Raw genomic sequence first — 230,686 nt, 5'->3', positions numbered from 1 at the left:
TTACATGGGCGGTGAAATTGTTCGTCTCGTGGAGCAATTTGGCGGGCAGATTGGCGATTCCTATCAATTGGCGCTGATGGCCGCCAACAATCCGCAAAAGTCAGTCATCATTGAATCAGCCGTGCATTTCATGGCGGAATCCATCAGTATCCTTGCCAATAATAACCAGCATGTTTACATCACTAACCCCAAATCCGGTTGCACCATGGAAATGCTGGCCAAGGATTTTATGGTGGAACCGGCTTTTCTCGATTTAAACGAGCGCTACGGCGCAGAAAACATCCTGCCGGTGTGTTATATGAATACCTCCGGGCGGGTGAAAGCCATGACCGGCGCGCAAGGCGGCGCTGTCTGTACCAGTTCCAATGTCAAAAAAATATTCCAATGGGCCCAGAAACAACACAAAAAGATTCTGTTTATCCCGGATCAGCACATGGGGGAAAATGTCGCTTATTGGCTTGGCATTAACAAGCTGGCTTACTGGCCCGGCGGGACGGCAGGGGCTCAGTATTCACTGGCCGCGCAGGACAGTCAAACCTTAAAGCAGTTTGACGAAGCCGAACTGATCTTATTCTCCAGTCAGTGCGCGGTTCATACCCATTACAGTGCCGATATGTGCGAATACTGGCATCGTCAAGGCTATACAACCGTCGTGCACCCGGAATGCCGTAACGAAGTCATTCGCACAGCCCATCAGGCCGGCTCAACTGCCTTCATCTGGGATTATGTGGTAAATGATCGGGCCGGAACCCGGCACTATGCTATCGGTACCGAAAACCACATGGTGGAAAATGTCAAACAATATTGCCGCCACTTGGGAATTACCGTGGTTAATCTTGCGGAAGCCCCCAAAAAGGATCATGAAAAAGGCATGGGCTGCGGTTGCGCCACCATGTCGCGCAATGATCCGCCGCATTTGGTCGCTCTGGTTGATCTTCTGCGCCAGGGTAAACCCATGGCGTATAACGAAGTCAAAGCCGGCGATGTGGTGAACGAATTTACGGGCATGCGTCAACGCTTGAAAGAACAGGATCAGCAGTGGGTTATCGACAATGCAAAAAAAGCCCTGGAAATGATGATCACTATTACTGAGGATCGATTATAGGGGTACGGAGCAACCTTACTCCCGCCCCCTGTCATCCTCGGCGCAGGCCTTGCGCCTGGATTCCCGCCTTCGCGGGAAAGATGCCTTTTTACTCAATTCGGTTTTACTTCCAGCCTCTCCACTTTATCGATAATGCAAGGATAAACGTCTTAACTGGCCGCACTGAACTCACAATCGGTTAACGATTGAGTGCAGACAAATCCGCCCAAGGTATCTATCCAGCGGTAATCATTGCGGGAAGGAATTTTGACCAGCACTTGCCACCAAATGGAGTATTCGCCCAGCGAGTTTTTATAAGTACAGACCACCCCTCGCCCCAAACCCGCCACTAAAAGATTAGCCCTGACGAATGCCGTATTCGCTTCCCCCTGGGGTATATGTGGGGAATACGGGTTGACAACCCAGGGAGCCGGCGGCTCGCCCCATTGCAGGGAGGTGGTGTTGGGATCGGGGCAGGTCGTGATTGCCGCATACCCGGTACACGCCATCAAACAGCATGCTGTAAGTACTAGTGTTTTTTTCATTCGGTTTACTCGCAATAAGCTTGCCTCATGATATGCAGGAAACAGGCAATAAAACAGCAATTTTATTAAATTATTTTAGTATGACCATTGTTTCAATGGCTATCTTTGTTATAATGGCGGCGTGTGTGCCGGGGTGGCGGAATTGGTAGACGCGCCGGATTCAAAATCCGGTGATGGTGACATCGTGTCGGTTCGACTCCGACCCTCGGTACCAACGTTTAAATGGCAGGTTTCCAATGCACTGGTCTCTTGCAAGAGATTGTCTGAATTATTACCCTTATTTTTAAAATAGGCTTGAATTTCAAGTTTTAACGACAATTTAAGTTTCTTAGCCATCTGATACGCTTCATCGGATTTATAATACTCATTAACACTCACTTCTTCTGAGTTATAAAAATCTGGATTGGCTGTTAAAAACCGAACCTGTAAAAATTCGTGCCATACTGCATTGTCTGATTTGAGAAGCTTATGACTCGGGGCATGCTGAGGATGGACCAAATGGTAGAGTTTCTCTTCCTCAAGGGCATACCCCAGTCTTTCGGTAATACAACTTTCCCAATTTGAACAGCTGTGTTTATTCAGGTCAGAATAAAGCTGGTCTAGAAATGCAACACTGTCTTTAACGAGGGGTACCCCTCCCGCATAACAATAGTATCCCAAAGAATTGAAGCTTTCTTTTCTGACAAAAATTTGCAGCAGTTGTGCCTGTAAAACAGAGCGGTATTCATCATAATAGGCAGCAACGGTATCAATAGGAAAGTGTTCAAGCCCATTTTTTATGCAAAATTCCTGCAGGATGCTTTTGACAAAATCGGATTCTTTACTGATTGAGAAGCTCATATTCCGTTGATACATAAGCCAGGCAGTTTCACCAATTAAACCATCATGCAATAGCATTGAGGCAGCCAAGACAACTTTAGCAATTTTGGTTTCATGATCAAGTAATGGTTTTTTTGAATTATACTCAGCGCTAAATGGGTATAACGCGGGATTCCCATCCAAATGTTTCTCAAAAAATGTTTTGGGTGAATAGGTTTGAGATTTAACAGCACCAAAAACAAGATTAGATTTTACAGCCTGCGGGTCTGTTTGAGCCATTTCTTTAGAAATAGCACTCATGGCCATGCGTAAGAATTTTACTGCATTCGAGCTTCCATTGTAAAAAGCAAACGTTCCTTCAGGCCGATTAATTTCCTGAGCAATAATTTCCTTTACAAGAGGGAGATCATTTAAAAACCGCTTCTCAAAATCGTCTAGATGATGAAACCTCGTGTCTTCCAGCAAAAATTTCGCGTTGATTGATTTTTTTTGATTATCTTTAAGAAAATTTCTAAATTCAGTTATATCAACAGTAGATGTACTAAACACTGAGGGTCTAATGGAGTGAAGCAATTTCTTTTTTGATTCGACTTTACCGAACACTGAATAACAAATAAAGTTCTATTTGCTCAATGTTAACACACCCCATCCCTGTAATCAAATACAGATAAGTTACTGCTCCTGCTTCAAATTCTTGTTTTTATCCTTGATGACTCGACTAAATGCTCGCCTATGTATAAATCCACATTAGTAGCAAGAACATTACACTCCTGTGCCAATAATTCATTACGCAGCCCGCTCAATCGGCGTTTTTCAACCAGCAGTAAAATAACATCGGCACCCAGAGCACCGCAGCCTTTTGCCGCCACAACGCCTTCATTGCTTTTTAAGGCAGCAATAGCCTTTACACTTTCTGGGGCGACCAGATGCAAGGCTTCAAGCTGTTGTTGACAGGCATTAACGGCATTGACCAGCAGGGTGTCATTGGCTTGCTCAAAAGCCATACAACCCTGGTCAGCAAGCCGTGATAGCCTTTCGGTTGAAAACTGCAATTGAAAGGATTGTAAATGCTGGTGCGTAGGTAATTTATTGCTACTATGAACCAATATAAAACCCAATTCACCAAAAGGCCATGGGTAATTACGCGTCTCACTGCGTTGTCTATTGATAAATACACATTGCTGCTGCTCCTGCGCTAACACATCATAACCACTTGGCTTAATGCCTTTGCCATCCCAGGCAAACTGGAAATACCGCTCAAGCAGCGCCTTGCGGTTAGGGTGATGGTTGTGTAAATGGCAATCAGCAAGATACACGGCAAGAAACTGAGCGCTTGAAGCGCCCAGTCCGCCAATACCATCATAGGGATCATGCCAGCTCAGGCCCTGTGCAACCGGAGGCAAACTGAGCCAATAGCGACCCGCGGGAGACGCCGGGTCAATCCCTTTTATTATCGGTTCATCGACCAGGGTCAGTTCAAAACAGGGTTTAGTCGTTAAAACCAACGCCGAGCCGCCTTCCAAGGCAGCATATTCCCCCAGCAGGAAGGTTTTAGCGGGAACGTTCCATTTCATCATTTCGTAAGGCTTCTCTCAGGTCATTAAGGATAGCAATCACATCATGTTCGGTAATGTGTTTATTGATCAACAGGGATTGTTCAAGCCTCGCCTTTAACAGCGGGATTTCCTTTTCGGTTGCATCGGTTTTTAAGATTAAATTATTTAAATGCAGCTTCATATGCCCCTGGCTTATTCCCACCGTACACAAGGCCTTTAACGCCCCTAAATTCTGCACCAGACCGACTGCCGCCATAATACGGGACAACTGATTGACTGATTGGATATTCATCATGCGCAAAGCCATTCTGGCGGTAGGATGCAGCGTCGTCACACCGCCGACTATTCCCACAACCAGTGGCGCTTTGAATTCTCCGTACAGTGTTCCATCGCGATAGGACCATTGAGTAATCGCCCGGTATTGCCCCTGCTTTACCGCATAGGCATGGATTCCTGCTTCCACTGCACGCCAGTCATTGCCCGTGGCAATGGCTACCGGATCAATGCCATTGAGCACCCCTTTGTTGTTCGTTGCCGCACGGTAGGGATCCTGTTTGGCAAACTCCGAAGCCAAGGCGATTTTTTCGCCAAGCTCCGCATCGACCTCATGAATCACAACCTGAGCGGTCGTTATTTTTTTATCATTTAAATTGGATAAAATACAAAGGCTTACCTTTTCTTGAGTCAACTGCTCTATGGGTGACTTCATATATTCAAGCACCTGATTCAACAGGTTGGCACCCATGGCATCCACAGGGTTCATGGTGACATGAATAACAGCCATCAGCTCACCATTCCCATAAGGCACTGTCCGCAATTCGATGTCTTTGACACCACCCTGGCGTTTAACCATGCTGGAGGCGATCGACGAATTCACCATGGCAATCAGTTTTTCTTTGTTTTCCTGCAGTAGGGTTTCCAGTTGCAGCCTGTTTTTAACATGAGCGATCTGAATCTGACCGATAATGCAGTCGCCTTCCATGCCTGTTGTTATCTCGCCGCATTCTCTGACCCATTTGGCCGTTTTCGATAAGGCCGCAATAATGGAGGTTTCCTCAACCGCCATGGGAATGACCAAGTCTTTACCATCGATGCGAAAATGACCGGCGACGCCCAGGGGCAATTGAAAATAGCCAATGGCATTTTCAATCAGGTTTTCAGCCAAACGCAGATCAGTCACAGCCCCGCTCTGTAAAAAAACAATGTCTTCATCGGTTAAAGCACCCAGTGCTTTAAGTCGTTGATACCGTTCCATCCGTGTCAATTTTGAAAATCCTTCGAATTGATTATTCTCCGGCATTGGATCCTCCTGATAGCAACACGGCTATGCAAGCGTTAGTCATTCCTCCTTAAATCCACCCAAACCTTGTCCTTAAGGCCCCTCATTGATTCCTTATTCTGAAGGTTTATTCTGGCGTATGGTGACATAATCATCGGCAAAGACCTCTTGCCGGTTATTCAATTGATACTCCGCCTCGTGGTGCCAGGCTTTATCCTCATTTTCCATGCGGATTGAGCAGCCAATCAGCTCTGAGCCCATGCCAGAACCGTAGGAAAACAATAAAAACTGTTCATTGGCGGACGCCTGGCCCAGGGCATAGGCAAACATAATCCATAAACTGGCAGTGTAGGCGTTGCCACAGCGTTGATTCCAGGCCATGAAAGGAGCAACGCGGCTCTGATAGAGTTCATTGGTTTCTGACTCGGTCAGACCCAGGCTTTCTCCCACCGATCCAAAGGCTTTATAGACCATTTTGGGAAAGGGTACATGGAAACACAACGCCCTGTACTGCGTTAAAACCTGCATGGGATCACGATCCTCAACAAGCTTTTTGAAACAGGATACCGCCGCGCGCTTATAACATTCCAGACTGAACGCCCCATTGACTTCGGGGTAATGTTTATCCAGCGGTTTCCAGAAATCAAACACGGGTTCACTGTAGGCAATGGTATGACCGACATTAAGCGCCGCCAGGACCGGAGGACCAATAATAAACGCAACAGCTCCCGCGCCCTGCGTCGGCTCACCCGCATCATTTTCAGCATACAGCGCTTCATCCACCGCAATAACCAACGCCACTTTTTGCCTGTTGGTCTGGCTTAAATACCATTCCGCAGCCTGCAGGATAGCTAAGGTTCCGCCATAACAGGCATGTTTCACTTCGTAAGAACGTACATGCCCCTGAATTTTAAGCTCAGAAGCCACCCAGGCGCTTAAAGGTCGGCTGTAATCCACTGGTGTTTCTGTACCGACAGCAATCAGGCCAATGTCTTCAACGCAGCCTCCCCAATGGGCAATGGCCCCTCGAGCAGCGCCAATGGCTAAGTCAATTACGGAGCAGTGCTTGCCGCAAAGGGCCATTTCATTCAAGCCTAACCCAATGGTGTATTTTTCGACGTCAACGCCGCGTAAACCGGCTAATTCTCTGAGATGCATGTACAAGGGGGGAAAACTCAAACTGACACTGGTAATTCCAACAGCAGGACAATCCATCATCGTATTCCATAAGGCACATTCTATAAATATAGTTTAAATTTTGTTCAAATTGGATGGAAGAATGAATTTTTTTATTCTTATTTTGCAAAAAGTGCCTAAATGAAAAAATGGCTGTTTAATCAACCGCGCTCAAGCACGGCCATGGAAGGTTCAGGCTGGGTCTCACGTCTTATCATGATTAAAAACGGGATGAAGCCTAAGGCCAGAAAAAACGAAAGCTGATAGAGGCCGACCCACCCTACCCCCATTTGCAGCAAGGCGGCCAAAGGACCGGATAAAATACGGGGCAGGCTCGAAACGGCCACCAGAATAGAAAACTGGGTCGCGGTGTATTGGCGATTCACCAGGCGCATAAACAAGGCAACCAAGGCGGTCGATCCCATTCCGGCTGCAAAATTGTCGCAAATGACGGCCGCGGCAAACAAAGGCAGGTTTTTACCTGTGAGCGCCAGAGCCACAAACAGCAGATTGGTTATCGCCTGCAACAGCCCAAAACTGAGCAGCGCCTTGTACAAAGACCAACGCAGGAGCAAAAATCCCGCCGCCAACCCGCCCAATAGAATGGAGGCAATGCCAAGCATTTTATTCACATAGCCAATGGTTTCTAACGAAAAACCAACGCCCTGAATTAAAAAAGGCATGATGATACCGCTGGTGGTGGCCGTAAAAGCCTCCCCCAATTTATAGAAGAGAATAAACAACACCAGGGGAATGATGTCGCGCCGTTGGCAAAGATCCTTGACGGGCGCAAGAAACGCGTTGACGAATCCCGTGTTTTCCTCACCGTAATGCACGGGTTCTTCACTCCAGAGCGTCGCGAAAACCCCAACCAGCATCAACAAACCCATTATGCGATAGGTCACCGCCCATCCCAAATGATGCGCCATGATTAGCGCGAGGCCCCCGGCAATCAATAACGCCAGACGATACCCAAAGACAGCAAGCGACGCGCCCATCCCATGCTCAGGAACCGGTAAATATTCGGCACGCTGAGCGTCAATGGCCACATCCTGCGTGGCTGAAAAACAAGCGAGAATCAAAGCGATAAAGGCCATCAATTCGGGGGATTGCCGTGGTGTAAACCAGGCAAGACCATTAAAACCAAGCAACAGGGCCAATTGCATCAACAGCATCCAGCTGCGGCGTTTACCCAAGGAAAATAACGAGTAACGATCCAGCAAGGGTCCCCAGCAAATCCGATACACATAGGGCAAACCAACCAGACTCAGCATGCCGGTGGCAAGAACCGAGAGTCCGGTGTCCGCATACCAGGCTTGCAATGTACTGGTAATCAAGGCAAGAGGTAACCCTGAAGAAAAGCCAAGTAAAAACACAATAAACAGGCGTTTAGTCATGGGTGACTCTCAACTGGGACAATGACAGACAGATTCCCGGGGACTTAGCCCCGGGAATGGAAGATTACGCGTCAGTCTTTTTGACAGAAATCAAATGAATTTTGAAAATCAAGGTCTCATTCGGGCCGATGGGTCCGCCAACGCTGCGTGGACCGTAAGCCAGAGAAGCAGGAACATAGACTTCCCAGACGGAGCCGGCAGGCATTAATTGCAGGGCTTCAGTCCAGCCAGGAATAACCTGAGACACTTTGAATGTGGCTGGTTTGCCGGTTTTATCCGTGCTGTCAAACACTTGACCATCAATCAGACGACCCGTGTATTCAACCGTGACCGTGTCATCCTTGGTTGGTTTAGCACCATTGCCTTTTTCAATGATTTTATATTGCAAACCGCTTGGCAGCGTCACCACGCCTTCTTTGCTTTTGTTCTGAGACAGAAACGCTTCGCCTTTGGACTTGTTTTCTTCTGCCTTTTTAGTGAATTCAGCGTTTCGCTTTGCCATCAGGTCTTTCTGAAATTTACTCAACACGTCTTTCATTTGATCTTCAGTCAGCAATAACTGAGAACCGCTCATGCCATCCTGTAACCCTTTAGCCATTGCCGAAGGACTGATTTCGATGCCTTGCTTTTTAAAGTTTTTGCCCAAATCAGCACCAATACTGTAAGACAACTTGTCAATATCAGTGTTTAATGTTGCAGGTGTTGCGGCAGTAGCTGGTGTAGTCGTGCTGGGAGCGGCGGTATTTGTCTCAGCAAATGCGGTTGTCATTGCCAGGCCTACGACAGCGGCAGCGACCAGTTTCATCTTCATAAAGATCCCCTTTCTATTCTCGTTAGAACACCATGGAAAAATTGCTTGATTATTCTGCCTAACTTTCCGGGAAATTACCAGTTAAGGTAAACGATTAATTATTTAAGGCCGTGTTTTAACAACCTTGTATTTTTTAAAGCCTGCTTCTATTGTTTAGTCAGGGTTTTACATCTAAAATTGCTATATTTTAAAACACTCGAGTTGATAATGAGCATCAGCCTCTTTGACATGTTTTCTATTGGTATCGGCCCATCCAGTTCTCATACGGTAGGGCCGATGTCAGCGGCCTACGCCTTCGTGCAGCTTCTGGAGAAGGAAGACCATTTTACCGCCGCGTCACGAATTAAAATTGAACTGTATGGCTCCCTGGCCCTAACGGGCAAAGGCCATGGCACAGACAAAGCCATTTTAAACGGCCTTGAAGGAAAGACTCCGGAAAGTGTTGTACCGGATTCCATGGTTCCCCGCATGCGGGAAATCATCAGCTCGCAAAAGCTCCTTTTGGGCGGCAAAAAAGACTTGTTTTTTGACGAGGAGCGGGATTTCCTGTTTTTACAGAAGGAACTGCTGCCACGGCACAGTAACGGCATGCGTTTTTCAGCCTATGATGTTAATCAACAGTTATTACGCAGCCAGGTCTATTATTCAATAGGCGGCGGGTTCATAACCACCGAAGAAGAGTTTGACAAATCCTCGGAAGACACGAATGCGCCCCCCTATCCTTTTTCCACTGCCTTTGAATTAATGAGCCTGTGCCGGGACAACCGGTTAACCATCGCCGAATTGATGATGGTCAATGAATTAACCTGGCGCAGTAAAAATGCGATTCAGGAAGGCATTTTAGCCATTGCCAACGTGATGGATGAATGCATCAATAACGGTTGCCATCATCCCGGCATTTTACCGGGCGGTTTACTGCTGAAACGGCGTGCGCCGGATCTTTACAAAAAGCTCATTGAACACAAAGGGGTTCCCAGCGTGTTTGAACAATCAGACATCATGAACCGTTTAAATCTCTATGCCATGGCGGTGAATGAAGAAAACGCCGCCGGCGGACGGATTGTCACCGCCCCCACCAACGGGGCTGCCGGCATTATTCCTGCCGTGCTCAAGTACTGCCAGGAAGCGCATGATCGCCTAAGCAAGGAAGACATTTATGTTTACTTCCTCACCGCCGCGGCCATCGGGATTCTCTACAAGAAAGGCGCCTCCATTTCAGGGGCTGAAGTCGGCTGCCAGGGTGAAGTCGGCGTCGCCTCGTCCATGGCGGCGGCGGGCTTGACTGCTGTGCTGGGCGGCAGCATTGAACAAATAGAAAATGCGGCCGAAATTGCGATGGAGCACCATTTGGGCATGACCTGTGACCCGGTCCTTGGACTGGTGCAAATTCCCTGCATTGAACGCAATGCCATGGGGGCCGTAAAAGCGGTTAACGCCTCGCGGATGGCTTTGATCGGCGATGGCCAGCATCAGATTTCCCTTGATAAAGTCATTAAAACCATGAAACAGACCGGCATGGACATGCAAAGCATCTACAAGGAAACCTCCATGGGGGGGCTTGCAGTCAATCTGCCGGAATGCTGATTTTTTTACCGCGAAGCCTCCAAAGGCCTTCGCGGGACACCACCTTCAAACGCCCTGCCTGAGCGAAGCGCCTGTCTTGTGCTGAAACAGGAGAAACGTACCTGCAATCACGCTGCCGAACAGCAGAATGATTTCAACAAATCCCAACCAGGGATTGGTGTTTGTGTATCCCATGACAATGACGGCCAGCGTCGCAGTCAGCATATTGATAAAGCTCAGCATGGCTGAACCATTGCTTTTGTCCTGGACCGAGGCCGTAGCCAGGCAGGAGCCACCAGCGAATAAAAAGCCACTGAACAGATACAACAATGACGTGTGGATAAAAAAACCAATCGGCAATAACCAGTGCTGCTGCCACATCAGGAAAAGGCCGAGCAATGCCAGGGTACAACCGCCAAAACCGTAGCCGACCACGCGTTGGGGCGAACAGCGCTGCAGGAGTCTTTTGGTCAACAGGCCACCCATCAGCATCCCCAGCATATTGACTAAATTCCAGGAGCCATAAGCGGCAGCAGAAAGATGCAAAAACCGTTCAGCGATTAAAGGGCCTGCAGCAGAATAACAATAACCGATGGCCGAGCAGAACCCCACGGCCAGGGCATAAACCACGAGTCCCGGCGAGGCCAGCGTTTGGCGATAAGCGGTGATCATTTGCGCGAGGTTGACACGGCGGCGGATTATCATCGTCTCTTTTAGAAAAGGGGTCCCTGCCAGCAACAGGACGCCATGAATGAAAAGCAAGGCAAAGCAACCCTGCCATTGCCAATACGTGACTATCCATCCTCCAAGGGATACCGCAAGACCGATGCCTAGCGTGAAAGCCAGGATGGAATAAGACAAGGCCGTGCGGCGTTGCTGTTCAGGCAGCCATTCATTGATGAGCATCAAGGTGCATGAAAGACCACTCGCCGCCCCCAGCGCACTGACTAAACGCCCGCCGATGAGCAGACCATAGGAATGAAACAGAAGGCCGGCATAACACACCAGTAGCCCCAACAGATTAATCACCAGACCAACGCGTAACGCGCCCACCCGCCCTACACGATTGGCTAAAGGCCCATAAATCAGCTGGCCAATGACATAACCGCCTAAGAAGGCACTGATCATCCATTGAATGGCTTCAATGTTTAATTGGAAGGAATCAGCGATTGCCGGCAGACCGGGAGTAATCACAGCGGCGGACACGGACGCTGTTGTGATGTAACTCAGTAACCAAATCAAACGAAAAGTTGAAATCATTTTTTTTCTCCTGACTAAGGAGCTTAGTTTAATAATTCCGAAATTTTCAATAAATAGGGCATTTGATTAACATTAATTAACTATTGGTTAATAATGTGGCTCAGCTTGTAGCACCGCCCTGCCCGGCGCTGATAAAAAAGATCACTGACAGCATAACCAATTACCGCCGCAAGCTGATTATCAACATACAACAAAGGAATCTGCTGTCGCTGCCAAGGGGGAATTTTCCACTCCTGAAATAATTTTTTCAGCGATTTGTTCTGTCCATGCCAGTAAAACGTGTCACCGCCCTCACGAAAACGAATAGCCAGTTGGCTGCCTGATGGAATAAATAACCCTTCATCAGCGGTTTCTGCCGTTAATTTCCCCATCCCTTGCAGGCAAAGCGTGTTTGGAAAGGTGGTCCAGGGTAAAGGGGATGTGCATTCAGGCCGTGACGGCGACAGGTAAAGGTGATGTTGATAACGCTTGATTGTCACCTGCTGCCAATGGATTTCAGGATTGCTGTCAGGTGCAGCCTGGATCATTTCATCCATTAATCGATTAAACGTGAGGGTGTTGGGCATGCGAACATCGTGTTGACGTAACCACGTCCGCAGCACATTGCCGAGACGGGCTCTGTTTAACCGCAGCAGCGGCAGCAGCGGCAGCACCCGGGATTTTTCTGCCAGGGAAGGGCAATCCAGGTGCGCCAAATCCGTTAAATTGGCCTGTGCCAGACGGCAATGCTCGGCCGTACGCGCGAGATTTCGAGTGACTCCTGGCCATCGGCCTTTGAGCAAAGGAAAAATGTCCTGCCTTAAGAAATTGCGGGAAAAACGGGTATTGGCGTTACTTTCATCGTCAATGAAACGTAGTCGATGTTCCAGCGCGTAGGCTTGCAGTGACTGGCGGGTGCAACTCAGTAAAGGACGTCGTAAATCCCCCTCGCCCACGGTGCTTTTTTCAGGAATTGCTGTCAAACCGTCCACACCGGCACCGCGAAACAGGTGAAGAAGCAGGGTTTCAGCCTGATCATCGAGGTGATGTCCCATAAGCAGGCAATTGTTTTTTTTAATCAGAGCTCCCAACGCCTGGTAACGCGCGACACGGGCCGCTTCTTCCACATTGGCCCGGTGGTCGCAACGAACGGTGAGGGCAATAAAATTCACCTGCCATTGCTCGCAGAGACGCTCGCAATGCTCCTGCCATAAGGAGGCATTACGGCTTAGACCGTGGTTAATGTGCACCGCCGTTACTTTTTTGATAAAAGCAGGGTGTTGGCTTAAGAGGTGCAACAGTACGGTGGAGTCCAATCCACCGCTGAATCCGACAAAAAGGTGCTCGTAAGCCGCCAAATCACGCAGCCAGTCTGGCGCCCGGGTTTTATCAGTCACAGGCACCCATGGCCATGAATTTTTGATAACGCTGTTCAAGCAAGGTATCCATCGGCAGGCGTTTTAATGATCGCAATTCCTCGCTCAACATGGTCTTTAAACGGGACGTCATGTCGGGCAGGTTACGGTGTGCACCGCCTAAAGGCTCTTTGATGACCCCATCAACGAGTTTGAATTCGGAAATTTTATCGGCGGTAATGCCCATGGCTCTGGCCGCTTCACTGGCTTTGGCGGCGTCTTTCCATAAAATGGAAGCACAGCCCTCGGGTGAAATCACGGAATAAATGCTGTACTGGAGCATGAAAACCCGGTCTCCAACACCGATGGCCAACGCACCGCCTGATCCGGCTTCGCCCGTCACTGTGCACAGGATGGGGGTTCTTAATTTTGCCATTTCCAGCAGGTTACGGGCAATGGCTTCGGATTGGTTCCGCTCCTCCGCCCCGATTCCGGGGTAGGCGCCGGCTGTGTCAATAAAGGTAAAAATGGGGATTTCAAATTTCTCTGCGAGCTTCATCAATCGCAGGGCTTTACGGTATTCTTCAGGACGTGCCATACCAAAATTGCGATAGACTTTTTCCTTTGTCTTCTTGCCCTTCTGATGCCCAAGGACCATCACCGGTTCGCCATTTAAGCGCGCCATACCGCCAATGATGGCCGGGGCGGAGGAGTAATGGCGGTCGCCATGCAGCTCCTGAAAATCAGTAAAAATGCTTTCAATGTAATCCGTGGTTTGCGGGCGCAGCGGATGCCTTGCCATTTGTGCAACCTGCCATGGCTCTAAATTGGAAAAAATGGAAGCGGTTAATTCTTCGCATTTGGCTTCAAGGCGGGCAATTTCTTCGCTCAAATTGACTTCATTGTCGCTTCCGACCATGCGCAACGCTTCTATTTTCTGGTTTAACTCTTCAATTGGCTGTTCAAAATCCAAAAATTGTAGGCTCATACGTAACCCGTTGGCGAATTTATTATCATGCGCTATGATACCTTTAACTGCATTCTGACGCTACCGTTGATCCCTTTTTATGAGTAAATCCCTGTTTAAATCCCTGCCTTTGAACGACAGCGATTTGCATCCGCAACGCATCGATGTCTGGCAGTTCCCCCTGGATATCGAGCCGACCTGGGCTCAATCCTTGCTTAATGAACAGGAAATCGCACGCGCCAACCGCTATTATTTCCCCAGGCATCGACGCCGCTTTACCACAGCCCGGGCCATGATGCGGCTTATTCTTGCCCATTATCTTACTGTCTCCGCGAAAAACCTGGTGTTTGATTATTTAAAACAGGGCAAACCCTGGCTGCCTCAGCACCCCTCCCTGCAGTTTAACTTAAGCCATTCCCGCGACACCGCCTTGCTGGCGGTGGGACAGACCACCCCCTTAGGCATTGACATTGAGCACTTTTCAGCCAGACCTTATTACGGACTGGCTATGCATTCGTTTTCAGCCAGGGAAAATCAATCCTTGGCGCAATTACCGCAAAGGCTCTTGCCCCTGGCCTTTTTTAATGTGTGGGCTCAAAAAGAAGCGTTCATTAAGGTGCTTGGCCTAGGTTTATCTTATCCAACCCGGCAATTTGAGGTACCCATCCTGCCTCAGCAACCCGTCATCATTGACGATGCCCTGCATTCGCGGCACTGGCAAATGGTTTCGTTTATGCCTGCCGCTGCCTGTTGCGCCGCGCTATGCTGTCACCCGGAGGTCACGGATTGGTATTATCGCGCCTTAAGCGCGTTACCTGAGGAACCGGATCATCTACCTCTCGTTTCAGGAAAACCATGAAACAATTAAGTCCCCTGCAAATCAAGCTCTTACACCGCCTGGGCGATGGGAAATGCCACAGCGGCAGTGATCTGGGTGAATTTTTACAGATTACCCGCACAGCCATCTGGAAACAGATTAGCCAGTTAACGGCCTGGGGGCTTGCGATTAAACGCATCCCGCAACGCGGCTATCAATTGCTGACCCCGCTCATCCTGCTTAATGAAGACTTAATTCGAAGCCGCTTAAATGATCATTCGGTGAGCACCGCCATTGATTTTCATCTGGCGGCTGAGCTGGACTCCACCAACAGCCATTTAAAAAGCCTCCCCCTCACTCACCCGTTAACCGTTTGCTGTGCGGAAAAGCAGACGCAGGGTCGGGGCCGCTTTGGCAGACACTGGTCCTCTCCTTTTGGCGATAATATTTATTTTTCCTTGCGCTGTGAATGGAATCAGTGCCTGTCGCAATTGTCCGGTTTAAGCCTGGTGGTCAGCTTAGCCCTTTTGCATTGCCTTAAGTGTAATCACATCGCGGAGGATATTGGCATCAAATGGCCGAATGATTTGCTTTGGCAAAACAGAAAGCTGGCCGGTGTGTTGATTGAGGTCAGCGCAGAAAGCAACGGCAATGCGCAGTTAATTATCGGCATCGGCATTAATGTCAACTCCTCCGCTAAAAAGGAGTCGCTTTCTGATAAACCCTGGTGCTCTTTATACGACATTACCGGGCACTATCTTGACCGCAATCGCCTGATTGCCGACTTGATTGTCAGCCTGAATCAATACCTGGAACAATTCAAGGAAGAAGGGTTTAAAGGGTTTCGCCAACAATGGCTTGACGTCGATTTGCTCAAAGGTCAGGACATCACCGTATCGCAACCCACAGGCACGATCCATGGACAGGCGCTTGGGGTAAATGACGCAGGGCAATTGTGTCTGATGGACTCACAGGGTCATAAGCATTTTCTTTCGTCAGGCGATGCGTCGTTGTCAGCAATGTAAACGGGAGAGAGGACGAGGGATTTGTCCCGGACTAGATTATTTCATCCGGGACTGGACGACTGCGATGTATTCTGTGTTATACCGTTTCTTCAGAATCGGATTCTTTTTCCTGCTGGATACGTAAATAAATTTCTTCACGATGGACAGAAACATCTTTAGGGGCATTGATACCAAGGCGAACCTGGTTTCCTTTTACACCAAGTACTGTGATGTTAACATCATCGCCAATGATCAAGGTTTCACCAATACGGCGAGTTAAAATTAGCATAGTTATAAATCTCCCTTCTATAGCAGCCCCCAATCTATTCCATAGATTGCGTCCATGGTGCATTTGGTGACTACAGTTTGTGTAAAAAACAATCAATTTCAACTGTTCTGATTGTAAGTTTACACAACCTATCTTAACAAATTATTAAGAAATTTTTTTATTTCGTAAAAGTAGGTCCGCTTGACTGAGGTCGACTGTCATTATTCTGCCACGCCTGGGCAACCGGCAGATGGGGTATAGCGTCAACCTTGCCGGTGAGAACCGGGTGTCGCGGCCTTATGCCTTATTAACCCTCTCCTCCCCCGCATGAAACGACCAGGCGAGGCCGAAAAGTGGGAGGTAGGCGAGAACCAGGCTGGGTAGAAGTCCCAGAATGCCCCTCTCAAGCATCACAGCAATAGGAAGCAGCCAGCACAGGTTAATGAGGATAACGCCCACCGTCACCGGCCAATGTTTACCGTAATATTGCACGGCATGCTGATAGGCGTGGGTACGATGCGCCTCCAGTAAGCGAGCCCTGCGCAAGCCACGGCGGATAAGGGTTAAGGTCGCGTCGGTAAAGAAAATGCCAGCCAGAATAAACCAGCACCAGAATAGCCGTTCCTGATGAACAGCCGCCTCCAGCGAAAAAACACCCACAGCAAACCCCAGAAAACCGCTGCCGGCATCCCCCATAAAAATACGGGCCGGTGGAAAGTTCCAGATTAAAAACCCGCCAACTGCCGCGGCCAGTAGCAATGGAGGAGCCGCGAGTTCCGTATGGCCCTGTAAAAAATACAGCAGGCTTCCACCTGAACAGACACAAATGGTTTCGGCGGCGGCCAAACCGTCAATGCCATCCATGAAATTAAATAAGTTCAATCCCCAGACCAGGTAAAAAACGGCGAGAAATTGCCCTGCCCAAAGCCACGCTCGATGCGCGGAAAAAAGAGGAAGGTTTGCAAAATTATCCAATAATAAAACGGCCCCAATCGCTAAGGCAAAATGACCGATTAAACGGTACGTCGCCGGTAACTGGTATTTATCATCGAGAAAACCCAGCAAGGCCACCAGAAGCCCAGGCCCCATGAAAATAAGGCCCATTGATGGGGAGACCCGCTGCTGAGTCAGAAACAATCCCACGGCCGCAAGAAAACAAATCACAAACGCAACACCGCCGCCACGCGGCGTAGGGATTGTATGGGAGCTGCGTGCATTAGGAATATCAAGAAGATTAGTGGTTAGCGCATAGCGCCGGACAAAACCAGTGAATACGCAGGAAAGAACAAAGAGAAAACCATACGATGCCATTGGAATCATTGCTTGTCCTGATTAAAAAATTTCATTTTCATTCCTTGCCAACAATGGTATTTTTATAAAAAAAATAATTATAACAGCATGATGCAATTAACAAAATTAAATGCATGGATCAGTTTGCAAAAGCAGGTGGAATCCATCCATCACACGTCGATACCTGCGTTAAAAAACGTAAATCCCAATCGCCAACAGGAATTAATCGTTTCCAATCGCCTTATTACTCTGGATTTAACCAATCAACGGATTAATCAACCCATTTTACAAGGCTTGATTCAACTGGCAGAAGAGCGAAAACTACGTGATCATATTCAGCAATTGATGCAGGGGGGCCGGGTTAATCAGAGTGAAAACAAACCTGCGCTGCACACAGCACTGCGGCAATTGCACCATGAGCCAATTATTGTCGATGGCCGCAATATCCTCATCGACATCGAGGAAGCGAGAGAGCAATCGCGTCAGTATGCAGAAAAGATCCGTGGCGGCACATGGCTTGGCTATAGCGGTAAACCGATTAAAGACATTGTCAATATCGGCATCGGCGGTTCGGATTTAGGCCCGCAATTCTGTATCGATGCGTTAAAACCTTACACCGCACCCCATCTGGGTTATCATTTTATTTCAGACGTGGATCCGCTGTCGTTTGATTCCGTCGTTGCAGCGCTTGAACCCGAAACCACGTTGTTCATTATTTCATCCAAATCCTTCACCACCCGCGAAACCCTGTACAATACCAACAAGGCCATCGCCTGGATTGGCGAACGCTCGCGCATGGACAGGCATTTTATCGCTGTAACAGCCAATATTCCCAAAACTAAAACCTTAGGCTTCAGCCACACCCTGCCTATCTGGAACTGGGTAGGCGGCCGGTATTCCCTTTGCTCTGCCATTAACTTAATCACCATGATTGCCATCGGTTATGAGCATTTTATGGACATTCTTGCCGGCGCCTTCAGCATGGATCAGCATTTTTTACAGATTGAATGGGCCAGCAACATGCCTGTTCTTCTCGCCTTAGCCGGGATCTGGAACATTAATTTTTTAGACATTAATAATTTGCTGCTGCTGACTTATTCTCAACGCTTAGCCTACTTCCCCCATTACATCCAACAGCTGGACATGGAAAGCAACGGCAAATCCATCAATCAGGCCGGGGAGCGCGTCAATTACCACACCGGTCCGATTGTTTGGGGTGGATTGGGTAATCAGGCGCAACACAGCTATTTTCAATTGCTCTGCCAGGGAACACATCGAGTAGCCATTGATACACTGACGATAAAAGAAAATGAGGGCGAACTGATTAATCAAAGCTGCGACATGAAAGTGACGGTGCTGACCCAGGGTGTTAAATCAGAAACCAGCCCCCACGCCACCATTCCAGGCAATGTGCCGCTCACCAGAATTACCCTGGATTCCTGCTCTCCTTTTGCTATTGGGGAGCTTATTGCGCTTTATGAGCATAAAATATACACACAGAGTGTGATCTGGGGTATTAACCCTTTCGATCAACCCGGGGTCGAGAGTGCAAAGCAGTATTGTTTTGCGGAATAGTCAGGAGAGCTGTCTTATTACCTTAACAGGCTCGAGCTCAGATCATTGGCGATAACCGTGGTGCGCTTCTCAATTTCCGCTTCAGCACGCTGCCTTATGGTCGTTACCTGGGCCACTTCCTGCGAAGGAAAAAGAGTATGTCGTGCGATTTGAGTACTATGGATGATCAGACGGGTTGCATACAGCGCCTTTTCTACGATGGGTTGAAGAAGCTCTGCTTTGGTTTGCATAGGGATTCCAGTGAACAAAAGAAAATAATGTTATCACAATGACCAATTAATGATCAATGTTATTGTCTTGACTAAAAACAGGGAGGCGAGGGGCACCCCTGCTGTTCCTCTGAGCCTTCCCACCCTTAGCTTACTATTCTTCAGGACCTTTGCGCTCATGGAAAAGGGGGGTGCTTTTCGGCGTTGAAGACTGCGGAAATGGATGGCATTGGATTACAGAACGATGGATCCCCCGCCTGCGCGGGGGATGACAAGAAATCAGCCCTGCCCTTTATGCAATAAATGGTTTAATCTCAGGGACATAACGCGCATGCTTGGCTACGCATTGCTTGATAGTACTCATGTTTTCCCTAGTCCAGTTAACGGTGCGTTGCAACCCTTCCGGCAACGAAACCTGGGCTTTAAAACCCAACTCGCGTTCTGATTTACTGGTATCGCCGTGGCGCTTGCCTGAACGATCCCAGTTTCGGGGCGGCAATTTATCCAGGGCCGCGGTGTTGCCAGTGATTTCGTTAATCATGGTGGCCAATTCGAGAATGGAGGTTTCCACACCAGAGGCAATATTGTAAACACCCCCCTCTTTGCCCTTCAGCGCACAGGCAATCAGACCGTCAACAATGTCATCCACGTAAATAAAATCACGGGTCGCAATGCCGCCGTTGTCCAGAGGCAACGCCTGGTTGTGCATGGCTTTAAAAATGAAGGTGGGTGTGACATTACGCCAGATGGTATTGGCATTTCCCCGCCATTGACCCGCACCTAAAATTTCGCCCGGTCCATACACATTCTGGAAACGTGCTTTGACAAAAGGCATGTTGTAGCGCATGAAATAATAGTTGCCGTAGAACTCGCCGAATATTTTTGACATTTGGTAAGGGCTGTCTAAGTACAGGGACACGTCTTCCTGTTCGACCGTGGCTTCCGCATAATCAAAGGTTTTCTTGGCCACAACACAGCCAGCAGAGGAATAGACTACTTTTTTGAGCGACTTGAATTTGCTGATGCGATCAAACAGCTTTAATGTGGTCAGCGTATTGTTTTCATGATCTTTTAATGGATCTTCGATGGAGCTCTGGTTGCCATGGTAGGTGGCTAAATGAAAAACATAGTCTAAATCGTCCGGCAGTCGATAAAGCACTGCATCCTCGGTAATGGACGCGTGAATAAAGTCCAGATTGGGGTGCGTGGCGACTCTGGAAATATCAGCCGATAACAAATTATCAACAACAATCACGTTGGCTGCATCCAAAGCAAGAAGCTTATTGGTTAAATTACTCCCTACGAAGCCGGCCCCGCCGACAACAAGTATTTTTTTTCCTGAAAAACTGGTCATGATTCATCCTCAAGATTTTTTCAAAAAAAGAGCAGGCTAAGCCTGCTCTTTCGCATCCGTTACCCTTTACGCAGTTTCTGTTTCTTCTGAGCGCAGGTGAGTAAAGGTTTGCTCGATACCGTATTCTTTATAGTAATCAATCGCTGCTTTAACTCCATTGACCAACGGCGTTGAGGTTTTCCATGAGAAATCCTTGTTGGTTCTGGATGGGTCAAGCAGGATGGTGAAGGCATCGTCGGGATGACGGGGACGGACTTCCACTTCCTTATCCAGCTTAAGATTCAAAGCCGCTAAGGTGGCGTCAAACAGCTCTTTAATCGAGTAATCGCTACCGGAAGAGATATGGTAATAACCTTGGCCCTGACCATCGACAGCACGCTCTACGCAATCCACCAGGTCTTTAATGAATACAAAGTCACGGCGGGTATCCATCACAAAGCAGGCCTTGCCGGAAGTCAGACGGTGATAAAACGTCGGCAGCGGACCGCTGATGTTTCTGGGACCGTAGGCATTGGCCAGGCGGAACGAAACGAAGCTTAAGCCAGACAGTTCGACATAATGTTCAGCGGCAGTCTTGCTGATGGCATAACTGCTGCCGCGGGCATCAAAATGATGATCCAGTGAAACGGGTTGTTCTTTGGGGTTTAAGCCATAGCAAAGTGCAGTCTGGAAATAAACAATGCGCTTGCAATCGGCTTTTTTAGCCGCATTCAACACATTAATGGTACCTAAAACGTTGGTTTTGCAGTCTTCAACCCAATTGTCTGGATCTTTGTAAGAAGCCGCAGCGTGGACAACAACATCCGGTTTAAATTCGGTAAAAATTCGTTCCATTGCAGCCGTGTCAGCAATGGTTTGCTCAACCATCTGCAGATTACGGTGAGGTTTTAAATTGTCGCGGCGACCGGTGGAAAAGTTATCGATAACCAGCACTTCGTCGTTTCTGGCTAATAATCTGTCCGCCAAATGTGATCCTACAAAACCGGATCCTCCTGTAATTAAAACTCTCATTCACTTTTCTCCTATGGTTGCGTATTCATTATTGTGATTCAGCATGGCGCGGTAAGTATGGGCTTGATCATGGAATACCTGATGCCACATCTCGTAGCATAAAAAGCCCCAGACTTTACGGCTGAATTTGCCTGAATCATCAATCGTATTAATAATCCGCTGGTAATCAATGAAATTGTCTTTCCTTGACAAGCCGGTGTGCAGTATGTCAAATACAAACTCTTTCAAATCTCCGCGAATCCACTCATTTAATGGAACCGGAAAGCCCATTTTGTCTTTACGGTTTAAGATTTGCTTGGGCAAAATAGTGGCAAAGGTCTGCTTTAACATGTGTTTCATGCGGCCATCGGCAAATTTCACGTTAGCCGGAACAGTCGCGGCAAATTCAATCAGCGGATAGTACAGGAAAGGCACGCGCGCCTCCAGACCATGGGCCATACTGACTCGGTCCTCGACGTGAAGCAGGCTTGGCAGCAGGCACTTGAAATCAAAATGCGTCATGCTGTCGAAATACGATTCTGCCTTTTCAAATTTAGCCGCGTTGAACACCTCAATGAATTCATTGTACACGTGTTCTTTTTCTGCGGCGGTCAAGGTGACCTCCCCATCGAGGTCCATGCCGCGATCCACCAGCGTAAAGTAACGTTTTTCCAGAGGCTCAAACAGACCATGACTCCAGAACCGCTTAAGCAGGGGTTTATAGGCATTCAACACTTCAAGGTTGGGAATAATGGATTCCGCCGTCACCACGAAATTGCCTTTTTTGTAATTGCCCTCAATGGCCGCTTTCATGCATTGCTCGAAATAGGCAATGACGTAACGGGCATACCCACCAAAAATCTCATCGCCGCCCTGGCCGCCAAGCACGACTTTAACCTGCTTGGACGCCATTTCCGACACCATGTACTGCGGAAACACCCCGGGGCCTGCGACGGGGAAATCAAGATGGTAGATGATTTTACGGAACGTATCGGCAAAATCCTGAGACGTGATGTCGCGAACCTGTAATTTGGTGCCGCAAAGCTGCGCTGCGTATTGCGCGTACTCGCTTTCATCATAGGCCTTGTCTTCGAGAAAACGGCCATGGAAGAAAGGCAGCGCTTCTCCTTTTTGCTGAGTAGCCAGTATACCAATGAGGCTTGAGTCGACCCCGCCGCTGACATAAGCACCGATGTTGACATCAGCACGGGTATGCAGTTTAACCGATTCGTGCAGAATCTCTTCAAGCTTGTTGTAAAAATACTGGGGTGTATGATCGTAGTCAATGTGGTAATGCACATCCCAGAAACGCCATACTTTCTTACCCTCGGCACTGATTAGCATAGCGTGCGCAGGTTCTAACTGATGAACGCCTTTAAACAGGGTACGATTACCCATCGGGTATTGGAAAGTAATGTATTCCGCGAAAGACTGCCGCTCCGTTTTAATCGACGGCAGGAAAGGCAATAATGCCTTGCTTTCGGATGCGAAGTAGAACGTACTGTCCTGTTCGGTGTAATAAAAGGGTTTAATGCCGAAATGATCGCGGGCGCAGAATAATTTTTGACCATCCCAAATGGCAAAAGCAAACATGCCTTTAAACTGTTTGACGCAATCGACGCCATACACCTTGTAGGCCGCCAGAATCACTTCCGTGTCTGAACGGGTGGTAAATGTCCAGTGGGCGGCGAGAGCCTGCCGCAATTCGACGTGATTATAAATCTCACCATTGTAAACAATGACTTCACCGGTGGGAGCCAGCATGGGCTGATGAGCATGCTGAGACAGATCGATGATACTCAAACGGCGGTGCGCCAACCCAAACGTTTTATTCTTGTTTGTCCAAATCCCTTCATCATCCGGCCCGCGATGGGCAATCAGCTTGTTCATCACCTGAAGTTTTTTCTCAAGCTGTTCTACAGCAGCGGCCTTAAGATTAAAAATTCCCGCTATACCACACATAGGTACCTATTCCTTTATTTATTTTTTTACAATCTGATACATCGCTGTTGAATACTTAGGCAGGCATCAGTGGCTTAGGATAATAGCAATCCCCTCATCATTGGTCAAACCATGTTAACCCTTATCCACTACGGGTAGGCTTGTAGGCATAGTCGTTGACATAAGCCATGAGTTTTAACGCGGCATACGAAAGAGGCTTGGCTTGAAGGTAACTGTCGCGATCTGGGATGAACTCGACATTGTTTATCACCGCATAACAATACGCATCGTCCCCTTTAATGGCCAATTCACTGCCTGGCGCCACCTGGATTAACGATTTTCCCAGTTGAATCGCATAATGGCCTGACGCTGTTTCTATCGCTGATTTTGTGCACAAGCCTCCTTTTCCTTGTACATCAATAATGGCTTCCATCGAGTGCGGAATGTCTTTAAATTTCATGCTTAAAGGGGAGCTCGATGACGTTTTACCGATGTATTTGGGCAAGCCGTCAAACGCAGCCTGGTTATTCACGACGGGCACCGTGAGAAGTCCGCCCTTATTTCTTAAAATCTGTAAAGGCTTAGCCGTCAGATATTCCAGAGGATCCCCCACTAAACGCGGGTAGGTAAAGTGCAGGTACCAGCTGTTTAAGCCGGACATGCGTTTCCCTTTTTTATCCAATACGTCTTCAAGCGATAAAAGAGTGGATAAATTATTCTTTTCTTTTACCCAAATACTCCCCCAGGTAATGTCAAAATAGCGCCACTTCTTACCGATTTTTACTTCCGCCGCGGCATGATTGCAGGATTGCCCATTGATGTCCGTATAATAAAAATCCACCGGGCGTGCTTTAACCTTCAATAATTCCATTATCTGTAAAAACATCACTTGATGATTACCGCAAATACCATACCCTCTTTTGAGCATCAGCGACTGTTCATTCATTGACAAAGCTACTGATTTTTCACTCGTTAAGGTCAGGTAGTTATAACGGCCGGAACCGGCGATATTCTGAATCAGATTCATGGCCTCCAACGCACGATAAATATCCATCTCGTTCCTGGATAGCGTATTGTTTAAGGAATAATTAATCCCTTGCACCGCATGCTCAATCAGGCAGGCATGCTGTTTAAAGGCATCCTTGTATTGGCAAAAAAGCCTGGTTTCAGACAATTCATTGGCAAACACGGGATTGAATACACTGATACAAAAGCCTAAAAAACCGCCTAACACTTTCATTATCCCGGAGCGAGTGAAATCCATAACCTTCTCAATTTCCTAGTGAGTGACGGGCATCGATGATAAATGCCTTAAGCCCGGTTGGCAATTGCTCTGACGGCTAATTCATGAATTTCAACTGGACAACACCAGAACGAGACATTATCATTTCGTGTCAACCACGGGACCTGTTGCGACATTACCCTAAGGTTTAATCCTTTCGAAAAGAGTATCGCTGATGAACACTGGACAAGGATATGCTATCTCTTGTGAAAACTTATCCAAAAAATTTTACATCATTGACGAGCATTTGAACTGGCGTATCGTCTTTCGCGATAAAAATACACCGTTTAATTCATTTCAAGCCCTGTCAAATGTCGACCTTCAAGTTCCTAAAGGCAAATTTGTTGGTATTCTCGGTCGCAATGGCGCAGGGAAGAGTACCCTGCTACGCATTCTTGGCGGTGTTTACGCGCCAAGCAGCGGCATCATTCACATTAAAGGGGAAGCCAGTTGTCTTTTTGAAATGGGCGGACTGGGTAATAACCGCCTGACAGGTTATGCCTATGCCGATCGGTTCCTTGATATTTATGGCACTAACAAGTCTGAGCGCCGAAAATTAATCAGTAACATCCAGGACTTCTCCGAACTTGGCGAGGATTTTTACAGACCCATCTATACCTATTCTTCGGGCATGGCCGCACGGCTGTACTTCGCAACTGCCACGGAGGTGCAGCATCAAATTTATCTGGTTGACGAACTCTTATCCGTAGGTGACGAGCATTTTCAAGCCAAGTGCTGGAAACGGTTGCGGGAACGATTTTCCAATGGCGCATCCGGTATTTTGGTCACCCATGACTGGTCTGCGGTCATTAAACTGTGCGAATACGCTTATATTCTGGACAAGGGGAAGATTACCGCAGGGGGACGTTCAGACACCATTGTACAAAAGTACCTGAATTTACCCTTACCGACTAAAGAGTTTGCAGAAATTATTCCTGCTCACCCCATTTACACCGCTCAAAGCGGCAAAGACTGCCAACTTTCTTTTCAGGTTTTACTGAAAAAATCCGTCCCATTTTCGGTGAATTATTCGATAGAGCGCTTTCGCGGCGGTTACGGTTGGGACATTATTTTACTGAATGACGAGTATGTAAAGATTCCCTGCCGTGAGGGCATTAATTCACTTGTGATTCGCATCAAGACTCTCCCGCTTGTGGCTGGCGATTATTACTTTAATCTCTTTTTAAAATCATTGGATCCAACCGTTGATAGTTTGCAACTGGATAGCCGCAGTTGGACATACGGCAATGGGATCCCTTTAAACGTGACCGGGGAGACTTCTCAAGCGTCGGTTCATTTACCCTGGGGTAAGCAGATAAGGATTAAACACCATGCAAACGCCCAGCATTGACATTAAAAATCTCTCCAAGATTTTTTACTCTCGACTAAGCGATAATCTGAAAAAGTCAGATCCCGTACCCTCCGAAGAAGGAGGAAAGGATGACAAAATTGCGTTGAAAGACATTAACCTCAGCCTGCATTCCGGTGAGACCGTCGGTATTATTGGCCGCAATGGCGCCGGGAAATCCACACTGCTTTCCCTGATTGCAGGGATTGCCAGTCCCAGCAGCGGCGAAATAGCCATCACAGGCAAGGTCACGGCCGTTATGACGCTTGGCGTAGGGCTCAGGGAAGATTTAAGCGGTCGAGAAAACATTTATCTTGATGGCGAGATTCAGGGAAAATCGCGCGAATTGATGAATTCGATTATCGACCGAATCATCGAATTTTCTGAATTAGAACATTTCATAGACAAACCGGTTAAAACCTACTCCACCGGAATGAAATCGCGGCTTGCTTTTTCCATGCTGGTCGAGATTGAGCCGGAAATATTGATTATTGATGAAGCCCTCTCCGCAGGCGACATGTTTTTTGCACAAAAGGCCTCTCAAAAAATCAGAGACATTTGCAAAAAAGGCAAAATCGTCCTTTTGGTTTCCCATTCCATGGCCACCATTCAATCCATGTGCAATCGTTGTTTATGGATGGAAAAAGGCGAAATCGTGATGGATGACACCCCGGACATCGTGACCCAAAGCTACTTGAAAAAAATCAGAGAAGAGGATGAGGCCACGGAGACTCAGCATTCCCGCCATGAGGAGTCAACAACTCATCCGGATTCCAACTATCAGATAACCCATGTTCTTTTAAAACTGGCCGACAGTGATTATCCGCAAACGGTTTTTTATACCCAGGATAATTTCATGACCGGCATTGAAATGAACAGACGTCATCCCGGTAAAGCAACACTCGATATAACCATTGAACGCATCGATGGCATCGTTGTTTACCAGGCAACTCATGATTTAGGCGGCATTGAAAAAGAGAAACAAAACCTCTCGTTTATCCTGGAACTGTCACTAACCCCCCTGGTATTAAATAAGGGTTATTACCAATTGAAATTGCAGCTGAATGAAAGCACGATCTGCAGTAATTATTTTACCAGGCTATTTGAAATTAAAAATAATTGCATGCCTAGTGGCGGTGCACCCTTGCTCCACTACCCTGCAGAAATTAAATTAGTTAATAAGGAAGCTCCGGTATGTTCGGATTTGATAGAACTGACTACTCCATGATTTATAATTTTTTCAGGATCAATCTTAAAGACAGATACCTTGCTTCCACTTTGGGAGGAGTCTGGGCGGTCCTTAACCCCATCATCATGCTCAGTATCTTCACGTTTATTTTTGGCTTTGTTTATCGCGCCAAATTGCCAGGAGCCACCACAACCCTTTCTTACGTTGTCTGGTTAATCAGCGGCTATGGCCCCTGGCTTGCCATCAGCGAAGGTTTACTCAATTCCGCGAATTCGATTGTCTCCAATACCGGGATTGTAAAAAACATGGCGTTTAAAACCGAGATTTTACCGGTTTCTTCCATCTTAATTTCAATTATACCGCTGCTCGTCAGTTTGTTTTTTCTAATCATCATTATGATAGCGGATCACAACAGCCCATCCTGGGAAGCGTTAATGATTATTCCAGTCATTGCCATCATGTATTTTTTTATGATTGGACTAGGCTTTTTTCTTTCGGCAGTGACTGTTTTTTTACGGGATTTAGCCATTGTTCTCCCTAATATTCTGATGATGATTTTATTTGTTTCCCCTATTTTTTATACCTTGGAATCCATGCCTAGACCTATTCAAATAGCGTCTCAGGTCAATCCCTTTTATATTCTTACCGAAGGCTTCCGTCAGCCACTGGTCTATCATACAATACCAAACCAGTTAATTTACGGCCTAATCTATGTTTCTGGGCTTGCAGCCTTGCTTTATTTTTTCGGTTTATCGCGATTTAGAAAAATCAAAGGGTATTTTACTTCTGTCATCTAACACAGTAACAATCAATTATTAAGGGAATAACCATGTCAGCTAACATTGCGCAGGAAGAAATTGATAAACAAAATCAAGCGTACTGGAATGAGTTATGCGGTAGTGCACTGGCAAAATATTTGGGTGTTATTGATTCAAGTCCGTCGAGTCTGGCCATTTTTGATGACTATTACCTCAATGTTTACCCTTACCTTAAAAAATACCTTCCTGCCTCAGAAATAGTTGGCAAAAAAGTACTGGAGATTGGTTTAGGCTACGGCACCATGGCTCAATACCTGGCCATGCACGGTGCTGAATACCATGGGCTTGACATTGCTGACAATGCAGCCGCCATGGCCAGACACCGCTTACAGCAACAGGGACTGACCGGTGATGTTCGCGTAGGCAGCATGCTGGAATGCCCCTTCCCGGACAATTATTTTGATATGGTGGTGTCCATTGGTTGCTTCCATCATACCGGCAGCGTTCAAAAATGCGTGGATCAAGCGTACCGGATATTAAAGCCCGGTGGGAAAGCGGTTGTCATGGTGTATAACAAGTTTTCTTTTCGTCAATGGACTCGCTGGCCACTCAACACTGCCGGCAATCTTTTACAGCAACTGATGGGCTTTAAATATTTGATCAAAAGACCGACCGTGGCTCAGCGCCATGCCTATGATGCATCAGTGGATGGCAAACAGGCCGCCCCTGAAACGGAATTTTTTTCCATTAGCGATTTGAAATCCATTTTTGCTGACTACAGCCGTATTCAAGTCACTCGCGAAAATTTCGATGATTGTGTCGTGCTACAATGGAAAAAAATCCCGCTCCTGAAAATGGGGCCTCGCGCAGATTATTTAAATACAAAATGGTGCCGGTATTTAGGGCTCGATCTTTATGTTGAAGCGATAAAATAATTTGAAACGTGGCTTGATAGTTAATGGATGTAAATATGAAGCTAAACATTTTATTCTTATGTAATAAACCAGAATCCGCGGCAGATGCCAATACGATTGTTGATCATATTACAGCGTTCGAAAGGTATTCTCAGCATACGATTTATACCTATTCTAATGTTGGAGATATCACTCCCCAGCTGAATTTGGAAAAGTTTGATGCCATTGTGATTCACTATTCCAGCTCACTGGTTAATGATTATTATATTTCTCCACAATCCAAACTCCTTTTGCGAAATTATCCTGGTTTAAAAATCATGTTTATCCAGGATGAATACCGGCTAATTAATAAAATTATTTCAGAAATTGACTACTTAAACATTGATGTTTTATTCACCTGTTTTCCTGAAGAAGAGATGGATAGAATTTATTGTCCATCTAAATTGCCCTCTTTGGCGAAATACTCCAATTTAACAGGGTATATTCCTCAACGATTGCTGGATTTATCTTCTTCCATCCCCCCGATTTCGCAACGTCAAATTGATGTCGGCTACCGCAGCCGCAAGGTGCCCTTCTGGTTAGGCCAACTCGGTTATGAGAAATGGCATATTGTAGAACAATGGAATCAATACGTCGGGAACGATACCAGATTAAGCGTTGACATTTCCTACAATGAACAGGATCGGATTTATGGTGAACGTTGGATTCAATTCCTTCTCACCTGTAAGACCACCTTAGGCGTCGAAAGCGGGGCCAGCGTCATGGATTTTACAGGGCAGTTGCAAACACTGGTTGATTTTCATCAGGCAACTTATCCGGAAGACTCCTTTGAAAAAATCCAAAAAATATACCTCAGCGAATTTGAGGGTCTGTACAAATTGAATCAGATTTCACCGCGCTGTTTTGAAGCCATTGCTTTAAAAACTGTGTTGGTTTTGTATGAAGGTGATTATTCCGGCATTTTAATCCCAGATAAGCATTACATCCCTCTTAAAAAGGATTTCAGTAATATTACTGAGGTCATTAACAAGATTAAAAACATTCGCTACCTGCAGGACATGGCGGACAGAGCTTATGAAGACATCGCGCTTAATCGCCAGTATCACTATTCAAGCTTTGTTCATCGTTTTGATGAATTGATTAGCCTACAGTTCAAATTACGCAATAAAATACAAGTCAACAATCCTTACCAGCTCGGTGAGTTTACCCAGCTCCTGAAAATCCCTAAAAAAAGGATACAACCTCATTTTAAGATAAAAGGCTTCATTCAACATAAGCTTAGCCGCGTTATGCACATCACGGTTAACCAATTTGCACAAATAAGCCTATTGAGAAAGCTTAAATTTTTTCTTACTCAACGGGTTGTTATTTTTAATCCACTCCTGCGAGTTATTAAACGATACATTCTGCAGCTAATCTAAGCATTAGCTGCATCCACTCATGGATTGGATAACGAACTCCAGCCACTCTAGACCTTGGCCAATCGGGATTTTAAATACGTGATGTAACGGTGGGCACCCTTTAGCAACATTGTAAAGCGAGTGGCTACGGTGTATTTGTCATCTAAAAGCATTTTAAAGAACTGGGCCAGTATAAACTTTAATTCAGTGGCGCCACGTCGAACAACGTTCAGCCATTGGTATTTTTCTAGCGTCTGAAATTCCTGTTGAATAGCCTTTTCCTGCCCTTTCCTTTGCTGCCCTATCTGCAGCAATAGTTGATCCGCGATTAAATTGGAGAAGACATGCTGGCTGTACTTTTCTGACAAGATTAAATCGTCAAACGTTCTGTCAACCATGGCCTGCAAAAACTCAGTGTCCCGCAGGCGTTCCAGGACGTTATCAAGGTTGGAAAAGTCCTTTTCGAGAACGATGTAGTGCGTGTCAGGCTCGCAGACACCACTGTAGTACCCCGGGAACATAATCATGGCCGTTTTAGTTGCTGCCGCCTCAAACACCCGCGGAGAAATTGCATTGTACAGGATCTTACCATCATCAGGCTTTAACACGTGCTCATACACTTCAGGAAAGCCCGCCTGCTTGTTTTTACGCATGAAATGGTTGGTTTTTTTAATCACACTGCCATCAAAATCCCATACACTGGCACCGCTTTCTGTTCCTAAAACAGCCTTGGAATTTTTTAACAGGTTTATCCACGCGTCTCCATAAACACGATCGGATTCTTCAAGGCTAATATCCAGCCGCCACTCACCCTTGCTCACACGTTTTGTAAATTGTTCAGCAATCCATTGTTTTTCGTAAGCGAGACTTCCCAACCAATACTCACAGCGTCTGCCGCGATAAGACACATCAATCTGACGTTCACCAATCGCAGGCGATTGATAATATTTCATCTCATCCTGCACATAGCCAGTAAGAACGGTTATTTTTTTTAAGTGTTTAAGCCTGGGATCCGGGTAAGCTTTGGCTATGATGCTTTGATTAACCAGAGTAAAGAGCAAATCAAATTGTAAACTGTGAAGATACTCCTGCACTCCATTCACGTTCTGATATTCATCCTGCAGAAACAAGAACTTGGTGCCCGAATAAGCGGCAATTTTTTTCTTTAGGCCTGCTGATAAATAATAGTGTGTGTACGGTTTAATGGAGTAATGGATACCCACCGCATCAAAGAGGGAGAGATCAAGTTTATCAATGGTTTTACAAACGAGCGGATTGAGGATATGCCAATGCAGTTTATCACTGGAAGTGACTGCCCTAATGTGATCCTGCACAGCGCCAGTATGGTGCGTTGTGTCGGCAAGAAATAAAACATGAGCCTGAGTCATTTACCCCAATCCATCATTTCAATTGATAATATTTTTTCTTAAGCATTTTAAGTGTGGTTTTAGGTTTTAAAATACCCTTAATCACCGAGCGCATGCCTGGAGGTAGCCGTTGAAAAGTCCCCATGCCGAGTTTAAATAATCTGCTTTTTATGGAGACATGCCGTATGTCTTTTCTATACTCATCAATGGCGTAATAGTTACCTGCGAGTCTTTTGTTTCGTTGCTGAAACTCGTTAGAAATCACACCGTCAACGTAGTGTATGAACGATTGGTAGCTGTACTGTCCACTGCGTGCAACCTCCTCGTATGCTCTATCGACCATGGCCTGAAGGTAATCATTATCGTTTAATTTGGCTAAGACGTCATCCATGTTACTGAAATCTTTTTTGAGCACGATGTAATGGCGATTGGGAACCAGAACCCCCGAATAGTCCCCTTCATACAAAATCAAGGCGGTCTTTAGAGCGATGGCTTCAAAGCAACGAGGAGAAATCTGATTTAACCTATATAACCCTTCGTATTCACGGAAATACAATTGTTGTATCTCCTGGAACGAAGCATGAGGATGAGTCAATTCATACGCTTCAACCTCCTTTTCCAGTTCGCCGGTGAAATCCATGACGCTTGATCCGCTCTCCACACCCAGAGTGGCTTTACAGCGGCTTAGAAATTCAATCCATTTTTTACCATAAATACGATCTCGTTCATGGTAAGACACGTCGGAAACAATGGATTTCCCACGGGTATGTTCCTGCCATTTTTCAGCAATATTCCATTTTTCGTATCCTAACTCACCAAACCAGGCCGACAATCGCCGGGCCCTGTACCCCGCATGAACAGGACGGGATTTGATGGGCGGCTGCGGCCCCAATTGCAACAGCCTCTCCGGTATGTAGCCCGTTAGATTGTTGTATTTACTCACCTTGGGTAAATCGGATTTCTTGTAGATCCGCTCAATTTCTCCATCAGGGAAGCAGGTAAACAGGACATCCACATCCAGATACTGCAATTGGCTGATCATGTTGTTAATTTGCCGGTATTCATCCTGAACAAAAATAATTTTTAACCCTTGATAATTTCGTAATCTCGTCTTGGCGCTTTGCGAAAGGTAATTATTATTTAAAATGCACAGTGAATAATGAATAATAATGGCATCAAACTTCTGCAAATCCAGTTTTCTACTCAAATCCCCCAGATTCGATAAAAGCCAGATGGTATGTTCTGAATAGTCCGTGAATGCGTCGATGTGATCAATAATGGTATTGGCATCATTGCCCACAGGAGGCTTGTTGCATAATAGTAAAATATTTAATTTCATCGTTGAGTAAAACCTATAATAACACCTTAAACTGCCAATCCACGGTAAAAAAGGCTATGCAATAGGGATAAACCTGCTTCGCTTTCATGCCGGATTGGCAGCCATTGATCCTTGTCCGCGTTGTAATTTTGATAGATCAATTCAATCCCTGCCTGTGAAAACAGCTCATCCTCCTGATAGCCTCCGGCGCCATTGCCACAAAGATAAGCCTCTGCCTTAACCTGCTTTAACAATTCAATCAATAATGCGGTGGAGTGCTCTTGATGAGTCAATTGCGATTGCCTCACAAAACGGGTTTTTAATCCCAATAACGCGGAAAGACCCATCACCGCATTAATGTTATATTCAGCCAGCGAGGAGGTATCGAAATCCAGCAGAGGCTCAATTTTTGCCATGACCTCTTCATAATACGGGGCATTTTTATAATTGAAAAAAAGGGATTTTTTAAGTTTTTTGATGTGAAATGCTTTATCCGAAAAAGTAACATTCTTAATGTATTGGATACCCGATTCCTTTTTAATCGGCAACCCATACCAAGAGGGCTGATTATTATTAAGCAGCTTAACCCGATTACACCACGACCCCGAGCCGCTGCCGCTTTTGGGGTAAGCCACCTCATCTAAAAAAATAAAAACATCAGCGCGTTTTATTTTGTCGAAATAACCGTTCCAGGGGAAAAAGTTAGGCTGGTGGATTGCACAGACCAACATAAACATCCTTTCAATTCACTATTATTGGGACTATGATAACAACATTTATTTTATAAAAAAGAGATACGTCTTATTTTATCTCATTTCGTATTATTCAGGAAAAACATGAATAGTCATTTAGTTACTTTAAGGTTCCCTTTGCAGTCTGATAGCGCAAACTACTTCAAGTGGATAAATGACAAGGAACTGGTTCTATTCAATGGCAATTTTAAAGAGGTTTCTCAGCAGGAGCATCAGCAATGGTTCGACAATCTTTTTAAACCATCAGATGCTATTACATTTTCAATCCTCGAGAATCAGGACAATAAATTAATAGGCTCTTGTTCGCTAAGAAATATTAGTCAGATCCACCACAATGCCGAACTGCAAATCAGAATTGGAGAGAGAGAGTATCAAAATCGAGGTTACGGATCCGATGCCGTAAGAAAACTGGTTGATTGGGGTTTTAGCAGTCTCAATCTGAAAAGGATCTACTTAAATGTATTGAGCACTAATCAAAGAGCAATAAAGGCTTATCAAAAATGTGATTTTCAAATCGAAGGAATATTGAGAAAGGCTGCATGCATTGATGGCAATTTCATTGATCTTGTTGTAATGGCCATCATTAAATAAGGTGAATTGGTTTATCTTATTGTTTATTCAGCCAGGGTTCTAACCCATTGCGCGAACGCTTCATTTTCAAATTCATACGTATCTCTTGGAGACTTAAAAACTACATTACTCAGTTTAGACATTGCACGTTGAACATGTGTAACCTCCAAAGATTCAATACCTATAATTACACGAAGTTTTAAAACTACTGCTTTGCTAAAAGGCTTCAACGATGGATCTTGGGCAATCATGCGAACCAACGCTTTTTGCGTTGCATCCAGTGCCGCCCAAGCCCCTTCATGATTTTCAGTATGAGCAAGTTTATCTGCTACCAGCTTCATCGCGTCTTCCAATGTTATCGATGGATTAAGTATCATATCGACAATACCAACCAAAAAGGGCTCGGGTTGTTGTTGAAAATTAACAAATGCTTGCCAGGCAGGAAGGATTGGTAATGTTCTACCAGTAGATTGTTTAAAACGCTCCACTATATACTCAACAAAATCACGATCCAACTTCGGAAAGTCAGCTATAGCCGCTCCGGTTGAGTAGAGAGGTGCGTTTGAATTAGAAAACACATGTGCTAACTGAGTTCGTGAAGAGCCCGTAAATACTACTCTTAAACGATTTTGATTTCTTGTTATTGCAGTGCGTAATGCTGTTGCAACTGCCTCATGCTCTTTAGTTTTTGCCAGTTCCTGTGCTTCATCAATAAGTAGTAAAACAGGTTTTTTCTTACATAACTCATCAATCAATACATCGATTTGCAAGGCTATTTCTGTTTGGTATTTCTTAGTAGAATCCCCGAGCTCAATCTCGCCCTCAACTGTTGCTCCTGCCAATTCAGCCTTTGCTTTAATTTTTTTTATTGGTGTATGAAGCTTTGCAACTAAACTTTGAACCGCATTTTTAGGCTCCAAGGCTCGCTCTAGAGCACGTACAATAGAAACCCCTGGTGATAACTTTGTTTGCCAAAGGTCAACATATGCTACTGTATAACCTGATTTTTCTGCTGCCGGTGTCAAATCTTTCAAAAGGAATGAAGTTTTACCAGCACGACGCGGAGCAAAAATAGTTGTAGACGTAACTAAACCGGCATTTAAAGTGTCTAAATATATCTTCGCTAATTCAGGTCTGTGATAATGCCAAATTTCAATTAAATTCATTTCATTATACAAAATTATATTCATATCGTATAATTATACAAATTAAAAATAATTTTGTATATGGCAGTCTATTATTGATAATATCAGTAAAGAAAATGGGGGTTTTGTTTTCTAAAACAAGAACCAAGGACATAAAATGCTACAAATTAAGGGCATAGCCATTCGTTAACGCGTTTCCTTAAAGAGTTCATCATAAATTCTTTCATATCGCTCAGCACAGGCTTCTGCATCATGCCATTTTAACGCGTATTCTCTACTTGCGTTCCCGATCGTCAACCGCAATTCTTTATTGACTATGAGATTTTTTAATTCCTTATAAACAGAGTCTTCGGTTGCAGAAACTAAAGGGCATTCCTGTAAAGAAAGCAATTTATCCTCTTCTTTATACTCGAATTGATTAAGGTAGCAAATGACAGGCTTGCCCAGCATCATCCCTTCTCTTGCATTGGCACCATAGCGGCCGAAATTTAATTGATCGACGATGATATCCGCCTGGGCCTGATAATACTTAATCACCTCATTCGATTGATTAGTAATGAACATTAATTTGACAGGATAGCCCTCCGCTTTTAAGCGTTCAATCGCTTCAAATACAAAAGGCGTCCCCTTGATATTTCGGGTTTCCGAGTGTCGTGTGTCATAGTTGCCCACTGCATGGTAAATAAGAATTTCCTCTGTTTTTTTATCAACCCAATGATGGTGTGGTATCGATAAATTGGATCTCCAGATGGTCCTATCCAGGCATGTTGTTACTGGCTCGCGTATGGTATTTTTTTTTGCGCCCATAAAATCCAGTGCAGGCAACGTTTCAGTAAAGATTAAATCACAGTAATTACTGACTTTTTTTCCCCATCTGAGATTCTTGGCATCACTGCATACCTCTTCATTATTTTGCCATATGCAACGATCACAGACTTTTAACCCGTTGTCTGCCATTGACCAGGATGAAATTGAAGATTGGGAAATACCGCTGTTACAACCGCTGATGGTGTAGGCGACTTTATTGCCAGCCTGTTTCCATTCAATAATGTCAGAAGGCTCGTTGCTGGTGGTATTGCCTGGAAAAAAAGAAAGATACCCATCTCCTGCAAAATGCATTAAACGGTATTTGGATTTGGCTTCTTGAAAAAAATTTTTTATGTTTTTATTAAATTGGACAGGATCCTCATCGTATAAATTCATATCTTCGCCATGATAAAAATTGGCATTTATCCCATCTGTCGGTTCTAAATTGACCACAATCGCATCCCATCCACGTTTACGCAAGGCTTTGGCCAAGTAATAAAAATGGTAGTAACTATGTCGGTAAAATACGACACTGCGTTTCTTAGGGGCCGTACAGGGCATGGATGACTTGAAAAATTTTTTTATAAATTGCATTTTTATTAGCTTAAATTTAATCGGCCAAAATCAATAAGGGCTTGATCATAATTCGCAACCGTACTCTCAAATCGATATTGAGCACAGCGATATACCTTTTCTCTTGGCATCAGTTCCTCATCAGTCCACCATTCGGGATGTAGAAGTACTTGTAATTTTTTGATTTCAGGATCTAATAATACCTCCTCTAATTTTCTGTATCGCCAATACCCATTGGAATCGGAGCAATAAGACGCCTGCGTTTTAAAATAAGTAGAATAGGTATTCAGCATGCCCGCGTAATCATGTTCTTCACAACCCATAGTAAAATCATTGGTGTTATGAAAAGAGAATACATCAATGCGACAATCCAATACCCGCTCTATCAAGGATTTTTCAAATGCTAACCAATACTCTAATTCCTCTTTTCCTTTTATATTGTAATAGTGAACATCAAAATGAAGCCCTATATGATGTCCCAACGACAAGAGTTCTCTCATTAATTTAAGAGAGCCAACATCAAGGGCATTGTAAAACTCGTTATGAAGATGAATAAAATAAGTACTTCCAATCTGCATCTCGTGTTCAATTCGTGCAGTTTTTAAGGCATGTTCCAGAGAAAAATCCACATCATGCCTTAGCAGCAAAAAATTATCATGGTCGAGAAAATTGGAGTAATTTTTAAAACAAAAGCGTGTTTGAGCAAGAGTTAACAAGGCCTTATAGGCGGTCAGGGTGAATTCACTTGCAATATATTCGTTCATCATATTATCTATCCACCCACTCCGCTATAAGCATAAATACACTCAGCTAATTATATAGCTAGCACCACGAGGTGCAAGAGTTCTTTGAATGATACTTCAACCCAGGGGGGGCGTTTGTTGTACCCGCTTATTAACCCTCTCTTTCATGGAATCCCATCGTTTATACTGAGTCAGCAACGCATCAACCTGGTCCAGTTCTTTCTGAACAGGCTTAAGTTGCTCGGTCGTACTCTCCAGATTAGTCTGATTGACCAGATACGCTTTGTTAATAATCAGTTCACTGACATAATCCCCATGACGAGTATGGTGCGTATCCCACCAATTATCCTTGTTGGTGACTAAATCAAAATCGAGATTAAGATCATAGAACTCGCCAATCCTCAGCATCTCCTGACGATAACGTGTGTAGGTATCCCATAAACCCAATCTATATTTCAGAGCGAGAGTGCTTCTGTAAACAGGAGTAGCCACAAACACCATCTCAATCCCCATCCTCTCCGCTTCTTCCTTAAACTCTCTGACGAGTTCGAATGCTGGAACAATGGAATCGGGTTGTTTAAATCGCTCGCTGTTGTAATAATGCGGATCAATGGACATGGCCGCCAGATAATCAGCCAGTACTTCATCAAACTCGTAATCTTTGCGATTCAAATAATGCAATTGCGTCCGTCTTCCATCGCTTAAAAAAAGTTGCGGCTTGGCTGGTTTCCTTTTTAACTTGATTAGAAAACCATGATAAAGATCCTTGAGAAGACGCGGGGTTAGATACTGATAATAAATATCGGTTAACAAATTATTATTTTTTACCATATTGGCCTTGAACTCCGGTTGAAAAGCTCGCGAAGGGTTCATGGCATAAAAAGTATAAAAAAAGATGATTTTTTTTGGATTTTTCTTAAACAACAAACGGCCGTATGCCAGGTGTTCGTGGATATTGGAGCTTTCTACTCCCATGAAAAAAACAGTATTAGCCTCCTTCAAAAAAGGCTCCTTACTGTAATAATTGATGGCTGAGGAGCCTAACAATCCCAAATCAATTTCTTTAACTTTTTTAATAAAATTATAATGGTACCAAGTGTAGTAAGGTAATCGCTTTTTTTCTGTATTTTTTCTATATAGACCGTAAGGGTCCAGTACCAGAATAAATCCAAAACTGCTGATGAGTAAAATAAATAAATAAAGCATACCCATAATCCTTATCAAAACCCGCTCATTACTGCATCAATATCTTCTGGCTGATCGATCTCTCCCCAAGAATCATAGTTAGCAATGGCTTTGATTTTGTAACCTTTAAGAATTAAATGTTGAAGAAAGGAGGTCATATCCGTTTTATTCAAATTAATTGTTTCATCATTGGAACTAAAGAAATGACGCCAAAATTCTTTACTAAATTTCAAAAGCCCCATGTATTGCCCTTGAATCTCATCAATAATAAGCGTTTTTTTACCGATTTCCAGCAAATAATGGTGCTCATCCAGGCGAAATGTCTCGGCATCGTCTAAGGGTTGTGTAAATCGTCTGGACCATAATTCCAGCCAATGCGGATCATAACTTACGCATACTTCATCGTCACACTGGAGTAACTTTTTGACTATGTCTGCAGAATAAAAAATATCGGAATAGCTGACTATACAATCATCGTCTTCAAGCCATGTTCTTGCACACAATAATGAGGCGACCATATTGGTCTGTGACCATTGAGGATTGTGGAAATGAACCGTTCCGTAACCAGTCAAACACTCCGACTTATAACCAGTGACCAAAGCGATTTCTTTAATTCCCGCAGCGGACAATGCATCGAGTTGATGCTCGATAAGCCGTTTTCCATGCACTGCTGTCAAACACTTCGGTTTTTCTTCAGTTAAAGAACCCATACGGCTGCCGCGGCCTGCGGCCAAAATAATTGCTTTCATGCTAAATCCGGATAATAAAACTGGTTAATATCGACATGATTCCTGTACGCCATAAAAAAATTATTCCTTATGTTTGATTTATTGTATGTGGGTAATTTTCTCGTCTGCAGGTCGAGCACAGTGCCATTAGCCTCGATCAAAATAAGTTGCCCGGCACCCGTATCCCATTCTTTCGATCCCTCGAAGCGGGGATAGAGGTCAATTTGACCCAGCGCCATTCTGCCAAATTTAAGCGCAGCCCCTATGGTATAAACCTTGGAAAGATTGTTTAAAGTCATAAAATGACTTGTCAGTTCGGAATGATGAAAGCGACTGGTTGCAACAACCAATTCACTATCCCTTTCAAGCTCATGGCCAGGGCCAAAATATTCAAATCCCCGCCCCTCCTCTGCGAAATAGAACTCCTTCAGCAGCGGAGCATAAATTAATCCCAGGACCGGTTTATTTTGTTGAATTAAAGCGATATTGATACAAAAATCATCAAACCCATGGATGAATTCTTTCGTCCCGTCCAGCGGATCAATTAACCAAAACTCTTCCCAATTTTTTCTTTGATCAAAATCGACATGACATTCTTCAGATAAAATAGGAACATTTTTAATTTGTGGTAAATGTGTAACCAGATAATCGTGGGAAGCTTGATCAGCAAGGGTTAACGGGGAGTCATCTTTTTTTAGATCAAAGGTTTTATCTCCGTAAAAACACAGAATTTTATCCCCTGTCTCTTCAATCAAACGCAATAATTCTTTCTTCATCAGCAAAAATGGCTCTTAAAAAGTTCTATATCAACCGCAGAAAATGTATCCTCTCTTTCTGGGTGCCACATGATGCCCTTGATCGGTAATGACTGATGTGAAATAGCCTCAATAACACCGTCCTCACTACGCCCATCCACGATTAAGCTGGGAACCGAATCCAAAGCACCGAAATGATGGTAGCTATTCACATCGACAACACTCCCACGATAATGAAATGTATGGCGAACAGCGACATGCTCCGTCACAGGAATGAGGTTAACGCCAAAATAGTGCTGAATAACCTGCATTCCGCGACAAACGCCGAGAACGGGAATTGATTTTTTAACAGCGAGCTCCATCAGAGCCTGCTCTATTTGATCTCTCTCTGGAGCATCTCCGCCGAGACTCTCAGGTGAATTTCCTCCTGTGAGGATAAAGCCAGCCCAATTTTGAGTTAATAGGCAATCCAGGCCAGTCATAAAGTTAGGAATAGGAATGGGATATAGTTGGCAGGCATTTAAAAATTTATACCAGCGCTGGTCGATAGCATCCCGCTTTTCATCCACTTTTTCATGGTAATCCACCCGCATGGTTATGCCGATCTGTTTCAATGCAGGACCTCCACGAGTTGATTTCCACAATCGATATGAATACGTGAAGCCGATTTCAATTGATTATACAGTTTGTCACCGGTACCAATGACGGCTGGCAAGCCTAATTCGCCGGCACGAATAGCCATGTGAGAATTCACGCCCCCGTAAGCCGTTATGAATCCAGCAATTTGATGAGTAAACACCCAGTCAAATCCTGGATCAGCACTGGGGATAAAAATAATCGCCCCGTTCATTTTTTCAGGGTCAGAGAGATCGGATACCACATGCGCAGTCAGCGACTTTCGAGTCACAAAATTGGGTCTGCTTTCCGGTAAAGTAAACTGCTCTGTATCCTCTGGTTTTACGATTAATGGAGGCAAGATAATCTGATTGGTGATCTTATATTTTTCAATGTTGACCTGGATATTCCTTTTTAATTCCTCAATGCAATCCCAGGATGTTGAAAAATGCTTTAATAGATCTTTAATATCCATGTAGGCAATTTCATCCACATGAATATTATTTTTTAAACCAAACTGCTTCAATATAGAAAGTATATCGCTCAATGTCTTTGTAAAAACAAACTTTGCGTATTCCCGCCCTTCAATGGCTAATTTCATAAAATTAAACAAGCCAACTACATCGTGTTCAATACCTTGCTCATCAAGCAACGTTTCAATCTGCCTCATCTGCGAGAGACTCAATTTAAAATCGTCCTTTTGATGAGACGTCATGCGTTTTATTTTATTCCAATCAAAATAGAGATTGGGTTCTTCGTCATACCGGGGGGATAATATATCGTAAGTCCCAGGTCTCAAATGACCGTATTTTTGCAGAAAATGCTGTTTATCCAATTGTTGCATGTCACGAGTCATCTGGGTGCTGACCGAGTCAAGGCTGTTCAGAAAACAGAATCGCTCATCAGCACTTAAAATTCCCTCAGCGACCATGGAGTTTAGCAATTGCACGGCAATAAAACCCGCGCGGGCCAATCCAGCAAAAGGTAGCGTACCATAGCGCTTACACTCTTCAATCAGCCAATAAATTTTGGTTAATTCATCAAAGGTATCATTGTTGCAAATACGCTCGTGACGAATCTTTAACTCCTCGATTTTCTCAATGTCCTTAATCCACAAACCCTGATCACGATGAATAATATTATTGGTTAAATTCTTAAGAGAGGTAACGATCGCACCAATCTCATCGTCGTTAAAATGGTAAGCTTTTAACTTTTCAGCCCGCTTGTGCAAATCAAAGGTGTGGCAGGAAAAGACAATATCAAACTCAACCTTATCATGTAGAAAGGGTTCTTCCTCCAGCCGATCTAAGTAATAATTGACTAATTTATCCGCAAGTCCCGCCTCCAGATCTTTCGGAATAAATGAATTAAAACTGACACGGACATCGATATAGGGCAACCCCATCAAATCAATCAGCAGGGGGAAGCTTCGCAAATTCTTATAACCGTAATTATCTCGTTGATAAGCCCATATGCTATCGGTAATCAACTCTTTATAAAGGCTTAATGCCAACGGTTTTGGTCGAATGCCAATAATCTCTGCCGGATTCCAATCGGGCATAATCCCCAAAATTGTTCGCGATCCATATAAATAGGGATGCTTCGCATTCAAACTTAAAAATTTCTTTTTAATTTTACTTAACAGCGCATGCTGTTCTAATTCCTTATGAAGACTTTTTATAATGAGCGGTCTGGCTTGCAACAAAAATAATTGTTTTTTATTGTCATAAGCAAATTCAATATCCAGGTTAGGTTGCCCCAGCAAGGCTTCCAACTCGATTGCCAAATCCAGTAAACGAAGCATTCGTTTATCCTGAAGAGCATTGCAGCTTCTTGCAATAACGTAAGTATGGCCAGCCGATGCACCAGAAGTCACTGCAGTCGTATCCCCCTCTAATTCATAGTTAATAATAAAATAGGGGGCGCCCGTATTAGGATCACGAGTGAAAAGAACACCGCTCATCACCACATCTTCAAGCATGGGTTGAATAAGAATCTCGTCTTGCGGATCAGCATATTCACCATACGAAGCAACTACCTGATTAATGGCGTCAGGTAGATTATCCCGGCTGACGTTTAATAGAGACTCATATTTACCCGAATTGGAACTTTGCTCCTGATCTTCACTACGGCTACTGCTCCGCACAATGTAATTCGTCGTATTCAGTTGATTGTGGATTCTGTCAAGGCAGTCTTGTTTATTTTTATACCAATCTTCAACGGTAAAAAAAACCAGGTCCAGTATCCTTGCCTTTTTTATTTTGCTTTTTAAAGAATTCAAAACTTGCGATTTTGAAGTCACTCTGAATCTCCCGGCTACACTTTAAGTGCGGACCACGCTCGCGTTAAATAGGTCACATCGACTGTGTGGTGTTTTGCAAGTGCCTGTTCAACATGCTGGATAAATTTTTCAAATTTCTCACTGCCTAACTGAAATTGCACATCATTGACCGAGCGCCAAGCACCGATGTATTGTTCCGGCGAGATCGAAACCGTATGTTTTCCTTCAATATAAACAACATCCGTGAACAATCCACTTTGTTGTAAACGCTCCGTTAATGTGTCAACCAAACCAGTTCTTCCAGAAGAAACTCTTTTGATGTCAGGTTTAAGGACGTGCAAATAATCCTCTGTTTCTTTTAATAATGGATTGGCTTCGATTAAACGCGGGTTCCATAAAGCAACAAAACGGCCATTCTCTTTAAGAACCCGATGAAATTCCTCACATCCAGCATTAAAATCAACCCAATGAAAGGAGCTCGCCATTGAGAGCATATCCACCGATTGATCAGCAAGGGTTGTCGCCTCTCCTGTTCCTTTCTTCCACTCGATTTTGGTTTCGCATGAATCATCAATCCCTGTTTTTCTCATATCGTCATTTGGCTCGACAGCGATGATCATCTCAGGATTGGTATCCGCCAGCATTCGCGTCCAAATGCCAGTTCCTGCTCCTACGTCTGCAAATCGGCACATTTCAACGGGTTTGTTTAACAGTGATAAAAGGGCTCGAAGAACTGATTGTGAATAGCCAGGCCGATAAGAAGAATAATTTTTAGCCAGACCGGTAAAGCTACCATGTTGCATAACGTTTTCCTTATAATTCGAAAATGGATTGTTGTATTATTGTTGCCATGTCTTCAGGCGATAATTTCCGCTCTTCATCAAAAGTAACATCCGGGTTTTGGGGCTCTTCATAGAGGGATTGCTCACTCACTAAATCCTGCCCGGATGCATATAGTTTTTTTGGGTCCCGTGCTCGGCGCTCCTGCTCGGATACTTTAATATACACTTCAAAATAACTGGCGTTATTCTGACGGTTCCAGGTCCGAACCTCCTCAAACATCGAGATAGTAGCGACGATGACATCGATGCCCTGTTTGGCAATTAAACTGGCAAGATGAGCGTATTTGAAAGCAATTTGCTTCCTTTCATCGCGAGAATACTGCTGGGTATAACCCAGTGCTTTCCGAAGTTCATCGCCGTCCAGCAGGACAGCATGACTTCCTGCAGCGGTCATTTTTTCCTGTAAAATTTTAGCAACTGTCGTTTTACCCGCACCAGAAAAACCAGTAATCCAAATTAAAGCCATGGCTCAAAATCCACATGATTTTTGACTAAAGAAAACAGTTTCTTTTGATCGTCTGCAAATAAATTATTCAATTTATCCCTCGTGCTGGCCAGCAAAGGCTGCTTTTTATCGGACAGATTGTTTTTTAATTTTTCAATTACCCTCAGCTCCTCTTCATTAGCCGCATAAATGCTGAGATCATCTTCCTTTCGACGTATGGATTCAATGATCAGATTAAATTTGTCACCACCCAAATCCATTCTGCATTGTGCCTGAACACGAGGCTCATTAACACTCAGAGAAGTGAATGTAACCGGTATGTCAAAATTCTCCAGACGCTCGATTTCGAGAAAATCAGTAATTCGATTAATCTGATTTTGGGTATCATTATTCAATTTTTCAGAGCTAATCAAGAGAATTTGACTAAAAGGGAACAGTTTTAAATAAAATTCGATTTGCTTACCATAATAACTACGCCCTGTATAATCGTGCGGTTGAACCTCTTGCCAAATACCTACCTCTTCTTCAATACGCTTGGACTCTAACCGTAATGCTTCTTCAAAATCAAGTTCTTCCAAACCACTCAGTACTGTGTAGCGGTAATTGGCCCATGCTCTTTCCGTTGGATGACGAAGTACGAAAATTAATTTTACATCAGGGAGATGTTGCTTAATTCTAAGCGCGCTGTTTTCATGGTAAAGATAAGACGATGAGCGTTCACCTACTGCTTTTTGTCCAGCATATTCGGAAAACCATTCCTGCTTGTACCATTCGATACCATTGGTATATTTATGGGTATAATAAAAAAAATGGGGTTCGGGTCGCATTTTCTTTGGCAGATAAATATCACCATGTTGAAGAAGGATGGAGGTTAAAAACGACGTTCCCCCTGCAGAAGTTCCCCCAATGATAAAATTTGGTAACATAAAAGACCTCTTGATAACTAATGCGATTCAGCAAGAAACGTTTTAATAAATTCGTTAAAATTCAGCAGTGACCAGATTAACAAGCGCCGATTCACCTGCCCCTCCAAATGCTGATTCACTAAATGGTTTACACTTTTAGAATCCAGGTAACGATAAATCATCGTTTCCTCACTGAGTAAATTGCGTTGAATAAGCTTTAAACTGTCTCCCTTAAACCAAATATTGTCAGGGGCCGAAAACCCTTGTTTCGTTGCTGTAAGATAGTCCTGCGGCATGTATTTCTGTAAGGCTTTCCTTAGAATTAATTTACCATCATTTGTTTTATGATAATATTTCTTGGCTTTGTCTCCCAAAGAGTTTTCATCCACTCTTAACACCTCGTGGAGATTGTTTAATTTGAAACTCACTGGAATTTTTTGAGCGAAATCGACCAGGTCATTGTCTAGAAAAGGAACTCTGGTTTCTAATGAATGAGCCATTGATAATTTGTCTTCAATCACCAACAAGCCATGTAAAAAGGTTTTAGCTTCAAAATACAACGAATGATTAATGTAATCCTCCGCGTTATACAGCTTTTCAGAGTGGTGCTTAAATACGGATTCAAAAATATCACGCGTCCAAACGTGAGAAACGTCATTCCAAATGGGGGAAAAGAGCTGTTTTAATTCACTGTTCGGCACGAGTCTTTGCCAGAATTGATAATATTTATCAACATAATCAGTGAAATTATCGTTTTTTACGGCACGATAATATCGCCAGGGGTAACCACCAAACAACTCGTCGCCGCCTGCGCCGGATAACACCACCTTAACAAATTTTCCTGCTAGCTTTGCCGCATAATAATTAGGATAACTTTGCCCAACTCGAGGCTCTTCCAAATGCCAGGCAAATTTTGGCAGGCAACGCTCCATATCACCCGATTTTAACACCATCTCATAATGTTCTGTTTTATAGATGTACGATAAGAGCTCCGATTTGGCTCTTTCATCGAAACCCAATTCCATGCCCGATGCATGCGTTAAATCAAACCCAACCGTAAAAGTTTTCATATAGGGTAATTGACGGGATGCAATGGCGGTAATGGAACCACTGTCCATACCGCCGCTTAAAAAACTACCTATTTCTACATCACTGACGAGTTGGCGGTGAACCGCTTGTTCAAATAAATAAAGTAATTCTTCGACATACTCATTTTCATTTTTAATTTCGGTGGACTCACGAAAATTAAAATCCCAATATTCTGTTTGCGAAATGTTACTGTCTTTATCAAGACTAATTTCCAAATAATGACCCGGGGGCAGTAAAGTAATATTGTTGAATAAAGTCTTGGACGTAAAAAAATTCTGAAAGGTAAAATATTCATACAAACCTTCAAAATCAAGCGAAGGTTTATCATTTAAATACGCTAAAATCGCTTTTATTTCACTGCCAAAAACAAATTGATTGCCTGCAATTCGCGTGTAATACAGCGGCTTTATCCCGTATCGATCACGGGCTAAAAACACTTTGTTTTGCCTTCTATCCCATAATGCAAAAGCAAACATTCCATTAAATTTATGGATGCACTCAATCCCCCATTCCAGATAAGCATTAACTACCACTTCCGAATCGGTGTTGGAATAAAATTGATAACCCAGTTTAATCAAATCATTTCTGATTTCTTTGAAATTATAAATCTCACCATTATAGGTTAACCATATTTTCTTTGATAAATCACAGATGGGCTGAAAACCCGACGATGACAAATCCAGAATAGCGAGGCGCCGATGACCCAAAAACACGTTCCAAGGGTGTTGATGCACATAATGCTCGGCCTGTGGTTCATCGATGCAGGGAATTAATCCGGATTCATTGATGAATTTTTTCTCTGTAAAGGCCTGGTAGTACTGTTGACCACGCGGGTGATTTATTCCCGTATGGGCCAACAAATACCCCGCACCATCAGGACCTCGATGGGCTATGGCATCACACATGGCCTTTATTTTACTGACGTTGATAGGTTCAGCAGAAAGCGAAAGTACGCCGGTTATGCCACACACTGAATCGCCTCACTCAGGTGATGAACCACGTAATCAAATTCTTCGGGAGTCATTTGAGCATACAGAGGCAATGCAATACTTAGTCTATCCGCTGCATAAGCATTAATGTATTGCTCATCTCGCAATTGATACCTTTTGGCATAATAATCAAGAGTATGGACAGCATGGGTACCCTGACGTGTTGCTATCCCGTTTTCTTCCAAAATCTGCATCATATGGTTACGCTTGATATTCAAGGCATTAATTCTATCCATGGTTAAATCCGCATGCTCAGTCCCCAATGAAAAAAGGCAGACGTAAGATTGATACCCATGGATATACCCTTGTTCAACAGAGGGCAAATCCAGACCTGCGTTTTTTAATGCTTCATTGTACTGTTGAGCAATATTTCGTCGCCCTTCCATGATTTGTTTTGCTTTTCTCATCTGACAAACGCCCAAGGCGCCCTGGAAATCGGTCATACGGTAGTTGTAACCGCGCATAGTGAAATCAGGCAGCAAGGATCCCCCTTTTTCACTATGGCGCTGCAAATCCGATTTTGAAGCACCATGATCGCACAATTGGGATACTTTCTGATAAATAGATTCATCATCGGTGATTAACATGCCGCCTTCACCGGTGGTTATCGATTTACGTGGATGAAAGGAAAAACAACCCACTTCTGCAAATGTACCTGAATGTCGACCATCTAGCCAGGCATCAAAGCCACAGGCAGAGTCTTCGACTACCGCCACGTTATATTGTTTAGCCAAGCGATTAATCTCACGCAGATCAGCACACAGGCCAAAGAGATTGATTGGCATAATCGCTTTAATGTTGGCTTCGGTTGCAAGAATTTCTTCCAATTGCCTGACATCGATATTGAATGTGCTCAAGTCAATATCACAAAAGACAACTTCTGCGCCGGTATACTCTACTGCATTGGCTGAGGCAACATAAGTAAAGGACGGTACAACCACCTTATCGCCAGACCCTATGCCTAAAGCCACTAAGGCAAGATGCAATGCTGTTGTGCAATTACTTACAGCTTTGGCGTATTTGCTCTGAGTAAATTCTGCAAACATTTGCTCAAACTGTTTAACATAAGGACCCTGAACTACCCAACCTGATTCAAGTGGCTTAATCATTTCTGACTTTTCTGTATCGTCAAATACCGCTTTGGTTATTGGTATGTATTTCATAACGTTCCTTGATCTTAATAAACTACTTCAGGTAATTGATGAATAGTGGAAAACTCAAATTGCCCGGTCTTTCGCCAGTGAATCAATTTTTCCAACCCTGTTTTTAAATCGTAGCGGTATTGGAAATCAATTTCCTCACGGGCTTTTTGTACCGAACCGATTCGATTTTTCACTAACTGCCTGGCATCGTCCGCGCTGTATGGCTTGTAATTGACCATGAGCCTGGACTGTTTCAGCGAAAGAATTAATTCACACAATTGCTTAATGGTGGTTTGCACTTCTGTTCCGACATTATAAAAACCATAAGCGGTTTCTGATTGAAGCGCACAGAGGTTGGCCCGGGCCACGTCCTCGACATAGATAAAATCATAAGCCTGACTGCCATCGCCATTAATGGTGGGGGCTTCATTGGCATCGATTTTATTGAGCATGATGGGAATAACGCCGGAATAAACGGCATGTTGATCCTGGCCTGGACCATAGACATTCATGTAGCGCAGGCCAATGACCTGCAAGCCGTATCGATCATAAAAGGCAGTGCACATGGCTTCGCCGGAAATTTTGGTCGAACCATAAAAATTCTTGTTATTAAACGGGTGTTCTTCTGTCATCGGCACCTCCACCGCATCGCCATAAACGGATGCGCTGGAGGAATAGATCAGCTTTTTAACCTTGTGCTTGACACAGGCTTCCAGCACATTAAAGGTTCCGGCAACATTCACCTCAAATGCCGTGCGCGGGAAATCCTTGCAATGCAAAAGCCACATGGCTGCCAGATGAAAAACGTAGTCCACCCCCTCAAATGCCTTATCCAGTACATCCGTTTCCCGTATATCGCCGCCGTAAGGGAACACCTGGCAGCGGGGATCCTTCAGGCAGTCTTGAATGTTGGCCTGTTTGCCGCGGGTGAAATTATCATAAATGATGACTTCGGCCACATCGGTTTTAAGCAATTCCCTGACAACAAATCCACCAATAAAACCGGCCCCGCCGATGACTAAGACTTTTGCACCACGAATATTCACCTTGACTCCTTGATTAACTCAGCCTGGTGGCGTTCTTTTTCGTTGACCACCATTTTGGCAAAACTGAATGCGCTGGTAAATGCGGGCGACACCGCATTTAACACATGGGTTTCATTTTTGGTGGTGGAGATTAGAAAATCCATCACCAATTCTTTTTTCTGCTGATCGTACAATTGCGCCCGTATACCCACCTTCTTGCTGCGCAAGACATCGTTTGACCTAAGCCTGGGCACCAGACTGCGGGCGGCGCTTAAAAAACGGGATTTAAAAAGGCGGGGGACTTCCTGATGCGTGTAAGTGCGAAAGCCCTGCCGGTTGGCATAATAATGCTGGCCCAACAGCGTCATTGTCTTCAGCAATTCCGACAGATTAGCCCCCTGCCATCCACGGTAATTTTCCCGTCCAAACGCGGGAATGGCTGTCGGTCCGATGTATATTTTGCCCGAAATGCTTTTGGTGAAATGAACGCCGAGAAACGGCACATTCATATCCGGTACCGGATAAATCAAATGATTGAGGGTTAAATCCGAGTGTTTAGCCACCTCGTAATAGAACCCTTTAAAGGGCAACAGCACATACCGTTTGTCCAGACCGCACCGCTCTGCAATCTTATCCGCAAATAATCCGGCGGTATTAAACAAATAACCATAACTCAAGCAACCCGCCTGCGTATGGATTTGCTGGCGCTGCGTATCAATGCTCAACCCTTTGCAATTAAAATGAAAAACAACCCCCTGCCTTTCTAAACTGAAATACAGATGCTGCACAATGGCTAACGGATCAACGACGGCGGTTTCAGGCGAAAAAAGGGCCTGCCCTGTCGCGGTATACGCTTCCGGTTCGATGTCACGCAGCTCGTTAGCATCAAACATCTGCACCCGCGCGCCGTTGGCCCTGGCACGCTCATGGAGCAAGGTTAGCGCCGCCTGATCGTCCGGTTTGACCGGCAGAATCACTTTACCCAGACGATTGAGAGGTAATCGATGTTCTTCACAATACGCGGCCATTAATCGGGCGCCCTGCAGGCAAACCTGAGCTTTCAGGCTGCCCTGAGGATAATAAATACCCGAATGCAACACACCGCTGTTCCGACCACTGGCATGCAAGCCAACGGCGACTTCTTTTTCAAGGACCACTATTTTTGCTCTGGGCTCTGAATGAAGCAATTCGCGCGCAATACTCAAGCCCATGATGCCGGCACCGATAATGAGGTAATCGGCAGCGCCCGCTGCGTTACCGGCTGGCGTGTTCAATTAAAATCTCAACGATTCGTTCAGCGGCGCGCCCCTGACCGTAGAGGTTTTCAGCCGATTGTTTTAAGACCAGCGTTTTGGCACGGACCACATAATCATGTAACGAAAACGCCTCATCCGGCGAACACAATTGGTTCCAGCCCGCCTCCACCAGCTCGACCCACTCCGTTTCATCGCGCAGCGTGATGCAGGGAACCTGATTGAAATAGGCTTCTTTCTGCACGCCACCGGAATCGGTCACAATAAAGGCCGCATGCTTTTCAAGGGCCAGCATGTCGAGATAGCCAACCGGCTCGGTCAGAAAAACTTGTTTTTCCAGCGTTGTAAAATAGCTTTTCTGGCTCAAGGCAGCACGGGTGCGCGGGTGCAGCGGCAGAATAATCCGATAAGTTTTGCTCAATTCAATCAGGGCATTGCAGATATTCTGCAAGCGTGATTCATTGTCGGTATTTTCAGCACGGTGAATGGTTGCCAACACATACGGTTTAGCCAGAAGTTGCCACTCATCGACTTTGGTTTGCCTTGAGGCATTCAGTTCATTGTAAAACAGCGTCGCATCGAGCATCACATCGCCGACATTAACGATCTGTCTGGGGTCAATCCCTTCCTTCAGTAATTGCTGTTTGCCGTTTTCTGTGGGAGCAAACAATAATTGACTGAGGTGATCGGCCGTGATGCGGTTAATCTCTTCGGGCATTTTACGGTTAAACGAGCGCAGTCCCGCTTCGACATGCGCCACGGGAATATGAAGTTTAGCCGCCGCCAAGGCTCCGGCCAGCGTGGAATTGGTATCCCCGTAAACCAGAACCCAGTCAGGCTTTTCCCGGATTAACACGTCTTCAATGGCGGCCAGCATCTGCCCTGTTTGATGACCATGGCTGCCTGAGCCAATGTTTAAATGGTAGCCCGGTTGCGGGATGGATAACTCGTCAAAAAACTGCGACGACATATTGGCATCGTAATGTTGCCCGGTGTGGATGATGATTTCATCCACATCAGCCCGTTTCGCGATGATTCTGGACACCGCGGCGGCTTTGATGAATTGTGGGCGCGCACCCACAATCGTACACACTTTAATCATAATAAATCCCCGTCCTACTGTTCCATCAATGCCACGGTATTGTTTTCAGTCAGAATATAGATGTCGCCCGTCTGTTGGCATTTGGCATAAGAAAGGCCGTCCGTTTCTTTTTTGAACAAAAGCCGTTCACCAAAACGGCTCATCCAGCCGATTTGCCGGGCCGGAACCCCGACCATCAGGGCATAAGCCGGTACATCCTGGTTAACCACCGCACCGGCGCCCACAAACGCGTACTCGCCGATGGTCACGCCGCAGACAATTGTGCAGTTCGCCCCTAAGGTCGCACCCCGTTTTACAAGTGTGTCACGGTATTCGTCCTTGCGGGAGACGGCCGAGCGGGGGTTGTACACGTTGGTAAATACCATGCTCGGGCCGCAGAAAACATCGTCTTCCAGTGTAACATTGTCATAAATGGACACGTTGTTTTGTATTTTAACATTATTGCCAATCACCACCCGGTTGCCGACAAACACATTCTGGCCAAGGCTGCAACGTTCGCCAATGCGCGCCCCACCGCAGACATGAACCCAATGCCAAACGCGTGTGCCTTCACCCAGCTCGGCACCCTGATCAATAATGGCAGTGTCATGAGCCTGATACGACATACTATAACTCCAGGGGTAAATGCACCGTTGAACCATCGCGTGCGGAACGGTAAGCAGCAATTAATAATTCCAGCGAGGTTAACCCTTCACGGCCATCCGTTTCCGGTTCTTCTTTGCCCTGCAGGGTATTGATCACATTGTCATAATAAAGCGGGTGACCAAAGCCATACACGGACGTTGTCTGATAGCTGGCGGCCTTGATTTGATCATCCTCGGGTTGCCTGTCGGCGAATTCCCATTGCTGAATCTCATTGACGGCCACACCGCCAATTCTGACCGTGCCCTTTTCACCGAGAACGGTGATTGAACCCTCAAGATTTCTGGGATAGGTTAGCATCGTCACGCTGACAGACCCCATGGCGCCGCTGCGCCAACGGATGTTCATCACGCCCGTGTCCTCGGTTTCAATGTCGCGGGCTAACGTTCCCATCATGGACTGAACCGATTGCACGGGACCGAGCAGCCAATGGATTAAATCAATGTAATGGCTGGCCTGATTCATGAATGCGCCGCCATCAAATTCCCAGGTACCGCGCCAGGACGCCTGATCATAATAATCCTGTGGCCGCGTCCAGAAAACATTAATATTGGCCAGATAAATCTTACCAAAACGCCCCTGGTCAATGGCTTTCTTTAAGAGCTGCAGGGTGGCATTGCGCCGGTTTTGTTTCACAACAAACAGGCGGACGCCGGCTTCATCGCAGGCATTCACCATGCGTAAGCCATCCTGCCAGCGGGTGGCCATTGGTTTCTCAGTCAACACATGCCGGCCGCTGCGGGCAATCTGGATGGCCTGAGACGGGTGCAGACCACTCGGCGTACACAGTGAAATGATGTCGGCATTGGTGTGTTGCAACAAGTCTTCAAGGCTTCGATAGCCGTCTACGCCGTATTCGCTGGTGGCTTTTTGCAGGGCCTCGGCATCGATATCGCACACCGCCGTCAGGTTCAGGCGATCGCGGTGTTCGGCAATGGATTGCAGGTGGTTGCGCGAAATGCGACCGCAGCCAACCAAAGCGATGTTGATTTTGCGATCCGTGATATTCCAGGGTGCTTTTTTCATCATCAGGCACTCACTATGTTATTGCTTTTAAACGTCTTGAATGCCGCGCGCGTATCGACAATCAGCGGCGCGTGTTCGGCAATCAGGGCATAGTCAAAGGCATTATGGGCTGTGGCTAAAACCACGCAATCGTATTGACTGATGGATTCGGCGGTGATATCCACGCTCTTCATTTCCAGATGGTGATGACGCATGGGCGGCAGTGCCGGTACGTGCGGATCAGAATAGCTGACCAGCGCACCTTTCTCCTGCAGCAATTCAATGATTTCCAGCGAGGGTGATTCGCGCATGTCATCGACATTGCGTTTATAGGCTGCTCCTAAAACCAGTATTTTACTGTTTTTGATTGCCTTGGAGCGTTCATTTAACGCATCGGCCACCTTATTCACAACCCACAAAGGCATGGCACTGTTGATTTCCCCAGCCAATTCGATGAATCGGGTATGCAGGCCATACTCCCTCGCCTTCCAGGTCAGGTAGAAAGGATCGATGGGGATGCAATGGCCGCCAATACCGGGTCCGGGATGATAGGCGACGAAGCCAAAGGGTTTGGTGGCGGCGGCATCGATGACTTCATGAATGTCGATACCCATTTTGTCGGCCAGAATTTTCATTTCATTGACTAAACCGATGTTCACGGAGCGGTGAATGTTTTCAAGCAGTTTGGTCATTTCGGCTACCTTCGTTGAGGAAACCGGCACAACCTTGTCGATAACGCCTGAATACAAGGCCAGCCCTGCTTCAAGGCAGGCCTCGGTATCTCCGCCGCAGACTTTGGGAATGGTCGCGGTGGTGAAATGTTGATTGCCTGGATCTTCACGCTCAGGGGAATAAACCAGGAAAATGTCGCGGCCCACCACAAACCCGCGGCTTTCAATCCGGGTTTTCAATTCCTCTTCGGTGGTGCCGGGGTACGTGGTGCTTTCCAGTGAAATCACCTGTCCCGCGCGAAGATGAGGCAGGAGAGAATCCATGGTCTGCAGCACGAAGCTTAAATCGGGCTCGCGGTATTTATCCAAAGGCGTCGGTACGCAGAGAATAATCGCATCCGCTTCGGCGGCCTGCGAAAAATCAGACGTGGCCGTGATGTAATTTTTTACACCCTCAATCTGCTCTGACGGGATATGTTGAATGTAGGAACGGCCTTGGTTAATCGCCTGGTTTTTACGCTCATCAACATCAATCCCAATGACGCGGTAACCCACCTCGGCAAAACGCAGCATCAAGGGCAATCCAACATACCCAAGTCCTACAATGCTAATCATTGCTTCTTTGTTTTTTATTCTTGGCAATAACGTTGCTAACATCTTCTTCATCCCATCTAAATTGAACTTTTACAGTTACAAGTACACTTATTTTTCTTTTAATACAGCATCCGTACTCTTGAATGTTTATGATCGATAAACATGGCCGGGAATCATAGCACCCAAAATTAAAAAAATCTCTTAATTAAACAAAAACAGTTCAATCGTGAAAAAAATTTACCGATTTTCATTTTAGCCCGCGGAAGTGAAATGATTTAAAAAAGAAAAAAGTCGCCAAAGCCGGGTAATTGGCTATATACTGGCTTAACGTTTAACAACCGGGTGGTTACATGTCCTTAAAGGCCATGTATAACGAAATCGCGAGTCACTACGCTACAGCTGATCGCTTTGGCTCTTTAAGCGAGAGTCATAAAACGGCAATAGAACAGATTAAGAAAGAACATTTGGGTTTTAAAGAGAATTACAAGATTCTTGATTTTGGCGTAGGCAACGGCGCCTTTCTTGAAAAACTTCGAGAATACCTTCCCAATGCTCATTATACCGGGATTGATATTTCCTCCGAAATGCTGACTGAAGCCCGAAAAAGGCTACCCCTGACCACCATCGAAGCCAGCGCCACCGAAGCGAGCCATTATCTCCCCCATCACAGCCAAGATTTGGTTCTGGCGCATTTCATCAATGCCTACATCCCTATCCATACCCTGTTCTCAGAGGCTGACCTGCTGACGCGCTCCAATGGTTATTTTTCGTTAATTACAACGACGTATGAATCCTTCCCCATTGCCCAGCAGCAACTGGCCGATTTCATCGCCCAGGGCACCATGTTAAGCAGCGTGGTCGGCCATTATTACAAAACCATGGTAAAAAACACCACGGTAGCCAGCGGGCTGGATGAATTAATGCATGTGTTCGCCCAGCATCAGTTTAAAGTGGTTAAGCATCAGCGCCTTCATATTCCGGTGACGCTCAATAACATTGATGAACTGGCCCTTTTTGGCATTGAGGGAACCTGGTTTTTAAATACCCTGTCGTTGCGCATGCTGCCTAAAAATTTTTTAGTGGCGCGCCTGAAGCGATTATTCGACAGGATCTTTACTTTTCCCTACCATGACACCCATATTATTGATGTGATCCTCGCCAAGAAATAATCGCTGTTACGCATAAAGACAAGGAGTCGACGTGTTTTTAGAAGCCATAAAAAAACAACTGCCCGTCTGGGATACCCGCCAACTGCAAACCAATAACATCGTGATGATCACCTTCTGGAGTCAGTTTTCGGTTTATGCCTTAAACACGGTCCTCGTTTTATTTTTAACCCGTCCCCTTCTGGCGCATGGTTTGGGTTACAGTCATGCCAAAGCCTACGCCTTTATTGGCATCACTCAGGCAACCAGTTACCTCATGCCGGTTCTGGGCGGTTTTATGGCGGATCAGGTGCTTGGAGTAAGGCGTGCCATTCTTTATGGCAGCATCATGCTGGCTTTAGCCTATCTGCTGGTCATGTTAAGCGGTTTAAGCTTAAACGGGTTTGGCGATAAACTGTTTATCGCTGCCTATGCTTTCATTCCGGCAACCAACTCCCTGTTATTGGGGACCGCCTCCGGTCTCGTTTCCCGTATTTATGAAGACGATGCCATTGAAGCCAAAGCGGCCATGACCTTTTACTACATGGCCATCAATGTCGGCGCCCTGCTCGCCACGATACTGGCTCCGGCTTTACTGGACAGCGCCTACGGCCCCCTGTCGGTCCTGGCTGTCACCTTCATTGGCAAATCCATTGCGGCGCTTAATTTTGCCAGGCGCTATTCCCTTTATGACAATGTCATCTGGGGCAAAGACCAGCAACCGATGACCGCCAAAACACGTTATCGTCTGGGCGCTTACCTCGCGGCCATTTATGCCTTTACCCTGCTGGCCTATTCCCATGTCCAGATTGCAAGCCTGGTCATCGGTTCAGGCTGCGCGGCCGGGATTGCCTGGTTCCTCATTAAAACGTTCGCCTTATCCGGCGAGAGCCGCAACCGACAACTGATTGCGTTATTGCTCATCGTTGAAGCGGTTGTCTTTTTTATTATTTACAATCAGATGAACAGTACCCTGGTGCTTTTTGCCAAAAGCAACTCCAACCTCAACCTGTTCGGCTTAACCATTCTTCCGGCGCAATATCAAATTTTAAATCCGCTGCTCATTATTGTGCTTGGCTCGCAATTACCCCGGTTTTACCGCCTGTTTCCGCGGTTTACCATCCCTTATCAATTCGCAGCAGGAACGCTCCTGTCCGGTCTGGCGCTGCTGATCATGGCCTTTGCCTCACAGCAGGCTGTCGAGGGCTATGTCGAAGGGAATTACATTGCGCTTACCTACATGCTGATTACCTTGGCCGAATTATGGGTGAGCGCCATCGGCTTAAGCATGATCGGCCTTTATTGCGATGGACGAAACATCGCCTTTGCCATGGGCGTCTGGTACCTTGCAAGCTCGCTGTCCAATGCCATTTCCGGACAATTGGCAGGCTGGGTTGATATCCCCGAAGCTGTTAAATCAGCGGAGCAAACGCTCCCCATTTACCAGTATTATTACCTCTGGGTAGGCGTCATCGCTGTCGCTCTTGGCGCGCTGATGGGGTTTACTGCTTTTCTGATGCAAAGGCACATGGCGCGTCGAGGGATTCGGTTGGCATAGATGGGGGTAGGGGTAGATACTACCGATCGAGTTATTCCTTTAGCTTCTTGTTTTTTGAAAACACTTTTTTATTCTTGTTGCTGCCTATACGGCAGTGAATCAAAGACTCGATTGGCAGTGGCTCTATGTTTTTTTCTAAGCTGCCTGTGCGGCAGTGAACGAACGATTTAAAGATCAACTGGCCCGGCATGATTTTCTAAGCTGCCTGTGCGGCAGTGAACAAACAATTCAGGATTATATTTTTTAAGGTAGTTTTCTAAGCTGCCTGTGCGGCAGTGAACCAAGCCCTTCCTTATGGCCTCTACCCGATTTTTTTCTAAGCTGCCTGTGCGGCAGTGAACTAAATTAGACGGCGAATGCGAACTAATTGTAATTTCTAAGCTGCCTGTGCGGCAGTGAACAAATAAAAATTTGGTGATCGCCATATATGTATTTTCTAAGCTGCCTGTGCGGCAGTGAACCTAAGGCAACGTGATGCGATGGCTTTTGATAATTTCTAAGCTGCCTGTGCGGCAGTGAACCTGGAACTTTTCAACGTCTGAACAAGATAATATTTCTAAGCTGCCTGTGCGGCAGTGAACGAATGCCGCCGACTTGATCATCTTTGTATATTTTTCTAAGCTGCCTGTGCGGCAGTGAACGGATGAAAACAAAAGATGCCCTTTTTGCGAGATTTCTAAGCTGCCTGTGCGGCAGTGAACGGACGAGATATGAATACAGCAAAGGGATTGCTTTTCTAAGCTGCCTGTGCGGCAGTGAACTTTTAGCTGTGCTTTAATAATTATGGACAGGATTTCTAAGCTGCCTGTGCGGCAGTGAACCAGACGCTGAAGGTTCGGCTGGTGATCCTATCTTTCTAAGCTGCCTGTGCGGCAGTGAACTATCTCGAGCAAGTTAATGCGATGCCTGGGCATTTCTAAGCTGCCTGTGCGGCAGTGAACTATTCGGTAAACTGAATAAAAACCAGGTATCTTTTCTAAGCTGCCTGTGCGGCAGTGAACCTGCTAGAAAATAAAAGAGCGAAACACAAATATTTCTAAGCTGCCTGTGCGGCAGTGAACGTTGGGCAGTATACAACCTCTTAATGCAAGAATTTCTAAGCTGCCTGTGCGGCAGTGAACCTTGGAATAAGTCTGGCGCAATTTCCGATAAATTTCTAAGCTGCCTGTGCGGCAGTGAACGGCCGTCCTTGCCTTTGGGGTGACGGTATGTTTTTCTAAGCTGCCTGTGCGGCAGTGAACAAGATCAGCAAAAGAAATGGGGCGAGCGTTATTTTCTAAGCTGCCTGTGCGGCAGTGAACACTTAAGGGAAATATCGCCGACTTTCTCTTCAATTTCTAAGCTGCCTGTGCGGCAGTGAACCTATTGAGTCGTCTTCTGACAAATACAGCGTCGTTTCTAAGCTGCCTGTGCGGCAGTGAACTCTATCGCGTAGCGCACGCCTGCGAAGACAAGTTTCTAAGCTGCCTGTGCGGCAGTGAACTAGACCTCTCTTTGTCAGGTTCGGTGGAGTTATTTCTAAGCTGCCTGTGCGGCAGTGAACAAAGATATAAACGACGAGATAAGCGCGTTTAATTTCTAAGCTGCCTGTGCGGCAGTGAACTCTTTTATTAGTGTCGGGTCGCCGGACATCGTGTTTCTAAGCTGCCTGTGCGGCAGTGAACATTCACCCTAAGTATTCCATTTATAAGATATTTTTCTAAGCTGCCTGTGCGGCAGTGAACAACCAAATCTACTATCGACTTATCGGAGTTGTTTTCTAAGCTGCCTGTGCGGCAGTGAACGAAGGTGGGGCAGATGCTTAAGCGGGAACACTTTTCTAAGCTGCCTGTGCGGCAGTGAACATCCATAGCGTCGAGCATTTCAATTTGACCTATTTCTAAGCTGCCTGTGCGGCAGTGAACGTTTATTGGCTCTGTTAACAATGATTGGGTGGTTTTCTAAGCTGCCTGTGCGGCAGTGAACAAGTTTCTGGCTTTTAATTGCAGCATGCGGCTTTTCTAAGCTGCCTGTGCGGCAGTGAACTTTTTCCGTTTGAATCAGGGGTTTTTGGCTTATTTCTAAGCTGCCTGTGCGGCAGTGAACGTGTTTTAATTTTACCCTCTCCAAGGCATAATTTTCTAAGCTGCCTGTGCGGCAGTGAACCCTCACTACGTCTTTGTTGGCATCAGTTGAAATTTCTAAGCTGCCTGTGCGGCAGTGAACAAAATCATCGATAACAAGCCAGCATTCAAAGATTTCTAAGCTGCCTGTGCGGCAGTGAACTATTGCCAAGACAAAGGCATTGCGATTTTAAGTTTCTAAGCTGCCTGTGCGGCAGTGAACATACAACACCCGCGCACGCGCGCGAAACTTTGTTTCTAAGCTGCCTGTGCGGCAGTGAACGGACAAATTGGAAAAACGGCATTTATCTTGATTTTCTAAGCTGCCTGTGCGGCAGTGAACTATTCCCTGTATTGATAACCGCCGATTAAAACGGTTTCTAAGCTGCCTGTGCGGCAGTGAACAATAAACTAGCGGCTGTTTGATCACCGCTGTATTTTCTAAGCTGCCTGTGCGGCAGTGAACTGTGTCGTAATAGGCTTTTCTATCAAGCTTTTTTTCTAAGCTGCCTGTGCGGCAGTGAACCCCTATCATCTCTAAATTCAGGCTGTATTGGATTTCTAAGCTGCCTGTGCGGCAGTGAACGCTTGCATCATGCAACAATGCCCAGCGGGCTTTTTCTAAGCTGCCTGTGCGGCAGTGAACATGTTCATGCAAGCTTGGAGCCACCAGTTGTATTTCTAAGCTGCCTGTGCGGCAGTGAACTACCCAAACCAAGGTGGGGGAGCAAAAGTTCATTTCTAAGCTGCCTGTGCGGCAGTGAACTGATCCCCGGTGATCATCTGGATTGGACTACTTTTCTAAGCTGCCTGTGCGGCAGTGAACTCTAAGTTTTAGAGGACCGTGGAAAAGGTATTTTTCTAAGCTGCCTGTGCGGCAGTGAACAAGATGACCGGAAGTGAGTATCTACAGTATGATTTCTAAGCTGCCTGTGCGGCAGTGAACGGATATGCCAACATGGGACAGTTTTGGTCTATTTTCTAAGCTGCCTGTGCGGCAGTGAACCATAATTAATACCTCACCTCAAGGTAGTCATTTTTCTAAGCTGCCTGTGCGGCAGTGAACATTGATAACGTGGTAGTCCCCGAAGTTCCCGCTTTCTAAGCTGCCTGTGCGGCAGTGAACCGCAAGGCGCGCGCATAGTGATCGTATTCGGCTTTCTAAGCTGCCTGTGCGGCAGTGAACAATAACTATAGCTTACACCCATCAAAAATATATTTCTAAGCTGCCTGTGCGGCAGTGAACAGGTTATGTCGGCGGCAGGCTGCGGGGCAATTTTTCTAAGCTGCCTGTGCGGCAGTGAACTACTTTAACTTTAATGTGCCCCTGGCGTTTAGTTTCTAAGCTGCCTGTGCGGCAGTGAACGCAATCAACTACATGCTGGAATACAACAAAATTTTCTAAGCTGCCTGTGCGGCAGTGAACTAAACAATGCCGGCATGTATGAAGACATTGATTTTCTAAGCTGCCTGTGCGGCAGTGAACTCTTAGAGGTCCTCTCTATTAAATTGGATACGTTTCTAAGCTGCCTGTGCGGCAGTGAACGTGACCGTATTGTTGCAGCAATGAAATATCTATTTCTAAGCTGCCTGTGCGGCAGTGAACTTCATCATCTAGGACACGCCCTTTCATGTATTTTTCTAAGCTGCCTGTGCGGCAGTGAACAATGCTCGGCTACTGAATAACGAATTCCTAATTTTCTAAGCTGCCTGTGCGGCAGTGAACGAATGTGAGCACGGAAGATATTCAGGTTGCACTTTCTAAGCTGCCTGTGCGGCAGTGAACTAAAATTCTTGGAAAGCCATCCTGTTGATGTATTTCTAAGCTGCCTGTGCGGCAGTGAACGTCTTTATAAGCAATTGTTGTCATTTCTTAGATTTCTAAGCTGCCTGTGCGGCAGTGAACGCTGACGTCATCGTGAGCTGTATAATTAGTTTTTTCTAAGCTGCCTGTGCGGCAGTGAACATTTATACCCATCGTCATACGTGGCAAAACATTTTCTAAGCTGCCTGTGCGGCAGTGAACAGCTTACGCGCATCAAGCCGGTTATCGTTCTGGTTTCTAAGCTGCCTGTGCGGCAGTGAACGAGGAAAAACTCTGCCGCCGGGTGTTTGCAGATTTCTAAGCTGCCTGTGCGGCAGTGAACTTGGGGATGCGTAACAATTGGGTTTTTGTTTTTTTCTAAGCTGCCTGTGCGGCAGTGAACAGACATAAGGCCATTAAACATGCGCATACGTGTTTCTAAGCTGCCTGTGCGGCAGTGAACCATAATATTAATTTCTTCATATTAACCTCTAATTTCTAAGCTGCCTGTGCGGCAGTGAACTTGATTTGTACGTTATGACGTTGATCCAAGCATTTCTAAGCTGCCTGTGCGGCAGTGAACTGTGAAAGGTCGAGGAACACGTGTCATTGGCTTTTCTAAGCTGCCTGTGCGGCAGTGAACAAACATTTCTGTTTTGGCACGTATAGCTCTAATTTCTAAGCTGCCTGTGCGGCAGTGAACGATAATCCATCTTCTAGCGTAGCGAAACAAAATTTCTAAGCTGCCTGTGCGGCAGTGAACGCATTGTTTATTGCCTCGTCATTGAAATAGAGTTTCTAAGCTGCCTGTGCGGCAGTGAATGTATTCGTTTTGTAGTTTTTTGGCCATTTCGATTTCTAAGCTGCCTGTGCGGCAGTGAACTTGCGCAGCATTAATGCTTCCCTACAACTGGTTTTCTAAGCTGCCTGTGCGGCAGTGAACTTTTGTATACGGGGGTAGAATAGAGTCGACTATTTCTAAGCTGCCTGTGCGGCAGTGAACTTCATAGTATATTACCCCATGCTCAATAGCAATTTCTAAGCTGCCTGTGCGGCAGTGAACAACTAAATCGTCTCACAATTAAAATTATGTTTGTTTCTAAGCTGCCTGTGCGGCAGTGAACAAATTGTAGTGTGGCTAGATGGGGATGAGCGTTTTCTAAGCTGCCTGTGCGGCAGTGAACTGCATGTCGCGCCTCCGCGGCCACACGCCCTATTTCTAAGCTGCCTGTGCGGCAGTGAACAACTAACGGGCATCGACAACAAAACCGTAGAATTTCTAAGCTGCCTGTGCGGCAGTGAACTGATCCCTGGCGATCATCTCGATTGGACTACTTTTCTAAGCTGCCTGTGCGGCAGTGAACTATCAAAAGCCGGGGAGCGAACCAAAGGTGCGTTTCTAAGCTGCCTGTGCGGCAGTGAACGGAATGATTACCATGAATGGCCTCCCACTGGCTTTCTAAGCTGCCTGTGCGGCAGTGAACCGAACAAATAAACACACAAACCGAGTAACAACAATAACCTAATGAAAAATTCTTCAATTACCCAATGCTTTTCCTCACAGATTTAATCTATTGAATTTATTAGAAATTTTTAAAGAGCAAAAATTAAAGGTATGACAGGGCTAAATGATGGCCTGATTTATACGGTAATCCCCCCATTTTTAACTGATCAAAGTATTATCATGGTAAATCTTCGCTAAACCACGGAATAGTGGCGGTTTTAGAAAGACCAAACCGATCAAACTCCCCGGGCACAGGCTGATCGAGTATTTTACCCAGCACAATGTATCGTCGGTGTTTTTTTCCATTAGAGCCACTTACCAATTGGAAATAAGCACTATCCAAAAAATTTGCAATCCTGCTTGCTTCGTATTGATCAATTTGAGCCTCGGTTAATGATCTGCGCTCTATTAACCTTCTTAATTTGGATTGACTCTTAGTCGGTTGCTTGCGATAAACCGTGCGGAACTTTGTACAAACAGGGACAGACAGAATTGGATTTTCTACACAGTAACCCTTCATCCCACCGATCCAATTCAAATTTTGTAATCCCTGCAAGGCTATTTGGTTACCATGAAGGCGCAAAATATTTCCCAAGGTTTTGTCGTACTTTGGAAAACTGACGCCAATAGAGGTCGAATGAAGATCGCATAGTGCTTTATGGAATTGGCTATAAAGCGCATTCATAAGCACTGGCATTGGAAATTCTGGTTCGCAAAAAATAATAATATCTTGGTAGTGATCCATACTCTTCCCCTATTTATCGCTCTCACCAAAAACACCGCCCCTGACCAAAACAGCCATGACATAATGTTCATCCTCTACTCTTGGTAATTTTTCACCGCGGGCCCATCGATCAAAAAAAGTATAGAAATCCTGTTTTTCTGTGGGCGTTCTGAATGCTTTACCCAAATTTGTGACTGCACCATAGGGCTCAATAGCGATTGGTCCCGCAGATGTCACTGGGTTACTGTATTCTGGGTACCAGGTATCAATAGTTCGTAAGGCATTACCAATTTTTTGTGAATGCATGGCCGCAATTCCATCAACCTGGTAAAGTACTTTACTTTTTTCGCCTTTCCCCTTATCCAAAACCAATTCTTCACTGGGATATACATCCTGGGCTTTACCAACCTTTGCGTAGCAGTTAATATCAATTATCAAAAAATCATCCTCACTGGCTAATGCAGCAGCAATCTCACTGGCGAGACTCTCAACGTCACTGCTCGTTGTTTCCATCACACGGGGATTAAACTCCAACGCATTAAAAATCCACTTTTGATTTGAATTTTTATTCAACGCTTTAACTTCCACCAGGATTTTTTCAGCCCCAAAGCGATTACGCCATAAAAATCGGGCATTGGCGATATTAAGTGCATAACGCCTCGCCAGCTCCTTCATCCCCTTTTCTTCCAGATAATGGCTCACGGCTTGCTGATAACTCTGTTTAAAAAGAGCGTTATTACAGGCCGAGGGATGATTCAATCCTCCTAAAACTTTAAGTGTGAAATGGAGCTGAAGCGTATCTTGTTCTGAACCTAATGAGCAAACATCAACCGTTTGGAGATTTGGCTTCTCAACTTCGTTATTAAGTGCCACCGGATCGTTTTGCAACGCCGGCTTAAGACGGTTTGAGATGGTTCCCCTTACCGATTTTTCAATGAGTTGAAGCGGACTGGCTTTGCTTCTGTTTTCCCATTGGCAACCATGCATATACCCATCAGAGGGGATTAATTTTTTTTCAAACGCTAACACAGATGCGGTGTTTTCTTTCTTAGCCATAGCCATCCTCCTTGATTAATAGTCATGATTGTCGAGTTCTGATTCTGCTTTTTGTTGAATACAAAGATAAAGATTTTTTTCAGGTTCTACGTGGTAGCGCCAAAGTAGATCATTCGGCGACTCCAGACGATAGGGCATTTTAAATTCGCCCAAAGTAACAACGCTTTCAGCAAAACGGTGAGGAGTCCCTGCATCACGTTGATTGAGTGCATTTGCCAATTCACTGATTCCATGAAATCCTGTGGCAATTGGTACAATCCACCCCCTTGACTTACGTTTGCGTTGCCAATTGACATGTTCCTTCCCATTTATAATGTCTTTAGTGCAGGTATGATGGATTGCCAGGTAATCAAGTAATGCATCCATGGGATCCTGACCTTGCTCCATAGCCATCTTCATTAAATCCCGTCGCTCAATTAGGGCATAACCTGGCATTAAACGGCCTTTCGCTTTGTTAAAGTTTCTAACAATTTCAGGTGCTCTGCATTCCAGAATATCTCCCCCAGCCAGTTTAAATTGTCCAAGCACCAACTGATGCAATAGCTCAAGCATGGGCTGTTCATCCTGGGCTTCTATCCCTTCATACTCAATTAAAAGACTAGCCTCTAAATGACATCGAGCCTCTTCGATAAAGGAGGGCCGCACGGCATTACCTTTAGGTTTGTCTTTTTCAGATTTTGGTTCCAATGGATTTCCTGTTCCTATGATGGAATACACAAAATCCTTCGGCCCTTTGTAAATCTGTAGTTTAAAGCGATGTACAACGACACCAACTGCTGAGAACGTCACCGGGAACATGTTTTTATTCAATTTTCGTTGTAGCGCGTGCACAGCACCTAGCCAGGCAGTCATGGCTGGGAAGCCAATGGTGAACGGGCTGGATAAGGCATTGGCATTTTGAATCTGTATATGAGGTAATAAAATCAGGTTAGTGTTCATCTCAATACCTCCCTGTTTTCATCAATGTAAGTCTTGATGTACTGTCTCTCTGCCTCTCCTAATAAAATGGAATGCTTAATAGCATTCCTGTAGGCGTTTTCTATCCAGGTCACAATTTTATCGCAGAGCGTATCAAGCCAATCATCCGTTCTTTCTTTTGTATATTGCTCGCAAAGCCATATTTTTTGCCAAGCAAGCAATTTACTGGACTCTTCCCGAAATTGGTTGGCGGAGACTTCCCGCAATGCCATCATTTTTTGTAGGATTACATCCAGAAGCTCACCGAGACAGCGGTCTCGGCCCTTTCGGATTTTTTCTAAAGAAATTACTCCATCCCTTTCAATTTTGAATACATTGTCGAGCCGTTGTAGAATTTCTTTGCAATCAGAAAAGCGCAATGTCTGTCTGAAAAAGTCCTGAGTAGGGAACTTTACTTCATGCTGCTCAAGCAAAGGAGGAATTGATAATAAAAGATGTGATTTACCACCGTACTGATTGTTTAATACACTAATATTCTGTGGCTTTGTGCCACCATAACCAATGGTTACTATATTATAGATTTCTTTAAACCCAGACTCATGATAACTATTGCTTCGTCTAAGTTCCCGCCCTTTTTTAACAGTATCTGAAAATCTCAATGCATCGATCCGATCACGCAGTTTAAATATCAAACTCGAGTTATGCAAAATAGATAAAAGATGATAATCATCCCCAATTGGAAAATAAACCTGTTTAATTTTAGAACTAGTAATCATCGTCTCATTGGATGACAATATTGAGATAAAATCGTTTCTCAGATTCTCATGGCTTTCTGCTTTTATATTAAGCAAGGCCTTTGCCCATTCAGTATCTTGCCGAATGTGATCAATAACTGTCATGCCATTGTCAGTCATTATTGAAAGAAACTTGAAAACATCCAGCACTGCTGCATTTCCAAGCGCATCTAATTCAGCAGGAGTATTTCCTGTTCGAAGATAACCATCTGCCTCCCAGGGTGCCTTAGCAATAATAGCAGTGACGTAACCATTCTTATTTTTTCTCGAGCTGGGATGAGAAAATGTACAGGGATGAGTTGAAATTGATATTTGTTGTATACGCTTTGCTGCTCTTGGCAACCAATTTTCAAGCCCAAAGAGCTCTTCACACTCTTGTCTTATTGCTGCTTCTTCCGATGCTTCTATTCCAGCTTTCATTTTCTTTTTAAGCCATCCCTCTTTTCGTTCAGAAAAAAAAGCGGCAATTGCCGGATCAAGCATGATTGCTCTCCTTTTTATATAAACCTAATTGATCGTTATACTCATACTCACTATTAACGTTATATTCATAAAAATCCAAACTCAGTTCACCATAGAGACTTACCGCTTTATGCAAAGTCGTTTCTTGCCTTTCAATCTGTTCCCGCAACAATTGAACATAATCACGGGGCAGCCAGAGTCGTAGTGTTTGCGCAGACGACAACGACACCGTTGTGATCCGATAGGCATCATCCCGACGCACCAATTCGCCGGGAGTGGTGTAACTGAAATCGCCCCTTGAATCACGCTCAGTAAACCAGGTTTCACCTTGCGCATTGGTTGCCCGATATAACTTGACATTGTTCATCGCTTTACGAAAAGGGTTAAGGAATTGCGGTAAAGCGGTAAGGCCCCAATAACGGGTTATGTACCCCTGCAACGTTTCCGGCCCCTCTCCTGCATAGCAAGTTAATTGGCTGTCAATTACGGCATGCTCAAATAATGCCATCGGCGTTTTACTGTCCTTTGGCCGCTCTTGAATTCTTGGAACAGAATCAAGCCGATTATTTATTAAATGGGTATCGACTATTTTGAAAAGATCATGACTTTTTAAGCAGTCGTCTTTTTCATTACATAATTTGTTGCCTTGACGCTGTTGAGGAACAGGCTCATAGCCCGGTAAGTAGAAACGCGGTTTTCTTTCTTCATCCCCATATTTAATTGTTCTCCAGTTATACTGAAGAATGTTGATATTGGACTGGTTGACCTCGCCATCACGATGGCGTTTGACGCGTCCCGCCAATTGAATAATCGAACGGTAGGACGAAGGTTCTATAACCGCCCAGTCAAAATCATGATCCCGCCCAACTTCTTCTACTGGTGTAGCGACAAGAATAAATAAAACATTCGCTACGGCGGAGTTATTGGCAGCAATGGTATCGAGGTGATTTCGAATTGTCAGATCGTAAAAAGCGCGTGGTTGTTCATCTTTTTGCTCTTTACGTTTTAAAACGTGATCAAGGTGCTTTTCCTGTTCATGACGTAGCAATAATACTTGCCTACTGTGATAAGCCATGATTCTTGCTTCAGTGTTTAAAGGCCAAACATAATCTAATAGATAAAGAGACAAGTTAATGCAGGGTTGAATATTGGCCATACGCAGGACCCCAAAAGAAACATGTAAACCTGTTTTTTTATCAATTGTGTGGTGTTGTTCATGCAGGTGAAGGGCGGCTTGAATGATTCGATTAAACCAAACTTCTCGTTTATTTCTCATGACGGGCTCATCATTGGCGTGCATCGCCTGTTCGCAATTAATTACTATTGCTCTTCGTTTCGGCAATAATTTGCTTAAATTTTCAACTCGTTTATCGATATATTGATCATGAATTTTACGAAACTCCCTTACGGCATGCTCCAGGGTATCAATCTCTTCAACCTGTGTGGAAAATTCATCAATCCAAGCGCAGCCAATAACAGGACTTGCATTGCGGGTTTTACAGTAAAGCATCCATCCCTCGCGGTACGCATTAAAATAACCTTCAGCCATTGCGGGCGGAATAGTGGCTGAAGAAATCATCACCTTGCGCCCCAGCATACCGGCCAGATGAATCAACCGACCGATAGCGATTAAATCACTGCCAGTAAAATCATCCACCTCATCAATTACCAAATCGGAGGATAGTAATCGTAACGCAGGCAAAATATACCGCCCTCCTCGCGTTGTCTCTGTTGCCGCTATGATGTGATCGATAGTACATACCAGAACAGGCGCGTATAACATCTGTCGGTCTTTATCTCTTCTCAAGATTGTTGTTAAACCGTCTTCAGGCATCTCGCCCTGATATAAAATTTCATCCGAAGTAGCCAGCAGAGGCTCGATGGATTCTGAACCTTGTTCATTTTCCTGTATCTGTTCCTGTTTGTTCTGGTAGTGCAGATCGGCAATGGCTTTAGAGCCAATTAATACGGCCAGATCCGAGCCATCACTTTTTTTGAATATACGTTCGCGATATTCATCGCCTGTTTGTAATGTGAGTGTGCGCAAGCCCAGAGCAAGGACGTACCGAAGACTATCACCATCCTCGGAAAGTGCCATCATCACTTTGGCATTTGCAAATGTTTTACCGGAACCAGTGCTAGCGATATTCACTGCAAAAAAACCCTTTTTGATATCGTTCTGCTCCTTACGCCAATCACGGATTTTTCTGGCTGCATTATCTTGCCAGGCGTAGGCCCCGGTACTTTTCTTTTTTAATTCAGCCGTATTGAAACTGGATTCCAGGCCATTTTCTATAATGGGTAGTTTTCCTATCACATCTCTGGCACTTTCGTAGACACCAACCAAGTGCTGATCCAGAGCCTGCTTGGGCGATTTGTCCTTTTGAGTATTGGCAATCAATTCCGTTGTGTGCTGCCAGTGACGGGTTTGATCAATCGTCAACGATGAAAAATAATGATCGCCTAACATTAAACACAGGCGGGCATGATGCAACAGTAGCCGATAACTACCATCGTTTATACTTTGTGAAATAATTTCCTGAAAATCCAGCAGTTTGGCTGACCAACGTCTGAGTTGCGACAACCATTTATTGGACTGAGTTAATAATCCGTGAGGAAATTCTAAACAAACCCTTAACTCATCCATGGTATTATTTTCATAACCCCACCGTTGATCAATGAGACTAAGTAACCCATCCAGACTATGACATTTACTTCCATTAAAGAGATTATTTGGATTAACCGGTAATTTATGATGAGTAACAATTAACCAGGCAACTAATTTGGCAATATTCGGCAAATCAGCCAAGGGCTTTTTCAACCCCCCTTTAAGTGTTTCCTTAATGATTTGTTCATCTATTAAGCCTTCTTTTAGTTTTGTTAACCAATCGGTGTCTGAGGTAGGATTATCTCCATTTAAAATCAATGCCTTAAACAATAAGCATGATACCCATTCATGGCGTAACCTGTCTGCTTGCAAGCCTTTATAATTTTTATTTAATTTTTGCTGAAAGCGGGCGTTCGCCTTACCCCAATCATGAAATAATGCCGCCAGGCAGGTAAGCGACCGAATAACAGGCAGCAAATGCCAATCCAGTAAGTCATCCCGGTAAACCTGATTATTAGAGGTTCGGTTTACAGGTACTCTGCCTTCACGATCAAATTTGTTTTTATTTCCTACAATCCATACCAGTTCCGTTCTCGACCTTGCCCTTATCCAATGACAACTCACTGCCGTATTTTTACTGGCCGTTTTACGCAACAGTTTCTTAACTGCAAGCAATCCCTCCTGGGTAATTATTGTTTGCCACGTGTTATCACCAATACGATCGGCAAAAGCATCCAGGACACGACGAGTTCTAGCCAAGGCTTTCTTCTCGCATTGGGAAACGAACACCACCATCATGATAATTCTCCGTTAGGTTCAGTTTCCCAACGGTTGTTTAAAGCCAGCGCTTTAACTTGATTAAACAGATAGTCTAATGCATTATGATCAATGAAAACCTGTAAACACACCTGACGAAAATCCTGCTCACTGCTGTTTTCCTTTGCACAGATAAAAGCCCAAGGGAGAATGAGAGCATCCTTAATCAAATCAGCCACGTCAAACACTAATGCTCCCCGTCGTGTTTTTCCATGCAAAACCGCGAAACCGTGAGGAATTCCCAGAACCCAAAGCGTGGTTGCTGCAAGTCCATAAGCAAGATAATTTCCATGATTTAAAAATAGGTTTGCTTTATCCGTACCTTCGCGCTCACGGCCAAATTTACCGTATTGAGTTCGGTTTGCAGCATATTGGTAAAGTTTTTTTGTTAACTCTGCCTCGCCTTGAAGTAATTGATTGACATCTTCTGCGCTATTGATTTTTGTTTCACAAATCAACAGTTCCTGCTGTAAATCATCAGGATTAAAGCCTTCAATCTGAAGTTCACGACTTTTTCTCCAGGAATTTTTCAGAAAGGCGATACGCGCAATTTGGAATTGCTTTGCACCATAAAGGCGCTTTCTGTCATCAAACCAGAATTTCATCCATCCCTGCATGTATTCCGTGGGGCGGTACTCACTTTGGGGGGTAAGCCACTCCACCTCGCTTGCCATCAATAAGGGAGTACCGCCACCCCCACAAAATCCAATCAAGACACCCGCCTGGGCAAGCATCCGCATTGCGGCCTGTGTAATCGATGTTCCAGTCCCCAGTAATAAACAGGTAGTATTAGCAATGGGAATATTCCAGTATTGATTTTCTTGCTTTGCCTCTGTTAGATACAAAACGCGCCCATCTTTTTGCATAATGCGGCATTTTTCCAAATAATAAATATTGGCACGTTTCGAATGAAGAATGGCTTTTAAATCCGTTAGTATTTCCATTACTATCCAAATTTTATACAGCCCGACTTCTCTGATCAGAAATCGATAGTTAAACAATGAGGCGACTACCTGCTGCCTCACGCCCGTTAATACCGGTTAAGCTATACCAGAATAGTATAATCTAGAATTTAACATGTGGTGATACCCACAATTAAGACCACATTTTAATCATAATTTTAAATTATGACTGGTAATGCCCACTTATATCCGTCCGTTGTTTATAGTAGTAGGCCATTCAAAACCGCAGCGACAAACAGCTTAAGCCGCCATCCAGTTTGCGGAATTCGCTGACATCGACTTCAATGATGTCGTAGCCAAGGCTGCTGATGAGGTGTCTGGTTTTTGGAAAGCCAGCGGGCATGAGGACAATGTCATTGATTAAAAGGCAATTGGCTGCATAGCTTTCCTCTTCATCAATGACATGCTGCTGCAACAGTCTGAATTCCGGGTGATTAATAAACTCGCCGCTCACCAGTAAATTGCCCTTATCCAGGTAACTGATGCCTGTTTTCAAGTGAAGCGCCTCCTTCAGAGGGACCACGGAAGCGGTGTATTCGTAATGCGTCAGGATGTGGATAAGCTGCTTGGCCCCTTCCTGATTGGTTCTTTTAGACAAACCGATATAAAAATGGTTGTCCACACGCAGCACATCCCCCGCATCTAGAGTCCCTGGCGCAGTGATTTCCTTGATATTCTCTCCGTAAAACGCGGCAATCGCCTCGCGATTCAATACCACCTCGCCTATACGCGACAACGCACCCGGACGGGTTAAAATGGCGCCATGGTTAGTGAGCAGCGCGGGATCTTCAATGAAACAGGAATCCGGAAATTCGTCCGCCGGGGGCAAGACCGTCACCTCAAGGTCACAGGCACGCAACATCTCCACGTAATGTTGATGTTGTGCAAGCGCCAACTCGTAATCCGGGTGACCCAGGTTAGCGGAAGTGAGTCCATGCACGAGGCTTTTGGCCGGCTGGCGAACGATGGCGCGTGTGAACATGTTTTTATCCTTAAAATGAATTCCTAAAGCCCCAGATTATCCCGCTTAAATACCCGATCGGCACGATAACTTGATCGTACCATGGGGCCTGAAGCCACTTCAAAAAAGCCTTTGGACAGCCCTATTTCACGAAACGCAATGAACTGTTCAGGCGTGACATAACGCGCCACCGGTAAATGGTTTTTTGTCGGCTGCAGGTATTGTCCCAAAGTCAGAATATCGACCTGTTGCCGGCGTAAATCATCCATGGTCGCAATGATTTCTTCGTCAGTTTCGCCAAGGCCGAGCATTAAACTGGTCTTGGTCAACACATCGGGGCGGTAACGCTTGGCAAAAGCCAGGACATTCAGGGTCTGCCAGTAGCCGGCGCGGTTATCCCGTACCGGGTGGGTCAAGCGCTCGACCGTTTCGACATTCTGGGCAAACACATCCACCCCGCTGTCCAGTAAAACCGCGACATCGGCTTCAATCCCCTGAAAATCAGGTGTTAAGGCTTCCACTTTCGTTGTCGGGCAGCGGGCTTTAATGGCGCGAATGGTATCGGCGTAATGTTGAGCGCCCCCATCGGGCAAATCATCACGATTGACGGAGGTTAACACCACGTAATCGAGGTTCATGAGCGCTACCGTGTTGGCTGTATTGGCAGGCTCGTCTTTATCCAGCCAGCCATGGGGATTGCCGGTGTCCACCGAACAAAAGCGGCAGGCGCGCGTGCACACCGCACCCATCAGCATAATGGTCGCGGTCCCATGGGACCAGCATTCCGCGATATTAGGGCATTTGGCTTCCTCACAGACTGTCGCCAGGCGGTGTTTCACTACCTGTTCTTTTACCTGCTGGTAGGCGGGCGTGGTGTGATTGACGATACGCAGCCACTTGGGTTTAGGCAAACGCTCGGCGTGGCTGTCCACGGACTTGATGCCATCCTTAATTGCAACAATGCCTTCTGCCGTCTTGTATTTCTGGCCGCTTTCAACCACGACAGGTATCTCTTTAAATTTACTCATGCCCGCACCAAAAAATCAGGATGGAAGGATGATCCCAAATCACTCGGTTGAGATCAAGTCCTAGAGTACTTCTACGCGGTTGCGCCCGGCTCGTTTGGCCTGATACATGGCGGCATCCGCACGCATAAACAGGGTTTCAATGTCCTCATCCGGTTTAAATGTGGTCAAACCGAAGGAAACCGTGACATCGACACGCGTGTCCCGGTAACAAAACTCGCAGGTCTCCACGGCTGAACGCAGGGACTCAAGAATACGTTTTGCTTCTTTCTCACTGGTCCGTTCAAAAATAAAGATGAACTCTTCACCACCGTAACGGGCAATAAAATCCACCGAACGGATTGAATTTTTAAACAGGGCGGCGACTTTTTTCAACACTTTGTCCCCCGCCAGATGCCCGTAATTGTCATTGATTTTTTTAAAATGATCGATGTCCGCAATGGCCAAAGACAATTCGCCATAGCCGCGTTGCCAGCGGTTATAGGCTTCGTGAATGTGTTCATCGTATGAGGCCCTGTTGGGCAGGCCGGTTAAGCTGTCCTGATTAATGATCACCTGTTGCGAGGTTAATTTATGCTTGATTTCCTCAGCAGTTCTCTCGGACTCAGTCAGTTTCTGCTGTAATTTCTGCACCTCGGCTTCGTAGGCTTTCACACGCTGCTGTTCACTGTCTTTAAATTCTTTGATCCGCTGTTCAATAGTGGCTAAATTCTCGCTGATTTTTCCGGATAATTCTTCAATGGTTTTAGCCTTGTCCACATGGCGTTGGATCTGATTGATGTTCGTGGCAATGCCGCTTTCCAACTGCTGGGAATGGTGCTTTGCCTGCTGGCTGTTTTCATTGGCGAATTTTAAATAGCTGTCAAAATCGTGCAGTTGAGTGGTTAAATCCTGTAGATAATTTTTTAACTGGCTCTGCTCAATGCTGAAGGCGTCAATCACCAGTTTGGTAAAATTATCTATTACACTGGGCAACAATTCGCGGGTAATTTCACTCCTTAACAGGGTTTTGACATGCTCAACCTTGTCATGAAGTTCATGGGGAATCGCTAAATGGCTTAATAATTGTTTGAGGCTTTGATTGACCGTCTCACTGATTGCCCCGACTGAGGATTGATTGGGCGGCAGGTTATCGGGTTTCGAGGACGCCAGAGTGGCAATTAAACGCTCAACCTGAGTGAGAATGGTTTCCGAATCTTTATGGGTAGCGACGTCTTCTTTAAGCGTTGCCACGCTGTCGGCAGCGATTCCCAGCGGCAGGGTTAATAACAGGCTGATGATTTGACGCAGATGATTAATTTCATCCTGCAGGGTATTGCATCGTTGCTCGTATTTGCTGATGGTGTTAATAATTTTTTGCTTCAGCTGCGGATCAATCATCAACCTTCCTTAAAAAGACAGCTATTTTTTGTTGCGATTTTTCATGTATTCAATCAACAATGGCGCGTGGGAACCGTCACAAAAAGGCGGATCCTGTGTCTGCTTGCATTGACAAAAACAAACCGTCTCAGTCACCAGCGCCCGGTACTTCACCGCCTTTTCGCAAGGGTGAACATCGCAAAAAGGCTGGGTTTTGCTTTTGCCGCAACTGCACCAGTCATAGGTTTTACCCTGTTCCACTTCACAGGCAATGGGAAAAAAAGGCGGATCATCCGGCTGACGCGACATCGTTTCTCCTTTCCTTAACTGACTAGCCCTGACATGTTAATAGTAATCCATTTTTAACTTTTTGATTATCCAGGCCCCCACAAAGGCGATGATGATCACAATGAATGAAGGCAACAGCTTAGCCAGTAAAGAGGGGTAAGCCAATAAAATGGCACCGACAAAAGCCAGAATAATGAACGCGACATCGCGCAGATAAGCCTGGTGCTTATCGGCCCATTTCTGCTTGAGCACGCCCATAATCAATAAAACCAGCAGGGACAACGAGAAAAAATAAACCAGGTGGTAGATCAGGACGTAAACCATGCGTTGCCCGGAAGACAAGGGTTGCACAATCAGCCACTGCTGAAAAATTAACGCGAAATTGGGTGCGCAATTTTGTTGATAGGACTGAATAAGAACACCGGCCACCAAGGCTAAACCAAAGAAAACGCCCATGCCTTTGAAAAGAGTCCTCGCCGAGGGGTGCAGGCGCTTCTCAACCACATACAGGAGTAAAAGAACACCGACAATTGCCGCCGGGATCATTAAGAAAGGAAGAATCTTATAATACAGCGCCGTATTCGCCTGCTGGAAATAATGCGTTAACGTCGTCAATGCCAGGTAAAAAACGCCCAACGCCCATTGGCGTTCGGGGGTTTTCTGCAGGAATAAAAAGGAGATTAAGGCAAACAGGCCAAAGATACTACAGGGGCTTATCGCATCAATGAAAGCCATCATGGGTATAAATGAACCGGCAGAAGGCGGATTGACAATGTTATTTTCATACCAGCTGGCCGTTGCCCACTGTTGCAGGCTTTTGACTGTGGCCGGAGTCAATTCACCTTCTTTTTCGATTTGCTGACGGCAATAAGTAAGCGCTTCGATTATTTTTTTTCCAGTGGTTTTGGCTTCATCAAAGCCCGTCCAGCGGGAGTCGCAGAAAAAAATCGCCGGTACGGCATAATCATCAACGCCCTTTGCCCCCTGTTTTAAAAACTGGCTGAAGGCATCGAGGGCGGCTTTATCTTCATTGATGTAATGCCGCTGGATTTCAAGCCATGTTTTTTCTTTAACCAAAGTATTGAAGAATTCATCGGCCTTGCGGCAATGGGGGCAGGTAGTGGATAAAAAGAGATCAACTTTTAATACAATCTGCTGATCGTTCTGTTTATACCAACGGATAGGCGCGGGATTACTCCAGGTTGATAGAACCCAACAGCCAAGGACAAACGCAAAGAGCAGTTTAAAAACCCGCATGATAAGCCTTTATTCTTTTTATTTCACACTATAACCCGTCTACTGTCTCAATGTACATCCGCAAGAATGACTGCCTTCACTCCACCCTAATTGGGACAGCTTACATGTGAATGTAATTTTCGAGATGCTCAATGACTCGGCTTTTCCCTTCGAGAAGATGAAACAGCACATCGCCGATGGACAAAATGGCAATGAGTTCGTCTTTATCCTTGACCAGGACATGGCGCCGTTTGGTTTGAGTAATGATTTCCATGGCTTTTTCGACCGTGTCATTGACTGCCAGAACACTCACGTCTTTATAGACAATATCGGCTGCCGTCACCTGATCAGGCAATAGGTTTTTATTCAGGCAGGAGCGTACAATGTCGCGCTCGCTGACAATACCCAGTAGCCTGTCATTGTCACGAACAACCAGTGCACCGATGTCTTTCTCTGTCATCAGCGAAACGCAATCACAAACCGTGATCTGAGGTTCAACAAAAGCAATGGGACGGCGTGGTTGGGGCAAAATAGAAGAAATGAGATCAGCCATGACACACTCCTGCTTAGTGGAATATCAATACGCCAGATTGTATAAATATAGCACAAATACACCGCCCAAGACGGGGTATTTGTGCCAGTGATTTAAGCAGGAAACGCTGATTAGCTCACCACTTTCCAGGAGCCATCGGCTTGTCGACAGGCTTTGCCGTAGATTTCCTGGGTTTTGCCGCCAATGATGGCGCGGGTGGTGTATTCGCGGCAAGGTTGAGAATTGCTGTAATAGGTACGGGTAGGCCTTACCGTGTAACGGTTACCGGAATCGGGGTTTTGCCAGACCACTGCTTTACCGGTTGGTGCGGTTTCCAGTGCGCGTTGCATTTCCAGACGGTCCAGGCGGTCCATGGTACGACCGATATTGCCGCCCAGGTAGGCGCCTAACAGGGCACCGCCCGCGGCTGCCGCCACTTTACCGGAACCACCGCCGAACTGGCTGCCGATGAGGCCGCCGACCACGCCGCCGGTTACCGTACCAATTCCTTCATTATTAACCTGCGCACATCCGCTCAACAGCAATGACGCTGAAACTGAGGCTAAAATTAATTTTTTCATGTGAGTTACCTGTTTAATCAGTTACTAAATCGGTTGTCATTCTACCATCCCGGTTAGATATTATCCATAATTTATGCGCTGACAATTTTATCCTGGCGAACACGCGGCGAAAACTGGCAGAGTAATTCGTAAGCGATTGTTCCTGCTGACATTGCGATGGTTTCTACAGGGATATACTGTCCCCAGAGCTCGACGGGATCCCCGATTTTAACCGTCGGGCAATGGCTTAAATCAATGGTGAGCATGTCCATGGAAACACGCCCGACAATCGGGGCGTGGACGCCATTCACCCAGACGGGCGTATTTTGGGCAATATGCCGCGGGTAGCCGTCGCCGTAACCTGCCGCCACAATGCCGATGAGCGAGGGCCGGCTGGTTTGCCAGCTTCCGCCATAGCCAATGCGTGCCCCGGCGGGAAACTGATGGATTGCACTGATGGCGGAAACAAAACGCATCACCGGCGCCAGGCCAAGCTGCTGCCCTGTTTGATTGATAAACGGTGAGACGCCATACAGCATAATCCCAGGGCGCACCACGTCGGCATGCGTATCCGGCAAGGCCATGATCGCAGCGGAATTGCTGATGCTTTGGATTAACCGCCTGGAGGGTAATGCCAAATCCCGGTAAATCTGCATCTGGCTTTGATTACTGGGATTATCCGGTTCATCGGCGCTGGCAAGATGCGTCATTAAACCAATGTCGTCATCAACCCAGGGGCAGGCCAGTAGGGCCTGAAGCACCTCGTAGCATTCTTCGGGTGCAAAACCCAGGCGATGCATGCCGGTATTGATTTTAACCCAGACTTTGATGGGTTTTGGCAAGGGGTTGGCCACCAACCACTGCAATTGATAGGGTTGATGGATCACGCATTGAAACGACTGCTCACACACCACCGCAAGTTCATCCGGGGTAAAAATGCCCTGAAACAGCACGCAGTCACTGCGCGCCCCGAGGCTTCGAATGGCGAGCGCTTCTTCAAGACAAGCCACACCAAACGCATCCACCTGGCCTTCCAGCGCGGGGACGACTTCCGACAAACCGCAGCCATAGGCATTGGCTTTGACCATGGCAATCACTTTCCTGCCCGGCGCAAACCGTTTCACGCATTGCACATTATGAAGAAGCGCCAGCGAATCAATCTGGACGCGAGTGGGCCTAGTCACTTAATCTACCCCTTGATAACCGTTAAACGCCAAATCTTCAAAGCGCGTGTATTTTCCGAGGAAAGCGACACGCACTTTGCCGATCGGACCATTACGCTGTTTGGCAATAATAATCTCAGCCACCCCTTTATCCGGACTGTCCTCGTTATATACTTCATCCCGATAAATGAAGCAAATCAAATCCGCATCCTGCTCAATCGCGCCTGATTCACGCAAATCCGACATCACCGGACGGCGATCACTGCGCTGCTCAAGGCTTCGGTTAAGCTGCGAGAGTGCGACCACCGGCACCTGCAACTCCTTGGCAAGCGCCTTAAGGCTTCGTGAAATTTCAGAAATCTCAGCCGTGCGGTTATCGGCCTTAAAACCCGGTACTTTCATCAATTGCAGGTAGTCGACTACGATTAATCCCAGTTGACCATGCTCTTTGGCCAGTCGCCTCGCCCGCGCCCGCATTTCCGAGGGGCTTAACGCCGGGGTATCGTCGATGAACAGCGGCGCTTCCGATAACATATGCACCGCGGACGTCACCCGCGGCCAATCGTCGTCATCGAGTTTACCCGTACGGATGCGGTGCTGATCAATCCTTCCCAGCGAGGACATCATCCGCATGGCCAGCGAATCCGAAGGCATCTCCATTGAAAACACCAGCACCGGTTTGCCGCCGCGTATGGCGGCATGCTCAGCCATGTTCATGACCAGGGTGGTTTTACCCATGGATGGACGGCCGGCGACGATGATGAGATCTGAAGGTTGTAATCCCGAAGTCATGGCATCCAAATCGCTTAAACCGGTTGCCAAGCCGGTGATGGCATCGCCATTGTGGTAAAGGGCATCAATTTTTTCCACAGCCTTCACCAGAATGGATTTAATGCTCTCAGGCCCGCCGTCGCCGCCGGTTTGCTCGGCAATTGCGAAAACGCGGGTCTCTGCCAAATCCAGTAATTCCGGTACTTCCCGCCCTGAAGGGTTGTAAGCCGCGTCGGCAATTTCACCCGCAATGGCAATCAACTGACGCTGGACAGACTTCTCGCGAACGATGTCGGCGTAGGCCGAAATATTGGCCACGCTTGGCGTGTTATTCGCCAACTCAAACAGGTAGGTTTCGCCGCCGGCATCATCCAAATCGTTATTGGATTTAAGCATATCAAGCAGCGTCACGACATCAAAGGGTTGTTCCCGCTTGGACAATTCGACGATGGTACGGAATAACACCCGATGCTCGGTACGATAAAAATCCGCTTCGCAGAGTTTGGTGCTGATTTTGTCCCAAACCTGATTGTCGAGCATGACGCCGCCAATAATGGATTGCTCCGCCTCCACCGAATGCGGGGGACGCTTCAAGGGGTCGACTGCTGCTGTTTTTCGCGTTTGAACCTCAACCATCGTTTTGCCATCGTAGGAACCAGACCGCTATTGTATTGAAGTTTGCAGGAAATGCCAAAGCCAGCTCAACGCAGTTAGGCTTAGATTAAGACAAAAATTTTGGTAGAATGCCTCCAATTAAAGCAATTTCGTTATTCTTCAACAGAGTAACGCGGAGGACTGGTCACTTAGCAATCTTCATCACACCACAGCCCGGCTGTTGTAAAGAGATTATAAGTTATCAAAAAGCTCCGTCCTTTAATTAAAACGAATGCCCTGTCTCTGTTCATTAATGACTAGCTAATAACCCTCGTCGCTTTCCTCAGCCGCTTCCCTAATCTGTTTGAGGAAAATGAATGAAAAACAAATTTGATTCTCATGAATTCAGAGAAAAAAACCCCGATTTTGATTTGCCGCTCTTTTTTTGTGTAGACAAAAAATCGAAAAAATTTGTTCAATGGGTACATGATTTGAAGGACTTTTTCGATCACGATAACTTTTTCACCAATGAATCACGCCAGGATGAGCATTGTTCAAGTGAATTCATTGTTAATACTCTGCCCTTAAAAAAGAAGTTAGAACATCTTAATTGGTTGCTCGTTGAACAGGATTGGCTGGAATGCCATAACTCTCTTGTCGATGACGTCAAGATTGATTTATTTTTAAGGTTATTTACCCAAAAATACAACATTGATAATGCCTTGTCCGCTTCTCATTTGTGGTCTTTTTTCCATGTCTGCGGGCAATTGCAACAAAGTCTTATCGAAGTATTTGAAAAGAGATTAAACAGCGAACGCCTCATTTCAAATCATGAGCTTAAAGAAGAAAGCAAATCCATCGCGGCTTATTATTGTTGTTTGGCGCAATGCAAAGACATGCTCAGTGCAATAGCCGCACAGATACCTTCCTGCAACACAAAACCCAACGCCACTTCATTGCGTTTACCGCCCTCTCTTCCCAGCCAAACCGTGATGGATTTACTTCCACAGGAATTACAGCTTATGGTTTTCAGTCACCTCGACATGGAGGATTTACTGGCCGTTCAAGCCACGTCACACCATTGGTCAGCCATTGCAGCCATCGCTTTTGCTGATCGTTTCAGAAAAAGTCCAGCTCAGGTCATTGCGTATTTGAGCCGTGCAAAACCGGCAGAGGCCTATGCGTTTATCAATGGGTACAGACGCACAAGCGAGTACAAAGCACTCTACAGCCTGGTTACTCATGGCATGCCGATGTCTAATCGTGAGATTGCCTGTTACATGCTGACTCGGCACAATGACAGATTACCTGATATTACCCGTTTGTGCGAGGCATGTAACGATACCCGCATTGACCCCGAGGCAAGAATACAGCTTTCCATAATCATTGAAAATGACCCGGAAATCATCGGAAAAATCGATAAATCCGGCGCCTTTGCGCTTAAAAAAAACACCCCCGCTGAATTATTCGATTTACATATAAATACGTTTCCTGAACGTTACATTAACCTTTTGCCTTCCGTTTATTTTAGTCGAATGGCGTTGGTGGGCGCTGACCTTTCTTTTGCACCGCTGGCCCATGTCACGCTCTTTGAGCGGGATCTGTCGAAAGCCTGTTTGGTTCAAGCGGACCTGCGTTATGCCAAACTGGACCACAGTCGTTTGGAGGAAACCGATTTAAGCCATGCCAATCTGCGTTATGCGAGTTTGCAGCGTGCCTCATTAGTCAACGCCGTGCTCGAAAACACCCGCTTGAGTGAGGCTGATTTAAACCACGCGGACTTATCGGGTGCGAAGCTTAAAAAAACCAGTTTACGTGCAGCCAATTTAACCGGTGCCTGTTTGATGGGTACGGTCATTGACGGGGCTGATTTCACAGGTGCCAATTTAAGCTATGCCAGCTTTATCCATGTCGACCTGCGTGACGTCGATTTAAGTCAGATGAATCTGGAATGGAGCTACTTACACAAGGTACGGTTGATACCGGAATCCGTTATTAAAAACACAGCGCGGTTAGAGAATTTTTTTATCACGTTTGAAAAAATGCTTTTGAGTCATAGCGAATTTAGCCGGCAAAACCTGCGTAAACAGATGCTCAAAGAGTTGAAGTCCTTGTTAATGGACGCTTTTTTAAGGACGAAGAAGAAAAGAGCCTGGATAAACCTGGTGTTTGAGTATTATCCTCCCTCTCTTTTTGAGAAGGATTTTTTCCTTAAAACAAGCCATCCCTTTAAAGCCTTGTTTGAGGAATTTCAATTGATTGAAATGAATCCTTCCTCTTTAGCCATAAGCCTACCATTGCAGCGTGCTGTGGTTTCCCTGTTCGCTGAGTTCCAAAAGCGTATCAGCGGGGAGGATAAAGACATTCGACTGGATGATGTAATCCGCCAATTGAGGCAAATTCTGCACAAAGCGCCAGAATCAGCTAATATTCATCAAATCAGTCGATTAACCAATCACCGATTATTTCTGCTTCACGTGCTCTACTATTCAGGAATAGGTGTTTTTTCCCGGGATAAAGTGCTTAAACCGTTCATGGTGAATTACCCCAATCAGTCCCTTGAAGGATTGCCTGAGCAGAGCAAACGGTTTGCCAGCGAAATATTTGATGGCGAACTTTTTCAGCTTGAACAACTGCAGCCAATCAAACCGGAAGACCTCACTCCAGACTCGCTTTACGGTGATGAAGATTTTATCCTCATACTTAAAGCCCCTGCAAAGAGCAGTGTAAAGCTCGGGGGATTATTCATCACTTATACCAATTATCTCGCTCATGGAACAAGGTTCATGGCTTTTCAAGTGGCGATCATCGATTTTGAAACCAAACAATTACGACCTGCTTTTACTATTGACTTTCAACATTTTCCCGACTTAAGCACTGAACAGTTTCTGCCGCTGGGTTTGGGTAATATGATTGGACGCTTGCATGGTCCTGGCTGGATATCGACTGAATTAATCCCCTTGCTCAAAGCGGGATTGCAGTTGAAAAAACGCCTTATCAATTACATCCTTGCAACACAAAAAGGACCTGTTGCAGAATGCCTGCCTTTTGAAACGGTACAGCCCATTGTAGACAAGAAAGAGCCTGAGTCTCGCTTAAAAACGGAAGAACATCCTGAAAACAGGCGTTTGTTGAACGACAACCGTCACAGTTTGTTTGCTAAAAAAACAACGCCTCCTTTGCCATTACCGGAAGAATCGTGTTGTCTTGTGTCGTGAGGGTCGTTTAGGATTTGACGCGGAAATAAAAATCCAATGGCCAAGGCCATTGGATTTCAATTGGTGATTACCTCACCCAAACCTGCGTACGGCCAAGGGCAGACACACCCACGTAACCGCGAACGTAGAGTTTATTGCCTTTTAAGCTCATTTTGGCACGGTAAACTTTACCGGTTTTTGGATCAAGAATTTGGCCACCGTCCCATTCGCCATTGCCTTTGTCTTTCAAACCCCAGACAAATCGCAGCCCTTGAATGGGTTTGCCTTTAAAGCCGCCCGGGCATTTGGAGCAAATACCGGTGTCGCCAGCCTGAGGATAAACTTTAACGATAGTACCGCTTAACGTATTGCCTGACACATTGATACGAACAACAGCGCGTTTTTTACCGGTGACATCATCAATGGTGGTCCAGGTTCCGGCTGGTGAAGCAGCCATGACAGCAGGAACAAACAACATCATGACGAGCACTGCAAACAACGATTTCAACTGTTCCATGAAATTTCTCCTTGATTTTCATCATTGAAAGAATAGGCCAGGTTGCCCCGCTTTGCAATTGTTTGCCGGCACTCTTTCTTTTATTGAACATCAAGCGGAGTGAACAGGACTTCCAAATCGCGGTCCGTTAATAAGTCCAGGTGATGGGTACTATCGGTCAAAATGCCCTCAAATAACGCCCGTTTCCGGGACTGCATGGCAAGAATGGCTTCCTCCACCGTCCCGCGGGTAATGAGTTTGTAAACAAACACCGGGTTTTCCTGGCCAATGCGGTGGCTGCGATCGGTGGCCTGCTCTTCGGCCGCGGGATTCCACCAGGGATCATAATGAATGACGGTATCCGCCCGGGTCAGATTTAACCCTGTTCCTCCGGCTTTAAGACTGATTAAGAAAATCGACGCATGGCCCTGTTGGAATTGATTAACCAGGTCCTGGCGGTTCTGAGTCTGGCCGGTGAGTTTCAGGTATGTGTACCGCCGTTGCTCCAATTGTTCTTCAATGAGTTTCAGCATCGAGGTGAATTGGGAAAACACCAGAATCCGCCGGCCTTCGTCCACCAGATTGTCCAATAAATCAAGCAGCGCATCGAGCTTGGCCGAAAAGCCGTGAGCAATCGCCGCCCCCGGAATGGAGAGCAGTCGCGGATCACAACAGACCTGCCTTAATTTAAGCAGGGCATCGAGTAGAACAATATGGCTTTTCCCCATCCCCTGACGGGCGATGGCTTCCCTGACTTTTTTCTCCATGCTGATGCGGATGGTTTCATACAAATCGCGTTGATTGCCCGCAAGTTCAACCAGGCGAACCATTTCCGTTTTAGGCGGCAACTCGCTGGCCACCTGATTTTTATTGCGCCTCAGCATGAAAGGACGAACCCGTGCAGCCAATAATTCCCGCCGCGCCTCATCCCCGTCCTTTTCGATGGGTGTTTTAAAGAAACGGCGAAACTGCTTGGCATCACCCAGCAACCCGGGCATTAAGAAATGAAACAGGGACCACAGTTCACCCAGATGATTTTCAAGCGGCGTCCCGGAAAGACACAACCGATGCGTGGCCTTGACCTGCTGAATAATCTGCGTGGTTTTGGCACGGGCATTTTTAATGGATTGCGCCTCGTCTAAAATGAGGTAATAAAACGGATAATCAACAAAGCGGCTCTTGTCGCGTTGAATCAACCCGTAGGTGGAAATGATCAGATCGTAGCCATCAAATTCATCCTGATGCCGTTCCTGCCCATGAAAAATGAGGACCTTCAGTTCCGGTGTAAAGCGTTTGGCTTCTTCAAACCAGTTCACCACCAGACTGGTGGGCGCCACAATTAAGCTGGCTTTTTGCAGGCGGCCCTGTTCTTTTTCAAGTTGCATGTGGGCCAGGGTCTGAACGGTTTTACCCAAACCCATGTCATCGGCCAGCACACCGCCCAAACGGCATTCCCGCAACAGCTGCAGCCAGTTTAATCCCTGTTGCTGGTAATCGCGAAGCATGGCCTTTAAACCCGCCGGCGGCGGGATTTGTTCAAGCCGTGACAAATCAACCAGTTTCTGCAGTTGCATTCTTATCGTTTCACCGCCATGCCAGCGCAGGGCCGCGGCGGCCAGGGCCTGTTCGGTTTCACGAATGAGCATGAGCTGATGGCGGCTGATTGTCAGGCTGTCCCCTTCGTGAAGCGAGCGGGTGCCGTATTGAATTAAAAAATTCACCAGTGGTTTGATTCGCCCAAGATTAACCCGGAGCGCTTTGCCATTGGCTAAGGACAATTTAACGGTTTGATCATCGGGTAACTGCTGGATATCGGTTGACTGCCATTGGTTAATCAATGCAGCGACAACCGGTACGATATTGACGGGACGGCCTTCCACCAGAATGCCCAGCTGATAGGAAAAGAAATCCGCGCCCTGCTCTTTAAAATCGGAGTACCATTCCACCTGCGCTTCATCGACGACTTCTTCATACACAGGATGCAGAAATTCCACCTGCCACTGCTTGCTTTTGAGTAGAGGGATGACCTGTTGGTACAGGCGAGTCAGATCGTCTTCCTGATGATAATGGCTTAATACCTCCATGTCGGTGGTCTTTAGATCAAACGTCAACCGCTCATCCACGGAAGGTTTTCTTAAATTCAGGATTTGGGTCATTTCCTGCTGTTGCTGCTTCTCAACCGAAAAATCACGTTCCAGACGGATTAGGGTCTGCCCTTCCTCAAACACCACAAAGGGAAACGGGTCTTCGGCGCTGAATTCAAAGCCCGAGTAATCAAAAGCCAGGCGCACGTAAAATAAAACCGCCGGGTTTTGATTGACAGCCGACTCCCCCTGTTCCGCTGCATCAAAACGAACAATGCCGCGCGGTTTGCCGCGGCGAACTTCCCGTTGAATAAAGGGATTGGGGAGAGGAAGGACTTCATTGATGCTTCGGATGTGTTCAATGACGTCCTCCACCTCGTCCAATGCCACAGGCGGCTGGGCCAATACCTGCCTTAAGTGAGCTAAGGGAACAGGGGTAGTAATCAAACCGCATTCATCACCGACTGCATCGATATACCAGGGTTTATCAAGAAACAAACAATCCAGGAATTCCTGCTCATGTTTCAGTACCGGCCGTTGAAACCCGTTTTTTTCTAACTGCCAGCGAAGTTCAGCCTCCAGGCCATTGCCCCAGTGCAGCAGGCGCTCGTTTTCGTAATGATAGGCTCGTTGTGTTTTTAAAATCTTTTCCAGCAATTCACTGTTGCGGACAGGCAAGCGTTCAAAGTTCCCCTGAATGCGGCCTTTGAGCTGCAATTGCGCGATGATTTCTTCGTCATCGTCGCTAAAAAACTGCCGGCGGCTTTCGGTAACGGTCGTGAAAATACTCATTTTCCCCAAGCTGCGGCGTTTCAGGCGTTTCGCCAAAGCCAGTCTGACGATAACGCGATCGTCATGCGGGCCGTGTTCAAAAGTCAGAAGATAAACCACCACATGCGTGCCCGTCTGCGCCACCGGCGATTGTTTATCCCGCAGGGTGTGCAGCCATTCGTTTAACGTCTGACTCGGGTTTTCAGCGGAAGGTGCTGGGATAGTGATTTGTTCTTTAATTTGCAAGGCCAATAAACTGGCCGCCGCATGTTTGCAATTGGTTTTGTAAGGGCAAGTGCAATGAGCCGGTTTGGCAGGCCAGGACTTCAAATCGATGTGCACATCGTAAATCTGATGGGAGCGGCCTTTGACACGGGCCTTTAAAAGGCCGTCACTTAAACGAATATTAAGGACGAAGCCGCGCTGCTGATAATCCTGACCATGCATCAACACGGAAGGAATAAAAACATCGGCCATCCGTGATAAGGCATCCTTCAACATAAAGTATCTATATTTGCAAAGTTAAACCGATCATTGTAGCAAAATTTATCGATGCAATACAGTTGCTCTGCTGAAACAAACGGCATGCACCGTTTGTTTCAGCAGAAGTGACAGGCTAGGTGGCGTAGTTCGTGACCGAGCTATTAGGCGCATCGTCGTCTTCGATCGTCGTTTGCACAAGGTTAGAACTCATGTCACCGCTGGGGCTTCCCTGATCAAACGAGTCATCTTGAGTGGGTTTGCTGTTATCGTTCGTCTTCAGCTGATCCATCAGAAGGGCCGAGCGTTGGTCCGATGATGCACCCGGATGAACAAAAAAGGTACACGCCGGCACCGGGTTTGCTGCAATCCGCCCAAAGCTGCCAAAGGAATGGTTAAGACGCAGTCTGGATTTGGTACGAATGCTGTCATACTCCTCCTGCGGCTCGACAAACAGCGCCTCGGCCGCCAGCGTGGTGGTGCGCACTAACTCTTCCTGGGTTTTGGGCCGGTAAACACAAAGATAGCCCTCACTGTTTTTAACTGTTTGGCAATCCAGGCTTAACAGCAACAGCAATTCCTGCATCGTCGCTGTGGGTTCGATACCGCCATGATACATGGAGTCGTTAATTCTGGAGGTTTCTACAGTGGAACCATCGTATTGACGCATTTCTGCAGCGAGGCTGTAGATGTATTTGACAAAATCACCGGATAAAACCGCTTTTTCCATCTCAGGAAACTGAGGCTCAACGATTTGAATCTCGTAATCAAACATCAACAAGGCAATAAGCCAGGCACGATTAATCTGCGGAGACCATTTATCGTCATCGCAATTTAAATACGCCCCTTCACCGGGATTGTGTCTGACCTTAGCCAGTACGCTGCGGGAGGATCCAATCCAGGCAACGGGCTGTTGCTGGGATTCCCTAGCTAAAGCATCAAACAAGTGAAGTTTGATTAATTCAAATACAAATTCATCTTGATTAAATCGTTTGCCGCCCAGCAACTCCTGCATTTTAGCCACACGGCCTTTTTCACCGATATTCCACTGCGGCGCTTCATAAAGGATACGGCCCAACAGGAAATCGCCCAGCTCCGTATTGAACGAAAATTCGCCTGAACAAGCCAGCTCGACAATTTTTTTCTTGTCCTGATGAAGAATCTGAGCCAACAGATTACAGGGGTATTTTTCAACGAAATGCTGTAAAGGCTCCAAATGATCCATGAGCCCTGGCCATTGTTTCATGTACGAGTGAACAGCCAAGGTAAAATAGGACGAGACAGAAGCCGTTTGAGTGTAAAAGCCGCCCTTTCTGAAGGTGAAAGGCGTGTCCTCTTCCTCATCAGAGCCTAGATCATCCACCTCGTCATCAGAAGGATCCGGCAATTGATAAATCACTTTATAGGGACTGAAGATGGCATCAAAATCTTTCAATTTTGCCTTCTCAACCCGCAAATAAGCCGCCAGGATTTCCCCTGCTTTTTTCGTTGCATCCGGTAACAACAGAGCCAGTTTTTCCTTGTAGACACTGAGCGTGCCTTTCAGCGCAATCAGTTCGGCTGTTTCTTCATTGTTGAGAAAGGCGGCAATGGCATCCAGCTTGGCGTCAAGCTTTTCTGCTAGCGTCAGGGGTGTCATGGAAATGGTATACGTAATCAGCGAGGGCAGACTGGTCAATATTTGACCTGCCAATGCCAAATCATCCTGGGCCGTTTTGGAAGTGGTATTTTCTAACCACCCTATGAGGGTATCATAATTGGTCATAGCTGTTACCTGAATGGAGAAGAGAAGGGCGCATGTCAACACCCATTTGGAGAGATATTAAAACACATAGTGTATATTTTGAATACAATCATATCGAAAAAATAAGAAATCTTTAGATTATCTTTACAAGGTAGTGCGATAATTGTAAATTATGCTCACAAATAAATCAGGCTCGTCATTATGGAAAAAAATGGATAGAGAAAACACGTTTCGGCAACTGCAGATTTACAGTGATCTTCTAGATAAATTAATCGAGGACGTAGCCCAATTCGAGAGCCGCCATCCAATGGATTACCTTCAATCCATTGAGATTGCGGTGACTAATCTGCTGATTGATCATGCCAATTCCGACCTGAATGAAAGCAGTGCTGAATGTCCCGAAACCAAAACTGCCTCCCCCACTGACCATCCCTCAGTAGCCGACGTGGAATCCATGGCAGTGATATGTCAGGAAAAGCTCCAAAAATGCCGACAGAAATACGAGCCTTACTGCGAAAAGGCAGAAAAAATAACCAGAAAATTAATGACGGAATTTCAGGACACTTACCCTGTTTTGGGGAATTATTACACCTCAGGCGAATTTCGCTACGATAAAAAGGGCACCCGACTCCTCTTTAGACATGCGGGGCTTTCACTCTTTAATCATTATGTCAGTGATCAAATGAATACCTGGCAAACCATCCGCTTTGACCTCCCGAGGCTTTACCATTTAAGCGGCGGAAAAAAAAATGCTCACAATGCGTTAACGAATTTACTTAACCCGGATAATGACCAATTTATCGATGCCATTGAATTCGGTACGCTGGGCTTGCACGATGAAATCGGTCAGCTCGCCATTTTAAGGCTGAGGGAATTATCCTTTAGCGCCGACAAGGGAGAAAAAGTCAACGCCTACAAAGTATTAACGAGGTATTTGTCCCTGCAGGTCAAAGACGCCCCCTTGTACATTGACTTTAAAGCCCTGGAAATCGAAATCCTGAAACTCGCTTTTTATGCCTTGATGCACCCGGATAACAAAATCGTCTGGCTCGGCACGTCACGGGCAGTGAACGCCATGATCAAACACCATGCCGGTGAAGCCGTCTATTTAAACCCCGATCCGGCAAGATTAAACTGGCAATTGAACAAAGCCTGGCTTTTAGCTGCCCGAATACTGGGTTATCAATTTGAGTTGGTCGAACAGCATTTCCCCAACATTGAGGCCGCCCTGTTAACCCGTGATCCGGCCCTGTTTCTCGAAGAAGTGATAAAAGAAGTGCGCACGCCCGCTTTCGTTTCACAATACAATGGCAGTGATGCCCCAACGTCAACCACGCAGGAAGTACTTCTGCTGCTCAGCGCAGGCTGCGACGTCAGTAAACAGGTGAACGGCCGTATGCGCCTGTTGCCGCGTACCTCCTTCGAAGCGCCTGGGAAAACCCATTACGGACGATTCTCAAAAGCACACAGTTACAGCTTCTTCCCAACATCCTCCCCGCCCCCGCTTGAACAGCGCCAACACCATTTCCTCCCGCCCGGACAGGAAGGTGACAACCAATCGCTGGTTTTGCCACTGACGAACACTGAGCAGAAAGAGAACAAGTCATCCATCAGGCTATCCTAATCGGACTATTATGGTAGTATAAGCCGTCCTGAATTAACCGAGCCTGCTGTCATGAATAAAACGCTTGATATTCTGCTTGCCCAGGTCAACATGACCGTTGGGGCAATTCACGCGAATGCGGAAACGATATCAGCCATTGTTCAGAGCAGGCAAACCACGCATGATGTGCTGCTATTTCCCGAGCTGGCGCTGACAGGCTACCCGCCTGAAGATCTGCTTCTGCGTCCTGAGTTTCATCGACAGGTAGAGGACGCGCTGCAGGCGCTCGCAAAGCAGGTTGGAGATTGCCATGTCATTCTTGGCCACCCTCTCCTTGAGAATGGGCTCTGCTTTAATGCCGCAAGCGTTCTTCACCGCGGTCAAATCATTGCTACGTACCGCAAGCAGAAATTACCCAATTACGGCGTTTTTGACGAGAGGCGTTATTTCACCCCGGGCCCGGAAACCGCCTGCATTCTCACCATTAACGGTTACAAGCTGGGTCTTTGCATTTGCGAAGATCTCTGGCAAACCGGTCCGGTTGAAGCCCTCCTTGCCGAGGGGGCCGATGGCCTGCTGTGCCTTAACGCCTCCCCCTTTGATTATGAAAAATACGAGCGTCGTGTTGAATTGTTGTCGTCCTACGCCCGTCAGGGTCTGGCTGTTTTTTATGTCAATTTAATCGGAGGCCAGGATGAATTGCTGTTCGACGGCCAATCCTTAGCTTTTGATAACAAAGGCAACCTCTGCGCCCGATTACCGGCATTTAAAGAGACGACCCAGTCCATCTCGTTGAACAGAGGCCGGGTGACAGGCCCGATGGAACCCCTGATGGATCCCACTGCCCTGCTTTACGAAGCGTTGGTCTGTGCAGTACGCGACTACGTGAATAAAAACCACTTTCCCGGCGTGCTGCTTGGGCTTTCCGGCGGGATTGACTCCGCCCTCACCCTGGCCATTGCCGCCGATGCTCTTGGGGGCTCACGCGTTCATGCCGTGTTAATGCCCTCACGTTACACAGCCGACATGAGTGTCGCTGATGCCCAGGGTCAGTTGCAGGCCATGCAGGTCTCGGGGACGGTTCTTCCCATTGAGCCGGCTTTTCAAAGTCTCTTGTCCATTTTAGCCCCCTCCTTTGAGGGTTTGCCGGTCGATACCACGGAGGAAAATCTGCAGGCGCGTATTCGCGGCATGTTATTGATGGCCCTGTCCAATAAAACCGGCAACATGGTGCTGGTCACCAGCAATAAAAGTGAAACTGCCGTGGGCTATGCCACCCTTTACGGCGACATGGCCGGCGGCTTTGCTGTGCTTAAAGACGTGCTCAAAACCAGGGTGTATGAATTGGCCGCTTACCGTAACAGCCTGTCAGACATTATTCCCCAGCGTGTGATCACACGTGCGCCCTCTGCCGAACTGGCTCCCAATCAGACCGATCAGGACAGCTTACCGGATTATGACACTCTCGATGCCATTATTCAGGATTACATGGAAAACAATCTCGATGCCGAAACGATTATTCATAAAGGCTTCGACCCCGCCATCGTCCATCGCGTGATCCAATTGATTCAACGCAATGAATACAAAAGACGACAGGCTGCCCCCGGCCCCAAAGTAAGCCCCCGTGCTTTTGGTCGGGAGTGGCGCTACCCGATTACCAATGGCTATAAGCAGCGCCCTGAACAACAACCCGTTTGAGAAAGCCCGCTTTATATCGTCGGGTTACCGCAATAGTAATCCTCCTCATCCAGCCATTCCCCGTCACTGCGCATGGAGTCTGGATTTTCTACCGGTGGTGGCGGCGGCAGGTAATCGTCAATTAGGACTGGATTCATCACGGGGTTCACGGGTTTACGGTATTCATCAATGACCTGGGCGCCAAACAGGGTGGCTACGGCTGAAAATTTAGACACCAATTGCTTCTTTTTCTCAGCCACCGCTTTTTTGTCCGCGTGTTGATGCGTGGTTTCTTTTTCGTCTTTGGCGTTGCCTTTCACTTTGGCCACATGCCCTCCCAGGCATTTTTCCAGCTCGGCAAATTGAGCCACATTGATTTTTGACACCGGCTTAACCGCTTCCTCAACCCGCACTGCAGCAGGCATCCGCGACAATTTGGTAATAAGTCCGCGCAATTTTTCCTTGTCCTCCGCCTTCACCGCTTCTGGCTCAATGTTCCCTAAGGTATCAAGCATCGTGTGGTATTCTTCCCAGGCATCGGTATTCACGGCCTTCGCCGCGCCATCCTGCCATTGATATAAAACCCACAGGGATTTTTCACGGGTGAGAATGTAGGCGCCAAGACGTGGCGCAGGCAATCGCGGCAGCTCATTGGTGAACAGTAATTCACAACTGAATCTCTTTTGCATTAACTGCAGCAGGCTTTTTTGCTTTTCATTATCCACCGCATGACGGGTTGACACACGCAACAACAGGGATTTAAAAAACAGTGCGTTGTTTTCATCGCTTAAATCCCGTGTCTTAGAGCACTCATAAGCCATGGGGTATTTTTTTAAATCAATGGCATGCGTTCTTCCAAGGCTGTCGTACCAGGTCAGCGCCTCTGTTTTTTCATCGAGTGTAAACGCCGAAGCCAAACCTTCCAGTTCTTTGGGTTCTGGATTAATCAGCAAATTAATTTTATCAAGAAACGATTCAAGAAGGATGCGGCATTGCGCTTTAATTTTGGCAATGGTTTTATCATCCACATTTAACGATTTAGCGAGCAGGGTTTGTAATTCTTTATTGGCTAACAACAATTCTTTTTTGCCGGTGCTGTCATACCAACCCATGTACCAGCTTGTTTTATTTTTTACAAAGTAAACGGCGTACTTTTCGGTTTTTTTTGCAGCAAACGCGCGCGCATCGTCTTCTTTGTCAAATAAAGCGATTTCATCCAACTCTTTTTCTTTGCGTTGGTTAATCAAATCCAGTTCTCTTTGCCGCGCCGCTTTAACGGCGATTTCATTTTGCTGCGTTTTAACCACCAGGGTGATTTGTTCCTTGAGCAGAGGCGTTAAGGCATCGATGATTCGGGTGCGAAGGTACTCATCCGTTTCCTTGTCATAGCCCGGCACGGCCTTAATTAACCCCAGGAGCAGGCGGGTATTGGCCGATGTGCTTGTCCAGTTCCCACCTGATATAAACACCAGCAGCGTCTGCAGACGCAGCAGCGGATCGGGTAACTTGAGATCCGTTTCGGCTTTGTTAAAATTATCGCTGCGTTGGCGAGAGTATTGGTAGATCCAACGCCAGACATAAGATTGTTTGGGCTCATCATAGTCCGCATGCGCTTTGGCAAAGAGTTCTTCTAATTTTTTTTTACCTGCCTCACTGTTGTCCGAAATTAAATCGATCAACCCTTGAGTAAATTTTTCCAGATTATTAATTATTTTTGCCATGCTCAACCTCCTTTTTGATAGCACATCTAATCATCTTAGCCCAGGATCTGATAAAGTAACAATAAAAAGCCGCTTGCAAAATCAAAGCAAAACGCTAACATGAATTGGTTTTAACATAATAATAACAATAGGTAAGTTATGAGAACTGCACTTCTTTCCGCTGCATTGCTGACGTCCAGCGCTGCATTTTCCGCTATTCCGGTTGACGGTTGGTATGCCAGCGTTTTCGGCGGTTACAGTTATCTTCCCGATAATGTCAGCACGGCCAAATACGGTTTGTTCTACAGTGATCCTTCTTACACCAGCGGCTTTAACGCCGGGGGAAGAATCGGTTATAAAAGTTCACCACTTCGCTACGAGGCCGAATTAACCTACATCCAGGCCGATACACGCCAGTTTGAGGTGAATTTCGTTCGCCAGAACGGCGTCAGCGGCGAAGCCATTGCCACAGCGTTAATGGCCAATGTGTATTATGATTTTCCTGAAATTGTACCGGCAATTGAACCCTACCTCGGTGCAGGCCTGGGGTATGCCTGGGTTGAAACCACGCTGAAAAGCAGCGGTCCTTTTGGCCCCAATCGCTTTAAGGATTCCAATAACGTCTTTGCTTATCAGGCCACAGCCGGATTGACTTACAATTTTGCTGAAAATTATTCCGTGGATGCCGGCTACCGTTACTTTTCCACACAGCGGGTCAGTGCGTTTAACAAAACATTCCAGGCGCATTTAGCGAGTGTCGGGGTCACTTACCGTTTTGACGTGGCGAATTACAAATAAGGACGTTGTTCATGAAGACTTCTTTTCGTATGGGTTTAGCCGCGATGGCTTTGCTGGCAGGCAGTTCAAGCCATGCTGTCAATCCCGTTCAGGGCTGGTACTTAAGCCTGGGCGGCGGCGCCTCCCACATCACCGATCTTGATTTTACCTTCAATAACCCGGTTTTGGGCATCAACGACAGTGCGGCCACCTTAACGTACTCGCTGGGTGGGGATGCGTTCGGATCACTGGGTTACCGCTGGAATAAATTCCGGTTTGAAGGCGAGCTTTTCTTTAATTATGATCAGTTTGATAAAATTCAATCGGGTACCTTTGTTCTGCGCAATCACACCACCCCCAACGGTTTCGACATGGAAGGCAAAACCATCATTGTCGGCGCCCTGGTCAATGCCCTCTATGAAATGTACCAGGCTGGAGGGGATGGCAGTTTTGTGCCCTACCTGGGTTTAGGCTTGGGTTATGGGACTGTTCGCAGCAATTTCAAGTTGTATAATGTCAATTACAACAACAGTCAGGTGCCCATTTTTGAAAGCAAGGAATCCTCCAGTGCCGCGATGGCCCAGGGAATTCTCGGCATCAGCTATTTCCTCGATGATTTTGCCGCCTTCGGTCTCGATTTTCGTTATCTAGCCACCAGCCGCGTCGATTCCCTGGATGCGAGCCTGCGCATTCCGACCGTCAATGTCAGCTTTATCTACGCCCTGGATTCCTCCTCCTAATCCCGCGTTCCCGTATTGGCTTGCTGATACGGGAAAAAGACAGCCGATTGGTTGCCTAATCGCGTAGGACTGCCTATGATCGAGGTATCGTTCCATGAAGGTTAACCCATGACTTACCTTATTGCACCTTCCCTGCTGTCCGCAGACATGACTCGTCTTGGCGACGAAGTAAAAGCCGTCATGGAGGCGGGAGCCGACATGATTCATTTCGATGTCATGGACAATCATTACGTGCCGAATCTGACCATTGGGCCCTTAGTCTGCGAGGCGCTGCACAAGCGGTTTCCTGAACTGCCCATCGATGTTCATCTCATGGCCATGCCCATCGACGATCTTATTGTGCAATTTGCCAAAGCCGGGGCCAAACGGCTCAGCATCCATCCCGATGCCACGATCCATCTGGACCGCAGTCTCACCCTCATTGAGCAACAGGGCTGTGAAGCAGGGTTGGTGTTAAACCCATCCACCTCGCCGGATTGCCTGCAATGGGTGGCTCACCGGCTTGACTTTATTTTAATCATGACCGTCAACCCGGGTTTTGGCGGGCAACGTTTGATTCCTGAGGTTATTGACAAAATTACCTTCATCCACCATCGTTACCCCCATTTGCCGATCTGCGTGGATGGCGGCGTCAGTGAAAACAATATTGCGGCGCTGGCACGTGCTGGAGCTACCCAATTTGTTGCCGGTTCTGCTATATTCTCTACTGCAGATTACGGCAAGACCATTGCCTCCATGCGTAAACAACTGGATTGCATCGGTTAGCGGTGTTTATAGGGATATACACAAAAATAACCATCGCGTTAACTTCTAACATCGAGCGTTTCATCGAATGCTCACGTCTTTAATGAGAGACTATGAAAAAGTTTTTACTTGTGCTGTGGTTAATTGGCGTCACAGGATTCGCCCATGGCGCGTCAGGCAATGCCTACCTTGCGCGTTTTATGGCTTACCTTGAGTGGAGTCAGAATTTACCGGAACATCCCGACGACTCTTTTTTTACGTTCATCAGTGAAGACACGCCGCTTGCCAATAAATTACGTAATCGCTGGCTCTATCATCTCGCGCAAAACAAGGATTGGGCAAATTACCTGACGTACTACAAGCCCACGTCCGATGTAAACCTGCAGTGTTTTAAAAACCTGGCCAATTATTACCAGGGTAATACCGTGGCCGCCATGCAGGATACCCGGGCAATCTGGTTATCAGGCAACTCCCAGCCTCCGGGATGCAACCGACTGTTGGACATGTTTGTGAAAAGCGATCAATTCAATGAAAACTTGATTACCGAGCGCATTGTTCTTGCCCTGGACAAACGCAATCTTCCGTTGGTTCGTTATCTGCTTAAACAATACAAAAAACCCCGCCTTGAGGATCAGGCGCTGCTCATGAGCATCCATCAATCCCCGGGACGCATCCTCCTGCTAACTCCTGGCGGCCTGCATGGCGAATTTTACCTTTACGGCTTAAAACGCATGGTTTCCATCAACATGGATCAGGCGCTTAACTACTGGAAAAACCCCAAAACCCAAAAAATGCTTTCCCAAGCCCAACAACAGTCTTTTTTAGCGCATTTAGCCCTTTACAAGGCCATGCGCAATCATGAAGACACTGCCGTCTGGTTTGCCAAAATTCAACCCGCCTTTTATGACTCCACCCTTCTGGATTGGCAGATTCGTTTTGCTTTAAAACGCGGGCAATGGCGGCAGGTCGAAAAATTAATCCAGCATTCCCCGGAAAAAGACAATCCCTGCTGGCAGTACTGGCTGGCGCGGGCGATGGAAAAACAGGGTCGTCAGGAACAGGCACGGGAAATTTATAAAACCCTGGCACAAACCCGCCATTATTATGGTTTTTTAGCCAGTGTACGCATCCATAAAAACCCCAATTTTCAGAATGAAAAAGCCGTAACTGACTTGAACCTGCTGAAACCATATAAACCGTTTACCGATAACATCAAGTCCCTGTATCACTCAAAACAAACCGTGCAGGCCTCCCGCCTTCTAAATGATTTCGCCAGCGAATTGCCGAAAAGCGATAAAAGCGCGCTGGCTTTCTGGGTTTCCAACACCCTGCAATGGCATGATAAATCACTGGCTTTAAGCAATGACGATGACTTGAACAATCAATTATCCCTGCGCTTCCCCCTGGCCTATCAAAGCGCCATTACCCAGCACTCTAAAAATCATCAGGTCCCCCAGGAACTGATTTATGCCATCATTCGTCAGGAAAGCAGTTTTCGCGAGGATGTGGTTTCCGTGGCGGGGGCAAGAGGACTCATGCAACTCATGCCCGCCACGGCGGTGGTGGTGGCCAAACTGGCAAAAATTCCCTACGGCGACAAGGCTCAGCTCTTTTTATCACAAAAAAACATCAGCATCGGCGTGGCTTATCTCGCCACACTGGCTAAACGCTTTAATCGCCACCCGCTGCTAATTGCCGCCGCTTACAATGCAGGCCCCCGTCAGGTGAATTACTGGCTGAAAAATCATCCGCCGAGAGAAATTGATGTCTGGATTGATACCCTGCCCTGGCATGAAACCCGCAATTATTTAAAAAATGTCATTTCGTTCTACGCGGTCTACCAATTCCGCATGCAGAAAAAAATCGATTTAAGTGCGTTTATGAGGCCGTTGTTGTAGAAGTGCTGCAGGCAGGCCCGTCGCGCGCCAATGACGCGCCCGCCTCTGTCATCCCCCACGCAGGCGAGGGCTCCCTTTCGAAGCCCTGCTCCTGGATTTCCGCCTTCGCAGGAAAGACGTGGTTATAATCCGTTCGATTTTAATTAAACCACCCTCATTCCGTCATCCTTGCCGCCTCTATTGGGCTATGGTGCTAACGAGAAAGCGGGAATGGCTGCAATACGATTCATGTCCAGGGCCATCGCATACGGTAACTCGACAAGCGTCTGCTCTGAAAGCATGCGATGAACAATCGTCACACACAACGATGCCGCGGCAAAGGCCCCGGCTGAAACCTGTGAAGCAGGACAAGGACGCTTTTCTTTCATTAATTCAAGAACACCCATTAAATTACGGGTAACCTCTTCAGGCAGGTAAAGTCCAAGGGTCGTCAGTAACCGTTCAAAATAAAAAGCATACTCTTTGGGCGCGCTCACTTCCGAATCGTCGATGCCAAAAATTTTGGTAAACCAGTTGTGCGTCTGCAACGTGCCGGGAATGTAGAAAGCCACGGCACCGAACCCGGCGCTAAGGGCGCTGATCACCGTGCGCTTTTGCAAATAGCATTGTTCATAAAATGGAATTAGATCCTCCATGCTCAAAAAATCAATGGTATCGATCACCAGATCAACGCCTTTGATTAAGGTTTCCGCATTGGTTGCCGATACCCGCTGGCTAACGCATTGAATGGTCGCGTCAGGATTAATCAAGCGTAAGCGTTCAGCCAGCGCTTCCGTTTTAAGCCGTCCTACGTCACGGAACATAAAATCCTGACGGTTCAGGTTATGGGTATCGATGGTGTCATGATCAACCAACACCAGATGATGACAACCGAAACGCACGAGTCCCTCAGCCAGGTAACTCCCCAGACCGCAGCCGGCAATTAAAATGGTCATTTCAGCCAACCGCTGCTGAACTTTTTCTGAAACATAGCCTGAATTTCTTATAAAAAGGTCGGTCGTCATGACGGCTCCTGTTATCGTTGGCTGGAAATCAATTTACAAATCAGTTTTTTCTCCCTGAGCGCGATGCTTTTGAGATAGGACTCGGTAAAATTAGCGTACAGTTGGGTGTCAAAGCAGTATAGTTTCCGCAAAATACCGCGCGGCAGAACCAGTAACTGGGCATCACTGATTGCTTTCACCGTGACACACCGGCAGTAATTGTCATGAAACGTCCCAAACTCACCGACAATGTCGCCTGCATGCAACTGAATCAGCGTGTGTCCCCGCTTAGACAGGATTAACTGACCAGAAATCACCACAAACTGGCACTGTTGATGCTCTTTTTCGGTGTAAAGTACCCCATTCTCAGGCAGCGTTAAAAAAAAGCCATTGCGAATTAGAAAATCAGCCGTGGGTCTTTTCAAATGGTAAAAGAATGATTTTCTCCGTTTGAGAAACGCATCGCTCGCCAGATCATCCAGCGACGCATCCTGGGTCAGGTAATTTTTCAGAATATCTGGACGATAATGTTCATATTGCTTCAATAAGGCGGGATCACAATATTTTTTCATCAAGGGATAAACGGGCGAGCCCGATTCTTTGAGAAATTTTAAATCGGGTATAACCGCAATGGGGATTTCCAGCCGATCATCAAACTGCAACAGTTTGGACGTATAAGGCCTGTAACCTAATCTTGAATAATGCCTGAGCAGGCTCGGTGCGCAGCTGGCAAAGGAGAAATAGGTCGACAGATCGCGAATCAAACGCGTGGCAATGTACACCGTTTGGACCATGGCGAGGTATTTGCCGCGGATGTTTTTATCCACGGCCAAGCGTTCTGACAAGGCTAGCGTGTGCTGCGATGGGATGGATAACTCTGGAAGACCATATTTCCCGTCCATTTCTCTGGGGCAGGCCGTCTGTTGAAAATAGTGGGAGCGACAGGTACTGGATATCGCTTGCTTAGTGACGGTGTAGGTTAAAATGATCTGCTTGTGGGTATCGAGCTCATCCTTCAGGATTTTTCGTTGATGATCGTAGCCTGGCTCAATCATCTTGTACTCTTCGTGGTAAATCCGGTAGCGGAAATTAAACACATGCTCTTTTTCCTCTTCCGAACGTGCTTCAAAAACGCGGACTTGGCGAAAAAGATGATACTTTAAATAGCATGAGAGCATAAATGGACATCGCCAATCAACGTATTCTCAAGTGTAGCCCATTAATTAAACAATGTGAAAAAAATAGAGGCAAGGCATCTCCGGTTGGACATGCCTTGTGATGGCGAATCAGGCTTTTGCAAAGGCACGCTTTAACGCATCAGCGGAGGCGCCGAATGCGAGCAACGCGGCTTCGTAATGCGAGGGCAAGGCGCAAAAATCATGCAGGATACCGCCAAACTCGATGAATTGCGCATCATTGCCGGCCGCAGCCAATTTTTGATAATACAGCTTGGCGTCATCATGAATGGGATCGCATTCGGCAGCAATAATTAAGGCCGGAGGCAGATGACTGAAATCCGTTTGAAACTGCGGGTTAGCAATCGGATTCTTTTCATCCCCTGAATTTAAATATTGTTTGCGCATCCAATGCAGGGTTTCAGTTTCCAGAAAATAACCTTTCGCGAAGGTTTTATCGGATTCGGTGGTGTTGTTGAGATCAACCCAGGGGTAATAAAGTAACTGGAAGCAAATCTCCACGTCTTTATTTTTTTTAGCCTGATGGCAAATGCTTGCAGCCACATTGCCGCCCGCACTGTCGCCGCCGACAGCGACAACACCATTGCCGCCCAGGTCTTTGGCGTGCTTTTGTACATAACGAACCACGCGATAGCAATCATCATGGGCCGTAGGGAACTTGTGCTCAGGAGCCCGGCGGTAGTCGACAGCCACCACCATGCAATGAGCGCCTTCGCACAGTGCGCGGCAGGTGTAGTCGAGAAAATCGGGATCGCCAAAAACAAAGCCGCCGCCATGACAATAAATCAGGGCCGGTAAATCATTATTATTTTTCATTGGCTTGTAGATGCGAACACCTGTTTTAACCCCCTCGATATCCAGATGCCGGTTTTCTACCTGCACCTCAATCGGTTTTAATTTGCCAGGGACAGGCGCAATCAGTTTATTAAAGGCAACACGGGCCTTTTCAGGGGGTAATTCCAGCAGGTTGGCGCCATTCAAGGCACTGCCGGCTCTTTCCGTCAGACGTTCGATGAACGCGGTGGAATCAGGGTTTATTTTATGAGACATGGTTTTCTATCCTTCCTTTGAGCAAGATCATTGAGTCACTGACTTATTAACCATAGCATAAATAAGTCCTTTTTCACTATGACCCCAAAACAGCCTTAGGCGGTTCATAATCTTCTATCAACGGGCCACCCCATGATTCATGCCGGGTAATTGCAACTTCCCCACCCTTTTTTATCGGAAGCGGATTGAGCACTTCCTTCATTAATCGCCCCATTTCTTCCACCAGGACATGGGATGACATGATGGAAAGGTGGCCATGGCGGGCATAACGGCTAAGCGCATTGGGATGGTCCTTAAGGTAGGATTTGGCATACCCGTATTCCACGGGAACAATGCCATCCTCCAAGGCTTCGACAAAATGATAGGGAATGGTTGATGTGGCCAGTTTTTTATTCAACTCATCAAGAAATGGGCTATCCAATTCCATTTCTGATACCGAGGAAGAGAACCAGGACAAGGGCGGCAGAGCAAGATAGGACCCGGAATAGGGTGCGCAGATGCCAATGCATAACAAGGGGGCAATGTCACCTTTCTCCGCCATATCCTCCGCGGCCTTAGTCACTACCAAGCCGCCCCGGGAGTGGCCCATAAGCATCACGCGCGTGTGCTTGTTGATTTTGATTTTTTCAATTAATTGACTCGAAAAGTCATCGATGCTCAAGCCCTTTCCCCGCCCCTCAAACGAAACCAGATGAATGGACTCCACCTCCTCTGGCAATCCCTGCTCGATCAGGCGTTCGGCAATACGGGTAAAAGCAGCCGGCCTGTCGGCCGTGCCATGAACACAATAAATCGCAACACCGGCTTGTCCTTCTACCGGTTTGTAATTGGGGTTTTTATAGACCAGATCATTAGCAGGCGAGGTCAGCCAATAAAAAGTATGGGTTAAAACGCCGGTATAACTGACCGGTTGTTTTTGGGCAAACAGCCTGCAAAATTTTCCCAGCATGATACGTCCTGTAATAAAAATCAGCTTGTGTTCCTATTAAAACGCATGATGGTGTAATTTGCACGCCTGACCGCCTCATTCATGGCCTCTCGCGGTGATTTGATGCCTGCAAATATCGCCTCCATGGCCTCGTCATTGATGGTCCGAATGAGATTTTGCGGCCCCAGATGCAAAGGGGCCGTTGCCCCGTCATGCACCAAATCCGCCTGAGCCACCATCAAAGTGGGGTGATGGCTGTCAGCAAACCGTTGATAAACGCCCCGCATACCGACGGGGATATACCCGGTATGCTCATGCCAGCGCTGTTGAATTTCAGGCCGGGTAAGAAAGCGATAAAAACGGGCAATCGCGTGATAAACCGCGGGCGTATGTCCCTGGACCGCCCACAAGGCCGCACCCCCGGCGACATTGGGATGGCGGGTGCCAGAGGCCTGGTTATCGATGGGCAACGGCGCGACACCCACTCGAAAAGGCACCAGAGCCGACAGGCTGCTGTAACTCCCGGATGACTGACTGAACATGGCGCAGCGTCCGCTGGTAAACAGGACGGTAGCGTCACTGGTTCTGCCCCCGTATTCGAAATAATGCAGGGACTGCCATTTTTTAAGGCGCTGTAAATGGCGAATAACCCTTTCATTGTTGTAAACCGCCTGATGGGTTGTGCTATCAATCAGTGGTAACCCATGCAATGCAGAAAAAGCCTCAACCTGAATCCACGACGGGTAAGCTGAACTGTAGGCACACGCCGCCCCCCGGGCTCGAAGCGCCGCGGCCAGCGTTTCCATGTCATCCCAGGTTTTAGGAAAATGAGCGGCATCATAGCCTGCTTTCTGCAAGAGATCGGCATTGTAGAAAATAACCGGCACTGAGGTATTGAACGGCAAAGCCTGTAATTTACCGCCCTGGCTGTAGAAGGCGCGAACGGCGGGTAAAAAATCGTTTTTCTCCAGGGTATACCCGCTGTCCTTCATCACCTCATCCACTGGTTTGATGATCCCTGCCGGGGCCAGCATACTGGCTGTGCCGACTTCAAACACCTGAATGATCATGGGCGGTTGCTTCGCGCGAAAGGCGGCGGCAAAACTGGTGAGGGAATCGATGTAGTCACCCTTGTAGACGGGTTTTATCCGCGCTTCATTCTGGGAATGATTAAATTCATCAACCAGCGCCGTCAATTCCTGTCCCAGACGGCCGGCTAAGGAATGCCAGAAAATGACTTCAACGGGTTTGGCAAAGGCGACAGCCGCTGTGAACAGCAAACAAAAAACAAGGATTGATCGTTTCATAACAACAAATCAGGATAATCACTGAAAACGGCATCCACCCCCCAGTCAAACAGCTTCAATGCCAACCGTTTACGATTGACGGTATAGGCCAGAACCAGATAACCTTTTTCTTTCATGGCCCCTACCCTGTCGGCGTTGAGCGCGCGATGATTTAAATGGATGGAATAGCATTGCAATTCTTCGGCCTGCTGTTGCCAATCGTCTTCCCAGCGATCAAACAATAAACCAATGGGCATTTCCGGGGCTAACGAGCGGTACAGCGTTAACGCCGTCCGATCAAAACTGGACACCAGCGGCGCCGCCTTGTTCGCAGGCCAGTAACGATTGATGAAGGATAACACGGTTGCCGCCGTCTGCTCCGATTGCCCGGGATAGGGTTTGATTTCAATGTTGGCATTGACATTGGCAAAGGTCAGCCATTTAAGCACCTCACGGAAATGAGGAATTTTCTCGCCGCGAAACGTCCGCGAAAACCAGCTGCCGGCATCCAGCGTTTGCAGGTATTCGGCAGTCACGAGACCTATCTGCCCCTGGCCATTGGTGGTTCGTTTCAACGATTCATCATGAAACACAAACGGTTCGCCGTCGGCGCTTAACATGACATCAAATTCCAGAAAACGACACCCCATGCTTAACGCTTTATCAAAAGCGGCCAGGGTGTTTTCCGGCGCATACGCGGAGGCGCCGCGATGGCCAATGACTTTTTCAATGACTGGTGCTTGCAACAGCATGGCTTGCCTCGCGATTGGATGCGGCTTCCACCACAGCGGTCATGGTTAATTCATTGCTGACAGCAATGGCAGGCGCGGCAATGGATGCGGCATACATCACCTGGGCCTCTTTCGCCTGATAGGCTCTCGGTTGTACCACGGGTGCATCCCCATCAGTGATGTAGAGGCGGTTCACACTGTAATGCTGCTCACCGTAGACTTTGTTTAAACGCGCGATTTCTTCATTCACCAGCTGATACAATTTCTGGCGCAACTGTGATTTCACCACTTGAATTTCTTCAAGGCTGGGCTTGAACTCCACGCCGCTTATCGTATAGGTCGCACCGGGTTTGCTGACGTCTTTGGCATTTTGGTAAATGTTGGTCAGGCTCGCCTGAGGGACACGGACCTGAGCGGCAACATAGAGTTTATCAAGGCCTGAATTATCCTGTGAGCGATCAAACTGCGTGATATGCCATTCGCCCTTCGCAATCCGGTTTAAATGGTCCATGATGTCCGCGCGTGCCTTCACTAAATCGGCGCTGTTTAAAGTGGCATTGATAGCCACCGTCAGCAGAGCGGTTTGAGTACTTACCCACTGTTTAGCGGAGACCTGGAAGTCGATTTTATCAAGCAGCATCGGCGGCGGTGGCGGATTGGCAATGGCGCAGAACGGGGACAGCGTTGCTAAAACAAGCATTGCAGCGATTTTTTTCATGCGTTTCTCCAGGTGACTTTCAAGCGTTGAATTCCTTAGTGTATACCAAGGCAGTGAGCGAACCAACCGGGCTATTAGAACACGAAAAACACAATATGAATAAAATTAATTTTTAGCGAAAAATATAAGGGCAACTTCAGGAGGATTGCATTGATTTAGTGTGCGAATGGGACTATAACATGTGCAGGAAAATTTCTTGGAGTTTTACCCATGATGTCTGTTGATACAATAAAAATAAACGATCCCGCGATCAGACCGGATGATTTTTTAGATTATGCTCTTTCCCATGGTTTTGGCGACATCCATTTTAAAGTGGATAGCAAAACCGGCATGAAAGCCATTATTGCAATCCACAGTACCAAACTGGGTCCAGCGTTAGGCGGTTGTCGTTTTATTGAATACCCCTCAACAGAAAACGCCATCAACGACGCCATGCGTCTGGCACGGGGCATGAGCTATAAAGCCGCTTCAATCAATTTACCCTTAGGCGGTGGCAAAGCCGTGGTGATTAAACCGCACGGCCCTTACGATCATGAGGCTTATTTCCATGCCTTTGGTGAATTCGTCAATGAGCTGGGCGGACGTTACATTACCGCGCTCGATAGCGGTACCCAGTTAAGCGACATGGATATCATTGCAGAGCATACGCCCTATGTCGCCAGTCTGACGAGTCATAACGGCGACCCCTCGCCCTCCACAGCCAAAGGGGTTTTTAAGGGAATTGAAGCAGCGGTTCAATTCAAGCTTGGCAAGGAGAACCTCACAGGCCTTCATGTTGCCATTCAGGGCCTGGGCCATGTGGGTTATTTGCTTGCCCGCCATCTGCATGAGGCCGGTGCAAGACTGACCGTCGCAGACGTTAACCGGGACGCTGTTGAACGTGCTGTCAAGGAATTCGGCGCAACCGCCATCGGTACCGACACCATCCACAAAGTCCCCTGCGATGTGTTTTCTCCCTGTGCCCTGGGTGCCATCATTAACGACATGACCATCAATCAGCTGCAAACCACCATCGTGGCCGGAGCTGCCAATAATCAATTGGCTCATACCTATCACGGCAAACTGCTGCATGATAAAGGCATCGTCTATGCGGCGGATTACGTCATCAATGCTGGCGGTCTTGTTTTCGCAGCCAGCAAATACCTCAATACCCCCGATGAGCAGGTTGTACGGCAAATCAACAGCATCGGGACCTCCCTGATGGAAATTTTTGTCCGCTCACAAAAAGAAAACCGCCCTGCCAGTGAAATTGCCGACACCTTAGCCCAGGAAAAACTGGCCTGACCGATTCAACAGGCAACCCTGGCAGCCCGGGTTGCCTGTGCTCTTTGGAGTTTCGTCCATGATTAAGCACTTAAACATCACGCCCGCCCTGTACGATTACATGCTCGATGTGTCATTACGCGAACACCCCGTCCTGAAAGCCCTTCGCGAAGACACTGCCAACATGGCCCTGGCCATCATGCAGGTAGCACCCGAACAGGCGCAGTTTATGCAGCTGCTGCTTAAACTGATCAAGGCCAAACGTGTCCTTGAGCTCGGCACATTCACCGGGTACAGTGCCCTGGCCATGGCGCTTGTCTTACCGGACGACGGGGAACTCATCACCTGCGACATTAACAAGGAATGGACGGCAAACGCACCTTCATTCTGGCAGCAGGCGGGGCAGGATAAAAAAATTCAGTTGCGCCTGGCCCCGGCTACCGAGACCCTGCAACAATTACTCAACGAGGGGTATCAACACCGGTTTGATTTTATTTTTATCGATGCCGATAAAACCAATTACCTTCACTATTACGAACAGGCATTACAGCTTGTAAGCCCCCAAGGTCTCATCGCCATAGACAATATTTTTTGGGATGGTAAAGTAATTGATTCGCAAGTGAATGACGGCCAGACCCGCGAAATCAGACGGCTGAATGACTTGCTAAAACAGGATGAACGAGTGGATACCAGCCTGTTAGCCATTGCCGACGGCCTTTTTCTGGTCAGGCCACGCCAATAGCCAACGGCTTTTGAACAGCATTGAGATTAAGAAGGAATGACTATGAAAAAACACACGGAACAAAACCCCTGCGGACTGGATGGATTTGCTTTTTTAGAATTTTCATCACCCGATAAAGCCCTGCTTGAGCGGCAGTTCAAGGCCATGGGGTTCACAGCGAAAGCCACCCACAAAGCACAGGACATTACCCTTTACCATCAGGGCCAGATTCAGTTTATTGTCAATGCAACAACCAACAGTCAACCCGAACGCCACGCCAAAACGCATGGTGCAGGGGCCTGCGCCATGGGGTTTAAAGTGCAGGATGCGGAGCAGGCTTATGCCTATGCCATCGCTCAGGGCGCGACCCCGTTTGTTGATTGCGATCATGCCCATCATGGCTTACCCGCCATTGAAGCCATTGGCGGCAGCGTGATTTATTTTGTTGATGACACCACCGAACCTTTTGCCAACCAGTGGCATCTGACCGGCTCAGCGTCAACACAACCCGGTTGTGGTTTGACGGCCATTGATCACCTCACCCACAATGTCTATCGCGGCAACATGGACAAGTGGGCGGCATTCTACGAAACGATCTTTAATTTTAAAGAAATTCGTTTCTTCAACATCAAAGGCCAAATGACCGGCCTTATCAGCCGCGCCTTAGGCAGCCCCTGCGGCAAGATTAAAATTCCTTTAAACGAATCCAAGGATGATCAATCCCAGATTGAAGAGTTTCTCCACGATTACAAAGGCGAAGGAATACAGCACATTGCCCTGAACTCCAGCAACATTTACACCACGGTCAATACGCTTCGCACAGCGGGCGTCAGTTTCCTGGATGTGCCCGATACCTATTACGAAATGATTGATCAGCGGGTTCCCTGGCATCAGGAGCCAGTTGCCCAGTTGCGGCAGGAAAAAATTCTCATTGATGGCGACAAGGACCCCGCCGGTGGGTTGCTGCTGCAGATTTTTACCGAGAACGTCTTTGGCCCTGTGTTTTTTGAAATCATTCAGCGCAAAGGCAACGACGGTTTCGGCGAAGGTAATTTCCAGGCGCTGTTTGAAGCCATCGAGCGCGATCAAATCCGCCGCGGCACCTTACAGGAAGCACACTGATGAAATTAGCCAGCTTGAAATCCAGAGACAGCCGCGACGGCGAATTGTGCGTCGTCAATCAATCCATGACTCGTGCTATCCGTGTGGGTCATATTGCAAGGACACTCCAGCAGGCCCTTGACCATTGGGAAGCCAAGGCCCCCGAATTACTGGAAGTGTATGAAGCATTAAATGAAGGGGATCTGGCGCACAGTTTTACTTTTGATCCGGCCCATGCCGCTGCCCCCCTGCCGCGTGCTTACCAATGGGCGGATGGCAGCGCGTTCGTCAACCACGTGGAACTGGTGCGCCAGGCACGCGGAGCGCAGCTTCCCGACGATTTCTGGACCGATCCGCTGATGTATCAGGGCGGGTCTGACAGTTTCCTGGGTCCGATGGATGCGATTGAAGTGGCGGATGAGAAATTCGGCATTGATTTTGAGGCTGAACTGGCTGTCATTACGGATGATGTGCCCATGGGCGTCAGTGTCGAGCAGGCAGGACAGCACATCAAGCTGTTCATGCTGGTGAATGATGTTTCCTTGCGTAACCTGATCCCTCCTGAATTGGCCAAGGGGTTTGGTTTTTTCCATTCCAAGCCCTCAAGCGGTTTTTCACCCGTGGCCATCACGCCAGATGAGTTGGGCAGCCATTGGGATGGAAAGCGGGTGCACCTGCCGCTCAGGAGTTATTTAAACAGTCAGTTATTTGGTCAACCCGATGCGGGAACCGACATGACCTTCTCCTTTCCGCAATTGATTGCTCATGCCGCAAAAACAAGACCCTTGGGCACAGGCACCATCATCGGTTCAGGTACCGTCTCCAACCGGGATCGCAGCAAAGGCTCGTCTTGTATAGTTGAAAAACGTATGTTAGAGATTATTGCTGACGGAAAGGCAACCACCGATTTTATGCGTTTCGGCGATTCCATTCGCATTGAAATGGTGGATGAGCAAGGGCATTCTTTGTTTGGAGCAATTCATCAAACCGTTGTTCAATATAAAGGATAAACGTGAAACTATATGATTATTTTCGTTCAACGGCGAGCTATCGCGTGCGCATCGCCCTGAATATTAAAAACATCAGCTATGAAACGCTGGCAGTTCATCTGGTGAACAATGGCGGCGAACAACATCGGCCGGAGTATCTGGAAATGAATCCTCAGGGCCTGGTTCCTACCCTGAATGAAAATGGTCATATTATTACGCAATCGCTCGCCATCATTGAATACCTGGACGAGATGACGCCCACGCCGCCCCTGCTGCCACAGACGCCTTTAGGCCGCGCGCATGTCCGCAGCCTGGCCCTCACCATCGCCTGTGATATCCATCCCTTGAATAACCTCAGGGTGCTTAACCGGTTAAGGTACCAATTCGATGCCGATGAGCCTCAGATCCGTGAGTGGTATTTTCATTGGCTTAAACTCGGTTTCGATGCCGTTGAAAGCCGCTTGCAGCAAATGCCGCATAAAAATCAAGTTTGTTATGGCCATGAAGTGACACTGGCGGATATCTGCTTGATACCCCAGGTTTACAATGCCCATCGTTTTGGCTTTCCTATGGTCAACTATCCGTTAATCAACGCCATTAATGAGCATTGCCTGTCGTTAAGTCCCTTCAAAAATGCAGCCCCTGAAGACGCTTAAACGTACAGATAAAAGCCATAGGCTAACAAAATGATGCCAAGCACCAGGGCAATACCTGCCGTAATGTAATAACCAGAGCCCGCATAAAAGGATCGGCTGAACGTCATCATTTTTTCTGGAAAAGCCAGCCATAAGACCGATTTAATTAAAATCAGCCAGGCGATAATGGTAATGATGACTTCTTCATCCCAAACCCAGAGGTTATGCACGAGCACCAGAATAATACCGATGATGAGCGAGAACGTCGCACCAATAAGAATGGCATGCGAGCCTTCGTGAAGATTGGTCATCAGGTTTCGATAATAATCAGCACGCGTTAACATCACGATGGCCACAATCAGTAAATAAAAGCCCAGCACTTGACTAATCAACAATGAATGGAGTGATTCAGGCATGGTCAGCTCCCTGCAGTTTTCCATACTTACAGTTTAGTACATCGTCAGCATTCCCTCTTCCGCTGCGTTGACGAAGCTTGTTAAACCGGCATTAAAACCATGCCTTTTTCACTGTCGCAGTCGTTACCCGCCCCGCAGTATCCCGCTTAAGAATAGTCCACTCCGCCTTGCAGCGTTGCAAATGCCCCATCAGGATCGTCTGATCATTGCAATAGTAGCGCACCGGGAGGTTCTCAATTGTTTCGCTTTGACGTGCGGCTTCGCATTGCTCACCGTTCAGGAGTTCAACAGCCCAGGGATAGGCTCTCGACATGTCCAGTTCGGTATGCTGACTGTTGTCCGCGGCTGTGTTCAATTTTATGAGCACACTGCGGCCAACCCAGGGGGATTGCGGACAAAGGGCTTCGGTGTTGTCGCTGAATTTTTTAATGAAGCAGGGATCAAACACCTGCCCCTCTGCGAGACAACGCCACGCATCCTCCCGCGCGATGCGCTGCGACTGCTGCCAGCACTCCCCCGAAAGACGTTTATCAATAATCAGGGGAATTTGCTGTTCTGTTCCTCCAAACGGCCTGAACAATTTCAATTCGGTATCCTCTGCCATGACACGAAAGGAGTAAAGAATGGCTAAAATGATCATTAGAACACGCGGCATGGATTACCTCACTTATTTCATTTAGTGTATTATCCTACTTAATCGTGGCTTGAACCACAATCGACACGTATTTTGCCTGACTGGTGCATAATGCAACCTTCTATTGGAGTGGATATGACAGAAGTTTATACAATTAAACAGTGTTTGGACGGCGAGGTTCCGGTTGACGCCCGCGTCACTGTGAGAGGCTGGGTAAAAACCCGCCGTGACTCGAAGGCCGGCCTTTCTTTCGTGGCCTTGCATGACGGTTCCTGTTTTGCACCCATTCAGTTGGTTATCAGCGAACAACTGCCCAATTACCAGGATGACGTGCTTAAACTCACCGCAGGCTGTGCCATTTCGGCAACCGGTCAATTGATTGCCTCGCAGGGAAAAGGGCAACAGTTTGAAATTCAGACTGAAAGCCTCGAAGTCGCCGGTTGGGTTGAAAACCCAGACACCTACCCGATTCAAGCGAAACGTCACACGCTGGAATTTTTACGAGAAGTCGCTCATTTGCGCCCTCGCACCAATACCATCAGCGCCGTAACCCGTGTGCGTCATTGCCTGGCTCAGGCAGTTCACCGCTTTTTCCATGAGCAAGGGTATTTCTGGATTCACACACCGATTATCACCGCCAGCGATTGCGAAGGCGCAGGCGAAATGTTCAGGGTCAGCACGCTTGATCTGCTCAATCTGCCAAAAACGGCACAGGGAGGGGTGGATTTTTCCAAGGATTTCTTTGGTCGAGAAACCTTCCTCACAGTCTCTGGGCAGTTGAACGTCGAGGCGTATTGCCTGGCCATGTCCAAAGTGTATACTTTTGGTCCCACCTTCCGTGCTGAAAACTCCAACACCAGCCGCCATCTCGCCGAATTCTGGATGATTGAGCCCGAAGTGGCTTTTGCTACCCTAAACGACATTGCCGCGTTGAGTCAGCGCATGTTGCGCTACCTGTGTAAGACCGTACTGGATGAGCGCGGTGACGACATGGAGTTTTTCAATCAGTTTGTATCACCTGGCTGCATTGAGCGGCTTGAACACATTGTCGCGTCTGACTTTGAGATGATGAGTTATACCGATGCCATTAACGCCTTAAGTAAAGCGGATAAGAAATTTGATTTTCCCGTAAGTTGGGGGCTTGATCTGCAGTCCGAACATGAGCGATATCTGGCAGAAGAATTGTGCAAAAAACCAGTTATCCTCACCGATTACCCCAAAGACATCAAGGGCTTCTACATGCGCCTTAACGACGATGGCCGGACGGTGGCAGCGATGGATGTGCTCGCCCCCGGTATTGGTGAAATCATCGGCGGCAGCCAGCGCGAAGAGCGGTTGCACATTCTTGATCAGCGCATGGAGGAGTGTAAACTGGATAAAGACAATTACCAGTGGTACCGCGACCTGCGCCGTTATGGCAGCGTACCTCATGCCGGCTATGGCTTAGGCTTTGAACGTCTGATTAGCTATGTCACCGGCATTGGTAACGTACGGGACGTGATCCCATTCCCACGTACCCCGGGCCATGCCGATTATTAATGACCGGCTGAACCTGGCGCGGACACCGGCGCCGGGTTTGCATCGCTCTGATTTTCAAACTGCCTGTCATGGAATTTCACCCGGCTGACTTCCGGGTGAAAAAAAGACGGGCCCATTTTCCCAATAATTTCACCAAAATCAGAGACTTGCTTAGGCGTCTGATGCACGTGTTTAATTCGTTTCACGGCTGGAAAATCCCCATGGTTGAGTGATTTGGGCATGTTGTCACCTTTACACATAAATCCCTCCACTGGATAGAGTTATGAAAATAAACGACCGTCCTGAATGGCATAGTGTTTGTCCATTCGGTCGGCCAACTGCTTATCGTGAGTAACGATAACCAGGGCGGTATTAAACTGTTCATTGAGCTTAAGCATCAGCTCAAAAATTTTCACGGCCGTGGCATGATCCAGATTGCCGGTGGGCTCATCCGCCAGCACGCACTGGGGCTGATGCACCAAAGCGCGGGCGATGGCTACGCGCTGCCGTTCGCCGCCAGACAATTGCGCGGGCTTATGCGTCACCCGATGAGCAAGGCCCACCTTATCAAGCATCAATAACGCCAGCTCCCGGGCGTCCGTCACCGATTTATCGCCCAGCAAAAGAGGCATGGCCACATTTTCAAGGGCTGAAAATTCAGGGAGTAAATGATGGAACTGGTAGACAAAGCCCAATTTCTCATTGCGAAGCTGGCAACGTTTTTTTTCAGTCAGAGACTGCCAATCCACTCCCTGCATCCGCACCTGTCCCTCACTGGGTTTATCGAGCCCCCCGAGAAGGTGCAATAAGGTGCTCTTACCCGATCCCGACGGCCCAACAATGGCAATCCGATCACCGGCCTGCACTGAAAAATCAATGCCGTTAAGCACAGGAACAATGGACGTCCCGTCATGGTAGGATTTGCTGAGGCGCTCACAGGAAAAAATAGTCTCACTCATAATGCAAAGCCTCCGCAATAACGGTTCTGGACGCACGCCAGGCCGGATAAATGGTGGCGATAAAGCTCATTAATAGTGCCAAACCGCAAATCTGCACCAGATCGACCCACATGATTTTTGAAGGAAGGTAATCGACAAAATAGATACTGGACGACAAGACCTGAACATGGAAAAGCGATTGCAGGTGATTCACAATGGCCGTGGCATTACTGGCTAAAATAATACCGCCGATAAGACCCAACAAGGTGCCAACAACCCCTACCATCAAGCCCTGGACAATAAAAATTTTAAGAATCATCGATGGCGTAGCGCCAATGGTTCGTAAAATGGCGATTTCTGCCTGCTTGTCATTGACCACCATGACCAAGGACGAAACCAGATTAAACGCAGCCACGGCGATGATGAGCAGCAGGATGAGGAACATCATGGTTTTTTCCATCTTGACGGCTTGGAAAAAGGGGCCAAATTGGTCAGTCCAATTGCCTACTTCATAGCCATCACCCAGCGTCTTGCTGATTTCATGAGATAATTCCGGTGCCTTATAAATTTCCTTGATTTTCATCTTCACGCCGCTGACCTGGTCACCCAATTGCAATAATTTCTGGGCATCGCCCAGGTTGATGAAGGCGAGTTTGGTATCGAAATTAAATCCGGTTCCGGCTGAAAAAACACCGACCACCGTAAACCGTTTAAAACGGGGAATCATTCCCGCAGGTGTCACCGTCGCCTGAGGAATCATGATGGTTACCTTATCGCCAATCATCAAGCCCAGACTGTCCGCAAGCCCCCGCCCCAGGATTAAGCCAAAATGCTTTAAATCCGCGAGATCCCCTGCCAGCATTTTTTCCTTAAGATGGGTCACTGCCTGTTCTTTTTCAGGCAATACCCCGGTTAATACAATCGGAAGAACCTGGCCCTCATGCGTCAACAGGCCCTGAGCACCGACATACGGAGCCACCGCTTTTACATCTGGAAAAGTCATCAGTTTTTTATCGAGGGCCTGCCAGTTGCTGATTTTGCCATCGAGCCCGCTGACGGTAATCTCAGGGGCCATACCAAAAAAACGCTTATGGATTTCTTCATCAAACCCATTCATCACCGATAAAACCGTGATTAAAACCATCACCCCCAGGGCAATCCCAAGCATGGAGCTTAACGAAATAAAAGACACAAAATGATTTCTTTTTTTTGCCCGGGTGTATCGCAACCCGATGTAAAACGCCAATGGTTTGAACATAGATGGTTTTTTTTGATAAAAATCTATTGTAGTGAAAAAGCGCCGCAAGATATAGCTCGCATTGCACAAATCATGTGTTTATTCACCGCGTGGCTGCTGCCTCTTAACATTTCCTTAAGAAAAATAGGGTTAAATGAGCACGTCCAACCCAGAGGAAAGTAAAAAGATGAAAAAAAGCGCAGAAAATTTTTTAGCCAAAATAGAAAAAATTCTACCCCAAAAATCCAACCCCTTTCTGATTAACAAGATTTTAATCGAGTTAAAACTGGATGCCCTGGATACGAAAGATAAAGATTTCGCCGAGTTTATCGTCAAGGCGCGCTCACAGAAAATCGACTTAACCAAGCTGATCCAGTACCTTAAAAACGCTCTGACCACTAATGAGCCCCTTTGCCAACTCTTGGCCATTATTGAAGAAAAGCAATTAATTGCGGATTCCGACCTGAATGCAATAGCCGATACTTTGGAAATGCAACTGAACCTGTTGTTCCTTTTTGAAGGCATGTTAGTCACCATGGCCAACAGCAAAGTGTTTGCCAAAGAAGTCTACGATCATTTAGTCACATTAAGCGGCAATCGATTTCCCGGAAGCCCCCTCGCTGACTTTATTTTCGGCGTCCCCTCAAACGCGACCTTGTTTGAGCGGTTGAAAATGGTTTCGATTAAACCGGTCATGCTGACAGTCCTCTTCCACCGCTCCATGGGTGACAAGCAAGAAACCCAGGAAGCCCTGGATCAGTTTATCAGGGAGAACGGCTTGTCCGGCACCAACGCCTGGATCGAGACAGCAGAACCAAAGGCCTTATCAGAAAAAACAGTCCCGGTGATGGGATTAAATATCCTTGAAGCGGCCTGGGAAGACGCAACCGGCCATGCCAAAGAGAATGGCGGAATTGACAATGCAGAATCCGGGATTGGTCTCATCCAAATCATGGAGCAGCAACAGTACATGAATCAATGCGATTACTTCAGCACGCTATTGCCGGAAGGCACCCATCGAAAAGACGACGGCAGTTATGAATTAATCCCCGACTTAAAAATCGATGACGCAAAAAAGCTGGTATCCCAGTTCCATGTTCATCCACAATGGCGGGATTTATACACCAGTTGGAATCTTTTTTTTGTGGCTGCCAATATTGATACCGTGGTCATGCCACTGAAGTTACTGCTCCCCACGGTCATGTCGGCCCACCCCTCCAACTACAAGGAAACGCGGGTTTTATCGTTGTTTTTAATCGGAAATCTGTTTCTTCACGCCAGTAAGAACAACCCCTTTTTCAAAAATTTTACCTTAGCGAACGCCGATATTATTTTCAAAGAATGGGGCAGAATTAACAATGAATACGCCAACCAGCAACTGCATGCGCTTTGTCCCGAAGTACCCGCGTCAACCAAACCCTCGTTGCAGGAGGTTCTCGGTTACCATACCCACCTTAATTTTTTAAAACACCTGTACAATTTTGTCAGGGATTCCAGCCATTACCGTTTTACGCCCTCATCTAAGGGTAAACAGCCCGGGCCTCAATTCTTTACGCCGGTAAAAACCTTAAACACCATGGAATCGGCGACTGAGAAAAAAATAGAATACACGGCGGCCTTAATCCGCAAGGCCTGAAGCGCTCAGGCCTTGCAATACTACATTTTGGGGGATTTCAAGACATCCTGCTTGCACGGTTGCTCAGCCTTGGCCTGTGCAGACGCCCAAAGAGTAAATGCGTTTTCCTGCTTGCCGGCGAGCACTGCGGCATGCCTGGCCCGCTCACGCAATGCTGGATAATCATGCAATTCATTGCACTTTTCCAGCATGGCATCAATCGTTTCAAGGGAAAAGGGATTACTGTTCTTAAGCCCACAACCATAATAGGCATTATGAATGGCCTCGGTTGACTGGTTTTCAGCCTGCCGTGCCAGGTAAAGCGACTTCCATAATGAAAAGAGACTGCCTTCGTATTGCGTTTTCCATTCATTGGGCGACTCGTCCCTGTTGATTTGCGACAAGGCGTGCAGCAAATGAAAATACCCATTCGCCAACAGCAGATAGCCCGGGGTCCCATGCCGCTTCGCCAGACTTTCCCGGCTGTAGAGGATGGCGGCAAATGTCTGTATAAAATTCAGGTCTGGCTTATTGGCGGCGATGACAATTTCATGAATCCAGCTTTGAGCGGCATGAATGGAGTGACAATTTAACGCCTGATTCAGATGCTCCTGATAGCGCTCCAGATTTCCCTGTGCTTTCTCACGCTGCGCCAGCAGGAAAAGCGTGTGGCCCACCGTCAAATCGGCGTCGCAAACCCCATCCTGGCCTTTAAAGGCATATTTGCTGATTGCCCGTCGTCGCTCTTTCCAAAACTCATCAAACGCATTCGATTTCAGAATGTCATAAAGATCGGGCGATTGCATGCAAAACTCTGCCAGTTTGCTGGCGTTCCACGACGATAGCAGGGCAATCACGGCCTCAAACGCGTCTTCGCGCAGCAAATCACCAATGGAGGGGGAACTTTCATCTGTCATGAGTACCTCAATGCTTAAAGCCAGCAAATATACTCTAATTTAACTACAAATTAACATTCTTTGCACATATTTTTCCCACGGAGGTCAATTAAATACCAAATAATAACCTATATTTACAATAATCCTTCTTTATTCTACATGAGAACAGCATGCCACTGTCAGAGCAAAGCAAAATTGCCATCATTAAACGTTTTCTTACCGAAAACAGCACCCCCCCGCTGGACAAGGAACTTTCGGACGAAGCGATTAAAACGATGCCTCTGTTTAATAAACTGGGCAACAGTCTTGACCAGCTGGCTGATTTTGACCCTGTGATTCATTTTGCAACGTTGAATCAGGACGTCAATCAATGGCAATTGTTAACCCAGGTGCTTAAAAGTGGTTTGGACCTTCGCGCAGGCAGTCCGCCCACGATCGAAAAAGTGGATTACCCTGCCATGCGGGCCACTACGGATCGCCATGCAATCAGCCTTCTGCCGCAGCCTGACTATTATCAACGTGTGCCGAAACCCAATCCAGGGGCTCAGCAAATGTTGGATCCGCTCATTGACAATGCCCGTACTGCCCTGGGAAAACTCCTTAAAACATACCCTGAATTTGAAAAATTTGATCCCAAATACATCCCCGACATTCAAAAAAACATTGAGATTCTAAAAGGCAATATAAAAATAGCTGAATCAGTCAAGGATGACGTGAACCTTAAAAAATTCACGTCGCAATTGACCTTATTGGAAGATCTACACAAGATTAACCAATTGAGAATCATTCAGATCCCCAATGAAAACGGTGCAGCTTTTAACTATTGCGAGCTGGCTGAGTCAGCCGGCGGGGTCACTGAAAAAGTATCACTGATTAGTCTGTCTAAAGTCACAAGCCAGTTAACCACCCTCGTAACAACGGCTCCGACTACCGTGCAGGACTACCTGGATCATCGTAACGATTACAAGCTCAGCACGCAGGCCATTTTAAAATTGCCCAAGCACGGTAAAATTGAAGAAGTCCAGCGCGAATCCCTGGCCCTCAATTTTTCCCGCCTGTCCGGACTCGATACCACTCAATCCTCCATGGTAATGTATAATGGAAAACCGACTCTGTTTGTCCCCTTCGACGACATTCGACTGCTGAAAGATTTTGCCCATGGTAAAGTGTTCAAATCCGGATTGACAGGCTCTCAGACCTATGAACATTATTCCACCATTGATCCCGTAGGCTCCGGTTTACAATCCAATGTATTCATTCAGGATTTTGGCAAAAGCCTTGGCGTATTCTACCTTTGCAGTGATCCGGATTTTGTCGGCGGTTACAATCAAAACAAGGCCTTGCGCAACAGTAAAAGCCTGTTCATGTTTGATATGGTAGTCATGCCGGGCGATAAACTGAAACTGGATAGCCGTTTAAGTCTTCAGCCCAATGAATTTCTTGTCAAACACACCCGTCATGGCCAGGGTCGCAACCGAACCTTGATTGAAGACTCCGCTTTCCATGAAAAATTCAATAGCCTGCTGACGGTGATGAGGAATGAGAATCGCATGCTGGCTTATCTTGATTTAACCATCAGCCGTCACGCCGCCCACATTGAGCAGCTGAAAAAATCGCTGGACAATGCCACCTCCAGTCAGGCGAAAGAAATAAAAAGTGAAATCAAGCAGGTGGCCGCACTGCAAAAAGATGCCGAGCTTATCAGACAAAGCGTCAAAAACCGGATAAGCCGAATCCCGGAAACCTTCCCGGGCTCCGAAAAAATCAGTTATAACGGCATGGCCAAGGGCCTTATTCTCGAAAAATTACTCAATAATCCGGCCTTATTTAATGACGAAGGACGACCCTACCGCAATCCCTGGACTTACCGCAACGAAACCCAGCTCACCTACATGAAATTTCTTCCCGGGCAGGATCACAATGGGGACAAAGTACTGTTGGCTTTCTCCTCCATTATCCCACCGCAAATGGTCAGTTTTATCAAACGGCATGGGGCACCTTCCTTAACCATCGTTCCTCATCGGAATGAGTTTGAACTCACGCACATGACCATTTCGGTGAAAGAGTTGGCCGCGCTTCAGGAAACCATGCTTTACCCGGAGACGCATCTCGACGGGCTTTTACCTACAGACTACCTTAATCTAAGTGACTTGCATGCCATCGGCAATGCCTATGGCGAAGGGCATCGCACACGCATCATTTCCTTGATGCAGGAATACAAACAATTCATGGCTCAAACCGGAGTAAATGAGCCCAGTGTCCAAAGTAAATTAAAGGCCATAAATTCCGTCGATGCGGATCTGCTTGAATTCATCAATACAGCCAAAGACAAAGGGTTTGCCATGCATGTCCGCAAGAAGCTGCAGTTTGACATTCAGCAGCAATTGCGCAGCATGATTCCCGCAAAGGAGCTACCCGACAACCTGGATGAGGCATTCAGTGCCGCCTTGAAACTGGATCAGATAAACACCTTTAATCGCGTCATGGAAACTGCCATCGAAACCAAAAAATGGAATTCCCCGGAATTTAAAAAGTTCCTTCAGGCATGCATTAACCATTATCAAGGAGCAACCGATCATCATTTGGCCATTGACGCCAGCCGCAACGTCGCAAAAGCGGGCGGAGAAACCATGAACGCCTTCAGAATGCCATTGAAAGCGGTCTTAACCCCTGTATCTAAAGTCAGTAAGTCAGAAGATGACCACCTCGATGACATTGATCCCCTCATCATTCAACAGCAACAACTGAAGCAACAACAAGAAAAATTAGAAAAATCCGTCTCTATGGATAATACTAATAGTGAGGAGGAAGTAGAGCATCAGGAAGTATCACCAACTACAGTCAGTGTAGAGGTGAAGTAACTGTAACAGCACTTTCAAAAGGGACTTGAGGAGTGATTATGCCTGTACATGAACGACGACAGCACTTTCGCATTGATGATCAGATTTATTTTGATTACAAAATCCTGCAGCCGGGAGGTTTTTTTTCAGATAAATCAATCACGGATGAGCTATTGGGGCAGAATGGCCAGCGTTACGTGGAAACGACCCAATATTTTCAAAGCCTTGACTACGAGTTGTCCGAGCTCACTCAGGAAATCGCTTTGAAAGACCCAACCATGGCCCATTACCTGAATCTTATCAACGCCAAAATTGACCATTTGGCACACCACCTGTTAATTGGTGAAAAAATACACCTGCGCAAGGTCAATATCAGCTTGGGCGGTATGGCGTTTAAAGCCAAAGATCGAATTAAGGAAAAAACCCGTTTAAAAATAGTGATTTATACTAAACCGAAAATGGTACCCATCATCCTGGATGCCACGGTGGTTTACAGCCAGTTTTTAGGTGAGAGTATGTACAGAACCGCCGTGCAATTTGAAACATTAACGAATGAGCAGGAGCAGTTGCTGTCCCAGCACATCATGCTGGCCCAGGTCCGATGCCGTGCGGATTAAAATTAAAGCATTGCATTGCTGAGTCTGACACAATCCAGCATAATTTGGGCTCCTTTTGTTGTTATTTGCAGGTATAAGATGCCCAGACACATTTTTTGTTCAAAATTAAATCAAGAAGCTGAAGGCCTTGACGCCCCCCCTTTCCCCGGTGAGCTCGGCGAAAAAATCTACCATCATGTGTCAAAACAAGCCTGGACTATGTGGCTTTCTCATCAAACCATGCTCATTAATGAATACCGTTTAAGCCTTATCGACCCCAAGGCGCGCGAGTTCCTCACGAAAGAAATGTCGAATTATTTTTTTGGCGACGGCTCTGCCAAACCGGCCGGATTTGTTCCTGAAGAGTAGGTGATGTATGTTTCATGAGTTGCTGAATGTCCACAGTGAAGTCTTTTCTGCCATTGCACATCGACAACCCGTCGTCGTCCTCGAATCCACCATCATTTCGCATGGCATGCCCTACCCCGATAATCTCGCCACCGCCCGCCTGGTGGAGCAGCTCATTCGTGAAGAGGGCGCTATTCCGGCGACTATCGCCCTGCATCGGGGGAAAATTCACATTGGCATCGATGAGGAAATCATGGACGAGCTGGCCCAGGCAAACGGCGTCATGAAAGCCTCACGCCGTGATTTAGCTTATGTGTTAAGCCAGAAACTCACCGCCAGTACGACTGTCGCTGCGACCATGTACTGCGCCTATTTAGCCGGCCTTCCCCTTTTCGCCACGGGTGGAATTGGCGGCGTTCATCAGGAAGTACAGGACAGTTTTGACATTTCTGCTGACATCATCGAATTGTCGTCAACGCCGATGACGGTCGTCTGCTCAGGCGCCAAATCCATTCTTGATTTGCCGAAAACCCTGGAAATGCTGGAAACGCACGGCGTGGCCGTGGTCGGCTACCAGACCGACGAATTTCCCGCCTTCTACAGCCACTCCAGCGGCATTCCCCTGGTTCACCGCCTGGACAGTCCGGAAGACATTGCCGACATGATGCACTTCCAGCGCCGCTTAAATATCCGTAACGGCATTGTTGTCGCCAACCCCATTCCCAAACACGCTGAAATTCCTGATTCAGATATTACACCCATCATTGAGCAGGCGCATCGCGAAGCCCAACACATTCAAGGAAAAGCAATTACACCTTATCTGCTGCAGCGCATCAGTGATTTGACCGCCGGCCGAAGCCTGAATGCCAACATCGAATTGATAAAAAATAACGCAATTTTGGGCGCCAAAATCGCCATTGCCTATCAAAATCAATTTTTAACGAAAAAATCATAATTCAGTACTTGACTCTGAATCGTTCTCGGAGTTTAATAGCAACCTCTTGGGGCCAGATAGCTCAGTCGGTAGAGCAGAGGATTGAAAATCCTCGTGTCGGTGGTTCGATTCCGCCTCTGGCCACCATGATTTATCTAGTAAAATCATGGTGTTACCAAAAATTAAACCCCTCACCATCCAAGCCCTTTAAAATCCATTGTGGGATCCTTGAGGGCCACAGTCCCAAAAATCAACGGGTCTTTCCCAATTACGGGGGCACTCAATCAACAGCATAGTACTCTAACTCTGGTTCTATAATTTGGGTCTTTCCCAATTACGGGGGCACTCAATCAACAGCATAGTACTCTAACTCTGGTTCTATAATTTTCAAAATTTTTAAAGCCATAGGCTCGTCTTTGAATCAATTTCATTTTTCTATGGAAGCCTTCGGTAATGCCGTTAGACTTGCTGAATCGCCACATTCTCACGATCTCTTCTTTCCAAGAATCTAAGGTTTTACCAAGAGCGCATAATGATTTGAAAGCGCTGTTTTTTAGTGAGTTGAGCATGTCCAGGAATTGAGGGATGAGCTGACGACAGCGAGGCTTATCTAATGTTTTCTTCATTAATATTTCATAAAGACTTTGTTGAAAATGATAGATGGATTCAATAGCGGGATTCTCTTTAAAGAAAGCGTCTCTGGTAATGAGTTGCTGAATGGTTAATTTGTCGGGTTTCTTGCGAAGTAGAGCTAATAGGCCGCGATTACTTTTTATTTTTGTTGATAGTTCCCGATAGGTTAGCATGCATTGATGCTGTAATAGTCGTATGACATGGAATCGGTCTGCGACTATTTTGGCATTGGGAAAGTATTTTTTAACTATGGAACGATAGGTGCTACTTAGGTCCATACAAATGACTTTAACTCTTTCTTTTCCCGGGAGAGAAGACAGATAGCTTTTGAGCGTACTCTCGCTCCTGCCTTTTACAATATCGAATATTTTTCTTTTTTTTAAATCACACAAGGTTGTTGCAAATCCTTGCTTACGACTAAAGAAATGTTCGTCTATCCCAAGGACTGTAGGACATAATGCATTGCTTAGCTCTTTATGTTGCTCTTGGTATTGTTTTTGATACCAACGCTCAATTGTGGCCTTACCTTTTTTGAATTGCTCAGCCAAATCTTTTTGCGAAACACCCCGCGTATGCTCATGAAAGACAGCGGCTTGGAGCCGCCATGTTGAACGTTGATGCTTATTAATTCCAGGGAACTGTTGATTGCCATAACGCTTACAGGTGTGGCAATACAATTTATAAGCCTTAAAACTTAAGATACTTCTTCGATGCCCTATAAGTTCATGATGAACTTTTCTCATATAAGAAGCTTTTTTACGAACTACCTTACTTTTGCAATGACCACAACGAGGAAGTCGATTATAAGAAAGTTCTAACCACAATGGTTGATAACCTTTCACTTTCCTTATAGAAAATCCGGGTAAATTTAGGATAAGATCATACTTCGGCACTTTAATCTCCTTTTGATCGTCAAATCAAGGAGTTAGATTACTCTAACTTAGATTAAAGTGCCCCCTTAAATGAGAAAGAGCCTATAATTTTCAAAGTTTTTAAAGCCATAGGCTCGTCTTTGAATCAATTTCATTTTTCTATGGAAGCCTTCGGTAATGCCGTTAGACTTGCTGAATCGCCACATTCTCACGATCTCTTCTTTCCAAGAATCTAAGGTTTTACCAAGAGCGCATAATGATTTGAAAGCGCTGTTTTTTAGTGAGTTGAGCATGTCCAGGAATTGAGGGATGAGCTGACGACAGCGAGGCTTATCTAATGTTTTCTTCATTAATATTTCATAAAGACTTTGTTGAAAATGATAGATGGATTCAATAGCGGGATTCTCTTTAAAGAAAGCGTCTCTGGTAATGAGTTGCTGAATGGTTAATTTGTCGGGTTTCTTGCGAAGTAGAGCTAATAGGCCGCGATTACTTTTTATTTTTGTTGATAGTTCCCGATAGGTTAGCATGCATTGATGCTGTAATAGTCGTATGACATGGAATCGGTCTGCGACTATTTTGGGGTCTTTCCCAATTACGGGGGCACTCAATCAACAGCATAGTACTCTAACTCTGGTTCTATAATTTTCAAAGTTTTTAAAGCCATAGGCTCGTCTTTGAATCAATTTCATTTTTCTATGGAAGCCTTCGGTAATGCCGTTAGACTTGCTGAATCGCCACATTCTCACGATCTCTTCTTTCCAAGAATCTAAGGTTTTACCAAGAGCGCATAATGATTTGAAAGCGCTGTTTTTTAGTGAGTTGAGCATTGACGTGGTCAACCAAATTTGTACACTCCAGTTAAGCCACTTTTTTCAATAGCCCCCAATAGTGGTTTTCAAATTGATTTGGGCTTTGATAATCCAAAGACGAATGTAATCTTTGATTGTTATAAAAGATAGTAATGTAATCGAGGATATCCTGCTTTGCCTCCTTCCGGGTTTGATAATTACGCCAATGTACTCGCTCGTCTTTCAAGCGACCGAAAAAACTTTCAGCAACGCTATTGTCCCAGCAGTCACCTTTTTTGCTCATGCTGCCCACTAGACCATATTGATTGAGAAGGTCACGATATTGTTTACTGGCATATTGTGAGCCTCTGTCGGAATGCACAATAAGGCCTGAACTTGGATTTCTCTGCCAAATGGCCATTGTTAATGCATCACAAACCGTATCAGTCTTCATTCTCGAACTCATGTTCCAACCCACTACTTTCCGAGAAAACAAATCAATCACCACGGTCAGGTATAACCAGCCCTCATGGGTTGATATATAAGTAATATCGGACACATAGGCACGATTGGGCTCATTGACCTGAAACCTCCTGTTTAACACATTATCAAAAACAGGTTGCTTGTGATTGCTGTTTGTTGTCACTTTGTATTTCTTTTTATATCGAACAAAAATACCAGCCTCACGCATCAAACTACGGGTTTTTCTTCGACCAACCGGATAACCAAGAGCATTCAGTGCTTTCCTTATCCTGCGATTTCCATACGAGAACTTGCTGGATTCCGAGATTTTTTTAACCCACTCCAATAGCTCTTGATGTTCTGGTTCATTGTTCGGGTTTGTTTGTTTCCGCTTTTGATAACTATAGTATCCAGAAGGAGTAACGCCCATGAGGTGGCACATCATGCCAACCGGCCAGGTCTTCTTGTGTTGGGCGATAAACGAATATTTTATTTCGCTTCTTTCGCAAAGAAGACCGTGGCTTTTTTTAGTATTTCTTTCTCCATTGTCAGCCTTCTGACTTCTTCTCGTAACTGGCGAATCTCAAGTTGCTCTTCCGTCAATTTACCATTTCCACGAAAAGCATTTTCATTATTCTCTGCTGCCTCTCGAATCCAGCGACTCAAAATATTCGAATTAATTCCCAAGCTCCTGGCAGCGTCTAAACATGCGTATCCTTGTTCAGTTACTAAGCTAACCGCATCCAGTTTAAATTCCTTTGTATATTTTCTTCTTGTAGACATTGTGACCTCCAATTAAGCAAATTATCTCTTAACTGGTATGTCCAAATCAATTGAACCACATCACATGTCCAGGAATTGAGGGATGAGCTGACGACAGCGAGGCTTATCTAATGTTTTCTTCATTAATATTTCATAAAGACTTTGTTGAAAATGATAGATGGATTCAATAGCGGGATTCTCTTTAAAGAAAGCGTCTCTGGTAATGAGTTGCTGAATGGTTAATTTGTCGGGTTTCTTGCGAAGTAGAGCTAATAGGCCGCGATTACTTTTTATTTTTGTTGATAGTTCCCGATAGGTTAGCATGCATTGATGCTGTAATAGTCGTATGACATGGAATCGGTCTGCGACTATTTTGGCATTGGGAAAGTATTTTTTAACTATGGAACGATAGGTGCTACTTAGGTCCATACAAATGACTTTAACTCTTTCTTTTCCCGGGAGAGAAGACAGATAGCTTTTGAGCGTACTCTCGCTCCTGCCTTTTACAATATCGAATATTTTTCTTTTTTTTAAATCACACAAGGTTGTTGCAAATCCTTGCTTACGACTAAAGAAATGTTCGTCTATCCCAAGGACTGTAGGACATAATGCATTGCTTAGCTCTTTATGTTGCTCTTGGTATTGTTTTTGATACCAACGCTCAATTGTGGCCTTACCTTTTTTGAATTGCTCAGCCAAATCTTTTTGCGAAACACCCCGCGTATGCTCATGAAAGACAGCGGCTTGGAGCCGCCATGTTGAACGTTGATGCTTATTAATTCCAGGGAACTGTTGATTGCCATAACGCTTACAGGTGTGGCAATACAATTTATAAGCCTTAAAACTTAAGATACTTCTTCGATGCCCTATAAGTTCATGATGAACTTTTCTCATATAAGAAGCTTTTTTACGAACTACCTTACTTTTGCAATGACCACAACGAGGAAGTCGATTATAAGAAAGTTCTAACCACAATGGTTGATAACCTTTCACTTTCCTTATAGAAAATCCGGGTAAATTTAGGATAAGATCATACTTCGGCACTTTAATCTCCTTTTGATCGTCAAATCAAGGAGTTAGATTACTCTAACTTAGATTAAAGTGCCCCCTTAAATGAGAAAGAGCCAAATAATCTGGCTAACCTATAATCGCGCCCTAAAATCCAAAATAGAGTAGAGGATATGATTAAATTCAAGGGGCGCCATTTTCCAAAAAGACCTAATACTGATGGCTGAGCGAGGAACAGCACTAGACCATTCAACGGTTCAAAAATGGGTAGTTTACTATGCGCCGCAACTGGAAGAAGCATTCAGAAAACGTAAGAAACCTGTAGGTAGGTCTTGGAAAATGGAGAGACTTACATCAAGGTTAGTGGCAAGTGGTGTTATCTTTATAGAGCGGTGGACAAGGAAGGTAAAACCATTGATTTTATGCTTTCAGAAACTCGAGATCGCTCTGCTGTATTGAAGTTTTCCAAAAAAGCCATGGGTTCTACTGGTCTGCCACAGAAGGTAAATATTGATAAATCAGGTTCAAATACCGCAGCACTGGAACGAATCAATAACCTATTATTTATTTATGGATTCTGGCATTTATTGATTGAGATAATGCGAATAAACTATCTCACTAACATAGTGGAACAAGACCATCGCGGTATCAAAAATATTACAAAATATACACTTGGATTTAAATCATTTGAATCCGCAGAAGCAACGATTACAGGAGTTGAATTGCACCGGATGCTTAAAAGGACAGATGGAACATAGGGGAGAGATACCTGCTTGGAAGCAGTTTTATGAACTTGCAGCTTAACTACACCCAAAAATAGGATGGCTTTAACTGCTTGAAAAATTTTCGACAGAACTCTGAAAAAGTCATGAAACTTATTGATGGCATTAATCGTAAATATGGTCCGAGATCAATGCGACTTGCTGCTGAAGGGTTTCGTAAATCCAAGTCGATGAAGCGACAACTGAAATCCCCACATTACACAACACGATGGTCGGAGCTTCCGATTGCCTAATTAAAATAATTATTCATCGATTTTTGATTCCCTGCCTAATTAACCGCTCAATCTCATCTATATCAAGCGGGCCTTCATGGGTCGCTGGTGGATTTAATATATCTTTTAGGCGAGCACCCCCAGAAACATTTTTTAAATCCTCTCTTTTAAGACTTTCCTTAACTTTACTTTTAGATATATCTTTTGAAGACTTTTTCATGATTTTGTCCTATAACAATAGGGTACTTTTTAAGAGTAGATCAAAATTTAAGGTTTTGTCGCGAAAAAATATTGGAACATGTTAAATTTTATTTTTTTCAGAGGTTCCCTTAATACTCAGTTTTAAATGGAAACACTTTAAAAAAGATATTATTTGGCTCTTTCTCATTTAAGGGGGCACTTTAATCTAAGTTAGAGTAATCTAACTCCTTGATTTGACGATCAAAAGGAGATTAAAGTGCCGAAGTATGATCTTATCCTAAATTTACCCGGATTTTCTATAAGGAAAGTGAAAGGTTATCAACCATTGTGGTTAGAACTTTCTTATAATCGACTTCCTCGTTGTGGTCATTGCAAAAGTAAGGTAGTTCGTAAAAAAGCTTCTTATATGAGAAAAGTTCATCATGAACTTATAGGGCATCGAAGAAGTATCTTAAGTTTTAAGGCTTATAAATTGTATTGCCACACCTGTAAGCGTTATGGCAATCAACAGTTCCCTGGAATTAATAAGCATCAACGTTCAACATGGCGGCTCCAAGCCGCTGTCTTTCATGAGCATACGCGGGGTGTTTCGCAAAAAGATTTGGCTGAGCAATTCAAAAAAGGTAAGGCCACAATTGAGCGTTGGTATCAAAAACAATACCAAGAGCAACATAAAGAGCTAAGCAATGCATTATGTCCTACAGTCCTTGGGATAGACGAACATTTCTTTAGTCGTAAGCAAGGATTTGCAACAACCTTGTGTGATTTAAAAAAAAGAAAAATATTCGATATTGTAAAAGGCAGGAGCGAGAGTACGCTCAAAAGCTATCTGTCTTCTCTCCCGGGAAAAGAAAGAGTTAAAGTCATTTGTATGGACCTAAGTAGCACCTATCGTTCCATAGTTAAAAAATACTTTCCCAATGCCAAAATAGTCGCAGACCGATTCCATGTCATACGACTATTACAGCATCAATGCATGCTAACCTATCGGGAACTATCAACAAAAATAAAAAGTAATCGCGGCCTATTAGCTCTACTTCGCAAGAAACCCGACAAATTAACCATTCAGCAACTCATTACCAGAGACGCTTTCTTTAAAGAGAATCCCGCTATTGAATCCATCTATCATTTTCAACAAAGTCTTTATGAAATATTAATGAAGAAAACATTAGATAAGCCTCGCTGTCGTCAGCTCATCCCTCAATTCCTGGACATGCTCAACTCACTAAAAAACAGCGCTTTCAAATCATTATGCGCTCTTGGTAAAACCTTAGATTCTTGGAAAGAAGAGATCGTGAGAATGTGGCGATTCAGCAAGTCTAACGGCATTACCGAAGGCTTCCATAGAAAAATGAAATTGATTCAAAGACGAGCCTATGGCTTTAAAAACTTTGAAAATTATAGAACCAGAGTTAGAGTACTATGCTGTTGATTGAGTGCCCCCGTAATTGGGAAAGACCCTATTATTTTAATGTTAGTGCGATGTTATCTGGCTTATTCCCTGAGTGGAGTTGGTCTTAGAGCGCGGTTTAAAAGTCGATCACTCTACTATTTACGTTAAAGGCACAGGTTCAAGCGCTATTCCAGAGAAACTGACCATGGATAAAAGTGGCGCCAACAAGGCCGGCATAGACACGCTTAACCTTCATTTGGTTATCCTGTTTATTTTAGGCGGCATACCTCTTCAAATAAAGGTTAGACAATCAAATACCTCAATAATATTATTGAACAAGACCCTCGGTTTGTTAAAAAATAACTGTTTGGTGTCTCGATTTCATTAGTTGGTTTAGTTGATGAACATCGACAATGGTTTAAATCTGCACAAGGAATTGACGCCAGTGAAACCCCTCGGGAAATTTCTTTTTGTGGCCATGCCATTAATCAAGAAGGCTTATTTATCATACCAAACGCTATCGAAGATGTGCGTTTTATGGATAACCCCTTGGTAATTAATGATCCTAACATTCGCTTCTATGCCAGGCTATCCCTTGAAACTTAGAAAAGGGATAAATTTTGGTACTCTATGTCTTATAGATCCCAAACCACGAGAAATGAATGAAGAAGACCAACAATTGCTTAGAGATTTAGGCGTGATGATTGAGCAAGAAATAAAATCGATTCAACTAGCCACACTTGACGAATTGACTATGATTTCTAACAGAAGAGGATTTTTGACACTAGCCGACCATAGTTTGAAAATTTGCCAAAGGCATAAGAAGTCGATGTCTTTTGTATTATTCGACCTGAATAAATGATCACCTCCCTGAACAATTTGACCCCAAATCAGTTTAGGCAGAAAATCTCGGATGTCCGTTTTTTCTAATTTCTGGCGGCTCTGTTTTGGGGAGAGGATCAGTTAACGGCTGTTGAAGGTTGGGAGTCTTTATTTTTTTAATTTGCTTGGCCATATAATCCTACTGGAGCAGACTTAATATAAGCGTTTCGATTTATTATTTATTAATCCCATTGTGGTAGGATTAAATTTAAAAATACTATAACAACCGATTAAAATCCTAATAGGATAGGATTATTGTAAAGATAATCGGTACTTTTAATCAACATCGTCAACGAACTCTATGGCGCCAACCGTCTGTCGATTTAAATAAAGTACAATTTGTTCCCCATTTTTAGGTCGGAGTCCCATAGGACTAGAACACCGTGAATGACTTTCCCCCCCTTTACCCTTCAATTATTCAAAAAAACCAGATTATAATGCCCTGCTTTCTTCCATGCCGTAACCGTTATGCTGATTTCAAAAAAAAGGCTCCTACAGGCCTTGAACCATTTTGACGACAGGAACATCCTCATCAAGGAATTGGTTCATGCCTCGGAAAATGAGAAAAACCTGTTTTTCAAAAGGGTCCTGGCCTTTTGGCTGGGCTCCAACATTTCTCGCGAAATGATTCATAAGCCCCGGTTAACAACGAAGTGCCAACAATGCATTGATGCGGTTTATTTTTGCATTCTGCTACTGGACAAACAAATGAGTTTGTTAGATAGACACTCCGCGGCGTTTAGGGTGCTAAAAAACACCCTGTTTGGGATGCTTGACTACTATAATGGTCATTTTCTCTTGTTAGTGCAGGAGCCCCGCACCATCCTGACTGCTTTTATTCAGTTAGTTCAAACCATCAATTACCAATCCTGCCCGTCTTCATCGGATCGCAAAATTCTTGAGCACACCCAAAAAGCCTGTCTGGGAGAGCTTTCGATATCCCAGCCGCAACCGGGTCCATGGGTCACCCAGGCTGCCAATGATGTGCCCTCGATTACCAAAGTCAATCCATTCAATATGGGCATTGCGATCAATAAACTGATTACTGCTAATTTCAATCAGTCGTTTTTTTTCCCCATGGCAGCCAGCCAGACCAAAACCCATTTAGTAGAAAAATTATTCATTCAGGCCCGCGATGGCATTGTCCTCGAAGGACTTTCTGTTAAAGAAAAAAACAAAAAAAACAAAACAGTTGTTCTGGCACTGATTGGGCACTTTCAAGCAGAGCATAGTTACCTGAACACCAGTTTTTATTCGTTTCAGGCACTGTTTGATACGCAACTGGTCATTATCAACCATCGGAATTACTCCAGGCGTTCCAACAAATTCGCGGCTCATCCCCAGGAGTTGGCTGAGGATGTGGTCGCCTTTGCCCGCTATTTTGTGAAAAAAAAGCAACGGGTGGTCCTCTACGGCATGTGCGGAGGAGCGGCACACATGATTTTAGCAGCAAATAGCCTGTTAAATCAGAAAATTCCTTTCAAGCTCATTGCGGATCGATTTAGCCAGCGATACATCGACTTCGCGGATTACAAAACCCTCTCAAGGGCAAGGAACCATATGAATACATTACCTGGAGGCTTTCAGCTGAGAGGGCTGACCGCTTTTTACCAGAATCCCTTCTTTGTCTATTGCCTGACTGTTTTTCTGTTTACCATCCTGTTTCTTTTATCTAAATCGGCACTGGCTTTAACTAAAGCCACCCTTGACTTTGGCCAACTGATTCAAGCCATCCCTGAAACCGATCGTTTGATTTTACAGGCGAAAGGGAAAAAATCCGCGCCAGGCCATGAACCGACATTCACGGACATGATTGTCCATCCTCAAAACGACTTAAGGCATGCGGTCAAGGAGAAAAGAAAGCAGAGAAAATCCCTGTTAAACAATTTAGCCGAGAACTGCCTGAAGGCCGCGGGAAACGCCGTTTTTTCGCAGGAGATTCAAGCGATTTTTCTTCAGCTGTCTCAACGTTTTCATCAATGCCTGGAGCTTATAAGCAATGAAAAATTAATGGATGACGCCAACAGCGACACGGTCACGGATTTACACAGCAGAAAGCTCTACACTTTGACGACCAGAAACAAATTACCCATCCATCAATTGATCACCGGTTTTTTCAGGCAACCAGGCCAATCGTTTCAACCGGTGATTGATTCATTCACCGCTTATTCCAGCGAAACCATCGTTGCAACCTTAGAACAGCTTTATGGCCATTCGCCTGCCATGGCCTCTCATTTCTCCCTTTTCGCAAAACATCTGGCGTTGTTTTTACAGGAGCTTAAAGCCAATGAATCATTCCTGGTGGCGATGGCCGATCGTTTGACCTCCACTCAATTGCCGGATTTACAAGCCCCGGGCAAAGCCTTGCTTGCCAGTGCATTATTTCAGCGGATGAGCCAGAATTTACTGCAAACGAATGCCCCTGCATTACAATGAATGGCAGGCGGCTCGTTGTCTATTCAAATCCCTGTTCGATCATTGTTTTGATTCGATCCACATCCACCTCCAAAATCAGGTGAATATTATCTCGGATGTCGTCCAGAAGTGTTTGCATGGTTTTTGATAAATTGAAATCCTGATTGCTAAACGTCAGCCTGGCCAATTCCGATAAATCGTGCTTGGAATGCTTGAGAAAAATTTTACCTTGTGGATCCGTTCTTACACTGATTTCCCCCGCCGTAAAATCATTGTGTAATGAGATTTTTCCAAATCCGGACACTGTTTCTTTTATACTCTCTTTTTTTGCTGCAATCATTGCCAAAACCAAATCATAGATAATCACCGCTTGCTTTTGCCCAAGGGATTCTGCATAAAAATATGGTTTTAAGATGGAGAAAATAAACTGATTGATCGGATCCGTTTTTTTTGAAATTTTCTCAAGGTAATCCACATTATCCACTCTCACTTTATCGATGGCCCCAGGCCCTAAAATCGTGAAATCACAGGGGTGATTAAGTAAGACATCAATCGCATGAGGATCCGCATACGCGTTAAATCCTGCCCCTTGAATGGCGCCGCGCAGGGTTTGAAAAGGCAGATTGGCCATCATCAGAATTCGGACATTGGCCATTTCCTCGGGAAAACGTTGCACCGCCTGCGCCAGATTGGTCGCAGGTCCAAGCGCGATTATAATCATGTCAGGGTGCTTTCTGGCCGCTGCTGCGATGGCAGCCGGCGCATCCGTTGGCAAACGCGCAAGGTCATGTTTTTTTTGACAACCCCAAAGCCCGTCAGGCCCCATGATTAATTGACCAAAACGGATGGGGGGAAAGACCAATGGGTTCGCCGCTCCCATGGTCACTGGAATATCCTGCCGGTTGATGACGTCAAGCACAGTCAAGGCATTATTGGTTGCATCCTGCACACTGTTATTGCCGCAGACGGTAGTAATGCCCAACAGTTTGATATTTTTTTGTCTTGCCAACCAGAGAATGGCCAGTGCGTCATCAACGCCCACATCGGAATCAATGAATAATTGAACGGCTTTATTGTCATCCGTATTGACCATGAAGGGTATCCCCCTTTGTCATGTCACTAATCATTTAAATGAAAATTTGCATCGTCATCACACAGAGTACGGTTTTTTAAAATACCATTCAGCATATCGCCTACCTTATCGGCTTCATTGTCAGGGAAACCCAAAAGAGAGAGGAACTCATTCCGGTTTACCCACTTCAGGCCTTGGCCTTCCAGTCCCCTGATTTTGCCGCTCAATTGCTCAATGAGCCAAACATCGTACAACACGTCGTGAGTGGTATAATGATAGGGTATTTTAATCCAGGGGGTTGCCTGAATGACTTGAATACCAAGTTCTTCTGTAAGTTCACGTTGCAAGCCAGCTAAAGCGGTCTCGCCAGACTCTACCTTTCCTCCGGGCAACTCCCAGGTGCCGGCCTGAGGCTGATGCTCTGCGCGTTGGGCAACGAGTATAAGACCTTCTTTATTGATAATAAGCCCCATCACGACATGCATTCTGTTTCCTTCCATTCTTTTCCAAGAGATACACTCTTCCACATGGCCTGAAATTCATGCCTTGCAGGAAAATAGCGTTCGATTGCCAACAATTGCCTTAAATAGTTTATGCTTATCAGTATAGTTGTCATTTTGAACCATGAAGGATTAACAGGGGTTATCAGTCCCAGCGGAACTCGCTCAGCGTATAGCCTGGCTCACAACAGGAAGCCCTGGGGAAATCGAGTTTGCCGATTAGGCAGAAAAAAATCTAATCGATGCCGCGCCGCCACTTAGTCTCGTCCTAAACAAAAACATGAATAATAAAAGAAATTACAGCAAGTCAATTTTTAGTTCTTAATAAAAAACCAAAGAAAAAACTGCGTTTTTTTCAGGCTTTCTTTTTCATGAAAGTGGGGGTTGAATACCCCCATTCTATTTTTGAGAAGACAGGGGGAAGATCCTGGATTTTAAGATCAATATCCTGTTCAGGAATTGTTTCCTTACAGCAGTGAATACATGCTTGATTTGTTTTCTTCATACACGTTCACTCTAACCATTTTAGATTGAAGAAATGAGTACAATTAAATAACTTATTGAAATATAAACATTTTAATTTGAATTTAATATAGCTTACGCTTTTTAAAAGTGCATTTTTTGTTGATTTTAATCTTATTGACAAGGCTTGGACACCCCGATGACATCTTGCAATTTTCCAGCCATTGTGCAATCTTTTAGTTCAATTCACAGACAAGGAAAGACTATGCAGGCTGAGGAATTACTCACGACCATTCACTCCATCATTGCCGAAGAACAGCAGTGGCAATCCCAGGTTCGCTACAACTGGGTCAGAGAATTTGGCAAAAATTTAGTCATGCTCATGAACCCGGAGTATGCGGTTGAGTTTCTGAAACTGGCTGAGCCAGAATTTCGCCTGCCCAAAGGGATTATTGCCATTAATCAGTTACTGAATGATAACGACATGCTCGCCTGTCGAAAAATTGAGGGCATTAAAGCCATATTAGCCGCCAAAGGGTATGACGGAATTAAGGAACATAAAAGTTGGAAACGTACTGAAACCACGCACGGTATTTATTGCCGCCTGGCAGTACAAATACGCGAATACGAAAACCAGTGCCTGCAAGAGCAAGGGGTCTACACGCCCGCGGCAGCCTGTTCCTGATTTAAACCATCAACCCAGTGATTATTTCTGGCCATAGCCTCGGCGATTATGGCCAGTTGAATCAGGGAGCCTAAGTAAACCACGCTGTTTTCCATGTCGTCCGCACTGACTTGTTCTTCTTCGGCAGTCAAAAGCACATCCCTTAACGCCTCGAGTTGTTTTTTTACCTGACTAGGCTTCAGATTGACTTGCTTCCCTTCAAACAAGGCCGCAACCTCTGCCTCCAGTGCCCTCAAGTCCCAACCAGCCTTAGCGGCAGCCAGACGGCATTTGTCCTGGTCGAGGTAATCATAAACATGCGTGATGGTGGCCTGCAGTAATACCTGGTTCTGAAAATCCTGTTTTGCCTCATCAAATACAGGCTGTTTTTTGGGCGGTAAGTCCTCCTGCTCCAGAGTTTCCAATAAACCGCGGCAAAACCAGAACAGCGAAGTCAAATCATACAAGGGCTTTTTTTGCGACTCAGGCGCTAAAAGCTGCCTGACGTTATAGTGCAGGTATCGCGACAGTTTATGTAGGCGGCCCGTCAACTGCGTCAACGTATCGCTTCGCCACAAGGCATTAGCCACCAGAAAAGTGGATGTGATACCAATTAAAATACCACCCAAACGCTCCAGGGGGGGATCCAGTCCGATCGGGGGGCCGCCGGCCTGCGCCAGGGTGATAATTAGAGCAATATTAGCCTGCAAGCCGATGTAGGCATACGCCGTGTATTTAAAAGAAAAATAACTGAACGCCCACACGCCAAACCACAAAATGATAATCAAATCATACAAATCCATCCGAATCGAGGCGAGAGAGAACAGCGCCAGCCCGCCGCCTGCCAGGCAACCCAGCAAACGGTAAAGACTGATGTTTTTCATTTCATAAATGCTTTTTCGAATGGAAATCACAATGCTGCTGATTAGTCCGTTTAACCCGCCCGGCCAATTGCTGATTAACCAGAAACAGAGCGCCAGAATGACACTTAATCCGGCTTTAATGCTGTGCTTGATAATGTCCGGATCCGTCTGTAACCGCTGCTTCCTGCTGATGAGCCGGGCATGGGGAGCAGTGAATTTCTGCCCTTTGACCAGAACCAGTTGTAACGATTGCAGCTTATTAACGAACTGCCGCAGCAGATGGCTGATGGCAAAAACCGCTTGCTGATGTTGACTGCTTCGCGCCGTAAGCACGGACAGGGCCGCGTCCAGGGACTGCAGGGCCTGCGTACTATTCAATTCTTTTCCATCGTCCGTTTGCTTTAGAAAATGGCACTTAATGCCGTCAAGATCCTCGATAATCGCTGAAAAAACCTCAGCCAGAGGCAACGGTACCGCTGTCAATTCTGCCTGAATGCCGGCATACTGCTGGGACGAAATAAAAAAATGAAGGCTGCGGTTTAAACTGTAAAAGGAATCAAACAGCACACGCAGCTGATCGATTTTTTCGCGCTTAAATCCCACCTCACGCCGCATGTACCCTAACATGTCCGTGGCTTTGACAACCGATTTTTTAAATTTCTGCATGTTCTTTCGCAGTTCATCCACAGACGAATGCCCCACTAAGAGGTTATCCTGCACCGCCCTGATTAACTGTTGAAATCCGGTAAATACCTGCCCCACTTCCTTATCCAATGCGTCATGAATATTAATCGGAAAAAGACAAAAAGCAGCCGCGGCGGATACCAGAACTCCTAAACCGATTTCTATCGGACGCCACACCGCCACCCAGAAGGCCTGTTCAGGGGCGATGGCCAGATCGGCGATAACAATAAAGGCGCTGATCGCGCCCAGCAGATAGGCATAGGCATACACACTGAAGTTATAGTAATAAACAGCAATGGTAACCAACAAAAAGGCTGACAACAGATACAGCAAAAAACTGTTGGCAATGTATCCGGCAAGAAAATAACCGCCCCAGGCCCCTGCAAGGGTTCCAGCAATACGCATGATGGCTTTATCAATAATGCTTCCGGTATAAATATTGGCCAGGATGACGGTGGTCATGCCCGACCAATAGGGTTTGTCGAGGTGAAGAGCAAACGCCAGTAACACAGCCGCTACCGCTGAAACGGCCGTGCGGACCGCAGCGCGGTTTTCTTTGCTCTGAGGGATAAACGGTTTAAACCAGGCTAAGGCCTCAGCGGTAGGTAACGGTTGTCGCACTGGCACCTATCCTTAGGGGGTATTCGGGGGAAACATCGTCGATTTCTATGCGCACCGGAAAGCGCTGTGCAATTTTAATCCAATCCTCGGTGGCTTCGAGGTAAGCCAGGGTTGACGGGGCAACACTGCCGGCTTGAACGCGATTAATGCCCCAACCAATACTTCCCACATGGCCATGAAAGGTTTTACCAGGATACATGTCCAGTTTGATGGTGGCCTTGTCGCCCGGCTGGATTAAACGAATGGCCGTTTCGCGGTAGCGGGTCACGACCCACCAGCGTTTGGTTTCGATAAGCGCAAACAGCCCTTCGCCCGTGGCAATGTATTGACCGCGGCGTAAATTAAAATTGGTGACATAGCCATCCGCTGGCGCAGTAATGAGCGTGTTAGTGTATAAATAGGCTGCTTTGTCATACTTTGCCTTGGCCGCCCGCACTTCGTTGTCATCGAGAGTAATCTGAGCAATGCGTAACCGTTCGTTGGCGGCGATGACCCGTGCCTCCTGTTCCTTGATTTTGGCTTCAATATTAATCAATTGAATTTCAGCCAAAGCGCCCTCGTTCTGCAGTTTTTGATAGCGTTGGTAATGATCTTTGCTTAATGCCAGAATGGATTGGGTTTGTCTGAGTTTCTCTTCAGCCACGGTAATAGCCAGTTTGTTATTTTCATAATTGACCTGGCTCATTTTATAATCAGCCCTGGCCTTCTCCATGGCATATTTAAACGGGCGCGGATCAATCTCGATCAGTTTTTGTCCTTTTTTGACGTTCTGGTTTTCTTTTATGTAGATGGCGCTGATTGGACCGGAAACCAACGAAGCGACATTGATCACGTTGGCTGAAACATAGGCATCATTGGAACGCGTATCGTAATAAGCAAAATAGCGATAACCGGCAAAGGCCAAGACGATGAGCGTCACCGTGATCACGTGCGGCCAATATTTAAATGCCAGAAAACGCTCCTTGTCCATTAACCGCAATCCCCTTGCAACGTTGAATGAAGTATATCAATATAGCTAATCGCAGCGCGTTTGTGGAGAGTATTGCCTACGCTGCACATGAATTGCCAACCGGAAACACCATGCCTTTGACCCACCAGGATATTATGCGGCAATTGCGGCAACAAAACTACGTGCTTGTGCCCTTTGCCTTACCGTCTACTGTCATCCATGACGCCATGGCGGCTTTTTTCCGATTTTTAGACGAACCCCAAGCCATCCGGGAGCACATCGATTTTACGGTGGCCCCAATGCATCGCCGCGGCGATGTGGGGTTTAAGCAACGGGATCCCGCTGACGACAGTTACAATGACAGCAAAGCCTTTTTTCATTTTCATCCTGCCATTTTTCAACGCTGCGGCGCGTTTCTCGCTCAGCACCCGGTGGTTAATGATTTTATGCTGAAAGCAGAACCCATCTGGCAAGCGGTTGCCTCCACGGTGCATGACCTGTTAACGACGCTTCAGCCGCCTTTTCCGGGACTGGTCAACCGTGTTTTTGACACCACGGACGTCCATATTCTTTTACGCTTTTTGAAATACAACTGGCAACAATCCGGTAAGTACTTGGCCAAACCCCATTTCGACGCCGGCTCCATGACCTTAGCCATCGCCGAAAGCGGTCCGGGTCTTCGTATCGGCAGCGGCCCGCATGATTTAACACCGGTTCAACAGCAGCCCGGCCATGCCATTTTTATGCTGTCCAGTAATTTCAAGCAAATCATGCCTGCCGATGAGTTGACCGCGGGTTGGCATGACGTCATCCAGCTCGATGAGACCTTCATCGGCAAACCCTACTCACGCTGGGCTTTGGTCGCTTTTATTGAAGCCCATGGCGTGACGGCTTTACCCAGAACCGAAACACACAAATGGTTTCAGGGTGAAACAAGGCCGATCTCTCCTTAGGCCAGTAGAAAGCGCCAACTCAAGATTCCCGGTTTCACAAACATCGGGGATCGCGAGGTGCAGGGCTGTTCAGCAACCAGCTGCGCAAAGCGGATTTGCAGCACGTCGCGATCCGTAGAGGCCATAGTAACCCGCCAGTGGTAGGTGCTGTGCAGGCGATTTTCAACGACAGACTGCATGCAGGGATAGGTCCCTAACGCTTCGATAACGAAACGATAATGCAATCCTTTTGCTTCATAAGGGCACCCCTGCCCCTGCAGGAGACGCTCAATGACCTGATTGGCTCTGTCTGAGGGCAGGAGGCAGGCAGGCCATGCCGTGAAAGCGCCTTTCTCGATGATTTGCCTTATCTTTTTCTCCATCACCTGAACGGCCCTGTGTTTAGTAATCAGTTGGTTCAGTGACTTGTGATAAAGCCATACCCGTTGTTGCTGCGACAGCACCAACAGCATCATCAGACTTAAAAACAACAGGGCGGTGACCAGCATAAAACCTTTGGAATTCACGGGATGCGCACCAGAGCATTGACAATCCGCTGCTGGTTATCTGCAAGCCCCAGCGTGACCGTCAGCACCTGCCCTTTAGTGCCGGCGTGCAATCGGGCAAAAAAGGAACGGACAACCGCGCTTAATTCTTCTGCATGACGGGATTGATAAAACAACGCCGGTTCACCGGTTTGGTTTTTCTGCACAAAGAATTGCTCCTCAAGCCACTCCCCCACATAAGCAGGCGGCGTATAGGGAAATTGCAGCGGGTCTTTCAGCGTGAGTTCACATTGACTTTCACCCTGCGCCTTCATGCGCTCAATGGTGGTGACTTCCGCATGAAAACAATCGGCAATCATGATGACCTGGCGAGGGGATAATCGGCAGCCGGTATCCACCAGCACCTGCGAAGGGCTTAAGATGCGGTTTACTGCCGTAAAATCCTCACTCATGCGTTTGACGGCAAGGCGATTTTCAGTGCCGCCTGACAGGGTAATCGCCGCCAGGGATTGCCGCTTGCCGCGTCGGTCGGCTGCAGTTAACCAGCCTATTCCGGCACAGGGCGTAAACCCGGCCTGGCGTATATTATCCTGCAACAGGTCAATGATCATCTGCACATCATCACTCGCTGTCACCTGCTGTTGAAAGGAGGCTTCGTGGCGACGGGTCATGAAGTAATGGTTAAACAATGCGCCTAAAAGGATGCTGCCAAGCAGTAAGCCAATCATGATTTCAACGAGGCTGAAGCCCGTTTGTCTTGTCATTTTTTTCCTCCTTCAAGCGAAGGAAAAGGCTTAAGGCCTGCCAATCGCAGCTCATACTCATTGTCGCTTGTTAAGCACTCGCTGAATTGGGCTTTCGCCTGATTGAAGAGGCAGAGGCTCTGCCATTGCTGAGTTAAAAGTCCGAATGATGTACTTAAAATCACCAAAAGTGTGATCAGTACTTCAATCAAGGAGAATCCTTGTGAAGAGGTCATATTCCATTTTCCCTGGGTTGGTTGCCGGCGTTAGCCTAGCGTGATTCGCTGCCTCTGACAAGATCACTCTGCGTTATTTTAATCTTCCACTTGTGGTATAGGTTGCGGTAAGATGAGGCGAAATTATTTTCAAGGAGAGACCTTTGCCCTGCGATTATCATCTGCTGCCTCATGAAGGGATTCGCTCACTCAGTCCCTATGTTCCCGGCAAATCCATTGACGAATTGGCCAAGGAAAAGGGATTAGACAATATTATCAAACTGGCCAGCAATGAAAACCCGTTGGGATGCAGCCCCTTAGTCAAAGAGGCGCTGGCTAAGCTAACCGGTATTCAACTTGCCACTTACCCTTCCTTGATTCACCACCCGCTTCGCGCGGCACTGGCCGAAAAATTAGGCATCAAAGAACCCATGCTGGCTTTCAGCAATGGCTCGGATACCCTGTTTTCCCTGTTGCTCATGCTGTTTGCCCTGCATCAGGACAAACACATGCTCACGCATGCCCACGCCTTTGTCTCCTACAGCATTCAGGCAAAAATTCTGGGTATCCCGGTCGTGACATCGCCTGTGGGGGAAAATTACGAGGTGGATATCGACAGGATGATTAGCCTGTGCAATGACCAAACGGCCATCCTCTTTTTAGCGAATCCCAATAATCCGACCGGCCTTTTTATTCCGCTTGATGACGTGAAACGGCTTTTGCATGCCATACCGGAAACCACCATTCTGGTGCTCGATGAAGCCTATTATGAGTTTGCTTATCCGCGCGGAGATAAAAGCAGCCTTAATCTCTTGAATGAATACCCAAACTTAGTCATCACCCGCACCTTTTCCAAGGTTTACGGATTGGCTGCCCTGAGGCTGGGCTATGTCATGGCTAATCCGACTATAATTGACATGCTGTTACGCATTCAACCGCCTTTTGCAGTCAATCAGGCGGTACTTGAAGCCGGCTATGCGGCCATTCACGATCTTGATTTTGTTACCCAGACACTGATTACCAATGCTCAAGGCATGCAGCAAATGGAGAAGGGACTCAAGGCGCTGAATTTGCAGGTCTTGCCGTCTAAAGGCAATTTTATCAGCTTTGACTGCGGCATGAGCAGCCTGCCGATTTATGAAGGCTTATTAAACCAGGGGGTTATTGTACGTCCTCTTGTTCCTTTTGGTTTGCCTAATCATTTACGGGTGACCATAGGAACCATGCAGCAGAATATTCGTTTTTTAAATGCTTTGTCCACGTGTTTACACGATCACCGTAAGGAGCTAGAACATGAAAAGTGATTTGCAGCATAAGCATTGTGAATCCTGTGAGGGTATAGGTCAGGCGCTCACCGCCGAACAGGTTAAAAACTTAATGCCGCAGCTGCATCAAAGTTGGGACGTGGTGAATAACAGCAAGGAAATCAAACGGTCTTTTTCATTTGCTGATTTTTATGAAACCATGGCCTTTGTCAATGCCATCGCCTGGATGGCCAACAAAGAAAACCACCACCCCGATCTGGAAGTCGGGTACAACTATTGCCACGTTCGTTTCATGACCCATGCCCTGCAGGGGTTATCCATGAATGATTTTATTTGCGCCGCCAAGGTGGATGCGCTGCTGGATTAACTGCATCAATAACCCGTGGTTTCACACAGCGACACGACATGTCACGCGTTTGCCGTGGCATGTCGGAAGCGGCTTGCCAAAGGCAGTAAGCCACCCAGACATGGGGTTCATCTCTGTCTCCAAATAAAAATCCAGTGCAGCGCCTACTACTCAAAAAAACGATAATAAAATAATGTTAATTTTTCATCATTTTGATTCATTCTATTTATGAATAGACAAATACAACTCATTGCTTGGTAGCCTCCGAGGACTTAATACCAATCAATGATTACGGTAGGTAAAATCATTCCATCTGCTCCGGCTGCGCCACAAGGCTACTACGATGCAAACGTCAGAAAAGATAAGAAATTCATTGGGTGGAAAATCACGACCAAATCGCAAGTAAGCAGGGAAGGCAATGGGCAAGTGATAAACGTTAGTTAAAAACTTGCCCTATTATTCAAGGACCTTGAAATAACTGAGAAATTTGGATGACTTATGGTCTGTCATCGATTTCTTTACGCTGGTTAGGCAGGAAATCTTTGCGATCCAATCCCATGACCACCGCTAAAGCACCAGCCACGTAAATAGACGAATACGTTCCGACCACAATACCGATAATCAGCGCCAGAGAGAAGCCGCGGATGGTCTCGCCGCCGTAGACAAACAGGGCCACAACCACAAACAAGGTCAGGACCGAGGTCATGATGGTTCGCGACAAAGTCTGGTTAATGGAGATATTCATGATCTCCAGAGGCGAAGCACGGCGAATTTTAATGAAATTCTCGCGTACGCGGTCAAACACAACGATGGTGTCGTTCAGTGAGTAACCGATAACGGCGAGCAAACCAGCCAGCGCCTTTAAATCAAATTCAATACCGAACATGGCGAAAACACCGAGGATCAACACCGGATCATGAATAAGCGCAACAGCCGAACTGACCGCCAGACGGTATTCAAAACGCATGGCGATGTAAATCATGGTGGCCAGCAGCGAGACAATGATCGCCAGAGCCCCTTTAGTCGCCAACTCCTCCCCAACCTGGGGACCGACGAAATCCACCCGTTGTTTGGTCGCCCCGGGCAAGGCGCTCATCACCTTGTCCACCAGCTCGCTTTGCTCCATGTCCGCTTTGGGGCCAATGCTGATGAGCACGTCTTTTGACGTGCCATAACTGACAACCTGGGCTTCTTTAAAACCGGCCTGATACAGGTTCTCACGAATAGCGGTCAAATCCGCGGCGTCAGTGTAGGTGACCTCAATCTGGGTACCGCCGGTAAAATCAAGTCCCCAGTTCAGGCCATTGATAAGCAAGGCCGCGATGGAAACAATAAAAATCAGCGCTGACAGGAGGGCAGTCCATTTACGCGCCCCCATGAAATCGACATTTGAGTTTGGATTAAAAAATTCCATCTAAACCTCGCATTAAATACCAATAGACAGTTTTTTGACATTACGACCGCCGTAATACCAGTTCACGATGGCACGCGTGTAAGTAATACTGGTCAACATGGAAGTAATTAACCCCAGAGACAGGATCACAGCGAAACCTCTGATCGGGCCAGTACCAATGGCAAACAAAACAATCCCTACAATCAGGGTGGTTAAGTTGGCATCAAGAATGGTCGAGAATGCACGATCATAGCCTGCGTAAATGGCCGCCTGCGGTGACAGGCCATTGCGTAATTCTTCCCGTATGCGCTCGTAGATCAGTACGTTGGCATCGACCGCCATACCCACGGTTAACACAAACCCCGCAATACCGGGTAATGTCAGCGTGGCGCCCATAATCGACAGAATGGCGCTTAGCAAAATCAGGTTAAGGAACAGGGCAATGTCGGCGACAAGACCAAAGAAATGGTAGTACACCAGCATCAGCACCAGAATCAAGCCCATACCCACTTCCAGAGACACCATGCCGCGGCGGATATTTTCTTTACCCAGGGAAGGACCTACTGTTCTCTCTTCAACCGGATAAATGACCGTGGGTAAGGCACCCGCCCTTAACAGCAGGGCAAGATTGCTGGCTTCCTTGCTGTCGGACAGGCCGGTGATCTGGAAGTTATTGCCCAACGCATTCTGGATGACCGGCGCACTGATGACACGTTCTTCGCGGCGGGTCATGCGTTTGTTCACGCCATTGACGTTTTGAATGCTGGTTTTCGTTTCCACAAAGACAATCGCCATGCGCTTGCCAATGTTTTCACGGGTGATTTTGGTAAACAAATTTTCACCGCCGCCGCCCAGTTGAACCTGAACCGCGGGTGTTGCAGTTTGTTGATCAAAACTGGAGACCGCACTGGTGATGGAATCGCCGCTTAACACGACCTGACGTTTCAACAGAATCGGCTGGCCGTCCATCATGTACAGCTTGCTGTTAACCGGCACGGCGCCCGTTTGTTTCGCCACCTGCGGATCATTTTCCTGATCGACCAAATGGAATTGCAGGGTGGCCGTACCGCCAAGAATCTGTTTGGCGCGAGCTGCATCCTGAATGCCCGGTAAATCCACCGCCACACGGGTTGCGCCCTGTTGCTGCACCACGGCCTCACCCACACCCAGCTCATTGACGCGGTTACGCAGAATGCTCATCGTCTGTTCGATGGTATTCTGGCGAATGGTGTTTAACTCATCCGGGGATAAGGAAGCGGTCATGCTCAAGGTTTTAGGCGAGGAGGCAAAAACCAGTCCTGAGAAATTCTCACGCACACCCTCCTCGGCATCACTCATGGCCTTGGGCGTGCGGAAACGGATCTGGATGCCTTTTTCATTAATGTAACGGATGCCTGCATAGCGTATACCGCTTTCGCGTAAATTCTGCCCGATGTTTTTCATCAAGCCTTCATAGCGGCGGTTAACCACACTGTCGACATCAATCTCAAGCAGGAAATGCACCCCGCCGCGCAAGTCAAGCCCCTGTTTCATGGGTTCCGCACCAATGCGGCGCAGCCACTCCGGTGTCGAAGGGAGCAGGTTAAGCGCCACCGTGTAATCGGAGCCCAGACCATTTTTAATGACATCCTGAGCCAACAGTTGCGTATCCGTGGATGGAAAACGAACCTCCACGCCTTCGCTGCCTTGCTCGATGGAACTGTAATCCAGTTTGGACTGCTCAAGCAGTTGTGTCACTTCATCCTTTAACTCCTCGGTGTTGGCACCGGATTGAGAACTCACCTGTACTGCAGGATCTTCGCTGTAGAGATTAGGTATGGAGTAGACAAGACCAACGACTGCAATCAACAGCAGCGCCAGGTTTTTCCAGAGGGGGTATTTATTCTGCATTTCCTTTCCCTGTGACAAACTTAGAGGGATTTAATCGTGCCTTTGGGCAACACATTACTCACCGCATTACGCTGGATACTGATTTCAACACCTTCAGCAATGCTGGCTTTAATGAATTGCTCATCAAGACTGACTACTTTGGCGATAATACCGCCAGACGTGACAATTTCATCGCCTTTTTTCAGCGCAGTAACCATTTCACGGTGTTCTTTGGCGCGCTTGTTCTGAGGTCTTATCAACATAAAGTAGAACAATACAAAAATAGCCACAATCATAATCAGTGAAAACGCACTTTCAGATTGATTAGCCGGCGCAGCCGATGTTGCCGCCGCCATTGCATCGCTAATAAAAAAACTCATCACACTCTCCTCAAGTTCACTGCCTGCTCCGCCATAAATCAATGCGGGCAGTCAAGATAGCGTGACATCATAGCGAGATTTCACGCAGAGGTAAATGAACATTCAAGGGAAATTGATCGCATGAGCGGCTATTGACTCACTGGTTTTGACAATAATGAACATTGTGCTGGATTAAAAGCCTCTGGGCCAGCAAAGGCGTATGCTGAAGCAGGTGATGAAAATAGGCGCGGGTGTAGTTCTGTCGGCAGACGGGGCAGGCGCATCCTGCGGACAGCACAGTAAAATCCTGACTGTACTGACTATCAGACAGATCCATGACCTGACCTTGATCATACACACGGCCGTTGACGGCATCATTCGCCGGGAAATCGGCTTCTATCAGTCCCACGATGCTTTCGGCCGCAAGAAACGCATCCAGACGGTTACGGTAATGATAAGTCCCCTCTTCCTCAGAAAGAAGCCGAATCCCGTGCCACTCGGGTTTAAGCCTCTCGCAGTAGTCTGCAAGGCTTGGTGACAGCACGACATAGTCGGGTTTTAAGGCAATTAGTAATGCAAGGATACCTGCCGCGTCCAACTGGATAATTTCCCCATCATAGTGGGAACGCACCCGGTAATGCCCGGCTTTGTCTTCTGTCAGGGTCGATGCATTCAAGACCAATTCACCCGACCAGGGATAATAGCTTTTCAGGCCGCCTGAGGATTTAAGAAAATCCAAACCGGGCTTCATCAGCAAGGCATCAAGGTACAAAGCCGCAAGGCTAATGCCGGCTTGTTGCCAGTTGTCCAGCGTCAGGCAACTGCCGGCATGGGACGTTAAAACAGGAATCAGGCGTGGCGTTGTCGGCATAAGACTCTCGGTAATTAAAGCAATAAACTGGCATCGCCATAACTGAAAAAGCGGTAACGCTCTGCAATGGCTTCGCGATAGAGATCCATCGCCCGGGCATGCCCAATGAATGCAGAAACCAGCATCAGCAACGTTGATTCCGGCAGGTGAAAATTAGTGATTAGGCCATCACAGATTTTAAACTCATAACCAGGGTAAATGAAAATGTCCGTTTCTTTAACGCAGGCTTGCAGTTGCCCGTCAACCACGGCGCTTTCGAGGCTGCGAAGGGCGGTGGTACCGACGGCGATCACGCGTTTACCCGACGCACGGGTGCGGTTAACCGCTTCAGCAAGCGCGTCGCTGATGATCAATTGTTCGCTGTGCATTTTGTGATCTTTAATGGCTTCGCAGCGAACCGGCCTGAATGTCCCGGCTCCGACATGCAGAGTGGAATAGGCAATCTGCACCCCCTTTTGCTGAAGCTGCGCCATCAGGGAATCATCAAAATGTAAACCGGCCGTGGGCGCGGCCACAGAGCCTTTATGGCGGGCATAAACGGTTTGGTAGCGCTCAAAATCCGCTTTTTCATCGTGGCGGGTAATGTAGGGGGGCAACGGGATGTGACCAATGTCGGCAAGCATGGTGTCCAAATCGCCCAGCGTCTGGCAATGGTACAAATCGTCCTGTTTGGCAAGAATCTGAACCTGCCATCCGTTCGCCAAATCAATGATCATTTGTGCTTTGGGGGCCTTGCTGGCTTTGATATGGGCTAAGAACTGATTGTCGGGTTTAAGGCGTTCGATGAGGAACTCGACCTGACCGCCGCTGGGCTTTCTCCCGAAAAAGCGTGCAGGGATGACTTTGCTGTTGTTCATCACCAGCAAATCCCCGTCATTTAAAAAATCGGGCAGTTGCTTGAATTGCTGATGCCGGTACTGCTCCTCGCCGCGGCGGTAAACCAGGAGACGGGAATCGCTTCGTCCGGGCAGCGGGTATTGCGCAATCAGTTCTTCGGGTAAGTGAAAATAAAAATCGTGTTTGTACATCAATCAACCTGTAAAGTAAATTGACGCCATTATACTGCGACTCCGGCAGGATGGCATAGTCACTGGCAAGAAAAAGCGGCCTAAAAGGCATTAATCTATGATAGGATAGCCCCCTTCTTTGTATTGATTTGATGTGGCTATGTTAACCCTGCGGCAAATTACCCTGTCCCGCGGCAATAAAGTGCTTCTGCAGAATGCCAGCGTGACCCTTTATGAAAAACAGAAAGTCGGTCTTGTCGGCAATAATGGCTGTGGTAAATCCAGTCTTTTTTCGCTGCTTCTTGGGCAGCTTGGCCATGACAGCGGCGAATGGTTCCTGAATCCGCACACCCGCATCAGTCATTTGTCGCAGCAGATTCCAGACAGTACCGAGGCAGCGCTTGATTTTGTGTTGGCCGGCGATGACGGTTATCTCAACCTGCAAAAACGGTTGCAGGAGGCTGAAGCCCTCGGCAACCATGAGGCGGTGCTCGATTGCCACACCCGGTTAAACGAGACCGGCGGTTACAGCAAACCGTCTCAGGCTGCCGCGATCATGTCCGGTTTAGGCTTTAAACCGTCTGAACTACAAAATCCGGTCAACAGTTTTTCCGGCGGTTGGCGCATGCGCCTGTCGCTGGCGCGCTGCCTCATGAAGCCAGCGGATTTGCTGCTGCTTGATGAGCCCACCAACCACCTGGACATGGAAGCCATTTTCTGGCTTGAGAAATGGTTGAAACAATCACCCAGCAGTATTTTACTGATTTCACATGATCGTGAATTTCTGGATGCCTTTGTCAGCCATATTCTGCACATTGAAAATCAGACCCTGTCGCTTTACAGCGGCAATTACAGCCGCTTTGAGCAAACCCGGGCCCAACAGCTGGCTCTACAGCAAATCATGCATGAAAAACAGCAGCTGAAAATCAGCCACATGATGGCGTACGTGAACCGTTTTCGCGCCAAAGCCTCGAAAGCCAAGCAGGCACAAAGCCGTCTGAATGCCATTGCCAAAATGGACATCGTTGCCCAGGCGCAGGTGGATTCGCCGTTTTCGTTTGAATTCTACCCCTGTCCGCGTGCCGGTAATCCCCTGCTTAACTGCGTGCAGGTCGCTGCCGGATACGATGCTGGCCGCCCCATTCTTAAGCGCTTGAATCTGATTTTAAACCCAGGCGACAGGATTGCCCTGCTCGGCCCGAACGGCGAGGGTAAATCAACCTTCATTAAAACCTTAACCGGCGGCCTCCCTGTGTTGGCCGGCGACATTCACCGCTCGCCGCATTTGAAAATTGGCTACTATGCTCAGCACCAGCTGGATGAACTGGACGATAACGCCAGCCCCCTGCAGACCATTCAGGCCTTGTCGCCGGATGCACGGGAACAAAGCATACGAGATTACCTTGGCGGGTTTAATTTTGTCGGCGACATGGCCGTTAATCCCATCACCCATTTCTCAGGCGGTGAGAAAGCCCGGCTTGCTTTAGCCAAACTGGTCTGGCAAAAGCCCAACCTGCTGCTGCTGGATGAGCCGACCAACCACCTGGATTTGGGCATGCGCGCAGCCATTGAGATTGCCCTGCAAAGTTATGAAGGGGCCTTGATTTTGATTTCCCATGATCGCCACCTGTTAAAAACGACGGTGGATGATTTTTACCTGGTTTATCAGCAACAGGTGCAGGGCTTCAAAGGGGATTTGGACGATTATTACCAGTGGCTGCAGACCAAAGACAGTCAAAAGGAGACCTCGTCTGCCAACAATGCCAACCAATACAAGGAAAAGCGCAGCCTGCAAAACCGCATGAAAAAGCTGGAGCAGGTGATTGAGAGTCGTCAAACTCAATTGGCCGCGCTTGAAGAGGCTCTGGCGGATGTTTCCCTGTATGAGGCTGCTCAACAGAATAAATTAAACAAACTGCTGGCTGACCAACATCAACAGCGGGAGGCACTGGCTCTGGCCGAAGAGGAATGGCTGGCCATTGTCAGTTCACTGGAGGATTAAGCCCTGAATCAGGGCTTGTTTTTTAACTGCTGTAACAATAAGCGGGCTGCAATCTGCTCGGCTTTCCGGCGGCTTGCGCCAACGCCCTGGGTCATCGCCATCACTCCCTGCACTTTGCAGGTGATGTAGAAGACCTGATCATGCTCTTCCCCTTCCGTTTTCTCAAGCAGGTATTCCGGAAGCGGCATTTTTTGCGCTTGAAGGTACTCCTGCAATAAGGTTTTTGCGTCTTTTAAGTTGTCATGCAGGCTTTCGTCCTGCAATCGACTTTTAAACAGGTGGTGAATCATCTGGCGGCTGGCGTCAATACCCCCATCGAGGTACACCGCGGCGATTAACGCCTCCAGGGCATCGGCCAACGTTGATGCCCTCCTGAAACCGCCGCTTTTTAATTCGCCCTGCCCGAGATAAAGGTAATCACCAAGCTCAAGCTCCATGGCAATCTCAGCCAGCATTTCGCCTTTGACCAGAAAGGCGCGAAGGCGGCTTAACTTGCCTTCGCTGCAATCGGGAAATAATTGGAACAGGGCATCGGCAATAATGAAACTGAGAATGGAATCGCCAAGAAACTCATAGCGTTCATTGTTTTCACTGCCCATGCTGCAGTGGGTTAAGGCCCGCTTTAAGTGATGGATGCCTTTAAATTCATAACCCAGGCGCCGGCAAAGGCGCTGTAAATCACTTTTTACCAATATTAACCTCTTTGGTCTCGTCAAAATTAAACATCAGGCTGATGTTATAAAACAACGGTCTGACCACCGTGTACTTGACGTTAATGTTAAAATTGCCCTGGCCGTCGGGAACAATGTTGACCTCATCCAGTTTGATGTCATCCAGGCCATTGATGGTGAATTGGTTCGCCAGACGCTTGCGCAAAACCATCGCATTGGCCGCCGTGTCAGTGCTGAACTCCGCAGCCTCAATGTTCTCAAGAGCACTGATGGAGCGTTTAACCTCGAAATGCTGAATGTAGACCGGAACGACCCGCATAATGACCAGACCGGCGATACAAACGACAATAACCGTGAACAACATACCGATTAACGTGAGTCCCTGTTGGTTACGCATCCTGATTTCCTTCCCTGATTAATGAATAAATCGCCCTATCTTAGACCAACGTAGGCTGTCGGTTTTACCATTCCAGCTCATCCACACAAAAAAGGCCTTGCCGCGCAGGTATTGGTCTTCAACAAATCCCCAGAAACGGCTGTCCGCACTGTCGTCACGGTTATCGCCCATCATGAAATAATAACCCGGCGGTACTTCAATTTCAAAATCGGATGCCGGAACATCAGGGCGAACATAAATATCATGGTCAACACCGTTTAAATTCTCACTGTAGCGCGCCACGGCCTTACCGGAGCTCTCATCCGTTGTGTATTCGATGAATGTCTGCCTGGCCTCCTGACCATTGATGTACAGGACCTTATTACGATAACTGATTTTATCGCCCGGCACACCAATAACCCGCTTTATGTAATCATAGCCCGGATTGGGTGGCCAGCGAAAGACAGCGATTTCGCCGGTTTTAGGGTTGGCAATGGGGATAATTTTCTTTTCCCAGACCGGTAATCGCAGGCCGTAGGCGAATTTATTCACGGCCAGAAAATCACCCACCAGCAACGTGGGTTCCAAAGAACCGGAAGGGATACGGAAGGGCTCGACTAAAAACGATCGCAAAAGCAGCACGATGAAAAAGACTGGAAAAAAGGAGCGGGCATACTCAATGATTTTTCCGGGTTGTTCATCCGGTTCCCGTTTTTTTGCCCAAAAAAGGATATCCAATAAATAGATAAACCCGGATACGGCAGATAAAACGACTAATAATAAAGCAAAATTCATGTTGGATATCCTATAGAATCAACTGCAGCCTTCACTTATTTTTTCCTGTCGGTCTGGAACACAGCCATGAACGCTTCCTGTGGAATTTCCACATGGCCCACCTGTTTCATGCGCTTTTTACCGGCCTTTTGTTTCTCCAGCAGTTTACGCTTACGGCTCACGTCGCCGCCGTAACATTTGGCCGTTACGTTCTTACGCAGGGCTTTCACCGTCTGGCGGGCAATGATGTGATTGCCGAGGGCCGCCTGAATAGCGACATCAAACATCTGACGGGGAATGAGCTCGCGCATTTTATCAACCAGCGCCTTGCCGCGGGTATAGGCCGAATCACGATGGACAATCACCGCCAGCGCGTCCACTTTCTCGCTATTGATAAGGACATCCATTTTGACCATGTCCGCCTCATCAAAACGCAGGAAATTATAATCCAGCGACGCGTAACCGCGGCTGACGGATTTTAATTTGTCAAAAAAATCAGACACCACCTCACTCATGGGTAAATCATAAGTTACCGACACCTGACGGCCGCTGTACATCATGTTAACCTGCACGCCACGACGCTCGACGCAAAGGGTGATGATCTGCCCCAGATAATCCTGCGGCACTAAAATATTGGCGCGGACAATCGGTTCAAACATTTGTTTGATTTGCTGCGTTGGCGGCAATTGGGAAGGATTATCGATCATCACCGTGTCACCCTTGGTGGTAACGACTTTATACACCACGGTGGGTGCCGTTGAAATCAAATCAAGATTGTATTCCCTCTCCAGACGCTCCTGGATGATTTCCATGTGCAGCATGCCCAAAAAGCCGCAGCGAAAACCGAATCCTAAGGCTTCTGAAGATTCGGGTTCATAAAACAGCGAGGCATCGTTGAGGCTTAATTTAGCCAGGGCTTCGCGAAAGGCTTCGAAATCATCGGCACTGATGGGAAACAGGCCGGCATAAACCTGGGGCTTGACGCGTTGAAACCCGGGCAAAGGTGCTGCGGCTGGATTTTTTTCAAGGGTTAAGGTATCGCCCACTGGCGCGCCCTGGATTTCTTTAATACCGGCCACCACATAACCCACTTCGCCAGCCTGCAACGTCTCCTGGCGGGTGCGCTTGGGGGTAAAGATACCGACCTGATCGATTTCATAAGTCCGGCCGGTGGACATGACTTTCATCTTGTCGCCTTTGCGCATGGCCCCGTTCACGATACGCACCAGCGACACCACCCCCAGATAACTGTCAAACCAGGAATCGATGATCAAGGCCTGCAGGGGCGCTTCGATCTCGCCCTCAGGCGGCGGAATACGCGCCACCAGGGCTTCAAGCACATCCTCCACACCCAGCCCGCTTTTCGCGCTGGCGCGAATGGCATCGTGTGCTCCAAGACCAATGATGTCTTCAATTTCAGCGATAACCCGCTCGGGTTCAGCCTGTGGCAAATCAATCTTGTTCAACACGGGCAGGACTTCGAGTTCCTGATCAATGGCCGTGTAGCAGACCGCCACGGTCTGAGCTTCCACACCCTGCGCAGCATCGACAACCAGAATGGCCCCTTCGCAGGCAGCCAGCGATCGGGACACTTCATAGCTGAAATCCACATGTCCTGGGGTATCAATAAAATTCAGGAGGTAGGTTTTGCCATCACGGGCCTTGTAGTTTAAGGAGACGCTTTGCGCCTTGATGGTAATCCCCCGCTCCCTTTCAATGTCCATGGAATCAAGCACCTGATCCGCCATTTCCCGGTCGCTTAAGCCGCCGCAGAGTTGAATAAAGCGATCAGCCAATGTGGATTTACCATGGTCAATATGGGCAATAATGGAGAAATTGCGGATTCGAGTTAAGTCGCTCAAGTGAAAAACCTGTTTATAAAAGGGGGCATTTTAGCTCAATAATCTTCCGGCAGAAAGTCTCTCAAGCCATGTATGCCTCAATTTATCACGAAAAAATCGCTGTGATTGCAAAATGCTGTAAAAATAGCGATGATCCACAGAGTTTAGGATTGGTTAACCAGCACGGGTCAAGATAAAGGATTATTTTTAGTCAAAAGTGACCAATTCGATTTGCTGTTGTTTTAATTTTTTACTACAATCGGCTTTTTTGATCAAACACTAAAGGGATGCCCCATGCGACGACTTGCTACTTTCTGCCTTACCCTCCTGGCTCTTTTAACCCATGGCTTATCCCATGCCGATTCCGCGTTTACGCACCGCAAAGATGTTCAAAATTTCATCAATACCATGGTTAAACAACACCACTTCAACCGCCAGGAACTGACCGCCGTGATGAGCGAAGTGCAGTTACAGCCGCAAATCATTGAATCCATGGAAAAACCCTATGAGAAAAAAACCTGGGATGTTTACAAACAACTGTTCCTGACACCCCAGCGTCTGCAGGGCGGCCTGGAATTCTGGAAAGCCAATCAGGCCATACTGGCGAAAGCTGAAAAACACTACGGCGTTCCCGCCAACATCATTGTCGCCATCATTGGCGTGGAAACCCTGTACGGCAAAAATCAGGGCAATTACCGCGTCATCGATGCCCTGTCGACCTTAGCCTTTAATTACCCCAAGCGTTCACGTTTCTTCACCAAGGAATTGGGTGAATTCTTACTCTTATGCCGCGAACACCACGTAAAACCCACACAGTACATGGGCTCTTATGCCGGCGCCATGGGCAAACCGCAATTCATGCCCAGCAGTTACCGTACGTTTGCTGCCGATTTCACCAACAACCCCAAAAAGGATTTAATGAACGATGATCAGGCGGTCATCGCGAGCATTGCCAATTATTTCCACAAGCATGGCTGGAAAAACAATCAGGGCATCGCGCAGCCAGCCAAAATCAATGGGTATGGCGTCAAACGCATCAATACCAATTACCGCAGTGCGGTTTACAGCATGAGGCAATTGGCTGCCGCCGGCGTGAAACCACTGACTGCCGCTCTGAATCAACCGCAGAAAGCCGGCTTAATTGAATTAACCACGCAAACCGGCCCGGAGTATTGGTTAGCCTATCCGAATTTTTATGTCATTACCCGTTACAATTCCAGTCCGCAATACGCGTTAGCCGTGTTCCTGCTGTCCCAGCAGTTAAAGGCGCAATGGACAGCGAATCAAAAGGGTAAACAATTTGCCTATGCCTGAGGAATTCAGGATACCTGAGGCCTGCTGCCCCCTGGCAACGGGCCGTATCATTAAACAAGGATGTTAGCGTGGCTACCACATTTATCTTTGCTGAGTCATTAACGGATGAAGGGTGTGTCAGTCTGGTTATCGAGCAGGATAATCAGGTTGTCCAAGGCTGCACTGAACGTCGTTTTGAAGACATCCGTCAACTGCAAAGCGGCACAAAAACAGTCGTGGTGCTTCCGGCAACGCAGTTTACCTTCCATTCCGTGCAATTGCCCTGGCTTGGCGATAAAAAAGCCAGAGCAGCCCTGCCTTATGCCCTGGAAGATCAATTGGCGCAGAACGTCGATGAATTGCATTTTGCTTTTGACCGGCAGTACTACAGCGAAGGCCGTTATCTGGTGGTGGTCAGCGACAAAACTTACCTTCAGGACATTATTCAGCGTCTTAAGGACAAAGGCATTGATTTTGACGCATTGACCGTGGACTGGTTTGCCTTAAACCCCCACGAAGTCTGTGTTTTACCTGAGTATTCGTTAATTCACAGCGATCATTTTCGCGGCGCATTGACTCAGGATTTGCAAGGCTTCCTGCCGAAAGCGCTCGAACAAAAAGTCTATTTTTTTACTGACACCCCAGCGGATCTCATTCCTGCCGACGCCCTGGCGACTAACAAAGAATCGCGGGAGTGGCTGGCAGAGCGTTTATTACACAACAAACCCTTTGATCTGGGCCAGGGGGCCCTGACCCACGGCTCAGCCAAAACCAGCCTTAAACACTGGTTGATTGCCGCTGCCGCCATGGTTCTCCTCTGGGTGACCAGCCTTATCGCCGTCAACTGGATTAAATTTCAGGAATTAAACACTAAAATTGCTGCCCTCGACAACCAGATTGCTGTCATCTACCGGCAGTTTTTCCCAGAGGCAAAACAGGTGATTAGTCCGCGCTTTCGCATCACTCAGTATTTAAAAAGCAACCAGGGCACCCAGGAGCAACCCTTCTTTGTGCTGCTCAATAAACTTGCGGCCGCGACAAAAGCCACGACCATTGAGATTGAGCAAGTGCGTTTTCAGAATAAAACCCTGCAGGTCAGTTTATCCACCAACGACTTTGCAAGCCTTGAAGCCTTGCTAAACCGTCTGAAAAGCGACAAAGTGGCAGTAAAACAAAATCAGGCCTCGACGGTTGAGGACAAAGTGGTCAGCACCCTGGAGCTTACTCTGTGATTGCTTACTGGCAGAATTTGAACGAACGCGAACGCTGGATGGTGGTGATTGCCGCCCTGGCGGTTATGGTGTACGGTTTTTATCTATTCATTTATTCCCCACTGACGACTGCCGTCAGCACCCGCACACAACAGTTAAAAGAAAAAAGCGAAACCCTGGTGTGGATGCAGGGCATAAAGCGGCAAGGCGGGCAACAATCCCCTAAGGCCATTGATAACAGCAAATTATTGTCCATTATCGCCTCACAATTAAGCAACAAGACATTCAGTCCCTTCCCTTACCAGCTTGAACAAACTGGCGTCGGCGATATCCAGCTCAGTTTTGAACAGGTTCCTTATGCGGCCATTCTTCGCTGGCTGTGGGCCTTAAACAGCGATTACACCGTGACACTCAAACAAATTCGTATGGATAAAACCAACACGCCCGGGGTCGTTAAGCTGATGGTTCTGTTGGCCGCGACTTAACGGGTGAGGCGCTCGGTTTAGCTGAACAAATCGCGGGGCGTGGGAGCCGGTGATAATCCTTCTTGCAGCGCATACTCTCTTGCCGCTAAAAATTCATCCACTTCCCGCATGGCCTTTTCACTGCTCCCAAGAAGCTGGCTTTTGATTAACACCAAATCGTCTTTTGAGTACGGTTTGAGATCCACTTTCTGAAACCGATTAAGCAATGCATCGGACAAGGCCTGCCGTTTGCCATAATGGATCGGGTTTTGTGTACCGATGACAAAAAAGCCCGGGTTTGCCGCCGGTTTCCCGTCTAAATCAACACCCGAAAGCAAGGCGTTTAGCACCCTCTCCAGGGGTAAGGAATTCATTTCATCAATCACGACCACAGCCCCCTCATGGAAGGCTTTGATCAACCGCTTTTCCATAATGGCGGGATCAGTCGGCGTGAGGTAGTAATAATTGTCTTTGGTATTGACGCCATCGGGATCGGCAGGACTGATGTTTCTCGATTTCAAAAACTCCATGGCCATACGACTCTTGCCTTCCCCCGCTTCCGCTTCAAAAATCAGTCCGCACGTTCCCACAGCCTGAAGCCCTGTCAGGCTGTTTTTGATTTCCCTGATATTGAATGCATCATGGAGTAGGCGCAGGGGATTCATGCGCTTTTTAGTCATTAAAAAGGCATCGTTCTTAAATTGCATCTGCTTTTTTAAATCGGCTTTGATCCCCTTCACCGGGACGCCAAAATTATCCGCAAGCCATTTTTGCAATTCTTTTCGCTGCCTCGGGTTCATCATGCCGCTCACTTCATCATAGACCGCAAGGCAAGCTGCAGTTTTCATGTCACCGGTTTTAAGATGCGATTGTGATGCCCGCAACACCATCATCTGCAGGTTTCGGGCAGTCACCGGGTGTTTATCCGGAAATTGGCTGTTCACCTGGTGGTACGTTTTTAAAAATACCTCATTCAAAATCGTCGTGTGATCGTCTTTAAATAAGGGCTTGGCCACCGGCGCAATGATATGCTTTGTCAGGAAGCTATCCGGTAATTCTTTAAACGTAATAACATGGCCTCGATCCGCAAGAAAGCGATGCCGTTCACGATCGGCAAAATAACCAAAATTACCGGCGAAAATAACCTGGTGTTTTTTTGAAACAGGCTTGAGATCACCGTCCAGCACAGAAGGCGGATTGCTGAATAAGCCTTCGAAACGATCCAAAACCCCGGGCGCCAGCAAATTGGCTTCGTCAATAAACAGGTAATTGTGTTCTTTGCCGGATTGCAGCCAGGCGCTGAGTTTATCCAGTCCAGTAAAGAGTGCGTAATCTTCTCCATGGGCTTTTTTCAGTTCCTGTTGTATAAACGTAGTCTTGCCTACACCTGACGATCCAACGATAAACACATAGGGCGACACATTGAGATGAGAAAACAGTTTTTCCCGGCGCTTCTCCATAATGGGGAGCACCGAGTCGGATTTTACTTTATTAAAGTGATTTTTCCATGCCATTTCAGCAAAAGGTTTGTTGACTTTATACGTTTTTTCCAATCGTAGGATCTGTTTCAACGGATTACTTTGAGGATGGGTTTTCATGAACTGAAGCAGGGTTGCCAATTGAATGTAATCAAATGCTTTGGCACCGCTTAGTTTGTAATAGTCGCAGCAAACGGGAACTAATCGCTCAACCTCCTTTGGATAGTCTTTTTTCAAAGCTTGCCAGTACGCTTCGTGGGTATAGCGGAGATCACTGGTTCTCGCTGTGGGGAAAGGATTTACATCATCGGTAATCAACACCAGTTTATTTTTTGGGGCTTTGATTCGGTCGCCATTTAAAATCATGTAACCATCGGGTAAAAACAGCGATTCAATCTGTCTGGCTAAAACAGGCGACAATCGACCTTTTAAAACAATGGAGCGATCGGCATGGCTGGGGATTGCACCGATTTGATGGTTAAACCGCTTTTTGCCATTGTCCCCATCACGGATTGCAATGTTTTCGATGAGATCGGCATAGGTTGTGTGCTCATCGACCGGGATCACCAAAGGATCCTTCCAATCCAGTTGTTTTTCTGCAAAATGAATGTCATTGGTCACTATGACGGCGGACTTGCACTCCAGCTTCTCCTCGTCACCACTGAATTTGACGGCTGTTTGGCTGGTCTTCATTTCAGCCGGGATGGTCACATCAGGAGAACAGGTAATGTATAACGACGTGTTCTGTTTGCCAGCTTCCATGATAATGCGGGCCCACTGTTCTTTACTTAACGTGTCCGTAACATGAAGCGGTAAGGTTTTATTTTTATAGGCCGCCAACAGACCCGGTAATTCAACAAGCCCTTCTTTTTCGACACGGTAGTGTTTGAACAAATGATTGACAGTATAGGCATTCAGCACCCATTGTTGTTTGACGGGCGAGCTTGATGCTTTATTTTCAATGGTGTATTTCGCTAAACCGTAGTCATACGGGACATCCAGACGAATAAACTGAAAATGCTCCGGTATGGCATAGTCTTTACCATTGATGGTGATTTTGCGATTAAGGTTGATTTCGCGCATAAACAGCCGAAAGGCCTCGTCATGCCAGGGGGCATTTCTCAAGATGAGGCCGGGTTTATTGCCTTTTAATGCCGCCACCAGCTCCGATTCCAGAAATTGATAACGTTCACCCTGGATTTGAAATTGACCTTTTAATTCAGACTCCCAGTCCTCCCCAAAAAAATCAATCTTAGCCCAGTTTTCCTGCTCTTTCGTCAGTGTCGAAACCGCGGCAGGGATCGAAGGTTCTCCCTTTAATGCCGCGGAGCATTGGCTTTTTACACGGAAACGCGAGTAAAAATCGTCCCCCATGACCTGTCCCTCGGGCAACACGCCAATGACCGTCAGCCCTTCCGGCAGCTTCACCCCGTTTAATGTCCTTATTTTATCCATTATCGAGTTGTAGCCGACATGCTGTGCCTCGAAATTTGACCAGTTGATGCATAACACATCACCCGGCTTGGCTTCTTTAACAAAGCGCATCACCGGGCTGTCGACGCGATGATAGTCTCCGGTAGCATTATCGATTACACAGGTGAATTCGCTGATGTCATCGAGGCTGTTGATGTAGAAACATCGGTTTTTTTTCTCAATCACACGCTGGTATAAGGCGGCATGCACGGATTCGATCTGGTTTGATTTTAAGGTGCATAAAATCGTTTGAAGGCCATCCGGCAACTGCGCACCTGCTTTTAACAACTCGTCAGCATAGTGGGAATAGTTGGTCGCTGTTGAGCGGAGAGTATCCCAGGTTCTGTATTTGTTATTGTCTAAAGAAACTGCCTTTTTAGGTACGATGGCTGGATTGTTATTATTCTGTTCTTTAGCCGGCATGGCCCTGGATTTTGGCTTGCTGGTCTCTAAGGTCTCAATTTTTTGATTGACAGGAGCCCCTCCCAAATCCAATCGATGCCAGCCGCCCTGCTCTTTGACTTCAATGTAGGCATGGCAGTCATTGTAAATGGCCCGCGCCTCGAGATTCAGCACGTCTGCCAGGGCCATAAAGGCCCAGGTTCTATGCCGGCAAACTCCCTGGCGCTCATGAATAATGCTGTTTAAGATCGCGACGCTGCTGTTGGTATCCCCCTTTAAATCGTTGAGATCAAATTGGCAAAAGGCCATCAGTACATTGCGGCGTTGCTCATAAGGATAGGATCTTATTTTTTTTAACGCAGGTGTTTCGAGATAATCGCCGTTTTCATCAAACGTCACCTGCTGAAGGGCCAGAATATCCTCAGGATTGACTTTATCCAGAGCAGGCGCTGGTTGCGTCATTTCATAATAATAATTCGACTGGATTAAATAGGTCACCGTAAAAATCGCCTTTGAGGGATCCTTAGACCTCACGTAGTATAAATTTTCCTCCTCGCAATACACGATTTCTACATCAACCCTTGGGTTGGTTTCAAAGCCAACCAGACGATCAGAGGGGGATAATGAGGGGAGTGCTGTTTCGCCTGAAACAATTTGTTTACCCAGATAATAAGTGAGATTAGTTTCATATTGACTGAAATACACTGACTTCAGATCGTCAACACGATCGACCTTCACTGCCTTGAATTGTTTGTCGTTGGTTTCGACGAGTTTAACCTGCCCTTTCCGCTGCAGTTTTGGAAAGACCTGGTTTCGGTAATGATCAGGTAAGGGGTATTTTGAGTCCGGTTTGTAATAAAACACCTGGGAGGTGCTGACGTCAACGTTTTTTAAGCCAGTATCCTTATCAATTTCCTTCGGCGGTTTATTTTTTCTCCGGAGATCGTGATGGACCTTGCTTGTTGAATGACCACCCGTTGAATACTCGCTTTTGGAGGAGTACTCGTTCATTCCCTTAAGCGAATTGCTCTGCATGTCCGATACATCGGATAAATTGATCTCGCTTCTGGGAAGTTTTTTCACTAAATCAGGAAAACGGGTATAAACCCTGTCCAGTGCTTCCGCGTCCAGCATAAAAAGCAAGTCCTCCGTCAGCAGGGTGGAGGAAACTGAAATGGATAAGCTCGTCAACTGTTTACAACGATTTAAAATAGCAGCTAATACGTCATTCGTAATGAGAGTCTTTATGATGACCAACTCCCTTAGATTTTCCAATGCTGGCAATTTTGGAAGCTGAAGGCCATTTTTAGCATCGAAACTGCAACTGGTTAATGTCAATTGGGTTATTGAGGGGAATTTTTGCAGAAAAATGTCTAAAGCGCCTTTCTGATTGGTAACCCCCTTTAAAGACAACCGTTGTAATGAATCATTCTGCACCAGCTCCGTGCTGTGGGCTAAAGGAAAATCGTCGACATGCTCGAAATTTAATTCGGTTAACTGGCGGGCCTGATTGATCAGAAGGATAAACAGTTTACTGTTTTCATCACACGCAATATGCAATCCACGCAATAATGCAAGACTCTCTGGTTTGAGATTAAATGAAAAATCCCCCTTCTCTGCATTGATGTGCCTCACAGTAAGCATCATTAACTGCACAGACGCATTGAGCAGGGAGGCTAACCCTGATGCACTCACCGGGCTGGCCAAATTAAGGTAGAGAAGATTGTTAAGTCCCTTTGGCTGTAAACTGCCGGTTAGGTTATCTATCACTGCATTGGATTCAATGCGTAACGAGCATAATTGAGGACAGCGGCTAAGCAACAGCCCTATTCGCTCGTTAGTCAAGCCCTGCGTGATACGACTACCCTGTGTGACCTCGAGATGAGTCAGCCTGGGAAATTCGCCCAATTCAGAAAAGAACGTGTCGTCCGGGTTAAAATCATTATTGATTTTCAAGTGTTCAAGCTGCGGCATCCGCTGCATCACGAAGCGCCATCTGTCTTCCGTTAACGAATAAAGAGTCGGTGATAACGTAAACGACTTAAAACCGAAGGTATCCGATTCCATGATACCGGGATGATTCAGGTAATGAATGAACTTCCCTTTTTTTAATTTGGGTAGGTAACTTGCAAGATTGGCTACTGTTCTGGTGCTGAATTGGTGGACCACTGTCTCAGGCGACGTGATCTGGGATGCGGGAGGAGAGATTAATTCCCTCAGATTCGGGGCATGATGGATTAAGCGAATATAATCATCGTCCTCGATACTTGTCAGATTTAAATTAAGATAAGTCAGGCTCTTCAGCGCTTTCTTTTCGAGCTGCTGAGTAAACCCTTTTTCTAAACTGGCCTGTCCTAAATCCAAACCGGTTAACCCCGGGCAGGCATTGAGCAATTGAGCAAATTCACCGGGTTGAAATGCGTAGTCAGAAAAAACCAGATGTTTTAAATGAGCACAGGCCTTAATTAAGGACATCAGTTTATTAAACGGCAGGTTCTCCCGGGTTTCGTTGATGATTAATTGGTTAATCGGTTCCAGAAGCCCACTCTCTTCCATTAAGGAACTGTCGGTGTTTTTATCGTATTTCAATGAAATGAAAACCTTGCCTTTGAGAATCGATTGAAGCACGGACTGGTTTTCTTTACTCTTCCAATTCTGTAGACCCTCTTTGGAGTCGATAGTCACCTCAACAGGCTCGCTTTTATCCAGAAACTCGTAAGCGTCTTTAAGGTCCATGGCATTGACCGATTGATACCATGGATCACTGGCATTTCTTTGCCATGTTGCCTTAGGAAAGGAATGAAGTAACTTCTCCACTTGCCTGGGGTAAGCCACAAATGCTTCATCACGGCTGATATTCACATCAGCCAATTGCTGGGTCATTCGGGGGGACGGCGGCATGGTTTGAGGCAATAATCGGACCAAATCAGCCTGGGTTCTTATTGGGGTAAATGTCTCTGTGTAAGCATAAAGTTCATATCCTTGATGAAGCAGCGCGGTCCATAACATCAGGGTATCCTGCTCGAATCCCTGATTCTCAGGACGGGTAAGAATGATTTTTTTCTTTTTAAGCTGACTGATGGTCTTGGGAAAGCGCCAGCAATCCTTTTTTCCTTGCAGCAAACGCGGTAAATCCAAATCATGGGTCACAGTGTTTGTATAACGTTGCGAAGTAGCCGCACTGGATGCGCTGTACATCAACCCTAGCTGCTGAAGGATTTTATTGTGCATACTTTAGAATCCGGATTGTTCAAGAATCAGTGCGTCTCCTTTTTTACATCGGAAAAGCATTGCCCCTCTAATCTGGATAATTTTACATCATAATGCTCACATTGATAACATTAGAATGAACAACAGCCCTAAAAAAGTCGACGGGTATTTGTTAAGGCGCGGTTCGCCAGGGCAATCAGGCGAACGCCTCAGTCCGCCATGTTGCTCTGTACACTGCCCCAATTTTTAATTCCTGCCCCTTGTTTTAAGTCGTCGGGCAAGGCGTTTAAGGCTTTTTGTGCTTCTTCGTAGCTGTTGTAACTGCCATAAAGGCCTTTATAGTAAGTACTGCCGTTTTGGTGGTATTTGATTTCCGCCATGCGGTCATTTTTAGGGGCTTTATACAGTTTGCCGGCCACATTCGAGGCTTTTTGATCACTGGCTATTTCAATCGTATACCCTTGGGGATTCTGGTTACTGACCCAGTTTCTGTCTCGATCCTTAGCCCGTGTGGGTGAATGGTAAGCGCCCACGTGGTAGCTTTCGGGAACCGTCACCATGCCGCTACCGGTAATGGGATATTGTGAATAGTTATCCGGATTGACATCATAAGTCTGGCTGTATTGCAACTCGGAATAATTGTAAGACGCATACTGGCTGTAATCCGGTGAGTCATTGACCGTACAGGAACATAAGGCGCCGGCGCCCAAACCAAGAACCAGTCGTTGTAAACGATTCATAATGCCCCCTTTTTTCTTATTCTTCCCTGTGTTGCTGTTGAAATCTTGAGTTCTATAACAAAGATAGCATAAAGTATTCCATTTCCTTTGGTTGAATTGACTTATGTGGACTCATCGACGCTCCGGGCAAATCCATCAACGCGGCACCCACGATCACCGCGACCCTTATGAACGCGACAGAACGCGGGTCATCCATTGCCCGGCGTTTCGGCGCCTGCAGCGAAAAACCCAGATTTTAGGCACTGACGAGGGCGATTTTCATCGCACCCGTCTCACCCACTCGCTGGAAGTCGCCTCCATCGGGCACAGCATCGTGCGTAATTTAGCCACTAACCTGCAGGAAGGCATTGTCTTGAGCCTTCTGCCCAGCGACGACCTGATTACCGTCATCTGCCTTTTGCATGACATTGGTCATCCGCCTTTTGGCCACGGCGGCGAAGTGGCTCTCAATTTCATGATGCGCGATTATGGCGGTTTTGAAGGCAATGGCCAGACACTGCGCCTGCTGACCAAGGTCGAAAACAGTTACGGCGCCTTTGGCCTTGATTTGACACGCCGCTCCTTGCTTGGGCTGCTTAAATACCCGGTCAGCCGCAGCCAGGTGGTCGCCCCGGAGCGGCCCGAACACGCGCCCATGATGCATAAAACCATCCGGATCAATGACTGGCTGCCGCCTAAGGCCTATTTTGATTGTGAACAACCGGAAGTGGACTGGTTGCTGTCGCCGTTTTGCGAGCAGGATCGCACCCTGTTTCAATCCCTGCAATCCAATCCGTCAGGCCGCCAGCACGGCAAAGCCGCCTACCATTCCTTTGATTGCTCCATCATGGACATCGCCGATGACATTGCGTACGGTGTGCATGATCTGGAAGATGCCATTCATTTACGCCTGATTGACCGGGATCAACTGGACAATGACACCTTCCGGCAGTTGCTTCAGGCCACGCCCTTGAGCCGAGAACAGACAGCGTTACTTGACAACCTGTTTGCCAGTGAAATTTTTCTGCGCAAACAAGCCATTGGTGAGATTGTCAATTACCTCATCACCTCCACGCAGGTGCGAATTATCAATCCTGATTTTAATGACAATCTCTTAAAGCACAACATGGTTTTAATCCCTGAAGCCCAGGCATTATTAGGTTATTTAATGGATTGCATTTATCGTCATGTGATTGATTCTCAGGAGGCGAGAACCTTTGAATACGGCGGACAAACGGTCGTGCTTCGCCTGTTTGAAGCCATCAGTTCCAACCCCGGCAGCCTGCTCGACATGAAAAACCGACAGCTATTTAATGAGGCGCGCAGTGATCAGGAAGCCTTTCGTATTGTCTGCGATTACATTGCCAACATGACGGATGAATACGCGTACCGCATGCACGAACGTTTGTTTGGATTTAATACAAGAACGATTTTTGAACGATTGTGATGCCATCGTTGGAAAACGATGGCGTCCCCAGGGGGATTCGAACCCCCGTTACCGCCGTGAAAGGGCGATGTCCTGGGCCTCTAGACGATGGGGACCCTGACTTTGTAACGCGATTTGTAACACACACCAAAAATGGCGTCCCCAGGGGGATTCGAACCCCCGTTACCGCCGTGAAAGGGCGATGTCCTAGGCCTCTAGACGATGGGGACCTGGAACTTATTATTCATCAACTCAAGAGTTGATGGTGGAGCTAGGCGGGATCGAACCGCCGACCTCTTGCATGCCATGCAAGCGCTCTCCCAGCTGAGCTATAGCCCCAAAATTGAGATTCGAAGTTTAATTAGGCCCTCAATGACTGTCAAGTAATTTTTGCGAATAACCCAGGAATTCTTTCTCTTTACCAGCGGCGACCACATCATAGTTCAAAAAATAAACAAATGAATGACGGGCGACTTTTTCCCTTTATTTTGAGCAACTTACATCCGCGTCTCCCAAGGCCCGCATAAATGAATTGATTAATACTCCCTTAAGTATTTACGATGTACAATTTGCAGTTTGTTTACACAAGGCACACTGAATCATGTACTTATCCTCTGAAGAATGGCGCGTTGCAGAATACCAGTTAAGCAATAAACCCAATGGCACGGTTCTCCCCTACTCTGCTGTGCGGACACCCTCAGGAGAAGTCGTTGCCCGCCCCAATCGCCCTCAACTTTTTAATGCTTATGCATCAGACGAATCCGGCACGGTCAGCAATACATTTCATTCCTTCATCAAAATGGATGGCGAAATTTTTGCTCTGGCTCAGGGTAAAACACCGCAAGCCATTCTGGGCCAGGGAAGTTTTGGAAAGGTCAAATTCATACAAAATAAAAAAGGGGAAGTTGCGGTTGTTAAAATAGAGACACACAATGAAACGCCGAAAGAAGCAGTGATTTTAAACGACCTCAAGCTGAACAATGACATTCCCTTCTCGCGTGGAAAAGTGCAACGTCCTGATAAAACTAAATTTTATACTCACCAGGCGGATCTGGGGGTATCGCTCTCTAAACTGTTGAGAAACTACGAATTGCAGGTCTGCCTCGTTGAACCGCCTGATGAGACCCTCGACAGCCGCACGCTTTGCCTTTATCCAAAAGACAACACCCTGCAATGTAAATTCATGGAAAATAAAAATCATCAACTGAAAGGAGGCGATGTCATAAGCCAGCTTAAGCTCCCGATGAATGACGATTATCCCGGCATTGAGGCCAGCTTTCGAAATGCCCTGAACGATTTTGAGCGTTTAAAGACCCACATCGACGGCGCAGAAAAAAACCTTCCGCCCCGTCTCTGCAAAAAGCCGCCTCTGGATACCGGGATTAGGCAGAATACGCTCTATCTCTACTTAACGGACAAAGGATTAAACTATGCCTTTAAGACACAGGCAAATAAAATCATCCGATCCATTCCTGACGGAGAGTACCCTTACATCTGTCAGGCGCTTTGCGACACCCTGGTGGATGAGCCCTTAAAAAAACGCATCCATGCTTCGTTGGGACTCTACCCGCATCAGGGTGTGTTTCCTCTCACGCTGGATAATAACCGCCGCTTGCAAATCGCAATCGACATTTGCCTGCAACTGGATGCCCTGCATCGGGGCTTGAGTTCAAAATCCGGCACGCCTTACAGCCATGGCGATATCAAACCCGAGAACATTGTCATGGATGCCAAAGGTCAATGCCACTTCATTGACTTTGGGTTTTCAGACACCAACCCGACAACGCCCGCGGCCTCGCTATGCGGCACCCCCACTTACCTGCCCTGGTTGGACTTTGACGCTCCCATGCCTACCCGGCAGCGCCTCGATCTCATTGCCTTAAAGCGGGTGCTGTCGATGCCTCAGGGGCTGGAGTGCATCAGTGGCAAATATTACCTTTTGAAAGAAGACAGGGAAAAGACAAGTGTTTTAACCGATGAGATGATTACTCAACTTAAGCTGGCCCCCTACCTTAACAGCACGTCGTTCAGTATGAATGACACAGCCATGACGCTGTCCGCCATTCTGATTACGGCACAATTGGGTTTAGGTATTGTTTATGAATCACTGCTGCACAATAGCGACAAATCCTTAATTATTGTGGAATATTACAAAAAACGCAGGAATTCCCCCACATTAAAAAAAGACATACTCACCGCCCTGGAAGAGACAACCACCCTGCCGATGAGGGCATCTCTGGTTGAAGAGGGTTGCTTTGAGGCGCCGCAACAGGTTGCCAAACAACAACCTGTCAAATTTTTAGCCGCCTACTTTAAGAAAAATGGCCTACGCATTAACGTAGACGGCATGGACAAAGCCCGCGCGCTGATTGAAGCCATCGAGGCTGGCTTTACCGAGTTTCATCTGGTTAAACTCACCCATAAAGAACCCTACCAGATCAGGGGGATTGTCCGTGCGAAAAAATTTAACTTAAACGACAACGAAACCGCTTTTCTTTCAGAAACCACAACGCCTCATGCCAGCATTGCCCTGGGTTTTTGCCAACATCCAAACGAGGCCGAATGTTATCTGCAATTCTGTCAGACCTTAAGTCAATTGGAGACCGAAATCGCCTCTCTGGCTCCTGAGCTGAAGCTGACAGCAGGCACGCTTGTTGGCCGCGTGTACAGCACCCTCACCAACCTCAAGGCAGAAGGCAACCGCTGCGATCAATTTTACCGTTTTTACAAGGAAATGCGGGGCGCCATCAAAGACCATTATGGCGTTTTATCATCCAATCCCAGACTAAAATCGCTGATGGATCTTCTCGTGTCCGAGCTTGATTCTCTGCGGGTGTTTTATCCCATTGACCACCCAGCCCAGCAAAAAAAGGACATGCCTGCCCTGTTTTTCAAGCCGCAAAGCCCAAACAGCAATCCGATGACGAGCATTCAAATCCCCACCTTTTCACCCAAAAACAGCTAGGAAAGAAACCGGCTTCATCACCATCAGATAAAAAACAAGCAACAGGCTGATGAAGGCCGGCCAGCCCAATAGAAACCACCATTTAAAATGGCGGTAATAAGCAGGCGGCAGCGCTTGATTGGCCTTGGCTGCCTCAACGGTGATGTTTTTTATTTGAATTTGCAGGTACACCACAATAAACCAGCAGAGGGCAGTGACGGTGTAGCCGATTATGGCTCCCCAGATCCAGAACAAAGTCAAGGAATAACCCGCGAGATACACCATCCATAGTCCTGTCACCACCTGAATAACCCCCGAAGAACCGGTAAACAACCAGTCGACCCAAACCACGTACTGATTGATACCGGCCATCAAGGGCACGTTTTTGGTGCAGTGCCCGTATAACATCACGCTGGCGGTACCAAGACCCGTGCCAAATAGAACAGTAGAACTTAAGACATGGATGTATTTAAGCCAGAAATAGAGCATTAATCCCTCTCCAAAACACATAACATCATGATGCCCACCAGGATGGGTATGTTTTTTACCACCGGGCCAAACGGTTCCAGCCACAACGACGGCAATGCGATGGAAATGATAAGGGTATAAGCCACGATAACCGCCATTTGCACCCAGCAAAATAAACGGGTTTTAATATGCAGGAGCAGCGCCATACCAATGATGGCATTCAGGGTGGCTGCACCATAGAGTAACGCGGGTTGCGCTGTTGAAGGGATGCCGATGTCCGATAGCAACGCATAAGAATGGTCCCTGCCGTAAAAATAGCTCGTCAGCGCACTGGCAATCCACATGAACGCCAGGCTTAGGCGAAGCAACGGCGTCAACACCAGAAACTGGGCGGTCAGGCGATCACCTTCGGTACCCGGGGTTTGCCGCAACCCCTCTTCAAACGGCCTGGGTTTAACCCCCGTTGTCTGTTCAAATTGAACGGCTTCATCCCGGCTGGCGGTATTCCCTTTCTCAAGCATCTTAAGCGCCGCGCTGTTAATGCGCGAACCCGAGATGAAATTGCCAAACCACGCAGCGATGTTTAACAGCCAAAGCGGCAGCGGCACCATGAACGTTGGCTTAAGCTTTAGCCAACACCGCAGGCTTAGCAACAGCTGCCTGATACTGATTTCCTGACTGCTCACGGCCGTTAAGATTTCAAACCGCGATAAAGGTTTATCCACCAACTGATGGATGGCCTCACTCAAATCATCGACGTGGATGGGTTGTAAACATTGGTCGCCATGGCCAGGTAAAGGAATGAGGGGCAATGACGCGAGGCTTGCCATCAAGGCAATGCCGCCACGGGCGCCCTGACCATAAATAAACGACGGACGAAGCACATAGGCGGGGACCGTCGAGGTTTTTAACCATTCTTCCGCAGCCAGCTTGCTTCTGGCGTATTCCGTGTCATACCGTTCAATGCCAAGCGCTGACACATGGATGATCTTTTTTACCTGTTGCTTTTCCGCCGCGGTGTACAGGGCTTTAGGGGCTAAGTAATGCAGGGTCCAAATCACGGCCTTGTTGAAATGATAAAAAATGCCGACGCAGTTAATGATCACGTCCACACCTTCAAGCCTCGGCAACCAGATTGCCGGGGCAGTGTCCTCTAAAAAATCGCAGGCAATCACCTCGGCTTTAGGGAATTGCTTAAGAAACTCGTGAGGATGGTGAACAGCACAAAGAACCTCATGGTCACTGTGGAGCAACCGTTTCATTACGTGTTCGCCGAGAAAACCCGTGGCGCCTAAGATCATGATTTTCATGGATTATCCCCGATCGGGCTGTTGGTTTTTGGCGATCGCGTGTAGCCTAAAAATCCCCCCGCACAACCACTGAGGGCACCAATAAAAAACAGGACAAAGGTAAGAAAGGCATTCAAAGTCAGCACTTTCTTGCGAGTCTCGATGTTGAGGTGAAGCGGCGATTTTTTCCTGGTATCAGCCACGGTCTCCGTCAGCATGGGGGCGTCATTGGTTAATTTGATGGCCACAAGATTTGAAGTAAAATTGGAATGAAAGGCCGTGTACTGAATCATGTTGGTGATTAAAATAATCGTCATGATAAGCAGCATTGACCAGGCGATAAACCCGATTAATAAACCAAAGGCCCGGGCCTTGACCACCACCGGCGTTAATTTTCCAGCCACCCAGCCGGTCGAGAACATGGCTAAAATAGCCGCCAGGCAAAAGCACAGGAAGCCTGAAAAGGAAAAAAACGTATTGCCTTCGCTATCGATTGAAAAACTGCTGAGTCCTAACCCGAGCGACAGGAGATTGAGCAGGAAATTAAGCCCCACCCCGACCACGCCGCCGGCAAAAATGGCCGACCAGGAAAGGTAGCGTTTTTTTTGTTTCATGATGAATGACCCTGATAAACATAAAGGATTAACAGCACCAGGCCAACCGCAGCAATAAGGCCATGCCCCAAAGGCAGGACTTTAGCAATCGTTTTACCGGTCAAATCGAGATACACCATGAACACACCGCCCATGGTGGCCAGCACAAAGAAGACCAGCGCCCAGACGGGTGTGTCATACATCAGCGAATACCCAATAAGAAGTAGAACGCCTAACAGAGCAAAACCGCCATGAATCAGCGCCACGCCTTTGGGTGTGTTCTTGTTGGTTAAAATGAAACTGGCGAGATAAAGGCCTAACAGCGCGGCCAACACAAAAACAATAATGGCTAAAACCAGCATGGTTACACCTCCTTGTTATAATTAGGCCGCAGGTTTCTTGTTGCCGGCCCTTCGAGCACTTCACCCTGCGGCAAAAACCGGCTGCCGTGGCAAGGGCAATCCCAGGGTTTTTCCGCGTCATTCCAATGCACCACGCATTTCATATGGGTGCACACAGCCGACACAACATGCACCTGGTCCTGCTCCTCCCGGGATACGGCCCATTTCTCGCGGTCAAACTCTAAAATTTTACCCTCGCCCTGACCGACCTCGGCATAGTCTTTGGCGGCAACTTGCGGCAAAATTACAGCGAAAATGACTGTTGAGGTTATCCTCAATAGTCTAGGCTTAATTTAAGAAGGGATGGCAGAGAATGCAGTTAAAAGAACGGCACTTGACGTGCCGCTCTTTTAAATCAAGCTGAAGTCGTTTCAGAGCGTTTTTTGGCTTGTTTTTTTAATTTTTTCCACTCACGGTCTTTGTTGAAAACGAAACCGGCTGCTTCTTCAATGAAGAAACCAATGTCATCAATATTTGCCCAAGCGCAATAAGCATTGATTTTCTCGAAAGTTTCACTGCTGATTTCAGCCTTGATTTTTTCTTTTTTCTGGAAACGATTCCCACTAATAATAGGCATTTTCTACCTCTGTTGTTATTTATGCAAATAAATCTTAACAAAATAAAATACGCTTGCAAAGTAAATACCTGGCTATGATTCAGGAAAAAAGACAATCATTTCATCAGCGGGAATGGTCTCTCGATTTCAGGGTAAAAAATGCTCCAAATTCGTTCACAATAATTCAAAATATTGCTGTGTTTTTGCAGATAGGATTTTAAAGGATCCTCGTAGGGGACCCAGACAATATTGACCAGGAAAGCAAAAGCCGTTGCATCAATGCTGGTAATCTCGTCACCGAGGAAATATTTTTTGTTGCCAAGGGTTATGGCAATGGCATCCAGCGTTTTTGTGGCGAGTTTGAACACCTCCTCCGGTTTATGGCGGCCAGTTCCCTGCTGATGGAGCGCGTGAAGGGTGGCTTTCCTGACGCTGTTGGGGACAAATTGTCTGGCAATCCAGGGGAGTTTGCCAAAAAAGCCCTCTTTCACAAAAGCCCAGCCTGCGTCCTGCTGCCAACGGTAATACAGCATGAACCAGTACACGCGTTCAGTAAAGGCATTGTCCAGCAGGGTCATTAAGGCACGTTGATCGTCACGGAGCTTGCCATCGAGGACATCGCCGTATTTTTCCTTCAGGTGGTCAATGATCAGTTCACTGTCGGGGAGAAGTTCTCCTTCGATCTTAAGGCAGGGCAGCTTTCCCTTTGGACTCTTGCGCGGATCCATGACAAAACGGATTTCATAAGGCATTTCAATCATGCGCAGGTAAGTCTCAAGCTTTAAGCAGAAGGGGCTGGCATTGGGCAACCCCCAATGGCAGGGGAACTGATACAGAGTAATCATGGTTGGTTATTCCTTTACAAATGGACAACAGGCCGGGAGGCACTCAACCTCCCGGCATTTATATGAACATCTTGATTATACTCATGATATTATTGGCATCAAAGTACTATTGCGGGAGTGAATGAATGGCTGATTGTCCTTGCGGCTCACTTAAAGACTACAAGCAATGCTGCGGTTTATACCTTGAGCAATCGCAGCGCCCGCCTACCCCTGAGGCCCTGATGCGCTCACGTTACACGGCTTATACGCAAGCCAACATGACTTACATTAAAAACACCATGAAAGGTGAGCCTCTGCTTGGCTTTCATGAACACGAGGTAGCGCAATGGGCTGCTAAAGTCGATTGGCTTGGTCTTCAAGTGGTCAACTGCACGCTCGACTCCGACAACCCGGATCGGGGTTATGTCGAATTTCTAGCCAGCCTGCGGGATGGCGGCAAATTACAGGCCATTCATGAACGCAGTGAATTCATACGCGCGGAGGGGCAATGGTTTTACACGGCAGCTCATAAACCGCTTTATGCGAAACCGCAACATAAACGCGCCATTTCCCGCAATGCGCCCTGTCCCTGCGGCAGTCAGAAAAAATATAAAAATTGCCACGCGCTGTCTGAGCGCCAGAGGCATTGACTTCCGCGTAACCGGGTTTCCGGCTTACCGGTACTCTGCTTAAAGACAGCGGCATCCAGGGATTAATCCACGGCAACCGCAACACCGGTCGGCAGTTGCTTTTGCTTAAAAGGAGTGAAATTATAAGATTCGACAGGAGGCATTCAAGGGAATACTCCTCACCGCTTAACATTTTTCTTAAGGGACACGTTCATGAAAAAAAGGATACCTGGCATTTTCGGCTTCGGACTCATTCTGCTTTCCGCTTTAGGCAATGCCGGGACGCAGCCCAAATTCAGTATTATAAACACCGTAAGACCACCCGCATTGATTGCCCCAGGGGATATCGTGGGAGCCCAATACCTGGTCACTAACAATACCCTGATTACCCGTGAACTGACCCTGGTTCCGCTCACCGGCGTTCAACAGATCACCGCAGGCCCAAACGCCTGCCAGAATCCTTTTGTCCTTGCCCATGGCCAAAGCTGTTTTTTAAATCTGGTGTTTAATTCCAATTTTGCAAACGGGGTGCACAATGGCCCTGAAATCTGTAAAACGGTGGCGGGCGGCGGCAATGTGCCGAGTCAATTTTTATGCTCGCAACCCAGCCGAACCGATTTACTGAATATTACGGTGCAATAAGGCAGGCGGCCCTCACCGTGATGCACGGTGAGGCTCCTTTTATAATTGACGTAAATGCGGGAATAGAATCACATCGCGGATGGACTGTGAATTGGTAAACAGCATGACCAGCCTGTCCACCCCAATCCCTTCTCCGGCTGTCGGTGGCATACCATACTCCAACGCCTCAATGTAATCGCTGTCAAAATGCATGGCTTCCAGATCACCGGCCTCTTTTTCTGCTACCTGCCTGTGGAAGCGTTCCGCCTGATCTTCCGCATCGTTTAATTCCGAGAAACCATTGGCAATTTCGCGACCGGCAATAAAGAATTCGAACCGATCGGTGACTTCCGGATTGCTGTTGCTGCGTCTGGCCAGCGGCGAAACTTCGGTCGGGTAACCGGTAATGAAGGTCGGCTGGATAAGTAAATGCTCAACCGTTTCTTCGAAAAGAATCATTTGCAGTTTACCTAAGCCGTCGGAGGGTTTAAACCCAAGACCCTTTTGTTTCAGGATGTCGCGGCAGGAGTCCACACTCTCCAATTGCTCCGCCTGAATTTGGGGATGGTGGTGCAAAACAGCTTCTTTCACAGTCATTCGCGCAAACGGTTTGGCAAAATCAATCACCCAATCCTGGTAGCTTACCTGACGGCTACCCAGCACCTCATCACAGAGGAAATGCAGCAATTGTTCGGTGAAATCCATCAGATCGTCGTAATCGGCATAGGCCTGGTAAAACTCAATCATGGTGAATTCAGGGTTATGGCGGGTGGAAATCCCTTCATTACGGAAATTGCGGTTGATTTCATACACGCGCTCAAAACCGCCCACCACCAGCCGCTTAAGGTACAGTTCCGGCGCAATGCGCAAAAACATTTGCATATCCAGGGTGTTGTGATGAGTGACAAAGGGACGTGCCAATGCGCCGCCCGGAATGGGGTGCATCATCGGGGTCTCCACCTCCAGAAACTGGTGATTATCCATGAACTGGCGCAAGGCTTTAATCAGGCGGGTGCGTATAATGAAGGTTTTACGGCTCTCTTCATTGGCAATCAAATCCACATACCGTTTGCGGTATTTCATTTCCTGGTCGGACAGGCCGTGGTATTTATCCGGCAAAGGACGCAAGGATTTGGTCAGCAGTTCAACCTGCTCGGCATGAACAGTCAGCTCCCCTGTATTGGTTTTAAACAGTATGCCGTTGACGCCGACAATGTCACCCAAATCCCAATGTTTAAATTGCTCATACACTTCCGGCAAATCATTTTGACGGACATAAACCTGGATTCGGCCGGACACGTCCTGAATATGGAAAAAGCTCGCCTTGCCCATGATGCGCCGCAACACAATACGGCCGGCGATGGTTACCTTTACGGCTTGTTCGGCTAATGCCTCTTTTTCAAACCCGTCGTAATCTTTCAATAACTCCGCGGCCAAATGCTGTCGATGAAAATGATTGGGGAAATTAAAACCCTGCTGACGCAACTCGCCAAGCTTTTGTTTGCGAATATGGTAGACTTCGCTTTCATCTAAAATCTCTTCTGTCATGCTGCCCCTACTCCTGCTTTCAAACTGGCGTGAATAAACTGATCCAGATCGCCGTCTAACACGGCCTGGGTATTGCTGGTTTCAACGCCGGTACGTAAATCTTTAATGCGCGACTGATCAAGCACATAGGATCGAATCTGCGAACCCCAGCCTATATCCGATTTACTGGCCTCCAGAGCCTGCTGTTCGGCATTTTTCTTTTGCATTTCCAATTCATAAAGCTTGGCGCGCAACTGCTTCATGGCATGGTCTTTGTTTTTGTGCTGACTTCTGTCAGTCTGGCATTGAACAACAATGCCTGTCGGCTCGTGGGTAATCCTTACCGCCGAATCGGTACGGTTCACATGCTGTCCGCCTGCGCCTGAAGCACGGTACGTGTCAATGCGTAAATCCGCGGGATTGATTGCGATGTCGATGTCATCATCCACTTCCGGCGAAACAAACACGGCCGAAAAGGACGTGTGACGGCGGTTGCCCGAATCAAATGGCGATTTGCGCACCAGACGATGCACGCCGGTTTCCGTTCGGAGCCAGCCATAGGCGTATTCACCGCTGAAATGGATGGTGGCACTCTTGATACCGGCCACATCGCCGGCTGAGCATTCAATCAATTCGCACTGAAAGCCATGGTGCTCACCCCAGCGCAAGTACATGCGCAGAAGCATTTCCGCCCAATCCTGCGCTTCGGTGCCGCCGGAGCCGGATTGGATGTCGAGGTAGGCGTTGGCATGATCCATTTTGCCCGAAAACATGCGGCGAAATTCCAAATCGGCGACCTGTTTCTCTACTTTTTCCAATTCCTGGGTGATGTCGCTGATTGTGCCCTCGTCCTCTTCCGCGCGGGCCATGTCAAAAAGCTCGGATAAGTCCACCATGCTCTGGCTTAAATCCTGAAGCTGATGAACCACGGCTTCCAGTTGAGCCCTTTCCTTACCCAGGGACTGGGCCTGTTCAGGATTATTCCAGACGTCAGCCGATTCCAGTTCGCGGACTACTTCCTCAAGACGCTCCCGTTTATTATCGAATTCAAAGATACCCCCGAAGCGCTTGAATGCGGTCATTCAAATCGCTTAAATTGAAAGTAATCTGGTTCACTTCTAACATGCTTTTCCCAGTAAAATAAATTCAAATACGCTAGTTTACAAGGAAAGCCTCCTCTTAACCAGCCAAACCCATAAAAAATGCACAATAAATTAGCAGATTAATCAGCGAGGCTCGGTTTCTGCATGGCAGAGGGGCTATTCCTTCCACCTGAACAGGCGTTATACTATGGATGATTAATTTTTAGACGAACCCCATGTTGACTCCGCACTCCGATTCCCTGATCCACCCTGCGCTTGAGCTCAGGCACTACTCGAAGGAAACCCACAGTCATAGCCACACCTATGCGCAATACGTGTTTCCCCTGCAGGGCAGTCTCGAGATTGAAATCAATCACCGCGGCGGCCTGTTAACAGAAAATCGCGCCGCCTTTATTGCGCCATCGCATCAACACGGTTTTGCCGGCAGTGAGGACAATTTATTTTTAGTCATGGATTTGCCGCAGCCTCCGCGGATAGCCACAACACAACCTGCGTTTTTGACCATCAATCCCATGCTTGGGCATTTGTTAAAATTCATCCACCATTACCTTCTTCAAAATACAAGGCACAACAGCACGCAAGCCATTATTCAGACGCTGCTTGCCGCCTTGAATGAGGATTTAAAACCCCTATTGGATCAACGGGTGCTGCTGGCTAAACAGTGGATTGATCGGCATTACCGAGAACCCATTTCGCTCGCCCGGCCAGCGGCTTATTGCCATTTGAGCGTCAGCCAGCTGCAGCGTCGTTTTAAACAGGCCATGGGACAAACGCTGGGACAATACTGGCGCGACCAGCGCCTGCTTGCCGCCCAAACCCTGATGACGACCTCGCCTCACAGCCTGCAACGCATTGCAATGGACGTGGGTTATGAGAATCTGGCTGCCTTCAGCCGCGCTTTCTTAGCCTGGTCCGGCACCTCGCCCAGGCAATGGCGACATGATTTTTTCAGCAAAGCGAATGCGGTTTAATGGTAAGGGATTCCTGTCCCGGTGAAAGTAAACTAAGTCTCTTTGTTTTACCGAGATGCCGGAATGCCCAGACGTTTACTCCCCTTTTTATGGCTTATCGCCGCCCAAACCATGGTGGCCGTGAACATTGTTTGTTCCAAATACCTTCTCACCCACAGTCCTGCGTGGTTTTTGTTATTGCTGCGCTTTAGCTTAGCCGCTCTGCTGCTCTTGCCCCTGCATTGGTTAACACCGGCAAGAAAACGCACAGTGGCTGATTATTTTCAATCGCTGCCTAAAGGACAGTGGTTTTTAATAATCGCCCAAGCCCTGTCAGCCGGTTTGTTGTTTAATTGCTTGCTGTTACTGGGTCTGCACTACACCCATGCGGCTGCCGCCGGCATTATTACCAGCGCTTTACCCGCCATCATTTCCTTACTGGCCTTTATTTTTCTTAAGGAAACGCTGTCTCAGCAAAAAATAGCCAGCATTGCCCTGGCTTGCCTGGGCCTTGTCTGCCTTGCCGGCAATTCCTTCCATGCCTCGCACCATTCCCTGCGCGGGGATGCGCTGATTTTCTTATCCTTACTGCCAGAAGCGGCGTATTATCTGCTCTGCCAGTGGCGAAGCGTGCAACTGCCGGTGTTTTTGCTATCTGCGTTAATGAACGGCATCAATGCGCTTTTACTGTTGCCGGTGGGGTTGTTAAACTGGCCGAGCCTGCGATGGCATCCTCTCCTGGCAGCCCTCGTCCTGCTTCTGGGTTTAAGTTCGGGATTGTTTTATGTCTTCTGGTATTTCGGTTCACGCAGGAATGATGCCACCCTGGCCTCCCTGTCCACAGCCCTGATGCCTGTTGCCACAAGCCTTATTGCCTGGGCCGCTTTGGGGGAACGCTTGTCGATGCTGCAGCTTACGGGCATGAGCCTAGTGATGTTGTCTATTTTCATTTATGCGCGAAAGCAATGAGGACGCTGGGCGTTAGAGCCCAGCCCTGCTGAGAAAGGCGTCACATTTGCGAAATAAGACCAGCCACAGTAGCCGCCGTTCCGACAATAATGCCAATGGTGCCTTTATGTTCCCATACGCGACTGAAAAAGCCCGGCGAAGGCGGAGTTGAATCCGACTTGGCTTTCGTTTCCTGTTGTGACGCTTGCAGTCCGTGTTGTTTTTCTTCCAGCAACGGCCCTTTTGTTTTTTGACTAAAGAAAGGGCACTTATCGATGTTTTTAACCAACAGCCGTTTTTTCATTTTTTCCGGATCAGGCAAATCGACTTCGGCATACCGTTTGTGGGTTAAATCAATCGATAATTCTTTCGCTAACGAAGGGAATAAACGGGCAATCAAGGGTTCCAATCCTGCATTGATGCCACGCGACGCGGCCGATTGAGCACTGGTCAAGGGAAACTCCTGCAGCTTATTGCCGATGAGGTAAAGCATTTTCAATGCGCTGCACAGGACGTCGAGCTCCTCCGACTTTAACTGGTTAAGAATGGCTTCCGTGCTCACGCCCGGCTCTGCAAAACGACAGATTAAACCCGGTAACTTATCAAAATTTAACAGCTTGCGCAGGTACTGCAGAACGGGTTGGCAATAGTCAAACTGGGCCCCCAGCACCGGCTTTTTATCTTCTTCGGGAAAATTGGCAAGGAGTGCCATAAAGCTGGACAACACGTTTGTGTCTTTGATAGGAAGGGCTTTTAACAGGGTGTTAAAGTCACTGTCAGAGCCTTTTGTCACGGCATCTGAAAGCAGCTGCTCCACAATCATCTGCTCTGCAACCAGCAAGGCCGTAGACAAGACCGAGGCCACATGGCTGCCGGTATTAAACGAAGGCAAAACCAGCATGCCATTGAGTTTCACATCAATCAGGTGATCGTGTTGTTCAATTACCGCCATGTCATCAAAGGGACGGAAAACAGGTTGCCCCGCACTGTCTTTGAGTTCAAACGCATAGGCGATGGCTTTAAGATTATTATCAATGACAACAAAGGGATTGGTAAACCGAACAGGCAAGACCGTGCGTTTACTGCGCGGTTGACTGACTTTAAGCGGCTGGACCATCTCATCCTGCAAGGCGCCGGTTAAGAAATCGTCAATGACGGAAGGATCGTCTTTTAATGCAGCCTGCAGGCGGTTATAAACCACCTGAAGCGACGTATCTAACAACGGTCGGGGATCAAACGGGTATTGTTGCAGGTAATCAAAAATCACATACATGGCATTAAAGGCCTGATTCTGGATAAATAACCCAAGACCGCTGCTGTTAACCAGGTTTCCAGATTGCAGCAATTTTTGCTGCGTCGGGCGCTTCTCATAAAAACCGCCTTCGGCGAGCGCTGAAACGCGAATAATGTCTTCGGTGATTTCCTGGGGCAGGATGTCACCGGTTTTTTCATGAATAATCCAGCCTAAGGGCGCAAATTCCTTGTCGGTGGCAATCGCCAGGCCATTGGCCTCTCGCGTAAATTCCTGCTTGTCGTCCATGTAGAAACGAAGTTTACTGATGGCCGCTGTCTGTGATTGGGCGGCGAACTGCTCCACCACCAGGGCAAACGGTTTGCCGGAGGTGCGAAGCGCGTTATCCAGCAACGCCCTGTCTTTCGGAGAAAACTCAGCGGGACAAGTCAGGTAAATAAATCCCTGTTTCGTTAATTCATAACGCAGATTACGACCCACATTCCATACCGGGGCATGAAGAATATCCCAAAGCCCCTGTTCGCCATAAGTACCCTGACGATTGACATGCACCAACGGTTGAGCCCGTTCGTTTAATAATTTTGAACGCCCCAAGGGTAAATGACTGATGAATTCCAGCGACTGCCCTACCGCCTTGGGATGGGTGGATTCAACGTCGCTGAAGAACAGGTTGGCCTCATCATCGCCATGGGCAGGGCGTTCAACGGGATTATCACGGTAGTCAAATTCGGCCACCTGCTGCAGTAATCCGGCACGCTGGCCCTGGCCGAGATGGAATCGAATGACGAGGGCACCGATGTTTTTGAATCGTTCGGTAAACGTCGCCAGCGGGCTTAAATTGGGGTTAGGGTCAACGTATTTGCTTTGCTCAAAATGGTCCGGGGTATAAAGCGCCCCTTTGTAAGAAAGCGTCACCCCTGGGTAAGATTTTTTATCCTGTTTAATCTGCTCGTAAATACTGGTTGTGCTTTGCATGAAACGGCTCACTAAATAACAGACAGAAAGGTTATCAACAATACATTAACGGAAGCTTAAGAACTGAATAACCAACAACCAAGAGGATATAAATACCAACTTCTTGTTTATTTAAAGTTCACGTTGTGTTATTAATACCGCTTTTAAGAGGAACCCATATGAAAACAAAGACAACAGACGAGCTAACCCATGAACAGACCAAAAAGGCCAGGACAGCGCAAGAGACGCCCCTGCTCCCATCCTTTACCGAGGTTTTAATTGACTTAAACAAGTCGCCCGTCTTTCAGCACTATGCGTTGGAGCGACAGGAGACGGAAAAACGAATTAAAAAAAAATTAGTCCAACTTGTTCGCGAACTGGATGACGATCTAGAACGAACCCTCACCGAGTTGACGCAGCTTCGTGCGGAGGATGAAAAAAAGCAGGCCCAGTTAAATGAGGCGCAGGAGAGGATAAGGGGTTTGGAACTCGAAAACGAAGCGCTTACAGCACAAAACAACGTGTTGCGTGAAGAAAAGAAAACCCTGTTGCGCTGCAATGAAAGGCTTTATCAACAAAAACTTTCCTTTTTTAACCAAAGTTCCTCCAGTGAGGCAACCACCCATCCGGATCTGGCGGACTTTAATCAATCCTGTACCGTGTTGTTGAGCGATTGAGCAGTTTACCCCCAGCAGGGGGTTCTGAAGAGAACTCAGGCCGGTGTTTTTATCACCGCTCGATAGGCATGCAGATTCATCAGCAATTCCGCTTCCGCATTGGATAAGTGGCAGCTGCTGATGATTTCATCCTTGTTGCCGCCCATCTCAAGGATTTTTAACGCATGTTGATAACCACCGTCGTTATCACGCTTGGTTTCCAGGGATTGCAGCTGATTATCCATACTGACCAACTGGCTGTTAATTTCCGCCAGTTTTTTGGCAAATACCAAATCGGCATTCACCACCGCAGCCTGCTCCAGCTGATGCTGGTCCATGGACTGGCTTAAGATGTTAAGCCGTTTTTCAACATCCAGCAGTTGCTGGCGCTGATGATAAATGACATAGGCCAGGCCTAAGGTTAATAACAACTCCATGATGACGATTAAACTCATTGACTCTCCTTGCCTATTGGCTGCAGATGGCTTTCGCCCGGAGACAGATTCAAGTTTTTAGCATCCAGCGATTCGACTTTTTTGCTGCTCAAATCCGGGTTTAAAAACCGGGGCACTGTCTTGTTTTTGGCAATAATCAGATTAACACGGCGATTTTTAGCCCGTCCATCCTCTGTGGTATTGTCAGCGACCGGGTATTGTTCGCCATAGCCTGTGACCGTGATTTTACTGGGATCCACACCGTAAATCGTCAATACCCTCGCCAACGCCGCAGCCCGGGCTGTGGACAGCTCCCAGTTCGACGGGAATTGCGGCGTATTGATGGGCACATTATCGGTATACCCTTCCAACGCAATAGGATACGGTACTTTTTTGATAATTTCCGCAATTTTCATTAATTTGACGATGCCGGCCGGTTTTAGATCGGCGCTGCCGCTGTCAAACAGTGCGCCGGCTTTGATATCAAGCTCCACCCAGCCATTGTCACTGTGAATGTTCATATCCGGATCCTGCAGTTCAGACAGGGACTTCTCCAGGGCATTGAATTGCTCGCTTTCACTGCCCTTCATTTCCAGTAAGGCTTTCCCTTCCTTGCTGTTGGTTGAAAATTGCACTGGGGCGCGATCCACCCCTTTGGAATTAAACGCAGAGTTCATGCCTTCAGACAAGGCTTTGTATTTAGAGACATTGACGGAAGAGATGGCATACATGACCACGAAAAACGCAAATAAGAGGGTAATGAAATCGGCGTATGAAACCATCCACCGATGCGTATCCTCATGCTGAACTGCCTTGTTTTTCTTTCTTCGCATTTTGATGATGTTGTCCAAAATTATTCAATTTTAAGCTTAGCATATTTGGACTCTCCCCGCCGGCCATCGACACCAGACCTTCGACGAGCATCTCATCATGGTGAACCTGATTGGCCACACAGCTCTTGATTTTATTGGCAATTGGCAAAAACATGAGGTTGGCTAAACCCACGCCGTAGATGGTCGCCACGAAGGCAACGGCGATACCAGCACCCAATTCACCGGGTTCCGCCAGGTTACTCATCACCTGAATCAAACCCAGCACGGCCCCGAGAATCCCGATGGTGGGGCTGTAGCCGCCCATGCTTTCAAAAACGTGCGCGGCATGCAGATCATGGGCTTCGCGGCGGTCAATTTCAGCCTCAAGGATCTGGCGTACGGTTTTCTTGTCCACGCCAATCACTAGTAACTCCAGGCCCTGCCGCATGAGCGGATTAGGCTCCTGCTCCATAAAATCTTCCAGCGACAACAGCCCGTATTGGCGGGCACGCCTTGCTAAATCAACCAGTTGTTCCCGAGTCTGATCGAAAGACTGTTTTGGCGGACGTATGATCCAGGGAAGGATTTTAAATGCGCGTTTAAACGTTGACAGCGGCGTTTGCACCATGACAGCGCCCATGGTTCCGCCCATGACAATCACCAGCGCCGGTAAATTCAACAGCGAATTTAATTCGCCCCCTTCAAACATCTGGCCGATAATGATTGCCAAAAATCCGGTTACCAATCCGAGTAGAGTCAAACCGTCCATAAGTACTATTCCGATAATCGTGCTTTCAAGCGAATTGTCGCCTGACTATGAATTTGTGAAACACGGGACTCACTGACACCCAAAACCTGACCAATTTCTTTTAAATTCAGATCCTGTTCATAATAAAGCGACAAGACCAGCTGTTCTTTCTGCGGCAGCGTTTCAATGACCTCGGCTAAACGCCTCACCATGTCGTCATGCAGGGCATTTTCATGCGGCTCCGAGGAACTGCCAGGCTCCCCTTTCAACACATCCTCCGTCACCCCCAAATCATCAAAACCGTACAATTGACTGCCAGCGGAGTCTTTTAAAAGCGAATGGTATTCATCCAGGCTTATATTTAATTCGTCCGCAATTTCTTTGTCTTTAGCATCACGGCCTAAACGATTTTCAACTTTTTTAACCGCTTCCGCCACCATGCGGGCATTCCGGTAAACCGAGCGGGGAACCCAATCGTTTCGTCTGACTTCATCCAGCATGTGGCCGCGAATGCGGATGCCTGCGTACGTTTCAAAGGAAGCGCCTTTACTCGAATCATAATTCCTGACCGCTTCCAGCAAGCCCAGCATGCCCGCCTGAATCAAATCATCCAGTTGTACAGAATAAGGTAATCGCACGAGTAAGTGATGGGCAATACGCTTGACCATTAAGGCATGGGTCTTAATCAGCGTTTCCTGGGTCTGTTGATTTACTTTGCCGTATGCTTCCAAAGCATCCACGACGCTCTCCTTACTGTATTCTGACTGAAAATTCTTCCCTTTCAGTGTTCACCCGCAACCAGCCGCTCCAGAAAAAAGCTGGTATTACCGCCTAACGAACGCCTAAATGGCCAATCTTCAACATTTTCCGCCAGCTGATGTATTGCTTTTGTCGCACTGCATTCAGGATAAGCAACCAACACTGCTTTTTGTTTTTTAACCGCCTCATGAACCTGATTATCAAAGGGTATCGCCCCAAGGTAATCCAGGCTCACATCCAGAAACTGCTCAGCCACCCGGTAAAGTTTGTTAAACAGCTCCCGTCCATCCTTGACGCTTCTGACCATGTTGGCCAGGATGTGAAAATGCGTCCATTCATAGCGCTTGCTCATGACTTTGATTAAGGCATAAGCATCCGTTAACGAGGTGGGTTCATCACACACAACCACAATAATTTCCTGCGACGATCGAGTAAAGCTTAGCACAGTATCGGAAATGCCGGCCGCCGTATCGATGATCATGTAATCAAAATCGTCAGTTAACTCATTGAATGCATCAATAATGCCAGCATGCTCAGCTGCGCTGAGCTGAGTCATGTATTCCGTACCGGAAGCGGCCGGAATCACCTTGATGTCATAGGGACCGGTCAGCATGATGTCTGTTAAATTGCAGATGCCCTGAATCACGTGGGATAAATTGAATTTGGTGTGCAGCCCTAGCATGATGTCAATGTTGGCCAAGCCCAAATCCGCATCCAGGAGCAGCACCTTTTTATCCTTCTGGGCAAGCGCCACGGCCAGGTTAACAGACACATTGCTTTTGCCAACCCCGCCCTTCCCGGCAGAAACGGCAATGACTTTGACCGGCTTGGAGCGGCTGATATTACGTAAGCCGTCTGCCTGATCACCGACCTCACCGCCTTGTTTAACTTTCGACATACACCCCCCTCGCCGCCAGTTGCATGGCCGCACCTTCCAGTTCGATCCGTTGCTGCATGGCCTGGCCCTGCTCCGCCAGCTGCTCAATTAACTGATGCCTTGTTGCCATTTTGATGTCTTCGGGTACCCGCTGGCCATGGGTGAGGTAACTCACGCCCAGCCGCGCCTCCGTCACCGCGCTCAATATGCCGCCTAAGGCCAGGGCTTCGTCAAGTTTAGTGATAATGCACTGCTCGACCCGATTGGCCTGATACCGTTGAATGGCATCGGCAATCACCTGATAATGGCTGGTAGCCGGTAAAACCAGAACCGTGGCAATGGAATGAAGCCTTGTACTCAGCAAATCCATTTGTTGGGCAACCCGTTCATCGGCGGGATTCATACCCGCAGTATCAATCAGGACCAGTTTTTTATTGCTGAGTTGCCGGATAACCCGGCTTAAGGACACTTCATCCTGCGCCACGCAGACCTGTACCCCTAAAATTTTCCCATAAAGCAGCAGTTGTTCTTCTGCGGCAATGCGGTAAGTGTCCATGGTGACCAAGCCCAGGTTTTCCGCGCCGAAACGTAATACAAAACGGGCGGCCACTTTCGCCAGAGTAGTCGTCTTGCCGACCCCGGTCGGCCCGACAAAGGCGTAAACACCGCCTTCCTCAATGCGGCGGGAATCATAAATGGGAAGGCGCATGGAAAAATCGTTCAAAACCTGCTGCCAGCCTTTTTGCTGATTCAGGGTGGGGCTGACGCCGCTGACCAGTGCCGCGGCGGTTCGCTGACTGACACCCAGATAAAGCAGTTTTTGCATCAACACCGCATGCAGGGGTTCACCCTGGCCGCCATGGCCACGGATTTGCGCTTCCAACATGCCGCGCAGGGTCTGGATTTCCTGACGCATTTCATCGAGCGGCGACTCCACCGGCTTAATGGCGGGCAATGGCGGGGGTTCGGCGCTTGCTACAGCCACCTCCGCACTCAATACTGTTTCGTCGTAATCAATGGCTGCCACCACTTCAACGCCGTTATCCACCCGGCTGCTGGACAATATGACAGCATCCGGGCCAAACGCCGTCTTAATCTGCTGCATGGCAGTGCGAGTATCAGGTGCAACAAAGCGTTTCAGTTTCATGGAGTCTCCACTCTACTAACCTACCGTACCAATAATGCGAATCTCCTTGTTATCAGGGATTTCCTGATACGATAAAACATGCAAATTACTGGAAATATGACGCACAAATCGTGCCAATGCCGCGCGTATTCCCGGTTGAACCACCAGCACGGCCAATTCATTTTTCGCCTGTTGCTGGGCTGCCAGCTGCGCCAGCGAGTGCTGAATTTTATCGGCCATCCCGGGTTCAAAGCTCACACCTTGGCCGGCGCTGCTCTGGATGCTGTTCTGCAATAACTGTTCCAGCTCCGGTTTCAGCGTAATGATGGGCAATTCCTCATGCAAACCGCTTATTTTCTGAGTGATCATGCGCGACAGTGCCACCCTGACCTGACCGATGAGGTAATCAATGTCTTTCGATTTACTGGCGGCTTCTGCCAACGTTTCGACAATGGTACGAATGTCGGTTAAGGGGATATGTTCAACCAGCAGACCCTGCAGGACTTTGTTTACCGCACCCAGCGTCAGGGCATCCGGCACCAGCTCTTTCACCAGTTTGGGGGAAGTGCGCGCCAGCTTATCCAGTAATTGCTGGGTTTCTTCATAACCCAGTAATTGCTGGCTATTGGCTTCAAGGATCTGGCTTAGATGGGTCGCAATCACCGTCGAGGCATCCACCACCGTGTACCCGTAGGTATGCGCCTGTTCTTTCTGATTTTCGTTAATCCAGACTGCTTCAAGGCCAAACGCGGGATCAAGCGTCCTTAACCCGTCCAATTCACCAAAGACCTGCCCGGGGTTAATCGCCAGCCATTTATCATTGTAAATCGGCGCCTCGCCCATCACCACACCGGCTAGACTGATGCGGTAATGGTTCGGTTTTAAATCCAGATTATCGCGAATATGAACCGTGGGGATGAGAAAACCAAGCTCCTGAGAAATCTTTTTGCGCACCCCCTTGATGCGCGACAGCAACACGCCTCCCTGGGCGCTGTCCACCATAGGGATAAGGCGATACCCCACTTCAAGACCAATGACATCCACCGGATTGACATCATCCCAGGACAATTCAGTGGCGGGTTCCTCAATACGGCTAGACGCTGCCGTCTCCTTATCGCCCAGCTTTTCTGCCTTTTCTCTTTCCAGAAGCAGGTAGCCAATACCCCCTAAACCGGCCGCCAATAAAATAAATGCAACATGAGGCATGCCGGGAATTAAACCAATACCGCCAATAATACCGGCGGCAATAAACAGGGATTTGGGATTGCCAAAGACCTGATGCACCACAGCCTTGCCCATGTCCTGAGCGGTTGAAACCCGGGTTACCATGATGGCTGCCGCCGTGGATAACACCAGTGAGGGCACCTGCGCCACCAAACCGTCACCGATCGTCAATAACGTATAATTGCGCAAGGCATCCGAAAAATTCATGCCATGCTGCATCATGCCAATAGCCAGTCCCCCGACCAGGTTAATGAACAGGATAAGAATCCCGGCGATGGCATCCCCGCGTACGAACTTGCTGGCACCATCCATGGAGCCGTAGAAATCCGCTTCCTGAGCGACTTCAGTCCGCCGCTGGACGGCCTGTTCCTGATTAATGATGCCAGCGTTCAAATCGGCATCAATCGCCATCTGCTTCCCGGGCAATGAATCCAGGGTGAAGCGGGCACTGACTTCCGACACGCGCCCGGCGCCTTTGGTAACCACCACAAAGTTGATGATCACAAGAATAGTGAAAACCACAATCCCGACCGCGTAATCCCCGCCGATGACCACTTCACCAAATGATTCGATGACTTGTCCCGCCGCATCCGTACCCGTATGGCCATGCAGCAGCACGACGCGGGTCGAGGCCACGTTCAATGCCAGGCGAAGCAGGGTGGCGATAAGCAGCACGGTAGGAAAGACAGCAAAATCAAGCGGCCGGTTGCTGTAAACCACAGCCAGCAGCACCACCAGCGACAAGGCAATATTGAAGGTAAAGAAAATATCGAGTAAAAAAGGCGGCAGAGGCAGGATCATCATGCTCAGCATGATGACCATCATCAGCGGCGTACCCAGGCCGTGTTGCATCCATTGGCGTAAAACGCTCACGACATTGTTCATGCTTCATCCTCCACATCGCGTTTCAACTCATCCGGAATGGGTAAATCATTTAAAAAGCCCGGTGTCGTTTCATAACGGCTTTTATCCTCCAGTTGAAAGATATATGCCAGAACCTGGGCCACGGCCACATACAACCCCCGCGGGATTTCGGCATTCAAATCCGTTGAAAAGAAAATGGCCCGGGCTAAAGGCGGCAGGGAAAGTATGGGCACGTCGTTGGCCTTAGCCACCCGGTTAATCTGCAGCGCCACCAAATCCTTGCCCTTGGCCACGACAATGGGTGCGCGTGTGCCATCCTGCCGGTAGCTGATGGCAACGGCGTAGTGGGTAGGGTTGGTTAACACCACCGCCGCTTTGGGCACTTCACTCATCATGCGGCGCCTTGCTATTTCCTGTTGGGTGCGGCGGATCTGAGCCTTAACCTCTGGCTTTCCTTCCGTTTCCTTGTATTCGTCTTTTAATTCCTGCTTCGTCATTTTCAATTGCTTGTTGTGTTCATACCATTGAAATGGCACATCCACCGCAGCGATAAGAATCAAACTCGCACTGATAATCAGAAAAAGAATGCCCACTATCCATAACCCTTCGCTCAAGGCGCTGGTCAAAGGGTAATTCGCGAGCGCCAGCAACGCGGGAATTTTCCATTTCAGCACCAGAATCGACACAATGGAGATGAGGAAAAATTTAGCCATGGCTTTGAGCATTTCCACGAGGCCTTTGACCGACAGCATGCGCTTGATGCCCTTCAAGGGACTTAAGCGCGAAAACTGCGGCTGCACCGATTGCAGGCTGAACACCCAGCCCCCCATGAGCAGCGGGGCGGCAATGGAAAGCACAAGAATGACCATCAACACAGGGAATACCGCCATTGCCCCGGTCTGGATGATAAAATAAAGGTTGTACATCATGTCCATGCTGGTTAAAAGAATACGGCTGTCGAATTCAAAGGCATGATGCATCATGGTGAGAAAATGCGTGGATAAAAAATTGCCAAAAACCAGAAATCCCGCGCCGCTAAACAACAGGATGATGGTGGCGTTAAAATCTTTCGAACGCGCAATCTGACCTTTTTCCCTCGCTTCTTTTAACCGTTTAGGCGAGGGCTGTTCGGTCTTCTCCTGGGACTGTTCGTCGTCTGCCATCAGTACAATAATCCTTTAATGAGTAACATTCCCTGCTCAAGGCTGTCGGCAATCTGCGCCGCGACCCCGGGCAAACTGACCCGCAAAATCACAATCCCCATAAACAATGTGATCGGAAATCCGATGGAAAAAATATTAAGCTGCGGCGCCACCCGTGTCATTACGCCAAAGGCAAGACTGATAACCAGCAAAGCGAGAATTGCCGGTAAGGCCACCAGAACAGATTCTTTCATCATCCAGCCCGAAAAAATCAGCACACGGCCAATATCCGACAATTCCACCGGCACACTTCCAATCGGCAACAGGGTGAAACTGTTAAAAAACAACTCAAAAACAGCCAAATGACCATTCAGGGCCAGAAACATCAAGCTGACCATCAGCAAATAGAACTGACTGATTAAAGGCACGCTGGCCTTACTGGCGGGATCAATCATGGTGGCAAAACCCAACCCGGCCTGCATGGCGATGATCTGTCCGCCAATAACAAACACCTGAAACACCATCTGCAGAACAAAGCCCATCATCAGCCCCAGCAGCAGTTCGAAGGCCAGATAAATCAGGTAATAGCCATTGAAATGCTCAAGGGTCAAACTCGTGGGAACAAATGAGGACAGCAGAAAGGAAAACGCCATGGCAATGATCACCCGCACCCGGACAGGAATTAGGACGGATGAAATCACCGGCATGGTCAAAAACAGGCCGCTGATACGCGGCATCGGCCAGACCACCTGGCTGATTTGAATAATCATTGTCTCATAGTCAATGTCCATGATTAATCAATCAGGTAAGGAATATTCATAAACAGTGTTTCCGTATAATGGATCATGGTTTTTAATAACCACGGCCCCGCAAACGCCAGCACAAGGAACGTCACAAACAATTTGGGAATAAAACTTAAACTCATTTCGTTGATTTGCGTGGCCGCCTGAAACATGGCCACGACAAGGCCCACCACCAACCCCGGCACAATGAGCACAGCCAGGATGATGATCATCACATAGACGCTTTCGCTGAAAATTGAAACAATGCCATCCGGTGTCATCTTCCCCTCCTGGGTTAGCTCAGACCTAGCTCATGGCAAAACTGGACGCTAAAGAGCCCAGTACCAGTGTCCACCCATCCACCATCACAAACAGCATGATTTTAAACGGCAGGGAAATGATTAACGGCGACAACATCATCATACCCATGGCCATCAGCACACTCGCCACCACAATATCGATGATTAAAAAGGGCAAAAACAGCAAAAACCCAATCTGAAAAGCCGTTTTCAATTCGCTGGTCACAAAGGCTGGGATCAGTACGCTCATGGGTACCTCAGCCAAGGTTGCATAGGTTTTATTACTGAATTTCTCAAACAGCGCCAGATCGTTTTTGCGGGTTTGATTGAGCATAAAATGGCGAAGCGGCCCCTGGGCCAGCCCTAAGGCCTGCGTGAATTCGATTTTATCGGCAAGGTAAGGCTGCACCGCCTGCTCATTGATTTGATTGAATACCGGGGCCATCACGAAAAAGGTCAGGAACAGGGCAATGCCTATCAATATCTGATTGGTCGGTGTTTGCGCCATCCCGATGGCCTGCCTTAAAATGGAAAGCACAATGATGATGCGGGTAAACGCCGTCATGGCCATCAATAACCCCGGCAAAACGCTAAGCAGGGTCATGAAGATGAGGATTTGCAGATTAACGCTGTAGGTTTGGGCACCGCCGGTGCCGGGGGTCACGGTGACGCCGGGCAGGCTCAGGGAAGCGGCATGAGCAAGCACCGGAAATAAAAGCGCCATCACGAGAAAAAGTCTAGTCCTGCTGTGCTTCATTTCAGGACTTCCTCATGACGTGTTTAAGCAATTCAGGAAACGAACTTTTCGCCTCTGTCTGAAAGCCTGGCGGCAGTTCCTCGCCGAAATCATGGAGTGTGTTGATACTGCCATTGGCCACACCCAGCAGCAAATAACGCTCCCCCGCTTTAACCAGCATGATTTTTTCCCGTGGCCCGAGGCTTGTTCCGGCAATGATGCGAAACGCCCCGCTGACGCCTATGCCTGCTTGATTTAAACGCCTCAAAACCCAGGCCAAAAAGACGATAAGCAGCACGACAATCAAAAGACCCAAAGTCAGGCGCAGCATGTCATGAGCGCCTAAGGCCGAGTTGCCCTTCGCCAGTTCCGTCTCGGAAGCGATGGCGTTTAATGGGAGAAAGAGACTTCCCCAAACCCAGTGTGATGTTTTCATTTCAGGCGCTTGATCCGTTCGGCTTTGCTGACGATGTCGGTTAAACGCACACCAAATTTGTCATTGACGACCACCACCTCGCCATGAGCCACGAGTGTGCCGTTTACTAATACATCGAGAGGCTCCCCAGCCAGCCTGTCTAAGGCCACGATGCCGCCCTGATTCAGTTGCAAAAGATTGCGTATGGTCATTCGGGTACGGCCAATTTCCACGGTCACCGTGACTGGGATATCCAGAATCAGCTCCATTTTTTCGCCGCTGGCATCCACCGCGCCGCCATTTCCTGTTACCGTACCTGCAGCTATCGCGTCCTTCTGCTCACTCATGTCCATCCCCTAATAACTGATTTTTTTAATGATTTTTAACGCCCGCTTATCATTGGCACTGCCCAGGGTTGCAGTAAAACTGGGAGTTCCCTCAATATCCAGCGTAACGATTTCATGCATTTCAAGCGGAAGGAAATCGCCAACCTGCCACTCCATCACCTTGCCAAGCGTACTGGTCGTTTGCGCCATGGCGCTAGTGACCAATAACTCCACATCCATCAATTCCTCTTTAAGCGACATAATCCAGTTGGGATCGATTTCATCATCCGGCCTTGCTGCGCCAAGTTCAAGCTGCTGTTTAATGGGCTCCACCATCGAGAACGGCATGACAAACGAAAAACTGCCCTTCTCACGGCCAAAATCGATGAGAAAACGGCTGATTAACAGCAAGTCCTCGGGTTCGCCAATGTGCACAAGCTGGGGGTTTGTCTCGTCATTAACACGGATGGCTTCCAGTTTGATGATGGGCGCCCAGGCGTGTTCAATGTTATGCACCAGTTTGTTTATTACAATTTCCATCACCCGTAATTCCGCCGCGGTAAAATCGGTTTTGTCCGTCTGCGCCAGGAATTGCGAATTGCCGCCAAAATAATAATCGACCAAATCATACACAAACGTGTTGTCAAACAGGACAATGGCTTTGCCGCGTAAGGGTTTAAAACGGTAGAGGGTCATTAAGGTCGGGTTTGGCAGGCTGTCTAAAAAATCACGGTGTTTAGCGACACTTAACGGTTCCTGTTTGATTTCCAGCTCTTTGGCCATCAGCTGATAGATATCATTGCCAAAAAAACGGGCGGCCCGATCGTGAATTTTATCAAGCACCGGCAATTCGCCGCGAACAATCCGCTCCTGGCTGGCGAAATTCAAGACCTGGATTTTCTCTTCAAGTCCTGCAGTTTTCGGGGAATGTTCCGGTTTGGCGCGGGGGGCCTCTTTCACAGGCTCAGCGGCTTGGTCGCTGGCAGATTTTTCAGGCTCGGCTGCAGTGTCCTGATGACTCTCCTCGTTAACCTCTGCCGCAGGAGCTGCCCCTTCCTCCTCGTCAACGGAGCTTAAGAGCGCATCAATTTCTTCCTGTGATAACACATCTTTTTCAGCCATAACCATCCTGTCAAATCATTGAAAACACTCGTTTTCTTAAATTACTTTTCCTCTTTCACAGCAGTCCAAGCAATTCACGTGCCACCTAAGAAATTGAGTGAATAATCAAAAAGATACAGGATTAAGATAAAAAGCTTGCAGGGATAAAGTCAAGTTTTTGACACAAAAAGTCCCTACTCTTCTTCTTTTTCCTCGCATTTATCAATGGCAGCGGCTTTGCACTGTTCATTGCAATCCAGCGCACTGGAGGTGATGCACACGGTGCTGATGCAATTGTCGGTGTATTGATTGACACACATGTCGTGATCGTAATTTTCTGAGCCGATAACAACGGTGGGTAAATCCGCAGCATACACCGCCGCAGGGGTTAAACCGGTTAAAAGTAAGAGCATGGTGAGGGGTTTGCGCATAAGAGTCATCCTTTATTACTCTGTCTCTTAAAGTATAGTCAGTGCTCCATAAAAAGAAGCAGCGAATAAGGGATTGTTTAATTCAGCAAACATGGCAAAATGATAATTATAACAGACGCTTCCTCCGTGTATGCGCAGCCAGACTAAAACCCTTACTCATTTCAGCGGCGCTGTTTTAAGCCAGTCAACCTGCTTTCGTCCTGACAATGAATGGCAACTGCCCCCTTTGTTTGAATCCTCACTGACCAATGTGCTGGCCCGTGGCCATGGATTGAGCTACAGCGATTGTTGCTTTAACACGCAGGGAAACGTCATTGATTGCACACGGCTCAATCATTTATTGAGCTTTGATGAAAGCAATGGGTTACTGTACTGCCAGGGCGGCGTCACCTTTGCTGATTTATTTGAGGTCCATCCGGATTTTATTCCACCGGTAGTGCCCGGTACTGTCCATGCCAGCCTTGCGGGCGGCATTGCCAATGATGTCCATGGTAAAAACAACGCGTCCGCCGGAAGTCTTGGACAGCACATTCAGTGGATAGAATTACAACAGGGATCCCGACTCCTGCGGGTAAGTCCCGAAAAATACCCTGATCTTTTTACTGCGACACTGGCGGGACTTGGATTAACCGGGATTATCCGGCGGGTTGCCTTAACGCTGAAACGAGCTCCCCGCTGCGTGGAAGTGCATACGGAAAAATTTACCGCATTCGATAAACTGCTCACCGCCATGAAAGACACCAGCAGGCAATGCGATTACCTCGTAGCCTGGCTCGATTTGTTGAATTCGCCGCAGGCGCTGATGTCCACTGCGGTTCATTGCCACGGCACAGCGCCGCCACCGCCACGATCATTCACACTGCCCAGGCTACCGTTTCGTCTGATTCATCGCTACAGCATGCAATACGTTAATCACTATTACTTCAAACGCGCCGACACCGGCATGCGGCATCTGGATTTTATTGAATTTAACAATCCCCTCGATAAAATCAGGCATTGGAACCGGCTTTACGGTCGACAGGGCCTCGTGCAGTTTCAGGCAGTCTTTGCCGAAGACCAGGCCGAAACCACCTTAGCCCAATTGCTAAGGGTGATCGCTGAGACGCAGGCAACACCCACGCTCGCTGTGTTAAAGTATTTTATCCAGCCCGGAGCCGGCTTATTGAGTTTTGTTCGTCCCGGTTTTACCCTGGCCGTTGATTTTATCCACGACAAGAACGCCCGGGCAGCCATTGAAGCCATGAATCAATTCATCACTGACATTGGCGGACGCGTTTATCTGGCAAAAGATTTGTTTCTGACCCGCGATCAATTCATGGTTCAATACCCTGAACACGAACCATTTAAAGCCTTACTGCAACACTACCCAGCCGGCATGCAATCCGATCTGGGACGTCGCCTGGGGATTACCCATGACTAAAAATACCTGGATGATCCTCGGCGCCACGTCCATCATTGCCAATGAATTTGCACACCTCGCGGCAGCAGCGGGCCATCCACTCCTGTTGGTTGGCCGTGATACGCTGCAGCTCGATGTCATTGCCGATGACATCAGCTTGCGCCATCGGGTGGCCTGCGACGTTCTGACAGCCGATTTAAGTGAAGACATCCGGGAGCTGCTTAAGAAAATTCAAACCATGGAGCAGGGGCTGTCGTTGTTCATCGCTCACAGTGCCACTGTTGAAAATAATCACTTAAACCCGGCGGCGATAAGCAAACTGGTGAAAACTAATATTTTAAGTACTGTGCAGGTGATTCACACTTACCTGAATAAACAACAAAGTGAGCATCAACTGCTTTTTTTAAGCTCAGTCGCTGCCTGCCGCGGCCGCGCCCGAAACAGTTTATACGGCGCCAGTAAAGCCGCCATAGAGGTCTATCTGCAGGGATTACAGCAGCAGGCCGGGCCTTCGACAACCATCACCGTGGCGCGCCTCGGTTTCATCGATACCGTACAAACCTATGGCATGCCGGGTGTCTTTTACGCCTCACCGCCTAAAGCCTGCGCTAAAGCTTGCTGGGATAATCTCCACCGCAAAAAACGCCGGTTTTACCATCCCGGTTTCTGGCGACTCATCATGGCTGTGATAAAGCATCTGCCTTTTTTCATTTACCGGCGCATGGGGAACATTTAATGGTTTCCGGCGGCAGCATAACGACCCGGTTAAACTAAATACCCTCTGTCGTGAGGCGTTATTTGCGGGCCAGGGGCTTTTCGCCGCCCTCTTCCTCATCGCCTTCCCTTTCCGTATCAGAGTCTCCTTCATCCAGCTCCTCCGCCGGTACGCCGCGATCCTCATCGCCTTCGCGTTCACGCTCATCGTCTTCATCCTCGTCACGATTTGCCGCACGATCCGCTGGGGCCAGTGCCGGTTTTTTAGCCGGGGACGATTGCAATTGTCGATTCATGCGGGCATCGCTGCTTAAGTTCGCGCTCAGCAGGTGATCGGAGACACTATCCAGCGTCTCCATATCCTTGATCATGTCATCCTGCATGGCCTGTTCGGCTTCCTTCAATTTTTTCTGTTCACTGAACACTTTGTAGCCTAAAACAGCGCCGGCCAGGGCAGCAATGCCAACGGCCACCGCCGTGACCGCAATAACCGCTGCCGCGGGCACGGCGACACCGGGGAGAACAAAGGCTAACGCCACAAGACCCAAGGCAAAACCGGCAAAGGACGCGGCATAGCCCAAGCCTTTAACCCATTTTTTTTCAGTTGACCACTCGTGATGGGGGTGGGGTTGTTTTCGCAGAAACCCTTCGACATCCATGTCTTGAATGTCATCCTCAAGGCTTTTCAATTCATCTTCCACGTCGAGACTCAAGTCGCCTTTTTCCTCTTCAGCCAATTCCGAGTAAAGTTCAACGCTTTCCTTGGCAAAATCGATGATGCCGTATCCCATCACGATCGAGCCCACGACAATACCGGGCACCGCCAGGACGGGAAAAGCGATGGCTAAAACGGCCGCGGCAGTAACCAGGCCAATTCCCAATCCAATCCAGCCGATGTCTTTCAGGAGGGATTTGCGGTTATTGGTTTCTTTTAAATAGATTAAGCGAGTATCGGCTAACAATTGGACGTTGCGTTCAATTAACCCCATGGCCGCCAAATTACCCAAATCCAGGTAGGTGGTTTCAGCCACCAGGCCATCCAGCAAAGCCTTTTTCTGGGCTTCAAACTGACTTGCGGGTAAGCTTTGCAACGCTGCCAAATGTCGGCACCACAATTCGAAATCAGGATCATCCTGAAATTTTTCGGCAAAACGCTCAAGCAAGGTCCCTCTGTTTTCGACAGTCGCGCGCTTCAGGGTCTGGTGCACGTGATGGAAAAAACGAAAATCCTTCAAGGCAAGCTCCACATCGCCTTCAAGCTGCATCACTTCTTTAAATTGGTCAAGAAGCAGATTGAAGCGTTTCTGCTGCAACGCGTATTCTTCCCTGCTTTTGGCATGAAGCAGGGCAACCAATCCCTGATCAATGCGCTCCTGCAATTGTTTAACCGCTCCCTTGGCTGCAGCGGTTTTCAAGCGCGATCCTGAATCATCAAGAATGGCCCTCAGCTGGTTACGGATAATCAGGGTGGCGGTTAATTCCTGTTTGGATAAATCCTCATCGAGCTGCCGCTGGCTGGGTTTTGGGCTAGGGGGCATGGTCTTTCTCCACTCAAATCCGTTACTTCATCGCGTCTTTAGCGAAGAAGGTAAAATAGTAATTGTACAGCATAACGAAGGTGCCATCATTTTCAAATTCCGTAATAAGGGCATTGATTTTCTCGATGTCCTTTTCGTTGCCGCGCCGGGTGGCAATGCCCATGCCATACCCTACTTTAATGCTCCCCTTTAACGCTTTCACAATGCCCGGGTATTGATGCTCCAGGTAGAGTACAGAGTAATAATTGATAAAGGCCGCCTCGATTTTCTCGGTTTTCATGGCTTCAACCAGCCCGCCGATGTTGGAATACACCTGCAAATCGACCTTGAGTTCAGGATGGTGGAGCAGGTAATCGGCGTACACGGTCCCCTCCATCACGCCGATGCGCCGTCCGGCCAGAGGCTCAATGGATGTCAGCGGGCTGTTCGCCATCACGATGAACCCGCCTGAGGACAGAAAATAAGGGATGGTGAATAAAAAGTGGGTTTCCCGTTCCGGAGTAATCGCAAGCGATCCCATGGCATAATCAATTTCACCGCTGCCTAATGCCTCAAGCAAACGCTGCTTGGGCATGGTGACGAATTCGCATTGCCATTTCAAACGGCTGCAGATGCGCTGCATCAAATCCACATCAAAACCGGTATTGACAAAATGGCTGTCGTTCATCACAAAAGGGGGATCGAAAATGGGTGTGCCTATTTTTACTTTGGCTTCCGCAGGCAGGGTGATAAAAAGAAGAACTGACAACATCAAACGCGTCCACTTCGTCATCATCGTAAGCTCATGGTTATTTTTCTATTATAACTATAGTCAGCCTTAGCCTGTTGTGTAAAAATGACGGTTATTTTGTATTTTCTTTCATGACGACCCCTCTTGATAACCCCTTCTGGCAATTCTCCAATCACCTGTATCGCAATCCTCAGGTCAAAACGATTTGCCTCACCCTGCAAAATCAGTGGCAATACAACGTCAACCTGGTGTTATTCTGTGCCTGGTCAGGTCAAACCCAACGGCTTATCCGCCTGAATGACATGCAAAATGCCGTGGCGTTGGTGGCTGAAACGCAGTCGCGCCTGACCGAACCGTTACGTTGCGTTCGCCACTACTTAGCCTCCCTGCCGGCAGACGTCGGGATAAAGGCCGACTATGGACAGATTCTTCAGCTTGAATTAGTGTCTGAGTCGCTGCAGCAGGACGCGCTGTACCGGGCCTTTAAGGACAAGCCGCAAGCCGATTCCATCGATGTCAAACAACAGAAACTGCTTTATTTACATTGGCTGACCGAGGTCATGAATCAATCGCTTACAGAGGCTCTCCAGCGCCTTTTTCTTGATTTAATTTCTTTTTAATGCGCTTGAAATGCGGGTTTACAATCCCTGTCGACCAAAATAATTGCTACAATTAGAATTAAAATAATACAGGGAAGATAAATTATGAGCGGATACAGACCCTTGTTTTCATTGTGTTTGTTGTACGCCCTGGCCTTGCCTCTGCAGGCAGAACCAGACAAATCCGATTTAATCAAAGTTGAAAAGGGCAAAAACACGGACTGCGTGGAATATTATAATTACAACGGCGAACTCTATTGCAGCACCAAAGCCTCACGCCTGCAAAACCCACCCGGCGACCTGGAAAGCATGGAAATGCAAACCATCGTTTTTGATGATCGCGAGTGGAAAGCCGCCTGGGGACAAAAAACCGACACCATCACCACCATTGAATACATCCCCAAAGGGGACAGCATTGAAAAATGGCAGGAATTAGTGACCAGCCAGTTCATCCCCGGTATCCAGGATAAGATGACACCGAAAGAATTCAGTCAGAATGTCATGAAATATTTGAAAGAATCAGGCCTTGATCCGGTGATTAAAGTGATCAGTGAAAGCCCCGATCGGGTTCTGTTTGAATTCCAGGTGACGGAACCTGAAAATCTGAAACAGGATGAACTGCAGCTGATTACCAAAGGCAAAGACGGAATGTATGTGCTGCACTATGTCATCAAGGAAGCGCCCATGGACAATGAGCGCCGGGAAAAATGGATTAAGCTGTTGAATCAAAGCAAGCCCCAGAAGCCTCAAAGCGGGACTGAATAGCCCTCGTTGGCCAGCGACTCATCGATAGCGATTAGCGATTGCGCTTTACCAAAGAAGCCGATGCGGTGCGCGCCCAATGCCTCGCGCACCGCTGGATTAAGGCGTACATCCTCTCCCTTTGCGGTGCAGGCTGTAGTCAATGCTTGTTGAATGCGGTTACTCTTGTCCATGCATCCCCAGGACAAAAGGCCTGTTTTTTTCCGCAAACGTTCAATCTCTGTCCTGACAGCCTGAACCCCACGCGTCTCCCCCTCGAGATCCTTTTCTTGCCTATCAGCCGTTAAGGGATAGGATTCCACAAGGCTTACCACGTCCGTTTGCAGCGATGATGCCTTGAACGGAACCTCGCGTATGGACTCCACGGGAACGGAAAGGTTTACCTTATCGGCCTCCTGCTTGGGCTTAAGCGGGCACTCCGTGGGATTTTGTTTTCCTATAAAAGCGGTTACCGGGCTCTCGTCGGATGACTCGTGGCTAAACTCATCAATCTGCTCATCGTCATCCCCCGACAGAGACTCATCCGGATTGAGCGGAGGCTCGTCATCGCTACCGTCCTCGACATAGAAGTCATAGGAATCCAGCAGCGCCTCCCTTTCTCTTTTTTTATCGAGGGTATCCAGAGTACTCAACAACATGGCATCGAACGGTTCGTAAAAGTCACTCACCCTGTTTAAGTCCTCGTCGCTCACCGTTTGCAGCAACTCATCGTGCCTGTTTCTTAATGTCAGTATGTTGTCTTTGTACGTTTCTTCATCATTAAACCGGGCCAGGGCGTTGGGCAGAAGAAAGCGCTCATCCACCGTCTCAAGCCAATTGGGGTTATTTAAGACATACTCTAAAAAATAAAGGCTTAAAGGCCCACAGGAAACCAGTTTCCCCCCATCTTTTTTAGCGGTTTGCAAGGCATGGGGAGAGGCATACACAGGAATGAGTTTATCGAGCTTCGTTAAATTCAGATGCTTGATTTGTCCGGCAGGGTTAAACAACACAAGCTTCATGCCCAAGGCCGCCACCTTGACAAAAACACCGGCCATGTAATGAGCGCCCGCCAATTCGGGCTTAAAGATAAACGGGAAATAGCGCACGTGTTCAGGCGTTTTTCTGAACCAGTCGGCAGCGATGTTTAACACATCGCCGATATCTCGATTGTAAATACCGTCAAACACCACCTGGGGTGGTAAAAAAAGGGCCCTGGTTTTGCTTTCAGGCAAACGGGTAAACAAAGTCCATGCAATGCGTTTGGCGTCTTCATTGTCATACCAGGTACTAAACTCGCGGCAATCTTCAAAACCGCCTTTCTCATTATCACGCTTTCGAAACTCGTCCGTTGCTTTACCCATCTGCATCCTCCACCTGTAACATTCTGACATTTTTACTTCTTTTGACCGGATTTACAACCAAAAAAGAACAATTTTTACTCAAAAAGAGCTGGGTTTTACAATTTACAACGGATTGGTTTATTATAAGGCGATGAAATTATCCCTGCGAATTCTACATGGTATGCTGGTTTTAAGTCTGCTGATCCTGGCCCTTAAACCCGTGCTGCTGCCTTCTGCCGCCGAGCAAACCACGGCCCATTACACCTTCCAGTACGACTGCCAAAACCGGCTTTCCACCGCGATGTCCTGTGCGTCTACCGCCTATTGCCTGTTGAGTGAAAACCAGGCAGGCGGACTGTTCACCCCTTTCGGCCTGTTGATTTCCCTAGTTTACTTCACGCTCGCCGTCTGGGCGGCCTCCGCCCCCATTAAACGCCTGTTACGCCCCCCCATTCGCCCCTCCTGGTCAATGTAATCACACGTAATCCCTTTGCGGAGTTAAGCACTTCGCTTCAATCATATTAACCAGAGGATACTCATTATGAATTTATGGAAAGGTTTTCGCTTTTTGGCGCTGCTGATGTTTGTTTCAAAAAGCGCCTGGTCATTCAGCGGTGAATTGGGGAGCGCCAACCCGGCGATGATTATGCATTTTATTGAACATCACAATGCACTCATTTATCTCTCCGCGTTTTTTGGCCTCGGCCTCTTGCTGTCGTTTACTCCCTGTGTTTTACCGATGATTCCCATCCTCTCAGGCATTCTTGTCGGCCGGGATTCATTATCCACCCCGCAGGCTTTCAAATTATCCTTAAGCTATGTCATCGGCATGGCCGCAACCTATGCCGCAGCCGGGGTCATGGCGGGTTACCTGGGCAGCACCCTGCAGACAGCCATGCAGCAACCGGCCGTCATTCTAAGCTTCAGTGCCTTGTTTGTGATGATGGGACTCTCCATGTCAGGTCTGTTTGAACTGCGGTTGCCGCAAGCGCTGCAACATCGATTCAAGCAACGCGGCAAACCCGGCTATGCCGGGGCTATGCTGATGGGTATTGCCTCAACCCTGGTGGTCTCTCCCTGCGTTACCGCCCCCTTGATCGGCGTACTGACCTATATCAGTCAGAAAGGGGAACCCGCACAGGGCGGCCTGATTTTACTGGTCATGGCCGCGGGAATGGGCATGCCCCTGCTGCTGGTGGGCTCGGGTTATGGTTCCCTGTTGCCGAAAACAGGCGGCTGGATGCTCAAAATCAAGAAATGCTTTGCCCTGGTCCTGTTTGCCATGGCCATCTGGATGGCATCACGCATCCTGCCTGCCCCAATCATTACGCTTTTATGGGCGTCACTGTTCGTATTTGGCAGCATCTTCCTTGGCAGTCTGCAAAGCACCACTCATAAAGGTGCTGTGTGGTTTAAAGGCATGGGCGTTGCCAGCATCATGGCCGGCGGGATGCTCGCTCACGCCGCGCTATTGCCTTTGATAGCGCCTGCAGCACTTCAAAAACAACACGCGGTAAAACAAACGGTTTTTGTGGCGGCAGATTCCATGGCAGCCATTGAAAAGCGGCTTAACGATGCCCGCCGCCAACATAAACCCGCCTTGCTGGTCTTTACTGCGTCCTGGTGCAGCGCCTGCCAGGCCCTTGAATCCAGGGTCTTGAATCAACCGCAATTGCGCTCGTCGTTAGACGGCCTGCTGCGTTTAAAAATTGATATCAGCCAGAGCAATCCGACCACGGACGAAATTAAACAGGCCTTTGCCATTTACGGCACGCCCACCCTGTTGTTCATTGATCGCGAGGGACAGGTGGTGGATGATTTAAGTGCCGTGGGCTTTATTAACCAACAGGCCTTGTCAGACCGTATCCATCGGCTTAAACAAGGCTGAACACGCGCGCCCGACAGGATCGGGCGCTTTTTCATACCTAATCTTTACAATAAGATTATTATTTCGCTAGACTCGAGCCTACCCTTGCCTGGTGAGTGCGAAATGAAATTTTCTTTTTTTGATCAAAAGCTGCCCGAACCCCTGGCCATTTATTTATTCAGCTTCCTTGATCCTCACACACTGGCAAAAACCTCGCAGGTCAGTAAAGGGTGGAATCAGCTGGCAGAAAGAACAAAACAAACCAATGAACTCTCTCCTATCATTCAACACATCCCGCGCTTGCGAGCCATAGCCCCTTACCGACTTAAACTGAAACAATTGTCAGGCGGCATGACCAATCTCACCTATTTTGTCAAACAGCTTAAACGCTTAAGCACGCCGGCAGAACAGTTTGTGCTGCGTGTCCCGGGCAAAAACACCTCCAGTTTTATTAACAGACAACACGAAGGCTACAACGCCAGGCAAACCAGTCAGTTAGCGATTAATGTGTCCATTGAATTTTTTAATGATCAGGATGGTCTTCAGTTAACACGCTTTTTTGAGAACAGCAAACCCCTAATCCCTGCGCTACTTAAAGAAAAGCAGGTGCTGGAAAAGGTGGCGGGAATTTTTCAAAGCCTCCATCAATCGCATCGTTTCAGCAATGACATTCATCTTTTTCAACGCAATGAGGCGTTATTAAAAGCCGTTAAAGACAAGGCAGAGCTACCCCTGCCCAAGGATTTGGCCGCCGTTGAAGACGGCCTGGCAAAAATTGCAGCCGTTTGCGGTAAATACAAAATCCCACTGAAACCCTGCCATAATGATCCCACCCCCGGCAATTTTCTGATGTCCCTGACATCGTACAAATTAATTGACTGGGAATATTCCGGTAATAATGATTTTTTATGGGATTTGGTTTATTTCTGCATGGAAGGAAAACTGTCCGCGGAACAGGAAAAGCAGCTGCTTGGCTTTTACTTTGACAAAGTCACTCCCACGATTGAAGCCTGGTTTGAAGTGTACAAACCCTTAGTCAGCTGGTGGATCACACTCTGGTGCTGGACTCAGCTGACTAACAAAGCCAATGCCACGGCTACCGAGGCTTATGTGAAACTGGCAGAAACCAGTTATGAAGCGACCCAGGCCAGTCTTAAGAATCCCGTCTGCCTGGAATCCCTGGCCCTGATTGCCTCAGACACCGAAAAAACAGCCTTTGACGGCCTTCGTCCGTTTTAGTGTCAGGTCTCTTGCTAAAGCCCCCCAAAGGGAGGCTCCCTCTTCAAAAAATTTTTTAAAACCATTCGCTTAGTTTTCATCCGTGAACTATGCTGAAAATTAGAATTACCTTTAAATCAACCCTACGGAGTAACACGCCATGCACTCAAATAGAACAATAAAATCGCTGTTGGCTGTTGTTTTTGTTGGTGTCCCCTTACTTGTTCAGGCAGACAATGCCCCCGCTCCGAAAAGCGAAGAAACCTTTCAATCCACCTGCGTCAAAGCCTGGCTTGGGCGTGACAATACCACCAAGGATCAGGTCGATTACAAAAATTTTGGTGAACAATATTGCGAATGCGCCGCCACACAACCCCTGCAGGACAGCGCCGCCGTGGATAAAGCCGCGCAGGTGTGCATGACCCGTACCCTGCTTCACGATGCCTTAAATTCCCTTGAAGAAGACAATGAATTAACCGGCGCCTCCGAAGCAGACATTGATGAATCCTGTCATGATCGCTGGAGTCTGGTGTACCCTAAAATGGATGATCGCTTAAAGCAAGTGGCTACATCCTATTGTGGTTGCGCTAAATCGGAATTAAAAACCCTGATTAAAAACTCCGATAACATGACGGACAAAGAGTACGACAACAAAATCAACGACATTGCCGCCTCTTGCGCCGCCCAACTGGCTAAATCAAACAGTACTGAAAGCCCTGCACCCCAATCCGGCACGACCTCCCAGCAATAAGACCTCACTCTCCAATTCTGAAGTCGGAATTGGAGAGCCGTTATCTCACTGTAAAATCTTCGCCTACACCCCGGACCACTTTCCACTGGCATTCAGCACCATGGTAGGCAATGGCAGTAATGTCAGGCTGCGCGGGCCCCTTGGCGGTAACGACAAAAACACAGGCTTTCGATTGGAATCCCGCTTCCTGTTTCACCGCAGTGACCGTGTAGGCCAAATCGAAATCCGCATCGTTTGGGAAACCAAAGCCATAAATCAGAGGCTGTTCTGCACTGAGAGAGGCTTCTGTTAAGGGATTGCAATCGCGGTCAGCAAACACACCCTGCTGATTAATCATTTTTAAGGTGATTTTCCACTGCCCATCCAGGGAGTTGATGGCGTGCCAGGTATGAATACGGCACTCACTGGCTGCATGAAGCAAACCCGCGAGCAGCATGGCCGCTGCAAAAGTGCATCCTTTCATGATCGTCCTTTATTTTGTTAGTCAGCAGGAACGATAATACAAATGAGAATTAGTTGCAATTAAGCCATGCCAGTCGACGTTAGTCCAAACGCATTTACAGGGCCGTCTCCACCGTACCGGCCATGTCCGCATTACTGGCTTTGTCGTAACCGATTAATTTAAGCGGCAGGTTGGACTCCGCCGGTTTTTCAGGATTAATGACATAAATATTGTCAGGGTTGTGTCCCTCATCAAAAATCGACGCTTTGTCGCTGGGCACCTCGGGTGTGCACGCCATGCCCTCTGAATCGGCTTTCAGCAGATAAACAGTCCAGGTGGTTTTACCGTCCTTAAACACCATTTCATTGGTATTCATCCATCGGGGTCCCAGCAGCTTTTTAATGGATTTTTCATCCGCCTGACCTTCAGCCAGCAGTTTAAGGTTTCGCCTTAATTCGAGAATGCGGTGAATATTTAACGGCAGGAGCAGGGAATGCAGAATAAAAATAGGCAGAAGATGCGCCGTTGTTGCATAAGCAATAAAAGCGACGTTGCTGCCAATCGCAATCAGACGTAACGTCATTATCCGTTTAACATAAAAGGCCGCGAAAACAAGCGATGAGGCGATGTATCCTAAGGTATTAATCAAAATGTCCATATTTTACTCACTATCTTAATTCGCATCTTCCTACGGGTTTGTCTTATTCACCAAGGTAAACAAATCAGTCACACCCAACGACAAAAAACATCAACATGACGACAGGATCAATGGGATTTAACACCTCCTTTCTTTAATGCGGGCTCAGTATACAACTGACTGACTTCCCCTTTTTGACAAAATTCCGCATTTAAATTGACGCCGCAAAGGCGGGCAAGTTTTGGATCCAGGGTCAAGTCGTCGCTTTTGCCTTTGATTGCGCCATGCTCGCCCCACCAATTGTTGCGAGCGTAAACGCTGCCATTGATCACGACCACTTCCACGCCATTGCCGGAGGCACTTGAATTATTATGGATTTCATTACCTCCTGAACTGGGGCTATCGATAAACGTTCCGGTTTCAGCTGCAGGCCCCTGCCCCAGATCAATGATGTTCTTAGGCGCATTGCCGAGCGAATTGCACATGACAATTCCGGGACCGCCGCTGCCGGTAATCACACTGTCTTGCACACGAAGAACAATTTGCGCATGATGTTCAGTCGCCGTCATTTTGGCTAAGGGAGCAAACTTGCCTTGTCCATACGCGGTAATGGTTTCCAGCCCCTCGCTCATCTGCCCCTGCCAGGGGGAGCCGTAAAATTGATAGCCCTGAATCTGGGCATATAATTTGGCGTCATCAAACGCAATCAGGTCAATCCCGTCATTGAACCGTTTTAAGTGGCTGATGGACAATCCGTTAATTTTAAGCCGTCCCTCCGCTTCGTCTTTGGCCAGTACATAAATGCCGGCATGGTAATTAGGCACCACCCCCTCAAGGGTGCTGTTGCCCTTGATCATGTTGTTTTCCATGGCAATGCCGGCCGATGATTTTTCAGCCAGCAGGACGCTGACACCGGATCCTCGAGTCCCGCCATTATTTTCGCCTTCAATCAGGCTGTGGCTGATTTCAATGGCATCCAGCGAATAATCGCTGTCCCCGACAAAGGCAATGGCTGCTTTGGGAAAATTCCTGTTATTGTATTGTTTACCCAGAAAAAAAGTCATAAAGCCGCGTAACTCCGGCGGCGGTAAAAACTCATCCTGCACCTTTGCCGCCTGATTGGCGCTGACAATACGGGTGTGGCTGATTTTCACGTTGCGAACATTTTTCCCATAAATGGCATAGCCTGCGGGTTTAATGATCTCAATGCCCATGATTTGTGTATTTTCCGCCAATTCAATGGCATCGCCATCGGGATTGGTGATTCGGGCTCCCGCCTGATTGACCTTGCAGACAAAGGGTGTTCCCGCGCAATCAATCACACCGCCGCCCTTGATGATTTGATCCGGTTTAAGCGTGATTTTTCCTTTAAAAACCTCGTTGGAAGGAAGAATGATGAGCGTGTCCCCCTCTTCGGCGAGATTGCCAAGCGCTTCCATGCTGTTGAAGGGGGCTTCGGCCGTGCCTTTGCCGGGGGTATTGCCGGCTTTCAGGTACCAGGTAGTTGCCTGGACGGATACACCGGCCGTCAACAAGACCAAACCGACCAGTTTCGAAAACGTGGGCTTTAACGAAAACATGATGTGTGTCCATAGGCGCTTATGGACATTTCATTGAGCAAATTTAATGCCAGATCAGAACGACAGGCTTTTTTTAAGAAAATAACGGTCATGCCCCAGGAGGTATTCCGGTACGCAGGCAATCACCGCAAAACCGTTTTTTTCATAAAAATCACGCGCTTGAAATGAAAAGGTATCGACAAATATTTTTTTAATGCCAGCACTGACCGCCTGCTTATCCAGCCTGTCGAGAAGTGCTGAACCCAGGCCCTGTCGACGGTAGTTGTCTTCAAACCACAGCACATCGATGTAAAAGGCGTCACTGTGCTGCCAGAGGGAGGCGCCGCCAATCAATTGCCCATCGTCTCTGGCGAAAAGACAGAAATGGCTCGCCTGCTCATGAATGCAGCTGACATTAAACTTGACAATGCCTGCGCGCAACACGGCCTCGTCTTGCGGTGCGGGGTGCGGTTCCACTTGAAATTGCACTTTAGCCATACCTGCCCCCTCTCTGCACGTTGCCCTCATACTAGCAAAAGCCGCGGTAAACGGAAATAGCCATTCGGCCTGAAATTCAGATTATCAGGCCAAGGGTTATTCGAAGCTGACGTCGGCTTTATTTGCGGATAGAATGCAGGACTTTCGACCTTAAAGAGGCTGACATGCAAACTAAAACGCAACCGAATTTTGCCGATTTCCATTGCCACCTCAATGGCAGTTTCAGCAAGGGCTTCCTTAAGGGAATTGCAGAAAGAAACAAGTGTCCGCAGGTTTACCAGCAATTTCAGGAAGTTCAACAACAGTATGAGGATAAATCCAGGGAAGTACCGCGCGACACCGAAGCCTGCCTTAAACTGATTTGGACACAGTTTGCTCTCGTTCATAAGATGGTGCAGAAACTGAAGGACATTCAGGAAGGCACTTACGATGTCATTGCCAATTCCGCAGGGAACTACCTCGAGATCCGCACGACCCCGAAACCCATGGATGCCTGCACGGTGGACGATTACATCGCTGCCTTTTTAAAAGGCCTGCTCGATGCCAGGGAAGATTCTGCTTTGGGGAAAGAAGCGTATGGCTTACTGAGCTTGGACAGGGTCCATCACACAGCCAAGGATGCCGACTACTTTATTCAAAAGGTGTTACAAAGCGGCGGCTTGCTGAAAGGCATTGACATCAGCGGCCAACCCCTGGCACCGCGTCAATTAACTGGACAGGAATTGGTCAAAACCATTCAACTGGCGCTGGACAAGCACGTGGGTCTTGCCATCCACATGGGCGAAGCGGATACCCTGCAGGAGCGTCAAGACACCGACACCATTCTTGCAACGCTTGAAGACTGGGTAAAAAATCACCCTGACCAGAGTGATCATCCCTTTTTTGGTAAAATCCGTTTAGGCCATTGCATTTACCTGACTGAACAGCAAAAACAACGCATCAAGGCGTTGCAATTACCGATTGAAGTCTGCCCCACCTGCCATGCCAAATTAAACTGGCATGAACAGGGTAAACCGCACCCGGTGGCCTCCATCTATGACTCCGTGTCCGATCCGGTTGTTCCTGGAACCGATGACGAAACCATTTTTAACGCAGACATCCAGCATGAAAGCCAACTGGTTTTTGGCTTTTTTAAAAATCCGAAACCCATCACGCTTAAGGAATTCCTGCAACAGCAGAACCAATACCGCTTTTAATCCTAGGAAGAACAACTCACCGAAATCCGCGCCGCCCATTCCGGCGGCAATTGCGCGTAGTGCGCTTTATCCGGCTGCTCATCAAACGGCCTCTGCAACACGCGAAAGAGCCTGTCGATTTCGCTGTAATCCTGATGTTCATAGGCGGCGTCAATGGCTTGTTGCGCGAGGTAATTCCGCAGGATGTATTTGGGGTTTACGCTTTTCATCTGCTGGCTACGCTCATCAGCGCGGGCGCCTTCCCGGGCACAACGCGCAGCATAGGCTTCAAGCCAGGGCTTTAAGGCCTCAGGCCGGCAAGTCAGACGGTCAAAGCAGCGGTCATCCTGATGAAGCGCATAATCACTTAAAGTGCGTAAAAACAGGGTGTAGTCGAGCCGGCGCTGCTGCATTAAATCCAGCATGGCATTGATGAGTTCCATGTCTTCTTCCTGCGGTAACTGCCAACCCATTTTTTTGCGCATGAAGTCGCTGTAAGCCTTAACCAGCTCCGGTTGAAACAAATCCAGTATGGACCTTAACGTGTCCTGCGGCAGCAAAGGGGTTAGCGCCTGAGCAAAGGCCATCAGATTCCAAAAGGCAATGGCAGGCTGCCGGTCAAAGGCATAACGACCGGTCTCATCCGAACTGTTGCAGACGTGCGCGGCGTCATAGGCATCAAGAAAACCAAAGGGACCGTAGTCAATGGTTAATCCCAACACCGACATGTTATCGGTATTCATCACCCCATGACAAAAACCCACCGCCTGCCATTGCGCAATCAGACGGGCGGTGCGTAACACCGCCTGCTCAAAAAGGTAGGCGTAGCCGTTTTCATCGTGCGGTTGGTCAGGATAATGCCGTGTTAACACATAATCGGCCAACTGCTTCACTGCTTCAAATTGACGGGTATAGTAAAAATACTCAAAATGGCCGATACGGATGTGCGATTCAGCCACGCGGGTCAATACCGCACCAGGCTCCGGCACATGACGGTAAACCGGCTCATGCGTTGCCACAATGCACAAGGCCAGGGTGGTTGGAATGCCCAGGGCATGAAGGGCTTCGGAGGCTAAGTACTCGCGAACGGTCGAACGCAGCACCGCCCGGCCATCCCCCATGCGGGAATAGGGCGTTTGGCCTGAACCTTTTAATTGAATGTCCCAGCGCTCGCCCTCAGCATTAATGATTTCGCCAAGCAACAGAGCCCGGCCATCGCCCAGTTGCGGCACGTAATAGCCGAATTGATGTCCCGCATACACCATGGCCAGGGGCTTACTGCCGGGCAGGCGTTGATTGCCGCCAAAATAATGGGCGAATGAAGGGGAGCTTAACACGTCAGCGCCAATGCCAAGACGCGCAGCCACCCCTTCATTGACATGGATCAATTCACAGTCATTTACGGGTGTCGCATCAAGCAGGGTATAGAACGTATCCGGCAAGCGGGCAAAGCTGTTATCAAAATGAAGACGCATAGAAAAACACCTGATGAATTACCCAGAGTATAGCGTTAAATCAAAGGAAAGGCTGCTTTTCCTCTTCATTTGCTGTTCATTTTAATAAGAGTGTGTAAATAGTATTGCAATTTTGCAAATTACTGATTTCTTAATTATTTCTTAATGTCATTTTAGGTAGTGTTATACCTATCGCAGTAATGATTTAGTATCTATTATGAAAAACAGAATTAACGCACGTGAAACCAATCTGGCTAAGGTCAGTGAAGACAAAGCATTGGACGATGTTTTTAACACAGAGGGCTTTTTTTATAAATACGCTTTTTTTGACAAGGCTATGCGAAAAGCACACAAAATCGACCTTGCCCAGGGTCGATGGGTCTATGACGAAAGCCGCGAAAAAGTCGCTGACAAAACCTACATGTATGCGGTAGGGCCCAACGGCGCCCTGTACATTGGCACACCGACAGTCCACTCCCAATTTAAAGCCGGCAAGGAAACGCAATCCGCTGGTTGGCTAGATTACTTCTGGGATGAAACAACCGGGAAAAAAGAGGTGGCCATTGACAACTGCAGCGGGCATTACACGCCCACCCTAAGTCAGTTTTTAAGTACTGTGCATGGTTTATGTCAGGAGGAGGTGCTCCCTTCGTCATTTCAGATCAAATTGAGTAAATTCACCCAATTTGATTACCAAAATGAGTTTGAAGAACTCTTTAAAAAGGCAAAAGAAGAGTCCTCCAATACAGAAAAATCAACGGCTATGTCGGTAAAATATAATTCTGAAACCAAGGCTCTCTCATTTTCATTGAATACACAGACCATGACTCTAAGCGAGGAACAAATAAAAGCCAAAAACAATGCCATGGCATTGAAACCTTCTCACTAACTCTTGGTAACCCCCAGCGATTGTTGGTCTGAAGGATCAGGCCATTGCTCAAATGCCGACAACAGCAGGGTATTCTTTCGCTTTGTGGCTATGGTCCTGGGGGTTAATCCTGAATAATTGGGTTCATCGGGATCCAAACAATTTAAACCCTTGATGTAATCGATCAGCTGACCATTGGATGAGTAACACAAGGTTTGCAGAAGGGTCGCGCCAGTATTATTGTGCTGAGTCGGATCCACTCCTTTGGTAAGATGAAGATAGACAAATGCGTTATAACTTCCGTGAAAAGCCGCCATAAAGAGCAAATTATTTCCCTGGGGATTGCGAATATGCCAATTGATGGGATAACCGTCGAAATAACCGAGCACAGCCACATTATCCACCATGACCGCATAATTGACTAATTTCTGGCAGACTTCTGGACTAAGCGATCCAAGGTGTTGTTGTACAAGGTCTGATTTAAAACCCACAATTGCTCCTGCCAATATCTGTTCCAACTCAGATTTACCTTGGGTGTTTATAAACAGCTTGCAAAGACTCTCACATCCAAAAAATCCGACGGCGAAAGCAAGGTTTACAGGCAAGGGGATGATGGTTTTCAACCGCGTATACAGCTTAAACAACGCAGGAAAAGACAGTTTTTTTTCCCGCCAGAAGGTAATCTCCATCTCGCTTAACTTAAATTGCTGTTTGAGTTGAGCTATCCATAATTTATCCATGTCGTCCTTGGCCATGAAATGCTTGAAAAAACGGGATGTGCAACTTAAAGCAGACCATTCTTTGGGAGACAAATAGGACATGACGTTTAATAAAGAATCCTTATCCAGAGAGGTCAAATTGATGTTTAACTCCTCTGCGTAATTCATTAACTGCAGAGCGAAACCCTTGTTGGGGGAGACCGCCGAGCGTATTTGAATGAGGTCCTGCAGAATGCGTGCATAATCCACCTTTAATCCCTGACGGTGTTGATCATGCATCAGCCAGGCAATGACGAAACTGGCGGAACGGGACATGCCCTTTTCACAATGCACCAGCACTTTACCGTCTTGGGCTATTGCTTCATCAATAAACGCCAATACCTTCTCAAAATGACAGCGTATGTTTTCTTGGGGCGAATCCGCGAGCGGGATGTGCAGGTGTTTGATGCTGTCAGCCACCACGACTTTGGATTGAATGACACTGACCACGTGGGTAATTCCCTTACGCTTAAATTCTTTGCGGGTCAATGCGTCTTCGCTTGCTAAAAACAGATGCTTATTAATTTCGCTCAAAAAGGACAATAGGTTTTCCAGATGGTGCATATTTTTTCTAACAATAAAAAATAAAGTCAGATTTTATCACAACCTGACCTATTATTGATAAACAATAGCTACACCCTCAGTTTATCCAGGAATCGTTATTCCGCCGCCTGAGCCGCCCGCTGCTCAATGATCTGCAAGGCCTGCTGAAACCGGCTTAACACCCGCTGTCTGCCAATCAGCGCCAGCGTCACGTCAATGGCTGGCGACATGCTGCTGCCGGTGACGGCCACCCGCAACGGCTGCGCAATTTTGCCCAGATTCAAATCAAACTCGGCACTGACGTCATTAATGCATTCCTGTACGCGGTTAGCTTCCCAGGCATCCACCTGCTGCAGGCGTTCATAAAGCGTACGCAGCGGCTCAAGCACCACGGGACGCAAATGCTTCTTCACCGCATCCGGATCGTAATCAATATCATCTTGATAGAAGAAGGTGCTTTTTTCACACATGTCCGCCAGCGTTTTGCAGCGCTCCGCCTGCACAGCCACGACATCGGCGAGTGACGGGCCTTTTGACCAGTCCACCCCCTTTTGTTCAAAGTGCCATTGCAGGGCCTTGGCCACCTCCTGCGGGGAATCGCTTTTCTGGTAATGCTGATTCAACCAATGCAGTTTTTCGTAATTAAAGCTGGACACGCCGCGACTGACATTTTTTAAATCAAAACTGGCGATCATTTCGTCCACGCTGAAAATTTCCTGATCGCCGTTAGACCAGCCGAGGCGTACCAGGTAATTTAACAAGGCATGCGGTAAAAAGCCCAATTCTTTAAATTGCAGAACACTGACCGCGCCATGGCGTTTGGACAGGCGTTTGCCATCCTCGCCCAAAATCATCGGCAGGTGCGCAAAGACGGGGATTGGCGCGTTTAAGGCTTTAAACAGATTGATTTGCCGGGGCGTGTTGTTGATGTGATCATCGCCGCGGATAACATGGGTAATGGTCATGTCCCAATCGTCAATGACGACAGCGAAATTATAGGTTGGATGGCCGTCTGAACGGACAAGGATTAAATCATCGAGTTCACGGTTATCGACATGGATATCGCCGTAAACCTGATCGCTGAAAGAAACTACCCCTTCCTGCGGGTTTTTAAATCGAACGACAAAGGGCGTATCCCCTTCCGGCAACTGCTTATCGCGGCAATGACCGTCATAACGGGGCTTTTCCTTCGCGGCAAGCTGGGCTTCACGCAAAGACTCCAGGCGCTCTTTGGAACAGACGCAGCGATAGGCTTTGCCCTCGTTTAATAACTGCTCTGCAATCTGACGATAGCGGCCGTAGCGTTCTGTCTGATAAACCGGCCCTTCGTCATAATTCAGGCCCAACCAGGCCATGCCGTCTAAAATGGCCTGCACGGATTCCTTAGTCGAGCGCTCCTGATCGGTGTCTTCAATGCGTAAAACAAACTGACCGTGATGATGCCTTGCATATAACCATGAAAACAGGGCGGTACGTACCCCCCCCACATGCAGATAGCCCGTTGGACTGGGGGCAAAGCGAGTTCTGACAACCATCCGGTTCTCCGTTGTAAGCGATAAAATAATCGGGCTATAATAGCCGACTTTAAAGGCAACGGAAAGTAACCGAATGCGCTTCTTTTTTTGGCAATTCAACGAAAAATTGCTCAGCAAGAGACTTGTTGATCAGCCCACAAGAGGCAGGTAATGAAAGAACTCGGCATTAAATACCAACTGCGCCTCACAACCCTGATTCCAGTCCTGCTGGTCGCTTTGTTATTTGCGGTGTTCTTCAACGGCGAATTCAATAAAGACTTAAACCAGCACATGTCCCGGCTCGGCGAAGCCTACATACGCCAATTGCTTCCTGCCGCACAGCTGGCGATGATGCGCAACGATCGCCGTGTCCTGCAGGCGCTGGTGGATGCCTCGACAGTCAATCCTGAGATCATTGCTCTGGCGTTCTACAGCGCCGACGGCCAGTTAATTGCCTACCGTGGCGGCAAGCACCTGATTAAAAAACCCTTTAAACCCCTGCAGTACACCGGCGATTACATCGAAAGCAAACAGATTGAACCTTACGAAATTAATTTTTTAGCCCCAATTACCATCCCCAAACACAATTTATATTCTGCGAGCGTGTTTCAGTCGGCGCTGGAACGGGCTAATCTGGAACCGGATGACATTTTAGGCTGGCTGTCGATCGACATCGACACGCAATCGTCGGTGATTAAACAATATCAAATGTACATCGTCACCATTTTTATCATCCTGTTGGGTTTGCTTTTAAGCTTAAGCATTCATTATTTTCTTTCCAAACGCATTTACCTGCCCTTGGCCCGCCTGCGCCGCAGCATGAAGCAGATTTTAAGCAACGAGTTCGAAACCCACATTTCAGTCACCAGTCCCGGCGAACTGGGAATTATCGAACGCGGCTGCGCGCATTTGCAGCAGCAGTACCTCAACACCGTCAGAGACTTAAACCATCACATTGAAGTGGCCACTGAAGATTTGCAGCAAAGCCTTGAATTGCTCGAAGAAAAAAACATCGAATTGTCGCTTGAAAAGAAAAAAACCGAGGAGAAAAGCCGCCAGAAATCGGAATTCATTGCCAACATGAGCCATGAAATACGGACCCCCATGAACGGCGTCATCGGCTTCACCAACGTTCTCCTGGAAAGCAAGCTTGATCCTCTGCAGCTGGATTATGTCAAAACCATCAAGTCTTCCGCCCAGGATTTGCTGACAATCATTAATGACATCCTCGATTACTCCAAGATGGATGCCGGAAAACTAAGCCTCGACTGCATCCCGCTCGATCTTCGTGCCTGCGTCGATGAAGTATTAACCTTAGCCGCACCCAATGCCCATAAAAAAGGCATTGATTTGATTCCGTCCACGGAAGTGAATGTACCGAAGACCGTGCTCGGCGATCCCATACGCATCAAGCAGATCCTGACTAACCTCGTAACCAATGCCGTTAAATTCACCGATCGCGGTTATGTTCTGGTGAAAACCTGCATTGAACAGGAAACCGAAAAAGACTACCTGTTCTGTATCTCTGTCATTGATACCGGCATGGGCATTTCCAGTGATGATCAGACCAAACTGTTCAATGCGTTTAATCAGGCGGATACCACCATCACCCGCCGCTTTGGCGGTTCTGGCCTGGGGCTTGTGATTTGCAAAAAACTCGCCGAAGAAATGAAAGGACGCATTACCTTAACCAGTGAACTGCACAAAGGCTCGACCTTTGCTGTGCGCATACGCCTTGAGAAATTGACCGCCTACGAAAGCGAGAAACACCAGGCGCATCGGTTTGAGAACATTAAGGCCATCTGTTATGACGACAATCCGCTGCATCTGGAAGCCATGTGCAACGGCCTCGTCTATTGCGGCATTCAATGCGTGCCGGTTGCAAGCCTCTCAGAACTGGACAAGGCCTTGGCCACACGGAATGATTGCACCCTTGCTTTTGTCAATGTGGATGAGGATTGCGAAGAGAAAATTGCGGGCATTCTGCGCAAGTACTCCATCGCCTCCATTTTAATTTCCAAATCCATTATTCATGAACCGCAACGGCTTGGCGCCCGCGGCTTCCTATTCAGACCAATCAGCATCCAGAAACTCCATGACACCATTGAAAGCCTGATTAATCCGTCTCAACCTGCCCCCGCTGCGGTTAACCATGAGTTGGATAATCTGCGCGGGCAATTGCGCCTCTCCCATCCCGATATCCTGATTGCGGAAGACAACCCGGTTAACCGCATGCTGCTTCATTCCTTTCTAAACGAAATCGCCAACGTCGAAGCCGTGAACGATGGCGAAGAAGCGGTGTTGGCCTGCTGCGAAAAACACTACCAGCTCATCCTGCTTGACTGGCAAATGCCAAAGCTTGGCGGCTTAGACGCCGCCAAACGCATACGTCATGAATCCTCGCTCAACATTACCACCCCCATTGTGGTGATCAGTGCCGACGAATCCGCCATGAGCGAGGAGAAACTCAAAAAAGCCGGCATTGATCTGTACCTGCAAAAACCGGTTGAAGAAAAGGAATTACTGTCAGCCCTGCTTTCCATTTTAAGACGCAGCAAACCGGCGGCCATTGACTGGGCGCTTTGTGTGCAGAAGGTGTCTGGCAATCAGGCGCTGGCGAAAGAATTTTTAGGTCGCTTTATGGAAGAACTGCGCGAAAACCGCAAAGAATTTATTCAGTTATACCATGATAAAAACGTCAAGGGCTTAGGCACAGCGGCGCACAAACTGCACGGCGCCTGTTGCTTTTGCGGGGTTCCCAATCTGCAGGCCCAGGTGACCCGTTTAGAGACGCATGCCTTAAAGGCCAAACACGTGAATGAACTGGAAAGCGTTTTTGCCCAACTGATTCAAAGCATCGATGAAGTCCTGGATGAATTTGAGAACATTTACCAAACCAGTTCCTCGAATTTTGGCGAGTAACTGAGCAAGCAAGCTGGAGAAATCATGTCTGTAAAAAATGCAATTTATGCCCAATCAGGCGGCGTCACCGCGGTAATTAACGCGTCGGCCTGCGGTGTTATTCAAACGGCACGCCAACACCCCGACCGCATTGGCAAAGTCTATGCAGCCAAGAACGGCATCATTGGCGCGCTGGATGAATTACTCATCGACACGTCACTGGAAAGCGATGCGGACATCGCCCGCCTGATGCACACGCCGTCCGGCGCGTTTGGCTCCTGCCGTTATAAATTGAAAGACGACGGCGCGGAATACGCACGCCTCATTGAGGTCTTCAAAGCCCACGACATTGGCTATTTCTTTTATAACGGCGGCGGTGATTCACAGGATACAGCCAATAAAATTGCGCAATTGGGGAGTAAGACAGGGTACCCCATTACCTGCATTGGCATTCCTAAAACCGTGGACAATGATTTACCTTTTACCGACACCTGCCCGGGATTTGGTTCTGTTGCCAAATACATTGCCATTTCGACCCGCGAAGCCGGTTTTGATGTGGCATCCATGGCCGCCTCGTCAACCAAGGTTTTTATTCTTGAAGTCATGGGCCGTCATGCCGGCTGGATTGCCGCAGCCAGCGGACTGGCCTCGGAAGCGGAAGGCGAACCGCCCCATGTCATCCTTTTCCCCGAAATCACGTTTGAACCCTCGCGTTTTTTAGCCAAAGTCGATCAAAGCGTCAAACAATACGGGTATTGCGTGGTGGTTGTATCGGAAGGGATCCGCAATGAGCAAGGTCAATTCTTAAGCGATGCGGGTCTGCGCGATGCGTTTGGCCATGCGCAATTAGGCGGCGTAGCCCCGGTGATTGCCCAACTGGTTAAAAAAGAATTAGGGTATAAATACCATTGGGCGGTCGCCGATTACCTGCAGCGTGCGGCCCGACATGTTGCTTCGCAAGTGGACCTGGAACAGGCTTATGCGCTCGGCAAAGCGGCCGTTGAACTGGCTTTAACCGGCCACAATGCCATCATGCCCATTATTAAGCGGGAACAGGATTGGCCGTACCGCTGGTCCATAGACCACGTGCCGCTGGCTCAGGTAGCCAATCAGGAAAAGGCCATGCCGTCTGACTTCATTGCCGAGGATGGCCTAGGCATCACAGAAGCCTGCCGTCGTTACCTGCGGCCGCTGATTCAGGGTGAAGCCTATCCTCCGTATAAAGATGGCCTGCCGGATTATGTCCGTCTTAAGAATATACTGGTCGAGCAGAAGCTCTAAGCTCCCTGTACGATTACACAATGCCATGCTAGGGCACGCAACTCACTGGGCGGTATTTAGCCGCCAGCGTGCCGCCGCGACAGTCCCAGGCCACGTCATTATCCGCCTGCAAAGTCGGCGTTAACACAATGGTCCCTCCCCCGGCCACTGGGGTATAGGTAATGGTGATCACACCGGCCGCGGCAATGGCAATGGAAGAAACATTGACCGAAGCGACAGGACTAATGTACCCCGTCGCTGCCTGGTTAACGGGCAAGGCACTGGTGTCAATGGTTGTTTCACTAACCGCCAATTTGGCAGGAGCTGCCATGGTAAGGCCTTCGGCTACGCGAGCCCGGATAGAATAATCCTGATAAACCGGAATAGCGACTGCTGCGAGAATTCCCACAATAGCCACAACAATCATAAGTTCAATCAATGTAAAGCCTTTTCCATTCATGCTGGTACTCCTTAAGCCCTCTGAAACAGGTTATTTTAGTGGGCCGTCAGCTCTTGATTGACTCGTGACTTCGTGGTCAGGCAAGGATTAAACCTCGCCTGGATTGTGAAATTAAGGCCTACAACTGGCTGGACGGTATTTCGCTAACAATGTTCCTCCGGTACACACCCAGGTCACATCCCCGTTGGCCTGCAGCGTCGGTGTCATGATAATGGTGCCTCCTCCGGCAGCCGCCGTGTAGGTGATGGTCACCACACCGTTAGCGCCGATGACAATGGAAGCGACGTTGGGTGTAGCCGCAGGGCTGACATAGCCTGTTGCTGCCTGAGTCGCTGGTAAGGCGTTTCGAGATATGGTTGTTTCAGACACGGCCAGTTTGGCGGCGGCCGCGAGATTCAAGCCCTCCGTCACCCGTGCGCGAATGGTGTAATCCTGGTAAGCCGGGATAGCGATTGCGGCCAGAATGCCAACGATGGCAACCACAATCATCAATTCAATTAATGTAAACCCTTTTTGCTTCATTTAACTCCCCTTAAGCTGTTAAGCATGGACGGTGGTGGTGATTGGTTTAATGTTGGTTGTAGCAGGTGCGGCAGTCGTCGCATTCAAGTCTGCCAGGGGAATGCCCTGGCAGACAGAAGATTATGGTCTGCAACTGGCTGGACGGTATTTCGCTAATAACGTACCACCAGTACATACCCAGGTGACATCGCCGTTGGCCTGCAGAGTCGGCGTCATGATAATCGTACCGCCACCGGCTGCTGCCGTGTAGGTGATGGTGATGACACCGCCTGCCCCAATCGTAATTGAGGTGACATTAGGCGTAGCCGCCGGGCTGACATAACCCGTTGCTGCCTGGGTAGCGGGCAAGGCGTTATTGGTAATGGCTGTTTCAGAAACAGCCAGCTTGGCCGACGCCGCCAGGTTTAAGCCTTCCGTCACGCGCGCTCTAATGGTGTAATCCTGATAAGCTGGAATAGCGATTGCGGCCAGAATGCCAACAATGGCGACAACAATCATTAATTCAATCAGCGTAAAACCCTTCTGTTTCATAACTACCTCTCGTTTGATTCATTACACTTCCTGTCATGCATCTACAATGCCAACTGTAAAAATTCAAGCCAGATAAGGCTTACAGGAGGCATTATCGGGCTTCATTGGCTCATTAAACGTTATTAACCCGGTTTAAATTACGGTGGAATCGAAGGATCACAGGTGACACATCTGGTCATTATTTGACCAACAGGAAACGAAAAGAACCTCTCCAAATGCAAAAAAAAAGACCACTCGCGTGGTCTTTTTCAGGTCAAGCCGGATTATGGTCGGCAACTGGCTGGTCGGTATTTAGCCAATAACGTACCGCCGGTGCACACCCAGGTGACATCACCGTTCGCCTGCAGGGTCGGGGTCATGATAATCGTACCACCGCCGGCTGCCGCCGTGTAGGTAATGGTCACCACGCCGCCAGCGCCAATCGTAATGGACGTGACGTTCGGTGTTGCAGCAGGGCTGACATAACCTGTTGCGGCCTGCGTAGCGGGTAAGGCGTTATTGGTAATGGCTGTTTCAGAGACTGCCAATTTGGCTGAAGCCGCAAGGTTTAAACCTTCCGTGACTCTCGCCCGAATCGTGTAGTCCTGGTAAGCGGGAATTGCAATCGCTGCCAAAATACCGACAATCGCGACCACAATCATCAATTCAATCAGTGTAAAACCCTTCTGTTTCATGCTGCTCTCCTCCGATAAAACAACGTTTACGAACTATCTGAGCAATATAAATGCCATTCCCAGCAAAAAACCAATAATGCCCAACCCTGTCATTTGCCTTGAGCAATAACCGCTCTCAAATCATGCACTTACAAGCATAACGCGAGATGACCTGCTGCTCAATAATGAGAAGGCCAAGAAGGTAGTTTTATTCAAAAATAGCTAAATTTACGCCCAATATTGTCACAAAATGACTTTTATTCCGTGTCATCGGCAAAAACTATGACAAACAGCAAACCAATGAGTATACTTTAACCTTCTGAACCGTAAATCATTCAACCATGTCCCGTAAGCAACGCATTGAAGACCACCTGATGAGCCAACTGGCTCCAGTCCATCTTTCTGTGGAAAATGAGTCTCACCGCCACCATGTGCCGGAAGGCTCCGAAACTCATTTTAAAGTCATCGCTGTCAGCGATCAGTTTACTTCATTAAACCGGGTTGCCCGTCACCGCTTGCTGAACCGATTACTCGCTGACGAATTGCAAACCGGATTGCACGCCTTGAGCCTGCACCTTTATACTCCGGCCGAATGGCAGGAGAAGGAAGGAAAGGTCACGAACTCCCCGGCTTGCCGCGATGGGTATCGTCATGGCTAACGCTGGGAAGCTGCCGGTTTACTGGCAAACCGAATGGGTGCTGAAGCCTGTATCCCGAGGATTCCATTTAATTACCCCTGCTCTCCATGACCAACTCAGGCAAGCGCCGTTCATTCATACCGGCCTTGTCCATTTATTCCTTAAACACACCTCCGCATCACTGGCCATCAGCGAGAACACCTGCACGGATGTGCCCATGGATTTGGAAACCCATTTAAACCGCCTGGTTCCAGACGACAATCAGCTGTATCGGCACACCCTCGAAGGCGAGGATGACATGCCGGCGCACATTAAAAATATCATGTTGGGCGCAAGCCTCACACTGCCTCTCTGCGAAGGACGGCTGATGCTTGGGCAATGGCAGGGTATTTTTCTGGCGGAACATCGCAACACAGCACCGGCACGGCGATTAATTATCACCGTGCACGGAATATAAATCAGGATGGCTGTGCAATGGAGGAAGAAGGCGATGCTTCTTGTTGGGAGGCGTTTTTCGCATGATGCGTTCCCGCACTGTAGAACGTTGCTGCCAGATTGGTTCCCATGGCTACCCCTTCCATGAGAAGTGTGGAGCCGCTGACGTCATTGCAGTTGCTCACGGCTTGACCAAAGACCAGTCCAGCATAAGCCACATTGCCAACCATGCTGGCGAATTGCCCCAACCCATACTCACCGCTGAGAGCAACGCCCGTGGCCAGATTCAACAGGAGGCTGGCACCATAGATCGCGGTGTTCGCTTCCGGGTTGGTGATGTAATCCACGACGGCCAAAATGCCAACAGCAACATTAACCCCTTGCGCAATCGCATTGACGCGGTGTTGTTGATTAAAAAAAATCCAGCCCATGGTGTACTCCTTGTTAAAATGACTCTTTATTTAACCGCAATGCCATGGAACTGACAAGGTTTTATGGCACAGTAGATCAGAGGAATAAAATAAAAAACGCTTTTCTTAGACGGCTTGCGCCTCTATAATGCTTACCTTTTTGACAATTCTGCAACCTGCCTCGCCTATGAAATCCTGGTCTACACAAAAAATATCCACCTTTGCTCTGGTTCTACTGATCACCGGCGCCATTGACAGCATCAGGAATTTACCGGGCACCGCCTTGTTTGGCTCTTCCCTTATTTTCTTTTTTATTTTCTCAGCCATCGTTTTTTTAATTCCTGTCGCACTCGTTTCCGCGGAATTGTCTTCGACGTGGTCTGATGAAGAAGGCGGCATCTACAGTTGGGTTCGTCATGCTTTCGGAGAAAACGTCGCCTTTTTTACCATTTGGCTGCAATGGATTAATACCATGGTCTGGTACCCGACCATCCTCTCGTTTATCGCGGGCACGCTGGCCTATCTGATAAATCCGGCGCTCGCTGAACATAAATTTTACCTTATCAGCGTGATTCTTATCATTTTCTGGTCGTTAACCCTTCTCGGCTTAACCGGCATTCGCGCCTCCGCCGCCTTTGCCAGTGTCTGCGCCATTTTTGGCATGATTCTCCCCATGGGACTCATTATATTTCTGGCCTTCATCTGGCTAATCAAAGGCCACCCTCTCGCCATCGACTTAAGCTTTTCCCATTTGATTCCTCATTGGAAAGACACGCAATCCTGGGTCTCACTCACTGCGATCATGACCTCGTTTCTTGGCATGGAACTGGCGGCTGTTCATGTACGAAATGTGCGCGATCCGCAAAAAAACTTCCCCCGCGCCATGTTTTTTTCAGTCCTGTTGATTTTAACCACCATGATTTTCGGGTCATTGGCCATTGCCTTTGTCTTACCCCAAAAAGAAATCAATCTGGTGGATGGCGTCATGCAGGCGTTCACCAACTTTTTTGAGGCCTACCATTTAAGTGCGCTGATGCCGGTTGTTGTAGGCTTATTGCTGTTAGGCAGTTTAGGCAGCATGGTCAACTGGATTATTTCACCCGCCAAAGGCATGCTGCTCGCGGCCGACAATGGCTTTTTACCGCATTGGCTCTACCGATTAAACCGTCATGGCGTCGCCTCTCGTATTCTGATTCTGCAGGCGGTATTAGTCACTCTGCTTTGCGGCGGCTTCCTCCTGTTCCCTACCATCAATGCCATTTACTGGCTGTTTACCGCCTTAAGCACGGAACTTTACATTCTGATGTACGTGTTGATGTTTATTGCTGCGTTTCGGCTGAAAAGCAAATTTGCCGACAAACCCCGCCCCTTTAAAATACCGCTGGGCCGTTTTGGTTATTACCTGACCTGCCTGCTGGGTTTAACGGGGTGCGTCATTACTTTAATCATTGGGTTTATTCCCCCGGAAAGCAACATGGACATGGGCGACGCCAGCCATTACCGTCTGGTGTTTGCCTGCGGCATTGTGCTGATGATTATTCCGGCGTTTTTCCTGTATCTGCGACGACGCCACTTACAGAAAGCACATCAATAAAGTCAGGTTTTTTTTAAGCAGGCGCTCGCTGCGTTGCGCCCTTGCTTTACAATATTGATACATTTCTTTAATATTCTCTTAAGCCTGCAATGGTATCTTTATGACATCGAAGGCCCGACTCAAATAATAAGGTGTACATGAATGGGTAAAGAGTTTGATAAGGCGTTAAACGCGCTTGATAAAATAGAAAAAATTTTATCCGTTGTCGAAACCATCACTCCCTTTCCACCACACAGCCTTGATGCTTATCGCCTTTGTGCTCAATCCCTTCGTTTTCAACTGTCAGACCCGTCTGAAAGCGAATCGATCTCTGATGTGAAAAACAAGCTGGTCAAACTCAAATCGCTTATTAAAAACATCATTGTAAGCCATTTGGATAACATCACAGCCCCATTGCACTTCACCTGGAATCCATCCACAGCAAACACCACGCTTTCGCTTGGCGAATTGAAAACGCGCACCGAAAACCTGGCCGCTCAACTCAGGGAACACAATCGCGCCAGCACAAAATCACTCAAACTATTGCGTAGAAAAATAGCCGACAAAGCCCCACAGGAATTGCTGGTGGAATTTGATGCGATAATTAAGACACTGGAACAGTCTCCTGCCAGCCCCGTGTTGCCGGAAACCATCCATTGTTTAAAAAACAAAGCAAAGATGTATAAAAACAAACCAAAAACCCTGGCCGTCACCATAGAAGAAGAAAAAAAACCGCAATCCCCTTTACTTAAAACAATAGAATCCCTGAGACTTCAACTTGAAGAACAGCTTCAAATTCATACCCAATTGGCCAACCAGTCGTTTTTACCCGGCTTTTCAGAGGATTTTCTGCTGTCTGACTGGGTAACCCGTTACCAGGAAAAAACCAGTGACGCGGATAAGGCGAGGCTTTTTATCACGGGCCGAATCCAACACACCCTGGATTACCCTGACTACCATGACATTTTAATCAGCGAATTGCAGCGCACAGTCGACCTGCTCAAAGAAACTAACCAGCAACGAAACGAACTGGGAGAAAAAATCCTTGCCCGTGAAACCCTGGTATATCCCACAGCGCTTGATCCGGCCGTGCTAGAGAAGCTCATGCTGGCCGCCAAAAACACGCTTAAAAAACAGTTTGAAACCTTTCTGCTGACTCTTTGTGTCATCGACGTTAACAACAAAGACGATAAAGACACTCAATTTTTTGTTAAAAACCTGCTGCAATTCAATACTGAATTAAAGCAAAAATTTCAAAAATACCCCAGTATTGTTCATTCCAGCGCAAGAGACGCACTGCATGATCAGTTGCTGATGCACCTGGGTGAAAAAAAGCGATTTTTGTTCTGGGGCACTGCCTTATCCAAAATGGAAGCGAAAGACATTGCCGCGTTAAGCAACCAACTGTTTGATGTCGACGTGCCGGCCAAAACGGATAGGCAGATGTACAGCAAATTCATTGCCGCCTTTTACAATTTAGCTGCTTTTATCGACGCATTTCCTATTCAGACCATTAAAAATTACCATGTTTTAAAAGAAATCAATGAACAGGAGCACCTTCAAATCCTGAGCAAAGAGAAAACGATTTTAAGCGATATCGCTGCACTCACGGAGGAGCTCTCAGAATATTTTCTGCTGTTGCCTGAGGTATTGGGCGACAATGGTCCCTGGAAATCAGCACGCAGACTGCTCGGCGAGTTGGAGACTTTCCGTTCTGAAGTGGAGAATGAAGCCGGCCCATACGGTGAGGAGAGGGAAAAAACGCTTGAACTGGTTTCTCCCTTAGACAGAGTTCACCGGTTGGCTTCCTTGCAGGAAAAACGCCTGGACCAAATCGCAAACCGCTCAAAAATTTTAATAGACCTGCAAAAACAAGCCACGCCTTTAATCCAACTGCTCAAACAGCAATTTGAAGAGAAGAAAAAGGGGTTAAGCCAGCGCTTGAGCGACGAACTGGCCAATGCCGAGGCCGCGTTGCTTTTTATTAAATCGACTCCCGAACTGACTTTCAGCGAACAGGAAAAAAGCGAATTTGAGAGCGCTGTGGACCTGGCTAAAAAGCAGGTGGGCACCGTCGCGGAGAGTAAAGAACACCTCTTTAAGTTAAGGCGGGAAACAGACGTTGCCATTAATCATTTAAAAGGTCAGACCAAACGGGTAAAAGAAAAACTCACAGCCCATGTCACCCCGTATTTCATTAATGCCAATAAGCTCTATGAGGGTCATCCTTACCCGCTCCTTGATGAGGACAACCCCGTGAAATTCACTCTAAAAAGCGCGCATGAACACTTAAAGAAGACGCTTGCGACACTGGATAAAACCTTTGCCGGTTTGGAAACACTGCAAGGGAGAGAGTTTACGGAATGGGTCAACCGATGGGGAGCGGGCGAAAGACGATTCGTCTCCGCGTTTGAACATTATCAACAAAAGACCCAGGATGCCATGGAAATTGAGCGGCGTTTAAAAACACAGACCTACAAGACGTCCTGTGAAATCTTAACCAAGCTTGAAACCGAATTTGAACGCCTGACTGAGAAATACATTGACCAGGCTATCCATAAAACGTCGGATGAGAACGAATTAGCACAGCTTCAGCAACTTAAATGCCTGCCCAAACTCCCGCTGGTAGAGTGTAAAAAACCCCTGATGGACCGAGTTGATCCCAGACTTCACACTCTGGCAAGCATGCACGCGGAATTTAGAGGGATCAATCAGGATTACATTCACGAAAATGTTCATTTAAGCCGGGATGAGACCTATTTTGCTCAGTTAAAAGCCAGCGCAGACAAGCACTTCAGAAACAACAACATGGAGAAACTATCAGACGGCATACGCCACAAATGGGTTCAGTTTCTGCGAATCAATGTCTTTAAACCCTTACAGGCTTTGTCGTTTAATCTTGGCAATTATTTAAAGTCACAAAGCCAGGAACTTTTCTTTGTAACCTTTGGCGCCTGCCGTACTGAAAGAGAACTGGCTGAATTCGGTCATGACTTATCCAGCCGCCTGGTGGCCCCGGCGGCTTAATCAGGCAGTGAGGAACTCTCTCGCCAATTGCAAATCGTCGGCGGTGTTGATGTCCTGCAGCGGCTTCACGCAGGCTTCGTCTACCCGAATGGTGTACCCTGCCCACAATACCCTGAGTTGCTCAAGCGCTTCAAGCCGCTCCAGTTCGCAGGGAGGCCAAGCAGTCAACTGGAGTAAAAAATCAGCCCGGTAAGCATACAAGCCAATATGCTTATACACCATGCGCAGACTCTCCTTGTCCTCACGATGAGCAGGCACAGGGCTGCGTGAAAAATAAAGGGCATTGTTGAACTGATTACGCACCACTTTAACGACATTGGGGTTATAAAGCTGCTCCAAATCGCCAAGGGGCCAGCACAGCGTCGCCATCGGCGCTTCCGCATGGGCTAAGCTGTCGGCCACCTGCCTTATTAATTCCGGCGCGATAAACGGCTCATCGCCCTGCACATTGACAATGATATCGTCCTCACGGTATTCCCCGTTTCGAACCACTTCAGCAATGCGATCCGTGCCGCTCTGATGATCAATGGAAGTCATCATGACCTTCGCCCCAAAGGTTTCGGCGTGCGTTGCAATGGCGTCATTGTCTGTGGCGATGACAATGGATTTGGGCTTGGCCAGCACCGCCTGGCGGTAAACCCGCTCAATCACCGTGATGTCAGCAATTTTCATCATCAATTTGCCGGGCAAACGCGACGATTGATAGCGCGCCGGAATCACCACATGAAAGTCAGTCATAATTTTTCTTTCTCATCCAGAGGAATGAGTCGGCCTTCCTGCTCCAGCATGACCGGAATACCATCTCGAATAGGGTACGCCAGGCGGTCGAAACGGCAAATCAATTCCTCGTCTTTCAATAACAGCTTGCCCTTGCACAACGGACAGACCAACACATCCAACAAACGCTTATCCACGCGCTTCTCCTTGAGTAACCTTATTACGAATGTACACGGGTGACGCGTCTTTCGCGTCAACCGCTTTGATTTTCTGAGCCTGAACCAGTCGAATCATGGCCGGTGCCTGGGGAAAAATCGTTTTTTCAATGCTTACTTTGTCGATAATCTGCGTACTCAATTGCGAACGATAAGTGGCAAAACCGGCGCCGGCAAGCACAATGGTTTCGGTATCCGGTACAGGAATATCGGCCGCATCGCTGACCTGCTCTTCCACGTCAAGGGTGGCGTCAGTAAAACAGGCCCAATACAATTGCTGCATACGGGCATCCAGCAAGGCCAGTACCGGCTGACCGCCCCAGGGGATCTGGTGCTGATGCAGGTATTCCTCTGCTATCGCCGCGAGGCTGCTGACAGGATACAGAGGCAGATCATGAGCATAAGCCAGGCCTTTTGCCACGCTGCAGGCGATGCGCAAACCGGTGAAACTGCCAGGCCCCCGCCCGAAAGCAATGCCATCCAATTGCGGCAGGGAGCAATCCGCCTGATTTAACAGACGCTCAATGGCAGGAAGAATGAATTGAGCATGCAGGCGTTCAGCCTGATGGCTTTCATGCCATAAGCGGCCATTAACCGATAAGCCAATGGAAGCCTCCGCAGTGGATGTGTCAATCGCCAGCAAGTTCATGATTTAAAGCCAATTCGTTAATAAAATGAAGCACCCGGTTAAGCTCACGGGTTTTTCGCAGCACAGGTAAGCTGGCAAAAATCTGCCGTCCATATTCACGGCCGGTCAGCCTGGGGTCAGCCAGCATCAACACGCCTTTGTCCGTGACATCACGAATAAGCCGCCCTACCCCCTGCTTTAACGCCAGCACCGCCGCCGGCAGCGACAATTCATCAAAACCGGACAGGCCACGTGCTTTGTAATAGGCCATTTTACCGCGAACCACGGGATCAACCGGGCTCGCAAAAGGCAACTTGTCGATAATGACGCAGGACAAGGCCTCGCCTTTCACGTCCACCCCTTCCCAGAACGTGGATGTCCCCAGTAAAACCGCGTTACCCATCTGCCGAAAACGCGCCAGTAAAATCGGCTTCGCCTCATCACCCTGAATTAAAAGCGGATAGTTTAAAGTATTGTGCAGTAGTTGAGCAACCAATTTCAGTGCCCGGTGACTGGTAAATAGGAAAAAGCAGCGCCCGCCACAGGCGTTAATCACGGGCACGGCCTTGTCGAGCAAGGCTTCATAATAACGGTGATCTTTGGGATCCGGCAAATGGCGGGGGAGGTACAACAAGACCTGCTGCTGGTAATCAAACGGGCTTGGCAGCGTCAGGGTTTCCGCCCCGGTCAAACCCAGGGGCTTTAAAAAGCAATCAAAGGACGCCGCCATGGTCAATGTCGCAGACGTAAACACATAGGCGCATTGTTTTTGTGCCAGCAGCTGATGGAATGAGTCAGCCACATCAAAGGGGGTAGCTTGCCACACCAGGGTATGCTTGAAACGCTCCAGCCAGCGGATATGGCTTGAGTCTTTGTCCGCAAAACGCTGCATAATGGCCTGATAGTCCTGAAGACGGGCAATTAAACGCGCAACGCCGGCTTCGTGTTCAAGACCCGCCTCCTCGATGGCCGCTGCCAATTGCTGAAAAAAATGAAGCAACGATTCCCAGGCAGCGATAAACCCCTTGTTTTTCGACGCGTCCTCCCAGGCCATGCGCTCTTCATAACCCGTCAAGGTCAGGTGCAATTGATCAATGAGTTTGTCAAGCTCGGTACTCATGGCTTTAAACGGGCGATTCGGCAAATCAAGCACCGGCCATTCGCGCAGTAAATCCTCAAGCAGATCCGTGAGTTGACGCGTGCCTAAGCGTTCACCATTAAAATTGGCTGCGATCTCTGCCAATTGATGGGCTTCATCAAACACCACCACATCCACCCCTGGCAGTAATTCGCCGAATCCTTCCTCTTTAAGCCTTGAATCCGCGAAAAACAGGTGATGGTTAATCACCACAATATCCGCTTCCATGGCCCGTTTGCGCGCTTTGACTAAAAAACAGTCCTGATAAAACGGGCATTCGCCGCCCAGGCAGTTTTCAGCGGTCGAGGTCACATACGGCCAGGCCGGGGAATCTTCACTGATTTCCGGAAGTTCAGCGCGTTCCCCAGCCGTCAACAACGGTAGTTTTTCATGGACATTGAGAATGTCATTGACGCACTGGGGATTTACAAAACGACCTTCCTCCGTATGCAATTGCGTTCGGTAGCGGCAAATGTAATTGGCTCGGCCTTTTAAATTCTGCACCCGCACAGAAAGACCAAGGGCCCTGACCAACAGGGGTAAATCTTTTTGAAACAGTTGATCCTGAAGGGTTTTAGTGGCAGTGGATATCAGCGCTTTTTTGCCGCTTAACAGGCAGGGAATCAAGTAGGCAAAGGTTTTGCCCGTTCCGGTACCCGCCTCGGCGACTAAGGTGGATTGTTCAGTGATGGCTTTGGCAATGGCTGAGGCCAATTCAATCTGCGCCTGCCTTGCTACAAAGCCCGGAATGGCCGTACTGAGGCGCCCTTTTGCACCGAGAACCCGTTGGCAATCCGCTATCGCGTCCTCTGCGACGACGGGATCTATTTCGGCCACTCTTTTTCGAGGTACTGAAGCTTGTCAGTGACATTTTCCCAGGACTTGGCATCCGCTGGTGCTTCTTTTTTGGATGTAATATTGGGCCACTGCGGAGCAAGTTCCGCATTCAATGCCTGGAATTGTTTTTGATCCTCCGTCAAATCATCTTCCGAGACAATGGCCTGAACCGGGCATTCGGGTTCGCACAATGCACAATCGATGCACTCATCCGGATGAATAACCAGGAAATTGGGCCCCTCATAAAAACAATCGACCGGGCATACTTCCACGCAATCGGTGTATTTACATTTAATGCAATTTTCAGTGACTACAAAGGTCATATATCAACTCGTAAGCCTTTATCAGATGATGCTTATTAAAGCATAAATCAGCCTGTTTCTGCCAGCATTGAATAACGTGGACGAAGTCCAGTATTCCGATGACCTGAATGACTATTCAAACCAGAGTTTAGGCCCCAGGGGCACGATCTGAGTGGGGTTAATGGTTTTGTGGCTGAAATAATAATGCTGTTTAATGTGAGTAATATTCACGGTGTCACGAATACCGGGAATGTCATACAATTTGGCAAGGTATGCCTGCAGGGCTGGATAATCCTGGATACGGCATTGATTGGTTTTAAAATGACCATAATAGACGGCATCAAACCGAACCAGCGTCGTAAACAGTCGCCAATCCGCTTCTGTTAATTGCTCCCCCACCAGCCAGGCATGATGTTGTAAATGCGCGTCCAATTCATCCAGGGTAGCAAATAATTCAGTATAGGCTTCGTCATACGCGGACTGAGTAGTGGCGAAACCACAACGATAGACGCCGTTGTTGACGGTACGATAAATGGTCTCATTCATCGCGTCGATAGCAGGCCTTAAACCCTCCGGGTAAAAATCCTGCTCATCGCCCGTTAAGTGATTAAAGGCTGAATTAAATTGGCGGATGATCTCTGCGGATTCGTTGCTGACGATGGTCTTGTTTTTTTTATCCCAAAGTACCGGCACGGTAACCCGTCCCGTGTAATCAGGGTCCGCCTTGACATAAATCTCGTAGAGGTAGCGTAAACCATACAGCGTATCGCCCGTGGCGCCCAGGCCCTGTTTAAATTCCCAACCGTGCTCAAGCATGTGCGGATGCACAATGGACAGGCTGATGTAATCTTCAAGCCTTTTAAGTTTTCTGAAAATCAGTGTCCGGTGTGCCCAGGGACAGGCCAGAGAAACATACAGGTGGTAACGATCCTTCTCCGCGGGAAAAAGCGCCTCTGCATCCGCTTCAATCGCGCGGTTAAACTGCGCCGACTCGCGTTTGAAGGCACCGCCGGTTTTGGTGGTATCATACCATTGATCACGCCATTGTCCCTCAACCAATAATCCCATGGCCTCTCCTTGGGTTAGCCTAGTAGGAAACGGAAACTTTTCTGAATTTCATTCAAACTGAATTTATTAAGAAACAGGGAAAAACTCATCCACGCACTTAAGGCGGCCAAATCACGGAAAGGCGGCGGCAGATAAATCGGTGCTGTGAGCAGATTCATGTTGCGTAATTCGTTAAGCAGCGGCAAATCATCGAGCACCAGCTTACCGGCAAACAATAAAGGAATGGAATCGATGTGCCGTTGACTGATGGCAAAACGGATGAAGTTATAAATCATCACGAAGCCTTTGGCATAGGAAAGATCTTTGGTAAACGGCCCGCCATCCGGCGTGCTGCCGCGGAATACGCGCACGGTTTGATTGTAGCTGTCATCCTCGCTTAATCCGCACTCGATAAAATAGCGGTAAATATCAACGAAGGTAGCGCCCTGCCTGACTTTGTCCAGCGCGATCACCCGATTGGTAATTTTGCGTATGCGCCCAGGATAAGACGAAAAGGTCACAACCTCTGTAATCACAGCCAACCCTTCCTGAATCACACTGCTCGAAGGCGAGCCTTTCGACAGAAAAAAGCAATAGGGCTGCGTGGCGCCATTTAAGGTGGTACCGACATGCACCCAGCCTTCGTGGACTTCCAGGTAACGCAGATCCCTGTCACTGAACATGGCTTGCTGGCTTAATTTGATGCTGTCGGCACCGGCGGCCGCATCGGCGACCATGTCGTCGCTGACCATCACAGTAATCTTGCCGGGGTGTTGGGAAAAGAAGGAGCTTAAACGCGACTCCAGTATGGCCTGCGCCTCCTGCGGGGTATACCGTTTCATGTCCGCATCGGATTGCAATTGCACATCCAGGGCGGTTAACACGTCAAACAGCAGGGTGCCGAGCTCAGACAGGCGGGGACCTCCTGAGTAAAAGGCGTCGTCGGGGCTGCCATACAGCTCCATAGACAATTCAGAAAAAGCAGGGGTACCGCGCGCTTCCAGCATCTGCACGGCACGACAATACTCTTCGCACTGGCGCTTAATCAGGCGGGTAACGGGTGAATACTGCCCCAGTTGA

General features: G+C 47.5%; 204 protein-coding genes, 5 tRNA genes, 4 pseudogenes and 1 CRISPR repeat array (2 of these 214 cut by a window edge). Of the genes and pseudogenes, 69 read left to right on the top strand and 144 right to left on the bottom strand.

What is annotated here, in order from left to right; genetic code table 11:
• Positions 1-1,105, top strand: the 3' portion of a protein-coding gene (nadA, locus tag DYE45_RS05930) for a quinolinate synthase NadA (RefSeq protein ID WP_115300599.1). Its footprint begins 239 nt before the window's first position; only the last 1,105 of its 1,344 coding nucleotides appear in the window; its start codon lies off the left edge, out of view; the stop codon is at positions 1,103-1,105.
• A 149-nt stretch (positions 1,106-1,254) separates the two neighbouring features.
• Here nadA and DYE45_RS05925 read toward each other — a convergent pair whose 3' ends face one another.
• Complete coding sequence (locus tag DYE45_RS05925) at positions 1,255-1,629, bottom strand: DUF3757 domain-containing protein (RefSeq protein WP_108293607.1); 375 nt, start codon at positions 1,627-1,629, stop codon at positions 1,255-1,257.
• A gap of 127 nt (positions 1,630-1,756) precedes the next feature.
• Here DYE45_RS05925 and DYE45_RS05920 point away from each other — a divergent pair.
• Positions 1,757-1,843, top strand: a tRNA-Leu gene (locus tag DYE45_RS05920).
• A gap of 1,291 nt (positions 1,844-3,134) precedes the next feature.
• Here the strand turns inward: DYE45_RS05920 and DYE45_RS05915 are convergent.
• From DYE45_RS05915 to bamJ, 5 genes are all read right to left on the bottom strand, one after another.
• Complete coding sequence (locus DYE45_RS05915; protein WP_242602684.1) at positions 3,135-4,025, bottom strand: mevalonate kinase family protein; 891 nt, start codon at positions 4,023-4,025, stop codon at positions 3,135-3,137.
• Entirely contained in the window at positions 4,000-5,304 is a 1,305-nt protein-coding gene (locus DYE45_RS05910) for a hydroxymethylglutaryl-CoA reductase, degradative (protein ID WP_115300598.1), read from the bottom strand. The genes DYE45_RS05915 and DYE45_RS05910 overlap by 26 nt, the downstream gene beginning before the upstream one ends.
• 93 nt (positions 5,305-5,397) lie before the next feature.
• Entirely contained in the window at positions 5,398-6,501 is a 1,104-nt protein-coding gene (locus tag DYE45_RS05905) for a hydroxymethylglutaryl-CoA synthase family protein (RefSeq protein ID WP_242602685.1), read from the bottom strand.
• Positions 6,502-6,620: 119 nt separating this feature from the next.
• Positions 6,621-7,856: an AmpG family muropeptide MFS transporter gene (locus tag DYE45_RS05900; protein WP_115300596.1), complete on the bottom strand. Its 1,236-nt coding sequence runs from the start codon at positions 7,854-7,856 to the stop codon at positions 6,621-6,623.
• Between the two features lie 64 nt (positions 7,857-7,920).
• Complete coding sequence (bamJ, locus tag DYE45_RS05895) at positions 7,921-8,667, bottom strand: BamJ family beta-barrel-assembly machinery protein (protein WP_165481685.1); 747 nt, start codon at positions 8,665-8,667, stop codon at positions 7,921-7,923.
• A gap of 207 nt (positions 8,668-8,874) precedes the next feature.
• On the opposite strand from bamJ, the gene DYE45_RS05890 reads away from it, so the two are divergent.
• Positions 8,875-10,251: an L-serine ammonia-lyase gene (locus DYE45_RS05890; RefSeq protein WP_108293595.1), complete on the top strand. Its 1,377-nt coding sequence runs from the start codon at positions 8,875-8,877 to the stop codon at positions 10,249-10,251.
• Between the two features lie 45 nt (positions 10,252-10,296).
• On the opposite strand, the gene DYE45_RS05885 is transcribed toward DYE45_RS05890, so the two are convergent.
• The 3 genes from DYE45_RS05885 to DYE45_RS05875 form a co-directional block, all read right to left on the bottom strand.
• Positions 10,297-11,490: an MFS transporter gene (locus tag DYE45_RS05885; protein ID WP_115300595.1), complete on the bottom strand. Its 1,194-nt coding sequence runs from the start codon at positions 11,488-11,490 to the stop codon at positions 10,297-10,299.
• Between the two features lie 80 nt (positions 11,491-11,570).
• A complete protein-coding gene (tilS, locus tag DYE45_RS05880) occupies positions 11,571-12,872 on the bottom strand; it encodes a tRNA lysidine(34) synthetase TilS (protein ID WP_370447881.1) in 1,302 nt (433 codons plus the stop codon).
• On the bottom strand, positions 12,859-13,812 hold the full coding sequence (locus DYE45_RS05875) for an acetyl-CoA carboxylase carboxyltransferase subunit alpha (protein WP_108293589.1): 954 nt from the start codon (positions 13,810-13,812) through the stop codon (positions 12,859-12,861). Before DYE45_RS05875 ends, tilS begins: the two co-directional genes overlap by 14 nt.
• A 79-nt stretch (positions 13,813-13,891) precedes the next feature.
• Between DYE45_RS05875 and DYE45_RS05870 the strand changes: the two genes are divergently transcribed.
• A complete protein-coding gene (locus DYE45_RS05870) occupies positions 13,892-14,650 on the top strand; it encodes a 4'-phosphopantetheinyl transferase family protein (protein WP_115300594.1) in 759 nt (252 codons plus the stop codon).
• The gene (locus tag DYE45_RS05865) at positions 14,647-15,633 is read left to right on the top strand and encodes a biotin--[acetyl-CoA-carboxylase] ligase (RefSeq protein WP_115300593.1); all 987 of its coding nucleotides are present in this window, start codon (positions 14,647-14,649) and stop codon (positions 15,631-15,633) included. The genes DYE45_RS05870 and DYE45_RS05865 overlap by 4 nt, the downstream gene beginning before the upstream one ends.
• Positions 15,634-15,709: 76 nt before the next feature.
• On the opposite strand, the gene csrA is transcribed toward DYE45_RS05865, so the two are convergent.
• Together csrA and DYE45_RS05855 are read right to left on the bottom strand one after the other, a co-directional pair.
• The gene (csrA, locus tag DYE45_RS05860) at positions 15,710-15,901 is read right to left on the bottom strand and encodes a carbon storage regulator CsrA (RefSeq protein ID WP_108293583.1); all 192 of its coding nucleotides are present in this window, start codon (positions 15,899-15,901) and stop codon (positions 15,710-15,712) included.
• Between the two features lie 276 nt (positions 15,902-16,177).
• The gene (locus tag DYE45_RS05855; RefSeq protein WP_211194876.1) at positions 16,178-17,200 is read right to left on the bottom strand and encodes an MraY family glycosyltransferase; all 1,023 of its coding nucleotides are present in this window, start codon (positions 17,198-17,200) and stop codon (positions 16,178-16,180) included.
• 78 nt (positions 17,201-17,278) lie between these two features.
• On the opposite strand from DYE45_RS05855, the gene pgi reads away from it, so the two are divergent.
• Complete coding sequence (pgi, locus tag DYE45_RS05850) at positions 17,279-18,745, top strand: glucose-6-phosphate isomerase (protein WP_108293579.1); 1,467 nt, start codon at positions 17,279-17,281, stop codon at positions 18,743-18,745.
• Between the two features lie 17 nt (positions 18,746-18,762).
• On the opposite strand, the gene DYE45_RS05845 is transcribed toward pgi, so the two are convergent.
• From DYE45_RS05845 to DYE45_RS05825, 5 genes are all read right to left on the bottom strand, one after another.
• Positions 18,763-18,975: a hypothetical protein gene (locus DYE45_RS05845; RefSeq protein WP_115300592.1), complete on the bottom strand. Its 213-nt coding sequence runs from the start codon at positions 18,973-18,975 to the stop codon at positions 18,763-18,765.
• A gap of 271 nt (positions 18,976-19,246) precedes the next feature.
• On the bottom strand, positions 19,247-20,308 hold the full coding sequence (locus DYE45_RS05840; protein WP_108293575.1) for an NAD-dependent epimerase/dehydratase family protein: 1,062 nt from the start codon (positions 20,306-20,308) through the stop codon (positions 19,247-19,249).
• A 66-nt stretch (positions 20,309-20,374) separates the two neighbouring features.
• Positions 20,375-21,319 (bottom strand): NAD-dependent epimerase/dehydratase family protein, encoded by a 945-nt coding sequence (locus tag DYE45_RS05835; RefSeq protein WP_108293573.1) that lies wholly within the window; start codon positions 21,317-21,319, stop codon positions 20,375-20,377.
• Positions 21,320-23,260 (bottom strand): asparagine synthase (glutamine-hydrolyzing), encoded by a 1,941-nt coding sequence (asnB, locus tag DYE45_RS05830; RefSeq protein WP_115300591.1) that lies wholly within the window; start codon positions 23,258-23,260, stop codon positions 21,320-21,322.
• A gap of 121 nt (positions 23,261-23,381) precedes the next feature.
• Positions 23,382-24,503: a transglutaminase-like domain-containing protein gene (locus tag DYE45_RS05825; protein ID WP_133138179.1), complete on the bottom strand. Its 1,122-nt coding sequence runs from the start codon at positions 24,501-24,503 to the stop codon at positions 23,382-23,384.
• 193 nt (positions 24,504-24,696) lie between these two features.
• Here DYE45_RS05825 and DYE45_RS05820 point away from each other — a divergent pair, with 193 nt between their 5' ends.
• The 5 genes from DYE45_RS05820 to DYE45_RS05800 all read left to right on the top strand — a co-directional run bounded on the left by DYE45_RS05820 (position 24,697) and on the right by DYE45_RS05800 (position 30,151).
• Positions 24,697-25,872, top strand: a complete 1,176-nt coding sequence (locus DYE45_RS05820) for an ABC transporter ATP-binding protein (RefSeq protein WP_108335301.1) — start codon at positions 24,697-24,699, stop codon at positions 25,870-25,872.
• Positions 25,853-27,097 (top strand): ABC transporter ATP-binding protein, encoded by a 1,245-nt coding sequence (locus tag DYE45_RS05815; protein ID WP_108293565.1) that lies wholly within the window; start codon positions 25,853-25,855, stop codon positions 27,095-27,097. The genes DYE45_RS05820 and DYE45_RS05815 overlap by 20 nt, the downstream gene beginning before the upstream one ends.
• The gene (locus DYE45_RS05810) at positions 27,064-27,855 is read left to right on the top strand and encodes an ABC transporter permease (protein WP_108293563.1); all 792 of its coding nucleotides are present in this window, start codon (positions 27,064-27,066) and stop codon (positions 27,853-27,855) included. Before DYE45_RS05815 ends, DYE45_RS05810 begins: the two co-directional genes overlap by 34 nt.
• A 32-nt stretch (positions 27,856-27,887) precedes the next feature.
• Positions 27,888-28,751, top strand: a complete 864-nt coding sequence (locus DYE45_RS05805; RefSeq protein WP_108293561.1) for a class I SAM-dependent methyltransferase — start codon at positions 27,888-27,890, stop codon at positions 28,749-28,751.
• 185 nt (positions 28,752-28,936) lie between these two features.
• A complete protein-coding gene (locus tag DYE45_RS05800; RefSeq protein ID WP_133138180.1) occupies positions 28,937-30,151 on the top strand; it encodes a glycosyltransferase in 1,215 nt (404 codons plus the stop codon).
• A 47-nt stretch (positions 30,152-30,198) separates the two neighbouring features.
• Here the strand turns inward: DYE45_RS05800 and DYE45_RS05795 are convergent, their stop codons facing one another.
• Genes DYE45_RS05795 through DYE45_RS05785 form a run of 3 tightly spaced genes read right to left on the bottom strand, consistent with a single transcriptional unit; the run spans position 30,199 to position 33,546 of the window.
• Complete coding sequence (locus DYE45_RS05795; RefSeq protein ID WP_108293557.1) at positions 30,199-31,518, bottom strand: hypothetical protein; 1,320 nt, start codon at positions 31,516-31,518, stop codon at positions 30,199-30,201.
• A 13-nt stretch (positions 31,519-31,531) separates the two neighbouring features.
• Entirely contained in the window at positions 31,532-32,836 is a 1,305-nt protein-coding gene (locus DYE45_RS05790; protein WP_115300590.1) for a glycosyltransferase, read from the bottom strand.
• A gap of 26 nt (positions 32,837-32,862) precedes the next feature.
• Positions 32,863-33,546 carry a WbqC family protein gene (locus DYE45_RS05785; RefSeq protein WP_160160685.1) on the bottom strand — a complete coding sequence of 228 codons (684 nt, stop codon included), beginning with the start codon at positions 33,544-33,546 and terminating at the stop codon, positions 32,863-32,865.
• A 105-nt stretch (positions 33,547-33,651) separates the two neighbouring features.
• Here DYE45_RS05785 and DYE45_RS05780 point away from each other — a divergent pair, with 105 nt between their 5' ends.
• Positions 33,652-34,158: a GNAT family N-acetyltransferase gene (locus tag DYE45_RS05780; protein WP_108293551.1), complete on the top strand. Its 507-nt coding sequence runs from the start codon at positions 33,652-33,654 to the stop codon at positions 34,156-34,158.
• A 23-nt stretch (positions 34,159-34,181) separates the two neighbouring features.
• Here the strand turns inward: DYE45_RS05780 and DYE45_RS05775 are convergent, their stop codons facing one another.
• The 19 genes from DYE45_RS05775 to DYE45_RS05685 all read right to left on the bottom strand — a co-directional run bounded on the left by DYE45_RS05775 (position 34,182) and on the right by DYE45_RS05685 (position 54,736).
• Positions 34,182-35,303, bottom strand: a complete 1,122-nt coding sequence (locus tag DYE45_RS05775; protein WP_115300589.1) for an ATP-binding protein — start codon at positions 35,301-35,303, stop codon at positions 34,182-34,184.
• 165 nt (positions 35,304-35,468) lie between these two features.
• Positions 35,469-36,569, bottom strand: coding sequence for a glycosyltransferase (locus DYE45_RS05770; RefSeq protein WP_133138181.1), 1,101 nt, complete (start codon positions 36,567-36,569; stop codon positions 35,469-35,471).
• A 119-nt stretch (positions 36,570-36,688) separates the two neighbouring features.
• The gene (locus DYE45_RS05765; RefSeq protein ID WP_108293545.1) at positions 36,689-37,429 is read right to left on the bottom strand and encodes a hypothetical protein; all 741 of its coding nucleotides are present in this window, start codon (positions 37,427-37,429) and stop codon (positions 36,689-36,691) included.
• A gap of 93 nt (positions 37,430-37,522) precedes the next feature.
• The gene (locus tag DYE45_RS05760; protein ID WP_108293543.1) at positions 37,523-38,611 is read right to left on the bottom strand and encodes a hypothetical protein; all 1,089 of its coding nucleotides are present in this window, start codon (positions 38,609-38,611) and stop codon (positions 37,523-37,525) included.
• A gap of 14 nt (positions 38,612-38,625) precedes the next feature.
• Positions 38,626-39,339, bottom strand: a complete 714-nt coding sequence (locus tag DYE45_RS05755; RefSeq protein ID WP_108293541.1) for a phosphocholine cytidylyltransferase family protein — start codon at positions 39,337-39,339, stop codon at positions 38,626-38,628.
• Complete coding sequence (locus DYE45_RS05750; protein ID WP_115300587.1) at positions 39,336-40,094, bottom strand: 3'(2'),5'-bisphosphate nucleotidase CysQ family protein; 759 nt, start codon at positions 40,092-40,094, stop codon at positions 39,336-39,338. The genes DYE45_RS05755 and DYE45_RS05750 overlap by 4 nt, the downstream gene beginning before the upstream one ends.
• Positions 40,094-40,687: a gamma-glutamyl-gamma-aminobutyrate hydrolase family protein gene (locus tag DYE45_RS05745; RefSeq protein WP_115300586.1), complete on the bottom strand. Its 594-nt coding sequence runs from the start codon at positions 40,685-40,687 to the stop codon at positions 40,094-40,096. The genes DYE45_RS05750 and DYE45_RS05745 overlap by 1 nt, the downstream gene beginning before the upstream one ends.
• A complete protein-coding gene (locus DYE45_RS05740; RefSeq protein ID WP_115300585.1) occupies positions 40,684-42,990 on the bottom strand; it encodes a PEP/pyruvate-binding domain-containing protein in 2,307 nt (768 codons plus the stop codon). Before DYE45_RS05740 ends, DYE45_RS05745 begins: the two co-directional genes overlap by 4 nt.
• A gap of 14 nt (positions 42,991-43,004) precedes the next feature.
• On the bottom strand, positions 43,005-43,772 hold the full coding sequence (locus DYE45_RS05735; RefSeq protein WP_108293533.1) for a class I SAM-dependent methyltransferase: 768 nt from the start codon (positions 43,770-43,772) through the stop codon (positions 43,005-43,007).
• Between the two features lie 10 nt (positions 43,773-43,782).
• The gene (locus tag DYE45_RS05730; RefSeq protein WP_108293531.1) at positions 43,783-44,277 is read right to left on the bottom strand and encodes an adenylyl-sulfate kinase; all 495 of its coding nucleotides are present in this window, start codon (positions 44,275-44,277) and stop codon (positions 43,783-43,785) included.
• On the bottom strand, positions 44,268-45,182 hold the full coding sequence (locus tag DYE45_RS05725) for a sulfotransferase domain-containing protein (RefSeq protein ID WP_108293529.1): 915 nt from the start codon (positions 45,180-45,182) through the stop codon (positions 44,268-44,270). Before DYE45_RS05725 ends, DYE45_RS05730 begins: the two co-directional genes overlap by 10 nt.
• A gap of 17 nt (positions 45,183-45,199) precedes the next feature.
• The gene (gene asnB / locus DYE45_RS05720) at positions 45,200-47,221 is read right to left on the bottom strand and encodes an asparagine synthase (glutamine-hydrolyzing) (RefSeq protein WP_108293527.1); all 2,022 of its coding nucleotides are present in this window, start codon (positions 47,219-47,221) and stop codon (positions 45,200-45,202) included.
• Positions 47,209-48,402, bottom strand: coding sequence for a DegT/DnrJ/EryC1/StrS family aminotransferase (locus DYE45_RS05715; protein WP_108293525.1), 1,194 nt, complete (start codon positions 48,400-48,402; stop codon positions 47,209-47,211). Before DYE45_RS05715 ends, asnB (DYE45_RS05720) begins: the two co-directional genes overlap by 13 nt.
• 14 nt (positions 48,403-48,416) lie before the next feature.
• Positions 48,417-49,427 (bottom strand): NAD-dependent epimerase/dehydratase family protein, encoded by a 1,011-nt coding sequence (locus DYE45_RS05710; RefSeq protein ID WP_115300584.1) that lies wholly within the window; start codon positions 49,425-49,427, stop codon positions 48,417-48,419.
• Positions 49,424-50,680: an L-2-hydroxyglutarate dehydrogenase gene (gene lhgD / locus DYE45_RS05705; protein WP_115300583.1), complete on the bottom strand. Its 1,257-nt coding sequence runs from the start codon at positions 50,678-50,680 to the stop codon at positions 49,424-49,426. The genes DYE45_RS05710 and lhgD overlap by 4 nt, the downstream gene beginning before the upstream one ends.
• Positions 50,661-51,761, bottom strand: a complete 1,101-nt coding sequence (gene wecB, locus DYE45_RS05700; RefSeq protein ID WP_174703686.1) for a non-hydrolyzing UDP-N-acetylglucosamine 2-epimerase — start codon at positions 51,759-51,761, stop codon at positions 50,661-50,663. The genes lhgD and wecB overlap by 20 nt, the downstream gene beginning before the upstream one ends.
• A 14-nt stretch (positions 51,762-51,775) precedes the next feature.
• A complete protein-coding gene (locus tag DYE45_RS05695) occupies positions 51,776-52,366 on the bottom strand; it encodes an acyltransferase (RefSeq protein WP_058530751.1) in 591 nt (196 codons plus the stop codon).
• Position 52,367: 1 nt separating this feature from the next.
• A complete protein-coding gene (locus DYE45_RS05690) occupies positions 52,368-53,432 on the bottom strand; it encodes a Gfo/Idh/MocA family protein (RefSeq protein ID WP_272946945.1) in 1,065 nt (354 codons plus the stop codon).
• On the bottom strand, positions 53,432-54,736 hold the full coding sequence (locus DYE45_RS05685; RefSeq protein WP_058530753.1) for a nucleotide sugar dehydrogenase: 1,305 nt from the start codon (positions 54,734-54,736) through the stop codon (positions 53,432-53,434). The genes DYE45_RS05690 and DYE45_RS05685 overlap by 1 nt, the downstream gene beginning before the upstream one ends.
• Before the next feature lie 287 nt (positions 54,737-55,023).
• Here DYE45_RS05685 and DYE45_RS05680 point away from each other — a divergent pair, with 287 nt between their 5' ends.
• On the top strand, positions 55,024-55,842 hold the full coding sequence (locus DYE45_RS05680) for a class I SAM-dependent methyltransferase (protein WP_058530754.1): 819 nt from the start codon (positions 55,024-55,026) through the stop codon (positions 55,840-55,842).
• A gap of 31 nt (positions 55,843-55,873) precedes the next feature.
• Positions 55,874-57,376, top strand: coding sequence for a peptide MFS transporter (locus DYE45_RS05675; RefSeq protein WP_242602686.1), 1,503 nt, complete (start codon positions 55,874-55,876; stop codon positions 57,374-57,376).
• A gap of 132 nt (positions 57,377-57,508) precedes the next feature.
• Positions 57,509-62,766: a CRISPR direct-repeat array (repeat unit 28 nt; unit sequence TTTCTAAGCTGCCTGTGCGGCAGTGAAC).
• Between the two features lie 198 nt (positions 62,767-62,964).
• Here DYE45_RS05675 and cas6f read toward each other — a convergent pair.
• The 15 genes from cas6f to dnaB all read right to left on the bottom strand — a co-directional run bounded on the left by cas6f (position 62,965) and on the right by dnaB (position 79,657).
• On the bottom strand, positions 62,965-63,531 hold the full coding sequence (gene cas6f, locus DYE45_RS05670; RefSeq protein ID WP_115300582.1) for a type I-F CRISPR-associated endoribonuclease Cas6/Csy4: 567 nt from the start codon (positions 63,529-63,531) through the stop codon (positions 62,965-62,967).
• 9 nt (positions 63,532-63,540) lie between these two features.
• Complete coding sequence (gene csy3, locus DYE45_RS05665) at positions 63,541-64,566, bottom strand: type I-F CRISPR-associated protein Csy3 (protein ID WP_115300581.1); 1,026 nt, start codon at positions 64,564-64,566, stop codon at positions 63,541-63,543.
• 15 nt (positions 64,567-64,581) lie between these two features.
• On the bottom strand, positions 64,582-65,505 hold the full coding sequence (gene csy2 / locus DYE45_RS05660) for a type I-F CRISPR-associated protein Csy2 (protein WP_115300580.1): 924 nt from the start codon (positions 65,503-65,505) through the stop codon (positions 64,582-64,584).
• A complete protein-coding gene (gene csy1, locus DYE45_RS05655) occupies positions 65,502-66,761 on the bottom strand; it encodes a type I-F CRISPR-associated protein Csy1 (RefSeq protein ID WP_115300579.1) in 1,260 nt (419 codons plus the stop codon). Before csy1 ends, csy2 begins: the two co-directional genes overlap by 4 nt.
• Positions 66,754-70,146 (bottom strand): type I-F CRISPR-associated helicase Cas3f, encoded by a 3,393-nt coding sequence (gene cas3f / locus DYE45_RS05650; protein WP_115300578.1) that lies wholly within the window; start codon positions 70,144-70,146, stop codon positions 66,754-66,756. The genes csy1 and cas3f overlap by 8 nt, the downstream gene beginning before the upstream one ends.
• On the bottom strand, positions 70,143-71,108 hold the full coding sequence (gene cas1f, locus DYE45_RS05645) for a type I-F CRISPR-associated endonuclease Cas1f (protein ID WP_115300577.1): 966 nt from the start codon (positions 71,106-71,108) through the stop codon (positions 70,143-70,145). The genes cas3f and cas1f overlap by 4 nt, the downstream gene beginning before the upstream one ends.
• A gap of 235 nt (positions 71,109-71,343) precedes the next feature.
• A complete protein-coding gene (locus tag DYE45_RS05640; RefSeq protein WP_115300576.1) occupies positions 71,344-72,108 on the bottom strand; it encodes a dimethylarginine dimethylaminohydrolase family protein in 765 nt (254 codons plus the stop codon).
• Positions 72,109-72,131: 23 nt separating this feature from the next.
• Complete coding sequence (gene lipA / locus DYE45_RS05635) at positions 72,132-73,115, bottom strand: lipoyl synthase (protein WP_058530757.1); 984 nt, start codon at positions 73,113-73,115, stop codon at positions 72,132-72,134.
• 60 nt (positions 73,116-73,175) lie between these two features.
• Entirely contained in the window at positions 73,176-74,492 is a 1,317-nt protein-coding gene (locus tag DYE45_RS05630; protein ID WP_108293515.1) for a GGDEF domain-containing protein, read from the bottom strand.
• A 21-nt stretch (positions 74,493-74,513) separates the two neighbouring features.
• On the bottom strand, positions 74,514-74,780 hold the full coding sequence (locus tag DYE45_RS05625) for a CDGSH iron-sulfur domain-containing protein (RefSeq protein WP_108293513.1): 267 nt from the start codon (positions 74,778-74,780) through the stop codon (positions 74,514-74,516).
• A gap of 36 nt (positions 74,781-74,816) precedes the next feature.
• The gene (locus DYE45_RS05620) at positions 74,817-76,016 is read right to left on the bottom strand and encodes a glutaredoxin family protein (RefSeq protein ID WP_115300575.1); all 1,200 of its coding nucleotides are present in this window, start codon (positions 76,014-76,016) and stop codon (positions 74,817-74,819) included.
• 100 nt (positions 76,017-76,116) lie between these two features.
• The gene (locus DYE45_RS05615; protein ID WP_108293509.1) at positions 76,117-76,548 is read right to left on the bottom strand and encodes a CBS domain-containing protein; all 432 of its coding nucleotides are present in this window, start codon (positions 76,546-76,548) and stop codon (positions 76,117-76,119) included.
• Between the two features lie 110 nt (positions 76,549-76,658).
• The gene (locus DYE45_RS05610) at positions 76,659-77,108 is read right to left on the bottom strand and encodes an RT0821/Lpp0805 family surface protein (RefSeq protein WP_058527145.1); all 450 of its coding nucleotides are present in this window, start codon (positions 77,106-77,108) and stop codon (positions 76,659-76,661) included.
• Between the two features lie 71 nt (positions 77,109-77,179).
• Positions 77,180-78,271, bottom strand: coding sequence for an alanine racemase (alr, locus tag DYE45_RS05605; protein ID WP_115300574.1), 1,092 nt, complete (start codon positions 78,269-78,271; stop codon positions 77,180-77,182).
• Positions 78,272-79,657: a replicative DNA helicase gene (gene dnaB, locus DYE45_RS05600; protein ID WP_058530763.1), complete on the bottom strand. Its 1,386-nt coding sequence runs from the start codon at positions 79,655-79,657 to the stop codon at positions 78,272-78,274.
• Positions 79,658-79,992: 335 nt separating this feature from the next.
• Between dnaB and DYE45_RS05595 the strand changes: the two genes are divergently transcribed.
• A complete protein-coding gene (locus DYE45_RS05595) occupies positions 79,993-82,833 on the top strand; it encodes a pentapeptide repeat-containing protein (RefSeq protein WP_108293505.1) in 2,841 nt (946 codons plus the stop codon).
• Positions 82,834-82,900: 67 nt separating this feature from the next.
• On the opposite strand, the gene DYE45_RS05590 is transcribed toward DYE45_RS05595, so the two are convergent.
• From DYE45_RS05590 to DYE45_RS05580, 3 genes are all read right to left on the bottom strand, one after another.
• Positions 82,901-83,293, bottom strand: coding sequence for a DUF2147 domain-containing protein (locus tag DYE45_RS05590; protein WP_370447880.1), 393 nt, complete (start codon positions 83,291-83,293; stop codon positions 82,901-82,903).
• 116 nt (positions 83,294-83,409) lie between these two features.
• Positions 83,410-86,664 carry a DEAD/DEAH box helicase gene (locus DYE45_RS05585; RefSeq protein WP_115300573.1) on the bottom strand — a complete coding sequence of 1,085 codons (3,255 nt, stop codon included), beginning with the start codon at positions 86,662-86,664 and terminating at the stop codon, positions 83,410-83,412.
• A gap of 115 nt (positions 86,665-86,779) precedes the next feature.
• The gene (locus DYE45_RS05580; RefSeq protein ID WP_108293499.1) at positions 86,780-88,408 is read right to left on the bottom strand and encodes a hypothetical protein; all 1,629 of its coding nucleotides are present in this window, start codon (positions 88,406-88,408) and stop codon (positions 86,780-86,782) included.
• Positions 88,409-88,559: 151 nt separating this feature from the next.
• Between DYE45_RS05580 and DYE45_RS05575 the strand changes: the two genes are divergently transcribed.
• Together DYE45_RS05575 and DYE45_RS05570 are read left to right on the top strand one after the other, a co-directional pair.
• Complete coding sequence (locus tag DYE45_RS05575; RefSeq protein ID WP_133138182.1) at positions 88,560-90,011, top strand: hypothetical protein; 1,452 nt, start codon at positions 88,560-88,562, stop codon at positions 90,009-90,011.
• 51 nt (positions 90,012-90,062) lie between these two features.
• Positions 90,063-91,688, top strand: a complete 1,626-nt coding sequence (locus DYE45_RS05570; RefSeq protein ID WP_108293495.1) for an NAD+ synthase — start codon at positions 90,063-90,065, stop codon at positions 91,686-91,688.
• 11 nt (positions 91,689-91,699) lie between these two features.
• On the opposite strand, the gene DYE45_RS05565 is transcribed toward DYE45_RS05570, so the two are convergent.
• Positions 91,700-93,388 (bottom strand): hypothetical protein, encoded by a 1,689-nt coding sequence (locus DYE45_RS05565; RefSeq protein ID WP_108293493.1) that lies wholly within the window; start codon positions 93,386-93,388, stop codon positions 91,700-91,702.
• A gap of 138 nt (positions 93,389-93,526) precedes the next feature.
• Here DYE45_RS05565 and DYE45_RS05560 point away from each other — a divergent pair, with 138 nt between their 5' ends.
• From DYE45_RS05560 to DYE45_RS05545, 4 genes are all read left to right on the top strand, one after another.
• On the top strand, positions 93,527-94,165 hold the full coding sequence (locus DYE45_RS05560; protein WP_108293491.1) for an outer membrane protein: 639 nt from the start codon (positions 93,527-93,529) through the stop codon (positions 94,163-94,165).
• An 11-nt stretch (positions 94,166-94,176) separates the two neighbouring features.
• Positions 94,177-94,884 (top strand): outer membrane protein, encoded by a 708-nt coding sequence (locus tag DYE45_RS05555; protein ID WP_108293489.1) that lies wholly within the window; start codon positions 94,177-94,179, stop codon positions 94,882-94,884.
• Positions 94,885-94,992: 108 nt separating this feature from the next.
• Positions 94,993-95,649 carry a ribulose-phosphate 3-epimerase gene (gene rpe / locus DYE45_RS05550; RefSeq protein ID WP_108293487.1) on the top strand — a complete coding sequence of 219 codons (657 nt, stop codon included), beginning with the start codon at positions 94,993-94,995 and terminating at the stop codon, positions 95,647-95,649.
• Between the two features lie 92 nt (positions 95,650-95,741).
• Entirely contained in the window at positions 95,742-97,526 is a 1,785-nt protein-coding gene (locus tag DYE45_RS05545) for a transglycosylase SLT domain-containing protein (protein ID WP_108293485.1), read from the top strand.
• 185 nt (positions 97,527-97,711) lie between these two features.
• Here DYE45_RS05545 and DYE45_RS05540 read toward each other — a convergent pair whose 3' ends face one another.
• The 7 genes from DYE45_RS05540 to DYE45_RS05510 all read right to left on the bottom strand — a co-directional run bounded on the left by DYE45_RS05540 (position 97,712) and on the right by DYE45_RS05510 (position 104,418).
• A complete protein-coding gene (locus DYE45_RS05540; RefSeq protein ID WP_108293483.1) occupies positions 97,712-98,530 on the bottom strand; it encodes a ThiF family adenylyltransferase in 819 nt (272 codons plus the stop codon).
• Between the two features lie 11 nt (positions 98,531-98,541).
• Positions 98,542-99,687 (bottom strand): cyclic nucleotide-binding domain-containing protein, encoded by a 1,146-nt coding sequence (locus DYE45_RS05535; protein ID WP_115300571.1) that lies wholly within the window; start codon positions 99,685-99,687, stop codon positions 98,542-98,544.
• Between the two features lie 108 nt (positions 99,688-99,795).
• On the bottom strand, positions 99,796-100,755 hold the full coding sequence (locus DYE45_RS05530) for an alpha/beta hydrolase (RefSeq protein ID WP_115300570.1): 960 nt from the start codon (positions 100,753-100,755) through the stop codon (positions 99,796-99,798).
• Between the two features lie 76 nt (positions 100,756-100,831).
• A complete protein-coding gene (locus tag DYE45_RS05525; protein ID WP_108293477.1) occupies positions 100,832-101,704 on the bottom strand; it encodes an alpha/beta hydrolase in 873 nt (290 codons plus the stop codon).
• Positions 101,705-101,724: 20 nt separating this feature from the next.
• Positions 101,725-102,990, bottom strand: coding sequence for an extracellular solute-binding protein (locus tag DYE45_RS05520; protein ID WP_115300569.1), 1,266 nt, complete (start codon positions 102,988-102,990; stop codon positions 101,725-101,727).
• Positions 102,987-103,721, bottom strand: a complete 735-nt coding sequence (gene ugpQ, locus DYE45_RS05515; RefSeq protein ID WP_115300568.1) for a glycerophosphodiester phosphodiesterase — start codon at positions 103,719-103,721, stop codon at positions 102,987-102,989. The genes DYE45_RS05520 and ugpQ overlap by 4 nt, the downstream gene beginning before the upstream one ends.
• Positions 103,696-104,418: a hypothetical protein gene (locus DYE45_RS05510; RefSeq protein ID WP_108293471.1), complete on the bottom strand. Its 723-nt coding sequence runs from the start codon at positions 104,416-104,418 to the stop codon at positions 103,696-103,698. The genes ugpQ and DYE45_RS05510 overlap by 26 nt, the downstream gene beginning before the upstream one ends.
• 210 nt (positions 104,419-104,628) lie before the next feature.
• Here DYE45_RS05510 and DYE45_RS05505 point away from each other — a divergent pair, with 210 nt between their 5' ends.
• The 5 genes from DYE45_RS05505 (at position 104,629) to maiA (ending at position 109,148) form a co-directional block, all read left to right on the top strand.
• The gene (locus DYE45_RS05505) at positions 104,629-105,702 is read left to right on the top strand and encodes a Leu/Phe/Val dehydrogenase (protein ID WP_108293469.1); all 1,074 of its coding nucleotides are present in this window, start codon (positions 104,629-104,631) and stop codon (positions 105,700-105,702) included.
• 61 nt (positions 105,703-105,763) lie between these two features.
• A complete protein-coding gene (locus DYE45_RS05500; RefSeq protein ID WP_108293681.1) occupies positions 105,764-106,423 on the top strand; it encodes a class I SAM-dependent methyltransferase in 660 nt (219 codons plus the stop codon).
• A gap of 42 nt (positions 106,424-106,465) precedes the next feature.
• Positions 106,466-107,524 carry a 4-hydroxyphenylpyruvate dioxygenase gene (gene hppD / locus DYE45_RS05495; protein WP_108293467.1) on the top strand — a complete coding sequence of 353 codons (1,059 nt, stop codon included), beginning with the start codon at positions 106,466-106,468 and terminating at the stop codon, positions 107,522-107,524.
• Positions 107,524-108,513, top strand: coding sequence for a fumarylacetoacetate hydrolase family protein (locus DYE45_RS05490; RefSeq protein ID WP_115300567.1), 990 nt, complete (start codon positions 107,524-107,526; stop codon positions 108,511-108,513). Before hppD ends, DYE45_RS05490 begins: the two co-directional genes overlap by 1 nt.
• A 2-nt stretch (positions 108,514-108,515) precedes the next feature.
• Positions 108,516-109,148, top strand: coding sequence for a maleylacetoacetate isomerase (gene maiA / locus DYE45_RS05485; RefSeq protein ID WP_108293463.1), 633 nt, complete (start codon positions 108,516-108,518; stop codon positions 109,146-109,148).
• Here maiA and DYE45_RS05480 read toward each other — a convergent pair.
• Both DYE45_RS05480 and DYE45_RS05475 read right to left on the bottom strand, forming a co-directional pair.
• Entirely contained in the window at positions 109,145-109,543 is a 399-nt protein-coding gene (locus DYE45_RS05480; protein WP_115301069.1) for a hypothetical protein, read from the bottom strand. The genes maiA and DYE45_RS05480 overlap by 4 nt on opposite strands.
• Before the next feature lie 91 nt (positions 109,544-109,634).
• Complete coding sequence (locus DYE45_RS05475) at positions 109,635-110,198, bottom strand: cytochrome c oxidase subunit 6B family protein (protein WP_115300566.1); 564 nt, start codon at positions 110,196-110,198, stop codon at positions 109,635-109,637.
• Positions 110,199-110,312: 114 nt separating this feature from the next.
• Between DYE45_RS05475 and asnS the strand changes: the two genes are divergently transcribed.
• A complete protein-coding gene (asnS, locus tag DYE45_RS05470) occupies positions 110,313-111,716 on the top strand; it encodes an asparagine--tRNA ligase (protein WP_108293459.1) in 1,404 nt (467 codons plus the stop codon).
• Here the strand turns inward: asnS and DYE45_RS05465 are convergent.
• From DYE45_RS05465 to DYE45_RS05455, 3 genes are read right to left on the bottom strand one after another with little or no spacing between them, the layout of a single operon-like run.
• Positions 111,713-111,937: a hypothetical protein gene (locus DYE45_RS05465; protein ID WP_133138183.1), complete on the bottom strand. Its 225-nt coding sequence runs from the start codon at positions 111,935-111,937 to the stop codon at positions 111,713-111,715. The two genes, asnS and DYE45_RS05465, sit on opposite strands and share 4 nt — an antisense overlap.
• A gap of 39 nt (positions 111,938-111,976) precedes the next feature.
• On the bottom strand, positions 111,977-112,654 hold the full coding sequence (lolD, locus tag DYE45_RS05460) for a lipoprotein-releasing ABC transporter ATP-binding protein LolD (protein ID WP_108293455.1): 678 nt from the start codon (positions 112,652-112,654) through the stop codon (positions 111,977-111,979).
• Entirely contained in the window at positions 112,647-113,891 is a 1,245-nt protein-coding gene (locus tag DYE45_RS05455) for a lipoprotein-releasing ABC transporter permease subunit (RefSeq protein ID WP_115300565.1), read from the bottom strand. The genes lolD and DYE45_RS05455 overlap by 8 nt, the downstream gene beginning before the upstream one ends.
• A 166-nt stretch (positions 113,892-114,057) precedes the next feature.
• Between DYE45_RS05455 and DYE45_RS05450 the strand changes: the two genes are divergently transcribed.
• Positions 114,058-115,506, top strand: a complete 1,449-nt coding sequence (locus DYE45_RS05450) for a symporter (protein WP_115300564.1) — start codon at positions 114,058-114,060, stop codon at positions 115,504-115,506.
• 20 nt (positions 115,507-115,526) lie between these two features.
• Here the strand turns inward: DYE45_RS05450 and DYE45_RS05445 are convergent, their stop codons facing one another.
• The gene (locus DYE45_RS05445) at positions 115,527-116,402 is read right to left on the bottom strand and encodes a DUF5630 domain-containing protein (protein WP_108293449.1); all 876 of its coding nucleotides are present in this window, start codon (positions 116,400-116,402) and stop codon (positions 115,527-115,529) included.
• A gap of 149 nt (positions 116,403-116,551) precedes the next feature.
• Between DYE45_RS05445 and DYE45_RS05440 the strand changes: the two genes are divergently transcribed.
• From DYE45_RS05440 to DYE45_RS05420, 5 genes are all read left to right on the top strand, one after another.
• Positions 116,552-119,242 (top strand): hypothetical protein, encoded by a 2,691-nt coding sequence (locus DYE45_RS05440; protein ID WP_115300563.1) that lies wholly within the window; start codon positions 116,552-116,554, stop codon positions 119,240-119,242.
• A 38-nt stretch (positions 119,243-119,280) separates the two neighbouring features.
• Positions 119,281-119,838, top strand: coding sequence for a PilZ domain-containing protein (locus tag DYE45_RS05435; RefSeq protein ID WP_058525448.1), 558 nt, complete (start codon positions 119,281-119,283; stop codon positions 119,836-119,838).
• A gap of 78 nt (positions 119,839-119,916) precedes the next feature.
• Positions 119,917-120,186: an oxidative damage protection protein gene (locus tag DYE45_RS05430; RefSeq protein WP_108293445.1), complete on the top strand. Its 270-nt coding sequence runs from the start codon at positions 119,917-119,919 to the stop codon at positions 120,184-120,186.
• 7 nt (positions 120,187-120,193) lie between these two features.
• Complete coding sequence (locus tag DYE45_RS05425) at positions 120,194-121,120, top strand: pseudouridine-5'-phosphate glycosidase (RefSeq protein WP_108293443.1); 927 nt, start codon at positions 120,194-120,196, stop codon at positions 121,118-121,120.
• Between the two features lie 50 nt (positions 121,121-121,170).
• Positions 121,171-121,246, top strand: a tRNA-Phe gene (locus tag DYE45_RS05420).
• A gap of 203 nt (positions 121,247-121,449) precedes the next feature.
• Here the strand turns inward: DYE45_RS05420 and DYE45_RS05415 are convergent.
• The 5 genes and pseudogenes from DYE45_RS05415 to DYE45_RS05395 all read right to left on the bottom strand — a co-directional run.
• Positions 121,450-122,625 (bottom strand): ISL3 family transposase, encoded by a 1,176-nt coding sequence (locus DYE45_RS05415; RefSeq protein ID WP_115300265.1) that lies wholly within the window; start codon positions 122,623-122,625, stop codon positions 121,450-121,452.
• A gap of 65 nt (positions 122,626-122,690) precedes the next feature.
• Positions 122,691-123,185: pseudogene (locus tag DYE45_RS05410) on the bottom strand (transposase); the annotation flags it as partial.
• Between the two features lie 30 nt (positions 123,186-123,215).
• Positions 123,216-123,452 (bottom strand): transposase, encoded by a 237-nt coding sequence (locus DYE45_RS05405; protein WP_370447879.1) that lies wholly within the window; start codon positions 123,450-123,452, stop codon positions 123,216-123,218.
• Between the two features lie 13 nt (positions 123,453-123,465).
• Positions 123,466-124,640 (bottom strand): IS3 family transposase gene (locus DYE45_RS05400; protein ID WP_108349036.1). Its coding sequence is split into 2 segments (ribosomal slippage): positions 123,466-124,388 and positions 124,388-124,640, totalling 1,176 coding nucleotides; the frame shifts between segments, so codons are not numbered across the junction.
• 63 nt (positions 124,641-124,703) lie between these two features.
• Positions 124,704-125,663: pseudogene (locus tag DYE45_RS05395) on the bottom strand (ISL3 family transposase); the annotation flags it as partial.
• Between the two features lie 137 nt (positions 125,664-125,800).
• Between DYE45_RS05395 and DYE45_RS05390 the strand changes: the two are divergent.
• Together DYE45_RS05390 and DYE45_RS15005 are read left to right on the top strand one after the other, a co-directional pair.
• Positions 125,801-126,431 (top strand): annotated as a pseudogene (locus DYE45_RS05390) (IS6 family transposase).
• Positions 126,432-126,495: 64 nt separating this feature from the next.
• A complete protein-coding gene (locus DYE45_RS15005; protein ID WP_120047352.1) occupies positions 126,496-126,642 on the top strand; it encodes a DUF4113 domain-containing protein in 147 nt (48 codons plus the stop codon).
• Between the two features lie 13 nt (positions 126,643-126,655).
• On the opposite strand, the gene DYE45_RS05380 is transcribed toward DYE45_RS15005, so the two are convergent.
• Positions 126,656-126,841 carry a hypothetical protein gene (locus DYE45_RS05380; protein ID WP_058532166.1) on the bottom strand — a complete coding sequence of 62 codons (186 nt, stop codon included), beginning with the start codon at positions 126,839-126,841 and terminating at the stop codon, positions 126,656-126,658.
• Between the two features lie 237 nt (positions 126,842-127,078).
• On the opposite strand from DYE45_RS05380, the gene DYE45_RS05375 reads away from it, so the two are divergent.
• From DYE45_RS05375 to DYE45_RS05365, 3 genes are all read left to right on the top strand, one after another.
• Positions 127,079-128,254, top strand: a complete 1,176-nt coding sequence (locus tag DYE45_RS05375; RefSeq protein ID WP_115300265.1) for an ISL3 family transposase — start codon at positions 127,079-127,081, stop codon at positions 128,252-128,254.
• A gap of 619 nt (positions 128,255-128,873) precedes the next feature.
• A complete protein-coding gene (locus tag DYE45_RS14815; RefSeq protein ID WP_202813752.1) occupies positions 128,874-129,077 on the top strand; it encodes a diguanylate cyclase domain-containing protein in 204 nt (67 codons plus the stop codon).
• A gap of 488 nt (positions 129,078-129,565) precedes the next feature.
• Positions 129,566-131,533 (top strand): alpha/beta hydrolase family protein, encoded by a 1,968-nt coding sequence (locus DYE45_RS05365; protein WP_115300562.1) that lies wholly within the window; start codon positions 129,566-129,568, stop codon positions 131,531-131,533.
• 19 nt (positions 131,534-131,552) lie between these two features.
• Here DYE45_RS05365 and DYE45_RS05360 read toward each other — a convergent pair whose 3' ends face one another.
• Together DYE45_RS05360 and DYE45_RS05355 are read right to left on the bottom strand one after the other, a co-directional pair.
• Positions 131,553-132,605 (bottom strand): nucleoside hydrolase, encoded by a 1,053-nt coding sequence (locus DYE45_RS05360; protein ID WP_115300561.1) that lies wholly within the window; start codon positions 132,603-132,605, stop codon positions 131,553-131,555.
• Positions 132,606-132,631: 26 nt separating this feature from the next.
• Complete coding sequence (locus DYE45_RS05355; RefSeq protein ID WP_160160684.1) at positions 132,632-133,069, bottom strand: NUDIX domain-containing protein; 438 nt, start codon at positions 133,067-133,069, stop codon at positions 132,632-132,634.
• Between the two features lie 742 nt (positions 133,070-133,811).
• Here DYE45_RS05355 and DYE45_RS05350 point away from each other — a divergent pair.
• Positions 133,812-134,231 carry a hypothetical protein gene (locus tag DYE45_RS05350; protein WP_108292026.1) on the top strand — a complete coding sequence of 140 codons (420 nt, stop codon included), beginning with the start codon at positions 133,812-133,814 and terminating at the stop codon, positions 134,229-134,231.
• Here the strand turns inward: DYE45_RS05350 and DYE45_RS05345 are convergent.
• Together DYE45_RS05345 and DYE45_RS05340 are read right to left on the bottom strand one after the other, a co-directional pair.
• Positions 134,204-136,378 (bottom strand): FUSC family protein, encoded by a 2,175-nt coding sequence (locus DYE45_RS05345; RefSeq protein ID WP_160160683.1) that lies wholly within the window; start codon positions 136,376-136,378, stop codon positions 134,204-134,206. The genes DYE45_RS05350 and DYE45_RS05345 overlap by 28 nt on opposite strands.
• Positions 136,353-137,348: an HlyD family secretion protein gene (locus tag DYE45_RS05340; RefSeq protein WP_108292030.1), complete on the bottom strand. Its 996-nt coding sequence runs from the start codon at positions 137,346-137,348 to the stop codon at positions 136,353-136,355. Before DYE45_RS05340 ends, DYE45_RS05345 begins: the two co-directional genes overlap by 26 nt.
• Before the next feature lie 26 nt (positions 137,349-137,374).
• On the opposite strand from DYE45_RS05340, the gene DYE45_RS05335 reads away from it, so the two are divergent.
• Positions 137,375-138,280 carry a hypothetical protein gene (locus DYE45_RS05335; protein WP_108292032.1) on the top strand — a complete coding sequence of 302 codons (906 nt, stop codon included), beginning with the start codon at positions 137,375-137,377 and terminating at the stop codon, positions 138,278-138,280.
• Here the strand turns inward: DYE45_RS05335 and DYE45_RS05330 are convergent.
• Genes DYE45_RS05330 through DYE45_RS05320 form a run of 3 tightly spaced genes read right to left on the bottom strand, consistent with a single transcriptional unit; the run spans position 138,277 to position 139,744 of the window.
• Positions 138,277-138,786, bottom strand: a complete 510-nt coding sequence (locus DYE45_RS05330; RefSeq protein WP_108292034.1) for a hypothetical protein — start codon at positions 138,784-138,786, stop codon at positions 138,277-138,279. The two genes, DYE45_RS05335 and DYE45_RS05330, sit on opposite strands and share 4 nt — an antisense overlap.
• A complete protein-coding gene (locus DYE45_RS05325) occupies positions 138,783-139,529 on the bottom strand; it encodes a PilW family protein (protein ID WP_108292036.1) in 747 nt (248 codons plus the stop codon). The genes DYE45_RS05330 and DYE45_RS05325 overlap by 4 nt, the downstream gene beginning before the upstream one ends.
• The gene (locus DYE45_RS05320) at positions 139,526-139,744 is read right to left on the bottom strand and encodes a type IV pilus modification PilV family protein (RefSeq protein WP_108292038.1); all 219 of its coding nucleotides are present in this window, start codon (positions 139,742-139,744) and stop codon (positions 139,526-139,528) included. The genes DYE45_RS05325 and DYE45_RS05320 overlap by 4 nt, the downstream gene beginning before the upstream one ends.
• Positions 139,745-139,887: 143 nt before the next feature.
• On the opposite strand from DYE45_RS05320, the gene hisC reads away from it, so the two are divergent.
• Complete coding sequence (gene hisC, locus DYE45_RS05315) at positions 139,888-141,027, top strand: histidinol-phosphate transaminase (protein WP_108292040.1); 1,140 nt, start codon at positions 139,888-139,890, stop codon at positions 141,025-141,027.
• On the top strand, positions 141,017-141,355 hold the full coding sequence (locus tag DYE45_RS05310; RefSeq protein WP_108292042.1) for a 4a-hydroxytetrahydrobiopterin dehydratase: 339 nt from the start codon (positions 141,017-141,019) through the stop codon (positions 141,353-141,355). Before hisC ends, DYE45_RS05310 begins: the two co-directional genes overlap by 11 nt.
• Positions 141,356-141,830: 475 nt before the next feature.
• Here the strand turns inward: DYE45_RS05310 and secF are convergent, their stop codons facing one another.
• From secF to queA, 5 genes are all read right to left on the bottom strand, one after another.
• Entirely contained in the window at positions 141,831-142,748 is a 918-nt protein-coding gene (gene secF, locus DYE45_RS05305; RefSeq protein ID WP_108292044.1) for a protein translocase subunit SecF, read from the bottom strand.
• Between the two features lie 12 nt (positions 142,749-142,760).
• Positions 142,761-144,617 carry a protein translocase subunit SecD gene (secD, locus tag DYE45_RS05300; protein WP_108292046.1) on the bottom strand — a complete coding sequence of 619 codons (1,857 nt, stop codon included), beginning with the start codon at positions 144,615-144,617 and terminating at the stop codon, positions 142,761-142,763.
• A gap of 20 nt (positions 144,618-144,637) precedes the next feature.
• Positions 144,638-144,976: a preprotein translocase subunit YajC gene (gene yajC / locus DYE45_RS05295; protein WP_108292048.1), complete on the bottom strand. Its 339-nt coding sequence runs from the start codon at positions 144,974-144,976 to the stop codon at positions 144,638-144,640.
• Positions 144,977-145,112: 136 nt separating this feature from the next.
• The gene (locus DYE45_RS05290; protein WP_115300560.1) at positions 145,113-145,826 is read right to left on the bottom strand and encodes a tRNA guanosine transglycosylase family protein; all 714 of its coding nucleotides are present in this window, start codon (positions 145,824-145,826) and stop codon (positions 145,113-145,115) included.
• Between the two features lie 14 nt (positions 145,827-145,840).
• The gene (gene queA, locus DYE45_RS05285) at positions 145,841-146,854 is read right to left on the bottom strand and encodes a tRNA preQ1(34) S-adenosylmethionine ribosyltransferase-isomerase QueA (RefSeq protein ID WP_108292052.1); all 1,014 of its coding nucleotides are present in this window, start codon (positions 146,852-146,854) and stop codon (positions 145,841-145,843) included.
• 139 nt (positions 146,855-146,993) lie between these two features.
• Between queA and DYE45_RS05280 the strand changes: the two genes are divergently transcribed.
• Positions 146,994-148,835, top strand: a complete 1,842-nt coding sequence (locus DYE45_RS05280) for an ABC-F family ATP-binding cassette domain-containing protein (protein ID WP_108292054.1) — start codon at positions 146,994-146,996, stop codon at positions 148,833-148,835.
• 8 nt (positions 148,836-148,843) lie between these two features.
• On the opposite strand, the gene rnc is transcribed toward DYE45_RS05280, so the two are convergent.
• From rnc to lepA, 4 genes are read right to left on the bottom strand one after another with little or no spacing between them, the layout of a single operon-like run.
• Positions 148,844-149,530, bottom strand: coding sequence for a ribonuclease III (rnc, locus tag DYE45_RS05275; RefSeq protein ID WP_108292473.1), 687 nt, complete (start codon positions 149,528-149,530; stop codon positions 148,844-148,846).
• Positions 149,514-149,903 (bottom strand): DUF4845 domain-containing protein, encoded by a 390-nt coding sequence (locus DYE45_RS05270; protein ID WP_108292056.1) that lies wholly within the window; start codon positions 149,901-149,903, stop codon positions 149,514-149,516. Before DYE45_RS05270 ends, rnc begins: the two co-directional genes overlap by 17 nt.
• A gap of 18 nt (positions 149,904-149,921) precedes the next feature.
• Positions 149,922-150,677, bottom strand: a complete 756-nt coding sequence (gene lepB / locus DYE45_RS05265; RefSeq protein WP_108292058.1) for a signal peptidase I — start codon at positions 150,675-150,677, stop codon at positions 149,922-149,924.
• A 35-nt stretch (positions 150,678-150,712) separates the two neighbouring features.
• Entirely contained in the window at positions 150,713-152,518 is a 1,806-nt protein-coding gene (gene lepA / locus DYE45_RS05260) for a translation elongation factor 4 (protein ID WP_108292060.1), read from the bottom strand.
• A gap of 273 nt (positions 152,519-152,791) precedes the next feature.
• Here lepA and mltB point away from each other — a divergent pair, with 273 nt between their 5' ends.
• The 3 genes from mltB to DYE45_RS05245 all read left to right on the top strand — a co-directional run bounded on the left by mltB (position 152,792) and on the right by DYE45_RS05245 (position 155,486).
• Entirely contained in the window at positions 152,792-153,811 is a 1,020-nt protein-coding gene (gene mltB / locus DYE45_RS05255; protein ID WP_108292062.1) for a lytic murein transglycosylase B, read from the top strand.
• Between the two features lie 68 nt (positions 153,812-153,879).
• Entirely contained in the window at positions 153,880-155,022 is a 1,143-nt protein-coding gene (gene gspL / locus DYE45_RS05250) for a type II secretion system protein GspL (RefSeq protein ID WP_108292064.1), read from the top strand.
• The gene (locus DYE45_RS05245) at positions 155,019-155,486 is read left to right on the top strand and encodes a type II secretion system protein M (protein WP_108292066.1); all 468 of its coding nucleotides are present in this window, start codon (positions 155,019-155,021) and stop codon (positions 155,484-155,486) included. The genes gspL and DYE45_RS05245 overlap by 4 nt, the downstream gene beginning before the upstream one ends.
• Positions 155,487-155,503: 17 nt before the next feature.
• Here DYE45_RS05245 and DYE45_RS05240 read toward each other — a convergent pair whose 3' ends face one another.
• Complete coding sequence (locus DYE45_RS05240; RefSeq protein WP_115300559.1) at positions 155,504-162,049, bottom strand: hypothetical protein; 6,546 nt, start codon at positions 162,047-162,049, stop codon at positions 155,504-155,506.
• Between the two features lie 188 nt (positions 162,050-162,237).
• Positions 162,238-162,768, bottom strand: coding sequence for an SPOR domain-containing protein (locus DYE45_RS05235; RefSeq protein ID WP_108292070.1), 531 nt, complete (start codon positions 162,766-162,768; stop codon positions 162,238-162,240).
• A gap of 103 nt (positions 162,769-162,871) precedes the next feature.
• Between DYE45_RS05235 and DYE45_RS05230 the strand changes: the two genes are divergently transcribed.
• Entirely contained in the window at positions 162,872-164,194 is a 1,323-nt protein-coding gene (locus DYE45_RS05230; RefSeq protein WP_108292072.1) for an anti-phage deoxyguanosine triphosphatase, read from the top strand.
• Positions 164,195-164,213: 19 nt separating this feature from the next.
• On the opposite strand, the gene DYE45_RS05225 is transcribed toward DYE45_RS05230, so the two are convergent.
• The 3 genes from DYE45_RS05225 to DYE45_RS05215 form a co-directional block, all read right to left on the bottom strand.
• Positions 164,214-164,289 (bottom strand) — tRNA-Glu (locus tag DYE45_RS05225).
• 38 nt (positions 164,290-164,327) lie between these two features.
• Positions 164,328-164,403 (bottom strand) — tRNA-Glu (locus tag DYE45_RS05220).
• Between the two features lie 33 nt (positions 164,404-164,436).
• A tRNA-Ala gene (locus DYE45_RS05215) sits at positions 164,437-164,512 on the bottom strand.
• Positions 164,513-164,774: 262 nt separating this feature from the next.
• On the opposite strand from DYE45_RS05215, the gene DYE45_RS05210 reads away from it, so the two are divergent.
• Positions 164,775-167,138, top strand: coding sequence for a hypothetical protein (locus tag DYE45_RS05210; protein WP_115300558.1), 2,364 nt, complete (start codon positions 164,775-164,777; stop codon positions 167,136-167,138).
• Here the strand turns inward: DYE45_RS05210 and DYE45_RS05205 are convergent.
• From DYE45_RS05205 to DYE45_RS05175, 7 genes are all read right to left on the bottom strand, one after another.
• Positions 167,121-167,606, bottom strand: a complete 486-nt coding sequence (locus tag DYE45_RS05205; RefSeq protein WP_108292076.1) for a DUF2269 family protein — start codon at positions 167,604-167,606, stop codon at positions 167,121-167,123. The two genes, DYE45_RS05210 and DYE45_RS05205, sit on opposite strands and share 18 nt — an antisense overlap.
• Entirely contained in the window at positions 167,606-168,895 is a 1,290-nt protein-coding gene (locus DYE45_RS05200; RefSeq protein WP_108292078.1) for an SDR family oxidoreductase, read from the bottom strand. The genes DYE45_RS05205 and DYE45_RS05200 overlap by 1 nt, the downstream gene beginning before the upstream one ends.
• Positions 168,892-169,488, bottom strand: a complete 597-nt coding sequence (locus tag DYE45_RS05195; RefSeq protein ID WP_108292080.1) for a hypothetical protein — start codon at positions 169,486-169,488, stop codon at positions 168,892-168,894. The genes DYE45_RS05200 and DYE45_RS05195 overlap by 4 nt, the downstream gene beginning before the upstream one ends.
• Positions 169,485-169,829: a hypothetical protein gene (locus tag DYE45_RS05190; protein WP_108292082.1), complete on the bottom strand. Its 345-nt coding sequence runs from the start codon at positions 169,827-169,829 to the stop codon at positions 169,485-169,487. The genes DYE45_RS05195 and DYE45_RS05190 overlap by 4 nt, the downstream gene beginning before the upstream one ends.
• A 2-nt stretch (positions 169,830-169,831) precedes the next feature.
• The gene (locus tag DYE45_RS05185; RefSeq protein ID WP_207393861.1) at positions 169,832-170,110 is read right to left on the bottom strand and encodes a Rieske 2Fe-2S domain-containing protein; all 279 of its coding nucleotides are present in this window, start codon (positions 170,108-170,110) and stop codon (positions 169,832-169,834) included.
• Between the two features lie 113 nt (positions 170,111-170,223).
• Positions 170,224-170,445, bottom strand: coding sequence for a hypothetical protein (locus DYE45_RS05180; RefSeq protein ID WP_058525500.1), 222 nt, complete (start codon positions 170,443-170,445; stop codon positions 170,224-170,226).
• 95 nt (positions 170,446-170,540) lie between these two features.
• Positions 170,541-171,269 (bottom strand): glutathione S-transferase family protein, encoded by a 729-nt coding sequence (locus tag DYE45_RS05175; RefSeq protein ID WP_108292086.1) that lies wholly within the window; start codon positions 171,267-171,269, stop codon positions 170,541-170,543.
• Positions 171,270-171,394: 125 nt separating this feature from the next.
• Between DYE45_RS05175 and DYE45_RS05170 the strand changes: the two genes are divergently transcribed.
• Both DYE45_RS05170 and DYE45_RS05165 read left to right on the top strand, forming a co-directional pair.
• Positions 171,395-171,898 (top strand): YchJ family protein, encoded by a 504-nt coding sequence (locus tag DYE45_RS05170; protein ID WP_115300557.1) that lies wholly within the window; start codon positions 171,395-171,397, stop codon positions 171,896-171,898.
• Between the two features lie 192 nt (positions 171,899-172,090).
• A complete protein-coding gene (locus DYE45_RS05165; protein WP_108292090.1) occupies positions 172,091-172,519 on the top strand; it encodes a hypothetical protein in 429 nt (142 codons plus the stop codon).
• A 39-nt stretch (positions 172,520-172,558) separates the two neighbouring features.
• Here the strand turns inward: DYE45_RS05165 and lysS are convergent, their stop codons facing one another.
• The gene (gene lysS, locus DYE45_RS05160) at positions 172,559-174,046 is read right to left on the bottom strand and encodes a lysine--tRNA ligase (protein WP_108292092.1); all 1,488 of its coding nucleotides are present in this window, start codon (positions 174,044-174,046) and stop codon (positions 172,559-172,561) included.
• Positions 174,043-175,150, bottom strand: a protein-coding gene (gene prfB, locus DYE45_RS05155) for a peptide chain release factor 2 (RefSeq protein WP_108292094.1) whose coding sequence is annotated in 2 segments (ribosomal slippage) — positions 174,043-175,074 and positions 175,076-175,150 — 1,107 coding nt in all. Because the reading frame shifts where the segments join, the coding sequence is not laid out codon by codon here. The genes lysS and prfB overlap by 4 nt, the downstream gene beginning before the upstream one ends.
• A 193-nt stretch (positions 175,151-175,343) precedes the next feature.
• On the opposite strand from prfB, the gene DYE45_RS05150 reads away from it, so the two are divergent.
• On the top strand, positions 175,344-176,099 hold the full coding sequence (locus DYE45_RS05150; protein ID WP_115300556.1) for a helix-turn-helix domain-containing protein: 756 nt from the start codon (positions 175,344-175,346) through the stop codon (positions 176,097-176,099).
• 63 nt (positions 176,100-176,162) lie between these two features.
• Entirely contained in the window at positions 176,163-177,047 is an 885-nt protein-coding gene (locus tag DYE45_RS05145; protein WP_108292475.1) for a DMT family transporter, read from the top strand.
• A gap of 40 nt (positions 177,048-177,087) precedes the next feature.
• Here DYE45_RS05145 and ceg17 read toward each other — a convergent pair whose 3' ends face one another.
• Positions 177,088-179,253 (bottom strand): Dot/Icm T4SS effector Ceg17, encoded by a 2,166-nt coding sequence (gene ceg17, locus DYE45_RS05140; RefSeq protein WP_115300555.1) that lies wholly within the window; start codon positions 179,251-179,253, stop codon positions 177,088-177,090.
• Between the two features lie 158 nt (positions 179,254-179,411).
• Between ceg17 and DYE45_RS05135 the strand changes: the two genes are divergently transcribed.
• The gene (locus tag DYE45_RS05135) at positions 179,412-179,909 is read left to right on the top strand and encodes a hypothetical protein (protein WP_108292100.1); all 498 of its coding nucleotides are present in this window, start codon (positions 179,412-179,414) and stop codon (positions 179,907-179,909) included.
• Positions 179,910-179,944: 35 nt separating this feature from the next.
• Here the strand turns inward: DYE45_RS05135 and DYE45_RS05130 are convergent, their stop codons facing one another.
• The 15 genes from DYE45_RS05130 to DYE45_RS05060 form a co-directional block, all read right to left on the bottom strand.
• Positions 179,945-180,343 carry a DUF2802 domain-containing protein gene (locus DYE45_RS05130; protein WP_108292102.1) on the bottom strand — a complete coding sequence of 133 codons (399 nt, stop codon included), beginning with the start codon at positions 180,341-180,343 and terminating at the stop codon, positions 179,945-179,947.
• On the bottom strand, positions 180,340-181,155 hold the full coding sequence (locus DYE45_RS05125) for a flagellar motor protein MotB (protein WP_108292104.1): 816 nt from the start codon (positions 181,153-181,155) through the stop codon (positions 180,340-180,342). Before DYE45_RS05125 ends, DYE45_RS05130 begins: the two co-directional genes overlap by 4 nt.
• The gene (locus tag DYE45_RS05120) at positions 181,121-181,903 is read right to left on the bottom strand and encodes a flagellar motor protein (protein ID WP_108292106.1); all 783 of its coding nucleotides are present in this window, start codon (positions 181,901-181,903) and stop codon (positions 181,121-181,123) included. Before DYE45_RS05120 ends, DYE45_RS05125 begins: the two co-directional genes overlap by 35 nt.
• Before the next feature lie 5 nt (positions 181,904-181,908).
• Positions 181,909-182,622 carry an RNA polymerase sigma factor FliA gene (locus DYE45_RS05115; RefSeq protein WP_108292108.1) on the bottom strand — a complete coding sequence of 238 codons (714 nt, stop codon included), beginning with the start codon at positions 182,620-182,622 and terminating at the stop codon, positions 181,909-181,911.
• Between the two features lie 41 nt (positions 182,623-182,663).
• Positions 182,664-183,539, bottom strand: coding sequence for a MinD/ParA family protein (locus tag DYE45_RS05110; RefSeq protein ID WP_058532121.1), 876 nt, complete (start codon positions 183,537-183,539; stop codon positions 182,664-182,666).
• Positions 183,526-184,665 (bottom strand): flagellar biosynthesis GTPase FlhF, encoded by a 1,140-nt coding sequence (flhF, locus tag DYE45_RS05105; protein ID WP_108292110.1) that lies wholly within the window; start codon positions 184,663-184,665, stop codon positions 183,526-183,528. The genes DYE45_RS05110 and flhF overlap by 14 nt, the downstream gene beginning before the upstream one ends.
• A gap of 15 nt (positions 184,666-184,680) precedes the next feature.
• The gene (flhA, locus tag DYE45_RS05100; protein ID WP_108292112.1) at positions 184,681-186,753 is read right to left on the bottom strand and encodes a flagellar biosynthesis protein FlhA; all 2,073 of its coding nucleotides are present in this window, start codon (positions 186,751-186,753) and stop codon (positions 184,681-184,683) included.
• Positions 186,750-187,895, bottom strand: a complete 1,146-nt coding sequence (gene flhB, locus DYE45_RS05095) for a flagellar biosynthesis protein FlhB (protein ID WP_108292114.1) — start codon at positions 187,893-187,895, stop codon at positions 186,750-186,752. The genes flhA and flhB overlap by 4 nt, the downstream gene beginning before the upstream one ends.
• Positions 187,895-188,665 (bottom strand): flagellar biosynthetic protein FliR, encoded by a 771-nt coding sequence (gene fliR / locus DYE45_RS05090; RefSeq protein ID WP_115300554.1) that lies wholly within the window; start codon positions 188,663-188,665, stop codon positions 187,895-187,897. The genes flhB and fliR overlap by 1 nt, the downstream gene beginning before the upstream one ends.
• Positions 188,666-188,667: 2 nt before the next feature.
• A complete protein-coding gene (gene fliQ / locus DYE45_RS05085) occupies positions 188,668-188,937 on the bottom strand; it encodes a flagellar biosynthesis protein FliQ (RefSeq protein ID WP_108292118.1) in 270 nt (89 codons plus the stop codon).
• Positions 188,938-188,962: 25 nt separating this feature from the next.
• On the bottom strand, positions 188,963-189,712 hold the full coding sequence (gene fliP / locus DYE45_RS05080; protein WP_108292120.1) for a flagellar type III secretion system pore protein FliP: 750 nt from the start codon (positions 189,710-189,712) through the stop codon (positions 188,963-188,965).
• A 1-nt stretch (position 189,713) separates the two neighbouring features.
• Entirely contained in the window at positions 189,714-190,127 is a 414-nt protein-coding gene (fliO, locus tag DYE45_RS05075) for a flagellar biosynthetic protein FliO (RefSeq protein ID WP_108292122.1), read from the bottom strand.
• A complete protein-coding gene (gene fliN, locus DYE45_RS05070) occupies positions 190,124-190,453 on the bottom strand; it encodes a flagellar motor switch protein FliN (protein ID WP_108292124.1) in 330 nt (109 codons plus the stop codon). The genes fliO and fliN overlap by 4 nt, the downstream gene beginning before the upstream one ends.
• Before the next feature lie 9 nt (positions 190,454-190,462).
• On the bottom strand, positions 190,463-191,554 hold the full coding sequence (gene fliM / locus DYE45_RS05065) for a flagellar motor switch protein FliM (RefSeq protein WP_108292126.1): 1,092 nt from the start codon (positions 191,552-191,554) through the stop codon (positions 190,463-190,465).
• A gap of 173 nt (positions 191,555-191,727) precedes the next feature.
• Positions 191,728-191,964: a hypothetical protein gene (locus DYE45_RS05060; protein WP_108292128.1), complete on the bottom strand. Its 237-nt coding sequence runs from the start codon at positions 191,962-191,964 to the stop codon at positions 191,728-191,730.
• 130 nt (positions 191,965-192,094) lie between these two features.
• Between DYE45_RS05060 and DYE45_RS05055 the strand changes: the two genes are divergently transcribed.
• Positions 192,095-193,384, top strand: coding sequence for an FAD-binding oxidoreductase (locus DYE45_RS05055; protein ID WP_108292130.1), 1,290 nt, complete (start codon positions 192,095-192,097; stop codon positions 193,382-193,384).
• On the top strand, positions 193,377-194,099 hold the full coding sequence (locus DYE45_RS05050; protein WP_108292132.1) for an SDR family NAD(P)-dependent oxidoreductase: 723 nt from the start codon (positions 193,377-193,379) through the stop codon (positions 194,097-194,099). The genes DYE45_RS05055 and DYE45_RS05050 overlap by 8 nt, the downstream gene beginning before the upstream one ends.
• Positions 194,100-194,157: 58 nt before the next feature.
• On the opposite strand, the gene DYE45_RS05045 is transcribed toward DYE45_RS05050, so the two are convergent.
• Positions 194,158-195,615, bottom strand: coding sequence for a hypothetical protein (locus tag DYE45_RS05045; RefSeq protein WP_108292134.1), 1,458 nt, complete (start codon positions 195,613-195,615; stop codon positions 194,158-194,160).
• Between the two features lie 22 nt (positions 195,616-195,637).
• Complete coding sequence (locus tag DYE45_RS05040) at positions 195,638-196,390, bottom strand: transporter substrate-binding domain-containing protein (protein ID WP_108292136.1); 753 nt, start codon at positions 196,388-196,390, stop codon at positions 195,638-195,640.
• Positions 196,391-196,476: 86 nt separating this feature from the next.
• Here DYE45_RS05040 and DYE45_RS05035 point away from each other — a divergent pair, with 86 nt between their 5' ends.
• Entirely contained in the window at positions 196,477-196,965 is a 489-nt protein-coding gene (locus DYE45_RS05035; RefSeq protein ID WP_108292138.1) for a TIGR02444 family protein, read from the top strand.
• Positions 196,966-197,049: 84 nt separating this feature from the next.
• Positions 197,050-197,709, top strand: a complete 660-nt coding sequence (locus DYE45_RS05030; protein ID WP_242602680.1) for an HI_0983 family protein — start codon at positions 197,050-197,052, stop codon at positions 197,707-197,709.
• Here DYE45_RS05030 and DYE45_RS05025 read toward each other — a convergent pair.
• On the bottom strand, positions 197,691-199,049 hold the full coding sequence (locus DYE45_RS05025; RefSeq protein ID WP_115300553.1) for a hypothetical protein: 1,359 nt from the start codon (positions 199,047-199,049) through the stop codon (positions 197,691-197,693). The two genes, DYE45_RS05030 and DYE45_RS05025, sit on opposite strands and share 19 nt — an antisense overlap.
• Positions 199,050-199,179: 130 nt before the next feature.
• On the opposite strand from DYE45_RS05025, the gene DYE45_RS05020 reads away from it, so the two are divergent.
• From DYE45_RS05020 to DYE45_RS05005, 4 genes are all read left to right on the top strand, one after another.
• The gene (locus DYE45_RS05020; protein WP_133138174.1) at positions 199,180-199,503 is read left to right on the top strand and encodes a lpg1681 family protein; all 324 of its coding nucleotides are present in this window, start codon (positions 199,180-199,182) and stop codon (positions 199,501-199,503) included.
• 66 nt (positions 199,504-199,569) lie between these two features.
• Positions 199,570-200,916, top strand: a complete 1,347-nt coding sequence (gene dsbD, locus DYE45_RS05015; RefSeq protein ID WP_115300552.1) for a protein-disulfide reductase DsbD — start codon at positions 199,570-199,572, stop codon at positions 200,914-200,916.
• Between the two features lie 102 nt (positions 200,917-201,018).
• Positions 201,019-202,134: a phosphotransferase family protein gene (locus DYE45_RS05010; protein WP_108292146.1), complete on the top strand. Its 1,116-nt coding sequence runs from the start codon at positions 201,019-201,021 to the stop codon at positions 202,132-202,134.
• A gap of 139 nt (positions 202,135-202,273) precedes the next feature.
• Positions 202,274-202,864: a hypothetical protein gene (locus tag DYE45_RS05005; protein ID WP_108292148.1), complete on the top strand. Its 591-nt coding sequence runs from the start codon at positions 202,274-202,276 to the stop codon at positions 202,862-202,864.
• Positions 202,865-202,904: 40 nt separating this feature from the next.
• Here DYE45_RS05005 and DYE45_RS05000 read toward each other — a convergent pair whose 3' ends face one another.
• The 4 genes and pseudogenes from DYE45_RS05000 to DYE45_RS04985 form a co-directional block, all read right to left on the bottom strand.
• Positions 202,905-203,327 (bottom strand): hypothetical protein, encoded by a 423-nt coding sequence (locus DYE45_RS05000; RefSeq protein WP_242602679.1) that lies wholly within the window; start codon positions 203,325-203,327, stop codon positions 202,905-202,907.
• Between the two features lie 421 nt (positions 203,328-203,748).
• Positions 203,749-203,964, bottom strand: a pseudogene (locus DYE45_RS15000) (hypothetical protein); the annotation flags it as partial.
• A 107-nt stretch (positions 203,965-204,071) separates the two neighbouring features.
• Positions 204,072-205,523 (bottom strand): hypothetical protein, encoded by a 1,452-nt coding sequence (locus tag DYE45_RS04990; protein WP_108292150.1) that lies wholly within the window; start codon positions 205,521-205,523, stop codon positions 204,072-204,074.
• A 54-nt stretch (positions 205,524-205,577) separates the two neighbouring features.
• The gene (locus DYE45_RS04985) at positions 205,578-206,000 is read right to left on the bottom strand and encodes a GNAT family N-acetyltransferase (protein ID WP_160160682.1); all 423 of its coding nucleotides are present in this window, start codon (positions 205,998-206,000) and stop codon (positions 205,578-205,580) included.
• 164 nt (positions 206,001-206,164) lie between these two features.
• Between DYE45_RS04985 and DYE45_RS04980 the strand changes: the two genes are divergently transcribed.
• The gene (locus DYE45_RS04980) at positions 206,165-207,196 is read left to right on the top strand and encodes an amidohydrolase family protein (RefSeq protein WP_115300551.1); all 1,032 of its coding nucleotides are present in this window, start codon (positions 206,165-206,167) and stop codon (positions 207,194-207,196) included.
• 2 nt (positions 207,197-207,198) lie between these two features.
• Here the strand turns inward: DYE45_RS04980 and DYE45_RS04975 are convergent, their stop codons facing one another.
• The gene (locus tag DYE45_RS04975; RefSeq protein ID WP_115300550.1) at positions 207,199-208,650 is read right to left on the bottom strand and encodes a protein adenylyltransferase SelO; all 1,452 of its coding nucleotides are present in this window, start codon (positions 208,648-208,650) and stop codon (positions 207,199-207,201) included.
• Positions 208,651-208,846: 196 nt separating this feature from the next.
• Between DYE45_RS04975 and DYE45_RS04970 the strand changes: the two genes are divergently transcribed.
• Positions 208,847-209,518 carry a hypothetical protein gene (locus DYE45_RS04970; protein ID WP_108292158.1) on the top strand — a complete coding sequence of 224 codons (672 nt, stop codon included), beginning with the start codon at positions 208,847-208,849 and terminating at the stop codon, positions 209,516-209,518.
• Here DYE45_RS04970 and DYE45_RS04965 read toward each other — a convergent pair.
• Together DYE45_RS04965 and gltX are read right to left on the bottom strand one after the other, a co-directional pair.
• On the bottom strand, positions 209,515-210,789 hold the full coding sequence (locus DYE45_RS04965) for a dual specificity protein phosphatase family protein (protein WP_160160681.1): 1,275 nt from the start codon (positions 210,787-210,789) through the stop codon (positions 209,515-209,517). The genes DYE45_RS04970 and DYE45_RS04965 overlap by 4 nt on opposite strands.
• 125 nt (positions 210,790-210,914) lie before the next feature.
• Entirely contained in the window at positions 210,915-212,333 is a 1,419-nt protein-coding gene (gltX, locus tag DYE45_RS04960) for a glutamate--tRNA ligase (RefSeq protein WP_115300548.1), read from the bottom strand.
• Positions 212,334-212,483: 150 nt separating this feature from the next.
• Between gltX and letS the strand changes: the two genes are divergently transcribed.
• Both letS and DYE45_RS04950 read left to right on the top strand, forming a co-directional pair.
• Complete coding sequence (letS, locus tag DYE45_RS04955; protein ID WP_115300547.1) at positions 212,484-215,234, top strand: two-component system sensor histidine kinase LetS; 2,751 nt, start codon at positions 212,484-212,486, stop codon at positions 215,232-215,234.
• A 24-nt stretch (positions 215,235-215,258) separates the two neighbouring features.
• Positions 215,259-216,494, top strand: a complete 1,236-nt coding sequence (locus DYE45_RS04950) for a 6-phosphofructokinase (RefSeq protein WP_108292166.1) — start codon at positions 215,259-215,261, stop codon at positions 216,492-216,494.
• Positions 216,495-216,522: 28 nt separating this feature from the next.
• On the opposite strand, the gene DYE45_RS04945 is transcribed toward DYE45_RS04950, so the two are convergent.
• The 4 genes from DYE45_RS04945 to DYE45_RS04930 form a co-directional block, all read right to left on the bottom strand.
• Complete coding sequence (locus tag DYE45_RS04945) at positions 216,523-216,933, bottom strand: pilin (RefSeq protein WP_108292168.1); 411 nt, start codon at positions 216,931-216,933, stop codon at positions 216,523-216,525.
• Between the two features lie 111 nt (positions 216,934-217,044).
• Positions 217,045-217,455 (bottom strand): pilin, encoded by a 411-nt coding sequence (locus DYE45_RS04940; RefSeq protein ID WP_108292170.1) that lies wholly within the window; start codon positions 217,453-217,455, stop codon positions 217,045-217,047.
• 120 nt (positions 217,456-217,575) lie between these two features.
• Positions 217,576-217,986 (bottom strand): pilin, encoded by a 411-nt coding sequence (locus tag DYE45_RS04935; protein WP_108292172.1) that lies wholly within the window; start codon positions 217,984-217,986, stop codon positions 217,576-217,578.
• A gap of 263 nt (positions 217,987-218,249) precedes the next feature.
• Entirely contained in the window at positions 218,250-218,660 is a 411-nt protein-coding gene (locus DYE45_RS04930; RefSeq protein WP_058525546.1) for a pilin, read from the bottom strand.
• Between the two features lie 320 nt (positions 218,661-218,980).
• Here DYE45_RS04930 and DYE45_RS04925 point away from each other — a divergent pair, with 320 nt between their 5' ends.
• Both DYE45_RS04925 and DYE45_RS04920 read left to right on the top strand, forming a co-directional pair.
• Positions 218,981-219,298, top strand: coding sequence for a BolA family protein (locus DYE45_RS04925; protein WP_108292174.1), 318 nt, complete (start codon positions 218,981-218,983; stop codon positions 219,296-219,298).
• On the top strand, positions 219,291-219,734 hold the full coding sequence (locus DYE45_RS04920) for a secondary thiamine-phosphate synthase enzyme YjbQ (RefSeq protein ID WP_108292481.1): 444 nt from the start codon (positions 219,291-219,293) through the stop codon (positions 219,732-219,734). The genes DYE45_RS04925 and DYE45_RS04920 overlap by 8 nt, the downstream gene beginning before the upstream one ends.
• A 1-nt stretch (position 219,735) precedes the next feature.
• Here DYE45_RS04920 and DYE45_RS04915 read toward each other — a convergent pair whose 3' ends face one another.
• The gene (locus DYE45_RS04915) at positions 219,736-220,143 is read right to left on the bottom strand and encodes a hypothetical protein (protein ID WP_115300546.1); all 408 of its coding nucleotides are present in this window, start codon (positions 220,141-220,143) and stop codon (positions 219,736-219,738) included.
• Between the two features lie 166 nt (positions 220,144-220,309).
• Between DYE45_RS04915 and DYE45_RS04910 the strand changes: the two genes are divergently transcribed.
• Both DYE45_RS04910 and DYE45_RS04905 read left to right on the top strand, forming a co-directional pair.
• Positions 220,310-221,716, top strand: coding sequence for an amino acid permease (locus tag DYE45_RS04910; RefSeq protein WP_108292483.1), 1,407 nt, complete (start codon positions 220,310-220,312; stop codon positions 221,714-221,716).
• 141 nt (positions 221,717-221,857) lie between these two features.
• The gene (locus DYE45_RS04905) at positions 221,858-224,722 is read left to right on the top strand and encodes a hypothetical protein (RefSeq protein ID WP_115300545.1); all 2,865 of its coding nucleotides are present in this window, start codon (positions 221,858-221,860) and stop codon (positions 224,720-224,722) included.
• Here DYE45_RS04905 and kdsB read toward each other — a convergent pair whose 3' ends face one another.
• From kdsB to DYE45_RS04870, 7 genes are all read right to left on the bottom strand, one after another.
• Positions 224,723-225,463 (bottom strand): 3-deoxy-manno-octulosonate cytidylyltransferase, encoded by a 741-nt coding sequence (gene kdsB / locus DYE45_RS04900; protein WP_108292180.1) that lies wholly within the window; start codon positions 225,461-225,463, stop codon positions 224,723-224,725.
• The gene (locus DYE45_RS04895) at positions 225,457-225,636 is read right to left on the bottom strand and encodes a Trm112 family protein (protein ID WP_058532086.1); all 180 of its coding nucleotides are present in this window, start codon (positions 225,634-225,636) and stop codon (positions 225,457-225,459) included. Before DYE45_RS04895 ends, kdsB begins: the two co-directional genes overlap by 7 nt.
• The gene (gene tsaB, locus DYE45_RS04890; RefSeq protein WP_108292182.1) at positions 225,629-226,303 is read right to left on the bottom strand and encodes a tRNA (adenosine(37)-N6)-threonylcarbamoyltransferase complex dimerization subunit type 1 TsaB; all 675 of its coding nucleotides are present in this window, start codon (positions 226,301-226,303) and stop codon (positions 225,629-225,631) included. The genes DYE45_RS04895 and tsaB overlap by 8 nt, the downstream gene beginning before the upstream one ends.
• Positions 226,284-228,257, bottom strand: coding sequence for a DNA repair helicase YoaA (yoaA, locus tag DYE45_RS04885; protein WP_242602676.1), 1,974 nt, complete (start codon positions 228,255-228,257; stop codon positions 226,284-226,286). Before yoaA ends, tsaB begins: the two co-directional genes overlap by 20 nt.
• Positions 228,245-228,580 (bottom strand): ferredoxin FdxA, encoded by a 336-nt coding sequence (fdxA, locus tag DYE45_RS04880; protein ID WP_108292184.1) that lies wholly within the window; start codon positions 228,578-228,580, stop codon positions 228,245-228,247. The genes yoaA and fdxA overlap by 13 nt, the downstream gene beginning before the upstream one ends.
• A 111-nt stretch (positions 228,581-228,691) precedes the next feature.
• A complete protein-coding gene (locus DYE45_RS04875; protein WP_108292186.1) occupies positions 228,692-229,627 on the bottom strand; it encodes a glutathione S-transferase family protein in 936 nt (311 codons plus the stop codon).
• Between the two features lie 14 nt (positions 229,628-229,641).
• Positions 229,642-230,686, bottom strand: the 3' portion of a protein-coding gene (locus DYE45_RS04870; RefSeq protein ID WP_108292188.1) for a flavohemoglobin expression-modulating QEGLA motif protein. Its footprint extends 245 nt past the window's final position; the window shows 1,045 of its 1,290 coding nt (coding positions 246-1,290); the start codon falls outside the window, past its right edge; the stop codon is at positions 229,642-229,644.

Source organism: Legionella taurinensis (genome assembly GCF_900452865.1).
In the GTDB taxonomy this organism is placed as follows: domain Bacteria; phylum Pseudomonadota; class Gammaproteobacteria; order Legionellales; family Legionellaceae; genus Legionella_C; species Legionella_C taurinensis.
This window is presented reverse-complemented; position numbering and strand designations above follow the sequence as displayed.

Bases quoted from the DNA above. Each gene is read 5' to 3' on its own strand.
- DYE45_RS05320 (WP_108292038.1), bottom strand. From the start codon at position 139,744: ATGACCTCTTCACAAGGATTCTCCTTGATTGAAGTACTGATCACACTT.
- DYE45_RS05465 (WP_133138183.1), bottom strand. From the start codon at position 111,937: ATGCCCAAATCACTCAACCATGGGGATTTTCCAGCCGTGAAACGAATT.
- DYE45_RS05685 (WP_058530753.1), bottom strand. From the start codon at position 54,736: ATGTTAGCAACGTTATTGCCAAGAATAAAAAACAAAGAAGCAATGATT.
- DYE45_RS04930 (WP_058525546.1), bottom strand. From the start codon at position 218,660: ATGAAACAGAAGGGTTTTACACTGATTGAATTGATGATTGTGGTCGCG.
- fliP (WP_108292120.1), bottom strand. From the start codon at position 189,712: ATGAAGCACAGCAGGACTAGACTTTTTCTCGTGATGGCGCTTTTATTT.
- DYE45_RS05175 (WP_108292086.1), bottom strand. From the start codon at position 171,269: ATGATTACTCTGTATCAGTTCCCCTGCCATTGGGGGTTGCCCAATGCC.
- DYE45_RS05810 (WP_108293563.1), top strand. From the start codon at position 27,064: ATGTTCGGATTTGATAGAACTGACTACTCCATGATTTATAATTTTTTC.
- DYE45_RS04950 (WP_108292166.1), top strand. From the start codon at position 215,259: ATGTCTGTAAAAAATGCAATTTATGCCCAATCAGGCGGCGTCACCGCG.
- DYE45_RS05170 (WP_115300557.1), top strand. From the start codon at position 171,395: ATGGCTGATTGTCCTTGCGGCTCACTTAAAGACTACAAGCAATGCTGC.
- DYE45_RS05490 (WP_115300567.1), top strand. From the start codon at position 107,524: ATGAAATTAGCCAGCTTGAAATCCAGAGACAGCCGCGACGGCGAATTG.
- DYE45_RS05815 (WP_108293565.1), top strand. From the start codon at position 25,853: ATGCAAACGCCCAGCATTGACATTAAAAATCTCTCCAAGATTTTTTAC.
- DYE45_RS05050 (WP_108292132.1), top strand. From the start codon at position 193,377: ATGACTAAAAATACCTGGATGATCCTCGGCGCCACGTCCATCATTGCC.
- DYE45_RS04980 (WP_115300551.1), top strand. From the start codon at position 206,165: ATGCAAACTAAAACGCAACCGAATTTTGCCGATTTCCATTGCCACCTC.
- DYE45_RS05545 (WP_108293485.1), top strand. From the start codon at position 95,742: ATGAAAAAGTTTTTACTTGTGCTGTGGTTAATTGGCGTCACAGGATTC.
- DYE45_RS05680 (WP_058530754.1), top strand. From the start codon at position 55,024: ATGTCCTTAAAGGCCATGTATAACGAAATCGCGAGTCACTACGCTACA.
- DYE45_RS05580 (WP_108293499.1), bottom strand. From the start codon at position 88,408: ATGACCAATTATGATACCCTCATAGGGTGGTTAGAAAATACCACTTCC.
- csy1 (WP_115300579.1), bottom strand. From the start codon at position 66,761: ATGCTTGATCCGGCAATTGCCGCTTTTTTTTCTGAACGAAAAGAGGGA.
- yajC (WP_108292048.1), bottom strand. From the start codon at position 144,976: ATGAGTTTTTTTATTAGCGATGCAATGGCGGCGGCAACATCGGCTGCG.
- DYE45_RS05110 (WP_058532121.1), bottom strand. From the start codon at position 183,539: ATGTCGAAAGTTAAACAAGGCGGTGAGGTCGGTGATCAGGCAGACGGC.
- DYE45_RS05530 (WP_115300570.1), bottom strand. From the start codon at position 100,755: ATGTCTCATAAAATAAACCCTGATTCCACCGCGTTCATCGAACGTCTG.
- DYE45_RS05150 (WP_115300556.1), top strand. From the start codon at position 175,344: ATGTTGACTCCGCACTCCGATTCCCTGATCCACCCTGCGCTTGAGCTC.
- DYE45_RS14815 (WP_202813752.1), top strand. From the start codon at position 128,874: ATGAATGAAGAAGACCAACAATTGCTTAGAGATTTAGGCGTGATGATT.
- mltB (WP_108292062.1), top strand. From the start codon at position 152,792: ATGCGACGACTTGCTACTTTCTGCCTTACCCTCCTGGCTCTTTTAACC.
- DYE45_RS05755 (WP_108293541.1), bottom strand. From the start codon at position 39,339: ATGAAAGCAATTATTTTGGCCGCAGGCCGCGGCAGCCGTATGGGTTCT.
- dnaB (WP_058530763.1), bottom strand. From the start codon at position 79,657: ATGGTTGAGGTTCAAACGCGAAAAACAGCAGCAGTCGACCCCTTGAAG.
- DYE45_RS05835 (WP_108293573.1), bottom strand. From the start codon at position 21,319: ATGAGAGTTTTAATTACAGGAGGATCCGGTTTTGTAGGATCACATTTG.
- DYE45_RS05000 (WP_242602679.1), bottom strand. From the start codon at position 203,327: ATGAAAGGATGCACTTTTGCAGCGGCCATGCTGCTCGCGGGTTTGCTT.
- ceg17 (WP_115300555.1), bottom strand. From the start codon at position 179,253: ATGCAAAGCACAACCAGTATTTACGAGCAGATTAAACAGGATAAAAAA.
- csrA (WP_108293583.1), bottom strand. From the start codon at position 15,901: ATGCTAATTTTAACTCGCCGTATTGGTGAAACCTTGATCATTGGCGAT.
- DYE45_RS05360 (WP_115300561.1), bottom strand. From the start codon at position 132,605: ATGGTCAATACGGATGACAATAAAGCCGTTCAATTATTCATTGATTCC.
- DYE45_RS05310 (WP_108292042.1), top strand. From the start codon at position 141,017: ATGAAAAGTGATTTGCAGCATAAGCATTGTGAATCCTGTGAGGGTATA.
- fliN (WP_108292124.1), bottom strand. From the start codon at position 190,453: ATGAGTGAGCAGAAGGACGCGATAGCTGCAGGTACGGTAACAGGAAAT.
- lysS (WP_108292092.1), bottom strand. From the start codon at position 174,046: ATGACAGAAGAGATTTTAGATGAAAGCGAAGTCTACCATATTCGCAAA.
- secF (WP_108292044.1), bottom strand. From the start codon at position 142,748: ATGGAATTTTTTAATCCAAACTCAAATGTCGATTTCATGGGGGCGCGT.
- gltX (WP_115300548.1), bottom strand. From the start codon at position 212,333: ATGGTTGTCAGAACTCGCTTTGCCCCCAGTCCAACGGGCTATCTGCAT.
- DYE45_RS05165 (WP_108292090.1), top strand. From the start codon at position 172,091: ATGAAAAAAAGGATACCTGGCATTTTCGGCTTCGGACTCATTCTGCTT.
- DYE45_RS05640 (WP_115300576.1), bottom strand. From the start codon at position 72,108: ATGTTCACACGCGCCATCGTTCGCCAGCCGGCCAAAAGCCTCGTGCAT.
- DYE45_RS05475 (WP_115300566.1), bottom strand. From the start codon at position 110,198: ATGCCGCGTGTTCTAATGATCATTTTAGCCATTCTTTACTCCTTTCGT.
- DYE45_RS05005 (WP_108292148.1), top strand. From the start codon at position 202,274: ATGCACTCAAATAGAACAATAAAATCGCTGTTGGCTGTTGTTTTTGTT.
- cas6f (WP_115300582.1), bottom strand. From the start codon at position 63,531: ATGGATCACTACCAAGATATTATTATTTTTTGCGAACCAGAATTTCCA.
- fliR (WP_115300554.1), bottom strand. From the start codon at position 188,665: ATGGACATTGACTATGAGACAATGATTATTCAAATCAGCCAGGTGGTC.
- DYE45_RS05450 (WP_115300564.1), top strand. From the start codon at position 114,058: ATGAAAAAAAGCGCAGAAAATTTTTTAGCCAAAATAGAAAAAATTCTA.
- DYE45_RS05335 (WP_108292032.1), top strand. From the start codon at position 137,375: ATGAAGTATATCAATATAGCTAATCGCAGCGCGTTTGTGGAGAGTATT.
- DYE45_RS05905 (WP_242602685.1), bottom strand. From the start codon at position 6,501: ATGATGGATTGTCCTGCTGTTGGAATTACCAGTGTCAGTTTGAGTTTT.
- letS (WP_115300547.1), top strand. From the start codon at position 212,484: ATGAAAGAACTCGGCATTAAATACCAACTGCGCCTCACAACCCTGATT.
- hppD (WP_108293467.1), top strand. From the start codon at position 106,466: ATGAAAAAACACACGGAACAAAACCCCTGCGGACTGGATGGATTTGCT.
- DYE45_RS05610 (WP_058527145.1), bottom strand. From the start codon at position 77,108: ATGAAAAAATTAATTTTAGCCTCAGTTTCAGCGTCATTGCTGTTGAGC.
- DYE45_RS05695 (WP_058530751.1), bottom strand. From the start codon at position 52,366: ATGTCGTATCAGGCTCATGACACTGCCATTATTGATCAGGGTGCCGAG.
- lipA (WP_058530757.1), bottom strand. From the start codon at position 73,115: ATGAGTAAATTTAAAGAGATACCTGTCGTGGTTGAAAGCGGCCAGAAA.
- DYE45_RS05865 (WP_115300593.1), top strand. From the start codon at position 14,647: ATGAAACAATTAAGTCCCCTGCAAATCAAGCTCTTACACCGCCTGGGC.
- DYE45_RS05010 (WP_108292146.1), top strand. From the start codon at position 201,019: ATGAAATTTTCTTTTTTTGATCAAAAGCTGCCCGAACCCCTGGCCATT.
- DYE45_RS05435 (WP_058525448.1), top strand. From the start codon at position 119,281: ATGCCTGTACATGAACGACGACAGCACTTTCGCATTGATGATCAGATT.
- DYE45_RS05365 (WP_115300562.1), top strand. From the start codon at position 129,566: ATGCTGATTTCAAAAAAAAGGCTCCTACAGGCCTTGAACCATTTTGAC.
- DYE45_RS05625 (WP_108293513.1), bottom strand. From the start codon at position 74,780: ATGTCGCGTCAGCCGGATGATCCGCCTTTTTTTCCCATTGCCTGTGAA.
- DYE45_RS05570 (WP_108293495.1), top strand. From the start codon at position 90,063: ATGAATAAAACGCTTGATATTCTGCTTGCCCAGGTCAACATGACCGTT.
- DYE45_RS05910 (WP_115300598.1), bottom strand. From the start codon at position 5,304: ATGCCGGAGAATAATCAATTCGAAGGATTTTCAAAATTGACACGGATG.
- DYE45_RS05595 (WP_108293505.1), top strand. From the start codon at position 79,993: ATGAAAAACAAATTTGATTCTCATGAATTCAGAGAAAAAAACCCCGAT.
- flhB (WP_108292114.1), bottom strand. From the start codon at position 187,895: ATGGCAGACGACGAACAGTCCCAGGAGAAGACCGAACAGCCCTCGCCT.
- DYE45_RS05055 (WP_108292130.1), top strand. From the start codon at position 192,095: ATGCGCAGCCAGACTAAAACCCTTACTCATTTCAGCGGCGCTGTTTTA.
- DYE45_RS05525 (WP_108293477.1), bottom strand. From the start codon at position 101,704: ATGCTGGGAAAATTTTGCAGGCTGTTTGCCCAAAAACAACCGGTCAGT.
- csy2 (WP_115300580.1), bottom strand. From the start codon at position 65,505: ATGAACACTAACCTGATTTTATTACCTCATATACAGATTCAAAATGCC.
- DYE45_RS05820 (WP_108335301.1), top strand. From the start codon at position 24,697: ATGAACACTGGACAAGGATATGCTATCTCTTGTGAAAACTTATCCAAA.
- DYE45_RS05035 (WP_108292138.1), top strand. From the start codon at position 196,477: ATGACGACCCCTCTTGATAACCCCTTCTGGCAATTCTCCAATCACCTG.
- asnB (WP_115300591.1), bottom strand. From the start codon at position 23,260: ATGTGTGGTATAGCGGGAATTTTTAATCTTAAGGCCGCTGCTGTAGAA.
- DYE45_RS04935 (WP_108292172.1), bottom strand. From the start codon at position 217,986: ATGAAACAGAAGGGTTTTACGCTGATTGAATTAATGATTGTTGTCGCC.
- DYE45_RS04905 (WP_115300545.1), top strand. From the start codon at position 221,858: ATGGGTAAAGAGTTTGATAAGGCGTTAAACGCGCTTGATAAAATAGAA.
- DYE45_RS05210 (WP_115300558.1), top strand. From the start codon at position 164,775: ATGTACTTATCCTCTGAAGAATGGCGCGTTGCAGAATACCAGTTAAGC.
- queA (WP_108292052.1), bottom strand. From the start codon at position 146,854: ATGTACAAACACGATTTTTATTTTCACTTACCCGAAGAACTGATTGCG.
- DYE45_RS05455 (WP_115300565.1), bottom strand. From the start codon at position 113,891: ATGTTCAAACCATTGGCGTTTTACATCGGGTTGCGATACACCCGGGCA.
- DYE45_RS05760 (WP_108293543.1), bottom strand. From the start codon at position 38,611: ATGCTTTATTTATTTATTTTACTCATCAGCAGTTTTGGATTTATTCTG.
- DYE45_RS05845 (WP_115300592.1), bottom strand. From the start codon at position 18,975: ATGCAAACCAAAGCAGAGCTTCTTCAACCCATCGTAGAAAAGGCGCTG.
- DYE45_RS05030 (WP_242602680.1), top strand. From the start codon at position 197,050: ATGAGCGGATACAGACCCTTGTTTTCATTGTGTTTGTTGTACGCCCTG.
- DYE45_RS04940 (WP_108292170.1), bottom strand. From the start codon at position 217,455: ATGAAGCAAAAAGGGTTTACATTAATTGAATTGATGATTGTGGTTGCC.
- DYE45_RS05510 (WP_108293471.1), bottom strand. From the start codon at position 104,418: ATGAAAAAAATCGCTGCAATGCTTGTTTTAGCAACGCTGTCCCCGTTC.
- fliQ (WP_108292118.1), bottom strand. From the start codon at position 188,937: ATGACACCGGATGGCATTGTTTCAATTTTCAGCGAAAGCGTCTATGTG.
- cas3f (WP_115300578.1), bottom strand. From the start codon at position 70,146: ATGATGGTGGTGTTCGTTTCCCAATGCGAGAAGAAAGCCTTGGCTAGA.
- DYE45_RS04910 (WP_108292483.1), top strand. From the start codon at position 220,310: ATGAAATCCTGGTCTACACAAAAAATATCCACCTTTGCTCTGGTTCTA.
- DYE45_RS05825 (WP_133138179.1), bottom strand. From the start codon at position 24,503: ATGGATTTCACTCGCTCCGGGATAATGAAAGTGTTAGGCGGTTTTTTA.
- DYE45_RS05350 (WP_108292026.1), top strand. From the start codon at position 133,812: ATGCAGGCTGAGGAATTACTCACGACCATTCACTCCATCATTGCCGAA.
- DYE45_RS05430 (WP_108293445.1), top strand. From the start codon at position 119,917: ATGCCCAGACACATTTTTTGTTCAAAATTAAATCAAGAAGCTGAAGGC.
- DYE45_RS05200 (WP_108292078.1), bottom strand. From the start codon at position 168,895: ATGAAAATCATGATCTTAGGCGCCACGGGTTTTCTCGGCGAACACGTA.
- cas1f (WP_115300577.1), bottom strand. From the start codon at position 71,108: ATGGAAATACTAACGGATTTAAAAGCCATTCTTCATTCGAAACGTGCC.
- DYE45_RS05555 (WP_108293489.1), top strand. From the start codon at position 94,177: ATGAAGACTTCTTTTCGTATGGGTTTAGCCGCGATGGCTTTGCTGGCA.
- DYE45_RS05780 (WP_108293551.1), top strand. From the start codon at position 33,652: ATGAATAGTCATTTAGTTACTTTAAGGTTCCCTTTGCAGTCTGATAGC.
- DYE45_RS05790 (WP_115300590.1), bottom strand. From the start codon at position 32,836: ATGAAATTAAATATTTTACTATTATGCAACAAGCCTCCTGTGGGCAAT.
- DYE45_RS05195 (WP_108292080.1), bottom strand. From the start codon at position 169,488: ATGAAACAAAAAAAACGCTACCTTTCCTGGTCGGCCATTTTTGCCGGC.
- DYE45_RS04875 (WP_108292186.1), bottom strand. From the start codon at position 229,627: ATGGGATTATTGGTTGAGGGACAATGGCGTGATCAATGGTATGATACC.
- DYE45_RS05575 (WP_133138182.1), top strand. From the start codon at position 88,560: ATGCTCACAAATAAATCAGGCTCGTCATTATGGAAAAAAATGGATAGA.
- DYE45_RS05180 (WP_058525500.1), bottom strand. From the start codon at position 170,445: ATGCCTATTATTAGTGGGAATCGTTTCCAGAAAAAAGAAAAAATCAAG.
- DYE45_RS05045 (WP_108292134.1), bottom strand. From the start codon at position 195,615: ATGCCCCCTAGCCCAAAACCCAGCCAGCGGCAGCTCGATGAGGATTTA.
- DYE45_RS05775 (WP_115300589.1), bottom strand. From the start codon at position 35,303: ATGAATTTAATTGAAATTTGGCATTATCACAGACCTGAATTAGCGAAG.
- DYE45_RS05505 (WP_108293469.1), top strand. From the start codon at position 104,629: ATGATGTCTGTTGATACAATAAAAATAAACGATCCCGCGATCAGACCG.
- rpe (WP_108293487.1), top strand. From the start codon at position 94,993: ATGACTTACCTTATTGCACCTTCCCTGCTGTCCGCAGACATGACTCGT.
- asnS (WP_108293459.1), top strand. From the start codon at position 110,313: ATGACAGAAGTTTATACAATTAAACAGTGTTTGGACGGCGAGGTTCCG.
- DYE45_RS05535 (WP_115300571.1), bottom strand. From the start codon at position 99,687: ATGCTCTCATGCTATTTAAAGTATCATCTTTTTCGCCAAGTCCGCGTT.
- fliM (WP_108292126.1), bottom strand. From the start codon at position 191,554: ATGGCTGAAAAAGATGTGTTATCACAGGAAGAAATTGATGCGCTCTTA.
- DYE45_RS05190 (WP_108292082.1), bottom strand. From the start codon at position 169,829: ATGCTGGTTTTAGCCATTATTGTTTTTGTGTTGGCCGCGCTGTTAGGC.
- DYE45_RS05890 (WP_108293595.1), top strand. From the start codon at position 8,875: ATGAGCATCAGCCTCTTTGACATGTTTTCTATTGGTATCGGCCCATCC.
- secD (WP_108292046.1), bottom strand. From the start codon at position 144,617: ATGCAGAATAAATACCCCCTCTGGAAAAACCTGGCGCTGCTGTTGATT.
- DYE45_RS05925 (WP_108293607.1), bottom strand. From the start codon at position 1,629: ATGAAAAAAACACTAGTACTTACAGCATGCTGTTTGATGGCGTGTACC.
- flhF (WP_108292110.1), bottom strand. From the start codon at position 184,665: ATGAAACTGAAACGCTTTGTTGCACCTGATACTCGCACTGCCATGCAG.
- DYE45_RS05585 (WP_115300573.1), bottom strand. From the start codon at position 86,664: ATGTTGAAGGATGCCTTATCACGGATGGCCGATGTTTTTATTCCTTCC.
- DYE45_RS05715 (WP_108293525.1), bottom strand. From the start codon at position 48,402: ATGAAATACATACCAATAACCAAAGCGGTATTTGACGATACAGAAAAG.
- DYE45_RS05125 (WP_108292104.1), bottom strand. From the start codon at position 181,155: ATGCGAAGAAAGAAAAACAAGGCAGTTCAGCATGAGGATACGCATCGG.
- DYE45_RS05885 (WP_115300595.1), bottom strand. From the start codon at position 11,490: ATGATTTCAACTTTTCGTTTGATTTGGTTACTGAGTTACATCACAACA.
- DYE45_RS05560 (WP_108293491.1), top strand. From the start codon at position 93,527: ATGAGAACTGCACTTCTTTCCGCTGCATTGCTGACGTCCAGCGCTGCA.
- DYE45_RS05025 (WP_115300553.1), bottom strand. From the start codon at position 199,049: ATGGGTAAAGCAACGGACGAGTTTCGAAAGCGTGATAATGAGAAAGGC.
- DYE45_RS05040 (WP_108292136.1), bottom strand. From the start codon at position 196,390: ATGATGACGAAGTGGACGCGTTTGATGTTGTCAGTTCTTCTTTTTATC.
- DYE45_RS05120 (WP_108292106.1), bottom strand. From the start codon at position 181,903: ATGGACGGTTTGACTCTACTCGGATTGGTAACCGGATTTTTGGCAATC.
- DYE45_RS05290 (WP_115300560.1), bottom strand. From the start codon at position 145,826: ATGCCGACAACGCCACGCCTGATTCCTGTTTTAACGTCCCATGCCGGC.
- DYE45_RS05735 (WP_108293533.1), bottom strand. From the start codon at position 43,772: ATGCAACATGGTAGCTTTACCGGTCTGGCTAAAAATTATTCTTCTTAT.
- DYE45_RS05280 (WP_108292054.1), top strand. From the start codon at position 146,994: ATGTTAACCCTGCGGCAAATTACCCTGTCCCGCGGCAATAAAGTGCTT.
- wecB (WP_174703686.1), bottom strand. From the start codon at position 51,761: ATGATTAAAGTGTGTACGATTGTGGGTGCGCGCCCACAATTCATCAAA.
- DYE45_RS05630 (WP_108293515.1), bottom strand. From the start codon at position 74,492: ATGATTGATCCGCAGCTGAAGCAAAAAATTATTAACACCATCAGCAAA.
- DYE45_RS05205 (WP_108292076.1), bottom strand. From the start codon at position 167,606: ATGCTCTATTTCTGGCTTAAATACATCCATGTCTTAAGTTCTACTGTT.
- lolD (WP_108293455.1), bottom strand. From the start codon at position 112,654: ATGAGTGAGACTATTTTTTCCTGTGAGCGCCTCAGCAAATCCTACCAT.
- DYE45_RS05480 (WP_115301069.1), bottom strand. From the start codon at position 109,543: ATGCCTGAATCACTCCATTCATTGTTGATTAGTCAAGTGCTGGGCTTT.
- DYE45_RS05855 (WP_211194876.1), bottom strand. From the start codon at position 17,200: ATGATTCCAATGGCATCGTATGGTTTTCTCTTTGTTCTTTCCTGCGTA.
- dsbD (WP_115300552.1), top strand. From the start codon at position 199,570: ATGAATTTATGGAAAGGTTTTCGCTTTTTGGCGCTGCTGATGTTTGTT.
- DYE45_RS05340 (WP_108292030.1), bottom strand. From the start codon at position 137,348: ATGGACAAGGAGCGTTTTCTGGCATTTAAATATTGGCCGCACGTGATC.
- DYE45_RS05325 (WP_108292036.1), bottom strand. From the start codon at position 139,529: ATGACAAGACAAACGGGCTTCAGCCTCGTTGAAATCATGATTGGCTTA.
- DYE45_RS05565 (WP_108293493.1), bottom strand. From the start codon at position 93,388: ATGGCAAAAATAATTAATAATCTGGAAAAATTTACTCAAGGGTTGATC.
- DYE45_RS05060 (WP_108292128.1), bottom strand. From the start codon at position 191,964: ATGCGCAAACCCCTCACCATGCTCTTACTTTTAACCGGTTTAACCCCT.
- DYE45_RS05690 (WP_272946945.1), bottom strand. From the start codon at position 53,432: ATGATGAAAAAAGCACCCTGGAATATCACGGATCGCAAAATCAACATC.
- DYE45_RS05875 (WP_108293589.1), bottom strand. From the start codon at position 13,812: ATGAGCCTACAATTTTTGGATTTTGAACAGCCAATTGAAGAGTTAAAC.
- DYE45_RS04920 (WP_108292481.1), top strand. From the start codon at position 219,291: ATGGCTAACGCTGGGAAGCTGCCGGTTTACTGGCAAACCGAATGGGTG.
- DYE45_RS05915 (WP_242602684.1), bottom strand. From the start codon at position 4,025: ATGATGAAATGGAACGTTCCCGCTAAAACCTTCCTGCTGGGGGAATAT.
- DYE45_RS05870 (WP_115300594.1), top strand. From the start codon at position 13,892: ATGAGTAAATCCCTGTTTAAATCCCTGCCTTTGAACGACAGCGATTTG.
- DYE45_RS05020 (WP_133138174.1), top strand. From the start codon at position 199,180: ATGAAATTATCCCTGCGAATTCTACATGGTATGCTGGTTTTAAGTCTG.
- DYE45_RS05725 (WP_108293529.1), bottom strand. From the start codon at position 45,182: ATGTTACCAAATTTTATCATTGGGGGAACTTCTGCAGGGGGAACGTCG.
- DYE45_RS05520 (WP_115300569.1), bottom strand. From the start codon at position 102,990: ATGAAACGATCAATCCTTGTTTTTTGTTTGCTGTTCACAGCGGCTGTC.
- lepB (WP_108292058.1), bottom strand. From the start codon at position 150,677: ATGAATTTTGCTTTATTATTAGTCGTTTTATCTGCCGTATCCGGGTTT.
- DYE45_RS05235 (WP_108292070.1), bottom strand. From the start codon at position 162,768: ATGAATCGTTTACAACGACTGGTTCTTGGTTTGGGCGCCGGCGCCTTA.
- DYE45_RS05130 (WP_108292102.1), bottom strand. From the start codon at position 180,343: ATGAGTTTAATCGTCATCATGGAGTTGTTATTAACCTTAGGCCTGGCC.
- ugpQ (WP_115300568.1), bottom strand. From the start codon at position 103,721: ATGCTGTTGCAAGCACCAGTCATTGAAAAAGTCATTGGCCATCGCGGC.
- DYE45_RS05795 (WP_108293557.1), bottom strand. From the start codon at position 31,518: ATGACTCAGGCTCATGTTTTATTTCTTGCCGACACAACGCACCATACT.
- DYE45_RS05540 (WP_108293483.1), bottom strand. From the start codon at position 98,530: ATGACGACCGACCTTTTTATAAGAAATTCAGGCTATGTTTCAGAAAAA.
- DYE45_RS05135 (WP_108292100.1), top strand. From the start codon at position 179,412: ATGAAAACAAAGACAACAGACGAGCTAACCCATGAACAGACCAAAAAG.
- DYE45_RS05440 (WP_115300563.1), top strand. From the start codon at position 116,552: ATGCCACTGTCAGAGCAAAGCAAAATTGCCATCATTAAACGTTTTCTT.
- DYE45_RS05270 (WP_108292056.1), bottom strand. From the start codon at position 149,903: ATGCGTAACCAACAGGGACTCACGTTAATCGGTATGTTGTTCACGGTT.
- DYE45_RS05355 (WP_160160684.1), bottom strand. From the start codon at position 133,069: ATGCATGTCGTGATGGGGCTTATTATCAATAAAGAAGGTCTTATACTC.
- flhA (WP_108292112.1), bottom strand. From the start codon at position 186,753: ATGAACAATGTCGTGAGCGTTTTACGCCAATGGATGCAACACGGCCTG.
- DYE45_RS15005 (WP_120047352.1), top strand. From the start codon at position 126,496: ATGAAACTTATTGATGGCATTAATCGTAAATATGGTCCGAGATCAATG.
- DYE45_RS05240 (WP_115300559.1), bottom strand. From the start codon at position 162,049: ATGCACAATAAAATCCTTCAGCAGCTAGGGTTGATGTACAGCGCATCC.
- DYE45_RS05445 (WP_108293449.1), bottom strand. From the start codon at position 116,402: ATGACAGATGAAAGTTCCCCCTCCATTGGTGATTTGCTGCGCGAAGAC.
- DYE45_RS05805 (WP_108293561.1), top strand. From the start codon at position 27,888: ATGTCAGCTAACATTGCGCAGGAAGAAATTGATAAACAAAATCAAGCG.
- DYE45_RS05615 (WP_108293509.1), bottom strand. From the start codon at position 76,548: ATGGCTGATCTCATTTCTTCTATTTTGCCCCAACCACGCCGTCCCATT.
- fliO (WP_108292122.1), bottom strand. From the start codon at position 190,127: ATGAAAACATCACACTGGGTTTGGGGAAGTCTCTTTCTCCCATTAAAC.
- DYE45_RS04970 (WP_108292158.1), top strand. From the start codon at position 208,847: ATGAAAAACAGAATTAACGCACGTGAAACCAATCTGGCTAAGGTCAGT.
- DYE45_RS05840 (WP_108293575.1), bottom strand. From the start codon at position 20,308: ATGACCAGTTTTTCAGGAAAAAAAATACTTGTTGTCGGCGGGGCCGGC.
- DYE45_RS04925 (WP_108292174.1), top strand. From the start codon at position 218,981: ATGTCCCGTAAGCAACGCATTGAAGACCACCTGATGAGCCAACTGGCT.
- DYE45_RS04975 (WP_115300550.1), bottom strand. From the start codon at position 208,650: ATGCGTCTTCATTTTGATAACAGCTTTGCCCGCTTGCCGGATACGTTC.
- csy3 (WP_115300581.1), bottom strand. From the start codon at position 64,566: ATGGCTAAGAAAGAAAACACCGCATCTGTGTTAGCGTTTGAAAAAAAA.
- DYE45_RS04985 (WP_160160682.1), bottom strand. From the start codon at position 206,000: ATGGCTAAAGTGCAATTTCAAGTGGAACCGCACCCCGCACCGCAAGAC.
- DYE45_RS04945 (WP_108292168.1), bottom strand. From the start codon at position 216,933: ATGAATGGAAAAGGCTTTACATTGATTGAACTTATGATTGTTGTGGCT.
- DYE45_RS05900 (WP_115300596.1), bottom strand. From the start codon at position 7,856: ATGACTAAACGCCTGTTTATTGTGTTTTTACTTGGCTTTTCTTCAGGG.
- DYE45_RS04915 (WP_115300546.1), bottom strand. From the start codon at position 220,143: ATGGGCTGGATTTTTTTTAATCAACAACACCGCGTCAATGCGATTGCG.
- tsaB (WP_108292182.1), bottom strand. From the start codon at position 226,303: ATGAACTTGCTGGCGATTGACACATCCACTGCGGAGGCTTCCATTGGC.
- DYE45_RS05765 (WP_108293545.1), bottom strand. From the start codon at position 37,429: ATGATGAACGAATATATTGCAAGTGAATTCACCCTGACCGCCTATAAG.
- bamJ (WP_165481685.1), bottom strand. From the start codon at position 8,667: ATGAAGATGAAACTGGTCGCTGCCGCTGTCGTAGGCCTGGCAATGACA.
- DYE45_RS05620 (WP_115300575.1), bottom strand. From the start codon at position 76,016: ATGCGGGTTTTTAAACTGCTCTTTGCGTTTGTCCTTGGCTGTTGGGTT.
- fdxA (WP_108292184.1), bottom strand. From the start codon at position 228,580: ATGACCTTTGTAGTCACTGAAAATTGCATTAAATGTAAATACACCGAT.
- pgi (WP_108293579.1), top strand. From the start codon at position 17,279: ATGATGCAATTAACAAAATTAAATGCATGGATCAGTTTGCAAAAGCAG.
- DYE45_RS05230 (WP_108292072.1), top strand. From the start codon at position 162,872: ATGTGGACTCATCGACGCTCCGGGCAAATCCATCAACGCGGCACCCAC.
- DYE45_RS05730 (WP_108293531.1), bottom strand. From the start codon at position 44,277: ATGGCTTTAATTTGGATTACTGGTTTTTCTGGTGCGGGTAAAACGACA.
- DYE45_RS05785 (WP_160160685.1), bottom strand. From the start codon at position 33,546: ATGTTGGTCTGTGCAATCCACCAGCCTAACTTTTTCCCCTGGAACGGT.
- DYE45_RS05425 (WP_108293443.1), top strand. From the start codon at position 120,194: ATGTTTCATGAGTTGCTGAATGTCCACAGTGAAGTCTTTTCTGCCATT.
- DYE45_RS05590 (WP_370447880.1), bottom strand. From the start codon at position 83,293: ATGATGTTGTTTGTTCCTGCTGTCATGGCTGCTTCACCAGCCGGAACC.
- DYE45_RS05750 (WP_115300587.1), bottom strand. From the start codon at position 40,094: ATGAAGAAAGAATTATTGCGTTTGATTGAAGAGACAGGGGATAAAATT.
- DYE45_RS05145 (WP_108292475.1), top strand. From the start codon at position 176,163: ATGCCCAGACGTTTACTCCCCTTTTTATGGCTTATCGCCGCCCAAACC.
- DYE45_RS05380 (WP_058532166.1), bottom strand. From the start codon at position 126,841: ATGAAAAAGTCTTCAAAAGATATATCTAAAAGTAAAGTTAAGGAAAGT.
- DYE45_RS04990 (WP_108292150.1), bottom strand. From the start codon at position 205,523: ATGTTTTCGTTAAAGCCCACGTTTTCGAAACTGGTCGGTTTGGTCTTG.